Source organism: Pseudomonas deceptionensis (genome assembly GCF_900106095.1).
GTDB classification, from domain to species: Bacteria; Pseudomonadota; Gammaproteobacteria; order Pseudomonadales; family Pseudomonadaceae; genus Aquipseudomonas; species Aquipseudomonas deceptionensis.
In genome coordinates this window covers 403700-634385 of sequence record NZ_FNUD01000002.1, presented here as the reverse complement: position 1 = coordinate 634385, position 230686 = coordinate 403700, and the positions used below count along the sequence as shown (strand labels likewise).

The window sequence follows — 230686 nt, the reverse complement described above, 5'->3', positions numbered from 1 at the left end:
GATCAATGCCGAGGTTTACCCGCACATCCCGCTGAAAGGTTCGGTGGGCGCATCGGGCGACCTGGCGCCGTTGGCGCATATGTCGCTGGTACTGCTGGGCGAAGGCAAGGCACGTTACAAAGGCGAGTGGCTCGATGCCGTAAGCGCCTTGAAACAAGCCGGTCTTGAGCCGCTGACCCTGGCCGCCAAAGAAGGTCTGGCCCTGCTCAACGGTACTCAGGTATCCACGGCTTACGCCTTGCGCGGTCTGTTTGAAGGCGAAGACCTGTTCGCTGCTGCCATGGCATGTGGCGGCCTGACGGTTGAAGCCGTGCTGGGTTCGCGCTCGCCGTTCGACCCACGTATCCATGCGGCACGCGGTCAACGCGGGCAGATCGATGCAGCTGCGATTTATCGCGACCTGCTGGGCGCGAGCAGTGCAGTCTCCGAGTCGCACAAAAACTGCGACAAGGTACAAGACCCGTACTCCCTGCGTTGCCAGCCACAAGTGATGGGCGCCTGCCTGACTCAGTTCCGTCAGGCTGCCGAAGTGCTGGGCATTGAAGCCAACGCGGTGTCGGATAACCCGCTGGTATTTGCCGAGCAGGGCGACGTGATCTCCGGCGGTAACTTCCACGCCGAACCGGTTGCGATGGCCGCAGACAACATGGCTCTGGCGATTGCCGAAATCGGCTCGCTGAGCGAGCGCCGTATCTCGTTGATGATGGACAAGCACATGTCGCAATTGCCGCCGTTCCTGGTGGCCAATGGCGGCGTGAATTCCGGCTTCATGATCGCTCAGGTGACGGCTGCGGCCCTGGCCAGCGAGAACAAGGCGTTGTCGCACCCGCACAGCGTCGACAGCATTCCAACCTCGGCCAACCAGGAAGACCACGTATCGATGGCCCCTTCTGCTGGCAAGCGTCTGTGGGAAATGGCTGAAAACGTACGTGGTGTATTGGCGATTGAGTGGCTGGCCGCGTGCCAGGGTCTGGACCTGCGTGATGGCCTGAAAACCTCGGCCAAGCTTGAAATCGCTCGCACCACCTTGCGTAGCAAGGTTGCGCACTATGAGAAAGACCGCTTCTTCGCTCCGGACATCGAAATTGCCATGAAGCTGTTGGCAACCCGTTGCCTGAACGATCTGCTGCCAGCACACGTTCTGCCAAGCCTGTAACCCCAAAAAAACGCAGAGAGCCTCCCGGGCTCTCTGCGTCTCTGTTTTCGCCGACAATAATAATCAAGGACGCGAAATGCAAAACCAGACTCAAGGTTTGAAACGCGGGCTATCGGCCCGTCACATCCGTTTTATGGCGCTGGGTTCAGCGATCGGAACGGGTCTTTTTTATGGTTCAGCCGCTGCCATCCAAATGGCTGGACCTGCTGTGTTGCTGGCGTACCTGATTGGTGGTGCTGCGGTATTCATGGTGATGCGCGCACTGGGCGAAATGGCCGTGCACAACCCGGTGTCCGGTTCGTTCGGCCACTACGCCAGTACCTACCTGGGCCCGATGTCCGGCTTTATCCTGGGTTGGACCTATGCCTTTGAGATGATCATCGTGTGTCTGGCCGATGTCACCGCCTTCGGTATCTATATGGGCTTCTGGTTCCCGGAGGTGGCGCGCTGGATCTGGGTATTGGGCATCGTGCTGCTGATTGGCGGGCTTAACCTGTGCAGCGTCAAAGTCTTCGGTGAAATGGAGTTCTGGCTGTCGCTGCTCAAGGTTGCCGCCATCGTGGCGATGATCCTGGCCGGTTTCGGCATCATGCTGTTCGGCATCGGTACCTCCGGCAGTTCAGATGCGGTGGCCACCGGCATCAGCAACCTGTGGTCATTCGGCGGCTTTATGCCTAATGGCGTGGGCGGCTTGATCGCTTCGTTTGCGGTGGTGATGTTTGCCTTTGGCGGCATTGAAATCATCGGCATCACCGCCGGCGAAGCCAAAGACCCGCAACGCGTGATCCCTAAAGCGATCAACGCAGTGCCGTTACGCATTCTGTTGTTCTATGTGCTGACCCTGTTTGTGTTGATGGCTATTTACCCTTGGACCCAGATCGGCAGCCAGGGCAGCCCGTTTGTGCAGATTTTTGACAGCCTGGGTATCAGCTCGGCGGCCACCATTCTGAACATCGTGGTGATCTCGGCTGCGGTGTCGGCCATCAACAGCGACATCTTCGGCGCAGGCCGCATGATGTACGGTCTGGCACAGCAAGGGCAGGCGCCTAAAGGCTTCGCCAAAATCTCCCGCCATGGCGTGCCGTGGATGACGGTCCTGGTGATGGGCGCTACGTTGTTGGGCGGTGTGGTGCTCAACTACCTGATCCCGGAAAACATCTTCCTGGTGATCGCCTCGATTGCCACCTTTGCCACGGTGTGGGTGTGGTTGATGATTTTGGTGACTCAGGTGGCCATGCGTCGCTCCATGACCCGCGAGCAAGTGGCCGAGCTCAAGTTCCCGGTGCCGTTCTGGCCGTATGCGCCGATGGCCGCGATTGCGTTCATGGTGTTCATCTTCGGCGTACTGGGCTACTTCCCTGAGACTCAAGCGGCGCTGATGGTCGGCGTGGTCTGGATTGCATTCCTGGTGGTGGCTTATCTGTTGTGGGTAAAGCCGGCAGCAGGTCGGGCGATTGAAGTGGCTCCCGAGCTTTCCTGAGTTTCCGACCTTTTGGGGGCTGGCAAGCCAGCTCCCAAAGGGTTGCGTGTAAGGACATGCTCATTGCACTCAATCGGGTTTATGATGCCAGACGGCAACATTTTCCAGCCCCCCCTCGGAGTGCGTAATGCAGACCTTGTTCCCGCAGATCAAACCCTACGCCCGGCATGAGCTGGCGGTTGATGGGCCGCATGTTCTCTACGTTGACGAAAGCGGTTCGCCAGACGGCCTGCCCGTGGTGTTTGTCCACGGCGGGCCGGGTTCGGGCTGCGATGCCAACAGTCGCTGTTACTTTGATCCGGGTCTGTACCGGATCATCACCTTCGATCAGCGCGGCTGTGGGCGCTCGACGCCGCATGCCAGCCTGGACAGCAACACCACGTGGGATCTGGTCGCGGACATGGAGCGGATTCGTCTGTTCCTCGGGATCGACAAGTGGGTGGTGTTCGGCGGTTCGTGGGGTTCGACCCTGTCACTGGCGTACGCGCAAAGCCATCCGGAGCGGGTACACGGCCTGATCCTGCGCGGGATCTTCCTGGCCCGTCCTCAAGAAATCGAATGGTTCTATCAGAAGGGTGCCAGCCGGATCTTCCCGGATTACTGGCAGGAATATATAGCCCCGATCCCGCCTGAAGAGCGTCACGACCTGATGAGTGCTTTTCACAAACGTCTGACAGGCAATGATCAGATTGCCCAAATGCACGCGGCCAAGGCCTGGTCGACCTGGGAAGGGCGTGCCGCAACCCTGCGGCCCAACCCGCAAGTGGTCGAACGTTTCTGTGAGCCGCACCGGGCATTATCCATCGCCCGTATCGAATGCCATTACTTCATGAACAACGCGTTCCTGGAGCCCAACCAGTTGCTGCGCGACATGTACAAGATCGCTCACCTGCCGTGCGTGATCGTCCATGGTCGCTACGACATGATTTGCCCGCTGGACAACGCCTGGGAGCTGCATCAGGCCTGGCCCGGCAGCGAGCTGCAAGTGATCCGCGAAGCCGGCCATGTGGCCTCCGAGCCCGGAATCACCGATGCCTTGGTACGTGCCACCGAGCAAATGGCCCGCCAGTTGCTCAAATTGCAGCCGGACGAAGCATGAAGGGCCTGCTGCAGCGCGTCAGGGGTGCGCGGGTAGAAGTGGCAGGGGAGATTGTCGGTTCAATTGATCAGGGCTTGCTGGTGCTTGTCGCGGTCGAGCCCGGCGATACCGGGGCGAGCGTCACCAAGTTATTGCACAAGTTGCTCAACTACCGGGTGTTCAGCGATGCCGAAGGCAAAATGAACCTGTCACTGGCCGATATCGGTGGCGGTCTGCTGCTGGTTTCGCAATTTACCCTGGCGGCCGACACCAAAAATGGCCTGCGCCCGAGTTTTTCCACGGCAGCACCCCCTGCCTTGGCCGAGGAGTTGTTCAATCACCTGCTCAGCGAGGCAAAACGCCTTCACCCGAGGGTGGAATCAGGGCGTTTTGGAGCCGATATGCAGGTACATTTGATCAATGATGGCCCTGTGACATTTCTGTTACAAATCTAAAACCCTGAAAATCGGTGTTTTCGTCTGAAAACAGGGGGTTTTAGCGAGAAATACTTGCTGACAGTAGATGCGTTGTAACGCGGGCTACTAGATAATCCCGCGCTACACAGAGACTAATCCGGCACGCTGGGGGAATTAAAACTTCTACCAATTGTCGGAACAGTGCTCGCCAACCTGGCATTTAGATCGCTGGTGGTTGGTTTCATCATCTGTATTCGGCGAGGTTTGCTCGTGATTGTTAGTCCATTAAATGCACCAAAAATGTCTGCCAAGCGGTTACGCAACGCACTGGTGACGGGCTCTGCGCTCTTTTGCTTGTTCGGTGCGGGTCAACTGTGGGCATTCAGTCTGGATGACGTGGCGGCTGAGGCTAAAACCCTCGCCGAACAGAAATACCAAGCGCCACGCAGCAATTTGCCAAAAGAGTTCCGCGACATGAAGTTCGCGGACTACCAGAAAATTCAGTTCAATCGTGAAAAGGCGCAGTGGGCGGGCGATAAAACCCCGTTCAAATTGTCCTTCTATCACCAGGGCATGCATTTCGACACGCCGGTGAAAATCAACGAAGTGACCGCCACCAAGGTTGAAGAGATCAAGTACGACTCCAGTCGTTTCGATTTCGGTGACGTCAAGTTTGACCCGAAAGCTACCGAGAACCTCGGTTGGGCGGGTTTCCGCGTGCTGTATCCGATCAACAAGGCGGATAAGCAGGACGAAATCATGACCATGCTCGGCGCGAGTTACTTCCGCGTTGTGGGCAAAGGCCAGATCTACGGCCTGTCGGCCCGTGGTATGGCGATCGACACCGCATTGCCATCGGGCGAAGAGTTCCCGCGCTTCACCGAATTCTGGATCGAAAAACCCAAGCCTAACGACAAGCACCTGGTGATCTTCGCCTTGCTGGATTCGCCACGGGCTACCGGCGCTTACCGCTTTACCCTGCGCCCTGGCGTAGACACGGTGGTGGACGTCAAGGCGCAGATGTTCCTGCGTGACAAGGTAGGCAAGCTGGGCATCGCTCCGCTGACCAGCATGTTCCTGTTCGGCGCCAACCAGCCGTCCAAAGTGCTCAACTACCGTCGCGAGTTGCACGATTCGTCGGGCCTGGCCATTCATGCCGGCAACGGCGAGTGGATCTGGCGTCCGCTGAACAACCCGAAACACTTGTCCGTGAGCAACTTCTCGGTTGAAAACCCGCGTGGCTTTGGCTTGCTGCAACGTGGCCGTGACTTCAGCCACTACGAAGACCTCGATGACCGCTACGACAAGCGCCCAAGCGCCTGGATCGAACCGCAGGGCGACTGGGGCAAAGGCTCTGTTGACCTGGTAGAAATCCCGACGGCTGACGAAACCAACGACAACATCGTTGCGTTCTGGAGCCCGGACACTCTGCCCGAGCCTCTCAAACCGTTCGATTTCGCTTACCGCATGCACTGGACCCTGGACGAAGCAGCCCTGCACCCGGGTGACAGCGCCTGGGTCAAGCAAACCCTGCGTTCGACCGGCGACGTCAAGCAATCCAACCTGATCCGCCAGCCAGACGGCAGCGTGGCTTACCTGGTTGATTTCGAAGGCCCGTCGCTCAAGGGCTTGGCGGAAGATGCGGCTGTACGCAGCCAGGTCAGTGTCGGTGACAACGCCGAACTGGTTGAGAACAACGTGCGTTACAACCCTGAAACCAAGGGCTGGCGCTTGACCCTGCGGATGAAAATCAAGGATCCGAGCAAGTCCACGGAAATGCGTGCAGCGCTGGTCCAGGACGTCGAGCAAGCCCCTGCGGCCAAGCCGGCAGCGCCAGTGACCAAAGCTGAAAAAGCAGCGGCCAAGGCACAAGAGAAGAAAGAACACGTAGCCGCCAAGGACGCCAAAGCCCCTGCGGCCGACGCTACCCCAGCCACTCCGGAACCGGTGAAGACTGAAAAAGTACTGACCGAGACCTGGAGCTACCAGTTGCCAGCCGATGAGTAATGCTCAGCCCCAACCGGCCTCGCTCAGCGAGTACCTGGCGCATTTGCCACTGAGCGATGAGCAGCGCGCCGAACTGGCGAGCTGCACCTCGTTCGCCGAGTTGCATGCGCGCTTGTCGGCGCAGGCTGACGTAGAACCTGCCGAGGCCGCACAGGCCTCGGTGGGCACGCGTCTTAACCTGACATCGGCCGCTGAACTCGAGGAAGCAGAAATGCTTGCCCTCGACGCCAGCGGCCGGGTGATGCTCAAGGCTACGCCGCCGATTCGCCGCACCAAGGTGGTGCCAGAGCCATGGCGCACCAACATTCTGGTTCGCGGCTGGCGGCGTCTGACCGGGCGCAGCAACCCGCCTGCACCGAAGATCGATGAGCGCGTATTGCCCCATGCCCGATGGCGCACGGTGGGTTCTATCCGCCGTTACATCCTGCTGGTGTTGATGCTCGGCCAGACCATCGTGGCCGGCTGGTACATGAAAGGCATCATGCCGTATCAGGGCTGGGCGTTCGTTGACCTTGAAGAAGTGCTGCACCAGCCGTTGATGCAAACGGCGCAGCAAGTGCTGCCATACGCCTTGCAGACCAGCATCCTGATCCTGTTCGGGATTCTGTTCTGCTGGGTGTCGGCGGGTTTCTGGACAGCCTTGATGGGCTTTCTGGAACTGCTGACCGGGCACGACAAATACCGCATTTCCGGCGCCAGCGCCGGCAATGAGCCGATCCCGGAGCAGGCGCGTACTGCACTGGTAATGCCGATCTGTAACGAAGACGTGACCCGCGTATTTGCCGGTTTGCGGGCAACGTACGAGTCGGTAGCGGCCACAGGTGATCTGGACCGCTTCGACTTCTTCGTCCTCAGCGACAGTAACGACCCTGATATCTGCGTCGCCGAGCAACAGGCCTGGCTGGATGTGTGTCGCGAAACAGAAGGCTTCGGGCGGATTTTCTATCGCCGTCGCCGCCGTCGTGTGAAGCGTAAAAGCGGCAACCTCGACGACTTCTGCCGTCGCTGGGGCGGCGATTACACCTACATGGTGGTGTTGGACGCGGACAGCGTCATGAGCGGTGAATGCCTGACCAGCCTGGTGCGCCTGATGGAAGCCACGCCAGACGCGGGCATCATCCAGACTGCGCCGCGTGCTTCGGGCATGGACACCTTGTATGCACGCATGCAGCAATTTGCGACGCGGGTATACGGGCCGCTGTTCACCGCCGGTCTGCACTTCTGGCAGTTGGGTGAATCCCACTACTGGGGCCACAACGCAATCATCCGAATGAAGCCGTTTATCGAGCACTGCGCCTTGGCGCCGTTGCCGGGTAAAGGGGCTTTTGCGGGCGCGATCCTGTCTCACGACTTCGTTGAAGCAGCGCTGATGCGCCGTGCCGGTTGGGGTGTATGGATTGCCTACGACTTGCCGGGCAGCTACGAAGAACTGCCGCCCAACTTGCTGGACGAACTCAAGCGTGACCGTCGCTGGTGCCACGGCAACTTGATGAACTTCCGCCTGTTCCTGGTTAAAGGCATGCACCCGGTCCACCGTGCGGTGTTCCTCACGGGCGTGATGTCGTACCTGTCAGCGCCGTTGTGGTTCTTCTTCCTGTTGCTGTCGACGGCCTTGCTGGCGGTCAACACGCTGATGGAGCCGCAGTACTTCATGGAACCGCGCCAGTTGTATCCGCTGTGGCCACAATGGCACCCGGATAAAGCCGTGGCACTGTTCTCGACTACGATCGTGCTGTTGTTCCTGCCCAAGCTGCTGAGCATTATCTTGATCTGGGCCAAGGGCGCCAAAGCGTTCGGCGGCAGGTTCAAGGTCACGCTGTCGATGTTGCTGGAAATGCTGTTCTCGATGCTGCTGGCACCGGTGCGCATGATCTTCCACACCCGCTTTGTTCTGGCCGCGTTCCTGGGTTGGGAAGCGACCTGGAACTCGCCACAGCGTGACGATGACTCCACGCCGTGGAGCGAAGCCGTGCGCCGTCATGGCCCGCAAACCCTGCTGGGTGCGGCCTGGGCTGCGCTGGTGTTGTGGTTGAACCCGAGCTTCTTGTGGTGGCTGGTGCCGATTGTCGGTTCGCTGATGCTGTCGATCCCGGTTTCGGTGATCTCCAGCCGGGTCAAGCTGGGCCTCAAGACGCGTGACGAAAGCCTGTTCCTGATTCCTGAGGAATACGCGCCGCCGCGTGAATTGTCGGCCACTGCTGAATACACCCACGAGAACCGCTACCACGCACTGCACGACGGTTTTGTGCGGGCAGTGGTTGATCCGAAGCAGAACGCCCTGGCTTGTGCCCTGGCGACGTCGCGTCACCGTGAAGCCGAGCCGATTGAGTGGCTGCGTATCGAACGTGTGCGCCACGCCCTCAAGGTCGGCCCTCAGGGCGTGACCAACAAAGAGCGCATGGAGCTGTTGAGTGACCCTGTGGCCCTTGCCCGCCTGCATGCACTGGTGTGGAACGAAGGTCACGAAGGCTGGCTGAACGCCTGGCGAGAGTCGGTTGCCGCTGACCCTCACGCGCCGTTGTTGCCGTTACAGCCCGCGGCTTGATGCCAAAACAAACCCCACTTCGGTGGGGTTTGTGCTTTATGGGGGGGCTGCGGGAGCGAGCCTGCTCGCGAACGCACTTCGCGAGCAGGCTCGCTCCCACCGTTGAAGTTTCTCGGTAGCGGATCCATCGCCCACCCCCATCCTGCTTTTCTCTCGCAACACTCGTGTCACAACCCCCCAGTGAGTTAGCATCCGCCTCCGAATGGGTGAGTGCCCGACTTTATTGAGCAGGTGAGGGGGAGTTGATGATGAAGAAGTTTCTATCGAAACTGATGTTCGGTGTCACTGCACTACTGGCGGTCAGCGCCGCCCATGCAGGCGCCATTGATGACGCGGTCAAGCGCGGCACCTTGAAGGTGGGCATGGACCCGACCTATATGCCGTTCGAAATGACCAACAAGCGTGGCCAGATCATTGGTTTCGAAGTTGACCTGCTCAAAGCCATGGCCAAGTCCATGGGCGTCAAGCTGGAGCTGGTTTCCACCGGTTATGACGGCATCATCCCGGCCCTGATGACCAACAAGTTCGACATGATCGGCAGCGGCATGACCCTGACCCAGGAGCGCAACCTGCGCCTGAACTTCAGCGAACCCTTTATCGTTGTGGGCCAGACCCTGCTCATTCGCAAAGAACTTGAAGACAAGATCAAATCCTACAAAGACCTCAACGACCCGCAATACCGCCTGACGTCCAAGATCGGCACCACGGGTGAAATCGTGGCTCGCAAGCTGATCTCCAAAGCCCAGTACCACGGCTACGACAACGAGCCAGAAGGTGTTCTGGACGTGGTTAACGGCAAGGCTGATGCCTTCATCTACGACGCGCCTTACAACGTTGTAGCGGTGAACAAGTTCGGTAACGGCAAGCTGGTGTTCCTCGACAAGCCGTTCACCTACGAGCCGCTGGCCTTCGGTCTGAAGAAAGGCGACTACGACAGCATCAACTACATCAACAACTTCCTGCACCAGATCCACGAAGACGGCACCTACGATCGCATCCATGACAAGTGGTTCAAAGACACCGCCTGGCTCAAAGACATGGAATAAGCGCTGATCGCATTCCGCTACTTTTGTAGCAGCTGCCGAAGGCTGCGTCCGGTTGCGCAGCAGCCGTAAAGAAGCGGAATGCGGTTCAGATGAAAAACGGAGGCGTTCGATTTACGAGCGCTTCGCGCCCGGACGTAGCCTTCGGCAACTGCTACGGGCCTGGCTTTTCTCCTGACGGAACCTGAAAGTGATCAAACAAAAAAAAGCCCAGTGGCCCTGGCACGTATTGACCGTGCTGGTGCTCATCGGCCTGGCGGGGGCGTTGTATTACGCCACCTCATTGATGTCCTACGAGTGGCGCTGGAACCGGGTGCCGCAGTACTTCGCCTATCAGGCCGAAGAAGCCCAGCGTGCCGCTGAAGCCTCGACCGTTATCGAGCTGGTGCGCAAAGGCGATGCCGCTGAAGTGGTATTGCGTGGCGAAGATGGCAAAGAACAGCGCGTAACCGTTGCCGATAACAGCCTGCAAGTGGCTGAGGGCGACGATGTGGCCGAAGGCGACGTGATTGGCGTTAACCGCCATTGGGCAGCAGGGCCGCTGCTCTGGGGCCTGTGGACCACGGTCTGGTTGTCGCTGGTTTCTGGCGTATTGGGTTTGATCATCGGGCTGGCCACCGGCCTGTGCCGTTTGTCGAATAACCCGACCCTGCGCGACCTCTCGACGCTGTACGTCGAACTGGTGCGCGGCACGCCGCTGCTGGTACAGATTTTTATCTTCTACTTCTTTATTGGCACCGTACTCAACCTGTCCCGCGAGTTTGCCGGTATTGCCGCGCTGTCGTTGTTCACCGGCGCTTACGTGGCTGAAATCGTGCGTTCGGGTGTGCAGTCCATCGCCCGCGGGCAAAACGAAGCCGCTCGCTCGCTGGGGCTCAACAGCAGCCAGTCGATGCGCTACGTCGTGTTGCCGCAAGCGTTCAAACGTGTGCTGCCGCCGCTGGCCGGGCAATTTATCAGCCTGGTCAAAGACACCTCGCTGGTGTCGGTGATCGCCATTACCGAGCTGCTCAAAAGCGGCCGTGAAGTCATCACCACCTCGTTTTCGCCGTTCGAAATCCTGTTCTGCGTTGCGGGCCTGTACCTGTTGATCAACCTGCCGCTGTCGCATTTCGCCAGCCGGCTTGAGCGGAGGCTCGCGCAAAGTGATTGAAGTTCGCGAACTGGTAAAAGTCTTCGACACCCGCGGGCACATTGTTCGCGCGGTAGACAACGTCAGCACCACCGTCGCCCAGGGCGAAGTACTGGTGGTGATCGGCCCGTCGGGCTCGGGCAAGTCGACCTTTCTGCGCTGCCTCAATGGCCTGGAAGACTTCGACTCCGGCTCTGTCAGCATTGACGGTCTGGACCTGGCCAACCCCAAAACCGACGTCAATGCCTATCGGCGTGAAGTCGGCATGGTGTTCCAGCATTTCAACCTGTTCCCGCACATGACCGTGCTCGAAAACCTGTGCCTGGCGCAGAAGGTCGTGCGCAAGCGTGGCAAGGCCGAGCGCGAAGCCAAGGCCCGTGCGCTGCTGGAGAAGGTCGGTATCGGGCAGAAGGCCAATGAGTTCCCGTCACGCCTCTCGGGCGGTCAGCAACAGCGCGTGGCGATTGCCCGTGCGCTGGCGATGGAACCCAAGGTGATGTTGTTTGACGAACCCACCTCGGCGCTGGACCCGGAGATGGTCGGCGAAGTACTGGACGTCATGAAGACCCTGGCCCGCGAAGGCATGACCATGGTCTGTGTGACCCACGAAATGGGCTTTGCCCGCGAAGTGGCGAACCGCGTGTTGTTCTTTGACCATGGCAAGTTGCTGGAAGACTCCAACCCGCAAGACTTCTTCAACTCGCCCAAAGACCTGCGCGCCCAGGCGTTTTTGCGGCAGGTGCTTTAAAAGCGCCCTAACCCTCTCCCGGAGGGAGAGGGGGCTGACCGCATGCGATCTCAAGAACACCACCCGCCAGCTCCCTCTCCCTTTGGGAGAGGGTTGGGGGTGAGGGGCTTTTGACTCTTTAAACCTTGAACCGCCCAACCAATGCTTGAAGATGCGTACCCAGACGCGCCAGCTCAATGCTGGACGCGGCAGTCTCTTCGCTGGCCGCGGCGGTTTGCTCGGACACATCACGCACATTCAACACACTGCGGTTGATCTCATCGGCCACAGCACTTTGCTGCTCGGCCGCGGCCGCGATCTGCTGGTTCATGCCCTGAATCGTCGACACCGTGCGGGTGATATTGCCCAGAGACTCGCCTGCGCGACGGGTCAGCTCAACGCTGTTGTCGGTCAGGGCGCGGCTGCTGTCCATGCTGCTCGACACTTGCTGGGTGCCACTTTGCAGGCCCGCAATCAGCTCTTCGATCTCCTCGGTGGATTTTTGCGTGCGCTGCGCCAGGCTGCGCACCTCGTCCGCGACCACCGCAAACCCGCGACCGGCTTCACCGGCCCGCGCAGCCTCGATGGCCGCGTTGAGGGCCAGCAGGTTGGTTTGCTGGGCGACGGACTTGATCACGTCCAGCACGCTGCCAATCTTGTCGCTTTCACGCTTGAGATGGCCCATGGCCTCGGTGGAGTGACCAACTTCGATCGCCAACTTCTCTATCTGGGAGATGGCTTCGGCGACCACTTTGTCGCCTTCGCGGGCCTGCTGGTCGGCAGCGACTGCAGCTTCGCTGGCCTCTTCGGCATTGCGAGCCACTTCCTGAACCGTCGCAGCCATTTCATGCATGGCGGTGGCGACCTGATCGGTTTCGACCTTCTGGTTGTTGACCCCGGCGCTGGTCTGCTCGGTCACCGCCGAGAGCTCTTCGGCCGCGCTGGCGATTTGTGTCACGCCGTCGCTGATGCCGCTAATCAACTCGCGCAGACCGGTGGTCATCCGTTGAATGGCTTGCTGTAGCTGGCCCAGTTCGTCGCGGCGGTTGGTCGGGTGGTCATGGGTCAGGTCGCCGGATGCGATCTGCTCAACGGTTTTCAGCGTGCGCTGCAGCGGGATCACAATCTGGCGGGTAATGACCCAGGCGGCAATGAAGCCCAGTACCAGCGCCAGCAGCGCACAACCGATCAGCAGGTTGGTGGCTTGCTGGCTTTCGGTGTTGCGTTTGGCTGTTTGCAGCGCCGAAAGCTTTTGGCTCTGCTCGATCAGGACATTGCCCTGCTGGTGCATGCGCTCAACGGCCTGGTCACCGGGCCGGGAGCCCTGAATGAGGTCAGCGAAGGCGCGCTTGTACTCAGTCACGGCGTTGAGTTGCTGCTCGACCAGGGTCAGGTCTTCGGGAGCTACCAGCTGTGCATGTGAGAGCTCCAGCGCGTTGTCCAGTTCGGTCAACTGGTGGGTGACGTCGGCAAGGGTGTTTTCCCCGGGCTGGCGCTCATATTCCAGGCGGGCAATGCGCAGGTCTTTGGTCAGCCCGATGATTTTCGAGATGTTGGCCAGCTTGTCACCCCGGTCGATCACGGACACCAGGCCATTCCAGCCGGTGGCGGTGATCAATAAGGTCAACACGAGTACCAGGCCGAAGCCCAGGCTGAGTTTACGTTTGACGCTTATGTTGCCGAGCAGTTGGGCCAACTGACGGTACATGGTGATACTCCTTTACTGACCGAGACTCGTGACAGTCTTTCTGGGTTGTAAGGGCATCGGCGCGCAGGGAGATAACTGAAGGGCAGAGGTTGAATGTGTGACCGAGGTCAAATGTCAGTAGCCGCTGCTGCAGCGGCCACTGATTCTGGAGGGCTAGAACAGGCGTGCGAGCAGAGCGGTAACGGCGGTTTCGACCCGCAGGATGCGCGCACCCAGTTGCACCGGTTGCAGACCTGTCTTGGCCAGCAAGTCGATTTCGTAAGGGATCCAGCCACCTTCCGGGCCGATGGCCAGGGTGACCGCCTCGTCCAGCCCGCGCGGGCAGGCCGGGTAATCACCCGGATGGCCAACCAGACCCAGCGTGCCTTCGACCAGTGCCGGCAGTCGGTCTTCTACAAAGGGCTTGAAGCGCTTTTCGATAATGATCTCGGGCAAGACGCTGTCACGTGATTGCTCAAGGCCAAGAATCAGTTGCTCACGAATGGCTTCGGGCTCCAGAAACGGGGTCTGCCAGAAGCTTTTTTCAACCCGGTAACTGTTGACCAGGATGACCTTGGGCACGCCCATCGAGGCCACGGTTTGCAGCACCCGACGCAGCATTTTCGGGCGCGGCAGGGCCAGCAACAGGGTCAGGGGCAGTTTGGCCGGGGGCGGCTGGTCAAGGCTGTGGATAACCAGTTCGGCTTCCTTAGCCTCAAGGCGCACCAGCTCGGCGCTGCCCATCAATCCGCCAATCCGGCCGACGCGCAGGCTGTCGCCGACAGCGGCACGGTGAACTTCCTGCATGTGAGTCAGGCGCCGATCGCGCAGGATCACACGGTCGGCGGCAATGAAATCAGCCTCTTCGAGGAGCAGCAGGTTCACGCTTGTGGCGCTGGCGGTTGGGCGTCGTTGTCTGCCGGTTGTTCGTCCGGGTCTTCACCGCGCTTGTTTTTGCTGATCAGGCTGCCAAACAGGATGCCGATTTCAAACAGCATCCACATCGGGATCGCCAGCAAGGTTTGCGAGAAGATGTCCGGCGGGGTCAGGATCATGCCAACCACGAAGCAGCCGATGATCACGTACGGGCGGATCTTGCGCAGGTATTTGACGTCGACGATGCCGATCCATACCAGCAGCACCACGGCCACCGGGATTTCAAAGGCCACGCCAAAGGCAAAAAACAGGGTCATGACGAAATCAAGGTAGCTGCTGATGTCGGTCATCATCGCTACGCCTTCGGGGGTGGCGGCGGCGAAGAACTTGAACACCAGCGGGAACACCAGGAAGTAGGCGAACGCCATGCCGGCATAAAACAGGAAGATGCTGGAGACCAGCAATGGCACGGCGATGCGCTTTTCGTGCTTGTACAGGCCGGGTGCGATAAAGCCCCAGATCTGGTGCAGGATCACCGGGATCGCAATAAACAGCGAAACCATCATGGTCAGCTTGAGCGGCGTGAGGAACGGCGAGGCCACGTCGGTTGCGATCATCGTCGCGCCCACCGGCAGGTATTCACGCAACGGCGTGGAGACCAGGGTGTAGATCTGCTGCGTGAAGGCGAACAACCCGGCAAAGATGATGAAAATCGCCGCGATGCAGCGCAGCAGGCGGGTGCGCAGCTCGGTCAGGTGCGAAACCAGCGGCATTGGCTGGTCGTGTTCAGGCTTATCGCTCATGCGCTTAAGGGGCTCGCGGTGGCAGGGTAGGGTCGTGTGGCGCTGCCGGTTGAGGCGCAGGGTCGGACGCGGTTTTGCTCAGGCTCACGGGCGCGGGGCTCGCTGGCTCGACAGGCGCTGTGCTGACGGGAGGCTCGGTCGGCGTTAATGGCTTCACGGCGTCCTGCAGCGGAGCCAGAATCTTCTTGGCTTCCTCTTCCATCGACAGAATGTGTTCGTTGTGCAGCTGCCGACGAATTTCGTCGGCGCCGATTTCACGTTCAACTTCCTGTTTGATCGCATTGAAACTGCGTTTCAGGCGCCCGATCCACAGGCCCGCCGTGCGCGCGGCACCCGGCAGGCGCTCGGGGCCGAGCACCAGCAGGGCCACCAGGCCAACGAGCAGCAGTTCACTGAAGCTGATACCGAACATTAGTTTTGGCTCACACGTCTTTGCGGGTCGGCTCTTCGACTTTCTGCGCCTGCACGTCAATGGTGTGCGGCTCGTTCAGGGTCGAAGTGGTGTGTGGCTGCGGCGCGGCAGTTGGCTGCGCAGGCGGAACCACAGGCTCGGCAGGCTTTTCGTCATCGTTCATGGCTTTGCGAAAGCCCTTGATCGATTCGCCGACATCAGTGCCCAGGTTTTTAAGTTTTTTGGTGCCGAAGACGAGGACTACGACTACCAGAATGACGATCCAGTGTTTCCAGTCAAAAATGCCCATGATGTGTTCCTTGCAAAGTGATTTAGGCGGACGGCCGCGAGGCTTTTTCTACGTGGCCGGAGGTGCCGATACGACGCTCCAGTTCATCCAGTACGGCCTGAGGATGCTGCCCCAGCTGGGCCAGCATGATCATGCTGTGGAACCAGAGGTCGGCCGTTTCGTAGATCACATCGCTGCAATCACCGCTGATGGCGGCATCTTTGGCGGCGATGATGGTTTCAATCGACTCTTCGCCGACTTTTTCCAGAATCTTGTTCAGACCCTTGTGGTACAGGCTGGCGACATAGGAGCTGTCGGGCGTTGCGCCTTTGCGTGCTTCAAGCACTTGGGCAACGCGGCTCAAGGTGTCAGTCATGGGAGTGCCCTGCGTGATAAATGGCGTGGGGGTCTTTAAGCACCGGGTCGACGGTCTTCCACTCGGCATTTTCGTATACGCGGTAGAAGCAGCTTTGGCGGCCGGTATGGCAGGCGATGTCACCGATTTGCTCAACCATCAGGATGATCACGTCGGCATCACAATCCAGGCGCATTTCATGCAGCTTTTGCACGTGGCCGGACTCTTCGCCCTTGCGCCACAGCTTGCCACGCGAACGTGACCAGTAAATGGCACGGTTCTCGGCGGCAGTCAGGCTCAGCGCCTCGCGGTTCATCCAGGCCATCATCAGCACGCGCCCGGTTTTGTGGTCCTGGGCAATCGCCGGCACCAGGCCGTCGCTGTCCCATTTGATCTCGTCCAGCCAGTCTTTCATGTTCGACTCCGACAACCGGCCTCAACCCTGTGGTCAAGGCCTGGTGAATTCACAGTTTGCCAGCCTCGCCCGGAGCTGGCTATCGGCGCACGATCAGATACAAGCCTACGGCCAGCATGATTCCGGCAGGCCAATAGCCCGCAGTGTGCAGCGGCCCGATACTGGCCAGCAAGGCGCCTGCGGCCAAATGCCCGGCACCGATGAGGCGCAGGAACCAGCCGTCGCGGGATTCGCGCACGATCAATGGCGGATTATTGGCATGGGGCTGCGACATGCGCTCCAGCAGGTCGCGGGTCATGCCGGCCAGATGCGGGATCTGCTCGACCTGGCTGTGCAGGTTGCGCAGCAGGGTCTTGGGGCTGACGCGCTCACGCATCCAGCGTTCAAGGAACGGCTGGGCGGTGTTCCACAGATCGAGGTCGGGGTATAGCTGACGCCCCAGGCCTTCGATATTGAGCAGGGTTTTTTGCAGCAATACCAACTGCGGCTGGACTTCCATATTGAAGCGCCGAGCCGTCTGGAACAGGCGCATCAGCACCTGGCCAAAGGAGATTTCCTTGAGCGGTTTTTCGAAGATCGGCTCGCACACGGTACGGATCGCAGCTTCAAACTCGTTGAGTTTGGTGTGCGCCGGCACCCAGCCCGAATCAATGTGCAACTGCGCCACGCGGCGGTAGTCGCGCTTGAAGAAGGCAAACAGGTTGCGGGCCAGGTAGTCCTGGTCCTCGGGGGTCAGGCTGCCGACGATACCGCAGTCGATAGCTATATATTGCGGGGCCCACGGGTTGACGGTGCTGACGAAGATGTTGCCGGGGTGCATGTCGGCGTGGAAGAAGCTGTCGCGGAACACCTGGGTGAAGAAAATCTCGACCCCGCGCTCGGCCAGCATCTTCATATCAGTGCGCTGATCGGCAAGTGCTTGCAGGTCGGTGACCTGAATCCCGTAGATACGCTCCATCACCAGCACTTTGGGGCGGCACCAGTCCCAGTAGATCTGCGGGACATACATCAGCGGCGAGCCTTCGAAGTTACGCTTGAGCTGGCTGGCGTTGGCCGCCTCGCGCAGCAGGTCGAGTTCGTCGTAAATGGTTTTTTCGTAGTCCGTGACCACATCCACCGGGTGCAGCAGGCGGGCGTCGGCGCTCAGGCGCTCTGCGGTCTTGGCCAGGATGTACAGCCAGGCCAGGTCAGAACCGATGATCGGCTTGAGGCCGGGGCGTACAACCTTGACCACCACTTCTTCGCCGGTCTTGAGCTTGGCCGAATGCACCTGGGCCACCGAGGCCGAGGCCAGTGGTTCAATGTCGAAACGGCTGAATACTTCACTGATCCTGGCGCCGAGCTGCTCTTCGATCAGCTTGACTGCCACCTGTGGATCAAATGGCGGTACGCGGTCTTGCAGCAGCATCAGCTCATCGGCGATGTCGGCAGGCAGCAGATCGCGGCGAGTCGAGAGGATTTGCCCGAACTTGATAAAGATCGGGCCCAAATCCTGTAAGGCCAGACGCAGAGCCGCGCCCCGGCTCAGCTCCAGCTTTTTGCGCGGGAACCAGCGCCACGGCAGTGCGTAGCGCAGTGACAGCATCCACCACGGCAAAGGCAGGGCGAACAGCAGGTCATCCAGCCGGTAGCGAATGACGACGCGCTGGATACGGAACAAACGGCGTATGGCAAGCAGCTTCATGCGTTATCGCTGGAATTGAGGGATCGGGAAAGGCGCTCAAAGCGCGCCTCAAGGCGATCCAGGTCGAGTTTGAGTCGGTCGAGTTCGTCAAAGCGCGCTTGCGCTTCACGTTCACCGACCAAGGTGCGGGCTTCTTCGCTCAGGTATTCGGCCAGGTTCTGATTGAGGCTGGCGAACCCTTGCTGATACCAGTTGGCGCGGCTGCGCAGGTGACCGCCGATCAATGCCGTGGCCACCGGCCCGATCCAGTTCGAGAGTTCGTACTCCCAATCCAGCTCCAGGTCTTGCAGCACGGCCGCGAGTTCCATCAGCACCGCGCTGTCGCCTTCGAGCTCGACGTCAGGGCCGTGCAAGATGGCGCTTTTGTCCTTGCTCAGCGCAAGGCGCAGCAGGCTTGTGGCGGGTGCACGCAGGGTGCAGTCGGGGTCGGCTGCCCACTGGGTAGCCAGCAGCAGGCCTTCATCGCTGGGCAGGATAAACAGGTTCAGCGAGGGGCTTGCGCATTCGACGGCAATCAACTTGCCGGTCAGGGGGCGCAAGCGCGCCAAGGCCGTGCTGTCCAGCCGCAAAACGCGGTTGATGCCGTTTTCGACGCTGGCGAGAAGGCCGCGCAGCAACATCAGGGCTTGATGCCGCGGTGCAGGGCGACGATGCCGGAGGTCATGTTGTGATAAGTCACGCGGTCAAAACCGGCCTCGACCATCATCGACTTCAGCGTCTCCTGGTTGGGGTGCATGCGGATCGATTCGGCCAGGTAGCGATAGCTTTCCGGGTCGTTGAGGATCAGCTTGCCCACCATCGGCATGAAGGCGAACGAGTAAGCGTCGTAGACCTTGGACATCAACGCGTTGGTCGGCTTGGAGAACTCCAGCACCAACAGGCGGCCACCCGGTTTGAGCACGCGCAGCATGGAGCGCAGGGCGTCTTCCTTGTGGGTCACGTTGCGCAGTCCGAAGGCGATGGTCACGCAATCGAAGTAGTTGTCCGGGAACGGCAGCTTTTCAGCATCGGCCTGAACGAACTCGATATTGCCGGCCACGCCCTTGTCCAGCAGGCGGTCACGGCCGACCTTGAGCATGGAAGCGTTGATGTCGGCCAGCACCACTTGGCCGGTCGGACCTACCAGGTGGGAAAACTTGCGGGCCAGGTCACCGGTACCGCCGGCGATGTCCAGCACCTTGTTGCCTGGGCGCACGCCCGACAACTCGATGGTGAAACGCTTCCACAGACGGTGCATGCCGCCTGACAGAACGTCGTTCATCAGGTCATATTTACCGGCTACGGAGTGGAAAACCTCGGCGACTTTTTCGGCCTTTTGGCTTTCGGGTACGTTTTTGAAGCCGAAGTGAGTGGTGGGTTCGGCATCGCTGCCTTTGCGCTGATCAGTCATATCGCTGTCACCAAAAGAGAATGCTGGCCATTCTAATCCCGGTGGCCGGCTTTGTCTTGGCGAGGGTGAATGTATAGTGGCGGCTTTATTTCTCAGGAGCGACGCCATGGCGCGTATCAGCGTTGAACGTACCCACAGTCTGGGCCTTGAGGCCGCACGTGAAAAAGCTCAACCTCTGGTCGATAAACTGGCCAGCCAGTACGGCCTGACCCCTAGCTGGGCCGGGGACACCGTAAAACTGAAACGCTCCGGCGTGAATGGCACCCTCCAGATCAGCGAAAAAACCGTCAAGGTCGATGTGGAGCTTGGCCTACTGATGTCAGCGATGAGCGGCATGATCCAGTCAGAAATCGAACGCTCGCTGGACAAAGCCCTGTCGTGACTTTCTTGCCTGACCGGACTGCCCCGATCTCGTTGCTGGCGCCGTTGCCATAATGTTTAAGCGTGGGCTCTGTGCAACAGGCTAATTCGCTATGAGCCGCCTTGATACAAGGCGGTTTAGCGTCTAAACCTGATGCAGGTGAGCACGTTGTTCATCTTGATGATTCGACGCCCTTGCTCACTGGCGTCGCAACTGAACATTGAGGGAAACACGATGGCTGCTAAAAAACCGACGACCAAAGAAAACCACTCATGGGTAGGCAAGGTTGAAGAGTACTCGCGCAAAATCTGGCTGGCAGGTTTGGGTGTGTACTCGAAGATAGATACCGATGGCAGCAAGCTGTTTGACACCCTGGTCAAGGATGGCGAAAAAGCTGAAAAGGTGGCCAAGGACGCGGGCCATAAAGTCGCCGAGGGTGTAAAGGCGTCGACGTCATCCGCTCGCTCCCGGGTTGAAGATGTTAAAGATTTGGCGTTGGAGAAATGGGGCGAGTTCGAAGAGGCTTTTGATAAGCGTCTTAATAGTGCCATCACCCGTTTGGGTGTACCCAGTCGTGAAGAGGTCAAAGCCCTACATGCCAAGGTCGAGACCCTGACCAAACATATAGAGAAGCTTACTGCGGCAGCTGCCAAAGTCACGGCCACCAAGGCCCCGGCTGCGAGCAAACCTGCTCCGGCAAAACCTGCGGTAAAGGTTGCGGCAAAACCGGCGGTTGCGAAATCGACAGCTAAACCCGCTGCAAAGCCCGCGGTAAAAGTGGCTGCCAAACCTGCCGCCAAGGCACCTGCGGCGGCTGGCAAACCGGCACCTGCCAAAGCTGCAGCAGCCAAGCCGGCAGCGGCCAAGCCCGTCGCCAAAAAGCCCGCAGCGGCTGCTAAAGCCCCTGCGGTTGAGCCGGCGGCAACTACACCCACAACATCCGCTTGATTCTGTAGCCGCTGACGAGCAGCCCGAAATTTCAACTGTGGGAGCGAGCCTGCTCGCGAAGAGCATTCGCGAGCAGGCTCGCTCCCACGGGGGCTGGTAACAGGGCATCCACCGCAGCGTTTACAGCATCAGCTTGACCACGGACACCGATGGATCTCGGGACTTGCCGGCTTTTTTCAGTTCTTGCAGGTAATCAGCCCAGAGTTCTTCCTGGCGAACCCCCAGTTGATAGAGGTACTCCCAGGTGAACAGGCCGCTGTCGTGGCCGTCATCGAAGGTCAGCTTGAGTGCGTACTGGCCGGCGGGCTCGATTTTGCTCAGGCCCACGTTGATTTTGCCAAATTGCAGTATCGGGTTGCCGTGGCCTTGAACCTCGGCAGAAGGGGAGTGCACGCGCAGAAACTCGGCAGGCAGATGGTATTGCTCGCCAGACGGGTACTTGAGAGTGAGGGTTTTGGAGGCTTTGTGCAGGTTGATGGCACTGGGGATCATGGTCATAACCTTAGGTCATTGCACAAACACTGTAGCCGCTGCCGCAGGCTGCGATCGCCAACGCAGTTGGCGCAAGATCCGGAGATCGTTGAAGGCTTTCGCCTTATCGCAGCCTGCGGCAGCGGCTACAGGTGTTCGGCTTACAAGATGTAGCGCGAGAGGTCTTCGTTCTCGGCCAGTTCGCCCAGGTGGCTGTTCACGTATTCAGCGTCGATGCGGATAGGCTCGTCTTTTTGTGCACTGGCGATATCACCGGCACTGAAAGACACTTCTTCAAGCAAGCGCTCAAGCAGTGTATGCAAACGACGAGCACCGATGTTTTCGGTTTTCTCGTTCACCTGCCAGGCGATTTCCGCCAGGCGCTTGATGCCATCCGGCAGGAACTCGATGTTCAGGCCTTCGGTTTTCAGCAACTCGCGGTATTGCTCGGTCAACGACGCGTGTGGCTCGCTGAGGATGCGCTCGAAGTCGCCCGGGGTCAGGGCCTTGAGCTCGACACGAATCGGCAGGCGGCCTTGCAACTCAGGTACCAGATCGCTTGGCTTGCTCAGGTGGAATGCGCCAGAAGCGATAAACAGGATGTGGTCGGTTTTGACCATGCCCAGCTTGGTATTGACGGTGCAACCTTCGATCAGTGGCAGCAGGTCGCGCTGAACACCTTCGCGGGATACATCTGCGCCGCCGACATTGCCGCGTTTGGCAACCTTGTCGATCTCGTCGATAAACACAATGCCGTGCTGCTCGACAGCTTCGAGCGCCTTGGCCTTGAGTTCTTCGTCATTGACCAGACGGCCGGCTTCTTCGTCACGCACCATTTTCAGTGCTTCTTTGACTTTCAGCTTGCGGTTCTTGCGCTTGCCTTTGCCCATGTTGGCAAACAGGCTTTGCAGCTGGTTGGTCATTTCTTCCATGCCTGGCGGCGCGGAAATATCGACGCCGGCAATGTCGGCAACTTCGATTTCGATCTCTTTGTCGTCCAGCTGACCTTCACGCAGACGCTTGCGGAACAGCTGACGTGTGTTGGAGTCCTGCGGTACGGCGGCTTCTTCGCCGAACGTACGGGCAGGTGGCAGCAATGCGTCGAGGATGCGCTCTTCAGCAGCATCTTCGGCACGGTGGCGAACCTTGACGATTTCCTGTTCACGCAGCAGCTTGATCGCAGCGTCAGCCAGATCACGAATGATCGATTCAACGTCACGGCCTACATAGCCAACTTCGGTGAATTTGGTCGCTTCAACCTTGATGAACGGTGCGTTGGCCAGCTTGGCCAGGCGACGGGCGATTTCGGTTTTACCGACACCTGTCGGGCCGATCATCAGAATGTTTTTAGGCGTCACTTCAACGCGCAGTTCTTCGGGCAGTTGCATCCGGCGCCAGCGGTTGCGCAGCGCGATGGCAACGGCGCGCTTGGCGTCGTCCTGGCCGATGATGTGGCGATTGAGTTCGTGGACAATTTCGCGGGGAGTCATGGACATGGTAATTGGCGTTCCTCTAGCTAAAGTAAGGTTCACAAACGGGCTGGCAGGCCAGCCCGACAGGCGTCTTATTCAGCGAGGTCCTGCTCCTCAATAGTGATGTTGTGGTTGGTGAACACGCAGATATCGCCAGCAATGCCGAGTGCTGTTTCCGCGATTTCGCGGGCCGACAGATCGGTTTTCATCAGCAGGGCACGGGCCGCGGCCTGGGCAAATGCACCGCCCGAACCCATTGCGATCAAGCCGTCTTCCGGCTCAACCACGTCACCGTTACCGGTGATGATCAAAGATGCGTCTTTGTTGGCAACTGCCAGCATGGCTTCCAGGCGGCTCAGCGAGCGGTCGGTACGCCATTCTTTGGCCAACTCGACAGCGGCGCGAACCAGATGGCCTTGATGCTTTTCAAGCTGGCCTTCAAAACGTTCGAACAGGGTAAATGCATCAGCGGTGGCACCGGCGAAACCGGCGATTACCTGGCCGTGATAGAGACGGCGGACTTTTTTCGCGTTGCCTTTCATCACGGTGTTGCCAAGAGAAACCTGGCCGTCGCCAGCCATAACGACTTTGCCGTGACGGCGTACTGAAACGATGGTGGTCAAGGGAGAGTCTCCACGCAGCGGGGCGAAAATGCCTGATGGAAATACATATGGGGGTTGTAGCGGATTTTTCAACAGCGAGGAGGGAATGGGGATGAACGGAGAGGCGGATTTGACGAAGGTGTTGTGGGAGTGAGCCTGCTCGCGATGACATCAACGCGATTCAACAGGAAAACCGCAGTGCCGGCATCGCGAGCAGGCTCGCTCCCACAGGGTTCAAAAACCCTGTGGGAGCGATCTCGGATCAGCGCCGCTGCTGCAACAGCAGGTTGTTGAACCCACCGCCCGCCAATTGCTTTTGGGCTACGGTCAGTTGGTCACGATTGCTGAACGGTCCGACCAGTACCCGGTACCAGGTCTCGTCTTTAACCGTACCGGCTTCAACCGTGGCGGTCTGGCCCAGCAGGATGATTTGCGCCCGCACTTTTTCGGCATCGGCCTGTTTGCGGAACGAGCCCGCTTGCAGGAAGAACTTGGTGACCGGCGCCGCTTTGGCGACAGGCGGTGCAGGAGGCGGCGTAATACCGCTCAAGGCTGCCTGGGCACGGGCGGTGTCGATTTTTGCTGCTTCAGCCGGTGTGACCGGTGCCAGCGGCGCGGTTTGCGGCGTTGGCAGGGTCTTTTCAGGTACAGCTTCCGGCGGCACGATCACTTCAGACTCGGGCAGCAACGTGTAGAAGTCGTACTTGGGTTTGACCGGCTGTGTCGGGCTCGGCGCTGTTTTATTGGCTTCAGCGGCTTTCGTGGCTTTGAGCTGCTCTTGCTTGACCCGTTTGACGTCATCGCCCTGGCCAGGTTCGAGCTTCATCAGAAACACGATAAATGCGCCCACGGACAAGCCAATGGCCATCCATAGCCAGCCCGGAATCGGCTTTTTAGCGGGTGCCTGATACCGGCTGGCGCCGCGCTTGGGTGCAGGTTTTTTCTTGGCAGCCAACTTACATGCGCTCCAGAGTTTCCAGGCCCAGCAGTTCCAGGCCTTGCTTGAGGGTGCGGCCCGCCAGAGCAGCCAGGCGCAAGCGGCTTTGTTTTTGGGCTTCGTCTTCTGCGTTCAGGATCGGGCAGTTCTCGTAGAAACTGGAGAACAGGCCGGCCACTTCGTACAGGTAGGTGCAGAGGGTGTGCGGGGTGCCTTTTTCAGCAACGTTGTTCAGCACTTCGCCGAACTGCGCGAGCTTGGCCGCCAGTTCTTGCTCTTGCGGTGCGTCGAGCACGATCTGGCCCTGCACTTCTTCGAAACCCTTGCCCAGTTTGCGGAACACGCCCGCCACACGGGTGTAGGCATACAGCAGGTACGGTGCGGTATTGCCTTCGAAGTTCAGCATCAGGTCGAAGTTGAAGCTGTAGTCGCTGGTGCGGTGCTTGGACAGGTCCGCGTATTTCACGGCGCCAATCCCGACGACTTTAGCGATGGCACGCAGCTCGTCTTCCGCCAGCTCCGGGTTTTTCTCTTTAACCAGCGTGTAGGCGCGCTCTTTGGCTTCGTTGAGCAGGTCGATCAGTTTGACCGTACCGCCATCACGGGTCTTGAATGGACGGCCATCGGCGCCGTTCATGGTGCCGAAGCCCATGTGTTCCATTTCCATCGGATGGGTGATGAAACCGGCCTTGCGGGCCACGGCAAACACTTGCTGGAAGTGCAGGGCCTGACGCTGGTCGACGAAGTACAGGGCGCGATCGGCTTTCAGCACGCCGCTGCGATAGCGGATGGCTGCCAGGTCGGTGGTTGCGTACAGATAGCCACCGTCTGCCTTGACGATGATGACTGGCAGCGGCTCGCCGTCGGCATTTTTGAACTCGTCGAGGAATACGCATTGGGCGCCATTGCTCTCGACCAGCATGCCTTTGGCCTTGAGGTCGTTGACCACATTGATCAGGTCGTCGTTGTAGGCGCTTTCACCCATCACGTCGGCCATGGTCAGTTTGACGTTCAACTGCTCGTAGATTTTCTGGCAGTGCGACAGCGAGATGTCCTTGAACTTGGTCCACAGCGCCAGGCAGTCCGGATCGCCGGCTTGCAGCTTGACCACCAGGCTACGGGCGCGGTCGGCGAATTCAGGTGACTCGTCAAAGCGTTTTTTGGCCGCGCGGTAGAAGTTCTCGAGGTCAGACAGCTCGTCGCTGGTAATCGGGTTTTCTTCCAGGTAGGCCATCAGCATGCCGAACTGGGTACCCCAGTCGCCTACGTGGTTTTGACGAATCACGTCATCGCCCAGGAACTCCAGCACTCGGGCCACACCGTCGCCAATGATGGTGGAGCGCAAATGGCCCACGTGCATCTCTTTGGCCAGGTTGGGCGCGGACATGTCGACCACGGTACGCATGGCCGGGGTGGCCTTGCGCACGCCGATTTTCGGATCGGCCAGTGCCGCGTCCAGACGCGAGGCCAGGGCCTGGGTGTTCTGGAAAAAGTTCAGAAAGCCGGGGCCGGCGATTTCAGTCTTGCTGATTTGCTCATCGGCCGGCAGGGCAGCGATGATTTTTTCAGCCAGATCCCGTGGCTTCATGCCGGCTGGCTTGGCCAGCATCATGGCGATATTGCTGGCGAAGTCGCCGTGGGTTTTGTCACGGGCGTTTTCCACCTGAATCGCTGGCGTCAGGCCTTCAGGCAACACACCTTCTGTGACGAGTTGAGCTAGGGCTTGTTGAATCAGCTGGCGAATGGTGTCTTTCATGGTCTTCTCTTTCGACCGCAAGCGCGGTAGCGCTTCAGTGCGCAGGTGGAAAAACTGGGCATTATCCGTTGCCGGGTCGGCCTTGCCAACCTTAGCAGGCGGGTGGTTCACCGTTTATGCAAATTCCTTGTCGTGGCGACTACCTTGCGTAAACGTTGTAGCCGCTGCCGAAGGCTGCGATAAGGGCCGAAGGGCCTTCAAAACAGGGGCCGCTTCGCCGCCCGTCGCAACCTCGTACCTCGACAGCGGCTACAAGGGTTGTCTCAGTACAAATCCACCGGATCCACGTCCAGCGACCAGCGAACCTGGCGACCGCTGGGCATTTGCTCAAGGGCCAGCAGCCACTGGCTGAGCAACCGATGCAGCGGCGCGCGGGCGTTGGCTTGCAGCAGCAGCTGAGCGCGGTAACGCCCCGCGCGGCGCTCCATCGGCGCGGGCACTGGGCCAAGCAGCTCGATGCCGCTCAGGTTCAACTCACCCAGCAGGCGCTCAGCCTCGCAGCAGGCTTCATCGAGGAAACCTTCTGCCTGGCCGGGCTTGTGGGCCTCGGCGCGCAGCAGCGCCAGATGCGAGAAAGGCGGCAACCCCGCAGCCCGGCGCTCGCTCAAGGCCTGTTCGGCGAAGGCAAAGTAACCTTGCTCGGTCAGTTGGATCAGCAGCGGATGGTCGGCCAGATGGGTCTGGATAATCACCCTGCCCGGTTCTTCGGCGCGGCCAGCGCGGCCAGCGACCTGAACGATCAGCTGGGCCATGCGCTCGCTGGCGCGGAAGTCGCCGGAGAACAGGCCGCCATCGGCATCCAGAATCGATACCAGCGTCACCCGGGGGAAGTGGTGGCCTTTGGCGAGCATTTGCGTGCCGATCAAAATGCACGGCTGGCCCTTTTGAATCGTGGCAAACAGCTGGTTCATCGCATCTTTGCGCGAAGTGCTGTCACGGTCGACCCGCAGCACAGGGTAGTCAGGGAACAAAATCCCCAAACGCTCTTCGGCGCGCTCAGTGCCGGCGCCGACCGGGCGTAAATCAACTTTGCCGCATTGCGGGCAATTGCGCGGTACGCGTTCGACGTAGCCGCAGTGATGGCAGCGCAATTCGCCTGAACGCTGATGGACGGTCATGCGCGCATCGCAGCGCTGGCACTCGGACATCCAGCCACAGTCGTGGCACAACAAGGTGGGCGCAAAGCCGCGACGGTTAAGAAACACCAGAACCTGTTGGCCCGCAGCGAGGGTCTGGCCGATGGCCTGTTGCATCGGTCCGGAAATCCCGCTGTCCAGAGGGCGGCTTTTAACATCCAGGCGCAGGAAACGGGGTTGTTTGGCTCCGCCGGCGCGCTCATTCAGGCGCAGCAAGCCGTAGCGGCCGGTGTAGGCGTTATGCAGGCTTTCGAGGGACGGTGTCGCGGAACCGAGCACGATCGGGATGTTTTCCTGCCGTGCCCGCACCAGCGCCAGATCCCGGGCGTGATAGCGCAAACCTTCCTGCTGTTTATAGGAGCCGTCGTGTTCTTCGTCGATGATGATCAGCCCCGGGTTTTTCATCGGGGTGAACAGCGCCGAGCGAGTACCGATAATAATGTCGGCTTCGCCGTCGCGGGCCGCCAGCCAGCTTTCGAGACGTTCGCGGTCGTTGACCGCCGAATGCACCAGGGCGATGCGGGCGTTGAAGCGCTGTTCGAAACGGGCCAGGGTTTGCGGGCCCAGGTTGATCTCGGGGATCAGTACCAGCGCCTGCTTGCCCGCTTGAAGGGTTTCGCGGATCAGCTGCAAATACACTTCGGTCTTGCCGCTACCGGTGACCCCGGCCAGCAAAAATGCATGAAAGTGGTCAAAACCTGCGCGAATGGCTTCGTAGGCGGCCCGTTGCTCGCTGTTGAGCGGCAACTCGGGCTGGGCCAGCCAATGCTCGTGGCGCTCAGTCGGTGCGTGACGGCGGATCTCGACGGTGACCAGCTCTTTGGCCAGCAGCAGGTCGAGGCTGTCTTTGCTCAGCATCAGTTTGCTTAAAAGCTGATGTGCCACGCCATGGGGGTGCTGGGCGAGGGTGGCCAGTGCTTCTCGCTGGCGCGGGGCGCGGGCGATGCGCGGGTCGTCAAGCCTGGCCCCTGGAGAAATCTGCCAGAAGCGTTCCTGGCGGGTTTCGGCCAGCTCGCCCTGGCGCAGCAGCACCGGCAGTGCCCAGCTCAGGGTATCGCCCAGGCTGTGTTGGTAATACTGCGAGGTCCACAGGCACAGCTTGAATAAAGAAGCGGGCAGCGGGGGCGTCACGTCGAGCAGTGCGATCGCCGGCTTGAGCTTGTCGGCCGGCACTTCGCTATGATCGACCACCTCGACCAGAATGCCGATCATCTCCCGTCGCCCGAACGGCACCCGCAAGCGCATGCCAGGCTGTAGTTGACTGCGCAGTACGCCAGCAGGCGCCCGGTAATCGAACAGGCGGCGCAAGGGGGAAGGCAGGGCAAGGCGCAAAATGGCGTCGGGCACGCGGGGCTCTCAAGTGATGAACGGCAAAGATGGCCGGAGCCTAGCAGACAACCGGGTCCGGGACTTAAACGCAGGTCAGGGAAATACAAAAGAAAGTAGGTGGAGCATGCTTCGCCGCTTGCGTCAATGCAAAGGTCTGGTATTATCGGCGCCCTAATTTTACGTGCGGTATTCAACAATGGTGTTGAGTGGCGGCACGCTAGCCCGAGGAATACCCCATGAAAGCCGATATCCATCCAGCGTACGAAACAATCCTGGTAACTTGCAGCTGCGGCAACAAGTTCGAAACTCGTTCGAACCTGTGCAAGCCACTGGGCACTGACGTATGCAACGAGTGCCACCCGTTCTACACCGGTAAGCAGAAGACTCTGGACATTGGCGGTCGTGTTGATCGCTTCAAGACTCGTTTTGGTGCTTTCGGCGCTAAAGCAGCAGCTCCAGCAGCAGAAGCAGAAAAAGCAGCCGAGTAAGGCTGATGACCTTGAGCAGCCTTTTTGGTCTGGTCAGGTTATTGAAAAAGGCGTCCCTTGCGGGCGCCTTTTTTATGCCTGCGATTTGGTTGGCAAGCGCGTCGGCCGCGCCGCTTTGCCCTGCGCCAGGTGCGCTGACGTACGCTTGGGTGGAGCGTGTGTCCGATGGCGACACGCTACGGCTCAAGGATGGACGCAGCGTGCGCCTGATCGGCCTCAACGCGCCGGAGACAGGCAAAAAAGGCCAGTCCGCCGAGCCCTTTGCCGATGCCGCGCGCAAACGCCTGCAAGAGCTGGTGACGCGCAGTGACGGTCGTGTCGGCTTGCTTGTGGGCAAGCAGCCACAGGACCGTTACGGGCGCACCCTGGCCCATGTGTTTGGCGCCGATGGCAGCAATCTTGAAGCCCGCTTGCTGGCAGACGGCCTGGGGTATCAGGTCGCGATAGCACCGAATGTCGAACTGATCGACTGCCAGCAAGCCGCCGAGCGCAGCGCCCGGATGGCCGGCCTGGGGCTTTGGCGGCAATCGCCCGTGCTGGCGCCGCAGCAAATTACCCGTTCAGGCTTCGCTCTGGTGGGTGGCAAGGTCAGCCAGGTGCAACGTAATCGCGGCGGCCTCTGGATCGATCTGCAGGGCGGCTTGGTGTTGCACATTGCACCCAATCAACTGGCCAATTTCGATCAGAAAACCCTCGAGAATTTGCAGGGCGCGCAGGTAGAGGCCAGAGGCTGGGTGCTGGACCGCTCAAAACGAGGGGGGTTGAATGCAGGCCAGGCACGCTGGATGTTGTCTTTGACGCATCAGGGGATGTTAAAAGCCCCGGCGCATTAAAAATTGTAGACAATTTTAAATATAGATTGTGAACACTATAACCCTTGTGGGGCGCGGCTCTTGGCCCAAAGTCGTAAGGCAAAGCCCTTGACACTGCTGACTGGTCAGTCTTGTCGGGACTTTGCGACACGCGTATGCTCGGCGATTCGTCTGTCCAACAGCAAAAAAGCGGAATGCCCACATGTCTGATTTGAAAACCGCCGCTCTCGAATACCATGCCCAGCCCCGTCCAGGGAAACTGAGTGTCGAGCTCACCAAACCTACCGCTACAGCCCGCGATCTAGCGCTGGCTTACAGCCCGGGTGTAGCCGAACCAGTACGCGAAATCGCCCGCGACCCTGAACTTGCCTACAAATACACTGGCAAGGGCAACCTGGTAGCCGTGATCTCCGATGGCACCGCTATTCTGGGCCTGGGTAACCTCGGCCCATTGGCCTCCAAGCCTGTAATGGAAGGTAAAGGCGTGTTGTTCAAGCGCTTTGCCGGTATCGATGTATTCGACATCGAAGTTGATTCCGAGAGCCCACAGGCTTTCATCGACACCGTAAAACGCATCTCCATCACCTTCGGCGGCATCAACCTCGAAGACATCAAGGCACCTGAGTGCTTTGAGATCGAACGTGCTCTGATCGAGCAGTGCGATATTCCTGTATTCCACGATGACCAGCACGGCACCGCTATCGTGACCGCGGCCGGCATGATCAATGCCCTGGAAATCGCCGGCAAAACTCTGGCTGACGCCAAGATCGTTTGCCTGGGCGCCGGTGCAGCAGCCATCTCCTGCATGAAATTGCTGGTGAGCATGGGTGCAACCATCGAAAACATCTTCATGATCGACCGCACCGGCGTGATCCACTCCGGCCGTGACGATCTGAACCAGTACAAGGCGGTATTCGCCCACGCAACCGAGAAGCGCACCCTGGCTGACGCCATGGAAGGCGCAGACGTGTTTGTTGGCCTGTCGGGTCCGAACCTGCTGAGCGCTGAGAACCTGCTGCGCATGGCACCTAACCCGATCGTGTTCGCGTGCTCCAACCCGGACCCGGAAATCTCCCCGGAACTGGCTCACGCCACCCGTAACGACGTGATCATGGCCACTGGCCGTTCGGACTACCCGAACCAGGTCAACAACGTACTGGGCTTCCCGTTCATCTTCCGTGGTGCCCTGGACGTTCGCGCCAAGCGCATCAACGAAGAAATGAAAATCGCAGCGGCCAACGCCTTGCGTGAACTGGCCAAACTGCCAGTGCCACAAGAAGTGTGTGACGCTTATGGCGGCATCAAGCTGGAATTCGGTCGTGAATACATCATCCCGAAACCAATGGACGTGCGCCTGATCACCCTGATCTCTGATGCAGTGGCCAAAGCCGCCATCGAGACCGGTGTTGCAACCCTGCCATACCCGAAAAACTACCCGCTCAAAAGCGTGGATGACGTGTTCAACGGCTAATCCCGTTTAGCGTCATACCGAGCCCCGGCGCTGAAAAGCGCCGGGGCTTTTTGGTTTTTGGGCAGGGAGGCGAAATAGCTCTATATCGACTCAAGATAATTCCTTGCAGATTCTAGGAATTATCCTACATCCGTTCCTTAATCTTTCCGTTAGCGTCTGCCCTTTTCTTGGGGCGCAGCGTTAAGGCGAGTGCCCTGTGCGTCTACAGGAATCACGGATGTCCTCATCTTCCCGCCAGAACCGCTACAGCCAGACCAGTTTTCAATTGATTGACGAACGTGGCGCAGGCGAGCCCTACGCAGGGTTGGCCTATGAAATGGTCGATAAGGAAGGGAAAACCTGCGGCGGCTATCTGGATGCTGCCGGGGTCGGCAGGCCGGGCAGCCCTGTTACCGGGCCGGTTGTCGTGATGTTCAGGCAGCCACACGACCGTAGCCATGCGGTCTATGCGCGATTAATGGACAGGCACTACCGGCCCCTTGAGATCACTGAATTGCAGGTCAGGGCCGAACAAACCCGCTACCTGCATGAAGATGGTTCCCGAACTCGGGCCAAACCGGCGTGCGCCGGTACCGACATTGACTACTACCAGGTCGAGGTCAGGCATCTGGTCGAGCATGCAGGGCATTTGCCTTCTGAGGTCGATAGCCATTACCGGCCGGATACCGAGACTGGGCGGCCAATGGGGTTTGGGGTTGGTCTGGCCGCTGATCGTCATACGGTGCTGGAGGTCCGCCCTCTGAGGGTCTTGCAGCCCATGTTTTCAACGGGCTCGCGGTTTTGTGCGCTCAACCTGTTCCAGCTGGCGTTGCTGGCTGACTTCAACGATTGCCCCTTCATTCAAAAAACTGACCACTGCGATGCCCTGCTGGTTAACGATGTGGCGTACTCCCGGCGACTGGAAGTCGTGCCCTGTGGCCCGGGTCAGGAGCACCCGGGCGATATTCATTTTTTCGATGATGATGGGTTGGGTGCCCAGGCTACTGGTGCCCAGGCCTTTGTTACCTACAACGATGAAGTCACCCTGATCACCGTGCGCAGTACCGGCACAATGCTTGATGCCTTGCAGCCAGGCGATATGGAGCAGGTACATTTCGAGGAAGGTGAGGGCAGGGTGCATCGCGGCTTTTACCGGGCGGCCAGGCAGGTTTATGGTTTTGTAACAGACTGTCTGGACAGGTTTTGCGAGGGGCAAAAACTGCTGATAAGTGGCCATGGCCCGGGCGGGGCAATCGCTTTGTTGCTCGCGCAAATGCTTCGTTGCAGGCCGGATTTCAATCACGACATCGTGCTGTACACCTATGGCGCCCCTCGCGCAGCGGATGCGGTTTTTATAAAGGCGGCCGAGTCGCTGGTGCATCACCGTGTGGTTGATCACAACGATCCGGTGCCCAGCATGCCGGGGAGCTGGATGGATGTCAGGGCTTCGGTGTCTGGCCTTGGGGCGGCCCCGGCCTTCGTCAATGTGCCAGCTGGGTTGTCGCTTTTTGTTGCGGGCATGACCCGTCTGACCGGTGAGCCTTATCAGCATCACGGAACGCTGCATTACTTGATGCCGGTGGAGTCCGGGCCGCGGGAGCAGTCGCATATCCTGTGGGAACCGGTGTGCGAGACCGTTACCCAGCATGCGCTGTGCAGGCGTGCAATCGAGCATCCCGGGCAATTGCTCGAGGCGGCCGGCCACTCGCCGCAAGTGCGGTATATCTCAGGTTGCCGGGAGACTCTTCAGCGCTATCGGGAGGCGTTTGAGACCAGCTCTGCGCGGGTGACCGAACGTGAGGTGATGTGTGTAGATCTGGCGTTTGAGCAGATATCCCAGCAGTTGCGCACCCGGTATCGCGAGGCGGTGACCCGCCCTGGCAAGCCGGTTGCCCAGACCATCAACCAGTTGATGCGCGAGCTCGCCAAGGTCCAGAGGACCCGCGAGCATTTGTACCGTCTGAGATCTAAGCGTCTCAGCAAAGTGGATGTGTATGGTGAGTAGAGCGGCAAGCCTCAAGCGGTACGTGCATTACCGCTTTTCACTTGCCGCCCGCGCACTAGAACAGATCGATTGGCGCACCGTCATCGGCCGGCAGCGGGCTGCCCGGGGCGACGCTGTTGCCCAGTTCGCTGTTGGTCGGTGGCGTGTCTTCGCTCTTGAACAGCTCGAAATAGGCGCCAGGGGTGCCCGGTGAGGCGATACGGCCGCTCAGGGGGTCAATCCGCAAGCTGAGGATGCCTTCGGGTTCAGGCTGTGTATGGGCAGGCTTGCCTTTGAGCGCGCCCCCCATGTAAGTCATCCAGATCGGCAAGGCAACAGTGCCCCCGTATTCACGACGGCCCAGGCTTTCGGGTTGGTCGAAACCGGTCCACACGGTGGTGACGTAATCGGCGTTGTAGCCGGAGAACCATGCATCTTTGGATTCGTTGGTCGTACCGGTTTTACCTGCCAGATCGGTACGCCCCAGCGCGAGTGCGCGGCGGCCGGTGCCGAGCTTGATCACGTCCTGCAACATGCTGGTGAGGATGTAAGCGGTGCGTCCGTCGACAATCCGCTCGGCTACCGCTTGTGTTTCCACCGTCGGGAGGCCGGGCGCGGCGTTGATGGTGTCGATGGTCAGTGCTGCGGCTTCAGGTGGCGTGTCCTTGGCGGCATTTTTAGGCACGCTTGGCGGGTTGGCCACGAACAGGGTGTCGCCGTTGCGGCTTTCGATCTTGTCGATCAAATACGGCGTGATCTTGTAACCGCCGTTGGCGAATACGCTCCAGCCGGTGGCAATTTCCATCGGGGTCAGGGTCGCAGTACCCAAGGCCAGCGACAGGTTGCGCGGCAGGTCATCCTTGTTGAAACCGAATTTGCTGATGTAGTCGATGGTGCGGTCCACGCCCAGGCTTTGAAGCAGGCGGATTGACACCAGGTTACGCGACTTGTAGAGCGCTTCACGGACACGGATCGGGCCGAGGAAGGTGTTGGTGTCGTTCTTCGGGCGCCAGACCTTGTCCAGATACTCGTCGACAAACACGATCGGCGCGTCGTTCACCAGGGTGGCCGCCGTGTAGCCGTTATCCAGCGCAGCGCTGTAAACGAAAGGCTTGAAGCTCGAGCCGGGTTGGCGTTTGGCCTGCATCGCACGGTTGTAGTTGCTCTGCTCGAATGCGAAGCCCCCTACCAACGAACGAATGGCGCCGTTGTCCGGGTCCAGCGATACAAGTGCACCTTGCACCGTAGGCACCTGGCTGAACTTGTAACTGCCATCAGTCTGCGGCTGCACGCGAATCAGGTCGCCGACTTGTGCGACATCGGAAGGCTGCTTGGGCATCGGGCCCATGCTGTTGGTGTTCAGGAACTTGCGCGCCCATTTCATGGTGTTCCAGGAAACGTGAGCCTCGCCGGTGCGGGTCAGTACGTTGAGGCCGTTATTGTCGACCTGGGTCACGATCGCGGGCTCAAGGCCGCTGATCGGGCGCTGCTTGGCGAGCTCTTGAGTCCACACGGCCAGGGTCTTGCCCGGGAAGCGCGACTCGGGGCCGCGGTAGCCATGGCGCTGGTCGTAAGCGATCAGGCCTTCATGCACGGCGGTGTTGGCCAGCTCCTGAAGGTTGCTTGGCACTGTGGTGGTGACACGGAAACCTTCGGTGTAAGCCTCGCTGCCGTAGCGCCCGACCATTTCGGCGCGGGCCATTTCAGCGATGTAAGGCGCACTCACTTCCGGAGTAGGTACGTGGTAGCTGGCGTTGACGGGCTCTGCGATGGCCGCTTCATAGCTGGCCTGATCGATTTTGCCCAGCTTGTACATGCGGCCCAGGATCCAGTCGCGACGCTCTTTGCTGCGTACTGCGTTGGCCAGCGGGTTAAAGCGCGAAGGCGCCTTGGGCAGGCCGGCGATCATTGCCATCTGCGCCAGGCTGAGGTCGCGGATCGACTTGCCGTAGTAAACCTGCGCGGCGGACTCAATGCCGTAAGCGCGGTTGCCCAGGTAGATCTTGTTCACATACAGCTCAAGGATTTCGTCCTTGGTCAGCTCGCGCTCAATCTCCAGGGCCAACAGGATTTCGTTGGTTTTGCGGGAAAAGCTCCGCTCACTGGATAGGAAATAGTTCTTCGCCACCTGCATGGTGATGGTGCTACCCCCTGATTGTATGTGTCCGCTTTTTACCAACTGGGTAGCGGCACGCATCAGGCTACTGGGGTCGACCCCGTAATGATTGGCGAAGTTGTCATCTTCTGCCGAGAGCAGGGCATTGATGAAATTGGGGGGAATGTCGGCGAACTTGATCGGTGAGCGGCGCATTTCGCCAAACTCTGCGATCAACTTTCCGTCGCTGGTGTAGACCCGCAAAGGAATCTGCAACTGGATGCTTCTCAACGACTCTACGGACGGCAAGCCAGGACTAAGATAGAGAAACGCGCCGCTCAACACGAGCAACAGCCCGCAGAACACAGCAACGAATGACCACCCGAAAAACTTCAGCAGACGAATCAAGGCTTTTGGATTTCCAGATTAAGAAATGGTTTGCACGTCAGGGTAGTGCGCAGTTGCGCCGGGTCGACGATACGGAAAAAAACGCCCGGCATTATAAGCATTTTTCGGCCATGGGCGTCATGAGCCGCATGTCAGAACAGGTTTTGAACGGATGTCATTTTTTACCCTCCGTAAGTCACGGATAGCATTAGGGAAATCTACGGTGCCCGGATTATTTGGCAAAAATCGCCATCGTTGCGTAGGTGTCGATATCACTGCACAGGCAATAAAAATCGTCGAATTGAGCCGCTCGCAGGGTGAGTTCAGGCTGCAGGCTTACGCCATCGAGCCGCTGCCGGCAGGGCTTATGAATGATCTGACCTGCTCCGGGGCCGAAAGTGTCATACGGGTATTGCTCAAGGCGCTGGAAAAAGCGGGTGTGATGGCGCGCGATGCCGTGGTAGCGATGCCCGATGAGCTGCTCATCAGTAAAACACTTGAAGTGGAGTCGGGCCTGAGCGAAGCCGATCTTGAGTTGCATGTACGGCTTGAAGCAGAGCAATACGTCCCTTATGCGCTTGAAGATGTAGCGCTGGATTTCGAGGTTCAGGGCCGCTCATCGAACCATGCCGGGCAGGTTGCGGTGCAAATGGTGGCGTGCCGCCAGGAGGCGCTTGAGTGGTATCGCTCGGTCTTGATCGGTGCCGGCCTGACCCCGCGAGTGGTGGAGGTACAGGCCCATGCCCTGGCGCGCGGGGTTGAGGCAGCGGTCCCGGACCTTTCGCAGCAAGAGGCAGTGGCCGTGGTCGATTTCGGGAGTCATATGACCTTGCTGAGCATTGTGCGCCAGGGTCAGGTGATCTACTCCCGCGAGCTGCTGTTCGGGCAAGGCATGGCAGGGGCGCAGGGCTTCGAGGAGAGTGTCGTCCAGCACCTGGGGCTCGGGCTTGAGCAGTTTGTCGAGTCCGGCGCTGCGGGGGTGGTCGGCATGATCCTGTTGGCCGGCGCTGCAGCGACGACCCCGGGGTTGAGTCAGTGGGTTGAAGCCCGGCTCGGCACGCCAGTGCGCGTCGCCAACCCCTTTTCAGCCATGGACCTTAATCCCGCACTCGCCCCTGAAACCTTGCTTTGCGATGCTCCGATGCTGTTGACTGCCTGCGGTCTGGCCTTGAGGGGGAGTGATTAATGGCGAGAATCAATTTGCTGCCCTGGCGCGCGTTGTTGCGTGAAAAGCGACGCAAACGTTTTTTGATTGTGCTGGCCGTCCTGTCTGCAGTTGCAGCGTGCGGGCTGTTTGCTGCTGACCAGTTTATCGACACCCTGGTAGAGCGCCAGCTGGAGCGCAATGACCTGATCAGAAGTGCCACGTTTCAGCTGGATGGCCGTGCCGAGCAAATCGACCAGTTGAAAGTGAGCCGCGAGCAATTGCTTGAGCGCATGCAAACGATAGATATGTTGCAAAGCAGCCGTTCGAGCAGCGGGATCATTCTGGAGCAATTGGCGCGCAGCTTGCCGGATGGCGTGTATTTCACCGACGTGAAAATGACGGAAGGCACCATCGTGATCACGGGGGTTGCCCAGAGCGGCAACCTTGTCTCGCAACTGATGCGCAATCTGGATGCTTCACACTGGCTGGAAACGCCTGAACTGAACGAAGTCAAAGCTGCTTCTGCCCATGACGGAGGGCATGAGCGGCAGTTTCAGATGACGGTACGCGAAGCCCGGCATGCGCCTGCTGGCGGCCAGCTGTGATGGCCGCACACTGGCTGGTGAGCGTGCGCAGTTTCGACCTGCGGGAGCTGGACTTCGGGAGCCCCGGGACGTGGTCGCCAAGGCGCAAAATAGCCATGGCGTCGGCCTGGCTGGGCCTGGTGCTGGTGTTGGGGTACTCACTGCTGCTTGAGCCGCAGGTCGCCCGGCTGCAACAGCAACAGGATGCTCAAGTCGTCCTGAAAGCCGAATTTGAGTCCAGGGCCGCACAGGTTGCGAACCTCGATGCCTACGAGATGCAGATGCGCGAGCTGCAAGCCACGTTCAGCGCGCTGCTCAAGCAACTGCCTGCTCAGGCCGAGGTACCTGGTCTGCTTGATGAGGTTTCGCGGCTGGGTATGGCCACTGGTCTGGTGATTGAGCATATCCAGTGGTTGCCCGAAGTCCTTCAGCCGTTTTATAGCGAATTGCCACTGCAGATGACCCTTGCCGGGGGGTATCACGATCTGGGGCTTTTCGTCAGCGCCCTGGCGAGTTTGCCGCGCATTGTCACCCTGCATGATTTCTCGTTGGCGCCGCTCAACGGCGCAGATGGGGGCCAGTTACGCATGACGCTGATGGCCAGAACCTACCGCACCCATGATCAAGGATTGATCCCATGAATGTTGGCTTACGACTATTGGGCATTGGATTGCTGGCGGGGTTGGCCGGGTGCGACAGCGCACAGAGTACGGCTGAGCTCCGCAGCTATTTGCAGGCCACCCGGGAGCGCCCGGGCAACGCCATTCCTCTTGCTCCGGCTGTTACGGCTCCACGTCTGTTTACGTATGAGGTGGTTACGCTGCGCAGCCCTTTTCAGGTTGTACCCGGGGACCGGGCGGGTAGTTGGCAGGCAAGCCTTGCCGGTGATGAGCTTGACGGTGACCGGGCCAGGCAGTTTCTGGAGGGCTTCGACCTTGAGCAGATGGAAATGGTCGGCACCCTGTCCAGTGAGCTGGAAGCGAACGCCTTGTTGCGGGCCAATGGTGCTATCCATCGTTTGAAGGTGGGTGATTACCTGGGCCGCAATAATGGCCAGATCGCTTCGATAGAGGCGGCGCATGTTGAAGTGTTTGAAGTGATTTCTGATGGTCAGGGCGGTTGGCTGGAGAGGTCCCTGACGATCCCTTTAAAACAGCAGTCTTAACGGAAATACACCATGAAAAGGATTTTACCGGTCTGCGTACTGGCGCTATGGAGTGCGCTGAATTCGCAGTCAACACTGGCGCTTGCTCAGGCCGCTCCATCATCAGTCGCGGGCCCGCTGTATGTGGGCGAGAAAATGTCGCTGAACTTTCAAGATGTTGAAGTGCGCACGGTGCTTCAGTTACTGGCAGATTTCACCGGGTTCAATCTGGTGGTCAGCGACGCGGTGCAGGGCAGGATTACCCTTAACTTGCAGGACGTGCCCTGGGATCAGGCGCTGGATCTGGTGCTTAAAACCAAGGGGCTGGGCAAGCGCCTTGAGGGCAATGTGCTGTTGATTGCCCCTTCTGAACACATCGCCGGCCGCGAGCGGGATGAGCTTGAGTTGCGCAGTCAACTGGCCGGGCTCGCACCTTTGCGCCGAGAGCTGGTGCAGGTCAATTACGCCCGGGCGGCAGATATCGCCAAGTTGTTTCAGTCGGTGACCAGTACCCAGCCTGGCAGTGACGGGCGGGGGTCGATAACCGTGGATGAGCGCACCAATAGCATTATTGCCCTTGAGTCTGGCGAGCGGCTGGATGAGTTGCGGCGCATCGTCGCTCAACTGGATGTGCCGGTCCGTCAGGTCATGATCGAGGCCCGTATTGTGGAGGCGGGCGTGGACTTCGAGAAAAGCCTGGGCGTTCGTTGGGGTGGGGCGCTGCGCAATGCAGGCAACTGGAGTGCAGGCGGTATCACTCGCCCGGCCGGCCCGGACTTGACGCCCGGCAATGTAGGGTCGCCCTTTGTGGATCTGGGTGTTTTGGGCACTACCTCGGGGTTGGGCATCGCCTATGTTGCCAACAATGTGCTGCTGGATCTGGAGCTGACCGCCATGGAGAAAACAGGCAATGGCGAAATCATCTCCCAGCCCAAGGTGGTTACTTCAGACAAGGAAACCGCCAAGATCCTTAAGGGCACCGAGATTCCCTATCAGGAGTCGAGCTCAAGCGGGGCCACATCGGTGTCGTTCAAGGAGGCCTCGTTGTCGCTGGAAGTGACGCCGCAAATCACGCCTGACAACAGTGTCATCATGGAAGTCATCGTGACCAAGGATGAGCCCGATTACATGAATAAAGTCCAAGATGTGCCACCCATCAGGAAGAATGAGGTGCGGGGCAAGGTGCTGGTCAGGGATGGTGAAACCATTGTTATTGGGGGCGTGTTCTCAAATACTCAAAGCAAAGTGGTAGATAAAGTGCCATTTTTAGGCGATCTGCCGTATGTTGGCCGACTTTTCCGTAGAGACGTTGTCCTGGAAAAAAAATCCGAACTGCTGGTGTTCCTGACTCCGCGTATCATGAACAACCAGGCGATTGCTGTGAGTCATTGATTCTGTGCGAAATTTGATTCTTGTTGGGCCAATGGGGGCTGGAAAAAGCACCATCGGACGTTTGCTGGCCAAAGAGTTGCACCTGCCGTTCAAAGATTCCGATAAGGAAATTGAAGTGCGCACGGGTGCCAATATCCCGTGGATCTTCGATAAAGAAGGTGAGCCGGGTTTCCGCGATCGCGAAACGGCCATGATTGTCGAGCTGTGCCATGAGAATGGCATTGTGCTGGCGACCGGAGGTGGTGCGGTCATGCGCCCTGAAAACCGGCTGGCGCTGCGCAATGGCGGTCGGGTGGTGTATTTGCACGCCTCTATCGAACAGCAGGTTGCCCGCACCTCGCGTGATCGCAATCGGCCATTGCTGCGCAATGCGAACCCGGAAAAAATCCTGCGTGACCTGTTGGCGATCCGCGATCCGCTTTATCGGGAAATCGCCGACCTTGTAGTTGAAACCGATGAGCGGCCGCCGCGCATGGTTGTTCTGGATATTCTCGAGCGTCTGGCGCAACTGGCACCCCGGTAGCAGCGCCAGGGCACTGAGGCTGCAATCAGTGCCCGACTTTACGACGGCTTCGCCGTCGATCGCAGCCTCGTACCTCGACCGCGACTACAAAGCCACTGCGCTAGACCATTAAAGTGCGATACGAAATGCGCTATTCTCGGCGCCGAGCATGCCCGTTTACGGTATGCCATCACTTGATAATTGCGAAGCAGGGCGCTGGCGTCCTGTTTCAACGCGGGGATTCATGCAGACAGTGAAGGTTGATCTAGGCGAGCGTAGCTACCCGATTCATATTGGCGAAGGTTTGTTGGATCAGCCCGAGTTGCTGGCCCCGCACATTGCCGGCCGCCAAGTGGCCATAGTGACCAATACCACGGTCGCGCCACTCTATCTTGAACGTCTTACCCGCAGTCTCGCGCAGTTCTCGGTAGTACCGATCATTCTGCCCGATGGCGAGTCGTTCAAAACCTGGGAAACCCTGCAGCTGATATTTGATGGCCTGCTCACGGCGCGCCATGACCGCCGCACGACCATCATCGCCTTGGGCGGCGGTGTGATCGGCGACATGGCCGGTTTTGCAGCAGCCTGCTATCAGCGTGGCGTCGATTTCATTCAAGTGCCGACCACATTGCTGTCCCAGGTAGATTCGTCGGTGGGCGGTAAAACCGGCATCAACCACCCGCTGGGCAAAAACATGGTCGGTGCTTTCTATCAGCCCAACCTGGTGCTGATTGATACCGCAACCCTTAACACCCTCCCGGCCCGCGAGCTGTCTGCAGGGCTGGCGGAAGTCATCAAGTACGGCCTGATTTGCGACGAGCCGTTCCTGACCTGGCTTGAAGACAACATGGATGCGCTGCGTGAGCTGGATCAGGTCGCCCTGACTGCCGCGATTCAACGTTCGTGCGCCGCCAAGGCTGAAGTGGTCGGTGCCGATGAGCGCGAGGCAGGCGTGCGTGCCACCCTCAACCTCGGGCATACCTTTGGCCATGCCATCGAAACCCATATGGGTTACGGCGTATGGTTGCATGGCGAGGCCGTGGCAGCGGGTACCGTGATGGCGCTGGAAATGTCCGCCCGTCTGGGCTGGATCAGTGATGCAGAGCGTGACCGCGGCATTCGGGTCTTTCAGCGCGCCGGCTTGCCAGTGGTGCCGCCGACCGAAATGACTCCGGCCGACTTTATGCAACACATGGCAGTTGATAAAAAAGTGATCGACGGTCGTATGCGACTGGTGCTGTTGCGTCGCATCGGTGAAGCCACAGTGACTGACGATTATCCACAAGAGGTTCTACAAGCCACGCTGGGTGCGGATTACCGCGCACTGGCTCAGCTTAAAGGTTAATAAGATCCCGATGACTAGTTTGCATGCCGACGAGGCGTTCCTCGGTCACTTCCAGCTCAACCATGATCCCTTTGCACCACGGGTTCCGGGCTTCAAGTTTTTCCCTGCCCAGCGCAAGCCGGTGCTCGGCCAGTTGCACCACCTTGCCCGCTACAGTCAGTTGCTTTTAGTGGTTGTCGGGCCTGAGGGCAGCGGCAAAACCTTGCTGCGCCAGGCGTTGGTCGCGAGCACCAACAAGCAGTCGGTGCAGAGTGTCGTAGTCTCGGCGCGGGGCGCTGGCGATGCCGCTGGCATCTTGCGTCAGGTGGCACAAACGCTGAATGTCGAGCGCCCCGATGTGGGTTCGATTCTCAAGCAAGTGGTGCAGCTGGCGCTCACAGGGCAGGAAGTCTACTTGCTGGTCGATGATGCCGAGCAGCTCGACGAGTCTGCGCTGGAAGCATTGCTGGCGCTGGCTGCGGGTGCGCCCGAAGGCCGTCCGCATGTGTTCCTGTTCGGCGAACCATCGATGATTGCCGGGCTTGAGGAGCTAAGCGCTGATGAAGAGCGCTTCCATGTCATTGAATTGCAGCCGTATACCCTGGATGAAACCCGCGAATATCTGGCTCAGCGCCTCGAAGGTGCCGGGGCCGGGATCGAACTCTTTAGCGCTCAGCAGATCTCAGATATACACGAGAGCTCCGAAGGCTGGCCTGGCACTATCAACCAGGTCGCCCGCGATGCAATGATCGAAGCCATGATTGCCAGCCGCTCAGCGGTCAAGCGTCCAAGTATGGGGTTCAAGATGCCTAAGAAACACGTATTGGCCATTGGTGCCGTAGTGGTAGTGGCTGTTGCCGCTGCCTTTTTGATTCCGGGTCGCAGCAAGGCGCCAGCCACACCGGGTGCCGAGCAGACTCAATTGGGTCAGGCCGCGCCGAATGGCGGTGCCCAGCCGTCGGTTGATTTCGCCGGCTCTTCACAGCCGATGCCATTGCCTCTGGTCGGCCAGTCACAGCCGGTTATGCGCGGCCCGTTGGCTGAAGCGGCTGGCGGTATCGCAGAAGGCGACGATGGTGGTGTGCCAGCAGTCGATGGCGGCGTTGCTCAGCCACCGACCGTGACCACCACTGCGCCGCCGGTTGGCGTGCCATCGGGCCCAGCGCCAGTGGCGACGCCGCGACCAACCCCAGCGCCAACTGTGGCGGTGGCCAAGCCTGCGCCAGCACCGGTCGCCAAGCCTGCTCCAGCCCCGGCAGCCAAACCAGTGGTCAAACCGGTCGAGAAACCGGTCACCCTGGCCAAGGCCGCACCGGGCGGTAGCTGGTATTCCAGCCAGCCAGCCAACAACTATGTCGTGCAGATCGTCGGCACCAGCTCTGAAGCGTCTGCGCAAAGCGTCGCTAAAGAACTGGGCGGTGATGCTCGCTACTTCAAGAAAACCTTGAACGGCAAGCCTCTGTTCGTTGTGACCTACGGCAACTTCCCAAGCCATGCTGCAGCAACTGCAGCAATCAAGAACTTGCCAGCGAAGACACAGGCTGGTAAACCTTGGCCTCGCACTGTCGCCAGCGTCCAAAAAGAGCTGGCTACAGCTCGCTGATGATCCGGCGACCTTACCCAGGTCGCCGTTCTAGTCCATCAAACATCCTGCTTGAGCATGCGACTTCTAAGTCGTGTGCCTTGTGGTGTCTGCGCCGTGTGGCGGTCAACATCAAAAATGTTTTGACTAGCACGACCAATCGCTTTAAACCTTCATAAATGCGACATGAATTTACGGTTAGTCGCCGCTTAATTTGTGGGCCTTTACGGCGGTGTGTAGAATGACCACCCTTTTGCCCCTGCCAAGCTGGCGTACGTTCAGCGCGGGGAGCAAGTGGTTGAATTAAAAGAAATTTGCCCCTTTTTGGGGCAGCCTGGTGAGAAAGTGTCTATGAAAGCAGGTCTGTACCACCCCGATGAATTCAAGGATAACTGTGGTTTCGGCCTGATTGCCCATATGCAGGGCGAGCCCAGTCATACCCTATTGCAAACCGCCATTGAAGCCCTGACCTGCATGACCCACCGCGGTGGGATCAACGCAGACGGCAAGACCGGTGACGGTTGTGGCCTGCTGATTCAAAAGCCTGATCTGTTCTTGCGCGCAACCGCCAAAGAGCAGTTCGGTGCTGATCTACCCAAGCAATACGCGGTCGGCATGGTGTTTTTCAACCAGGACCCGATCAAGGCCGAAGCGGCCCGCGGCAACATGAATCGCGAAATCCTCGCGGCCGGCCTGCAACTGGTGGGCTGGCGCAAGGTGCCAATCGATACCAGCGTTCTGGGCCGTCTGGCACTGGAGCGTTTGCCGCAGATCGAGCAAGTGTTTATCGCAGGCGATGGCCTGAGCGATCAGGACATGGCGATCAAACTGTTCAGCGCCCGTCGCCGTTCTTCGGTGAGCAACGCGGCTGATACCGATCACTACATCTGCAGCTTTTCCCACAAGACCATCATTTACAAAGGCCTGATGATGCCGGCGGACCTTACCGCCTTCTATCCGGACCTGAGCGATGAGCGTCTGCAAACCGCGATTTGCGTGTTCCACCAGCGCTTTTCCACCAATACCTTGCCGAAATGGCCGCTGGCTCAGCCATTCCGCTTTCTTGCCCACAACGGCGAGATCAACACCATCACCGGCAACCGTAACTGGGCTCAGGCCCGTCGCACCAAGTTTGCCAACGACCTGATCGGCGACCTCGACGAGCTCGGCCCGCTGGTTAACCGCGTGGGTTCTGACTCCTCCAGCATGGACAACATGCTGGAGCTGATGGTCACCGGCGGCATCGACCTGTTCCGTGGCGTGCGCATGCTGATTCCACCCGCGTGGCAGAACGTTGAAACCATGGACCCCGATCTGCGGGCGTTCTATGAGTACAACTCCATGCACATGGAGCCGTGGGACGGCCCGGCTGGCGTAGTAATGACCGACGGTCGTTACGCGGTCTGCCTGCTCGACCGTAACGGCTTGCGCCCGGCGCGCTGGGTGACGACGACCAACGGCTACATCACCATCGCTTCGGAAATCGGCGTATGGGACTACAAGCCTGAAGACGTGATCGCCAAAGGCCGCGTGGGGCCGGGTCAGATCCTGGCCGTTGACACCGAAACCGGTCAGGTGCTGGACACCGATTCCATCGACAACCGCTTGAAGTCGCGCCACCCGTACAAACAGTGGCTGCGCAAGAATGCCTTGCGCATTCAGGCCACCATTGACGACCACGACCACGGTTCAGCGTTTTACGACGTCGATCAGCTCAAGCAATACATGAAGATGTACCAGGTCACGTTCGAAGAGCGCGATCAGGTGCTGCGTCCATTGGGCGAACAAGGTTACGAAGCTGTAGGCTCGATGGGTGATGACACGCCAATGGCCGTGCTGTCCCAGCGCGTGCGCACGCCGTACGACTACTTCCGCCAGCAGTTCGCGCAGGTCACCAACCCGCCGATCGACCCGCTGCGTGAAGCCATCGTCATGTCGCTCGAGATCTGCCTCGGTGCCGAGCGCAACATCTTCCAGGAATCGCCGGAGCATGCCTCCCGCGTCATCCTCAGTTCGCCAGTGATCTCGCCTGCCAAATGGCGTTCGCTGATGAACCTCGACCTGCCGGGCTTTGAGCGTCAGATCATCGACCTCAACTACGACGAAAGCGTCGGTCTTGAAGCGGCCGTGCGCAACATTGCCGATCAGGCCGAAGAAGCTGCCCGCGCTGGCCGTACGCAGATTGTTCTGAGCGACCGTCATATCGCGCCGGGCAAGCTGCCAGTTCACGCCTCGTTGGCTGTGGGCGCTGTGCATCACCGCCTGACCGAAAAAGGCCTGCGTTGCGACAGTAACATCCTGGTCGAAACCGCGACCGCCCGCGATCCGCATCACTTTGCAGTGCTGATCGGTTTCGGCGCCTCGGCGGTGTACCCGTTCCTGGCATATGAAGTGCTGGGTGATTTGATCCGCACCGGTGAAGTCCTGGGCGACCTCTATGAGGTGTTCAAGAACTACCGCAAAGGCATCACCAAGGGCTTGCTCAAGATCTTGTCGAAAATGGGCATCTCGACCATTGCTTCGTACCGTGGTGCGCAGCTGTTCGAAGCCATCGGCCTGTCCGAAGAAATTTGCGACCTGAGTTTCCGTGGCGTGCCAAGCCGCATCAAGGGCGCCCGTTTCATTGACCTTGAAGCTGAACAAAAGCTGCTGGCGGCCGAAGCCTGGAGCGCGCGCAAGCCGATCCAGCAAGGCGGTCTGCTCAAGTACGTCCATGGTGGCGAATACCACGCCTACAACCCGGACGTGGTGGCCACCCTGCAAGCCGCCGTGCAACAGGGCGACTACAGCAAGTTCAAGGAATACACCGCCCTGGTCGACAAGCGCCCGGTGTCGATGATCCGCGACCTGTTCAAGGTCAAGACCCTCGATACGCCGCTGTCCATCGACGACATCGAACCGCTGGACTCGATCCTCAAGCGCTTCGACTCGGCCGGTATCTCGCTGGGCGCCCTGTCGCCAGAGGCCCACGAAGCTCTGGCTGAAGCCATGAACCGTTTGGGCGCACGCTCCAACTCCGGTGAAGGCGGCGAAGACCCTGCGCGTTACGGCACCATCAAAAGCTCGAAAATCAAGCAAGTGGCCACTGGCCGTTTTGGTGTGACCCCGGAGTACCTGGTCAACGCCGAAGTGCTGCAAATCAAGGTTGCCCAAGGCGCCAAGCCGGGTGAGGGCGGGCAACTGCCGGGCGGTAAGGTCAACGGCCTGATCGCCAAACTGCGTTATGCCGTACCGGGCGTCACCCTGATTTCACCACCGCCGCACCACGACATCTATTCCATCGAAGACTTGTCACAGCTGATCTTTGACTTGAAACAAGTCAATCCGAAAGCGCTGGTCTCGGTGAAGCTGGTAGCAGAAGCGGGTGTAGGCACCATCGCGGCAGGCGTGGCCAAGGCTTATGCTGACCTGATCACCATCTCCGGCTATGACGGCGGCACCGGTGCATCACCGCTGACCTCCATCAAGTACGCGGGCGCTCCGTGGGAGCTGGGCCTGGCGGAAACCCACCAGACCCTGCGCGGCAACGATCTGCGCGGCAAAGTGCGGGTACAGACCGACGGCGGCCTGAAAACCGGCCTGGACGTGATCAAGGCAGCCATTCTGGGCGCTGAAAGCTTCGGCTTCGGCACCGCGCCGATGATCGCCCTGGGTTGCAAATACCTGCGTATTTGCCATCTGAACAACTGCGCCACCGGCGTCGCGACCCAGAACGAATCGCTGCGTAAAAACCACTACATCGGCACTGTCGACATGGTGATCAACTTCTTCACCTACGTGGCTGAAGAGACCCGCGAGTGGCTGGCCAAACTGGGTGTGCGCACCCTGGAAGAGCTGATCGGGCGTACCGACCTGCTGGAAATCCTGCAGGGCGAGACCGCCAAACAGCACAACCTGGACCTGTCGCCACTGCTGGGCAGCGACCATATCCCGGCCGACAAGCCGCAGTTCTGCCAGGTAGAGCGCAACCCTCCATTCGACAAAGGCCTGCTGGCCGAGAAGATGGTCGATCTGGCCACTTCAGCCATCAACGACATGAGCGGCGCCGAGTTCGACCTCGACATCTGCAACTGTGACCGTTCGATTGGTGCACGTATCTCGGGCGAAATCGCCCGTGCTCACGGCAACCAGGGCATGGCCAAAGCACCGATCACCTTCCGCTTCAAAGGCACTGCAGGTCAGAGCTTTGGTGTGTGGAACGCCGGTGGTTTGAACATGTACCTGCAAGGCGATGCCAACGACTACGTAGGCAAAGGCATGACCGGCGGTAAGCTGGTGATAGTTCCGCCTGTAGGCAGTATCTACAAAACTCAGGACAGCGCCATTATCGGCAACACCTGCCTGTACGGCGCAACCGGCGGCAAGCTGTTTGCAGCGGGCACGGCGGGCGAGCGTTTCGCGGTGCGTAACTCCGGTGCTCACACCGTGGTTGAAGGCACAGGCGATCACTGCTGCGAATACATGACCGGCGGTTTCGTCTGCGTCTTGGGCAAAACCGGTTACAACTTCGGCTCAGGCATGACAGGCGGTTTCGCCTATGTGCTGGATCAGGACAACACCTTCGTCGACCGGGTGAACCACGAGCTGGTGGAAATCCAGCGGATCAGCGGCGAAGCGATGGAGGCATATCGCAACCATCTGCAACACGTGCTGGACGAATACGTTGAGGAAACCAATAGCGAGTGGGGTCGCAACCTCTCGGAAAACCTCGATGATTACTTGCGTCGTTTCTGGATGGTCAAGCCCAAGGCTGCCAGCTTGAAATCGCTGCTTTCCAGCATCCGTGCCAACCCGCAGTGATATGCGCCTGAAAAGTTTGATGAGGTTTTAACCATGGCTGAACGTCTGAGTAACGACTTCCAGTTCATCGATGTCGGGCGCAAAGATCCGAAGAAGAAACTGTTACGTCAACGCAAAAAAGAGTTCGTGGAAATCTACGAACCCTTCAAACCCCAGCAGTCGGCCGAGCAGGCCCACCGCTGCCTGGGTTGTGGCAACCCGTACTGTGAATGGAAATGCCCTGTGCATAACTTCATTCCCAACTGGCTCAAGCTGGTGGCCGAGGGCAACATCCTCGCCGCCGCCGAACTGTCGCACCAGACCAACACCCTGCCCGAAGTGTGTGGCCGGGTATGCCCGCAAGACCGTCTGTGCGAGGGTGCCTGCACCCTGAACGACGGTTTTGGCGCCGTGACCATCGGCTCGGTGGAGAAGTACATCACTGACACGGCCTTCGCCATGGGCTGGCGCCCGGACATGTCCAAAGTCGTACCGACCGGCAAGCGTGTGGCGATCATCGGTGCCGGCCCTGCGGGCCTTGGCTGTGCCGACGTGCTGGTGCGTGGGGGCGTGACCCCGGTGGTCTTCGATAAGAACCCGGAAATCGGCGGTCTGCTGACCTTCGGCATCCCGGAATTCAAGCTCGAAAAAACCGTACTGAGCCACCGCCGCGAAGTGTTTACCGGCATGGGTATCGAGTTCCGTCTCAATACCGAAATCGGCAAGGACATCAGCATGGAACAGCTGCTGGCCGAGTACGACGCCGTGTTTATGGGCATGGGCACCTACACCTACATGAAGGGCGGTTTTGCCGGTGAAGACCTGCCAGGCGTGCACGATGCGCTGGATTTCCTGATCGCCAACGTCAACCGCAACCTGGGCTTTGAAAAGTCGCCGGAAGACTTCGTCGACATGAAAGGCAAAAAGATTGTGGTACTGGGCGGTGGCGACACGGCCATGGACTGCAACCGGACTTCGATTCGTCAGGGCGCCAAATCGGTGACCTGTGCGTATCGTCGTGACGAAGCCAACATGCCCGGCTCGCGTAAAGAAGTGAAGAACGCCAAGGAAGAGGGAGTGAAGTTCCTCTACAACCGTCAGCCGATCGCCATTGTGGGTGAAGGCAAGGTTCAAGGCGTGAAGGTGGTCGAGACCCGTCTCGGCGAGCCGGATGCCCGTGGCCGTCGCAGCCCTGAGCCGATTCCGGGTTCCGAAGAGATCGTTCCGGCAGACGCCGTGATCATCGCGTTTGGTTTCCGCCCGAGCCCGGCTTCATGGTTCGACCAGTTCGAGATCCAGACCGACAGCCAGGGCCGCGTGATTGCGCCTGAACAGTCGCAGTTCAAGCACCAGACCAGCCACCCGAAGATTTTTGCCGGTGGTGACATGGTGCGCGGTTCTGACCTGGTAGTGACCGCGATCTTCGAAGGCCGTACTGCGGCTGAAGGGATCATGGATTACCTGGGCGTGTAACCCGATCCCCTGTAGCCGCTGCCGCAGGCTGCGATCGAGCCCGAAGGGGTCGCTCTTCTCCCTGAAGAGCGAAGGTCCTTCGGCCCTTTTCGCAGCCTTCGGCAGCGGCTACAGGAAACTGTATTTGCGGGTAAAACCGCGTCAAATCGCCCCGATAGATAAAAGGCACGGCACTTGCCGTGCCTTTTGCGTCCGTCTCTGAGAAAATGCCCCCACTTTTTTTCCGGATGCTGACATGACTGTTCTCAAGAATGACCGTTTCCTTCGCGCTTTGCTCAAGCAACCCGTAGACGTAACGCCTGTCTGGATGATGCGTCAGGCCGGCCGCTACCTGCCGGAGTACCGTGCCAGCCGCGCCAAGGCCGGCGATTTCATGAGCCTGTGCAAGAACGCCGAATTCGCGTGTGAAGTCACCATGCAGCCTCTGGACCGCTTCCCACAGCTGGATGCGGCCATCTTGTTCTCCGATATCCTGACCATCCCTGATGCGATGGGCCAGGGCCTGTATTTTGAAACCGGCGAAGGTCCTCGCTTTAAAAAGGTCGTCAGTACCCTGGCCGACATCGAAGCGTTGCCGATTCCCGACCCGCATAAAGACCTCGGCTACGTGATGAACGCCGTCAGCACCATTCGCAAAGAGCTGAATGGTCGCGTGCCCCTGATCGGATTCTCGGGCAGCCCGTGGACCCTGGCCACCTACATGGTTGAAGGCGGTTCGTCCAAGGACTTCCGCAAAACCAAGGCCATGCTCTATGACACCCCGCAGGCTATGCACTTGCTGCTCGACAAGCTGGCGCAGTCGGTGACTTCGTACCTTAATGCCCAGATCCTGGCCGGCGCGCAAGCGGTCCAGATCTTCGATACCTGGGGCGGCAACCTGTCGTCAGCGGCATACCAGGAATTCTCCCTGGCATACATGCGCAAAATCGTCAGCGGCCTGATCCGCGAGCACGAAGGCCGCAAAGTGCCGGTCATCCTGTTCACCAAGAACGGCGGTCTGTGGCTTGAAAGCATTGCCGACGCAGGCGCTGACGCCTTGGGTCTGGACTGGACGTGCGACCTGGGTGAAGCCCGCAAGCGTGTGGGCAACAAGGTTGCGCTGCAAGGCAACATGGACCCGACCGTGCTGTACGCCAACCCGGAGGCGATCCGCACCGAGGTTAAGCGCATCCTGGCCAGCTACGGCAACGGTTCGGGCCACGTGTTCAACCTGGGTCATGGCATTACCCCTGAAGTGAAGCCAGAACACGCAGGCGCCTTTATCAGCGCTGTACACGAGTTTTCGGGCCAGTATCACGAGTAAGGTTGATTGATTAAAAAACCCGGCAAATGCCGGGTTTTTTTTGGCGTTTTTTTATAGCGGTACTTGTGTTGGTATATGGATGATAGTCATCCAAACAGCTCTTAAGTTTCCTACAAGTATGTAGGAAATTCCCTGCATACATATTTTCCAATGCCCGTAAAATCTGACAGCCATTTATTTATGTGTCGCAGCGAAAGATATTATTTTGCTGTGGGATTTTTCCTTGATAGTTACCAATTTTTAATCGGTGCAAATTGTAGTTATATGTTGCGAATAATTAACAATAACTAAATTGCCATCGTTTTTTGTGATGTTGCGTGTGTTGCGTGTGTTGCTTGAGTGTGTGGTGCCAAAAGTAGCAGTCGTAACGACTGCTTAATAAGAACTAAGGAACTTTATATGAAATTTGCACTTTCTAAGCATCGGGCTTTGATGGGGTGTGCATCTTCGCTGCCACTGTTGGCTTCGCTGTTCGCGTCGCAGCAGGTGGTGGCACATGGTTACTTGAGCGAGCCACCTTCGCGTGCTTATGCCTGCCGGTTGGCCCTGAATACCAACTGTGGGCCGGCAGAATATGAGCCGCAAACAGTGGGCGAGGCCCCCAAGGGGTTCCCTGCATTTGGACCTGCCGATGGCAAGATTCCAAGCGGTGGCAATGCCATGTTTTCGGCTCTGGATGCGCAGTCTGCCACCCGCTGGCATCTGACTGAAATCAAGGACCGCGAAATAGAATTCAGCTGGTTCTATACCGCAGCCCATAAAAGTACCAAGTGGGAATACTTCGTCACCAAAACCGATTGGAACCCTAATCAACCCCTCACCCGCGATGACTTCGACTTAACCCCATTTTGCAGCGTTGAAGGCGGTGGTGGTGTGCCGATTGACGGCGCAGCGGGTGGCAACGGCCCGGCAGCCAAAAAGCACGCCTGTGTGATTCCGGCTGACCGTGTTGGCCAGCATGTAATTCTGGGTGCCTGGACAGTCGATGACACCGCGGCAGCTTTTTACGACGTGGTGGATGTCAATATTACCGCCGAGGGATCAACGCCTGATGGCTGGACCAAAGTCGGCGCATTGACGCCGACTCATCCCTTGTTGCCAGGCGACACCGTGAAGGCCCGAGCTTTTACCGGTAGCGCTGAAAGTGCTGAATACAGCTTCTCGGTCGGTATCGATTCAGTGGAAGAAGGCCAGCCAGAGAACTGGTCCTTCAAGCTGGCGCAAACCGTTAACGCGGCTGACAAGTCAGTCCGAGCGGGTGTTCGCAACGAAGAAGGCACCATTGAGCCGATCAAAGGCGCCAATACCTTCTATGCCAAAGCTGAGAGCGGTGTCACCAACTACCAGTTGCAGGTTCTTATGGTTCAAGACCCGGCAGCCTATATGCACGTGCATGATGTCGCTGCTGAGTACGTGTTGGACAAAGGCAAGGGTACTGTTGGCCTGACCCTGATGACCAATAAAAATATTACGGTTGAAGCGACGGTTTACAACGAAGCCAATAAGCAAGTGGGCTACACCAAGCAAACCGTTAACGCGACCACTGCGCCGTTGAGCGTAGCGGTTAGCAGCGCCCCGGGTGCCCACTCCCTGAAGCTGATTGCGAGCAGCGCAGATGGTCGTGAAAACTTCCAGGAATTGAAAGTTCTGAACCTGACCGGTGAAGGTGGCGGTCAGGAGTACGACGCCATCTACCCGGAAGGTTTCAAGGCTTACAAGGCAGGCACCACTGTGTTGCAGCCAAAAAATGGCCAGGTGTACGAATGTAAGCCGTGGCCGGTTTCGGGTTACTGCGCACAATATTCGCCTACCGCCACCCAGTATGAACCGGGTATCGGATCGCATTGGGACATGGCCTGGACTGAGAAGTAAGCAGTCCTGAATAACACCGAGCTGTTTGTGATGAGCGGCTCGGTTTGTTAAACGGCAAGGAAATAATCTTCGATGAAGGCTGTTGACTATTCAGCTTTGCAAAAAGTACTGCATGCACTTTCGGCACTACTGATTCTGTGGTTGATGGTGTCGGGCTTTTCTGTGGGGCTTATCAGTGAGGCCGCTCGTTATAAACAGGTAATTGGAAATTTTAATGTGTCGTTGAGCCTGTTGCTGATGCCACTTTTTATACTCAGGTTTTATGTGTCTTTTGGTCGAGGTTTTCCGGCGGCTGTGGACGTTAATAATATTGAATCCTGGCTGGCTTTTATTATTCACACAATGATGTATCTGACGGTTGTTACGGTTCTGGTTTCAGGTGTTTTGATGATGGACAGACCGATCGGATTTTTTAATGTTGTCAGTGTCCCTCAACCGTTTGACAGCAGTGAGGTTCATGAATTTTTTGCGCTTATTCATACGCAGGCCTGCGCAATATTGGTGTTGTTGGTGAGCGTGCATGTGGCGGCAGTAATCAAACACCACCGTTCGGGTCGACCGATCATCAAGCGCATGTTTTCGTGAAGCGCAATCGAACAATAGGGTTTACCGGGACTGCAAAGGCATCCAGATGAGACGGTTTTGAACACATGTAAACGCATGATCAATCGCTATGGGGCATCTGCAATGGGTTGCGCGCTGCTGGCATTGCCTTTGGGCTATGGCAGTTATTTGGCGTGGCAAGAACAACAGTATCGCGATGCCTTGAGTTCGGTGCGCGTGCTTGCACCCATCAGTGCGTTGGTTGCGCCAGCGCCCGAGCCATTCAAACCCGAGGCGATTGCTACGGTCCTGGGCCTCAACGCTCAAAATACCTGGGTGCAGAGCGCAGAAGCCTTGCAGTTGCGGGCCAGTTTTGTGTCGACTCAAGGTCCGTCTCAAGCGCTGTTGGCAGGCGCGCAAAGTAGCCGTTTCTACTCGGTGGGTGATCAATTGCCCGGTGGCAGCGTTTTGCGTCGTGTCGAGGTTGGTCATGTGGTGCTGTGGCGAAATGGTCGTGAAGAGCGCCTGAGCCTCAAACCCGCAAGTCGGCATGTGTTACCCGCACGGGCCGGCGGCCCTGAACCGCAAGCCACTTCCGTCCATCTGCGGCCCCTCGTCGACCAACCTTAGAGAAACCCCATGACCCCATTCAATACGTTAGGCATTGGCCGTCTTGTGGCATACGGTGCGATGTCCTGTGTGTTGCTGTTTCAATCGGCGGCCTTTGCCGCTGGGCAGTACTGGAAGTTGGCAATGAAGGATGCCGAGCTGCGTGATGTGGTGCAGGAAATGTCTGCAGTACTGGGCACAACCGTGGTGCTTGATCCTCGGGTGCAGGGGCGAATCACGGTGATCTCCGAGCAGGAGCTGGACCGCGAAGGCGTGCGCCGATTGTTCTACTCAGTGCTTGATGCTCAGGGGTTCTCCATCATCGATCAAGGCGACCGGTTATTGATCATTCCTGCGGCCGAGGCCAAAGCCCAGGCAGGTTATGCAGACACCCAATCTGCCCCGGCCCAGGCATTTGTCACCCGTGTGATCGAACTCAATACCAGCGTGGCCGCCGACCTTGCGGGCCTGTTGCGGCCCCTGGTGTCGAGCAATGGCTACGTAGGGCCTTCAGCTTCGGCCAATGCGCTGATCATCACCGATACCGCGGCCAATACGCGTCGTATTGTCGATATCGTTCGACAACTGGATGCCGGTACGCGCTATGACCACTCCGTGGTCGGGCTCAAGCATGGGCTGGCCAGCGACATTGCCAAGGTCATGGAGCAGTCGCTGGATAAAAAAGCCACGGGCGCCAGCAGCCAGGTGATTGCGGACGTGTCGGCCAATCGCCTGGTGATTTTGGGCAGTGAAGCGGTACGCAAGCGTTTAAGCACCCTTGCCCGTTCGCTTGACACGCCAGCCAACGCCCAGCAAGGAAATTCACGGGTCATTCGTTTGCGCCACAGTGACGCCAAGCAACTGGCCGAGGTGCTGGCTGCGGTAGGTCAAGGCATGAAGCAAGAAACGGCCTTGGCCGGTGCCACTCAAAAAGTGTCGTCCCGTGAGGTCATGGTGGCGGCCGATGCCAGTCAAAACGCCTTGGTGCTGATGGCCGATGCCGCGCAGGTTCGAGCCCTGGAAAACATCGTGCGCCAACTCGACCAGCCGCGCTCGCAGGTGTTGATCCACGCTGCGATTGTCGAAATCTCTGGCGACATCGTTGAAACCCTTGGTGTGCAATGGGGTATGAACACCGGGGGGGCCAAAGGTGGAATTAATTTCCCTGGCACCAATATCCAGATCGGTGCGCTGTCGGGTAGCGAAGCCAAACTGCCCGAAGGGGCAGTGCTGCAAGTGGGCGGTGATCGCTTCAATGCACTGATATCGGCTTTGGCCAGCGATACCAACAACAACGTGTTGTCCACGCCGAGCCTGCTGACCCTGGACAATCAGGAGGCGGAAATTCTGGTGGGACAAAACGTGCCCTTAAAGACCAGTACTCAGCCCAGTACAGGTAACGGCACCAACAACCCCTATACGACTTTTACCCGTCAAGACATCGGCATCAGCCTCAAAATCAAACCGCACATCAACGACGGCAGCTCGCTGCGCCTGGAAGTCGAGCAGGAGAACTCCGAGATAGCGACTACCTTGCAAGGCCTCGACTCGACCGACCTGATCACCAACAAGCGCTCTTTAAAAAGCACCATTCTGGCCGAAGACGGTGAAATTATCGTGATCGGCGGATTGATCAAAGACAGCATCCGCACCCAACAAAGCGGTGTGCCGTTATTGCGCAGCATTCCGTATCTAGGCGCCTTGTTTCGCTGGAGCAAAGACACCCACACCAAAACCAATTTGATGGTCTTTTTGCGCCCGACCATTGTGCGCAGCAAACACGATATTCGTGAGATCAGCGAAAGCCGTTACAACGCCTTGCGCAACCTCAGTCAGCCGGCCGACAAAGGTAAAAATTCGTTGTTGTTACCCGGCGACCCGCAACAAATGTTCGAGGGCAGCATGCAAGACCCGTCCACGATGGATCTGCGTCAGCCCAAAGCACTCCGTCCATGACCCAGCCAACCGCACGTTTGCCTTTCAGCTTCGCCCGGCGTTTCGGGGTGCTGCTGGACGCTGCGACCAGCCCGGCCACCTTGTTGATTCGGGCAGATACACCCTTGACCGCGCTGGCCGAAGCGCGGCGCTGGGCAGGGCTTGAGGCGGTGATGCAATTGATAGCCGATGGGGAGTTCAGCGAACGCCTGGCCAACAGCTACAGCGCCGGCCAAAGCGCAGCAGAGCAAGTGGCCCAAGGGTTGGACGACGAGCTCGACCTGATGAGCCTGGCCGAGCAAGTACCACAAACGGCCGACCTGCTGGAGCAAGAGGGGGACGCGCCGATCATTCGTCTGATCAACGCTTTATTACGTGAAGCCATGCGCGAGAAAGCTTCGGACGTACACCTTGAAACCTTCGAACATTACCTGTCGGTTCGCATGCGTATCGACGGTCAACTGCGCGAAGTGCTCAGGCCCAAGCGCGAACTGGCCAACTTGCTGGTATCGCGAATCAAGGTCATGGCCCGGCTGGACATCGCTGAAAAGCGCGTGCCCCAGGATGGCCGTATCAGCTTGCGCCTCGCCGGGCATGAAGTGGATGTGCGGGTCTCGACCTTGCCCTCGGCCCATGGCGAGCGCGTAGTGATGCGTTTACTCGACAAGCAGGCCGGGCGTCTGGACCTCAAATGCCTGGGCATGCACGCCACCACCCTGAACCGGTTTGAGCAGATCCTGGCGCGCCCGCACGGGATCTTTTTGGTGACCGGCCCCACGGGCTCGGGCAAAACCACCAGCCTGTATGCCGCCCTCAGCCATCTCAACCACCCGAACCGCAATATCCTGACGGTCGAAGACCCGGTGGAATATCACCTGCCAGGCATCGGCCAAACGCCGGTCAACACCAAGGCCGACATGACGTTCGCTCGTGGCTTGCGGGCGATTTTGCGCCAGGACCCGGATGTGGTCATGGTCGGTGAAATCCGCGATCGAGAAACCGCAGAAATCGCCGTGCAAGCCTCGTTGACCGGGCACCTTGTGCTGTCGACCCTGCACACCAACAGCGCTATCGGTGCCGTCACCCGGCTGGTGGACATGGGGGTCGATGCCTACCTGCTGGCTTCGTCTCTGGTCGGGGTATTGGCCCAGCGCCTGCTGCGCACCCTGTGCCCTGACTGCAAAGTCCCTTACCCCGCCGACCCGCCAACCTGCACCCGGCTCGGGCTCGACGCCCAAGCCACTCCGACTCTGTATCGCGCGCAGGGCTGTACTCACTGCCAGCAAGGCTACCGCGGGCGTACCGGTATCTACGAGTTGGTCAGCATCAACGCGGTCCTGGCCGACTTGATCCACCAGGGTGCCAGTGAACCTGACTTGGCACGGGAGGCGCGCGAACGATCACCCAGCCTGTTTCAAGACGGTCAGCGGTTAGTGCTTGAGGGCCTGACCAGCCTCGACGAACTGCTGCGCGTCACCCAGGCGGACTGAGCATGCCAGCCTTTGAGTATCAGGCGCAGGACGCCAACGGACGCAACTGCCGTGGCCTGCAAGAGGCTGATAGCGCTCGCCATGCACGGCAGATTTTGCGCGAGCGGGGCTTGCGCATCAGCCGCTTGAGCGGAGCCAAAAAAAGCCGCCACAGCGGTCGGCATGCGCAGGCCGGTACGCGGCTTGGAGCCAGTGACCTGGCCCTGCTCACACGCCAATTGTCGACCCTGATTCAGGCCGGTTTGCCACTGGAAGAAGCCTTGGCCGCGGTGACTGCGCAAAGTGAAAAAACTGTGGTGAGCAACGTGTTGGCCGCCGTGCGCAGTCGAGTGATCGAAGGCCATGCGCTGGCCACAGCGCTGTCGGCGTTCCCGCGCGCGTTCCCCGAGCTGTTCCGCGCCACGGTCGCCGCCGGTGAGCGCAGCGGCCATCTTGGCCAGGTGCTGGAGCGACTGGCCGACTACACCGAAGCCCGCCAGGCCTCGCGCCAAAAGATTCAGCTGGCATTGGTCTACCCGATGATCCTGATGTTCGCCTCGGTGGCCATCGTCGGCTTTTTGCTCGGTTATGTGGTGCCCGACGTGGTCAAAATATTTATCAACAGCGGCCAGCCGTTGCCCGCGCTGACCCAAGCCATGATCGCCACGAGCAGCGGTTTACGCCGCTATGGCTGGCTGCTTCTGATGCTGTTGATCGCGGGCACAGGTGCAGCCCGTTGGGCCTTGCGCCAACCCCGGCTCAAGCTGCGCTGGCATGTGCTGCAACTCAACCTGCCGCTGGTGGGCCCAGTGCTGCGAGCGATGGAAGCCGCGCGCTTTGCCAGCACCCTGGCAATTTTGGGCAAGAGCGCCGTGCCGCTGGTGGATGCCCTGGAAATCTCGGCCACGGTGATTGCCAACCTGGCTATTCGCCAACGCATGCTTGATGTCGCCCGTTCCGTACGAGAAGGCGGCACCCTGGCCCGAGGGCTGGAACGCAGTGGCGATATCCCCCCGATGATGCTGCACCTGATCGCCAGCGGTGAGCGTGTCGGTGAGCTGGACAGCATGCTGGCGCGCGCCGCCGAGCAGCAGGAAAAAAACCTCGCGGCGCGCATCGCGCTGGTGGTGAGTTTGTTTGAACCGATCATGTTGGTGCTGATGGGCGGCGTTGTCTTGCTGATCGTCATGGCCATTTTGTTGCCGATTCTTAGCCTCAATCAACTGGTGAATTAACTGATGACATTCCCTTCGAAACCCTCTGCCAAATCCACTCAGCGCGGCTTCACCCTGATTGAAATCATGGTGGTCGTGGTGATCATCGGCGTACTGGGCGCCATCGTGGTTCCGCAGTTCATGAGCCGCCCGGATCAGGCCAAAGTGACCGCCGCGCGCACCGATATTCAGGCGATCGCCACAGCCCTGGAAATGTACCGCCTTGATACCTTCAACTACCCCTCCACCCAACAGGGTCTCGAAGCACTGACCAAGCAGCCTGCTAGCACCCCCGTGGCGAAAAACTGGAACCCCCAGGGTTATCTCAAAAGCATGCCGCTGGACCCGTGGGGCACGGCTTATCAATATTTGAATCCGGGCACTCACTCGGCGGGGTATGACCTGTATTCCTTCGGTTCCGACGGTGTTGCCGACGGCGAAGGGTATGCCGCCGACATTGGCAACTGGAGCAACTGAGGCATGCGCCACGCAGCAGCCGGATTTACCTTGATCGAGCTGATGGTGGTCATGGTGTTGATCGGCGTGCTCGTTTCGATGGTGCATATCAGTCTTGGCGACAACCATGCCCGCAACGCACGCCAGGAAGCAGATGTAGTGCTCGGCCTGATGCAAGGCTTGCGCGAAAAGGCCGTGCTTGAGGGGCAAGAGTATGGCCTGCGGCTGGAGCTTGGCGCATACCAGTTGATGCGCTTTGATGGTGAGCAGTGGCAGGCGAGCGAACCACGGGTGTTACTGCCTGACGGGCTGGTACTGGCACTGACACTGGATGGGCAAGACCAGCCACTGACAGCGGGCTCGGGCACGCCGCAGTTGTTGTGGCTAAGCAGCGATGAAAACACCGCATTTGAGCTGCACCTCGACAGCCCGCCGCAGCGCTGGCGCAGTATCGTCAGCGATGGCCTGGGTGATGCCGTGATTGACGTACCCGAGGCCCGTCATGAAGGCTGAGAAAGGCTTCACCTTGCTGGAGATAATGATCGCACTCGCCGTGTTCGCCACACTGGCGGCGGCGGTCATGTCTGCCAGCCAGTATGTGCTGGGGCAGAGCGCGCGGGTTGAGGCCAGACTGTTTGGCGCGTGGTTGGCCGACAACCATCTCAGCGAATTGCAACTGCAAAACCCGCCACCGGCGCAGGGGCAACAAACCCTCAACCGGACCTATGCCCAGCGTGACTGGCGCGTGAGCCAGCGCATCGTGTCCGAGCCTGGCACGGGTTTGCTGCGGGTTGAACTCAGCGTCAGCCCGGCGAGCAGCGAGCAGCCCGTGCAATCGGTGACCCACTGGATCGCTGCCAAACATGACTAAGCCTCAGGCGGGTTTTACGCTGCTCGAACTGGTGATCGCCATCGCGATTTTTGCGTTGCTGGGCATTGGCTGCTGGCGCTTGTTTGACAGCATCGTGCGCGCCGAACGCAGCAGCAGCGCGCACGAGCAAGCCCTGCGCAACCTGCAGCGGGCCGTGGCGCTGATCGAGCGCGACGTGTTGCAGGTTCAGACCTCGGCCAGGCAGCCGGGCTTCAGGCTGTCGCCCGACCAACTCACCTTGCGCCGTGGCAATTGGCGTAACCCATTGGGTCAGCCGCGCAGCGAACTTCAAGACATCAGCTATCAGCTCGAAAACGGTGTGCTCTGGCGCTACAGCCAAGGCCTGGAGTTACCCGTGCTGCAAAAGCAAAAATTGCTCAGTGATGTACGTGAGATGAGCTGGCGTTTATACGACGAACACACCGGCTGGCGCAGCGATTGGCCCATCGGCAAGGAGGCCCCCAAGAGCGCGCCCAAAGCGCTGGAAGTCCAGTTTTCGGTCGGGCGCTTCGAGCGGGTACGCCGCGTGCTGTTACTGCCGGAGGGTGAGTAATGCGCAAGGCCCAGCAAGGTATCGCGTTGCTCACCGTTTTGCTGGTCATGAGCCTGGCACTGTTGATCACCGCCGGCATGCTGCGCAGCCATCGACTGGCACTGCACAGCAGCGCTCAACAAATTCACCAACTGCAATTGCGCCAATTGAGCTTTGCGGGTGAATCGTGGGGGCGCCTTCGCTTGCGCGATCTGCTGGTCGATCCAAAAGCAGTCGTGGCCGCTGGGCAAGGCTGGGCCACGGGCACGCCGGCACTGGACACCGAAAATGGTCAGATAAAGGTACAGATCGAAGATCTGGCCGCACGCTTTAATATCACCGCGTTACTCGGCACAGAGCCAGTTGACGCCGTGACCGGGCAACGCTGGTTACGCCTGCAAACCCTGCTTGAAGTTACCCCCATACACACCAGCGCCTTAGAGGGGCTGAGCCTGAGCGATATTAGCCAATTGCGCCAAGTGCCCGGTGTCGACGCCCAGTGGTTGACGCGCATGCAGCCCTGGCTCGCGTTGTTGGGCAAAGGCGGGCTGCTGAACATCAACACCGCGCCGGCCACGCTGTTGGCGACCCTTGAGGGGGTGACCCCAGACATGGCGCGCAGGCTCGTGGCCGAGCGCCCGCTGCAAGGCTACGCCAGCGTGCAGGACTTTACCTTTGTTCCGGCGCTGATCGGGCTTGGGATCAATAGCCAGGGTCTGGGCATCAACAGCCGCTGGTTTCGGATCACCACCGAGGTGCGTCTGGGGCAAAGCCGTTTGCGCCTTGAGAGCGATGTGGCCCGAGACCTTAAAACCGGGAAGTGGCATCTCTTGCAGCGGCGCTTTTTAGCACCCCAACACAGCGAATCCTCTTGATGAATACTTGGCTTTATCTCACGGCTGAAGGGTTTGCCCACAACGCTGATGTGGACTTCGAGCGCGCCCGCGTCCGCGTCTGGCGTGACGGCGCTAGCGTTGAGAACACCTCGCTGAGCGCGGCCGCAGCCGGTCTAAAAGGCCGTGAGGTGAGATTGATCCTGCCGATGGAAATGTGCAGCTGGCTACTGACCGACCCTTGGCCGGGCAGGCGTCGGCCCAGCGTGCAAGCCCTGGCCTTCGCTGTGGAAGATCAACTGGCGGGCGACCTTGATGACCTGCACATCGCCGTCGGGCCGGTGGATGCTCAGCAGCGCTATCCATTACTGATTACCCATAAGCAACGCTTGCAGGCGTTATTGGCACAACTGCATGAGCGTGGGTTGAACATCGTCAGTGTGCAGGCTGACGCCGACCTGTTACCCCACGATCAGGCCTGCATGGCCTGGTGGGGTGGGCGCTGGATTATTGGCGGTTCGCTGGAGTCCAGGCTGGCGTTGTCAGAGCAGGCGCTGGCAACCGTAAAAACCATTTTTCCCACTCAACTGATTGAGCGGGACATTGATTGGAGTGCTCTCCCGAAAGGCGCCATCAACGTGCTGCAAGGCGAGTTTGGGCTCCATAGCAAGGGTTTGCCGTGGTGGCGGGTTGGTACCGGTTTAGTGATGATATTTGCCCTGGCCTTGGGTTTCACCCACCTGCGCAGCAGTTTTCTGGAAGGTGAGGCGGCGCGCCTATATGCCCTCAGCGAGCAGCGCTTCAAAACCCTCTACCCTGAGCAAACCCGCATCGTTGACCTGTCCGCGCAACTCAGGGCGCAGCAACAACAAGCGGCTGCCCCGCACAACGGCCATATGGCGCGGCTGGTTCAACTGACTGAACAGGTGATTGGCGCCAGCAGTGTTGAAGTGCAACGCATGGAATGGCGCACGGATGTCGGCTGGGTACTGAATATCACTGCCGCCAGCTTCGCCGAGCTAGAACAACTGCGCACACGGGGTGTGCAGAGCGCACTGGCGATCACCTTGGGCAGCGCCAGCCAGCAGGGCAGCAGGGTGCAGGCATTACTCACCCTGAAGGACGTTTTATGAAAGCGCGTTTGCGTGAGAGCTGGCAGCAATTGTCGCGTCGAGATCGTCAACTGTGTGGTGCGCTGGCGGCGTTTTTGCTGGTTGTATTTTGTGGCTACGGGCTTTGGCTTCCGGCGCAGCAGAGGTTGGAGACGGCTCACGCGCTCTTCCTTAAAAACGTGGCGCTTGCGGATGAAGCCCAGCGGGCCCGGCCTGCATCAGCCGCGCAGGATCCTGATCAGCCGTTTGCCTCGCGCCTGAGCGAAAGTGCTGCTGATTCGGGGTTGAGCGTTGAGCAGTTCGAGCTGGAGGCTGGTGTGGTACGCATCACCCTGAGCGGGGATGCCGTTGCGGTACTGGGCTGGCTCGACCGCATCGAACGCCAAGGCGCCCGCTTCGAAAGTCTGAGCCTGGAAAAGCGCGATACCAGCCTCCAGGCCCGGCTGCAGATCAACCACCCGACTTGAACGGAGCACATGCCAGGTTCCTTCGGCAGCTGCTGCGAAATCGTATTGCCTCAAGTGCTTTTCGCATTCCCCGGCAATACCGGCAACCTGGCCAGGTGCAGGGACACCAGCAGGGCAATCAGCAGCATGCCGACGATAAACGAACCGATACCGTTCCAGCCTGCCAGATGCCAGAACACGCCACCCAGCGTACCGGCGACGCTCGACCCGGCGTAGTAGCTGAACAGGTACAGCGACGACGCCTGCCCCTTGGCTTTGATGGCCCGGCGGCCGATCCAGCTGCTGGCCACCGAATGTGCCCCGAAGAAGCCGAACGTGAACATCAGCATGCCGATAATCACAAATGCGATGGGTTCGAACATGGTCAGTGCGATCCCGGCCAGCATCAGCACAATCACGGCCCAGAGCACACGGCGGCGGCCCAGTTTGTCGGCCAGCGCGCCAATTTTCGCCGAGCTGTAGATACCCGACAGATAGACGATGGAAAGCAAACCCACCAGCGCCTGATTCATGTTGTAAGGGTCAGCCAGCAGGCGATAGCCGATGTAGTTGAACAGCGTCACAAAGCTGCCCATCAGCAGGAAGGCTTCGAGGAACAGCCACGGCAGCCCGGCATCGCGAAAGTGCATGGTGAAGCCTTCCAGCAGGCTGCGCGGGTTCATGGCCCGTGGTCGGAAGTTGCGAGACTCGGGCAGGATTTTCACGAACACCATCGCTGCTGCCAGCGCCAGGCCGCCGATCACCAGCATCGCCGTGTGCCAGCTCACAAAGTCGATTAACACGCCGGTGATCAAGCGGCCACTCATGCCGCCAATCGCGTTGCCGCCGATATACAGCCCCATCGCCAAGCCGATGTGTTGTGGGTGAATCTCCTCGCTCAAGTAGGTCATCGCCACTGCTGCCAGGCCGCTGAGGGACAGGCCCACCAGCGCGCGGGTAATCAGCACCCCTTCCCAGGTCGGCATCAGCGCGCTGAGCATGGTAAAGGCCGCGGCAGAAAACAGCGCAAACACCATCACTGGCTTGCGCCCGAAGGCATCGGAAATGGGCCCGGTAATCAGCAGACCAATGGCCAGCATCGCCGTGGCGACGGAAAGAATCAGACTGCTTTGCGCGGCATTGATCCCGTATTCATGGGACAGCACCGGCATCATCGGTTGTACGCAATACAGCAGGGCGAAGGTGGCAAAGCCGCCTGAAAACAGCGCCAGCACCGTGCGCATAAACATCGGGGTGCCTTTCTCGATAAACACGTCATTCAGTTGAGCGACAACATCATCCAGCGCAGTCGGCGGGACTTCGTGGGCGAGAGGGGCGACAGCAGTTTTCACGGGGGACCTCAGAAACGCGTAAAGCCGAGCGGCAATGGCAAAAGAATATAGGTGGCTATCGATTCTTTCCAATATATTGTTCGACCTGTTTAATAGGTTTTACGACTCAATGGAGCTTGTATGGAACTGCGCCATTTGCGCTACTTCATCGCCGTCGCCGAAGAACTTCACTTTGGCCGCGCCGCCCAGTTGCTGGGTATCTCGCAACCGCCGTTAAGCCAGCAAATACAGGCGCTGGAGCAGGAGCTGGGGGCACGGTTGTTCGACCGTACCAACCGTCGGGTTGAGCTGAGCGAAGCGGGGCGGCTGTTTCTGGAGGAGGCCCGCTTGGTGCTGGCCCAGGTCGACAAGGCCGCCGACGTGGCCCGTCGTGCACAGTTGGGTGAACTGGGTGAGTTGAAGATTGGCTTCACCTCATCGGCGCCGTTCAACTCCAGTATTCCTCAGGCTATTTTTGCGTTCCGTCAGGCCTTTCCGGCGGTGCATCTGAACCTCAAGGAAATGAGCAGCCGCGAGGTGGCCGAAGGTCTGGTGGATGAAACCATTGAGGTCGGCATCATGCGGCCGCTGGTGCTGCCTGAATCGTTGAGCACGGTGGAGTTGTTTCGTGAGCCGCTGGTGGCGGTCATCCGTGCCGATCACCCGTTGGCTGAAGGCAGCGAGCAGGGTTTGCAGCTGGCGGCGTTGGCGGACGAGCCTTTCGTGTTCTTCCCCCGCAGTTATGGCAGCGGGCTGTACGCACAATTATTGAGCCTGGCGCGAGAAGCCGGCTTCAGCCCGCATTTCTCACAGGAAGCGGGCGAAGCCATGACCATCATCGGGCTGGTGTCCGCGGGGTTAGGGGTGTCGGTGCTGCCGGCGTCGTTCCAGCACATGCGGATCAAGGGCGTGGTGTATCGGCCGTTGCTGGATCCGGGAGCCAATACGGCCGTGTGGCTGGTGCAGCGCAAAGGCAGCAACTCACCGATGGCGAATGCGTTTGCGGATTTGCTGACACGCAAGACGGTGACCAAGGCTTAAGGTGAGACCCAATAACTTCCTAAAGTTAAACAGGCCTGAATAATCAGGCGTGTACTTATATGTAGGCTATTTCTAAGTAATGGTTGTTTACAAATGCAGTCCGGGAGTTAGTCGCTATTTTTACAAGTTTTTCGTTAAGTTATCGCCCTCTTCTGGAGGGATTTGACATGAGTAATGCACGTTACGCAGTACTTATTGGCTTAAGTGTGTCACTCGTTGGGTGCGGAACAATCAATACGGTTGTTCGCGGTGATGAGGTAACACGGCGTGATCTTCAAAAAAGGAACACTTACTGCGATTCCATTCCCCGTGTTTACAGTGGGGTGGCTTATGACCTGTGTATTTTGCATGGTCCTTCCAAAACGATTACACAAGATCTTGTAACGCCAGTCTTGCTACCGCTCAGACTGCTGGACCTCATACCGAGCGCCGTGCTCGACACGCTAGTGCTGCCTTATACGATTTATCGACAGAGCACCGATGACAGTATCGATCTCGCCCAATAGTTGTGACCTTCAAGCGGTAGTTGGCGTTGGGATGCGCTCTAACAGGCAGGCTGCGTGTACCTGGTTATCAACTTATCCACAGATGCTGTGACTTGCTCAATCAAATGCACCACCGTCCGCATCACATCGCGGTTCAGGCCTGCAGGCCGTGGCAATGACACACCAGCCTGTATGTAAACAAGGCGCCGAAAGGCGCCTTTGTTGTCTCTGACGTTGACTACGGTTTTATCAGCGCCGCTTCCGACAGCTGTTTGGCTGTGCGTTCGTTCTGGTCGTCTTTCAATTCACGCACGATGCCCTTGTCCAGCAGGCGCACCCAACGGATGTAATTCTTGTGGATCTTGCCGTCCTTGTAGTCCAGGCCGCTGCTGTCGCGGTACTGGATACGGTAGTGGTCGGCGCTGTACGGGATGTCGATTTCGGCGTGGTATTGCTCCCGCACGGTGATCTGCGCCTGTACCAGCTGCGGGGTGATTTTTTGCACTGTCCAGCCACGGGCTACCAGTGTTTTAACGATGGCCTGCTGCATCTGTGCGCGGTCGCTGTGGATCGAGGCATGTAACGTGCGATCCGGGTTGAGCAGGGGTTTGTTGGTGCAGGACACGGTGCCCAGCAGGGCAAGGGCAATCAGGGTGATACGCAGCAAGTAAGGCATTCCATTGGTTCCAGAGGTGTCAGGCCCAGCGACGGAAGATCAACGAGGTGTTGACCCCGCCAAAGGCAAAATTGTTGTTCATGACGTAATCGTTATGCATGACGCGAAACTCGTTACGCAGGTAATCCAGTTCGCCGCAACGCGGGTCGACTTCATCCAGGTTGAGCGTGGGCACGTAGCGGTCGCGGTTCATCATCTCGATGCTGAACCACGACTCCAGCGCGCCACAGGCGCCCAGGGTGTGGCCCAGAAAGCTCTTCTGCGAGCTGATGGGCATGTGTTGGCCGAACAGCTCGCTGGTGGCCAGTGTCTCGGCAATATCGCCCTGTTCAGTGGCGGTACCGTGGCCGTTTACATAGCCGATGGCATCCGCGCCAATCCCCGCGTCTTCCAGTGCCAGCTCCATCGCCCGGCGCATGGTGCTGACTTCCGGGCGGGTGGTGTGCTGGCCGTCGGCGTTGCTGCCAAAACCGACGATTTCAGCATGGATGTGCGCGCCACGGGCGAGTGCGTGTTCCAGCTCTTCGAGCACCAGCATGCCGCCACCTTCACCGATCACGAGCCCGTCGCGACCACTGTCATAGGGGCGTGGGCTGGTGTGGGGGGCGTCGTTTTTCAGGCTGGTGGCGTACAGGGCGTCGAACACCATCGCCTCGGTAGGGCACAGTTCTTCTGCACCGCCTGCGAGCATCAGCGGCAGGCGACCGAACTTGATCGCTTCGTAGGCGTAACCGATGCCCTGGCTGCCGCTGGTGCAGGCGCTGGAAGTCGGGATAAGTCGCCCGGTCAGGCCAAAGAAGATGCTGATATTGGCTGCGGTGGTGTGGGGCATCATGCGGACATAGCTGTTGGCATTGAGGCCGTCCGCTACCGAGTTGAGCAGCATGTTGCCGAATGCCTTGATCTCGTCGGTGCTGCCGGTGGACGAACCGCAGGCTACGCCCATGCGCCCGTCACGAATGATCGGGTTGCCCAGCAGACCTGCATCCTGCAACGCCAGTTCTGCTGCGCCCACGGCCAGACGTGAAACGCGGCCCATGCTGCGCAGTTGCTTGCGGGTCCAGTGCTTAGGCACCGCAAAATCATCAATCGGCCCGGCCAGCCGGGTGTTGAGTTCGGTGAAGCGATCCCATTCGTCCATGCGCCGAATACCGCTGCGCCCGGCCACAAAGTTGGCTTCGATGCTGGCCCAGTCACTGCCCAGGGAGGTGATGCCGGCCATGCCGGTGACGACAACGCGCTTCATCAGCACAGGCCTCCATTGACGGCCAGCACCTGACGGGTGATGTAACCCGCTTCGGCCGACATCAAAAAGTTAACCGCCCCCGCGACTTCTTCCGGGGTGCCCATGCGTTGGGCGGGGATCATTTTCATCAGTTCTTCTACCGGTACGTTTTCGTCGAGCATGGCGGTGTCGATCAGGCCCGGTGCAACGCAGTTGACGGTGATTTTGCGTTTGCCCAGTTCGATGGCCAGGGCCTTGGCGGCGCCGATCAAGCCCGCCTTGGAGGCGCTGTAGTTGACCTGCCCGCGATTGCCGATCAGGCCCGATACCGAGGTGATGCAGACGATGCGCCCGGCAGCGCGGCGACGGATCATCGGCATCATCACCGGGTGCAGCACGTTGTAAAAACCGTCGAGGTTGGTGCGCATCACCACGTCCCAATCGTCTTCGCTCAGTGCCGGAAAGGCACCGTCGCGGGTCAGGCCGGCGTTGAGCACTACGCCGTAGTAGGCGCCATGCTCTTCAACGTCGGCTTCCAGAATGGCTTTGCACTCAGCCCGCTGCGACACGTCGAATTGCAGCACTCGGGCGCTGCGGCCCAATGCCTGGACTTCAGCCATGACGGCGTCGGCTTCGCTGCGGCCACTGCGGCAATGCAGCACCAGGTCAAAACCGGCTTGCGCCAGACGCAGGGCAATGGCGCGGCCGATGCCACGGCTGGAGCCTGTGACCAAAATGGACTCAGTCATGACGGGTCTCCTGGGATGCTTGAGCAAGGTAGTTTTGAGCCTGGGGCGGACGGAACACGTTCAGGCGGGCGCTGGCATGAATGCCGGGGCCGGTGAGGTGGCACTCGAACACGCCCATGCCGTTGTCGTCTTCCAGCGAGCGCAGTGCGTGGATGTGCAGCTCGACGCCCGGCGGGAAGTGTTCGACGTTGCATTCAAATTTTCGGGTGCCGAGCAAAAAGCCCAGCTCCACGGGGCGGCCTTGCAGGCGGGCGCGACAACCGGCGTAGGCAGCCACGCTCTGGGCCATCAGTTCAATACCGACCCACGCGGGCAGGCTGCCGTCTTCGCGATTGAACAAGCCGCCTGCGTGCACGGTGAGTCGGGTTTGGATCTGCTCTTCATCAAACGCCAGCACCTGATCGATGAGGATCATGTCGCCAGCGTGGGGCAGCAGTTCGGCGATCGGCCAATCAATCATGGGGCGTCTCCGATAATAAGGCTGACGTTATTGCCGCCGAAGGCAAACGAGTTGCTCATCAGGCAGCGTTGTGGAACCGGGGCCAGGGTCTGGCCGGTCGTGACCCAGTTCAGCGCAGGCAGCGCCGGGTCAGGCTGACCGTCCCAGATGTGCGGGGGCAGGGCATCACCGTGGGTCAGGCTCAGCCAGCAAAAGGCGGCCTCCAGTGCCCCTGCCGCACCCAGGGTGTGACCGGTCATGGGTTTGGTCGATGAACACGGCACGCCTTCGGGGAAGACCTGCGTCACGGCGTGGCTTTCCATCGCGTCATTGTGCTGGGTGGCGGTGCCATGCAGGTTCAGATAACCGATGTGCTCGGGCTGCAAACCTGCACGGCTCAAGGCCTTGCGCATGGCTTGAACTGCGCCGCGCCCTGAAGGTTCGGGGGCGGAAATATGGTGCGCATCACTGCTGGCGCCCGCGCCGAGCAGTGCGATGGAATGAGTGCCTGCAGGTTGCTTGCTCATCACAAACAGAACCGCCGCCTCACCGATGTTGATGCCGTGACGGTTTACCGAAAACGGGTTGCAGCGTTCATCCGACACGGCTTCCAGCGATGAAAAGCCGTTGAGCGTGAGCTTGCACAGCGTGTCGACACCGCCGCACAGCACCACGTCGCACAGGTTCATGTCCAGCAGTCGCTGAGCACTCATCAGGGCACGGGCGCTGGAGGTGCAGGCGGTAGAAATCACATAGGTCGGCCCATTGATGTTCAGCCAGTCCGCCAGGAACGTGGCCGGTGCGCTCAGCTCTTGCTGCTGATAGGCGTAATCACTGGGGAACTGCTGATGTTGCAGGTAGTGGGCAATGCCACGGCTGGCTTCATCGATGCCCGAGGTGCTGGTCCCCAGCACTACGGCGATGCGCTCGCGGCCGAAAGTCTGAATCGCCTGTTCGATGTCGTCTCGAATCTGCAGCGCGGCGTCGAGCAGCAACTGATTGTTGCGGCTGCTTTGCGGGTTGAGTTCAGCCGCAATTGCAGGCAGCTCGCCACTGACCGCGCCGAGGGTCATCGAGCGCTCGGGCACCCAGCCGCTTTGACGCTGCATACCCGAGCAGTCACCGGCAAACAGCTTGCGCGCAACTTCATCAGGACCACGACCCAGTGAACAGACCACGCCCAGGGCATTGAGGTAAGCAGTCATGGAGCGGCCTCCAGCGGGGTGATCCGGTAGTGCAGATCGCCCTTCATATCGATACGAAAGACCCGGGGTTGCAGGTATTGCACTTGCCAGCGTTGTTTCATGAATCGCAGATCAGATTCGGATTTTGCCTGTGGATAATTATCCGACAGCTGCGCCTCTGGCGTCAGTGCAAACAATAACGCCGCGAACAGCTCGCGGGCTTCGGGATTGGGCGGCAGCAGACCATCGGCGTGCCAGTTGTCGCCCTGCAACAACTGACGTGCCAGCGGAATCCCCAGTGGGTCCATCAATGACCAGCGCAGCCCGGCTTCTTCTTGCTGGATCACCAGCAACCAGTCCTGACGCTGATCGGCCTGTTCGCGCTGGATATGCAACTGCATGGGCAAGTCCAGGGTTGGCGTGTGCCTGGGCAGCGGCAGGCTGGTGCAGCCAGCCAGTAACAGGAGCAAGCACATCCACAGAGCGACACCGATTCTTGTAGCCGCTGCCGCAGGCTGCGATAAGGACCGCAGGGCCTTCAAAAAAATGGGCCCGCTTCGCACGCCATCGCAGCCTGCGGCAGCGGCTACAGGGTTTGCATTGATCATTGGGCCTGGCCTTGCAGGGGCTTGCGTGCCACCACATTGACCAGGGTTTCTTCCCGTTGCCCTACCGGTTTTGGCGTAACCAAGCCCAAACGCTCCAGCAGGCCGAAATCCTTGGAACGGCTCCACCACAGGTACGGGTACGATACGTTCCGGGCTTCAAACTCAAAGCCCTGGTCGCGGATCATTTCCAGGTATTGCTCCGCGCTTTTCTGCACATGCATTGGGTGGCGGAACAGCCAGCGAATCACCCAGGTGTCGATGTAAGCTTCTGTGGACTCTGCAAACAGCAAATATCCGCCTGGCTTTAACACCCGATAAAACTCGGCCAAGGCCCGGTCTTGCTGCACCAGATGGTGGAAAGTCTGGTGGCAGAACAGAATGTCGACACTGGCATCGGCCACATCCAGTTCGGCGCAGTCGCTGCCGATCAGCTCGATGTCGATGCCTTGGCGTCGGGCTTCCTCGCTGCTCAGTTGCAGGCTCAGCGGGTCGGCATCCAGCCCCATCAAACGCTTGGGGGCGAAAGTTTTATGCAGGTACTGGAACGATTTTCCCTGGCCGCAACCGGCATCCAGAATCACGGGTGCCGAAGGCGGCGGGTCACTGAACAGGCTGCGCAGGTCATTGATCGCCACCCGCAGCACATGGTGCTGCCAGGTGTGGCTACGCAAAAACCAGAACCCCAGGCGGGTTTCCTCAACGTAGGTATCGCTCAGAGGTTTCATGGGGACTCCGTCGCGCAGATGTCCGACAGCATGCGCAAACGGCGCTTGGGTTCGCTGACAAACGGGTTGTTTTCGTCCCAGGCATAGCCCGCCAGAATCGAACAGATCATGCGGCGAATCTGTGTTGAGCTGTCTGGGTGAAAGATCACGTCCTGGAAGGTGCCGGCGTACCAGCCTTCGACGTAGCAGCGGAAGGTATCGACACCGCGTTTGAGCGGCTCGGCAAACTCGGTTTGCCAGTCAACGGCTTCGCCTTGCAACTGACGGTGAAGCACGCCAGCAGCCATGCTGGCCGATCGCATGGCAATGGTCACGCCCGAGGAGAACACCGGGTCGAGGAACTCGGCTGCATTGCCCAGTAGCGCAAAACCCGGGCCGTGCAGGGTTTTGACGTTGGCCGAGTAGCCGCCGATGGTGCGCGCTGGAGTGTCCCACACGGCATTGGCCAGCACGCGCTGCAGGCTGGGGGTCTCGTCGATAAAGCTGCGCAGGCACTTGTCGAGGTTTTCGCTGCGACCTGCAAAATGCTCTGGCGCCGCGACCACGCCCACCGAGCAGCGGCCATTGCTGAACGGAATGCTCCAGAACCAGATATCGCGCTGGGCCGGGTGGGTGGTGACGAGGATTTTATTGCGGTCAAAACCGTCATCAACAATGCGGTCTTCAACGTGGGTAAAGACCGCCTGACGCACCGGGAAATTCGACGGCGCTTCAAGATCGAGCAAGCGCGGGAGCACGCGGCCATAGCCGCTGGCATCGAGGATAAAGTCGGTTTCGACCTGATAGCGGCTGCCGTCTTCGCGCTCAATCTCCAGCAACGGCCTGGCCCGCTCGATATCGGTGGTGATCACGGTTTCGCCGTAGCGGATTTCAACGCCCTGCAAGGCGGCCTGATCGGCCAGCAGTTTGTCGAAATCGGCGCGTTGCACCTGGAAGGTGGTGGGTTTGCCGTTGCTGAACGTGTCACCAAAATCGAAGGCGCTGTACTGATCGCCCCAGGCGAACGCGGCGCCGTTTTTCATCTGGAAACCGGCAGCTTGCACGGCTTGCAGCATGCCCGCTTCTTCGACGAAGTCCAGGCAGTGCGACAGCAGACTTTCGCCAATGGAAAAGCGCGGGAAGTGCTGGCGCTCGATGATCAATACATCGTGGCCCTTACGTTTGAGCAAGGCCGAGGCGATGGCGCCGGACGGCCCGGCACCAATCACGACAACCTGACGACGTTCCATTTCTATTCCTGACACAGGCGCTCCTTGCCGGGTACTACGGCGGACTTCAAAGGGGGTTTACTCATGCCCACCAGCGCCGGTAACAGCGTGGCGATCAGGCTCATCAACATCAGTGCAAAGTACAGCGCCGGGCTGATGAGCTGTTGTTGCAGCAGCAGGTTGAGAAAGACGATTTCGCTCAACCCGCGAATGTTCAGTAACAGGCTTTCGTGCCATTTGCTGGCGCCGGAAAACGACGGAGTGGCCCAGCTCAATCCGAGCCAGTTGCCCAGCAGTTTACTGACCATCGGCAGCAGCAATAGTGCAGTCAATTGCAGCAGGCTGATCTCGCTCAGGGCACTGTGTACATTGATCTGCACAATGCCGAACGTGAGGATCAGCGGCACTGCAAGGAAGGTTTGCAGGCGTTCAAGCCATACGGCGTTTAACGGCATGACCAGCGCCACCTTGAGCCACGCCATGCAGACTAAATAACCGACACCGAAAATCAGTGCATTCAGACGGTAATGCTCGGCCACCACCAGCAAGGCAAAAAAGCTCAGGCTGTAGCACAGCGGCTGACGGATGCGCAGGAGGCGTAGCAGCAGCGGCAGCAAGGCTCCGGCCAGCGGCAGGAGCAGGCTGCTCAGGTCCAGGCTGCCCTGGGCCAGGCCAAACAGGGTCCAGCACGTGAGGTCGATAAGGATCGCGCTTTGCACCAGACGCCGGGTGGCGGCGGGCGGGTAATCGATGTGGCGCAAGTACAGGTACAACACCGGGATCGCGGTGATGGCAAAGACCAGACCCACCGCCAGCGAACTCAACCAGGGTTGCTCAGGCAGCAGCCAGACGGCGCAGGCCAGCCCGCAGGCGAAGGGCACGGCAAAGCTGGGCAGGGCGATTTTTACACTCTGGCGATCAAGGCGCAGATCAATCACGTCGCTCAAGATGGTGCCCAGCAATAGCGCAAAACTCAGGCTGTACAGGCTTTTGAGCCACACCGGTGCAACCAGCTGCGCGCCGCTGAGCTGCCAGTGCGGCTCGATCCAGAACAGCATCAGCAGCGGCAGGATGATGGACGCCAGCAGCAACTGGCTGACAATCGGGATCACGCCAAAATGACGGCCCACCCGGGTGGCCAAGGCAAACAGGGTCAGAGCCAGCAGCCAGAACACGGCAGTCATCATTGGCTGTGCTCCTGTTTGCCCGCCCAGGGCGCCAGGATAAAACTGAATGCCAGCCCCAGGCTTACTGACAGGCCGAAGTTGCTGACCGCAGGCGTGCTCGACACCGCCAGCAGGCCGAACGACAGCCAGGTGGTCAGCGCCGCCAGCAAGGTCCCGAGCAGGCTGACGGCGGCGCCGCCGATTTGCTCGCGCATCAGGATCGCGTAATCGACGCTGATCGCCGTTACCAGCAGCAGGCCGAAGAGGCTGAACAGCGTCAACGGCTGCCCCAGCCAGCCCAGGCTGGCAAGGCTGCACAGCGCGGCCAGCAGCGGCAGTGCGACGATGCGCAGTGCACCGCCAAAACCGAAGGGTGCGATCAGCAACAATACGATCAAGGCACAGGACAGCAACTTCAATTCAGCGGCGCTGATTTGCGTGGCGGCAAAGACGTTATTCAAGTCGCCCAGGCGGTCGACCAGTTGAACGCCCGGCAGGTCCTGGGCTTGCACCCGCAGCAAGCTGGCACTGTTCAAACCTTGCAGGCTGACCATTGCGGCGACGCCTTCAGCGGTCTTGCCTAGCCAGAGTGCACGCCAGGGTTCGGCCAGCGGACCGCTCAGCGCGTCATCGATATGTTGCTCGGGCAAGGTCTGCAATTGCACAAGCTCGGCTTGCAGTGCGGCTTCAGGTACACCCAGCTCCAGCAGGGGTTGCCAGTGTTGCGGCAGCTGTGACAGCGCATGGCGTAAGTGCTGTTGCTCGCTGGGCAGGCTGACCAATTGATTCAGTGCCAGATAGCCCTGCAACTTGCCCATGTGCACCAACTGATCGAGACGCTCGCCAAGGGCGGTTTGGCGCTCAAGCAATTGCTGCTCGTTGTCGGCCCGGACCAGGAAAAACTGGCTGGTGGGCTGGTAACCGGTAATCCGTGCAATGGCCTGGGCTTCAGCCATCAATTGCGGCGGGGCGCCGACCCATTGGCGGATGTCGTTCTTGCTGGTCAGTTGCCACAGACCGGCAGCACAAAACGCCAGCAGTAAGACTAGCAAGGCAGGCGTAGGGAGGCGTTTGAGCAAGGCTTCGCGCAGGTTGAGCAGCGATTGAGCAATACGCAGGGGCCATTGCGCAGGGCGCAGCTCCACGCCTTGGAGCAGCGCGGGCAGCAGGCATACGGCGCTCAGGTAGGCACCGACCAGGCCTGCGGCGGAGAAGATGGCGATTTGGGTCAACGCCGGAAACGGGGTGAAGGCCAGTGCCAGATAGCCGATGCAACTGGTGGCCAGGCTCAGGCTTAAACCGGGCAAGGTCAGGCGCAAAGCCGGCCAGCTGCGCCAGGGTTTGAGGCTCCAGCTTTTGGACAGGTAATGCAGCGGGTAATCCACTGCGACGCCGATCAGGCTGGAGCCCAGTACCAGCGTCATCACGTGCATGCTGCCAAAGAACGCGACGCAGGCCACGGCACCAAACAGCATGCCGACCAACACGGGCACAAACGCCAGCAGCACCCGCCAGCGTCGAAACGCCAATAGCAGCAGCAGCAGAATCCCGACGGTGGCGCCACCACCGACCCAGGTGATTTCTCGGGTGGCTTGCTGTTGCCCGCTGGCCGCGTAGAGCAAGCCGCTGGCCGCGAGCAATTGCACATTGTCTTGTGCGACTTGCTGGCGGCTGTGCTCAAGCAGTTCGGCCACCCGCAGCGGCAGCTTCATGTCAAAAGCATTGCCCTGGGTACGGGCGCGCAGCAGTACCCAGTGTTTGCCGTCGGCTTCGGCGACCAGAGCGCCGCTGCCAATATCGAGTTGCACCGCACCGCGCTGCGGCTGGCTGTTCTGGATGCGCCCGGTCAGGCCCAGCCAGTCGTCCTGGCTCGGCACCAGGCTGAACCCGGTGAAAGGATCGAACAGTGCCTGCACGCGTTGCTGGATAAAGGCGTCGGGGTGCTCGACCAGTTGCGTGCGGTCGGCTGCAGACAGCATCGCCAGTCGCCCGCGCAGCAGTTGATCGCGCAGCGCCGGAAGGTCTGCCTGCAGGTTCCATTGCACTTTTTCAAACAAACCGCTGGCTTGCCACTGCTGGCCCAACTGCTCAGCCGAAGCGATGGCTTGCTGGCGGTCGCTACTGCCCACCAGCACCAGCATTTCGCGGTTCAGGGGTTCTTGCATGCGTTGTTCGGCGCTCAGCTCCAGCGCATCCGGTGAGTCCCCGGGCACCAGTTCCATCAGGTTGGCCGACAGCGGTGCGCCGTGGCGCCATTGCCAGCCGGCGAGTGCTAGCACCGCCACCAGCAGGATCAGGAAACCGCGGGGTAACCAGCGTTCACTGCGCAAAATCGTGCTGCTCCGCGTCACTCAAGGGCTGGTTGCTGACGCTGTTGTGCATTTTAAGCAGCGTGCTGTCGCCCTGGGTTTCTTGCAGTTCGATGCGTTGCACCAATTCGCCGCCGTCGATGTTGATCTGCTTGAACACTTGCTTGAGCAGCAGTGAACGTGGGGTCAGGGTCAGCGTCCAGTGCGCGGGTTCGCCTTGCAGTTGCAGGTCGAAATCCCGCTGCAGGCCGCTGCTATCGCCTTGCAACACGGCGAGGAACAAGCGGTTTTGCTCGGCGCCGGCGCTTTTGCCGGGCAGCATTTGCCAACTCGTGCCGTCGCGCCGGGCAATGCCTTGGGACGTGATTCGGTAATCCTGTTGCAGCGGGGTTTTCAGTTGCCAAAGCAGGCCGTGACCCTTGGCCAGCACAAAAGTACCAGTGCTGGTCAGTGGCTTGGGCAGGGCGCGCAGGTGTTTCTCCTGGATAAAATCGCCGTGGATCACCTGGGGTTTGGCCAGTTGTTCGCTGAGTTGTTGCAGGTCGAAGGCGTGGGCCAGAGGCGAGAAAGCGAGCAGCAGCGCAACAATCAGACCCCTGTAGCCGCTGCCGAAGGCTGCGATAAGGGCCGAAGGCCCTTCGATATTGAAAAAGCGCGACCCCTTCGGGCTCGATCGCAGCCTGCGGCAGCGGCTACCAAGGCGATTCATGGCAGCATCCTCGCAACCGCTTCGGTAAAGCACTTGGGCGACACCAGTTGCATCTCCTTGCTGGCGATCTCGACCGCCACTTGCACCGTAACGGCCCGGGTCAGCCGTTCGCCCGTGGCCAGGTCGGTGATCAGGTAGTTGATCTTCAGGCGGTTTTCCCACTCCACCAGGCTGGCGCGTACGTTGATGCGCTGGCCAAATGTTGCGCCGCGTACATACCGCAATTGCATGTCGATCACCGGCCACGCATAGCCCGCATCGAGCATGTGCGTGTAGTTGTGGCCGATATGGTCGAGCAACGCACAACGCGCCACTTCGAGGTATTTGACGTAGTGGCCGTGCCACACCACGTGCATGGTGTCGATGTCGAAAAACGGCACCAACACTTCGGTATCAACGTGCAAAACGCCTTTGCTACGCATGCAGCCTCCAGTGTTGTTGGGCGATACGGCTCAGGCACAAGCGCAACTCGGCTTCCAGGGCGCGGTCTTCGACCACCGGTGGGAAGTCCTTGGCCAACTCGGCGTGCATCTGTGCCAGTGCGGGTGGCAGCGGGCGTGCATCTTCGGCGCGACTGCGCAGCCACACTCCCTGATTGGCCGCCAGCAAGGTGGCAGCGGCGACCTGTTCGGTCAGTTCCAGCACGCGGATCGCATCGCGGGCAGCGATGGTGCCCATGCTCACTTTGTCCTGGTTGTGGCACTCGGTAGAGCGTGAGAACACGCTGGCCGGCATGGTGTTTTTCAACGCCTCGGCCGTCCAGGCACTGGTGCCGATCTGCACCGCTTTAAAGCCGTGGTTGAGCATCGCCCGCTCGGCTGTTGCGCCCGAGAGGTTGCTCGGCAGGCCGTGGTTGTATCGCACGTCCACCAGCAGCGCGAGCTGGCGGTCCAGCAGGTCGGCGACGTTGGCGACCAGGGTCTTGAGGCTGTCCATCGCAAAGGCGATATGCCCGCCATAGAAATGCCCGCCATGCAGCACGCGTTCTTCTTCGGCGTCGATGATCGGGTTGTCGTTGGCGCTGTTGAGTTCAATCTCGATAAACGAGCGCAGCCAGTTCAGGCTGTCTGCCAGCACGCCCAGTACGTGGGGCGCGCAACGCAGCGAGTAGCGGTCTTGCAGGCGATGCAGCGGCGCTGTCGGGGCGTCGATGGCCAGGTCCTGGCGAATCCAGGCCGCCACCTGCATTTGCCCCGGATGCGGCTTGGCGGCGAACAGGCGCTCGTCAAAGTGCTCAGGGTTGCCTTGCAGTGCCACCACGTTGAGCGCGGTGATGCGGGTAGCGAGTTTGAGCAGGTAATCGGCGCGGGCGTAGGCCAGGCACGCGAGGCCGGTCATCACGGCGGTGCCGTTCATCAGCGCAAGCGCTTCCTTGGGCCGCAGTACCAGCGGTGCCCAGCCAAGTTCCCGGTGCACGTCGGCTGCGAGGCGGCGTTCGCCCTTGAACAGCACTTCGCGCTCGCCCGACAACGTGGCGGCCACATACGACAGCGGCGTCAAATCGCCGCTGGCGCCCACTGAACCTTCTTCGGGGATCAGCGGCAGGATGTCGTGGGCGATGAAGGCCTGCAAACGCTCCAGCAACTCGATGCGCACCCCGGACACCCCGTGGCACAAGGACTGGAGGCGCGCGGCGAGCACGGCGCGGGTGGCCTGGGCGTCAAGCAACTTGCCCAACCCGCAGCCGTGAAAGGTGTAGAGATGACGCGGCAGCGCTTCAACATGCTCCAGCGGCACCGCCACCACGCACGAATCGCCGTAACCGGTGGTCACGCCGTAGATCACGCCTTCCTTGTCCAGCAGCGAGTCGAGAAAGCGCGCGCCCTTGGCGATGCGCTCGCGGTAGTCGGCGTCGTCTTGCAGACGGGTCGGCGCCTGACGATTGGCCAGGGCCAGCACGTCTTCAATGCGCAACGGGGTTTGGCCGAAGGTTACTGGCTCATGCGGATGCGTCGTCATCGGTCTTCCAGAAAGGGTAAAAATTGAACCATTGTTGCGGCGCTTCGAGGCAGTAGTGCCCCAGGCGTTCGGCGTAGCGCGTGGCCCAGTGGGCGATCACTTGCTCGCGGTCGCTGCGCCGCCAGAGTACGGCGTCGGTGAAGGGTTCGAGGATGACCCGGTAGCGCCCTTCATGCTTGAGGCAAAACATCAGATTGACCGGGCATTTGAGCAGCCCGGCCAACAACCACGGACCTTGCGGGAATGCTGCCGGATGGCCGAGGAAATCGACCTCGACATTGCGTGCGCCCTGCAGCGGCACACGGTCACCGGCTATCGCCAGCCACTCGCCGTTTTCCAGGCGCTGATTGAGTTGAAGCATGACCGCAGGGTTGAGCTCGCTGACCTGAATCAGACGCAAATGGCTGGCCCCGGCTTCGCCCAGCAAGCGGTTGAAGTGTTCGGCGTGCTTGGTGTGTACCAGCACGTTCATGGTCACCTGTTCGCCCAGCTCGGCCAGTGCCCGGCACACTTCGAGGTTGCCCAGGTGTGCGCCCACCAGCATTTGGCCGCGTTCGCCGCGCAACTGATTACGCAGCAGGGCGGGGTCAATGATTTCGATATCTTCGATTTTCAGGCGGCCATTCCACACGTCAAGCTTGTCGAGCAGGGCATCGGCAAATGCCATGAATTGCCCGAACACCCGTCTGCGGGTAGGCCGCAGGTCGCTTTGCCCGCTCCAGTCGGCCAGCCGCTGCTGGTATTGCCAGATGCTGCGCCGGGCGCGGCCACCGAACAGAAAGAAGTACAGCACGATGGCGTAGAGCACCGGGCTGAGCAGGCGTCGGCCAAGCAGCTTGACGCCGAACGCGGTGAGCTTCATCAGCCGGAAACTGCCGCGCTCCTTGTTGTCAGCCCAATGCTGTTGAGGTTCGCTCATGCTTTACAGCGCCTCCAGAGGATGCTCGGCAAACGTATCAACATGCCGAAAAACAGCTTGGTGTGCATGCCGGAAATCAGCGCGTTGTCATGGAACAGACGAAAGTGCGAGAGGCCGTCCTGCGGGTAATGGACCTTGGTCGGCAGCCAGCGCATGGGCTGATTGCGCCACGCCAGACGCACCAAAATCTCGGGGTCGAAATCCATGCGCTTGCCCAGTTTGACCGTGTTGATCAGCGCCAGCGTCGGCGTCAGCGGGTAGACCCGAAAGCCGCACATGGAATCCGGAATCTGCAGCGACAGGCTGTTGATCCACACCCACACGTGGGTCAGGTAGCGCGCATACAGGCGCCCCTTGGGCACGCTGTCGTCGTACTGTGGATAACCGCAGATCAGCGCTTGGGGGTTTTGCTGTGAGACCTGCATAAAGGTCGCGACGTCGCGCAGGTCGTGCTGGCCGTCGGCGTCTACTTGCAGGGCGTGAGTGAAGCCCAGTCTCGCCGCTTCGCGCAGGCCCGCCATGACCGCGCCGCCCTTGCCCTGATTGATGGCCAGGCGGACGAGGAAGATGTGCTCGCCTCGGGCAAGCTGTTCGAGAACGGCACTGCACGCGGGGCTGCTGGCGTCGTCAACCAGCACGCAGGGCAAGCCGGCAGCGAGCAGGGCGCCGACCACGGCCGGTACGGCGGTTTCGTGGTTGTACACCGGGATCACGGCGCAGGGGTTATGCATGGGTAGCTATCTCCAGGCCGATGCGGACTCTTCGTAGCAGCTGCCGAAGGCTGCGTCCGGTGGCGTAGCCGCCGTAAAGTCTGGCGCCTTGGTTTGTCAGGAAAATCGTACTAGCCGGTTTACGATTGCTTCGCAACCGGACGCAGCCTTCGGCAGCTGCTACTGGGCGAGTTGCAGCGTCAGATAACTTATTCACAGGCGGGCTCCAGCACGATGCGGCCACTGGAGCAGGGCGCCGTCGCGTTGCGGTAGGCGAAGTGCAGTTTGCTGCGCTCACGGTCGAAACGCAGGGTCAGTTCGATGGTGTCGCCGGGGCGTACCAGTTGCTGGAACTTGAGCACTTCCATCCCGGCAAAACGCGGCGGCAGGTCGAGCAACTGCTGACCCAGCGCCATCGCCCAATCCACTTGCACCACGCCCGGCAGCACCGGGGTTTTAGGGAAATGACCGCTGAAGTAGGCCAGGTCCGGGGGGATCGACAGGTTGAGTGTCCATTGACCGTCATGTTCGCTTTGGCTCAGCACTTCGGGCATTTTCGGCCGGGGTGCCAGCAGTAACCTGTCGACTTGCGCCTGTGGCAGCTTGCCCTGGCTGTTGAGCGGCAACTGGCGCAACAAGCGCCAGCGGCGCGGCAAGGCCAGGGCTTCGCAGTGCTGGCTCAAGTGTTGGCGAAGGCTTTGGGTCAGGGCGCGACGACCGTGTTCACGCAAGGCATACAGGCCGCTTTCACTGAGCACCAGCAAGGCGCCCAGAGAAGCGCGGCTTTCGTTGACCACGCCCAGGCGGGTTTCAGCCACCCAGTCGTGGTTGACCAGTGCGTGTTCCAGCATTGGCAGGGAGATGCGTTTTTCTTCCAGTTTGACGATGCGGTCCAGACGCCCGAGCAACTCGAAACGGCCATCGGCCTCGATGCGAGCCGCGTCGGCCGTGTGTTCGATATGGCCCGCGGGCAAGTACGCCGAGGCGATCATCAGGGCACCGTCTTCGCTCTGGCTCAACTGCACATCGGCAAACGGTTGCCACAGGTTCGGGCCCTGGCGCCACGCAATACCCCCGGTTTCCGAACTGCCAAGGATTTCGGTCGGCCACTGGCCCAGACGCTCGAACAACCCTTGCGCCGCCTCTGCAGGCAAGGCACCGCCCGAAGAAAACACCCGGCGTACCGGGCTCAAGGCGGGCCAGTCCAGATTGTCGGTCATACGTTTGAGCAGGGCAGGGCTGGCGACCCAGGCGAATGACGAGTGCTCGCGACTGGTGCGCTGCATGTCTTCCGGAAATGCCAGTTGATTGCGCACAAAGGTCCGGCCTGCGCACAGGGGCCACAGCACGCGGAACAACAAGCCATAAATATGCTGTGCCGCCACGCTGGCGATGATGCACGCATCGCCCAGATCCGCGCCCCACAACTGTTCCAGCGCCTGGACCTCGTTGGCCATCTGACGCAGGCTTTTGTCGATGCGCTTGGGCTCGCCGCTGGAGCCCGAGGTGCACAGGCTGAGCTGGCACATGTCCAGATCCAGTTCTGCAGCAGGCAGTGCGTCGGCGTACAAGGCTTGCAGTTCGTCGCGTTGAGTTATCCACAGGTCAACCCGGCAATCCCAGCGCTGACGGGTTTGCGCTTGCAGGTCAGCGGGTAACAGCACGCTGACTCCGGCCCGCCATGCACCGAGTAAAGCCACTGCCAGGTCGGCGGCGTCTTCAAGGTGTACGGCAATGTGCTGCACGCCACGCTGTTGCAGGCCGCCGGCCAGGCGCAGGGCCTGTTCGCAAAGGGTGTCGTGGTTCAGCGCAGGGTCAACCGTGACGCGGCGTTCTGCGTGCCCCTTGAGCAATAGCTGCTCAAGTTTTATCCAATTCATGCCCGGCCTCTTACCTTTTGTCGTATCAGCCATTCAATGGCAAACAGCAGCCCCATCAGCGCGTAGGCGATCAGGCCGTTGTACAACGTCCACCAACTCAGCGGCGCCCACAGCGTCAAACCTGCTGCGACTAACCCGTTGAGCATAAAAAACAGGCACCAGACCTTGGTGACCTGTCGTGTGTAAACAATTGCGATCTCGGGCAACACCGGCTCGCGCAAGCGCGCCAGGCGCTCGATCATCGGCGGCCCGAACTTCAGGCTCAGACCGAACAGGCAGAGCATGAAGGTACTGATCAGGACCGGGTACCAGCGCAGCAATACCGGGCTGTTGAACAGCGCCAGCAGGCCGCAGAACACCAGTGCCACTACTGCCATCCACACACTGCCAGGGCGTCGCTCGCCGGTCAGGGCACGGGCCAGCCACAGGCTGCCAAGCAGCAGTGCGAACTGCCATGGAGCGAAATGGGCCATACCGAAATACACCGCAAAGGGGTACAGCAGGCCAGCCAGCAACAGCCCCGGACCAATCAGTCGGTTCATTCGTCAGTGTGAACCAGACGGTAAACCGCCTCGACCACGTCATTGACGGTACGCACCGATTTGAATTCTTCAGCCGCGATTCTCTTGCCGGTTTTGCGCTTGATGTGATCGATCAGGTCGACGGCGTCGATGCTGTCGATTTCCAGATCCTGATACAGGTTGGCGTCCAGGGTGACGCGCTCAGGCTCCAGTTCGAAGAGTTCGATCAGGGCGTCGCGCAGGGTATTGAAAATGTCGTCACGGGTTTGCATGGTTCGGTCTCAGGCTGCCTGTTTAGCCGTGACAAAAGCCGCAAGGCTGGCCACGTTTGAAAAATGATTGCGAGTGTCTTTGGCGTCAGCGTCTATCTTGATGCCGTAGGTTTTTTGAATCGCCAGGCCCAACTCAAGCGCGTCGACCGAATCCAGCCCCAGGCCTTCGCCAAAGAGGGTTTGTTCATCGCCAATATCGCTGACGCTGATGTCTTCAAGACCCAGGGCATCGATGATCAGCTGTTTAATGTCGCTTTTCAGATTGCTCATCTGTGGCGAGCTCCTTAATAAAGTAGTCATGCACGAAGTCATTGAGCAGGCGCGAGGCTTTAGGCGGCGGGCCAAGCGCGGTAAAGGTGTTTGGATCTATATCGGCACCGACCCGGATACTGAAGTGCACGCGCCGATGGGGTATGCGGTACCAGGGTTCGGCCTTGGTCAGCGTGGTGGGGCTGACCTTGATCACCACCGGAGTGAGGATTTTCGCACCCCGCAGTGCTATCGCGGCGGCGCCGCGATGAAAGGCGGGTGTCATGCCCGGCTGCGTGCGCGTGCCCTCCGGGAAAATGATCAGTGTCTGGCCTTCCTGCAGCGCTCGCGCGGCGTTATCGAGCATGTCGACGCTGCCATCATTGCTGATGTACTGCGTGGCACGCACGGGGCTGCGGGTAAACGGGTTCTGCCAAAGGCTCTCTTTGACCACGCAATTGGCATTCCTCACCAGACCGATCAAAAAAACCACATCGATAAGCGACGGGTGGTTGGCAATGATCATCTGGCCGGGGCGTCCGAGCCGTTCGGCACCTTGTACGTCATAGGTCAGCACGCCCATGCGGGCCATCGTGCGGATAAACAGCCAGAACAGCCGGCTGACGGTTGCACGAGCGCGTTCGCGGTGACGAACGGCGTCTCCTGGCAGGCAACTGAGAACCGGGAAAATCACCGCTCGCAGGCACAGGCCCCCGAGGCCGAAGAGTGCAAAGCTTATGGCTGTGGCGATCAGGCGCCAAATATATGCATCGCAACGGGCACTCACAGGCTGCGTTGCCAGTTCCATACGCGGTTTTTCCAGACGTGCTGGAATGACGTCTGCTCATCGAGCAGGTGGCGTAACAGGTTCAGGCTATGGGGCCATGGGGCTTTTTCGATGCCAGTGGCGTCGTTTGCGAGGGAAATCTGCCATTGCTTGCCGGGTGTCAGCAGCAGGCCGACGGCATAAGGGAAGGGCACATCATCAATCCATTGGGCGTACGCGTGTGGCGGTTGCTCTTCGGCGATGATCAGCAGCACGGCGGGCGCGCCCTCGTTGAGTAACGCACAGGCCTCGATCAGGCCGTGCTCCAGCCCATCTCCGGCTGCGGCAATGGCGGTCATTTCGCTGGTTTCGCCACGCATGATCGACCACAGCCCAATGACAGCGTTATGCACCGAAAGGCTGAATTGTGTCGGGGACAGAGGCTGGTCGGCAGCGAGGTCGCTGAGGATGTCGAACGTGCGTGGGGTTTCGCCGTGGCGTGAGGCGAATACCAGAGGCAATGCTTTGTGGCCTTCTGCCAGTGGCCAGCCGACGCTGAAGGCCATGCGTGCCAGGCGGCTGAGGCGACGCCGTTGCATTGCGGGTAAAAACGAGACGTCGGGAGCTGCACTGCTGGCGTCAAGTACGCGGGGGTGCTGGCTCCAGGCCTGCCAATCGGCCACGCTGTCGAGGCCCGGAGCCCAGGCGCGCCACGCGGCGACATTGAAATTGATCACTGGAGTTTCATCCCGCCCTTGCAGGCTTCCTTGATGCGAAAGTGGGCGCCGATCGACGCCGCACCTAATACAGAATGGCGACATTATCCCGGTGCAGTTGGCTCGTAGCAAATTTTGCTTAAAATCCAAGTATAGATTTGCTGCGAGCCTTTAAAAAAGATGATGTCTTTTTGACTTTAGTGGGTGGCGAGTACGCCGAATGCGTTTATTTGTGAGAGATATTCGTTTGTCTTTGTGGGTATGCGCATAAAGGGTGTGGTTCATTTCGCCGCGAGGTAGCGAAGCTGAGTAAAGGCCATCTACACTCGAGCACTCACTGATACATGGAGTTCTTGAAATGCGTCGCGTGGTGTTCAATCAAAAAGGCGGTGTGGGCAAGTCCAGCATTGCGTGCAACCTGGCGGCGGTCAGTGCCAGTGAAGGTTACAGGACATTGTTGGTGGACCTGGACGCTCAGGCTAACTCCACTCAATACCTGACTGGACTGACCGGTGACGATATCCCGATGGGAATCGCTGACTTCTTCAAGCACAGCTTGTCAACCGGGGTTGGCTCGAAGAAAAATCGGGTCGATATTTACGAAACGCCCTTCGAGAACTTGCACGTCATTACTGCCACGGGCGAACTGGCTGATTTGCAGCCAAAACTTGAGGCCAAGCACAAGATCAACAAGCTGCGTAAGTTGCTTGATGAGTTGTCCGAAGACTATGACCGTATTTATGTCGATACCCCGCCTGCGTTGAACTTTTATGCTGTATCGGCGTTGATCGCTTGTGATCGGGTGTTGATCCCGTTTGATTGCGACAGTTTTTCGCGTCAGGCGCTGTACGGTCTGTTATCTGAAATCGATGACCTGAGAGAAGACCATAACGAAGGTTTGCTGGTCGAAGGCATCGTGGTCAACCAGTTCCAGGCCCGGGCCAGCTTGCCCCAGCAGATGCTCGACGAATTGATTGCGGAAGGGTTGCCTGTGCTGCCGATGTACCTCAGCAGCTCAGTGCGCATGCGCGAGTCGCATCAGGCCTGTCAGCCTTTGATTCACTTCGACCCGCGGCACAAACTGACCCAGCAGTTTGTAGAGTTGCACGATTATCTGGATCAGAACGCTTAAGCACTGATGCCCTGGCTGCGCAGCCAGGCGGTGAGTTGCTGCAAAGGCAAGGCACCGCTCTGGCGAGCGACTTCGCGGCCGTTTTTGAACAAAATCAGGCTTGGGATCGAGCGAATGCCCAATTGCCCGGCCAACTGTTGATTGGCCTCACTGTCGAGCTTGGCCAGTCGGCATTTGCCGATCAGTTGGCTGGCGGCTTGCTCAAAGACCGGGGCAAAGGCCTTGCACGGCCCGCACCACTCGGCCCATACGTCCACCAGCAGCGGCAGGTCGCCCTTGATCTGGCTGGCGTAGTCGGTTTGTTTCAAATCGAAGGGCTTGCTCATCAGCACTTCATTTTTGCAGCGCCCGCATTTGGGGTGCTCGCCGATGCGCTCTGCGGGGATGCGGTTAAGGCCGTTGCAGTTGGGGCAGGGGATCAGCAGCGGTTCGGTCATCAGGAGTTCTCCACAAGGGGTTTGCGTTTGAGCGTGCAGTTCAGCAGATGATCGCTCAACCCGCCACTGACCTCAGCGGCCAAATCCACGGGATCACCAGCATGGCCACGATTAGCATCAGTACATTCAACGGGATACCGATGCGCATAAAGTCGCTGAACTTATAGCCGCCCGCGTTATATACGAATGTGTTGGTCTGGTAGCCAATCGGCGTGGCGAAGCTGGCGCTGGCGGCGAACATCACGGCCACCACGAAAGGCCGGGGGTCCACGCCCATCTGTTGCGCCACACCAATGGCAATCGGTGTCAGCAACACCGCCACGGCATTGTTGGAGAGGATCTCGGTGAGGATGCTGGTCAGCAAATAGATAAACCCCAGCATCAGCAGCGGGCCGGCATTGGGGATCGCGGCCATGGTCTGGTTGACCACCAGGTTGATCAGGCCGACTTTTTCCATCGCAATGCTGATGGCCAGCATGCCGAAAATCAGGCTGAGAATTTTCCAGTCCACTGCTTTATAAGCGTCCTGCACATCCAGGCAGCGGGTGGCGACCACCGTCACGGCGGCGATGAGTGCCAGCCCTTCGATGGGCATGACCTCCAGTGCCGCGAGGATCATTACCGCCAGTGTGGAAATGATTGCAATCGGGGCCTTGTCGCGGCGATAGGCGCGCTCCAGGACGGTATTTAGGCTGATCAAGTCGCCATTTTCGGCGAAACGGCGAATTTGGCTGGGCGTGCCTTCAACCAGAATCACATCCCCGAATTGCAGATGCAGGTCGTCGAGGTTGCCTTGAATGTTCTCGTCCTGACGATGCACCGCAAGCACCGCAATGCCGTAACGCGCCGTCAGGTCGAGGTCGCGCATGGGGCGGTGGCTGTAGCGGGAATTACGGCCCACGATGGCCTCGGCCAGGATGACGTCGTGGTTGCTGATGGTTTCGAACGCATCGCCACGGTTGAAGGCCAGCACGCCGCTTTCGCGCAGCTCGACCACATTCTGTACTTGCCCGTGCAGCACCAGGCGATCGCCGCTGCGCAGTTGGGTGGTTGACGCGGGTGTGGAAAGTTCTTGCTCGTCGCGGAAAATTTTCAGGACTTGCAGACCGCTGCCGCCGTTCAGATCGGCTTCGGCCAGGGTTTTACCGATGACGGGTGAGTCGTGGGGTACCAGCAACTCGCTCATGAACGTGCGCGTCAGATCCGGTCGCAGTTGTTTGGACAGGCTGTCGCGATCAGGCAGCAGGCGGTTGCTGAAGATCATCAGGTACACAAAACCCACGGCGGCAAACATCAGCCCGGCCTGGGTGATTTCGAACATGCCGAAGGGCGCGAGCCCGGCTTTGCGTGCGACCCCGTCCACCAGAATGTTGGTCGAAGTGCCGATCATCGTCAGCATCCCGCCCAGTACCGTGGCGTAAGACAGCGGGATCAGCAGTTTGGACGGTGAACTGTGGGCGCGCTTGGCCAGCGCAATTGCCACCGGCGTCAAAATGGCCACCACGGGGGTGTTGTTCAGGAACGCCGAGATGACCAGCGCGGTAATCATCAGCCCGCCGAGAACCCGCAAGGGTTTGTCGCCCACCAGATTGCCCAGCCAGTTGCCCAGTGCATCGATACAGCCCGTGCGTTCCAGCGCGGCCGAGAGCACAAACATGCAGGCAATCGTGGCGGGTGCCGAGTTGCTGAGCACGCTCAACACCTCGTGAGGGGTGAGGATTTGCGTGATCAGCAGGGCAGCGACGGCAATGGCGGCCACCACATCGGCGCTCCATTTTTCGCGCACAAACGACACCAGCAACCACACCAGCAAAGCGGCAACAAACAGCAGGGGCAGCGAGTCCCAGGACATGGGTGTTCCTTAAACAACGAATCTCGTATGAGGTATCGGGCAAGCCAGAGCCGCCGCGCGGGCGTCACCATAATCACGGCGGCTTAGTTCGTCTAAGACTGTTTGGGCAGGTTGTTATGCGATTTGGTTATGCAGGTGCTGAGGCGACGTATTTGCTCATACAGTGCTGAGCCGGTTGCACAGCCCTTATCTAGGCTTTGAAGCGAGACAGCGACAGCACCATTTGTCAGAGAGGGATTATCGCATATTGCGATTGAGCGACCTCTGACTTAACCTCCATAGCAAGATGCGATAGGGACATTGCATGCGAGTGATAACAGCCAAGCGTATTTGGGAAGCGAAAGAACAATGGCCGCAATCGGCGAGCGCACTCGATGAGTGGTATCGCAAGATCAAGGTCCTCAACCCCCAAGACTTTGCCGCGTTAAGGTCGTTTTTCCCTGCTACCGACAAGGTCGGTTCGTTGCACGTTTTCAATATTGGAGGTAACAAGCTGCGGCTGATCGCCGTGGTGCGTTATCGGGTACAGCGCCTCTACATCCGTCATGTGCTCGATCACAGTGACTATGACAAGGGCAAATGGAAGGAGTAAGCACCATGAACGCATTGATCGCACAGGCGGCAGAGCACTGGAAATTCGTTGCGCCTCTGTTGCGCAAACCGAAAAACGAAGCAGATTACGATGAGTTGGTCGCAGCCCTTGATGGCTTGACCGACTTGATTGGCGACGATGAAAGTCATCCCTTGATGAGCCTGGTGGACATCATCGGTGACTGGGTTGAAGCCTATGACCTCGAGCATCGGCCGATGCCCAAGGTCAGTGGTGTTGATGTATTACGCTCGGTCATGCAGGAGCACGGGCTGACCCAAAGCGATTTGCCGGGTGTGGGTACCCAATCGGTGGTGTCCGAAATCCTCAGCGGTAAACGCCAGCTCAATGTACGGCAGATTCGCTGGCTGGCGGATTACTTCAAAGTGCCTGTGGATATGTTTATCTGAGGCTTTGTGCGCATAGAGCGGTGGCGATACAGGTAACAGCGTTTTACCGATCTCAGATCGGGCCGATGTTATCGCGGGCAAGTCCGGCTCCCCAGAGGATCTGGTGCAGCGGCCACAGGCTTTGCATTACGACGAGCAGCTGATTTCCAGGTGCTTGCCCCACTCGGGCGGGCGCTCGGCATAGGCTTCCATGCCCGGTTGCTCGGTGAACGGTTGGGTCAGCACGTCATGCAGGCGCTGCACTTCGCTGTAATCCCCGGCTTGCGCGGCATCGATGGCTTTTTGCGCCAGATAGTTGCGCAGGATGTACAGCGGGTTGACCGCATGCATTCGGTCACGGCGTGCGCTTTCATCACTCACGCCTTCGCGGGCGACCCGGGCAACGTACTGCGCGGCCCATTCATCAAAGCCCTTGAGGTCGACAAACTCGTTACGCAGCTGCGCCACAGCCTGCTCCGCCGGTAAATCCCCCAGGCGGCGGAAGAACAGGGTGTAGTCGATGCTGCTGCCTTGCATCCGCTGCAACAGTGTTTCGATCAAATGTTGATCACTGTCTTCGGCGGTGGTCAGGCCCAGTCGACGGCGCATCAGGTCGGTGTAGTGCGCCTGGTACAGCGGCAAGAACAGCCCCAGCGTTTCGCGCAGGGCCTCAACGCTGATAAACGGCGTTAGTGCCTGGGCCAGTGCGCTGAGGTTCCACTGGCCGATGGGCACCTGGTTGCTGAAGGAGTAACGCCCTTCGTGGTCGGAGTGGTTGCAGACGAAGTTGGCGTCGAAGTCGTCGAGGAAGGCGAACGGGCCAAAGTCGAAGGTGATGCCCAGAATCGACATGTTGTCGGTGTTCATCACGCCGTGGCAAAAGCCGTAGGCCTGCCACTTGGCGATCAGCTCGGCGTTACGCTCAACAATCTCGCGGAACATCGCCAGGTACGGTTCCGGCTGTTCCAGGCACTCGGCAAAGTGCATCGCCAGCACGTGCTCGCCCAGTTGCTTTTGCTGCTCGGGGCGCTTGGTGTAGTAGAAGTACTCGAAATGCCCGAAGCGCACATGGCTGGGCGCCAGGCGCAGGACCATGGCGGCGCGTTCTTGGGTCTCGCGCCAGACCGGGGTGTCGGAGCCGATCACGCACAGGGCGCGGCTGCTGGGGATGCCCAGCGCATGCAGCGCCTCGGAGGCGAGAAACTCGCGGATCGATGAGCGCAGTACGGCGCGGCCATCGCCCATGCGCGAGTAGGGTGTCATGCCAGCACCCTTGAGGTGCAAGTCCCAATGCTCGCCCGCGTCGTTATAGACCTCGCCCAGCAACAGCCCGCGGCCATCGCCCAGTTGCGGGTTGTAGGAGCCGAACTGATGACCGGAATAGACCATGGCGCGAGGTTCGGCGTCGGCCCACAGGGTGTGGCCACCAAAGAGTTGGGCGAATACCGGGTCCTGGGCCACGGCCGGGTCGAGGTCGAGCAACGCCATGGCGGCGTCGCTGGCAACCACCACGCGCGGCGCATCGATAGGCTCGGGCAGCACGTGGGTGGAAAACGCGTCTCCCAGCCGGGCAAAACGGTTATCGAAGGTCAGTTCGTCTAGGGCTTTCAATGACCGTCTCCAGTAAACAAAAAGTGATCTTGGCGTACATGCTCCGTGGGAGCGAGCCTGCTCGCGAAGATCTCAAGCGCGGACGCGCTATCTTTTAAAGCCTTCGCGAGCGGGCTCGCTCCCGCACGTCATGCGTTGGTATCTCACTGCGCTCAGTCGAGTTTGCCCAGCTGCGGTTTTTGCGGCGGCGGCTGCGTGGGTTCAGGCGGAACTTCCGGCCCGACAGGCACAAGCTTGTATTCCTGGCCCTGCAAGTTCTTGAGGTACACCTCCATCTGCTGGAACGAGATGTTGATCTGGTGGTTCTTGAACTCGCGGTTGATGAAGCGGTTCACTTCGTCAATGACCGGGTTACGGTCGCCCAGGTCGCGCACGTGCATGCGCAGTTCGTGGTCCAGGGTGCTGGCGCCGAAATTGAGGAAGTACACGTGGGGCTCAGGGTCTTTGAGTACCCGCGGGTTTTCTTGTGCAGCCTTGAGCAGCAGGCTTTTCACCAGGTCCAGGTCGGAGCCGTAGTCCACGCCCAGTTTCAGGGTGACACGGGTGATGGTGTCGGTCAGTGACCAGTTGATCAGTTGCCCGGTGATGAAGGTTTTGTTCGGGACAATGATGTCCTTGCGGTCAAAGTCGGTGATGGTGGTCGCACGGATGCGGATCTTGCTCACGGTGCCCGACAGGTTGCCGATGGTGATGGTGTCGCCAATACGTACCGGACGCTCGAACAGGATCATGATCCCCGAGATGAAGTTGGCGAAGATTTCCTGCATCCCGAAGCCCAGGCCCACGGAGAGGGCGGCCACCAGCCATTGCAGCTTGTCCCAGCTCACGCCGAGGGTCGACAGGGTCGAGACAAAGCCGATGCCGATGATCACGTAGGTCAGCAAGGTGGTGGTGGCGTAGGCGCTGCCCTGGCCCAGATCAAGGCGTGACAGCACCAGAACCTCCAGCAGCCCGGGCAGGTTGCGCGCCAGCGCGATACTGATACCAATGATCACCAGCGCACCGATCACGTCGCCAATGCTGATGGGCACCATGCTCATGTTGGCGCCGCTGCCGCTGGTGTATTCGTACAGGGTGATGTTGTCCAGGTAGGAGAATACCGAGATCAGGTCAGCCCACACCCAATACAACACGCCGACAAAGCACGCGAGCAAGGCCAGACGAATCAGGCGCAACGACTGTTGGTTGACCTGTTCGATGTCCAGCGTCGGTTCTTCGATAATGGCGTCGTTGCCTTCGCCTGCTTCCTTGGCGGCCTGACGTTTGGCCAGTGCGCGCTGATAGGCCAGGCGTCGTGCCGCGACCGCCAGGCCGCGTACAAAGGCAGCTTCTACCACCAGCCAGAACATCAGCAGGTACAGGGTATTGATCAAGCGGTCGCTGAGTTTGAGCGCGGTGTAGTAGTAGCCAAAGCAGACGGCAACGAACAACGCCAACGGCAGCAGGGCAAAGGCAAAACCGAGCAACTTGCGCAGGCGATAGGCTTTGGTCGCGGTCTCGAAATCGTTGAGCAGCAGGCGGCACAGCAGCCAGGCCATGGCGGCGTAACAACTCAGTACCACGAGGATGCCCAGTACATCGTCTGCCAGCGCAGCCGGTTGCTGCTCGGCAAACGCAACCACGGCCACCAGGGCCAGGACCACAAGGCCGAGCTTGCGAATCCAGTTTTGCAGGAAGGCAACCAGCGGTTTCTCCCAGCGGAAATGCAGTTCAGCCACGCCACCCGGCGCCAGGATCCGGTAGGCGGTGTAGAACACCAGCCAGGCTTCTGCCATTTGGATCAAGGCTGCGCCCGTGTTGACGTTCATGCCTCGGGCATCGGTCTGCAGGGCATACCCGCACAGTGCCAGGGCCAGCGACAGAGGCATTGCCAGCAGGATGTTGATCAGAATCGCCAGAGGCGTGTGCCATTGGCTGTCGCGCTTGAAGTGGCCAATGTCCTGATGGATTTTGTTCAGTTTGCTGTAGAGGTATCTGCGCTTCCAGAGCAGGGCCGCAACAACCAGCAAGAACGGCAGGAACAAGAGTGGCCGTTCAACAAGGCCTTCTGCCAGCTCGGTGACGCTGGAGCCCCAGGGCAGGGTGATGATTTGCTGTTCAAGTTGGCTTGGGGCTGTTTCCAGCCATTCCAGATCCAGCGGTTTATTGCTGGGGATCCAGAACATCTGCTCGTCCAGCGTGGCGCGCAGGCTTTGGGCGGTGCTGAGCAGTTGTTTCTGGTTCAGTTGCAGCGTGATGGATTCATTGAGCACCGCGCTTAATTCGCGGTTCAAGCGGTCAAGCAGGTCGCTGCGGGTGTTGACCAGTTCAAGCAGGGTTTTGCGCAGTTGCGGGGTGACCTGGTCGGCGGGCTGGGTCGACAGCAGGTTATCGACGTAGGTCGTCGGGTTGCTGATCATTTCGCGCTGTTGGTTGATTTCAAACTGGTACAGGCGAATATCGGCGATTTCGTCCGCCAGGTTTTTGTCCATCTTCTGCAGGCGCGGCAGGGCCTGTTTCTGTTTGTAGAGGATCTTGGACAGCAACAGGCTGCCCTTGAGTACGTTGATTTGCTCGTCCAGCGCCTGATCACTTTGGGTGACGTTGTCCAGTTGCTGCTTGGTTTCAAGGTTCTGCTGGGTGACTTCGTTGAGGCGGTCAGTGCTGCGCAACAGGTAGTCGGAGAGCTTGAGGTTGATCGCGCTTTCGGTCGCCAGCAGGCTGCTGCTGCCGGACTTTTTCGCCTCGATCGATTGCTCGGTCACGGTCTGCTGCGACTGCGCCAGACGCTTCTGGTTGATCAGGGTTTGCAGCTCCTGGATTTCCTTGTCCTGGCGCGTGGTTTTTTCCAATAGCAGGTCGTGCTGGCTGCCACTGAGGTCTTGCAGCAGGCTGTTGCCGGCCAGTTCCTGACGGCGCAGGGCGATCAGCGCAGTGAGCGAGGCGGCTTCGGCGTTGAGCTGGTTGCGCTGGTCGGCGGTGAGCAATTTGCCGTTGTCGCGCCCTGTTTTCAGGATGTTGTTGATCTGCTGGATGCGCGTCTGGCTGTTGCTGATTTCGGCTTGAGCCCGCTCTGGCCGGGTCTGTGCGGCAATGCTCTGGCTGTTGGCAATGGCCAGTGCTTTTTGCAGTTCGCCCTGTTGTGTCGTGCGCTCAGCGAGCATTTGCTCCAGCTGCGGCACTGACAGGTCGCTATAACGCTGCGCCACGGGTATGACCTTGCTGGCCTTGAGCCGGGACAGTTCACGCTGGTTGTCGCCGGTCTGGCGCGGTGCATTGGCGAGCTGCTGCTTGACGTCGTTCAGGCGCTGTTCGTAATCGGCCTTGTTGTCCAGCAGGGTGAGGGTCTGCTGGAGCACCGTCTGCAAGGCTTTTTGGTCAGCGTCCGGGAGCTTGCGGTCAGCAATTTTGTCCAGGCTTTGCTGCACGGCCTCGGCGGTGGGCGGTTCGGCAGCGTGGAGCGTGCCGACACAAAGGCTCAGGCCGAGCAGGACTGTTGCGAAGAACGTGCGCAGAGTTGGCATAGATACCGGTCAGACAAGAGGCGGAAAGTTGGAGTTTAGAGGAACAGCCCGGGCCCCGGTGCACTTCCTTCGGGGAATCTGACGCCCACTTTGGCTATCTTGTTCCCGTCCATGACGGCGACGGTCCAAATGGTGTTGTTCCACTCCACCTGGTCGCCGACCACCGGTGCGCCGCCTACCTTGTGTGCAATAAAACTGCTGAGCGGGATATTGGGGTCGATGCCCTCCAGCTTCAGGCCATACAGCGCCGAGACCGCGCCCAGTTGGGCGTCGCCTTCGAGTACAAAGTCGCCGAAGAAGCGCAGATCCAGGCCACGGCTCGGTGGCTGGCTGAACAGTTTGCCCAGGGCCGGCAGATTGTGTTCGTGGCCGATTACGCAGAGCAAATCACCGATTTCGAGGGTGGTACTACCCGACGGATGGAGCAGTTTCTGGTCGCGGAACAGGGCTGCAATGCGGGTGCCTTCGGGCATTTTCAGCTCACGCAAGGCTGCGCCGATGCACCAATTTTGTGCGTCGAGGCGATAGACGAAGAGTTCCCACTCGCTGGTGACGTGGACTTCAAGCGCTGCGCGGGAGATGGGCGCCAGGTCAGGCGGTACCGTGACCTTGAGCAACTTGGCGACCCACGGCAGGCTGGTGCCTTGCACCAAAAGGGACACCAGCACGATAAAGAACGCCAGGTTGAAATACAGCTGGGCATTGGGCAGCCCGGCCATCAACGGGAATACCGCCAGAATGATCGGTACCGCGCCGCGCAGGCCTACCCACGCAATAAAGGCTTTTTCGCGACCGTGGAAGGCCTTGAAGGGCAGCAGGCCCACCATCACTGACAGCGGGCGGGCGAACAGGATCATCCACAGGGCCAATACCAGTGCCGGGATCGCGATGGGCAGCAAGTCGTGTGGCGTGACCAGCAGGCCCAGCACCAAAAACATGCCGATCTGTGCCAGCCATGCCATACCGTCGAGCATGTGCAAAATGCCGTGACGGCTGCGAATCGGGCTGTTGCCGATCACCAGACCGCACAGGTAAACCGCGAGGAAGCCGCTGCCGTGCAGGGCGTTGGTCAGGGCAAAGACCACCAGGCCGCCTGCGATCACCAGGATCGGATACAGGCCGTTGGCCAGGTTGATGCGATTGACCATCTGCAGCATCAACCACCCGCCGGCCAGACCGACCGCGCCGCCAATGCCGAATTCTCGCAGCAGGTTGAGCAGCAGGCTCCAGTGCAAGCCGGTTTCGCCGCTGGCGAGCATGTCGATCAGAGTAACGGTAAGGAACACCGCCATCGGGTCGTTGCTGCCGGACTCGATCTCAAGGCTGGCCGATACCCGTTCGTTCAGGCCCTTGCCGCCCAGCAACGAGAACACCGCTGCCGCATCGGTGGAGCCGACGATGGCGCCGATCAGCAGGCCCTGGATCAGGTTGAGATTGAATAGCCAGGCGGCCATCAAACCGGTCAGCCCTGTGGTGATCATGACCCCGACCGTGGCCAGCGAGAGCGCCGGCCATAACGCCACGCGAAAGCTGGAGACCCGTGTGCGCAAGCCGCCGTCGAGCAGAATTACCGCCAGGGCGAGGTTGCCCACCAGGTAGGCGGTGGGGTAGTTGTCAAAAATAATACCGCCACCATCGACCCCTGCGGCCATGCCCACCGCCAGGATGATGACCAGAATCGGGATGCCCAGGCGCGAGGACAGGGAACTCACCAGAATGCTCGCACCTACCAGCAACGCGCCGATCAAGAACAGGCTGTTGATGGTCGTCGCATTCAAAGGCAGTACTCCAGGAAGCTCAAAAGGCAGGATGCAGACGGAACATGCAGTCTGCGTGCCAGCGATTCTAACCTGCGCAATTGGCGGGCTGTCAAAAAGGTTTTCAATGTAATGCGCCATCCCGGTGTCCGGGACGGATACAGCAGGAATACAGGTTTTTTCCTACACAACAATGAGAATCGGGCTGCATTTTTATGTAGGACTAATTGTGTCTACTTCGTCCTCACTCTTTGGTATGGACGTGTCATGAACCCTTTGACTGCGACTGGCTGCACGTTGTTGGATAAAAGGGCGCTGCCTGATGACGAGCAGAGCGGGCTGTACATCGTTTCCGTCACCAAATTTCTGTTGCTGTATGCGCTCACGGCGGGCGGGTACGTATTTTATTGGTCCTACCGCAACTGGGCAGCTTACAAAGAGCTGACCGGGGCGCCGATCACGCCGCTGATACGCTCTGTGTTCTGGCCGTTTTTTATTCTCTGCCTGTTTGAGAAGGTCCAGAACGGTCTGGACATGAAGGGCCGAACATACTTCTGGCACCACGAGACCAGAGGCTTGCTGATCATGTTTCTGGTCATGTTGTCTGTACTGCTGTCCCTGTTCTTCAATCGACCCTCGGACACGGTGTTTGTGCTTTTTGCCAATCTTGTGTTGATTGCCTGCGGCGCCGGGATGTTTGTTGAGGCCCAGCGCGCAATCAATGTGTTGAGTGATGACCCGAATGGCCGCTGCAATAGCGCGCTCAGCGGTACAAATGTGGTCTGGATGGCTGTTGGGGTGCTGTATATGGCCCTCGTTGTTTATGCCGTATGTATTGTCGAAAGCTGATTTTTTGACATGAAAAAACCGGGCAACCCTAGTGGGGGCCCGGTTTTTTTATTGCGTTATCAAACCATCAGCCGATGGTCATCAAGCTCGCGTTACCACCAGCAGCAGCGGTGTTGACGCTCAGGGCGCGCTCGATCACCAGGCGTTCCAGGGCGATGTTGGTTTCGCCCTGGGACAGGCCTTGCACACCAACGATGGCGCCAGCGCGTTTGGCCACTTGCTGGCACACGTCACGCAGCTGGTCGCAGTCGCCGTGGTGCAGGACGGCGTCGAAGATCACTTCGTCCTTGGTCCAGTCAGCCACCAGCGTGATGCGCGATTGCACCTCTTTTGGCAGACGGGCGAGCAAGGCTTTGGCCAGTTCGCTTTCCGGCAGTACAGCCGAGCTGCCCACGGCCAGTACGGCGGCCAGCTGGATCAGCAGGTCGCTTTCAACTTCGGCCAGGCACAGCACGTGTTCGCGCGGCAGGATGGCGTAGCTGTTGCGTTCGCCGGTCGGGCCGGCCAGTAAACGGGTGATGCCGCTTTGCGAGTGGGCAGCGAAATCGTTGCACAGCTCGGCCAGCGCCGCTTGCTGGTTGCTTTGGGCCCAGGCTTGCAGGGCATTGAGCGGTTGGCTCATGGCCTCGCGGGCTTGAGTGTCTGGTGCAGTGACAGCGTCGACCTTGGCAAACGACTGCTCGATGGCGTTGTTCGGGCGGGTCGACAGCAAGCGGTACATGTACAACGGACCACCGGCTTTAGGGCCTGTGCCCGACAAGCCTTCGCCGCCGAACGGTTGTACGCCGACCACTGCGCCTACGATGTTGCGGTTGACGTAGACGTTACCGGCATTGACGTTGTTGACCACTTTGGCAATGGTTTCGTCGATGCGGGTGTGCACGCCCAGTGTCAGGCCGTAACCCGAAGCGTTGATCTGTGCGATCAGCTGGTCGATGTCTTTGCGCTTGTAGCGCACCACGTGCAGGACCGGGCCGAAGATTTCGCGTTCCAGCTCGTCGAAGCTTTCCAGTTCAATCAGGGTAGGCATGACGAAGGTGCCGCGTTTACATTCTTCGATGTCGGCAATGGCCATCTGGTAAACGGTGCGGCCTTTGTCGCGCATGCCCTGGATGTGTTGCTCGATCCCGGCCTTGGCTTCGGCGTCGATTACCGGGCCAATGTCTACGTTCAGACGCTCCGGGTTACCCATGCGCGATTCGGCCATGGCACCTTTGAGCATTTCGATGACGCGGTCTGCCGAGTCTTCCTGCAGGCACAGTACGCGCAATGCGGAGCAACGCTGACCGGCGCTGTCGAAGGCCGAGGACACCACGTCGATAACCACTTGTTCGGTCAGCGCCGAGGAGTCAACGATCATGGCGTTCTGGCCGCCGGTTTCGGCGATCAGCGGGATAGGACGGCCCTGAGCATCCAGGCGGCCTGCCACGTTGCGTTGCAGCAAGCGTGCAACTTCGGTGGAGCCGGTGAACATCACGCCTTTGACCCGATCGTCGCCGACCAGACGCGCGCCGACCGTTTCGCCGCGACCTGGCAGCAATTGCAGCACGCCTTGCGGGATGCCGGCTTCGAGCAGGATGCGCACAGCTTGAGCTGCAACCAGCGGAGTTTGTTCGGCAGGTTTGGCCAGTACCGGGTTACCGGCAGCCAATGCCGCAGCTACTTGACCGCTGAAAATGGCCAGCGGGAAGTTCCACGGGCTGATGCAGACCACCGGGCCCAGCGGGCGGTGGGCATCGTTGGTGAAGTCGTTGCGGGCCTGTACTGCGTAGTAACGCAGGAAGTCGACCGCTTCACGCACTTCGGCGATGGCGTTGGCGAAGGTCTTGCCGGCTTCACGGGCCAGCAGGCCCATCAGTGGCTGGATCTCGGCTTCCATCAGGTCTGCGGCGCGCTCCAGGATCGCAGCGCGTTCGGCGGGCGGGGTGGCCTGCCAGATCGGCGCGGCGCTCAGGGCGCACAGGATGGCGTTGTCGGCATCCTCAACGGTGGCTTCTTGCACATAACCGACCACGTCACGCAGATCGGCCGGGTTGAGTACCGGTGCAGGCGCTTCGCTGCTGGAATCGCAACCGAGCATCGGTGCAGCTTTCCAGTCGTTGTGGGCCGTGGCCAGCAATGCACAGGACAGCGATGCCAAACGGTGTTCGTTGGACATGTCGATGCCGCTGGAGTTGGCGCGCTCGCTACCGTACAGGTCACGCGGCAGCGGGATGCGCGGGTGCGGCAAGCCGAAGCCGCCTTCCGCCGTTGCCATTTGCTCGATCTGGCTCACCGGATCGGCCACCAACTGGTGGATCGCGATGGTGTGGTCGGCGATGCGGTTGACGAACGAGGTGTTCGCCCCGTTTTCCAGCAAGCGGCGCACGAGGTAAGCCAGCAGTGTTTCGTGGGTACCAACCGGAGCGTACACACGGCACGGACGGTTCAGTTTGCCTTCGGAAACTTTACCTACAACCTGTTCGTAGAGCGGTTCGCCCATGCCGTGCAGGCATTGGAACTCGTACTGGCCTGGGTAGTAGTTCTGACCTGCGATGTGGTAAATCGCCGACAACGTTTGGGCGTTGTGAGTGGCGAACTGCGGGTAGATGGCTTCAGGTACGGCCAGCAGTTTTTTCGCGCAAGCAATGTAGGAAACGTCGGTGTACACCTTGCGGGTGTAGACCGGATAGCCTTCCAGACCTTCGACCTGGGCGCGCTTGATTTCGCTGTCCCAGTACGCGCCTTTTACCAGGCGGATCATAAGGCGATGACGGCTGCGGCGAGCCAGGTCAATCACGTAGTCGATCACGTACGGGCAGCGCTTCTGGTAAGCCTGGATCACGAAGCCGATGCCGTTCCAGCCAGCCAGTTGCGGCTCGAAGCACAGGCGTTCCAGCAGATCGAGGGAGATTTCCAGGCGGTCAGCTTCTTCGGCATCGATGTTCAGGCCGATGTCGTACTTCTTGGCCAGCAAGGTCAGCGACAGCAGGCGCGGGTACAGCTCGTCCATCACGCGCTCGTACTGGGCGCGGCTGTAACGCGGGTGCAGGGCCGACAGCTTGATGGAGATGCCCGGGCCTTCGTAAATGCCACGACCGTGAGAGGCCTTGCCGATCGAGTGGATGGCTTGCTCGTAGGACGCGAGGTACTTTTGTGCGTCATGTTCGGTCAGCGCCGCTTCGCCGAGCATGTCGTAGGAGTAACGGAAGCCCTTGGCTTCGAAGCGCGTGGCGTTGGCCAGGGCTTCGGCGATGGTTTCGCCGGTTACAAACTGCTCGCCCATCAGGCGCATGGCCATGTCGACGCCCTTGCGGATCATCGGCTCGCCGCTTTTGCCGATGATGCGGCTCAGGGAGGAGGTCAGGCCCGCTTCGTTGTGCGTCGATACCAGCTTGCCGGTCAGCAACAGGCCCCAGGTCGCGGCGTTAACGAATAGCGAAGGGCTATTGCCCAGGTGCGGGTGCCAGTTGCCGGTGCTGATCTTGTCGCGGATCAGCGCGTCGCGGGTGCCTTTGTCCGGGATACGCAGCAGCGCTTCGGCCAGGCACATCAGTGCCACGCCTTCCTGGGACGACAGGGAGAATTCTTGCAGCAGGCCTTGCACGATACCGGCACGACCACCGGCGCTCTTCTGATTGCGCAGTTTTTCGGCAATCGAGGCAGCCAGGGTTTGCGTGGCTTCGGCCATCGGGGCAGGCAGGCGCGCTTGCTCCAGCAGCATCGGGACCACTTCGGGTTCCGGGCGGCGATAAGCGGAGGTGATCGCGGCACGCAGTACGGACTGCGGCAGGATGCTTTCTGCAAACTCCAGGAAGCACTGATGCGCGTGATCGGCGTGCACGTCGTCGGCGTCATCGCTGGCGGTGCCAGGGATACCGCTCAACTCGGTCAGGGTTGCACCACCCTCGAGTTTTTCCAGGTAATTGAAGATTGCCTGCTTGATCAGCCAGTGAGGCGTGCGATCAATCGAGGTCGCGGCGGCCTTGAGGCGCTCGCGGGTCGGGTCATCGAGTTTGACCCCAAGGGTGGTGGTAGCCATATTTTTATCCTCATGGGTGCCACATTTGCGTGGCAGCAGCTGGCGGCAAGATTAGCGCTGCGCTGAAACAGGTGCAACCTAGTGCAACCCGTTTTTTTGCGGATTGATCGACGCTTCGTCAGGAAATGCTTAATAGACCGGAGTGAGTGCGCCGGGTTGGTGCTTTTTCTTTGGTTTTGCTCTGTTTTTGCTCCGAAAAGGAGCAAAAACACCGAATTGAGACGAAAAGGCGACAAGGTGCAACTCGCCTGACAGAAACTGGTTGCACCTGATTTGCTTTGTTGCATAGCATTCGCGGCTAAGGTGCAACCTCTTACATAGTTTGGTTCCATCGGCTGATGGATTTCCTGGGGAAACATCAGTCATAAATGCGCGGCTAGGTTAATCGTCTCAGACAGGACGTTTGTGAGCGTACGGCCAGACCGCCGCTAAACATAAAAACAATGCCAGGGCTTTATTCAATGAGTATTACCAACCCAACCCTGATCACGTTCGTGATCTATATCGCAGCAATGGTGCTGATCGGCCTAATGGCCTATCGCTCCACCAACAACCTTTCCGACTACATTCTGGGTGGCCGTAGCCTGGGCAGCGTTGTAACTGCCTTGTCCGCTGGTGCCTCCGACATGAGCGGCTGGTTGTTGATGGGCTTGCCCGGTGCAATCTACATGTCAGGCCTGTCGGAAAGCTGGATCGCCATTGGTCTGGTGACCGGTGCTTATCTGAACTGGCTGTTTGTTGCCGGTCGCCTGCGGGTGCAGACCGAGCACAACGGCGATGCGTTGACCCTGCCGGATTACTTCTCCAGCCGTTTTGAAGACAAAAGCGGTTTGCTGCGGATTATCTCGGCCATCGTGATCCTGGTGTTCTTCACCATCTACTGTGCCTCCGGCATCGTGGCCGGTGCCCGCCTGTTCGAAAGCACCTTCGGCATGTCGTACGAAACAGCCCTGTGGGCCGGTGCTGCGGCAACTATCGCCTACACCTTTATCGGTGGCTTCCTGGCTGTGAGCTGGACGGACACCGTTCAAGCCACCCTGATGATCTTTGCGCTGATCCTGACGCCAATCATCGTGTTGCTGGCCACTGGCGGCGTAGACACCACGTTCCTGGCCATTGAAGCCAAGGACCCTTCCAATTTCGACATGCTCAAGGGCACTTCTTTCATCGGCATCATCTCGCTGATGGGCTGGGGTTTGGGTTACTTCGGTCAGCCGCACATCCTGGCGCGATTCATGGCCGCTGATTCGGTCAAGTCGATCGCCAAGGCGCGCCGCATCTCCATGACCTGGATGATTCTGTGCCTGGCCGGTACCGTGGCTGTGGGCTTCTTCGGTATCGCTTACTTCTCGGCGCACCCGGAAGTGGCAGGTCCTGTGAACGAAAACCCTGAGCGTGTGTTCATCGAGCTGGCCAAGCTGCTGTTCAACCCATGGATTGCCGGTGTCCTGCTGTCGGCCATTCTGGCTGCCGTCATGAGCACATTGAGCTGCCAGTTGCTGGTGTGCTCCAGCGCCCTGACTGAAGACTTCTACAAATCCTTCCTGCGTAAAAATGCTTCGCAGATCGAGCTGGTATGGGTCGGTCGCCTGATGGTTCTGGCTGTTGCGCTGATCGCCATCGCGCTGGCCTCCAACCCTGAAAACCGTGTTCTGGGGCTGGTGAGCTACGCATGGGCAGGCTTTGGTGCTGCGTTCGGTCCAGTGGTACTGATCTCGGTACTCTGGAAAGGCATGACTCGCAATGGTGCATTGGCCGGTATTCTGGTGGGTGCCATTACCGTGATCGTGTGGAAGCACTTCGCACTGTTCGGTCTGTATGAAATCATCCCTGGCTTTATCCTGGCCAGCTTGGCCATTTTGCTGGTGAGCCTCGCCGGCAAAGGCCCGACCAAGGGCATGGTTGAGCGTTTCGATGCAGCTGAAGCAGACTTCAAACTGAACCACTGATCGGGTCGAGCGCATGCGCTGACTTGAGGGTGTTCTGAAACGGCCCGTCTCCTTGTGAGGCGGGCCGTTTTTTTTGCGCTGCCGCCGGCAATTGCCGTATCTCGGAAAAACCGTGCGCTACCTGACGTTACGCTGCGTACAAGGTAAACTTCGCCCCCTGCGCAGGAGCAACCATGAACTATCGTCACGCCTTCCACGCCGGTAACCACGCCGACGTCTTCAAACATATCGTTTTGACCCGCCTCATCGCCCTGATGTCGCGCAAAGAGCAGCCTTTTGCCTACCTCGATACCCACGCCGGTATTGGTTTGTACGACCTCAAGGGCGACCAGGCCAATCGTACGGGCGAGTATCTGGAAGGTATCGCACGGTTGTGGGGGCAGAAAAACCTGCCTGCAGCGACTGACGATTACATGCAGGTGCTGCATAAAATGAACCCGGATGGCGAGTTGCGCTATTACCCGGGCTCGCCTGAGCTGGCGCGGCGTTTGACTCGTGCCAATGACCGTGTGCTGTTGAACGAAAAACACCCGGAAGACGGCGTGTTGCTCAAGGACAACATGAAAGGTGATCGTCGGGTAGCCGTGCATTTGGGCGAAGGCTGGCATGTGCCGCGGGCGCTGCTGCCGGTGGCCGAGAAGCGTGGGCTGATGCTGATTGACCCGCCGTTCGAGAAGCTGGACGAGATGAAGCGCTGCGCTGAATCGTTGAAAGATGCGATCAGCCGCATGCGTCAAACCGTGGTAGCGATCTGGTATCCGATCAAGGACAAGCGCCAACTGCGCCGTTTTTATCAGGACCTGGCGGGCTCCGGCGCGCCGAAGTTGCTGCAGGTTGAGTTGTTCGTTCACCCGCTGGACACACCCGGCAGCCTCAATGGCTCGGGCCTGGCTATCGCCAATCCGCCTTGGGGTCTGGAAGAAGAGCTGCGTGAGCTGCTGCCGTGGCTGGCCAAGAAACTGGGGCAAACCCAGGGTGGCTGGCAGATGGAGTGGCTGATCGCCGAGTAAGCTGGCGTTGTAGCCGCTGACGAGGAGCGGGGCTGCGATGGGTTGCGCAGCAGCCCCGGCATCCTGAAGGTCCTTCGGCCCTTTTCGCAGCCTCGTACCTCGTCAACGGCTACAGGAGTAGCCCTGGATCAAATCGGGCAGGTCACGCCGGTGCCGCCAATGCCGCAATAGCCTTGCGGGTTTTTCGCCAGGTATTGCTGGTGGTACGCCTCGGCGAAGTAGACCGTTGGTGCCTGGTCGATTTCAGTGGTGATGGTGCCCAGACCAGCCTTGTCCAGTTCAGCCTGGAACACTTGCTTGCTGGCCAGTGCTTCTTCCAGCTGCTCAGGCGTGGTGCAGTAGATCACCGAGCGGTACTGGGTGCCGACGTCGTTGCCCTGGCGCATGCCCTGGGTCGGGTTATGCAGTTCCCAGAACATTGCCAGCAATTGCTTGTAGCTCACGATCTCGGGCTCGTAGACCACCAGCACGACTTCGGTATGGCCGGTCAGGCCTGAGCAGACTTCTTCGTAGGTCGGGTTCGGCGTGTAGCCGCCCGCGTAGCCTACAACGGTGCTGACCACGCCTTCGCGTTCCCAGAACTTGCGTTCTGCACCCCAAAAGCAGCCCAGACCAAAAATCGCAAAGTCCACATTCTTCGAGAATGGGCCCAGTAGTGGCTCGCCGGTGACGTAGTGGGTTTCCGGCAACTGTACGTGGGTGTCGCGGCCCGGCAGGGCTTGTTCTTTAGTGGGTAGCACGTTTTTATTCACCAGGATTTCCGAGCGCAAGACCATGTTTCAAGTCCTCTCAGTCAGAGTGTAGGAAGTCAGACCACTAGTGTGCCCGAGTGTGACAGCGCTGTCAGGCCAGGGGGCCACGAGGGTAGCGCTTGAGCTTTTCTATCAGTTCGCTGCCGGGTATCGGGCGGTCGAACAGATAGCCTTGGCCTACATCACAGCGATGGCGGCGCAGGAACGCCAACTGTGCAGCGGTTTCGATGCCCTCGGCAACCACTTTGAGCTTGAGGTTGTGGGCCATGGCGATCACGGCAGAAGTGATTTCCATGTCGTTCTGGTTATCAGGGATGTCTTTGATAAAGCTGCGGTCGATCTTGATGATGTCGATCGGGAATTTTTTCAGGTAGCTGAGCGAAGAGTAACCGGTGCCAAAATCATCCATGGCCAGGCTCAGGCCGAGTTTTTTCAACTGATCGAGCTGCAGGCGGGTGTCGTCGGTGGCTTCCAGCAGCAAGCCTTCAGTCAGCTCCAGCTCCAGTAGGGTCGCCGGTAGCCGTTCTTCCTTGAGGATGCTGGCAATCGAGGCCACCAGATCCGGGTCCGAAAACTGCTTGGGCGAGACGTTGATTGCCACTTGCAGGTTGCCCAGCCCGGCCACGCTCAATTGCTTGCTCATGCGGCAGGCCTGGCGGGCGACCCATTTGCCGATGGGGATAATCAGCCCGGTTTCTTCGGCCACGCTGATGAACTGGTCGGGGCGGATCATCCCGTTTTTGGGATGGTTCCAGCGCAGCAGGGCTTCCATGCCCAAAAGCCGCCCGGTGCGCAGGCAGAGCTTTGGCTGATAGAACACTTCGAGTTCGTTTTGCGTCAGGGCACGGCGCAGGTTGTTTTCGACAAACAGCTTGTAGCTGGCCTCGGCGTTTAGCGCTTCAGTAAACACCTGGACCTGATGCTTGCCGCAGGCTTTTGCCCTGTGCAGCGCCAGCCCGGCGTTTCGCATCAGGGTTTGCGGGTCGCGTCCGTGCAAGGGCGCGCAGGCAACCCCCACCGACCCGGTGACGCTGATCAGCTGGTTGTCGACGAACATCGGCTTGTCGAGGGTCATCAGCAGCTGGCTGGCAATTTGCTGTCCGCTTGCCAGGTCGGTGTCGTCCAGCAATACCGCGAATTCGTTACTGGCAAAGCGCGCCAGGCCGTCGCCGGGGCTCAGGCTGTTGCGCAGGCGGCGGGCCAGGCTGATCAGCAATTTGTCGCCGGTCTGGTGGCCGAGGCTGTCATTGATGCGTTTGAAGTTGTCGATGTCCACCAGCAGCAGGCAGATCGGCGTGCTGCTGTTGCGGGCGAAACGCTCATCGAGATTGCGGATAAAGGCCGGGCGATTGCCCAGGTTTGTCAGGTTGTCGGTGTATGCCAGGCGTTCAATGCGTTGCTGGGCCAGCTTTGCATCGGTGATGTCTTCGTAAATACCGATGTAGTGGGTCAGCTCCCGGTTGTCGCCATATACCTTGGAAATCGACATCTGGCCCCAGTACGGTTCCAGATTTTTGCGCCGGCTTTTGAATTCACCCTGCCAGCTATTGCCTTTGCTCAGGCTTGAGTGGGCATCGAAGAGTAACTCGCTGAGGTTTTCCAGCGCTGGCAGTTCTGACAGCTTGTGGCCCTGGACTTCCTCGGTGCTGTACTGGGTGATGGCGGTGAAGCTGGGGTTCACGTATTCCACCACACCGTTGCAGTTGACCAGCAAAAAGGCGTTTGCGCTTTGTTCCACTGCACGCTGGAACAGGCGCAGGGCGTTGGTGGCCGTGCGTCGATTGTGGTTGTTGATGACCTGGGCGAACTGGTCGGCCAGCTCGCCGGCAAAGGCTATTTCGTCTGCCTGCCAGATGCGGGTTTTGCCGATCTGTTCGAGACACAGAACGCCGACCACCTGACCATCGATGCGGATACTGGCATCGAGCATTGCAGTGACTTCGTGTCGCCCCATGCTGGCGACGAGTTCACGGGTGCGCGGGTCCCGGCTGGCGTTCTGCGCGTCGATAGAGCGGCTGGTGTGCAGGGCTTCGAGGTAGTCGGGGAACAGGCTGACGTCGAAGACAGCCTGGGCAGTGTGGGCCTGGGTATCGCGTTGAAAGGCCGACACGGGCAGTAGTTGATTGCCCTCGAGGTTCCACAGGCTGGCTGCGTCAATCTGATAAATATCACAGGCGCTTCGGGTGATCAGCTCGGCGGCTTCTTGCAGCGAGTTGTGCTGGCTGTATCTGTGACGGGCCAGGCGCAGGATCAGGTCTTGCTGGGCCCGCACGCGCTCCAGGTGCTGGAGCTGCTCTTGCTGGGTGCGCTGGTTGAGCGCCAGGGCAATCTGCAGGCGGGTATTCTGGGTTTCGAGCTCGGCCACCGGGGCAGGCAAGGGGTTGGTCGCGATGTCTTCAATCACCAGCAGGTAGCCGCGCAACAGGTGACGGTTGTGCTGTTTGTAAGCCTCGCCCAGCTCCATCAGGTTGAGTGGGCCACGGGCGGTGTGCAGGGTGTAATGCACGACGTAGTGGGGGCTGGCCCGGAGCTGGTGCTCAATGGCATCGTGCAGGCGATAGCGCGCCTGGGGCTCCATCAAGCTGGCGTAGGGCGAGCCGATCAGCGCGCACAGCTCTGCCGCCGGTACGCCAAATTGGCGTTCGCAGTGCGGGTCGAGGTAGAGCAAGGCCCAACTGGCTTCGTTCAGCCGTTCGAAACGCAACATGCCCAGCCGGGAGGGCACGGGGAGCTGGGTCACTACCTCGGCTGCCATACGCGGGGCAGCATCGGGCTGGCTTTTCATTGAGGCACTCGCTTCACAAATGCTGATTACGCACGGGCGGTCACTCTGTTCCTGTGGGTTGCAGCAAGGTTGCATCATGCTCACGGCGCTGACAAGTGAACATAAAGGCTAAGTGCTATGAGGGCTTATCGGCCGGCCCGCAGGTTTCTACAGGCCGGACGACAAGGGATTTGAACCTTTAATGCTTATGTCAGCGCAATGGTCGCTGACTCGATTACCTGGCCTTTCTTGTTATGAAAGTCGACCTTGAGCTGTTGGCCATCGATGGTCAGGCAGGCGAAGTTGTCCTCGCCCACGACGCGGCTCATGAGTCGGGCTGAGTAAACACCTGTGCCGACCGTTGTCAGCGGGCGGTCGACGATGAGGCTGCGGGCATTGGCATATGGCAATAGCTTGGTATTGCACAGCGGTGAAGACACGACGCTGTGCACCATGAATCCCGGGCTTTTGCTGTGGGTCAGCTGGCAGGTGAGGGAGCCGTGAATATCGCCAGAGACGAACACCACGTTTTTGATGGCGTGGGAGCGAATGGTTTCCAGGATGCGATTGCGCTGCGTCGCAAATGCCTTCCAGCCGTCATCGTCCTGCTGTTGATCGGGCATGAACATGACGCTGCTGACGATGAATTTCACCTTGGCCGTGCTGTTGATCAGCCATTTGAGCAGTGCAGTTTCCTGCTTGGTGCCGATCATGCTTTTGGCGCTTGTGGACACGGTGCGTTCCGTGCGGCAGTCCATGACAAACCAGTCGATATCACCATGGGAAAACGTGTACCAATAGCGGGTCAGGTCGCGGTTGATGCGTCCGCCGGGTAGCAGGTCGTGAGCCGGGCCATGGCTGCATTGATAGATCTCGTAAGCGGTCATCGCATTGTTGTAGAGCCTTCGGTCAGTGCTGCCCTGATTGGCCGGCCAGTTATCTTCGATTTCGTGGTCGTCGAGAATCATGTAGGTCGGCGTGCCCGACATCAGATTGCGGATATGGGGTTGTGAAAACGCCGCTTGGTATTTTTTGCTGATGGCGGGGAATTCGCGGTCTGGCAACAGGACATTCAGGTCGTCGACATACACCTGGTCGCCGGTCATCACCACGGCATCCAGGGGGCGCTGGCGGTTCAGAGAACTGATGGAACCGAAGATTTCGTCCCCCAGCTCCGGTGCCGAAGGTACACCTGCCGTGAGCCTGAGGTAGCGGCATGACCCTACGACGTAGCGACGTATGCGTTTGGGTTGGTCGGACGTTGTCTTGAAGGTGTAGGTGTACGATGGCCACGTGAGCGGGAGCTGTTTAACGGTTTCGGGTGTGTGGTCGTGACGGGAGGTGGAGAACCAGCCGGCCTGGTACTCGTAGCCGGTGTCGGCGCTTAGCCCGTTCAGGACCAGGGTGTCGGACATGTCGAACTCAGGGCTCAGCTTTGAATACACGCCTGCGGACCACTGGCTCTCACCGACCTTTCGATGCCGGATGCCCGCGAATACAGCGTTGTTTTTATCGGAATCGCCGCGCACAAAAATACGGGCGTGTTGTGAAGTGGTAAATCCCAAAATTGGGCCAACGGTAGGTCTGTTCACATCTAAATCCTTTCTGATGTAAGGCGATATTGATCGCGCGGTTAAGGTCCTTTGGTTAACCGTAGAAGTATCTGGGGAGGCTACCCACTCCTGGATTCCGCGTGGGTTGTAGTGCGACGGAGGTGCAGGTGGTAGGAGATTGTTTAAGTGGGAGTGGCTCAATAGCAGGCAAAAAAAAGCCCCGCCAAATGGCGGGGTTGAGGTACGAGCGTGGCGCTCGGAAAACAGTGCGCTACCCGGCCCTCGGTGAGGAAGGCCGGGTACGGCTTACAGCAGGATAGTGCGGATGTCGCCCAGCAACTGGCTCAGACGCTGGGTGAAGCGTGCAGCAGCAGCGCCGTTGATCACACGGTGATCGTAGGACAGCGACAGTGGCAGCATCAGTTTCGGCTGGAAGGCTTTGCCGTCCCAGACTGGCTGGATGGTTGCCTTGGAAACGCCGAGGATCGCCACTTCCGGTGCGTTGACGATCGGCGTGAAGCCGGTGCCGCCAATGTGACCGAGGCTGGAAATGGTGAAGCACGCGCCTTGCATGTCGTCTGCGGTGAGCTTCTTGTCACGGGCCTTGGCAGCCAGTGCAGCGGCTTCAGCAGCCAGTTGCAGCAGGCTCTTCTGATCAACGTTCTTGATCACAGGGACCAGCAAACCATCCGGGGTGTCTACGGCGAAGCCGATGTTGACGTACTTCTTGCGGATGATCGCCTTGCCGCTTGGAGCCAGCGAGCTGTTGAAGTCCGGCATTTCCTTGAGCAGGTGTGCACAGGACTTGAGCAGCAGAGGCAGTACGGTCAGTTTCACACCGGCTTTTTCTGCGACGGCTTTTTGCGCGACGCGGAAGGCTTCCAGCTCGGTGATGTCAGCCTGATCGAACTGAGTCACGTGCGGGATGTTCAGCCAGCTGCGGTGCAGGCTCGACGCGCCGATTTGCATCAGGCGGGTCATGGCCACTTCTTCAACTTCGCCGAAGCGGCTGAAGTCGACTACAGGGATCGGCGGAATGCCAGCACCACCGGTTGCACCGGCGGCTGGAGCTTCCTTGGCCTTCTGCATCATGGTTTTGACGTAAGCCTGCACGTCTTCCTTGATCACACGGCCGTGTGGGCCGCTCGGGCTGACCGCGCTCAGCTCAACGCCGAACTCGCGGGCCAGTTGACGCACGGCCGGGCCGGCGTGAACTTTGGCGCCCTTTGGCGCAGGCGCGGCGGCCGGGGCAGGGGCTGCCGGGGCTTTGGCGGCTGGCGCAGGGGCCGCAGCAGGGGCTTCAGCTTTGGCGGCGGCAGGTGCAGCAGCCTGGGCTGGAGCTGCAGGCGCAGCAGCACCGGCAACCTTGAGCTTGAGGATGAAATCGCCAGTGCCGACTTCGTCATCCAGCTTGACCGAAATGCTCTCAACCACACCGGCGGCTGGCGATGGAATTTCCATGCTGGCCTTGTCGGATTCGAGGGTGATCAACGATTGATCAGCCTCAACGGTATCGCCGGCCTTGACCAGGACTTCGATGATTTTGGCTTTGCCCGACGAGCCGATATCCGGGACATAGATGTCCTGGATGGTGGCGGCGGCAGGTGCAGCCGGGGCCGCAGGGGCCTCGGCAACAGGGGCGGCAGCAGGTTTTTCAGCTGCGGCCGGAGCCGCTGCAGGGGCTGCAGCTTCAGGCGCCGCATCGGCGCCCTCGGCTTCCAGTTCCATCAGTTCGTCGCCTTCTTTCAAGCGGTCGCCCAGCTTGACCTTCAGGCTTTTGACGATACCGGCTTTAGGCGCAGGGATTTCCATGCTCGCCTTGTCCGATTCCAGCGTCAGGATGCTCTGATCGGCTTCGATACGGTCGCCGACTTTTACAAACAGCTCGATGACTTCACCGTCGCCGCTGCCGATGTCAGGTACTCGAATGAGTTCGCTCACAAATATTCTCCTCAGCAGTCCAGTGGGTTGCGTTTTTCCGGGTTGATGCCGAACTTGACGATTGCTTCTGCAACCACCTTAGGTTCGATATCGCCACGGTCAGCCAGTGCTTCCAGGGCTGCCAACACCACGAAGTGACGGTCTACTTCAAAGAAGTGACGCAGTTTTTTGCGGCTGTCGCTGCGGCCGAAACCGTCAGTGCCCAGCACTTTGAATTCCTTGACCGGTACCCACTGACGAATCTGTTCAGCGAACAGCTTCATGTAGTCGGTAGAGGCAATAACCGGACCTTTACGGCCAGTCAGGCACTCTTCGACGTAGCTCAGCTTAGGCTTCTGGCCCGGGTGCAGACGGTTGCTGCGCTCAACGGCCAGGCCGTCGCGACGCAGTTCGTTGAAGCTGGTAACGCTCCATACGTCAGCGCCGATGTTGAACTGTTCACGCAGGATGATCGCCGCTTCACGGACTTCACGCAGGATGGTGCCGGAGCCCATCAGCTGAACGTGGTGTGCCGCTTCTTTGGTGTCTTCCTCGAGCAGGTACATCCCTTTGACGATGCCTTCCTCAACACCGGCCGGCATGGCTGGCTGCTGGTAAGACTCGTTCATCACGGTGATGTAGTAGAAGACGTCCTGTTGCTCTTCGGTCATCTTCTTCATGCCGTCCTGAATGATCACCGCCAGCTCATAGCCGTAGGTTGGATCAAAGGTGCGGCAGTTCGGGATGGTACCGGCCAGGATGTGGCTGTGACCGTCTTCGTGCTGCAGGCCTTCACCGTTGAGCGTGGTGCGCCCGGCGGTGCCGCCGATCAGGAAGCCACGGGTGCGGCTGTCGCCAGCGGCCCAGGCCAGGTCGCCAATACGCTGGAAGCCGAACATCGAGTAGAAGATGTAGAACGGCAGCATCGGCTGGTTGTGGTTGGAGTACGAAGTACCGGCGGCGATGAAGGAGCTCATGGCGCCTGCTTCGTTGATGCCTTCTTCGAGGATCTGACCTTTTTTGTCTTCGCGGTAGAACATCACCTGGTCTTTATCGACTGGCTCGTAGAGCTGGCCGACGGACGAGTAGATGCCCAACTGACGGAACATGCCTTCCATACCGAAGGTACGGGCTTCGTCCGGGATGATCGGAACGATGCGCTGACCGATTTCCTTGTCCTTGACCAGCTGCGCCAGGATGCGCACGAAAGCCATGGTGGTGGAAATTTCACGGTCGCCGGAGCCGTCAAGGATGGCCTTGAGGGTGTCCAGTGGCGGGGTCGGAATGCTGGTGCTCAATGCGCGACGCTGAGGAACGAAACCGCCCAGTGCAGTGCGGCGCTCGCTCAGGTAGCGGGCTTCAGCGCTGCCAACTTCAGGCTTGAAGAACGGCAGGTTTTCGATTTCGTCGTCTTTAACCGGGATGTCGAAACGATCACGGAACAACTTCAGGCTTTCAACATCAACTTTCTTGGTGTTGTGCGCAGTGTTTTTCGCTTCGCCGGCACCGGTGCCATAACCCTTGATGGTCTTGGCCAGGATGACGGTTGGCTGGTTCTTGTGGTTAACCGCTTCGTGGTAAGCCGCGTAGACCTTGTACGGGTCGTGGCCGCCACGGTTGAGTTTCCAGATCTCGTCGTCGGACAGATCAGCAACCATCGCCTTGAGTTCCGGCGAGTTGAAGAAGTGTTCACGAACGAACGCGCCGTCTTTGGCTTTGTAGTTCTGGTACTCGCCGTCGATGACTTCGTCCATGCGACGTTGCAGGATGCCGTCGACGTCCTTGGCCAGCAGTGGGTCCCAGAAACGGCCCCAGATGACTTTGGTAACGTTCCACTGAGCACCGCGGAATACGCCTTCGAGTTCCTGGATGATCTTGCCGTTGCCGCGAACCGGGCCATCGAGGCGCTGCAGGTTGCAGTTGATGACGAAGATCAGGTTGTCGAGGTTTTCACGGCCAGCCAGGGAGATCGCGCCCAGGGATTCTGGTTCGTCGCACTCGCCGTCGCCCAGGAAACACCAGACTTTTTGCTTGCCTGCCGGGATGTAACCACGGGCTTCCAGGTACTTCATGAAGCGAGCCTGGTAGATCGCCTGGATCGGGCCAAGGCCCATCGATACAGTCGGGAACTGCCAGAAATCAGGCATCAGCCAAGGGTGCGGGTAGGACGACAGGCCCTGACCGTCCACTTCCTGGCGGAAGTTGTTCATTTGTTCTTCAGTGATCCGGCCTTCCATGAACGCACGGGCGTAAACGCCTGGCGAGGTATGACCCTGGAAGTAGATCAGGTCGCCGCCGTGTTCGTCGGTCGGAGCCTGGAAGAAGTAGTTGAAACCGATGTCATACAGGGTTGCGCTGGAAGCGAAGCTGGAGATATGACCGCCCAGGTCAGAATCTTTCAAGTTCGTGCGCATCACCATGGCCATGGCGTTCCAGCGAACCAGCGAGCGAATGCGGCGTTCCATGAACAGGTCGCCAGGCATGCGTGCTTCGTGGGTTACAGGAATCGTGTTGCGGTAAGGCGTGGTGATGGCATACGGCAGCTGCGAACCGGTGCGGGTAGCGAGCTCACCCATACGGGTCATCAGGTAGTGAGCGCGGTCTTCGCCTTCTTTGTCGAGAACCGATTCCAGGGCGTCCAGCCATTCCTGGGTTTCGACGGGATCGAGGTCTTGCATGGCTTGCTCCAGGGCGGATAGGCTTCCAGAATCGGTTGCCTGAGTTTGCGACTGGCCTTGTGGGCAGACGACATAAATTCTTGGATGGCCGGAGGTTGGTTCCAGCGGCGTGTAGTTTTACTACAAATCGTCGGCCATTTCAGCCTTTCGAGTGTGTGAGTCAGTAGTAAAACTACAGGAAAGGTCCTGATGGCCACCTGTTAGGTTGTGCGAAAAATCGATATTGTTGGTGCGTTTCACGATATTTAGCCCGCAAAGTGCGGGCTGGATGCTAACCAAAATGATCTTCCAGCTATTTATAACCTTTGTTCGACAGTCGGATTAAACCGCTGTTTCTTCCTGTCACCGTACTCGGCAACACCTTCGCCGATCAAGGATAGACCATGAGCCTTCCGTCGCTTGCTCCAATTCCAGGCCTTTTACTGCCACTTGCCAACCGTGCCGAGCAATCGTGGCGCACGGCAGTTGCGGGACTTGAAGGCGGGCACGGGCTCGACGACTGGTCGGCCGAACGTTGGTCGGCGTTCCATCGGGTGAGTGCGGCGAGTGACTTCTTTATTGAACAGTCGCTTCGTGACCCTTTGATGTTGCTTGAACTGGTGCGCGCAGGCGAGCTGGATCGCAGCTTCGCCCCCGGCGAGCTGTGCAGGCAGGTGGCCGATGTCGTGCAGGCAGCCGCCACCGATGACGAGCTGGGCCGTGCACTGCGCCGCCAGCGTACCCGCCAGCAAATCCGGATTATCTGGCGTGACCTCAACCGCCAGGCCGATTTGATCGAAACCTGCCGCGACCTGTCAGACATGGCCGATGCCAGCATCGATCAGGCCTATCGCTGGCTGTATCAGCGCCATTGCCAGCAGTTCGGCACGCCAACCGGGCACCGCAGCGGGGAACCGCAGCAGATGGTGATTCTGGGCATGGGCAAGCTCGGTGCCGTAGAGCTGAACCTGTCTTCGGATATCGACTTGATCTTCGCCTACCCCGAAGGCGGCGAAACCGTGGGCGCCAAGCGTGCGCTGGACAACCAGGAATTTTTCATCCGCCTCGGCCAGCGCCTGATCAAGGCACTGGACCCGATGACCGTCGACGGCTTTGTGTTCCGCGTCGACATGCGCCTGCGCCCGTATGGCTCGTCCGGTGCGCTGGTGCTGAGCTTCAATGCGCTGGAGCAGTATTACCAGGACCAGGGCCGCGACTGGGAGCGTTACGCCATGATCAAAGCCCGCGTGGTGGCGGGCGATCAGGTGATGGGCGCGCAGCTGCTCAGCCTGTTGCGCCCGTTCGTCTACCGGCGCTATCTCGATTTTTCGGCGATTGAAGCGCTGCGCACCATGAAGCAGTTGATCCAGCAGGAGGTGCGGCGCAAAGGCATGGCCGACAACATCAAACTGGGGGCGGGCGGGATTCGTGAAGTCGAGTTCATCGCCCAGGCGTTCCAGCTGATCCACGGCGGCCGTGACCTCAGCCTGCAGCAGCGGCCGCTGCTCAAGGTCCTGACTATTCTGGAAGGCCAGGGCTATTTGCCCGGCGAAGTGGTCAGCGAGCTGCGCGAAGGCTATGAATTCCTGCGTTATACCGAGCATGCGATCCAGTCCATTGCCGACCGCCAGACCCAAATGCTGCCTGACACCCCGCAGGATCAGGCCCGCATTGCCTTTATGATGGGTTTTGACAACTGGACGGCATTCCATGAGCAACTGATGGCGTGGCGTGGGCGTATCGACTGGCATTTCCGTCAGGTCATTGCAGACCCTGATGAAGAAGAGGTCATCGATGAGGGTGAGCTGATTGTCGGTGGTGAGTGGCTGCCCCTGTGGGAAGAGGTTCAGGACGACGCCGCGGCCTGTGCCCAGCTGGAAGAGGCCGGTTTTGTCGATGCCCCAAAAGCCCTGAAACAACTGGCCGCCCTGCGTTCCAGCCCGCAACTGCGCTCCATGCAGCGCTTGGGGCGTGAGCGCCTGGACGCCTTTATCCCGCGTTTGCTGGCGCAAGCCGTTGAGCACGCCAACCCCGATCTGGTACTGGAACGGGTGTTGCCGCTGGTAGAGGCGGTCGCCCGACGTTCTGCTTATTTAGTGTTGTTGACCGAAAACCCCGACGCGTTGCGGCGTTTGCTGACGCTGTGTGCGGCCAGCCCCTGGATCGCGGAACAAATCACCCGCTTCCCGTTGCTGCTCGATGAGTTGCTCAACGAACGTCGACTGTTCAAACCGCCCCTGGCCCCAGAGCTGGCGGCCGAGTTGCGCGAGCGCCTGACACGCATCCCCGAGGATGACCTGGAGCAGCAGATGGAGGCCTTGCGAAACTTCAAGCTGGCCCACCGTCTGCGGGTCGCCGCGTCCGAAATCGCCGGCAGCCTGCCTTTAATGAAAGTCAGCGATTACCTGACCTGGCTGGCCGAAGCGATTCTGGAACAAGTGCTGGCGCTGGCCTGGCGCCAGACGGTGGCCAAGTACGGCACCCCGCAGCGTGCCAACGGCAGCCTGTGCGACCCCGGCTTCATTATTGTCGGCTACGGCAAGGTCGGCGGAATCGAGCTGGGACATGGCTCGGATCTGGACCTGGTGTTTATCCATGATGGCGACCCGAACGCCGAAACCGATGGTGCCAAGCCCATCGACGGTGCGCAGTTTTTCACCCGCCTGGGCCAGCGCATCATCCATTTGCTGACGGCCCAGACCAACTCCGGGCAGCTGTATGACGTCGACATGCGCTTGCGCCCGTCAGGCGCGTCGGGGTTGCTGGTCAGCTCGCTGGGTGCGTTCGAGCGTTATCAGGAAAGCGAAGCCTGGACCTGGGAACACCAGGCGCTGGTGCGGGCTCGGGTGCTGGTGGGTTGCAAGCAGGTAGGCGCGGCGTTTGAAAACGTGCGCGCCAGCATCTTGAGCCGCGCGCGTGACCTGCCCACCTTGCGTCAGGAAGTGAGCGAAATGCGGGCCAAGATGCGTGGCAACCTGGGCACCCGTATCACCGCCGCCGGCACCGCCGAAAATGCCTACGAGGCCACGGTGCCGTTCGACCTCAAGCAGGACGCCGGAGGTATCGTCGATATTGAATTTATGGTGCAATACGCGGCTCTGGCATGGTCCAGGGAACACCCGGCGTTACTGCGCTACACCGACAATATCCGCATTCTGGAAGGGCTGGAGCAGGCAGGGCTGATGCCCGTCACCGATGCCAGCCTGTTGCGCGAGGCTTACAAGGCCTTTCGCGCCGTCGCCCACCGGCAAGCCTTGCAGAAGGAAGCTGGGGTGGTCACGGGGGATCAATTCGTGGTCGAACGTCAACACGTACGGCGCATTTGGTCTGAGCTAGGATTGAGCTAGTTTTTTAGCTTATATACAGAATTAGAGCTGTAAGAACGTATCCGGCGGGTCCATAAGGCCCGTCCAATTTGCCTGAAGCTTCAGAGCGCAGGTGCTGGATTCTTTGAGGAGCGTAATGATGTCGATGGCTGATCGTGATGGTGTGATCTGGTATGACGGCAAGCTGGTGCCGTGGCGCGATGCGACCACCCACGTGCTGACCCATACCCTACACTACGGCATGGGCGTGTTTGAAGGTGTGCGCGCTTACGAAACCCCGCAGGGCGCGGCGATTTTCCGCTTGCAGGCGCACACTGACCGCCTGTTCGATTCGGCCCACATCATGGGCATGAAGATCCCGTTCAGCAAAGACGAAATCAACGAAGCGACCCGCCTCGCGGTGCGTGAAAACAACCTCGACAGCGCCTACATTCGCCCGATGGTGTTCTACGGATCTGAAGCCATGGGCCTGCGCGCCACTGGCCTCAAGGTCCACGTGATCATCGCGCCATGGAGCTGGGGTGCCTACATGGGCGCCGAAGCGCTGGAAGTCGGGATCAAGGTGCGCACCAGCTCCTTTACCCGTCACCACGTGAACATTTCCATGACCCGGGCCAAGGCCAACGGTCACTACATCAACTCGATGCTGGCCCTGCAGGAAGCGATTTCCGGCGGTGCCGACGAAGCGCTGTTGCTGGACCCTGAAGGTTTCGTCGCTGAAGGCTCGGGCGAAAACGTATTCCTGGTCAAGGACGGCGTGATTTACACCCCGGACGTGACGGCCTGCCTGAACGGCATCACCCGCAGCACGATCCTGACCCTGGCCACTGAGCTTGGGTACAAGTTTGTTGAAAAACGCATCACCCGCGACGAGGTGTATATCGCCGACGAAGCGTTCTTTACCGGCACTGCCGCTGAAGTAACGCCGATTCGCGAAGTCGACGGGCGTCATATCGGTATTGGCCGTCGTGGCCCGATCACCGAAAAACTGCAAAAGGCTTACTTTGACCTGGTGACCGGCAAGACTACGGACCACCCAGAGTGGCGTACACTGGTCAAATAAAGCGATATGGCATCACAGCAGGGAGGCGAATGCCTCCCTTGCTTGTTTATGGAAACTTATGAATATTTTGATCGTTGGGCCCAGCTGGGTCGGTGACATGGTGATGGCGCAGACACTGTTCCAGTGCCTCAAACAGCGCCACCCGCAGTGCGAAATCGATGTGTTGGCCCCCGAGTGGAGCCGGCCCATCCTTGAGCGCATGCCTGAAGTTCGCAAGGCCTTGAGCTTTCCGCTCGGCCACGGCGCGCTCGAACTGGCCACGCGACGCAAGATCGGCAAGTCCCTCAAGGGCCAGTACGATCAGGCCATTTTGCTGCCCAACTCGCTCAAATCGGCCCTTGTGCCGTTTTTTGCGGGTATCGCGAAACGCACCGGCTGGCTTGGCGAGTTCCGCTACGGCCTGCTTAACGACGTGCGCAAGCTCGATAAAGAACGCTACCCGTTGATGATCGAGCGCTTTATGGCCCTGGCTTATGAACCGGGGGCTGACCTGCCAAAACCGTACCCGCGACCTGATTTGCAGATTGACCCGCAAAGCCGCGATGCGGCGCTGACCAAGTTCGGCCTGGCGCTGGACCGTCCGGTGCTGGCGCTGTGCCCGGGTGCCGAGTTTGGCGAGTCCAAGCGCTGGCCGTCTGAGCATTACGCCAAAGTCGCCGAGCAAAAGATCCGCGAAGGTTGGCAGGTGTGGCTGTTCGGCTCCAAAAACGATCACGCAGTGGGCGAAGACATCCGCTCGCGGCTGATCCCGGGCCTGCGCGAAGAGTCGGTCAACCTCAGCGGCGAGACTTCGCTGGCTGAAGCCATCGACCTGTTGTCGTGCGCCGACGCCGTGGTGTCCAACGATTCGGGGCTGATGCACGTGGCTGCCGCGCTGAACCGCCCGCTGGTGGCGGTGTATGGCTCCACATCGCCGGGCTTTACCCCGCCTTTGGCCGACAAGGTCGAAATCGTGCGTCTGGGGCTCGAATGCAGCCCGTGTTTTGACCGCACCTGCCGTTTTGGCCACTACAACTGCTTGCGCGAACTGATGCCGCAGCCGGTGGTTGAAGCCTTGCAGCGTTTGCAGGGCTCACCGGTCGAGGTCCATTAAGTGCGTGTTCTGTTGGTCAAAACCTCATCCCTTGGGGATGTGATCCATGCCTTGCCCGCGTTGACCGATGCGGCGCGGGCGATCCCGGGCATCACCTTTGACTGGGTCGTGGAAGAAGGCTTTGCCGAAATCCCGACCTGGCACCCGGCGGTGGGCAAAGTCATTCCTGTGGCGATCCGCCGCTGGCGCAAAAACATCTGGGAAACCATCAAGAGCGGTGAGTGGCGACGCTTCAAGCAAAGCCTGCGCGCCGAGAAATACGATCTGGTGATCGACGCTCAAGGCCTGGTCAAAAGCGCCTGGCTGACCCGTTACGTGAAAGCCCCGGTGGCCGGTCTGGATAAAGACTCAGCCCGTGAACCTCTGGCCAGCCGCTTTTATCAGCGTCGTCTGGCCGTGGCTCGTGGGCAGCACGCGGTTGAGCGTTTGCGCCAGCTGTTTGCGGTGGCGTTGGGTTACGACCTGCCCAAAGGGCTGGGCGATTACGGCCTCGACGTTGAGCGCCTGATTGAGTTGCCGCGCAAGAAGCCTTACGTACTGTTTTTGCACGGCACCACGTGGGACACCAAACACTGGCCCGAAGTGTACTGGCGCGACCTGGCCCTGCGCATGGGGCACATGGGTGTCGAAGTACGCTTGCCGTGGGGCAATCCGGCTGAGAAGGCCCGTGCCGAACGCATCGCCAGCGGCCTGAACAATGCCGTGGTACTGCCCAAGCTGAATCTGGCGGGGGTTGCCAAGGTACTGGCCAGCGCCAGCGCTTGCGTAGCGGTCGATACCGGGCTGGGGCATTTGGCGGCTGCACTGGATGTGCCGACCATCTCCCTGTTTGGCCCCACCAACCCGGGGCTCACCGGCGCCTATGGCAAGGTGCAAATCCACCTGGCCAGCGATTTTCCATGCGCGCCGTGCCTGCAGAAAAAATGCACCTACACTCCGACTGCACAGGACCAGCAGCGGTTTGATCTGAAAAACGAGTGGCCGTTGTGCTTTACCCGTTTGAACCCTGAGCGTGTCGCGAGTCGATTAAGCACGTTGTTACTGGCTGAGGAACTGCGCTGATGCAACTGGCTTTTGTGCTGTACAAATATTTCCCGTTTGGCGGGCTGCAACGCGACTTCATGCGCATTGCGCTGGAATGTCAGAAACGCGGGCACCAGATCCGTGTGTACACGATGATCTGGGAAGGTGACATCCCGCCGGGTTTTGAAGTGCTGGTGGCGCCGGTCAAGGCGTTTCACAACCATACCCGCAACGAAAAAATGCTCGCCTGGATGCAGGCCGACCTGGCCAAGCGCCCGGTGGACCGTCTGATTGGCTTCAACAAAATGCCGGGTCTGGACGTGTATTACGCGGCCGACGGCTGTTTTGAAGACAAGGCGCAAAACCTGCGCCATTCGTTTTATCGCTTCTTCAAGCGTTACAAACACTTTGCTGAATACGAGCGGGCGGTGTTCGACAAGAACGCCAAGACTGAAATCCTGATGATTTCCGAAGTCCAGCAGCCGCTGTTCATCAAGCATTACGACACCCCGTTGGAGCGTTTTCATCTGCTGCCGCCGGGTATTGCGCTGGACCGTCGTGCACCGGCCAATGCGGCCGAGATTCGGGCCGAGTTTCGCCGCGAATTCAAGCTGGCAGACGACGACCTGCTGTTGGTGCAGATCGGCTCCGGGTTCAAGACTAAGGGCGTGGATCGCAGCCTTAAAGCCCTGGCAGCGTTGCCTGCCGAGCTTAAAAAGCGCACTAAATTATTTGTCATTGGTCAGGACGACCCTAAAGTCTTTCAATTGCAGAGCGCCACATTGGGGCTGGGTGATCACTTGCAGTTCCTCAAGGGCCGCAGCGATATCCCGCGTTTCCTGTTGGGCGCGGACCTGTTGATTCACCCGGCCTACAACGAAAACACCGGCACCGTGCTGCTTGAAGCACTGGTCGCAGGTTTGCCGGTGCTGGTCAGCGCTGTTTGCGGTTACGCCCATTACATCAGCGACGCTGATTGTGGCCGGGTACTGGACGAGCCGTTCGAGCAGGCGCAACTCAATGAATACCTGACACACATGTTGTCCGACGATGCTGCGCGCGCGGCCTGGAGCCAAAATGGCCTGGCCTACGCACAGACGGCCGACCTCTACAGCATGCCGCAGCACGCTGCGGATGTGATTCTGGCGGAGCAACACTGATGAAACTGATTCTTGCCGAACCGTTCAAGAGCTTGTGGGCGGGACGCGATGCGTTCACCGAAGTCGAGCGCCTGGAGGGCGAGGTTTACCGTGAGCTGGACGGCCGGCGTACCTTGCGTACCGAAGTCGACGGGCACGGTTTTTTCGTGAAAGTCCACCGTGGCATTGGCTGGGGTGAAGTGCTCAAAAACCTGCTGACGGCCAAGTTGCCGGTGCTCGGCGCAGGCCAGGAGTGGCGGGCGATCGAGCGTTTGCACGAAGTCGGTGTACCCACCATGACAGCCGTTGCTTACGGCGAAAAGGGCAGCAACCCGGCTGCGCAGCACTCGTTCATCATCACCGAAGAACTGGCCCCGACAGTCAGCCTTGAAGACTTCAGCCTCAATTGGGTCAAGCAGCCGCCGCCGCCAAAACTCAAGCATGCGCTGATCGCCGAAGTGGCGCGCATGACCGGCATGATGCACCGCGCCGGGGTTAACCATCGCGACTGCTACATCTGTCACTTTTTGCTGCACACCGACAAACCGGTCACGGCCCAGGACTTGCGCCTGTCGGTCATTGACCTGCACCGTGCGCAGGTCCGCACGGTCATCAGCAAGCGCTGGCGCAACAAGGACCTGGCGGCCCTGTACTTTTCTGCACTGGATATCGGCCTGACGCAACGGGACAAACTGCGATTCCTGCGCGGTTACTTCCAGATGCCGCTGCGCCAGATCCTGCGCGAAGAGGCCCGCCTGCTGGCGTGGCTGGAAGGCAAGGCGAGCAAACTCTACGAACGCAAACTGCGTTATGGAGATGCACTGTAATGGCGGGTTGGAATCTGGAACCGGCTTACAGTGCACTCGCTTCTGACTTTGGCAGTCTGGAGGCGGTGTTTGCCCTGGAGGGCGTGCACCTGACCCGCGACCCGTTGTCTGAAGTGATTCGTGTCGAGCGTGATGGCGTCAATTACTACGTCAAGCGCTACACCGGTGCGGGCAAGGGATTGCGCCGCTACCTGGGCCGCCCCCGGGTCAAGTCCGAATGGCAAAACCTCAAGCGTTTCGCCAAGTGGGGCATTCCTACGGCCGAAGTTGTGGCCTGGGGCCTTGAGCGCAGTGGCTTTGCCTACTCCCGTGGCGCCATGATCACTCGCGAGTTGCCCAATACCCGCGATTTGTCGGACCTTGCGGACAACCATGATCCGTTGCTCAAGGACCGTACCTGGGTCGATTGCATCAGCCGCCAACTGGCGCGCTATACCAAGACCATGCACGGCCATCGCTTCACGCATAACGACCTGAAGTGGCGCAACCTGCTGGTCGATCATCAGCCAAAACTGTTCTTGATCGACTGCCCGAACGGTGATTTCTGGCGTGGTTTCTGGCTCAAGTACCGCATCACCAAAGACCTGGCGTGCCTCGACAAAGTGGCCAAGTACCATTTGTCCTACACCCAGCGCTTACGCTTTTATTTCCAATACACCGGGCGCACCAAGCTCAATGCGGCGGACAAGGAACGTGTCCGCCATGTGGTGCGTTTTTTTGAGGGCCGGGAATGACTGATTTTGTAGCCGACGCGGACCGGGCTTTGCTTGAGCGCAACGGGCTGGCTGATTTCGACGCGTTGTGGGCCGTGCAACTGGAAGCGGTGGACGAGCCCAACACCAGCGGTGGCGGCTGGAGCAGCGTGTTTCGCATGGATCTGGAAGGCCAGGGCTTTTACCTCAAGCGCCAAAGCAACTACCTGACCCGTACCTTGCACAGCCCGCTCGGTGAACCGAGTTTTGCCCGCGAATTTCGTAATATTCAGCGCTACCGGCAGATGGGTATTCCAGCGCTGGAGGCCGTGTTTTTTGGTGAGCGCAAGATCCCGGGCGAACGCCGGGCGATCCTGGTGACGCGTGCGCTGGACGGCTGGAATGACCTCGACTCGCTGCTGGAGCAATGGTCGCAGTTGAGCGATGAGCAGCAGCAAGCGATTTTACAGGCCTGTGGCCAACTGGCGCGGCGCCTGCACGCGGTGCGCCAGGTGCATGGCTGTTTCTACCCCAAGCACATCTTCTTGCAGCCCGATGGCGCTGGCTATCGTGCCCAGCTGATCGATCTGGAGAAAACCCGGCCATTGCTGCTGGGCCAGCGTGACCGGGTCAAGGATATCGAGCCGTTGCTGCGCCGGGCCCATGTCTGGACTGAGGCCGATGTGCGTGCCTTGCTCGCGGCGTATCTGGAGCAACCGGCAGGCAGCGGCCTGGTGGATGCATGGTTCAAGCGTTTGAATGTGCGCCGCAGTCACAAGGAGACCCGCTGATGCGTTTGTCCGAACTGCAAAAAGCCGGGCGTACGCCGGGCTTGCCGATCAGCCTGGAACTGGCCGACGCGGCCGGGCCCGCGCAACTGCAATTGCTGACCTTGTTGCGCGTGTTGCCCGGCCAGCGTTATGTCGGTGCCGGCGTATGGCGCGGGCGACCGGTGCTGGCCAAATTGTTGGTGGGCAGCAAGGCGGCACGCAACTTCGAGCGCGAACTGACCGGTGTGCGGCTGTTGGCCAAGCAAGGCCTGACCACACCGTTACTGCTGGCTGATGGCTTGCAGGAAGGCGAAGGCGGCTGGTTGTTGTTCGAGTTTCTGGAAGATGCCCAGAGCCTGGACCAGGCGTGGAAAGCGGTGCAGGGCTTGCCGGTGCTGGCTGATGAGCAGCAAGCGGTCCTGGCCGAGGCGCTCACGGCCATCGGCCAGATGCACCTCAAGGGCTTGTGGCAAGAAGACTTGCACCTGGACAACCTGCTGCGCCACAACGGTCAGCTGTACTTGATCGACGGTGCGGGTATTTGTGCCGAAGAGGCGGGCAAACCGCTGTCCCGGCAAAAAGTGCTGGAAAACCTCGGGGTGTTTTTTGCTCAACTGCCAAAGACCCTTGAGCCGTTTATCGAAGAGCTGCTGGTGCATTACCTGCTGAGCAACGGCGAACACGCCTTGCCGCTGGAAGCGCTGCTCAAGCAGGTCGAGAAGGTTCGCGCCTGGCGCATGAATGACTACCTGACCAAGGTCGGTCGCGATTGCACGCTGTTCAGCGTTCAGAGTGGTGCCTTCGCCTTGCGTGCAATTCGCCGCGAAGAAGAGGCCGCGATGCTGCCGGTGCTGGCCAATGCCGATGCGCTGCTGGACCAGAGCCATCTGTATAAAACCGGTGGGGCGGCCAGTGTCGGCAAGGTTGAAGTGGCGGGCCGCACATGGGTGGTCAAACGCTACAACATCAAAGGATTTGCCCATTGGCTCAAACGTTTTTGGCGCCCGAGCCGGGCCTGGCATTCGTGGCGTGAAGGCAACCGCCTGGCGTTCCTCGGTATCGCCACGCCCAAGCCGCTGGCACTGCTGGAAACCCGGTTTTTATGGCTGCGCGGCAAAGCGTATCTGGTGACCGAGTATCTGCCGGGGCCGGACATCATCGAGCGCTTTGCGCCCTATGTTGAGCACGGCGATGCACCTGAAGCAGAGCTGGTGGCGCTGGACCGGTTGTTTGCGGATTTGCTTCGCGAGCGCATCAGTCACGGTGACCTCAAGGGTCATAACGTGTTCTGGGATGAAGGGCGCTGGGCGCTGATCGATCTGGATTCGATGTGTCAGCACCGGTCCCGCAGCAGCTTTGCCCCGGCGTATGCCCGGGACCGGGCGCGCTTTATGCGCAACTGGCCGGTAGGCAGTGCGCTGTATCAGGTGATTGACGGGCGACTGCCGAAAAACCCTGACTGAAGCGTGACCAAGATTTTCTGTGGGAGTATTTTCTGTGGGAGCGAGCCTACTCGCGAATGCTCTTCGCGAGCAGGCTCGCTCCCACAGGGATGGTGTTATGGCTGTCAGAAGCTGTACTGCGCCCCGGCCCCCGCATACCACGAACGCCCCGGCGCGGCTTCGTAGAAGCGGCTATTGCCGTCCGCCACAATCACCGAGCCCACATACTGACGGTCCAGCAAGTTGTCCAGGCGCAATGTCTGGTGGAAGGTCCAGTGCTCGACCTTCTGCTCAAACTTCGCCCGCCAGTTGAACACGCTATAGGCAGGGGCCGCCTTGGCAGTGTTGGTGTCTTCGACATAGACCTTGCTGCGGTACATGCCCTCGATCGCCGTGCTGACCCAATCGGCCGGTTTCCAGTTCACTTCGGCAAACAACGTGGTCTGCGGCACGCCCGGCAGGTAGTTGCCCTTGTCGACTTCTTTTCTTGAAGTCCCGCTGCCGCTAACAAAATCGCTGTCGTAGGTCGCTTGCAGGCGGGTATAGGCCAGGGTGGTGGTCCAATGCTCGCTAAGCTGGCTTTCGATCCCCAGTTCAAAACCACGACGCAGGGTGCGGCCAGCGTTTTGGTAAGTGGTGCGCCCGCCAGTATTGCTTGCAACCACCAGCTCATCTTCAGTGGTGATCTGGAACACCGCCGCATTGATCCGTGTGTTGTTTAGCTGGGCTTTGAGGCCCATCTCGTATTGGGTACTTTCGGAGGGCTTGAGCCCAAAGTTGAAGCCCCGGCCGCTTGGCGAGTACGCCAGCTCGGCCTGAGTCGGCGTCTCAAAGCCTTTGCCTGCGCTGACATAACCATGCAGCTCAGGTGTGAAGGCGTACATCACGCTCATCGACGGCGTGGCTTTTTCGTAGCGCTTGTTGCCGCTGTCGTCGCCGTTGCTCAAGAACTGATCATCGACGTCCATTTCCATGGTGCTGTAGCGCAAGCCGGTCTGCACCGTCCAGTTACCCAGCGCCCAGTTGGCCTGCACGTACGGGTCGAGGCTGCGGGCGGTGTCGACTTCGTCGCGAACTATGGCGCCTTTGACCCCCAGTTGGTCGCCGATGAAGTTGTTGTAGCCGTGGCGGCTATCCTGGCTCTGGTCGAAATCCAGGCCGCCGATCAGGGTCAGGTCACCCGGCACGCCATACACCGGTTGAAGCCAGCGCAGGCTGCCGCCGTAGAACTTACGGTCGAATTGAACAACACCGCCGCCCTGGTAATTGCTTGGGTTAGGCTTTGGAGGATTCCCTATAGTTTTTGGGATCGCCAAATACTGAATCACACTCCGCGTGCCGGTATAGGCATTGACCTGCAGGGTCGCGTCGCCGATATAGCGCTCGTAGTTCATCCCCAACTGCTGATGGTCGATGCTTTTGCGCGTGTTGTAGGTCAGGGCGTTTGGCGTCACCGAGCGCGGGTCAGCCTTGTAGGCGTCCCAGCTTTGGCCCAGCGGGTCCTGGGTGCCATTCTGCTCAAGGCTGCTGTAGATCAACGCCAGCTTGCTGTCGTCGTCGGGCTTGAGGTTGAGCTTGGCGAAGGTCTGGTCGCGGCGCGCGGCGCTGTGGTCGCGGTAGCCGTCGGTGTCCATGCGCGAGGCGTCGAGCACAAAGCCCACGTCATCGGTGGCGCCCTCGGCGGTGAGGTGGTTTTTACTCAGGCCGTCGCTGCCGACCAGTGTCTCGGCGCCAATACGAGGCGGGCCTTCGCCGTCACGGGAGAACATCTGGATCACGCCACCGGCGTTGCTGCCGTACAGGGTGGCCGCCGGGCCGCGCAGCACTTCGATGCGCTCGGCAGTATCGAGGTTGAAGGTCGCGGCCTGGCCCTGACCGTCCGGGGTGCTGGCCGGGATGCCATCAGCAATCAGCTTGATACCACGCACACCAAACGCCGAGCGGGCGCCAAAGCCGCGGGACGAGATTTGCAGGTCCTGGGCGTAGTTCTGACGGTTTTGCACCACCAGCCCCGGCACGCGGGACAGCACCTCGGAGGCATTGATGCCTAACTGGCCGTCCTTGATTTGCTCCTGACTGATGCTGTCGACCGAGTACGGCAGGTCAAAGCTGGGGCTGGCGCTGCGCGAGCCGGTGATGACACTGGGGTCCAGTTCCAGGGGTTCGGCGCAGACGAGAGGCGTCAGGCAGAGGCCGGGCAGTAGCAGGGCAACGTGTGCAGGTGCGAAAAATTTCATGGGCAAAATCGGGATTCCGTGTGACGCGACCCGTCCAGGGCAACGGGGGATGAGGCTAGCAGAGGGCGCGCAGTTTAGCGGCTGAGGTGGGGATATCCAGTAAAACAAGCACAGGGACGTGACGGGGCCGTCCCTGTGCTTGGGAGTCTTGAGCCTGGGGCGTGGAGTTACTGCACTTGCGTCATATTGTTGTCCTGCAAGTCATGGATCAGGTCTTTGAGCGTGTCATAACGTTTGTTGTGGATGGTTAACCAGTTTTCGCGCTCGATAAAGAGTTGGCCGCCGGGGTCGGTCTGCAAGGGGGTGTGAATGATTTCGTGGTTGCCGGACCGATGAATCAACTCCGCGCCTTTGGTTGAGGAATTCTCAAACCGGAAATAGCCCGGATCCTTGAGCCTGTTATTGGTTTGCGCCATGTAGAGCGCAGGCAGTTTGGGTTTTGTGCCTGGAATGTCGATCTGCAACCAGTAGTCATTTTTCAAAAACTGGTAGCTTTCATATGCCATGAGCGGCGGGAGGATTTCACCAATGTCCATGCGCATTCCAAGGCTCAAGCCCGGGGCCGTATCCGATATCCGTACACCCACTGTGCCCAGTAGTTCGGCCAGCCCGGGGATACCTTGAAAGGTGTTGGCATGGGAGTTCCCCGTGAGGGCAATCCATTTGTGACCTCCGGTGCGTGCCTGATGGGCGCCAATGGTGCGCGAGGCAAAGTAGCTGAACGTTTCATAGCGTGTCAGCCCGGGCGTTTCGCTTGGCGTTCCTTTCGGGAAGTAACTGGCCGAACAATCAAGGGCGACTATCTGGATGCCGTACCGTCTGGCCTCGCGCACCAAATGGCTGAATGTGTAAGTGCTGGTGGGATCAATGCCGTGGCCAAGATCTTGATTTTTCAGAAACCTGTCCAGCCTTAAGGGCATTTTTCCGGTTTGGAAGTAGTCATCCAGCAGGTTTTGGTGAAAGTCACTTTGCAAGTGCTCCAGGTAGAGTGTTTTTACATCGCTTGCAGAGAATTGAGCCATGTTTTCAATCAGGATTTTTTTACCCGATTGGTGGGCATGGGTTTCCCCCCAGACGATGCCATCTGAATGCTCGAATAGATGTTTAATCAGATCTGGCTGTGTGACGTTACTCGGCAGTAGCGGGCGATTGACGCGTGGTCTTGCAGGTTTTGTCAGGTACCAGGCTTTTGCATCCGCCAGCAGTTTGACCCTCAGGTTTTTGAACACCCGATGGGCCGCGCTGTTTCTGGAGGTGATATCCATAAACTCATAGTCGCCATCCAGGGCGGAGCGGTAGTTGTCAATGATCTCGACAAGGGTTTCCCGGTATTCGCCGGGCATGTCGTAGTCGCTGTATTTGACCGCAGGCATGTCCACAGCCAGCCCCGTGTGATCACGTGCCAACGGTACCCAGCGCTTGCTGTTGTCCGCCAGCTTGTGTTTGATTTCCCAGTGCCCGGCAGTGCGTCGCACCTTGTAAATTTCGCTGGCGTCACTGTGTGAGCCGCGTGAAAGTTGCAAGTACCAGGTGCGCCCCAGCCAGCCGCTATAGACCTCAAATACGATGCCGTTTTGCTGGATGTAACGCATGTTGCCCAGCCGGTAGATGCCCTGCTCGTCAGGGGTGTGGCGGTTGAGGTCGACACCACTGATCCGGGTCTTTTCTATTATTCGTTCGATCCCGGTTTTTTGTTTAAACAGCGGTGTGGTCAGGTCGGCATCCCAAAGCCCGGCCGAGAGTTCTCGCAGGGGGATGCTGTACGGTGCGTCGGGCTTGCGCTCATCCATCGCGCGCCAGAGTTCATCCAGGTTGTCGTACTGGCTGCGGTAGAAATTGCCGCGGGGGTCTTTGGTGTAGTGAGCATTCTGACCATTGCTGACGGACGCTTCATAGACTCCTGCACCGTATTTATCCCCCGTACGCAGCCTTAGCCCTACGCCTGGGTCAATGCTGGCGGCTCCCGGGCTTAGCGAAGGAGCGGGCTGCTTGATGCGCTGGCGTATCGATTTTCCAAATATTGCAGAGCCGGTGAAGTCCGATGCTCCGTCAGTAAGGTGGGTGATGGACTCCATGAAATGCAGCAACGCTTCGTTCTTTTCGTCCCGTTGCAGGGCGTCGAGGCCTTTGAGGATCTGGTGGATAAACCGTGCCAGCACGATAGGCAACAACACCTTGGTCGGTAGCGCGAACGAGATGATATCGATGGCCGTCAGTGCCGCATCTGTTGCGGTGTTGACGTTGCTTTCCCAGGTCGAGGTTGTTTGCTCGTCTGCATCGCGGATAGCGTGCAAGGCTTCGGTGTCGTAAGACGTTTCGAACAGGTTAGGGCTTATGGCCTGGAGCTGCAGGTGGGTGTCGGTCAGGCCTTGCTCCAGCAGCGGTTTGATATACGCCTGTTGTGCTGCCGTTACGCGGCGCTGCACATAGCTGCGCCATTGCGGGCGTGTCAGCATCTGGCCCAGCTCATTGCGTGAGTGGACGATCTGGAACCAGCCGTTCTCAGGGGCGTCGGGGGTGTAGCACAGCAATTGCTGCGAGCCGGTGGAGCTGAAGACCAGCACCCCCGGCAGTGGTTTGTAGCGCAGCATCAGTAGATGGACTTTGATCTGCGCGCCGTTGACGTGCGGGCGGCTGCTCTCTGCGGGATGGTCCAGCGCGGCCCTGACCCATGCCGCCTGATCGGTGTTCAGGGTGCCCGACAGTCTGGCTTCAAGCAGGTCCAGGTTCAGTTGTGCTTGCTTGAAGGCGACGTAACGCTCCTTGCGCCACTGGGCCTGTCTGGAGTTGACCAGCAGGTCGTTGAGCCTTTTTTTATAGTTCTCGCCAATGTCCAACTGGCGCACCAAAGTTTTCAGGTAGCTGCTGGTCAGCACCGGATGCCTGTTGCCCGCGCCATCCTTGACCTGTGCTGTCAGGGCGAAGGTCACATCCCAGATGCCTACGTTGGACAGCGCCAATTCGCTCAGGCTGCGCTGTGTGGTGTGGTAACTGATCGCAGGCCCTGTCCTGTCCAGGCTCACCCCGGCAGAAAACCCGGAGCCGCCAATCGGGTTTATCAACGGCCCGGTACGCTGGGCTTCTGTGGTCGAGATAAAAATACGGTCGGGGTCTACGTCTATGCCGTGGTCTTTTTTGATCTGTTGGCGCAACTCAAGGCGGGCGTAGCCCAGCAATGTGTGTTTGCGCCCGATCTCACCGAGGGTCTGGGCGTCATCGGTCTGCGCCGCCAGCCGTTGGTGGTTCAACCGCTCAACCGCCAGCCGCCATTGGCTTTTGTCTGCATCTGAGGCTTTTTTCAGCCAGTCGGGCAATTGGCTTTCTATCAGTCGGGTATAGCGGTTGCGCACAATACTTGCTGGATTGAGGGGCAGGCTTGAGCTCAGGGATTGGTCGACACACTCGGATAATTGATCGAGGGAAGTGGTTTGTTTCAGGGTACGTGCGACTGACCAGGCATGGCGCAGGTCGTGCTCTTGTTTCTGGATCAATTGATTGCAGTAGAACGTGGGTACGTCATTGTCAGCGACCGGGTGGTAGCTGACGTTTTCATGGGTCATGGTCTGTACGCGTTGTTTTGCCAGTACGCAATCGAGCAGCGCCTCGCGCTGGTAAGGGTCCTTGAGCCGAGTGCTGAGCTCCCGGGTGAGCGCCGCGATTGAATCGAACTCGTGCAGGCCGCTGTTCGGCAGGTAAAGCACTACGGATCGCGGGGTGGCGTCTTGAGCAACACGGTTGTCCCCCGGATCGGCAGAGCCAAGGGGGAGATTTTTGCTGGTAATCACGAATGCACCGTGAAGGGTGCTGGCGCTTTGCGTGTCAGAGCCGGTGAATGCCAGCGTATAAAAGCCGTAGGAGCTGGGCCCCTGTTGAGCGGATGGCGAGTGGGTATCAGGTAATACCTGATTGATGACTTCCATCGTGTTGGCGCTGAGAGTGGTTTCTGCGTGGCGTACGGTTGCCTCGGCCCGGATCAGTTTTTGGGCAAGTTGTGCCAGCCAGTCTTTTGGGGTCAGTGCGTTGAGATCTTCATGGGGTGTTTGCCAAAAGGCGCTTAACGCATCCCTCACACACAGTTCCGGGGAGCGGACTACAAACTCAAGGTACTTTTCAAGGTCCGGGGCGGTGATGCCGGCGGCCAGGTCATGGTCGTCCAGGGTGTAGGCGTATGCGTAAATCCGGGTCGAGCCCTGGGCGAAGGTCGGGATCTTTCCGGTCATGTAGCACTGATCGATGAGGGAGGTCACTGACTGGCTGACGATAGTCGGCGACTGTCCGGGTTGCGGTGCTGCCTGTGCATTGAGAAAGAGAAAGTCAGTGCAGATGTCTGCCGGCAGTTGCGGGAAAAACACCCGCAAGCGGTGATCCAGTGACACATCGAGGTTGGGCCAGGCATTGCGGAGCAAAAGCAGCTCGTGCTCAGCGTTTTTCAGGTTTTCGAGGGGGGTAGGCATGTTGTATGTCCTGTGAGTTGACGCGTACGTCGGTGTAATCACAGAAAACCCCTAAACGTTCGGGGGGTGGGCTTACATATATCTAGAATTGGTTGTTGGCAGGCTCAGGTGCGAGGCGTGGCAAATCGCGCTGGGTCATTTGCGGTGTCTTTACGCTATAATCCCGCTCTTTAGCTGTTTCTCGCCTTGCGGGGGACGCATTATTTTTCAGGCGCCCGCCGCCTGCCTGCATTCAAAAGAGGCCCAACCTGTGGCATTGACGATTCTTGGCCTGTCCGGCGCCCTTAGCCATGATCCCTCCGCAGCCCTCTATATCGACGGCAAGCTGGTAGCGGCGGCTGAAGAAGAACGCTTCGTGCGTGATAAGCATGCAAAGAACCGCATGCCCTACGAATCCGCAAAATTCTGCCTTGAACAGGCGGGTATCAAACCTTCCGACGTTGACGTAGTGGCGATCCCGTTCGCGCCGATCAGCTTGTTCGGCAAGGCACGCTGGCATTACGCCAAGCGCTACTGGTACGCCCCGGACCGCGCCCTTGACGCGATCCTGATGGGCAACCGTCGCTATAAACGCTATCGCAACAAAATCGTGTTCTGCCTTGAGCAGCTGGGTTTCGATCCGAAGAAAATCAAGATCGAACCGGTTGAGCATCACCTGGCTCATGCTTCCAGCGCCTACCACTGCTCGGGTTTCAAAGAGAAAACCGCGATCCTGGGTATCGACGGCAAGGGCGAGTACGCCACAACGTTCTTCGGCTACGGCGAAAACGGCAAGATCACCAAGATCAAGGAATTCTTCGACCCGGACTCTCTGGGCGGCCTGTACGGCGCGATTACCGAGTTCCTCGGTTTCGAGATGCTGGACGGCGAGTTCAAGGTGATGGGCATGGCGCCGTACGGCGACGCCAGCAAATACGATTTCTCGCGTCTGGCCTCGTTTGAAAACGGCGAGCTGGTGATCAACACCGAATACGCCAACGTGATCGGCCTGCGCCGTTACAAAGAGAACGGCAAGGGTTTCTACTTCTCGCCAAAACTGATCGAGTGGCTGGGGCCAAAGCGCGAAGGCGATATCGCCGACGAGCCGTACATCCACTACGCGGCCAGCATGCAGGCGCTGTTTGAAAAACTGTCGCTGCAGATGATCGATTACTACCTGGGCGACATTCTTAAAGAGACCGGCAAGATGGCCTTTGCGGGCGGCTGCGCGTTGAACGTGAAGCTGAACCAGAAAATCATCGCCCGTCCTGAAGTCAAAGAACTGTTCGTTCAACCTGCGTCCGGCGATGCCGGGACCGCGGTGGGTGCGGCGGCCTATGTGTCCCACGCTCGCGGCGTGCCGGTCGAGAAGATGGAACACGTCTACCTCGGCCCTGCGTACAGCAACGAAGACGTGATTGCGGCCTGTGCCCGTCACCCGGGCAAGCCTGCGTATCGCAAGATCGAGGGCACCCCGGAGAAGATCGCCAAAATCATGGTCGACGGCAACCCGGTGGCCTGGTTCCAGGGCCGCATGGAGTTCGGTCCGCGTGCATTGGGAGGTCGTTCGATCATCGGTTGCCCGAGCAGCGAAGGCGTGGCTGACCGCATCAACGAACAAATCAAGTTCCGTGAGCGCTGGAGGCCTTTCTGCCCGTCGATGCTCGACACCGTGGGGCCGCAGATGATCAAGGTCGATCACCCGGCACCGTTCATGACCTTCACCTTTGAAGTGTCGGACGAGTGGAAATCCCGCGTGCCAGAGGTTGTCCATGAAGATGGCACCTCCCGCGCCCAGGTGCTCAAGCGCGAATACAACCCGCGCTACTACGACATGATGAAAGCGCTCGAAGTGCTGACCGGCAACGGCGTGTCGCTGAATACCTCGCTCAACCGTCGTGGTGAGCCGATGGTGTGCTCGCCGACCGACGCGTTGAACATGTTCTTTGGTTCCGATCTGCAGTACCTGATCATGGAAGATATTTTGGTAGTTAAAGACGGCGCCGAGACTTATGAATCGCTCGACTGAGCGTCATGTACTGCAGTTCTGTCACGGCTATGACGGGCCGTTTCTGGACTGCGCGCGCCAGTACGCCAGCCTGTTTGCCGGCACCGGGTACAAGGTCACCACGGTCTTTTTGACCGGGGCGGCCGACCCCGAGGTGGCTGCGGGTTGCGCGTCCGATGAAGTGCTGTTCATGGAATTCAGCTCCAAGGCCATTCGTGGCCTCAAGCTGGGTGCCATCGCCAAGCTGCGTAAAATTGCGGCTTCGCGCAATTTCAGTTTTTGCATCGCCCATCGCTTCAAGCCGATCTATATCGCCTTGTTGGCCACCGGTTTGCCGGTGATCGGCGTGCATCACGCGTTTGGCGACTACCAGCGCCGCAGCCGCAAACTGTTTGCCAACCTGTTTCGCAAACGCCTGAGCCTGCTCGGTGTTTCCGATGCGGTGCGCGATGACATGCGCCAGTGCCTGCCCAAGTGGCCGGCCGGCCGTATCAGCACGCTCTACAACCGCATCGATATCGAGGCCGTACAGGCCGCCCAATTACCCGGCACCCGGGCGCGTGAAGCGCTGGGGCTGTCGGTCGATGGGTTTATTGTCGGCAACGTCGGGCGCCTGCACCCGGACAAAGACCAGGCCACGCTGATTCAGGGCTTTGCCAGGGCGCTCCCCCATCTGCCTGCCGACAGTCAGTTGGCAATCATGGGCAAGGGCCGTCTGGAGCAAGACCTTAAAGACTTGGCGCTGGAACTCGGGATTAGCGAGCACGTGCTGTTTTTGGGCCAGGTACCCGATGCGCGCCGTTACTTCCGTGCCTTTGACGTGTTTGCCCTCAGCTCCGATCACGAACCCTTCGGCATGGTGCTCCTCGAAGCCATGGCCGCTGGCGTGCCGGTGCTGGCCACCGCATGTGGCGGCGCCAAGGAAGTGGTTGAAGGCGTAGGGATCCTGTTCCCGCTGGGCGATGCCGAAAACCTGGCCCAGGGCCTGCAACATCTGGCGGTGCTCAGTGATGAGCAGCGCCTGGCCTGCGCCGGGCAGATGCAAGCACGCCTGTATGAGCGGTTCAGTGATCAGGCCGTACGCGATACGTTCTGGCAGTTGCCGCAAGTCACCGACCTGACTTCGGGGGCCTGATGCTCAATCGATTCCAAGGCTGGCGCGAGCGTGGCTGGAGCGTTGTCGATGCAGGCACTTATGCCGATGCCTGGCAGCGTTTTGGTGGCAGTGTCGCGACCCATCCGCTGGTGGTTGAGCGCCTGGCTCAGTTGGCGGGTATCCCGGTGCGCTATCTGGCCCGGGAGCAGGACGGGGAGCTGAAGGCGGCGATCCCGACCTGGGGGCGCGACCTGGCGTTGTCCAAGGACGTGCTCAAGCGTCACGGCAAAAAGGGCCTGTTCGACCTGGGCAATGCCGAGTTGATCCTGCCTGCGGCCGCCGACGCCCAAGCCCCTTTGCGTCATCGCGGGCGCTACCTGTCGGCGCTTAATGAAGGGCGATTCAGCACCCTCAAGCCACAGGCCGAGCAGTTGGCCATGGCCCGCACGCCGGAAGAGCTGTCGAAAAAATTCCGCTACAACCAGCGTCGCGAGTTGCGCTTGCTGGAAGAGGCGGGTGGCCTTGTGCGCCCGGTTTCGGAGTTTTCCAGCGTCGAGCTGTCGGCAATTTATTGCGATTTGTTTCTGCGGCGCTGGGGCTTTGTGGCCACCGGGGCCGAGCGCATGCCCGAAGTGATTGAGTTATTGCGCGAATTACTGATTGGTTCGGTCATTTTTCTCAATGACGCGCCTATTGCGATTCAGTTGGTGTATCGGGTTGAATCGCCGCAATGGATCAGCGTTGAGTACGTTAATGGCGGCGTTGACCCCGAAACCCGTGCTTTCAGCCCAGGCAGCGTGTTGAGCTTCCTCAACACCCAGTCGGCCTGGGAGCAGGCTCGAAGCGTCAACAAACCCCTGCGTTTCTCGTTCGGCCGCGCCGACCGCGAGTACAAAGAGCGTTGGTGCAACCCGGTGCCGGTCTTCAGGGTGTGAGACGAGTCAGCGCCCAGCTTGTGGGCGCTGGCAAGCCAGCACCACAGGGAGACTAAACCCAAGAGTAAAACCATGAGCCAGCCCATCAGCCGCAAACAACACCTTCTCAAGCGCCACCGGCGCAACAAGCGCATTGGCCTGCTGGTTGGCCTGCTGGTGTTGGTTGCCAGCGGTGTGCTGCTGGTCTGGTGGCTGCCGCTGTTGTTGGCGGTGCTGGGCTGGGTGGCCCATGAGGCCTGGTTTGCCGACCATCTGTTCTACTCCCCCACAGACGATTACCAGTACAGCTTCCCGCCAGACAGCCAGCGCCCGTCAGTACGCCTTGAGGGCGGAAAGCTGGTGCTGGATGAGCCGCTGAGTCTGGCCGGCGATGAAACCCTGATCCTGGCGATCAAGGTCAAAAGTGGCTGGTTGGGCCGTTTTCTTGACCCGTACGTACAACTGTCGGGCGGCGAGTCGGCGGATCGGCAGACCTTCGAGCGTGGGGTCAATGGCCTGCGCTATCTGAATCTGAGCAGCTGGGGTTCGGCCCTGGTCAGTGGAGAACTGCGTATTGGCGGGCGTTTTTGCCACGTAATGGGGCAGCCCGAGCTTTGGGTGTTCCGCCAGCCCGATTACCGCGATCAGCGGGTGATGGTGATTGCCCCTCACGCCGATGACGCGGAGCTGGCCGCTTTCGGGTTGTACAGCCAGGCCCGTGAAGCCTGGATTGTGACCCTGACCGCTGGCGAGATCGAAGCTGAGCATTATCAGCAAATGGGGCTGGAACGCGCTGAAGCCGCCCGCCTCAAAGGCCGCTTGCGCGCCTGGGACAGCATGGTCGTGCCGCGCTGGGCCGGCGTGCCTGAAGCCCATTGCGCGCAACTCGGGTACTTCTGCCTGCAATTGCAAGCGATGCAGGCAGCCCCCGATCAGCCGATGGCTTCGCGAGAGGCTGACCTGAGCGATACCCGTGTGTTCCGCCAGTTCAACCCGTTCCCGCTGCCCGGTGACCTGGACGGCGCTCCGACCTGGCACAACCTGCTTGCCGATTTGCGGGCGTTGATCCTGCGCGCCCGGCCCGAAGTCATTGTGCTCCCGCACCCTTCAATCGACCCGCACCCGGACCACATCTGTGCCCACGCGGCGGTCATTGAGGCCCTGCAAGGTCTGGAATGGCAACCGAAGACCATCCTCGGTTACGCCAACCACCTGCATGACAACGATCGCTGGCCGATGGGTAGCAGTGGTGACGGTATTGCCCTCCCGCCGGTGTTCGATGCCTCGCTCAGCCTGCGCCCTTGCAGCCTGGCGCTAAGCCTTGAGCAGCAGCGTGACAAGGCCATGGCGCTGGGCATGATGCACGACCTGCAACCACGTGCGGCGCTCAAGCGCAGACTTCGCAGGTCGATACAGCGGCTCGTTGCTGGCAGAATGCCATCTCCTTATGGAGGGAATGAGTTCTTTCGTAAAGCCGTTCGGCGCCACGAGCTGTTCTGGATTCTTCAATAACATAACAATCAGGGGCACAGAGTTGTCCTGCTTCTCGACCAATACATTGAGTTTCACGTGATAAAACCAATACCACGTATTATTTTCGTCATTCCTTATTTCGGTCAGTGGCCGTTCTGGATGCCGTTTTTCCTGGAAAGTTGCCGGCACAATCCAGATATTGACTGGCTGCTGTTCAGTGATTGTGGGGTCCCTGAAAACCTGCCGGCCAACGTGACTGTTCAAGCCATTAGTTTCGAGGATTACTGCCGCAAGGTTTCCGGGCGCCTGAACATCGACTTCGCGCCTAAAGGGGCCTACAAGCTGTGCGATATCAAGCCCGCCCTGGGCCATATCCATGAAGACAGCCTGCAAGGCTATGACTTCTGGGCGTTCGGTGACATTGATCTGGTCTATGGCGACCTGCGCAGCTATTTCACGGCTGAGCGTCTGGCGCGCTTTGACTTGTTTTCGACCCATGAACGGCGTGTAGCGGGGCACCTGTGCCTGATGCGCAATACGCGCTGCAAGCGTGAGCTGTTCATGAAGATCGAAAACTGGCAGCAGCGTTTTACCGACGAGCAGCATCATGCGCTGGATGAAGGGGCTTTCAGCCGGATTTTCTTGTGGCGCAAGAACTTTCCCGAGCCGCTGTTCAAGTGGGTGGGCAAGTTCAACCCGTTGCGTCGTACCAGCGACTTCACCGAGGCGTTCAGCACGCCGGGTGGTTGCATCAAGTGGCGCGACGGCAGCGATAACTTCCCCAGCCAGTGGTTCTGGAACCAGGGCACGTTGACGAACGATCGCGATGGCGATCACACCTTCCCCTATTTTCACTTTGTGTGCTGGAAGCGTAATGAATGGTCAGTCTTGCCGACGCCCGACCCTGTCGCCGTCCAACGCTTGGCTGGTGAACCCGCCTGGGTTATTGATGCCACCGGATTTCACCGGGGAGAGCTATGAAGCGTTCTAAAGTTCTGCAGCTGCAGCCAGATTACAACGTCAAATCCCATGACTTTGCCGACCTGGCCGAGCAGATTGTGCGGGCGCTGCCCAGTGAGCGTTACGAGATTACGGCGGCCTTTTTACGGGGTCGGCCAGGCCCGGGTGAGCCGGTGAGCAAAGCCGATCATTCGGTGTATTTCGAGTTCAGTGACAAGTCGCTCAAAGGCATGCGCCTGCGCGCCATGTGGGCGTTGTACAAGTTTTGCCGTAAAGAGCAGTTCGATGTGGTGATTTGCAACCGGTTCAAGCCGGTGAACATGATGCTGCAGCTCAATCGCTGGCTGAAAATCCCGCTGTGTGTGGGGATCTCCCACGGCTTTGGCGAGTACGACCGCTTTTATCGGCGCAGCCAGGCCAAGCGCCTGATCGACAAGGCTTGGCGCTTTGTCGGAGTGTCCCCTGCGGTCAAACAGTACTTGCTCGACTGCCAGTGCGGCTTCACGGACCAAAATACCTACGCTATCACCAATGCCATCGACATCGAGCAAGCCGAAGCCTTGCAACTGCCCCGTCAGCAGGCCCGTGAAAAGCTCGGCCTGGATCAGGGTGCGCGGATGATTGGTGCGCTGGGGCGTTTGGTGCCGATCAAGGGCCATCGCTTTTTGCTGCAAGCCTTCGCCGCACTGAAAGACAAATACCCCAATGCGCAGCTGGCAATCATTGGTGCCGGGCGTGAAGAGTCGCGCCTGCGCGAGCAGATCGGGCAGTTGGGCCTTGATGGCCGAGCGCACCTGCTGGGCTTTCAGGAGAACGCCCTGCAGTACGTGCGAGCCTTCGATATCTGGACCATGCCCTCGCTGGCCGAAGGCCTGGGGCTGGCCTTGCTTGAAGGCATGAGCGGGCACTTGCCGGTGATCGCCACCAATGTGCCGGCCATGCTGCCGCTGATTGAAGGCGCCGGTGGCCTGGCCGTGAAACCCAGCGACGTGGCAACGCTGACCGCCGCGCTGGACGAATACCTGGCCTTGTCGGATGAAGCGCTCCAGGCCAAAGGCGAGCAGGCTTATCGCTACCTGCAGGAGCACCACGACATTGAGGTGTTCCGTCAGGAGTATCTGGATTTGATCGACTCGGGTTTGAGTCAGGCACGTAAGGAACACCCATGACAGATTCACAACCCCTGGTGACGGTGATCATCGCCTCCTACAACCATGGGCCTTATATCGAGCAGAGCATTCTGAGTGTTCTGGGCCAGACCTACCCCAATATTGAATTGCTGGTGATCGACGATGGCTCGCCCGATGATAGTGTTGAGCGTATCCAGCGCCTGCAGGCGGTGCATGGTTTTGACTTCCGGGTACAGCAGAACCAAGGCCTGACCAACACGCTCAATGGTGCGATTGCGCGGGCCAAGGGCAGTCTGATTGTGCCGTTCGGCTCCGATGACATCATGATGCCGGATCGTATTGCGGTGCAGGTGGCCTACATGGACGGCAAGCCCGAGGTGGGTATTTGCGCGGGTAACATCGAGTTGATCGATGCCGAAGGCAACCTGTTCCCGGAGAAGCGTCAGCGTCGTGATGTGCCGTTTCGGCGGCTGGACTTCGATGACATGTTCCTTGAGCGCAAGCCGTATCCGCCTGCGCCTACCCTGATGATTCGCCGTGAAGCGCTGGACAAGGTCGGGGGCTTTGATCCGAGCATTCGCCTTGAGGACTTGTATATCGAGTTGAAGATTACCCATGCCGGGTACTTTATCGACGGTCTGAACGTAGTGATGGCGCGCTATCGCAAGCACGCCACCAATTCGTACAAGAATCATCGCTTCATGATCGACAGCATTCTGCGCATTTATGCACAGTTCAGCGATCACCCCTTGTATGACGAGGTACGCTACAAGTTCCTCAACTCCATGTTCCTGAAAACTGCCAATCGCAACCGCGCACTGGCCCGTGAGCTGTTGGCCCAGATTCCGTTCAAGCGGTGGACGGGTAAAACCTGGCGTGGCCTGGGGCGGTTGTATTTTTCACCGCTGGAAAAAGACTAGTCCGCTTCATTCCCTGCAAGGGATTTTGCGGGGGTGCGCTGGCGTAACCAGTTTACGGTTCGCTTGCCGGCCTCGATGCCGGGCTTTTCGATGTACATGAAGGTAAGGCTGCTGATAGCAATCAACAGGCAACTGCTGAGGGCTGCCAGCAGCATAAACACCAGCGGTTCCTTGGCGTCGAACGGCAACACCAGTGGCAAGCGCTGCATCATCAGCCAGATCAGGAAGCCGTGCAGCAGGTAGGTGCTGTAGCTGATTTCGCCCATCCAGCGAATGCTGCGCAGCGTCAATGCGCCAAACAGCGTGTGACCCGAGGCCACAATCGAGAACACCAGGGTCAGCAAAATCAGTGGCGCGAATGCAAAGCTCTTGCGAAACAGCGTCAGTACCAGCACCAGAACAACCAGCGCAATGATCCCCGCCAGGCGCGTTTGACCCCAGGCCACCAACGCAGGCTTGCGAACCCAGTATGCCGCCGCCACACCGCCGAGAAAGCTCATCAGGATGTGCTTTTTCAGCGAGTGCTCCCAGCCCACCAACTGGTACAGCGTATAGATGCCCAGCAGGCATAGAGCGACCTGCCGCCAGTTGCTTCGGTAAAGGAACACCATCGCGAACAGTGGCAACGCCATGTAGAAGAACACTTCGTAGCCCAGCGTCCAGGTGACATTGGCGATCAGCCCGCCGGTTTGCGGGTACTGGTTAATGTCAGGGCGTTCGAAAAGCAGCCAGGCCAGTATCTGTGAGGCCACTTCCAGCGGGGTGTCCTTGAGCGTCCAGCCCTGGATAGAGAACACGCTGACAATCACCAGCAGCATCAGCGGCAGATACAGCGGGTAGAGCCGGAACACGCGAGACACGGCGAAGGCCTGCCAGTCGAACTGGCGCCCTTGTTTGAGCAGGCGCCCCCAAAACAGAAACCCGGTGATCATAAAGAACAGGGCCACACTGGCCAGACCGATCTGAGCGTAGAACTTGCTCTCGGGCATGTTGAATGCCCCGGTATGAAGAAAGGTCCAGGTAATGGCCATGTGGTGAATAAACACCCCGAATGCCAGATACCCGCGCAAGCCATCTACGCTGGCGTATCGGCTCTGTGCCGGGTGTTTGAGCGTGCGCTGTATCGTGGGGGAGAAGCGGAGCAACAACGCTGAGGTGATGATTGCCAAGGCATAAGCCATCACGGCCCACAGGACGTTGTTGCTCCCAAGGCTCACGTTCGCGAAACCTGAGCGAGAGTGGCAACCTGTTTACGCAGGCTTTGCACGGCAGGCGCCGAGGCCAGTGTTGCGTAACCCTGCAACAGTTCGGGCAGTTGCTCTTCAAACAGCCAGCGGCGGTCCTCAGGGTAGCGTTGCATATGCCGCAAGTTTCTTTGGCGCAGGGCAATCCGCAGCGGCGACGGGTAAATATGCAGGTCGGCGATATCGATCAGCGCGAACTCGCCATCGTCCATCAGCAACACATTGCCCAAGTGCAGCGAGCGGAAGTAAACGCCCTTGTCATGCAGGAGCGCCAGGAACTTCCCGAAGCGCTCAACCAATGCCTGGCGCACGGCAGGTGAACCCATCGACTGCATGACCTGACGCAGGGTCTGGCCAGGCAACGGCTGGTACAAGACGGCCGTGCTGCCGTTGGCCAATTGGTACAGGTCCAGAATCCTTGGCGCTGGAATGCCCATCGCTTGCAGGCGCTCGCTGTTGACAGCAAAGCGTTCCGAGTAGGGGTTGAAGCTGCCTGAGGTATAGCAGCGGCGCTCGCGGAACAACTTGAGGAAGTTACCGTTTTCAAGGCGCAGGACTTTTGGCCCCAGGCCGTCTTCTTCAATGATCTGGGCATGGGCTTCAAGGGTCTTGAACGCTGCGGCGGACAAGCGGCGAACCGGCCTGTCGCGCAGGGTCTTGAGGCGCCGGTTGATGCTCAGTGCCGCAATCAGGGCCAGAGGAATCCACAGCAAGTACCAATGCTCTTTCGGGCGAGGAAGTATCCCGCCGCCTTCGGTCAGGCCCGCGCCAATGCCGTACACCAGCCAGGTCGAAGCCAGGATAAACAACGGCTGCACACGATGGCGCCAGCTGCTGCACAGCGCCCATACCTGCATGAACAACCAGGGCACAAAACCCAGAATGCCGACGTAATAGAGCACGCCCAGGGCGAAGTTATGCGGCTCGAACAGCGCGGTATCGAAGCCTGGCAACTGCAGGGTCAGAGGCGCCTCGAGCCCATAACCGATCCACGGGTGTTGTTCGATCAGGTTCAGTGCCATTTGCCACAATTCAAAGCGAAACGAACTGCCGCGGCTCAAGATCATCTCGGAGAACAGCGCCATGACTACGATGCCCCCTATGACCAGCATGCTGAATAGCGCCAGTGAACGACGGTTCCAGCAGATACAGCAGAGCCAGACCATGGCCATTACGATAGCGACGAGAGGGGTTCTGGAGCCGGTCGCGAGCAGTGCGGCGAACATGATGATAAAGGCAGGGACTGCAATAAACAGGATGTGCGGGCGCTTGCAGGTCATGCCCAGCGTGAGCCAGTAAATACAAAAGAAGCCAAAGGCGTGGGAGCTGAGCAGCGGGTTGTCGAATGCGCCAGCGCCGATCATCCGCACGTCCGGAGCGTAGTTGGGGATGAACATGTACAGGTTATAAAGGGTCGCGATCAAGGCAATGATCGCTGCAGCAAAGAACACGGGTTGCAGGCTTTCGCTGCGGTATTTGATCAGCAGCGAGCACCCCAGGAACAGCATCAGCAGGTGTAGCGGGGGCTTGAGTGAACCCAGGACACCGTCGTCGTCGCTGACGGTACTCCAGATCAGGCTGACCATGGCCCACCCTGCAAACAGCATAAAGCCGAGAATCAGTGGTTCACGCAGTATGTCTTTCAGCTCTTTGGGTCGCAGGATGATCGCGATCAGGGTTGGAATACTGAATAAACCGTAATACAGCTTGTGATGCAGACTTCGTCCTGGCAGGAAATAAAGGTCGGATAAGAGCAATAACAGGCCGACAGGAAGCAGCCATAGGCAAATAAAATCAAACAACCGCTGTTTTGAATAATTTAAGTAACTGAATTGCATGCTGAAAGGTTCATTCCAGATTTTGGATGGCCATACTAGCGTAACGGCCCTGTAATGTCGTTTTTGCGGCTGGGTCAAGCCGCTGCTCAACCGGCAGGCAGTACACCAGAGAAGCTGTGATAAAGTCAGCATCCTTTTTGACTAACCGCCGCGTGATATGACCGAATCCAGCCCCAGCTCAAGCGACTCGAGCTTGAAAATATATCTGCGCCTGCTCAGCTATGTCAGGCCTTACATCGGCCTGTTCCTGCTAAGTATTCTCGGGTTCCTTATTTTCGCTTCGACCCAGCCAATGCTTGGTTACATCCTCAAGTATTTCGTCGATGGCCTGTCCAACCCGGATGCGGTGTTGTTCCCCAGCGTCCCCTATCTGCGTGATTTGCGCCTGCTCCAGGCTGTTCCGATACTCATTGTATTGATCGCGGCATGGCAAGGCCTGGGCTCGTTCCTGGGCAACTACTTCCTGGCCAAGGTCTCTCTGGGGCTGGTGCATGACCTGCGGGTGCAGTTGTTCAACAACTTGCTGGTACTGCCCAACCGCTATTTTGACAAGCACAACTCGGGCCATCTGATCTCGCGCATCACCTTCAACGTGACGATGGTGACCGGTGCTGCCACCGATGCAATCAAGGTCGTTATCCGTGAAGGCATGACGGTTATCTTCCTCTTCGCCTCGTTGCTGTGGATGAACTGGCGCCTGACGCTGGTGATGATTGCAATCCTGCCGCTGATCGCGATCATGGTGAGCACGGCCAGCAAGAAATTTCGCAAGCAGAGCAAGAAAATCCAAGTGGCGATGGGCGATGTCACCCACGTGGCGTCCGAAACCATCCAGGGTTATCGCGTGGTACGCAGCTTCGGCGGCGAGCCCTACGAGCAGAAGCGCTTCCTGGAAGCCAGCCAGAGCAACACCGACAAGCAACTGCGCATGACCCGCACCGGGGCGATTTACACACCGATGCTGCAACTGGTGATCTACATCGCCATGGGCATCCTGATGTTCCTGGTGCTGTACCTGCGCGGCGACGCGTCGGCGGGTGACATGATTGCCTACATCACTCTGGCGGGCCTGTTGCCCAAGCCGATTCGGCAGTTGTCCGAAGTCAGCTCGACCATTCAGAAGGGTGTGGCGGGTGCTGAAAGCATCTTCGAGCAACTGGACGAAGCGCCTGAGGTCGACACCGGTACCGTTGAACGTGACCACGTCAGCGGTCGTCTTGATGTGCGCAACCTGAACTTCACCTACCCGGACACTGACCGTCAGGTGCTCAAGGACGTGACCTTCTCGGTCGAGCCCGGGCAGATGGTGGCGCTGGTTGGCCGTTCCGGCAGCGGCAAGTCGACCCTGGCAAATCTGATTCCGCGCTTCTATCACCACAACTCGGGCGAAATCCTGCTCGATGGGGTGGATATCGAGCAGTACCGCTTGGTCAACCTGCGCCGCCATATCGCGCAAGTGACCCAGCATGTGACCCTGTTCAGCGACACCGTGGCCAACAACATTGCCTATGGCGATCTGGCAGGTGCACCGCGTGCCGATATTGAAAAAGCTGCGCGTGATGCCTACGCGATGGACTTCATCGAGCAATTGCCACAGGGCCTCGACACCCAGGTCGGCGAAAACGGCGTGCTGCTTTCAGGCGGCCAGCGCCAGCGTCTGGCAATTGCCCGGGCGTTGCTCAAGAATGCGCCGCTGCTGATTCTCGATGAAGCCACCTCGGCTCTGGATACTGAATCCGAGCGCCATATCCAGGCGGCACTGGATCACGTCATGGAAGGTCGCACCACGCTGGTGATTGCTCACCGCCTGACGACCATCGAGAAAGCCGATTTGATCCTGGTCATGGATCAGGGCCAGATTGTCGAGCGTGGCACACATGGCCAGTTGATGGCGCAAAACGGCTACTACGCCCGCCTGCACTCGATGGGCCTTGATGCCCCTGAGGTCACTGGCGATATCGCCTAGCAGAACGTCGTCCATACTTGTGGGAGCTGGCCGCCAGCTCCCACAGTTATGTGTAAGGTCGACCGGGGTTTGTAGCCCACGTCTGATTCTCATTCGCTGCGATTAACAGGTGAACTGACCAGCGTTCACCCTGTGTTAATATCGCGCCCCTGTTCATTTTGTATGTGGGTTCTCCATGAAGTTGTCCATGCCGCGATTCGATCAAGCCCCTGTCTTGGTGGTAGGCGATGTCATGCTCGACCGTTATTGGCATGGCGGGACCTCACGGATTTCCCCTGAGGCGCCGGTGCCGGTGGTCAAGGTCGAGCAAATCGAAGACCGTCCAGGCGGTGCTGCCAACGTTGCGCTCAACATTGCTGCATTGGGTGCTCCTGCTTCACTGGTAGGTGTGACCGGCGACGATGAAGCCGCCGACAGCCTGGCCAACAGCCTTAAGGGCGCCGGTGTACGTGCAATGTTCCAGCGCATCGCGCACCAGCCGACCATCGTCAAGCTGCGGGTCATGAGCCGTCACCAGCAACTGCTGCGTATCGATTTTGAAGAACCCTTTGCCACCGACGCACTGGCGTTGGGTGCCGAGGTAGAAAACCTGCTTGAAGGCATCAAGGTGTTGGTGCTGTCCGACTACGGCAAAGGCGCCTTGAAAAACCATCAGGTGCTGATCCAGGCCGCACGTGCCAGAGGCATTCCGGTGTTGGCCGACCCCAAGGGCAAGGACTTCTCGATCTACCGTGGTGCAAGCCTGATCACGCCAAATCTCAGCGAGTTCGAAACCATCGTCGGCGGTTGCGTCGATGAAGCCGACCTGGTGGCCAAAGGCGCCAAGCTGATGGCTGACCTGGACCTGGGCGCCTTGCTGGTCACCCGTGGCGAGCACGGCATGACCCTGTTGCGCCCTGGCCATGCGGCCATGCACTTGCCAGCCCGTGCCCGTGAAGTGTTTGACGTTACAGGCGCTGGCGATACCGTGATCTCTACCCTGGCAGCGGCCATCGCCGCCGGTGAAGAACTGCCCCACGCCGTGGCGCTGGCCAATCTGGCGGCCGGTATTGTGGTCGGCAAGCTGGGCACGGCGGCCATCAGTGCGCCGGAACTGCGCCGGGCGATTCAACGCTCGGAAGGTTCGGAGCGGGGCGTCCTGAGCCTCGATCAGCTGTTGCTGGCCATCGAGGATGCACGGGCCCACAACGAAAAAATCGTGTTCACCAATGGCTGCTTCGACATCCTGCATGCCGGGCATGTGACCTATCTGGAACAGGCACGGGCCCAGGGCGATCGTCTGATCGTTGCGGTCAACGATGACGCTTCAGTGAGCCGCTTGAAAGGCCCGGGTCGCCCGATCAACAGCGTTGACCGGCGCATGGCTGTACTGGCGGGCCTGGGAGCTGTGGACTGGGTAATCAGCTTCCCTGAAGCCACCCCGGAAAACCTGCTGGCCCAGGTCAAGCCGGATGTACTGGTCAAAGGTGGCGACTACGGCATCGACCAAGTGGTGGGTGCCGATATCGTGGCGGCCTATGGCGGTACGGTGAAAGTGTTGGGGCTGGTTGAAAACAGCTCGACCACGGCCATCGTCGAGAAAATCCGCGGCCAGTAATTGCCTTTCCTGTGCCTCTCCCTTGGGAGAGGCACAGGGCTAGGAACTCTGCTTCACCACCTTGCTGAATATCTGCCGTGCCTTGCCGGTCAGGCGCTTGAGCCTTGACTCCTTGGCCGGCGGGCTCAAGCCCTGTTGCTTGACCCAGTCCTTCCAACTGATCCGTTCGTCGCGAACTACCCAACCTTCCTGCGGTGCAAAACTTTCAGCCAAGCGCACGCCCCGGGTACTGGCCTGTTGCAGCCGATCTTTGCTCAGGGTGTACAGCTCGGCACAGGGCTGGCCATCGGTGAGCGGAATCAAGTACAGGTCCGGACGCTTGCGATCGAGGCGGGCAACCAGTTGGTCGCCCTCCAGCCGTTCGTCGACATGAAACATGCTCAGGGATTTGGCTTCTTTGGGGACTTCCAGGCGCAGGTCGTAAATCAGTTGCAGCGACGCTGTCGGTAAATGCACATAGGTGCGTGGCCGCTCCTGCAAGGGCTGGCTGCCGCAGCGCACGGGGCGCGCAGCGCCCGATAAGGGCGTCAGGCGAAAGGGCAGGGATTCTCGGTAATGCAGCGCGCCCGCGTAAGGTGCCGGCAGCCACGTCTCGTTGAAGCGTCCGCTTAGCCAGCCTTCAGGGGTTTCCAGCAAACACTCTTCTGCAATCTCCTGGATGGCCGTATGCAGGGGCAGACTGACTTCGTGGGCCGGTACGTAGCCCGAGATCAGCTTGAGCACCACATCCCCCCGATCCTGACGGCGCTGGCGAACCAGCACCCAGTAGTCGCGGCCCTGCCAATGCATAGTCAGGCGAACCGATACCCCGAGGTTGGCCAACTCCAGCGAAAAGCGCTCATTGTCGGCAACCTTTACGGGGCGGCGCTTTTGCAGGGTTTGTGCAAAGTTCAGGGGCATCCCCACACTTTGGTAGCTCAAGCCTTCAGGCGTGGCTTCGACAAACAAAGGCAGGGATTTGAAGTCGCTGGGGTTCTTGCGGATCAGCGTACGCGGCATGTCGGCTCCTTCTTGCGTCGGGGTCGGCCGCATCGGCGGCTTTAGAGATTGCGCAGCACCTGCGCAACAGTTGCCACGTTATGGGCCAAGTGCAGCGGATTGATGGTGCCGACAATAGCACTGGCAACCCCGTGATGGCCAAACACCAGTTCGAAGCTGGCGCGTACCGGATCAACGCCCGGGCTCAGGCAAACATGCCCGCTGGCCAGGGCTTTTTTAACCAGGATCGCCTTGCCGTGCGCGGCGGCATAATCGAGTACGGGTTTCTCTGCCTGCTCATTCAAGTTGTAGGTGACCATCGCACAGTCGCCGGTTTCAAGGGCTTTGAGCCCGCCTTCAACGGTTTTGCCTGACAGCCCGAAGCCGCGAATCTTACCTTCGCGCTTCAGGTCAGCCAGGGTCTCGTAGACCTCGCATTCGTTGAGAATCGCAAGGTCATTGCCGTCAGAGTGCACCAGCACCAGATCGATGAAATCCGTTTCCAAACGTTGCAGGCTGCGCTCCACCGAGCGCCGTGTATGGGCGGCGCTGAAGTCGTGGTGCGACACGCCGTTGACGAACTCTTCGCCGACCTTGCTCACAATCACCCAGTCCTGACGCTGGCCTCGCAATAGCGGGCCCAGGCGCTCTTCGCTGCGCCCGTAGGCGGGTGCGGTGTCTATCAGGTTGATGCCCAGGTCGCGGCTGAGCTTGAGCAGCATCCGCGCTTCGTCGTCATCCGGGATCTGAAAACCGTTGGGGTACTTAACCCCTTGGTCGCGCCCCAGTTTTACGGTGCCCAGCCCCAGTGGCGAAACCATCAGGCCGGTACTGCCCAGCGGGCGATGAAGGGTGTGCAGGGTCGGCTGGCTCATGGCAGCAGTTGCTCCCAGGCGGTTTTCCCCAGCGGCGGGCGCGGCAGCGGGGGCAGGGCCGGGGCATTGGCGGGCTTGATGCCGTCTTGCTCCAGTGCTTGCAGCACGCGGTCCGAGAAGTCGGGTGCCAGTGCCAGCTTGGTAGGCCAGCCGACCATCAAACGGCCTTGATCGGCGAGGAAGGCGTTGTCCGGGCGCACCAGCCCCGATTGCGCTGGCTCGGCGCGGTTGACACGCAACGTGGCCCACTGGGCCTGGCTCAGATCGACCCACGGCAGCAGATTGCCCAGCTCTTTTTTCGCCACGGCGATTTGCTCCGCAGGTTCGCGGGCAACGCCTTCGGCTTCGGCGATATCACCGCCCACATACCACACCCATTCACCATTGGCCGCAGGGTGGGTGGTCACGGTGATGCGCGGCTTGGGGCCGCCACCCAGGCAGTGGGCATACAGCGGCTTCAGGGTTGGGCCCTTGACCAGCACCATGTGCAGCGGACGTAACTGCTGGGCCGGCACGCTGATGCCGACACTGGCCAGAAGCTCGGCATTGCCGGCACCGGCGCTGAACACAATGCGCTGGGCATGAATATCTCGCCCGTCGACCCGCAGGCCGATCAGCTCATCGTTTGCAAACAGGGGTTCAATGGTCTGGCCGGCCAGCAATCCATCGCCTGCCAGTTCGGCCAGACGCTCGATCAGGCTGGGGACATCGACCACCAGTTCGGCCAGGCGATAGACCTTGCCCTTGAAGCGCGGGTCTTGCAGGGCTGGTGGCAACTGGTCGCCCTTGACCTGATCAACCCGGCCGCGTACGGCCTTGCTGGCGAAAAAGCTGGTGAGATTGCCCGCCAGTGTGCCGGGGGACCACAGGTAGTGGGCTTCGGACAGCAGGCGTACGCCGCGCAAATCCAGCTCGCCGTCACCGGCCAGGGCTTCGCGCCAGCGTCGCGGCATGTCGGCAATGGCTTCAGAGGCGCCGGTCAGTGCGCCGTGCAGTGCGTATTTGGCGCCGCCGTGAATGATCCCCTGGGATTTCACACTTTGACCGCCGCCCAGGCTTTCGCGCTCGACCACAACCGTGGAAAACCCCTGGCGGCGAAGGCGGGCGTTGAGCCAGAGGCCGGCAACACCAGCGCCGACAATCAGCACGTCGGTGGAAATAACAGATGGCATGGGCGACCTCAGCGTTTAAAGACAAGGCTGGGAGTATACAGCCTCATGTCCAACCTGCCTTTGCCAGAGCCTTCGGGTGATGGGTTTAGTGCCCCGCGGTCTTGGAAAACAGCTGAATCACCACCACACCCAACACGATCAGGCCCATGCCCATCATTGCGGGCACATCGAGCTTTTGCCCGTAGATAAACAGTGCTGCGATGCTCACCATCACGATGCCCATGCCTGCCCACACGGCGTAGGCCACCCCCACCGGGATCGTGCGGACCACCAGCGTCAGCATCCAGAATGCGGTGGCATAGCCGGCAATTACCAGAATCAGTGGCAATGGTGTGCTGAATCCCTTGATCGCTTTCATCGAGACGGTGGCAATCACTTCGGCGCAAATGGCAATGGCCAAGTAGTAGTAAGCGTTCATGGTGGAATCCTGAGTGTGAGGCGGAGCAATTTACCAGCAAGGCATTCTAGTGTTTGTGAAAGTGTGTAGTGCGTTTTGATTGCGACAAGCGCAGCAGGTATCTCGACAGCGTCCAGGCGATGCAGTGCCATCATCGTGAACAGATTTTCAAGTAAACTCCGCGACCATGAATAGAACTCTCTACACCTTGCTGTTTCATCTGGGGCTGCCGCTGGTTGCGATTCGCTTGTGGCTGCGGGCACGCAAGGCGCCGGCTTATGCCCAGCGCATTGGTGAACGCTTCGCCCTGAACCTGCCGGCCCTGCAGCCGGGTGGCATCTGGGTGCATGCGGTGTCGGTGGGCGAGAGCATTGCCGCCGCGCCCATGATTCGCGAGCTGCTCAAGCGTTATCCACAGTTGCCGATCACTGTGACCTGCATGACACCCACCGGTTCGCAGCGGATTCAGGCCCTGTTCGCCGACGAACCACGCATTCAGCATTGCTACTTGCCGTATGACTTGCCGTGGGCCGCCGCGCGTTTTCTGAACCGTGTGCAGCCAAAACTGGCGATCATCATGGAAACCGAGTTGTGGCCCAACCACATCCACCAGTGCGCCAAGCGCGGTATCCCGGTGGCGTTGGCCAATGCGCGGTTGTCGGCCCGTTCTGCCAAAGGCTATGCGCGGTTTGCCAGGCTGACCCGGCCGATGCTTCAGGAAATGAGCCTGATTGCAGCCCAGACCGAAACCGAAGCCGAGCGCTTTCGCCAGTTGGGCGCACGCCCTGAGTGCGTTGAGGTCACCGGCTCAATCAAATTCGACCTGACGATCGATCCTCAGCTGCTGATCAACGCCAGTGAGCTGCGTGAGCAATGGCAGGCGCAAGAGCGTCCGGTATGGATCGCAGCCAGCACTCACGAGGGCGAAGACGAGGTAGTACTGGCAGCCCATCGCCAGTTGCTGGGCAGCCATCCGGATGCGCTGTTGATTCTGGTACCGCGTCATCCCGAGCGTTTCAACTCGGTATTCGAGTTGTGCCAGCGCGAAGGTTTTGCCACCGTGCGCCGCTCAAGTGGCGAGCCGGTTGAAGCTCAAACCCAAGTGTTGCTGGGCGACACCATGGGCGAGTTGCTGTTTTTGTATGCCTTGGCAGACAGCGCCTTTGTCGGCGGCAGCCTGGTGCCCAATGGCGGGCATAACCTGCTGGAACCGGCGGCGCTGGCCAAGCCCGTGCTGAGCGGGCCGCATCTGTTCAACTTCCTCGAAATTGCGGCCAAGCTGCGCGACGCAGCAGCCCTGGAAGAGGTTGATGATGCTCAAGGTCTGGCAGTCGCAGTGCAGCGCTTGTTTGAGTTGCCGCAAGACGCGCAGCGCATGGCTGAGGCGGGCCTCAAAGTGATGCAGCTCAATCAGGGCGCCTTGCAGCGTTTGCTGGATGGGTTGGGGCGCTTGTTGTCACGCTAATCCGGGCTGGCCGGGATGTACGTTGATAATGGATTGCCCGCTATCTGTACCTGTTCTGAGCCGTCATGTAACTCAGGCTGCGATCTTGTTGATGCAAAGACCACAGCCTGAGTGCATCAATTGCCCGGCGAACGCAGATTGGCTTCAGCCGCCTGGGCCAGGTCCGGTGGCAGGAAGTCTTTATCCGGGTTGTAGTCGGCTTTGAGGTAACGCGACAGCGCCTCCAGATCGCCCGGGTTCAGTGTGCCCGCCGCCTGCTTGAGCCTCAGGTTATCGAGGATGTAGTCGTACCGGCTGTTGTTGTAGTCGCGCACCGAGGTGTACAGCTGGCGCTGGGCATCGAGTACGTCGACGATGTTGCGCGTCCCGACCTGATAGCCGATTTCGGTCGCTTCCAGGGCGCTCTGGTTAGAGATGATTGACTGTTTGCGTGCCTTCACCTGCTCGACATCGGTGTTGACCGCGCGGTGCAGGTTGCGGGTGTTTTCCACGACCTGACGGCGCAACTGCTCACGCTGTTGTTCGGTCTGGTCCAGGCGTGAGTACGACTCGCGCACTTGCGAACTGGTCAGCCCGCCGCTGTAGATCGGGATGTTGAGCTGTATGCCGATGCTGCGTTGCGACACGTCACCGCCATAGCGCTGGTTCAGGGCGTTGGGGTTGCTCAGGCCGAAGGCGTCGTTATCGCCTGTTTTGTACTGCGCCACGGCATCCAGGGTCGGTGCATGGCCGGCTTTGCGCTGCTTGAGGGTTTCTTCGGCCGCGTCCACCGCGAAGTTACTGGCCAGCAAATTCAAGTTCTGCTGCGCGGCAGTGTCGACCCAGGCCTTGGCGTCGTTTGGCGTCGGCGGCAGGATCGGCAGGGTGTGGCGCATGCCTTCAATCGAGTTGTACTGGCGATTGGTCAGGGTGATCAACGATTCAAATGCGTCCTCTACCTGACGCTGCGCCAGCAGCCGGTTGGCGCGGGCCGTGTCGTAGCTGGCCTGGGATTGCAGCACGTCGGTCTTGTCCGAGAGGCCCACGTCAAAGCGTTCGCGGGACTGATCCAGCTGGCGCTTGAACGCGGCTTCTTCAGCCTTGGTCGCGGCCAGTGTGTCCTGGGCGCGCAGCACCGAGAAATACGAATTGGCGGATTGCAGTATCAGGTTTTGCTCGGTGGCCGAGAGTTGCAGGGCTGCCTGCTCGTTGACCGACTCGGCTGCTTTCAGCTGGAACCAGCGATCAATGCGGAAAATCGGCTGGGCCAGGGTTGCCTGGTAAACCACTGCACTGCGGGTGGTGGTCAGTGCGGGCTGGTCGATGGCTGTGCGCACATTGCTCGACTCGGCGCCCCCCGACAGGTTGGGCAGCAAGCCGGCGCGGGCCTGGGGCACGACTTCCTTGCGGGCCGCGTAATCGGCGCGGGCGGCGGCCAGATCGGCGTTGTTGTCGACGGCTTCCTTGTACACGCTGACCAGGCCGTTCTGGTTGGATAACGGGGCAGGGGTATCCAGAGCCATTGCGCTGGTCGCCCAAGACACGGCGATAGCCAGTGAGAGTTTGCGCAGCATGAGCGATCCCTAGTTCAATAATGCGAAAAATAAAGGCCCGAGGCTCAGGTGCGGCGCTCGTGGTTTCAAGACGTAGCGAGTGTAGTAGTGGTGGCACCTTGCAACAATGCTCTTATGGCACCTTTCATCACGCTACGTATTACGGGGTTGGCGTTCTGACTCACTCTTCACTAGACTGGGCGCGTTCTTGTCGGGGTGCCTTGCTATGAGGCTGAGATCGAATAATTTCGGATCCCGTTGAACCTGATCAGGTTAACGCCTGCGTAGGGAACAAGATTTCTCGTCTCCCGGCGAGTCCTCTTGAGTGCTGTCCGGGATCGATTGGTCAAAAAATGATCAGTCGTTCGAGGCCGTCACTCAGCACCCAGTCCTTGGGTGCATCCGTACATTTTTCAGGTTCTCCCTCCGACAATCCGCCTGGATGCAGTCTGGAGAGCCGTGATGAGTACAAAACCAAAAAACGCGATCAACCTCAGTGATTCGGCCAAGGTCGATGAGCAATCGGTCAAGCCGTTTACCCGCTCGCAAAAAGTCTACGTACAGGGTTCGCGCCCGGACATTCTGGTGCCGATGCGTGAAGTCAGCCTGGATGTCACGCCGACCGATTTTGGCGGCGAAGTGAACGCTCCGGTATTGATCTACGACACCTCCGGCCCGTATACCGATCCGTCCGTGCAGATTGACGTGCGCAAAGGCCTGGGCGATGTGCGTTCGGCCTGGATCAATGACCGTGACGACACCGAGCGCTTGCCGGGCCTGAGCTCGAACTTCGGGCAACTGCGCCTGGACGATGCCGAGCTGACCAAACTGCGTTTTGCCCACGTGAAAAACCCGCGTCGGGCCAAGGCCGGGGCCAACGTGACCCAGATGCACTATGCGCGTCAGGGCATCATCACTGCCGAGATGGAATACGTCGCCATCCGCGAAAACATGAAGTTGCAGGAAGCCCGTGCAGCCGGCCTTCTGGACCAGCAACACCCGGGCCACAGCTTCGGTGCCAGCATCCCGAAAGAAATCACCGCCGAATTCGTGCGCGAAGAAATCGCCCGCGGTCGCGCCATCATCCCGGCTAACATCAACCACGTAGAGCTGGAGCCGATGATCATCGGCCGCAACTTTCTGGTGAAGATCAACGGCAACATCGGCAACAGTGCGCTGGGCTCTTCGATTGAAGAAGAAGTGGCCAAGCTGACCTGGGGCATTCGCTGGGGTTCGGACACGGTCATGGACCTGTCCACCGGCAAGCATATCCACGAAACCCGTGAGTGGATCATCCGCAACTCGCCCGTACCGATCGGTACCGTGCCGATTTATCAGGCCCTGGAAAAGGTCAACGGCGCGGCCGAAGACCTGACGTGGGAGCTGTTCCGCGACACGCTGATCGAGCAGGCCGAGCAGGGCGTCGACTACTTCACCATCCACGCGGGTGTGTTGTTGCGCTACGTGCCGCTGACCGCCAAGCGCGTGACCGGGATCGTGTCCCGCGGCGGCTCGATCATGGCCAAGTGGTGCCTGGCGCACCACAAAGAGAACTTCCTCTACACCCACTTCGACGAAATCTGCGAAATCATGAAGGCCTACGACGTCAGCTTTTCGCTGGGCGATGGTCTGCGTCCGGGTTCGATTGCCGACGCCAACGATGCTGCGCAGTTCGGCGAGCTGGAAACCCTCGGCGAGCTGACCAAGATCGCCTGGAAGCATGATGTGCAATGCATGATCGAAGGCCCGGGCCACGTGCCGATGCAGTTGATCAAAGAGAACATGGACAAGCAGCTGGAGTGCTGCGACGAGGCGCCGTTCTACACCCTGGGCCCGCTGACTACCGACATTGCACCGGGTTATGACCACATCACCTCGGGCATCGGAGCGGCGATGATCGGCTGGTTCGGTTGCGCGATGCTCTGCTACGTGACGCCCAAGGAGCACTTGGGGTTGCCGAACAAGGATGACGTCAAGACCGGGATCATCACCTACAAAATCGCGGCCCACGCCGCTGACTTGGCCAAGGGGCATCCGGGTGCGCAAATCCGCGATAACGCGTTGAGCAAGGCACGGTTCGAGTTCCGTTGGGAAGACCAGTTCAACCTTGGCCTGGACCCGGACACCGCCCGCTCGTACCACGACGAAACCTTGCCCAAGGACTCGGCCAAGGTCGCGCATTTCTGCTCCATGTGCGGGCCGAAATTCTGCTCGATGAAGATCACCCAGGAAGTGCGCATCTACGCCGCTAACCAACGCATCGATGCCATCGACGTGGAGGTTGCCAAAGGCCTTGCCGAGCAGGCCGAGCGCTTCAAGCAGGAAGGCAGTCAGCTGTACAAAAAAGTGTGATGTGAAACGCGCCAGCGACCCTGGCGCAAATCTGTAGCCGCTGCCGAAGGCTGCGATAAAGGCCGCAGGACCTTTGCTTTTAAAAAGCGAGCCCTGGGGTCTCGATCGCAGCCTGCGGCAGCGGCTACAGGTTTTTGTATTCCTCCTTGAGAATGACCCATTGAACGCACCCAGTACCTACTCCCCCGACCTCGCTGTCCCCTTGGACAAGCGCGTATTTGGCGGTCGAGATCTGTTTTCCCTGTGGTTCTCCCTCGGCATTGGCCTGATGGTGTTGCAGACCGGCGCCTTGCTTGCGCCGGGGCTGGGCCTTTCAGGTTCGTTGCTGGCGATTTTTCTCGGCACGCTGGTGGGCGTGTCGTTGTTGGCCTCGGTCGGTGTGATTGGCACCGATACCGGCATGTCATCGATGGCCGCGCTCAAGCTCAGCCTCGGCAGCCGGGGGGCCATGCTCCCGGCCATGCTCAATGTGTTGCAACTGATTGGCTGGGGCTCGTTTGAAATCATCGTGATGCGCGATGCCGCCAGCCTGCTCGGCGCCCGCGCGTTCAGCGAAGGCAGCCTGCTGACCAATCCCATGCTGTGGACGTTGCTCTTTGGCGCCCTGGCCACCTTGCTCGCGGTCAGCGGGCCGTTGACCTTTGTGCGCAAGGTGCTGCGCAAGTGGGGCATCTGGTTGCTGTTGGCTGCGTGTATCTGGCTGACCTGGAACCTGTTCGCCAAGGCTGACCTGCCCGCGCTGTGGGCACAAAAAGGCGATGGGTCACTGCCGTTTGCCGTGGGGTTTGACATCGCCATCGCCATGCCGCTGTCGTGGTTGCCCTTGATCGCCGACTATTCGCGTTTCGGTAAACGGGCGAAAAACGTGTTTGGCGGTACGGCACTTGGCTTCTTTATTGGCAACTTCTGGCTGATGAGCCTGGGTGTGGCTTACACCCTGGCGTTCGCGCCGAGCGGTGAAGTCAACGCGTTGCTGCTGGCGCTGGCGGGTGCGGGGCTGGGGATACCGCTGTTGCTGATCTTGCTGGACGAGTCCGAAAACGCCTTCGCGGATATCCACTCGGCGGCGGTGTCTGGCGGTGTCCTGCTGCGCTTGAAGGTCGAGCATCTGGCCTTGGCCATCGGCGTGATTTGCACCCTGATTGCCTGCTTCGCACCGCTGGCGCAGTACCAGAACTTCCTGTTGCTGATTGGCTCGGTGTTCGCGCCGCTGTTCGGCGTGGTGCTGGTGGATCACTTTATAGTGCGCAAGCGCAGTGCTCAGGTGGCGCCCACCCTGTTCCGCTGGCCGACCTTGCTGGCCTGGCTGGGCGGGGTGGTGACCTATCACCTGCTGGCGAATTTTATGCCCGATGTGGGCGCGACGTTGCCGGCGTTATTGCTGGCCGGGGTGTTGCAGTGGGTGTTGGGGCGTAAACGCTAAAAGCCCCTCACCCTGGCCCTCTCCCGCAGGGAGAGGGTTGGGGTGAGGGTCGCTCTGGTTTAGCCCTTAGCCGGTAACCACTCAGGCTTCAAAATACCTTTCAGGCGCGAGTAAGGGATTTTGAGTTCAACATGACCTTCAGAGTACGGCGCAATGCTGTACACGTCATATTTGAGCGCCACGTTGTCCTTGAGCAGCGCGACGTTCGGGGTTTTCTCGAACGGCCAGTTTTTTACGAACTCCGGGTCGCTGCCATAGTGGCTGCTGATCAACCAGTTGTTGTGGGCTACTTTTGCGGCGCCCCAGAAGGCTTGCTCCTGACCCGGCAACAGCATGTCCTGCAAGGTCACTTCTTTGTGCTCCTTGCGTGAGTAGTTGATAAAACCGCGCCCCGGCATGCCGTGTGCGCCGCCTGTATCCAGATAACTGGACAGCTCGACGATCACCAGATCGTCATGCTGCTCGCGTACCTTGGCCTGCAAATAAGTGCTGTTACGGCTGTCGGCGGTGCGCAGGAACTGCTCGCGGTACGCGTTGAGCGATGGCGCCATCGCCTCTTCGGGGGAGTTGACGGTCATTTTCAGCAGGCGATGTTCGATCAGCGCGTCGAGCTTGGGCTCGTCGGCAAAGTGCAGTGTGTCGATATTCACCAGCGGGCACTCCTGACCGGTGCAGCCTGCCTTGACCTGCTCGGAGGCGTCGTTGGTAAATGCCAGCGGCTTGGGTGCCGAGGGTTGAAACATGCTTTGGCAAGCGCCCAGGGTCAGGGCGATACAAGTCATGGAGGCAAACTTTAAAAGCGACATGGTCGTCCTTCATCATCGACAGAAAGTGGTGGATCGTGGCGGTTCGACTGCCAGCACGGGCATCGGTTCGCCACTAAGCTTACATGGAGCCAATTAGAGTTGGTTTGCAGGCGATCCGTCTATCCCCGTGTCATAAAAGAGGCTGCAACCGGAGTGACAGGCGCGTTAGGATGCCCGATGCCGTGGGCCACCCCTCGGTGGAATTCGCCAGCAAGGGGTTTGCAATGACTGACATCACCAAGGCCACGCCAAGCGCCGTCGAGATCGTAAAGCGCGAGAACGGCTATCAGGGTTTTTACAAACTGGACCGCGTGCACCTGCGCCATGAACTCTTTGCCGGTGGCATGAGCCGTGAGATCAGTCGCGAAGTGTTTGTGCGTCATGACGCGGTCTGCGTGCTGCCCTATGACCCGCAACGCGATGAAGTGGTTCTGATCGAGCAGTTTCGGGTCGGGGCGCTGGGCAAGACCGAAACCCCGTGGTTGATCGAGTTGGTGGCCGGGCTGATCGACAAGGCCGAGGTGCCTGAAGAGGTCGCTCACCGTGAAGGTGAAGAAGAGGCCGGGTTAACGTTCTCGTCACTGTGGCCAATCACCCGTTATTTCCCGTCGCCGGGCGGCAGCACCGAGTTTGTTCACCTGTATCTGGGGCGTTGCAGTACTGTGGGTGTGGGTGGCTTGCACGGCCTGGATGAAGAGGCAGAAGATATTCGTGTAACGGTCTGGGCGTATGAAGATGCGCTGCAAGCAGTACGCGATGGACGTATTTCCAATGCAGCGAGCATTATCGCCCTGCAATGGCTGGCGCTTAATCGCGCTGAAGTGAGGGGGTTATGGTCGTAAACGGGGTGCGCGATCGTTATCGAGTCGATCTGATCGGATTGCAGGCTGCCTGCGAGGCCAACTATGCACGCCTGATGCGTTTGTTGCCCGAGATGCGCAAGCAACCCGGCCCGCGCCGCATTGCCGTGACCCAGGGTGACCAGATGCTGGGCGTACTGACCCTTGAGGTGATCCTCGACTGCCCGTACACCAGCACCCTGCGCGTACGTCAGGAGCACAGCCTGCCGTGGTTGCCGGTGCCCGAGTTGCAGGTGCAGGTGTATCACGATGCGCGTATGGCTGAAGTGGTCGCAGCCGAGCATGCCCGGCGTTTTCGCAGCATTTACCCGTACCCCAACACCGCCATGCATCAGCCCGACGAAAAAGCCCAGCTCAATGTGTTTTTGGGCGAATGGCTCAGCCATTGCTTGGCCTGCGGGCATGAATACGCAGAAGTGCGCTAGCCTAGAATTCAAGCTTCCCCGGGAGAGTCCCCCTTGCCGAATGTATCCACGCTGACCACCGAAGACCCGGTGCTGCTGGTGCAGCTGTCTGATAGCCATTTGTTTGCTGATGCAGACGGCTCGCTGCTGGGGCTCAAGACCGCGCAAAGCCTGCAACAAGTGATTGATCGGGTGCGCGCCGAGCAACCGCAGATCGACCTGTTGCTGGCCACCGGGGATTTGACCCAGGACGGCAGCGTCGAGGCCTATCAGCGCTTTCGGGCCCTGAGCAGCCAACTGTCGGCGCCTGCCCGGTGGATCCCCGGCAATCACGATCAAATGCCGCACATGCGCGAAGCCACGGTCCAAAGCCGTCTGCTGGAGCCGGTGGTCGATATCGGCAACTGGCGCATTACGCTGCTCAACTCGGCGGTGCCCCATTCCACGCCCGGTTATCTGGAAGAGGATCAGTTGCAACTGCTGGCTCAATCCTTGAGCGAAGCGCCCGACCGCCATCATCTGGTGTGCCTGCATCACCATCCGGTGTCGGTGGGTTGCCAGTGGCTGGAGCCGATTGGCCTGCGCAATGCCAAGGAATTCTGGGCGGTGCTGGACCGTTATCCACAGGCCCGGGCGGTGCTCTGGGGGCATGTTCATCAGCCGTTTGATCAGCAGCGCAATGGCCTCAGGCTGCTGGCATCGCCTTCTACCTGCATCCAGTTCGCTGTCGGCAGCCCGGACTTCCAGGTCAGCAGCGAAGCGCCAGGGTATCGCTGGTTGCGCCTGCAGCCGGATGGCACGCTACAAACCGGTGTGTCGCGCCTGACTGATTTCACGTTCGAGCCGGATTACAGCGCCAATAATTACTGAAATATCTTGAAGCGAGTCATTGCCCTTGAGTCAGGCTAAACTGCGCGTCTTTATTGATGCTGTGTTCAGCTTAATGTGCCTTCGGGGGTCATCGCATGTCGGGTTCCATCTTGTATATCCACGGGTTCAACAGTGCCCCCGAGTCCAAGAAGGCCACACAGTTGACGTCGGTGATGCAGCGCATGGGGCTTGCCGACCAGCTGCGGGTTCCTGCCTTGCACCATCATCCGCGTGAGGCCATGGCCCAATTGCAGGCTGCAATCAGCGAGCTGGGCCGCCCATTGCTGGTAGGCAGCTCGCTCGGCGGCTACTATGCGACCTGGTTGGCCGAACAACATGGCCTCAATGCCTTGCTGGTCAACCCGGCCGTCAGCCCGCACCGGATGTTCGACGGTTATCTGGGCACGCAGACCAACCACTACAGCGGCCAGACCTGGGAATTGACCCACGATCACGTTCAAGCCCTGGCCGAACTCGAAGTGGCAGCACCCCAAGACCCTCAGCGGTATCAGGTGTGGTTGCAAACTGGCGATGAAACCCTGGACTACCGCTACGCTGAAAAGTACTACGCGGCGTGTACATTGCGTATTCAAGCGGGCGGTGATCACAGTTATCAAGGTTTTGCCCAGCAACTGCCTGACCTGCTGAAATTTGCCGGGATTGGCACCGAACAGTTTCAAACCATCGACTTTGCGGCCCTCTAAGGCGCCCGTCGAATGGCCCTTATTTTTCATTTACGACTAACGACGAGACCCTATGGCCACTCCCAGCGCTAGCTCTTATAACGCCGACGCCATCGAAGTCCTCTCGGGCCTCGACCCGGTGCGCAAACGCCCCGGCATGTACACCGACACCAGCCGGCCCAACCACCTGGCCCAGGAAGTCATCGACAACAGCGTCGACGAAGCCCTGGCCGGTCACGCCAAGTCGGTGCAAGTCATCCTGCACGCCGACCACTCGCTGGAAGTCAGCGATGACGGGCGCGGCATGCCGGTGGACATTCACCCCGAAGAGGGCGTGCCGGGTGTCGAGCTGATCCTCACCAAGCTCCACGCGGGCGGCAAGTTTTCGAACAAGAACTACCAGTTCTCCGGCGGCCTCCACGGCGTAGGTATTTCGGTAGTCAACGCGCTCTCGACGCTGGTACGGGTCAAGGTCAAACGCGACGGCAATGAGTACCAGATGACTTTCGCCGATGGCTACAAAGCCACCGATCTGGAAATCATCGGTACGGTCGGCAAGCGCAACACCGGCACCAGCGTGTATTTCGCGCCGGACCCCAAGTACTTCGACTCGCCAAAATTCTCGGTCAGCCGCCTCAAGCACGTACTCAAGGCCAAGGCCGTACTGTGCCCGGGGCTGCTGGTCAGCTTTGAAGACAAAAATACCGGCGAAAAAATCGAGTGGCACTACGAAGACGGCCTGCGCTCGTACCTGGTCGATGCGGTCAGCGAGTTTGAACGCCTGCCGGACGAGCCCTTCTGCGGCAGCCTGGCCGGTAACAAGGAGGCCATAGACTGGGCCTTGCTGTGGCTGCCCGAGGGCGGCGACAGTGTTCAGGAAAGCTACGTCAACCTGATCCCAACGGCTCAGGGCGGTACCCACGTGAACGGTCTGCGCCAGGGCCTGCTCGATGCGATGCGCGAGTTCTGCGAATTCCGCAGCCTGCTGCCGCGCGGCGTGAAGCTGGCGCCCGAAGACGTGTGGGAACGCATTGCGTTCGTGCTGTCGATGAAAATGCAGGAGCCACAGTTCTCGGGCCAGACCAAAGAGCGTCTGTCCTCCCGTGAAGCGGCTGCGTTCGTCTCGGGCGTGATCAAGGACTCCTTCAGCCTGTGGCTCAATGCCAACCCTGAGCTGGGCATGCAACTGGCTGAACTGGCGATCAACAACGCAGGGCGACGCCTCAAGGCCAGCAAAAAGGTTGAACGCAAGCGCATCACCCAGGGCCCGGCATTGCCCGGCAAACTGGCCGACTGTGCCGGGCAGGACCCGATGCGCTCCGAACTGTTCCTGGTGGAAGGTGATTCCGCCGGCGGCTCGGCCAAGCAGGCGCGGGACAAGGAGTTCCAGGCGATCCTGCCGTTGCGCGGCAAGATCCTCAATACCTGGGAAGTCGACGGCAGCGAAGTGCTGGCCAGTCAGGAAGTGCACAACATCGCCGTGGCCATCGGTGTCGATCCGGGCGCAGCCGATATCAGCCAGCTGCGCTACGGCAAGATCTGCATCCTCGCCGACGCCGACTCTGACGGTCTGCACATCGCCACCTTGCTCTGCGCCTTGTTCGTGCAGCATTTCCGCCCGCTGGTGGATGCCGGTCACGTGTACGTGGCCATGCCGCCGCTGTACCGGATCGATCTGGGCAAAGAGATTTTCTACGCCCTGGACGAAGCCGAGCGTGACGGGATCATTGACCGGCTGGTGGCCGAGAAGAAGCGCGGCAAGCCGCAGGTCACACGATTCAAGGGGCTGGGTGAGATGAACCCGCCACAGTTGCGTGAAACCACGATGGACCCAAACACCCGTCGTCTGGTGCAGCTGACGCTTGAAGACTATGCCGCCACCTCGGAAATGATGGACATGCTGCTGGCCAAAAAACGCGCCGGCGACCGCAAGTCATGGCTTGAATCCAAAGGCAACCTGGCGCAGGTGCTGACCTGATGCGCAGTGCCTTGATGGGGTTGCTGTGGCTGGGCGCGACACCGGTAATGGCCAATGTATGGCCAGAGCTTGCGTTGCAGTCAGAGCACCCCGTGGAAGGCATGCGCGGCGGTAACCTGTCCGGGTTGGCGCTGTGTCAGGGCGAGATGTGGGCGGTGTCCGATCGTGATGACGATCAGATTTACCGCCTTGTTCAGCGCACTGACCAGTGGCAGGTCGAAGCCCTGAGCATCGATGTTCCTCCAGCGCCTGAAAGCGGCTTGCCGTGGGGCGTGCGCATGATGGGTAAAGCCATCAGCCCGTTGCGTGGCGGTGATCTGGATTTCGAAGGCATCACCTGCGATGACGCGGGTAACCGGTATGTGGTCAGTGAGGCCCATGCGGCGGTGCTGCAAATTCCACATATGGGTGCGCCGGCGTGGCTGAAAATCGATCCGGCACTGGTCCGTCAGGCACGTGCCAGCGGCATGTTGCTGCACTTCAATGCGCTGTTTGAAGGCATCGCCGTCAACCCGCAGGGCAACCAGATCTGGCTGGCAGCAGAGCGTGAACGTCGCGGCTTGCTGACCATCCGCAAAAAACAGAGCGTGTGGGACTGCGAAAGCGGTTGCGTGCTGATGAGTGAAGGCGGGCTTGAGCAACCGCCGCCCCAGCTCAAGGTCAAGGCACAGCAAAAGGACTTCGCCGATCTGACCCTGTTCGAGGGCAAGCTGTTTACCCTTGAGCGCATGGCCTATCGTATTTGCCGTCGTACCCCGGACACCGGTGAAATCGAGCGCTGCTGGTCATTTGCCAGCGATGCCTTGACCGATGCACGGCGCTACAACACCGGCTATGGCAATGCCGAGGCGTTGAGCCTGGACGCAAAAGGGGCGTGGATCGGTATCGATAATGGCAACCATGCGCGTGCCGATGGCGAAAAACGCCCCGTCGTCTTGCGCTTTACTGCCCCGCAAGGTGGCTGGAGCGCCAAATCATGAGCCAGGCAGCGCCGGGCAAAGGTGTGGGCCGCGTCTTCATGATCGTGGCCTGGTGTGCCGGTTTGTACCTGGCCGCCCAGTTTTTTGGGCGTTGGGAAGAGCGTCAGGCAAACCCCAACAGTGAAATCACCTCGCAACAGGGCGAGGGTTATATCGAAGTCAAACTGCTTGGTAACGCGCAGGGCCACTTTGTTGCCAGCGGCCGTATCAACAACGTGCCGGTGGAATTTTTACTCGATACCGGCGCCACCGATGTGGCGGTGCCGATGGAACTGGCCAGGCAACTGGCATTGCCCAAAGGGCTGACGGTGACACTCAACACCGCCAATGGCCGCACTCAGGGCTATCAGACCCGCATCGACCGCCTGCAACTGGGGGCCATTGTGTTGCGCGACGTGCGTGCAGTGGCCGCTCCAGGGCTTGAAGGCGAGCAAGTACTGCTGGGCATGAGTGCGCTGAACAAACTTGAATTTACCCAGCGCGGCGGCACCATGCTGCTGCGCCAGACAACGAACTGAATGAGGTCCGCATGAGCGACTCCCTTGATCTCAGCCTGGACGGCGTAGAACGCCGGTCATTGGCCGACTTCACCGAACAGGCCTACCTCAACTACTCCATGTACGTAATCATGGACCGGGCCTTGCCGCATATCGGCGACGGCCTCAAGCCCGTGCAGCGGCGCATTATTTACGCCATGAGCGAGTTGGGGCTGGACGCTGACTCCAAGCACAAGAAATCGGCGCGTACCGTCGGTGACGTACTCGGTAAGTTCCACCCCCACGGCGACTCGGCGTGCTACGAAGCGATGGTGCTGATGGCCCAGCCGTTCAGCTATCGCTACACCCTGGTCGACGGTCAGGGCAACTGGGGTGCGCCGGACGATCCCAAGTCGTTCGCGGCCATGCGTTACACCGAAGCACGCCTGTCGCGTTACTCCGAAGTGCTGCTCAGCGAGCTGGGCCAGGGCACGGCGGACTGGGTACCGAACTTTGACGGCACCCTCGACGAACCTGCGGTATTGCCGGCACGTTTGCCGAATATCCTGCTCAATGGCACCACCGGCATCGCCGTGGGCATGGCCACTGACGTACCGCCACACAACCTGCGTGAGGTCGCCAGCGCGTGCGTGCGCTTGCTCGATGAGCCCAAGGCCACGGTTGAACAGCTGTGCGAGCACATCCAGGGCCCGGACTACCCGACTGAAGCTGAAATCATCACCCCGCGTGCCGACCTGCTGAAGATCTATCAGACGGGCCGTGGCTCGGTGCGCATGCGTGCCGTGTATCACATCGAAGACGGCGACATCGTGGTCACCGCGTTGCCGCATCAGGTGTCGGGCGCCAAAGTACTGGAGCAGATCGCTGCCCTGATGCAGGCCAAGCCGACCAAGCTGGCGATGGTCACCGACCTGCGCGACGAATCGGATCACGAGAACCCGTGCCGCATCGTGATCATCCCGCGCAACAACAAGGTCGATCTCGACGAACTGATGCAGCACCTGTTCGCCGTGACCGAGCTTGAGTCCACCTTCCGGGTCAACATCAATATCATCGGTCTGGACGGCAAGCCCCAGCTGAAAAACCTGCGCGCCCTGCTGGTGGAATGGCTGGAGTTCCGGGTCAATGTCGTACGCCGTCGCTTGCAGTTCCGCCTCGATAAAGTCGAGCGTCGCCTGCACCTGTTGGACGGTTTGCTCACCGCGTACCTGAACCTCGATGAAGTGATTCACATCATCCGTACCGAGGAACACCCCAAGGCCGAGCTGATTGCGCGCTTTGCCCTGAGCGAAATCCAGGCTGACTACATCCTCGACACGCGCCTGCGCCAATTGGCCCGCCTTGAAGAGATGAAGCTGCGCACCGAGCAGGATGCGTTGCGTAAAGAACAAGCCAAGCTGCAAACCCTGCTGGGCAGCGAAACCAAGCTGAAAAAGCTGGTGCGTACCGAGTTGCTGGCCGACGCCGAAACCTATGGCGACGATCGTCGCTCGCCAATTGTGTCCCGTACTGAAGCCAAGGCTCTGTCGGAAAACGAGCTGGTACCCACTGAGCCTGTAACCGTTGTTCTGTCTGAAAAAGGCTGGGTGCGTTGCGGCAAGGGGCACGATCTGGACGCGACCGGTTTGTCCTATAAAGCGGGGGACGGTTATAAAACCGCTGCTGCGGGGCGTTCCAACCAGTTTGCAGTCTTTATTGACTCCACCGGGCGCAGCTACTCGGTGGCGGCCCACACCTTGCCGTCGGCCCGTGGCCAGGGTGAGCCGCTGACCGGGCGATTGACCCCGCCGCCGGGTGCGACCTTCGAATGCGTGCTGTTGCCTGAGGACGATGCGTTGTACGTTATCGCCTCCGATGCCGGTTACGGTTTCGTGGTCAAGGGTGAAGACCTGCAAGCCAAGAACAAGGCCGGTAAAGCGCTGCTCAGCCTGCCCAAGGGTGCCTTGGTTATGCAGCCTCGGCCGGTATCGAATCGCGAGGCCAACTGGTTGGCAGCCGTGACCACCGAGGGTCGCCTGCTGATTTTCAAGGTCAGCGACCTGCCGCAACTGGGTAAAGGCAAGGGCAACAAGATCATCGGTATTCCCGGAGATCGAGTGGCCAGCCGCGAAGAATATGTGACCGATCTGGCTGTTCTGCCTGACAACGCCACGCTGGTGTTGCAAGCAGGCAAACGCACCCTGTCGCTCAAGGCTGACGACCTGGAACACTACAAAGGTGAGCGTGGGCGCCGGGGCAACAAACTGCCGCGTGGCTTCCAGCGAGTGGATGCCTTGTTGGTAGAAACGCCTAATTAATGTCGTTTAACGTGCCCGATCTGCGTTTTACCGCGTAGATCGGCGCGACAGCGCTGGAGTCAGGTCCAATATTCGCGGATGATATGCCGCGTTTGCTGCACCGCTTATGGCGAAGTGCCTGCAAGCCTTTCGAGAATCACACTGCGGCTCGCCCATTGGTAGCCACCTGGATGGAATGATGAACGTTCTACGCCTTCCTTTAATTGCGTTGCTGACTGGTGTGCTGGGTCTGGCGGGGTGCACTACGCACCAGCCGGCGGCCTTGTACCAACTGGACAGCGGCACCCCCGGCCAGCCCGCGCAAAGCGCCGGCATGGCGGTGGTACTGGGCCCGATCAGCGTGGCCGATTACCTGCAACGAGAAACCCTGCTGCAACGTCAGGCTGATGGCAGCCTGAGCGCCGCCACCGATGGTCGATGGGCAGGCAGCCTGTCCTCGGACATCGATCAATTGCTGGTACGCCAACTGGCGTGGCGTCTGGACAGCCAGCGGGTTGTCCTGGCACCGGCCACTGCGGGTTTCAGCCCGGATGTGCAGGTGCTGTTGTCGATCACTCGCCTGGACTCCGGCAAGAACCAGCCAGCGGTGCTGGACGCGCAATGGCGCCTGATCGATCGTCGTGGTCAAGTGCGTGACAACCGCATTGTTCACCTCGAACAGCCTCATGCGGGCAGCACTGCGGACCAGGTCAAGGCTCAAGGCAAGTTGCTGCAACAGCTAAGCGAGCAATTGGCGGTGGCCCTCAAGCCGCTGGCCAACCAGCCGCCGGTGGTTGAGCCGCGCAAGCCGTCTACCAAGGCCGAGACCAGGCAGGACGCGGACAAGCCGAAGATCCCGATGGCTTCACCGATCCGCACGGACATGGAAGTGTTTCGCTTCTAGACCGGATGCCATAAACAAAAAAATCCCGCACATGTGCGGGATTTTTTTTGGGCCAGATCAAGAGCCCCTGACGCTGTGCCTCTCCCGGAGGGAGAAGGGGTTTTAGCGTTACCCCTGATTCTCATGCATCCGCGCCAGCTGGCGCTCAAGCATGGACGGGTAGGGCTCCATCAGGCGCTCGACACAGCAGGCGCCTTCGGGGCTGGCAATCGGGCGGATACGGGCGCGCTGACGGATCAGCGGGTCGTCGCTGATCTTGCGCTCCACCAGCAGCAGGTTGCGGCTGTGTTGCGACAGGGCCAGGGCGTCCTGTGCGGTTTCGGTCAGCAGCAAATCAATCTGGCTCATGCCGTTCAGACCTTCGCCCAGCACCAGGCCCAGTTGCAATTGCAGGGTGATGCCGCTGTCAGCGACTTCGATCTGCAAGGCGTGGCCCAAGGCCCGCAGCAGCTCGCCACAGCAAATGGCGTTGGTCAGGTAGTCGTCGCCGCTGTCTTCGCTGTGGAACAGCATCAGCGTGCTGCCATCGTTGAGCGTGTGCAGCTCGCTCTGGTACAGCGAAGCGGCCTGGTTCAGGCAATCGCGATAGCGTTCAAGCAGTTCCATAAGGCGAGCGCGGGGCAAGCGACGCAGCTGTTCTTGCGCGCCCAGTTGCACTGCCAGTACGGCGCTGGGTTGTGGCGCAGCATGCGCGGCCGGTTTTGGCTTGGCCAGCGCAACCGGAGCAGCACTCGGGGTGTTGGTGTCGCGCAGGTCGGCGAACGGGTCTTCGTCGTCGTTCTCGTCTTCTTCGGAGCTGATCAACTGCCGAGGCGCGGCTTTGGGGGCGGGCGCAGCCGGGGTTTCATCGAAGGTCGGGTCGCTCAGGTTGCGCACTTCGAAGGTCGGTTCGTTGTCTTCGGCTTCTTCGTAGTCGCTGTCGTCGTATTCTTCTTCAGGTTCTGGCTCGGGTTCCGGCTCGGGTGCCGGTGGGGCCAGGCGGGCGTGAAGCTGGCGCGCCAGATCACCGATTTCATCCTGGCGATTGATCGCCGGGGTGTAAGGGTCCGGTTCGCGCAGCCAGACGCGCAGTTGCAGCAGGGGCGTGGTGATGTGGCGGCCCAGACGCAAGCTCAAGGCCAAAGCCAAAGCCAGCAAAATGGCGCTCAAAATGCCCATGCTCTGCAGGCTGATGGTCATCGGCTGTTCAAACTGGTTCATGTCCAGGCTGATGCGCAGATGCCCGGCCGTCACGTCCTGAAAAGTGATCTTGGTTTGATACACGCCCTGGGTTTCGCCCAACAGTCCGTTTTTTGGACGTTGCCCGGCTTCGGCGAGGATGCGGTTATCGACGCTATAGATGGCGGCATGGGCCACCAGCGGATTTTTGGTCAGGTTGTTGAGCAGCACGTTGAGGCTGAGGATGTCGTTGGACACCAGCAGCTCGGTCGCCGAAGTGGCGGTTTGCGTGGTCAGGCTCTGACCCAGGGCATCGGCCTGTTCGTGCATGGCCTGTTTGAATTGCAGACCCATCACCACGGCATAAATGACCAGCGCCAAGGCGACCAGAATCACGTTATGGCTGGCAATGCGCAGAGCAAGCGGAACGCGGCGATCGCGCAGGGCCCGGAAGATCAGCAGGAAGAAGTTATCGGTTTTTACAGGCGATGGCCGGTTCACTGAGCGCGGCTCTTAGTCCGTTAAGTTGGTGCGCAGTATAGCGAGCAGCCTAGGGGCGGCAAAGCCTTGACGATGCCCGATGGTCACTGAATGTGGGTAGAATGCGGTTTTTTTAGCGAATGGGGGTGTGCCTTGCGCGAAATCGTCCTGATAAACATCACCGGTGAAGACCGTCCGGGTCTCACTGCGGCCATTACCGGCGTACTGGCCAGCAATGGTGTGAATATTCTCGACATCGGTCAGGCCGCCATCCATGGCGTTTTGTCGTTGGGTTTTCTGGTGGAAATTCCACAGGCAGAACAGGTTTCGGCCGTTCTCAAAGACCTGCAGCCACTGATCGCCCAGGAAGGTCTGCAACTGCGTTTCGATCCGATCAGCGAAGAGCGCTACCAGAACTGGGTGAATGAGCAGAGCCAGACCCGCCATGTGGTGACTCTGATGAGCCGTCAGGTGACTGCCCACGAATTGCAGCGTGTGACTTCGGTCATCAGCCAGCACGGATTGAACATCGAGCAGACAGATCGTCTGTCCGGCCGTGTGCCGCTGGACGCCCCGACTCAGTTGAGCAAAAGCTGCATCGAACTGCGTGTGTGCGGTGAGCCTGCGGATATTGAGGCGCTACGTGCCGATTTCTTCAACCTGGCCCAAGAGCTGGGTGTGGATATCGCGCTTCAGGAAGACACCCTGTTCCGTCGCAATCGCCGTCTGGCGGTGTTCGACATGGACTCGACCCTGATCGAGGCCGAAGTGATCGACGAGTTGGCCAAGGCTGCGGGTGTGGGTGATCAGGTGGCTGCAATCACCGAGCGCGCCATGGCCGGTGAGCTGGACTTCAAGGCCAGTTTCAAGGAACGCATGGCTCTGCTCAAAGGTCTGGATGTGGGCGTGCTGGATGCCATCGGTGCCTCGCTGCGCCTGACCGAAGGCGCCGAAGTGCTGTTCGCTGAACTCAAGCGGCTGGGCTACAAGACCGCCATCCTGTCGGGCGGCTTCACGTACTTTGCCAAGCAGGTGCAAGCGAAGCTGGGCATCGACTATGTATTCGCCAACGAGCTGGAAGTGGTGGACGGCAAGGTGACTGGCGTTGCGGTTGAGCCGATTGTTGACGCACAGCGCAAGGCGGACTTGCTGCGTGAACTGGCACAGAAGGAAGGTTTGAGCCTGGAGCAGACCATTGCGGTCGGTGATGGTGCCAACGACTTGCCGATGCTGGCGATTGCCGGGCTGGGTGTGGCGTTCCGTGCCAAGCCGCTGGTTAAAAAGTCGGCCAAACATGCCATTTCGACGTTGGGCCTGGATGGCGTGCTGTACCTGCTGGGCCAGCGTGACCGCAAGGCCCTGTAAATAAACGGTGGGAGCGAGCCTGCTCGCGATGGCATCACCTCAACCCGTCATGTGTACCGGGTTGATTGCATCGCGAGCAGGCTCGCTCCCACACGTACTTTTTACTCTGGTGCTTGTTCGGCGTGAGCCGGTGCACCAATGCCTTGACCCATCATCACCGGCGTTCCTGCCGTCAGGCTTTCAGCCCACTTCACTTGATCGGCACCGAACAGCACGATTGCAGTCGACCCCAGTTTGAAGCGACCCAACTCGGCACCTTTTTCCAGATGGATCGGCGCACGTGCGGCTTCGTCGTAACGGAAGGTTTTCAGCTCGCGCTTCGGCGGCGTCACCAGACCGGCAAACACAGTCTCAATCGACGCCACGATCATGGCACCTACCAATACCACGGCCATCGGGCCGCGCTCGGTATCAAAAATGCACACGGCACGCTCGTTGCGCGCAAACAGCTCCGGCACGTTTTCGGCGGTGGTCTGGTTGACCGAGAACAGGCGGCCCGGTACGTAGATCATCTCGCGCAGGGTGCCAGCCAGCGGCATGTGCACACGGTGATAATCCTTCGGCGACAGGTAGATGGTGGCGAATTCGCCGCCCATGAATTGCGCTGCCACGTCAGGATCGCCACCCACCAGCTCCAGCACGCTGTAGCTGTGGCCTTTGGCCTGGAGCACGCGACCGTGCTCAATCGGGCCCAACTGGCTGACTGCGCCATCGGCAGGGCTCAGCACCGCGCCCGGGGTTTGATCCAGCGGGCGGGCGCCGTCTTTCAGTGCGCGGGTGAAGAAGGCGTTGAAGTGCTCGTAGGCGGTAACGTCTTCAACCAGTGCCTGGGACATGTCCACTTGATAACGCTTGGCGAACCAGGTGGTGAACGCATTCTTGAACCAGCGCACGCGGCACTCGGCAATGCAGCCGGCCAGGCGTGACAGCAGGTGATGCGGCAACAGGTACTGACTGAGGAGGAACAAACGCTTTTTCATTCAAGGTCCTTAATTTTTTACAGGCAGCTCGACAGGCGTATCGGGGTGGTTGCCCCATTCGCCCCAAGAGCCGGCGTAGCCTTTGACGCGCGGATAACCGAGCGCTTTGGCAACGAGATAAGTAAAGCCAGAACGATGGTGGGTCTGGCAGTGGGTAATCACTTCTTTGTCTGGTGTGATGCCCAGATCCTTGAGGATCTGGGCCATGTCGGTGCGGATGCGCAGGCTGCGAGTTTTATCCATGCCGGCGGTCCATTCAAAATTCTTCGCGCCGGGGATATGCCCGCCCTTGGCCGCCAGCACTTTCTCGCCTGTGTACTCGGCCTCGCTACGCGCATCCCAGATCGCGAGATCGGCAGCACCCAAACGGCTTTGCAGGTACTCGCGGGTGGCGGTGGGCTCGTCGTGCAAGGTCAGCGCGACCGGGCCACCGGCCGCAGGGGGTACTTCCTGGCTCAGGTCATAGCCTTCGCCTATCCAGGCGTGAATGCCGCCGTCCAGATAGTGGCAGGCCTTGTGCCCGATCACATCCAGCAGCCAGATAAACCGCCCGGCCCAGCCGCCGCCTTCGTCGTCATACACCACGTAGACCGCATCGGGGTTGTGCCCCAGCTCACCGAACAGCTCCTGGAGCGAAGCCTGGGACGGCAGCAGTCCGGGTGCCGGCGGCAGGCCCAGTTGTGTGCGTTTCGGGTCGACGAAACGTGCGCCCGGAATATGCCCGGCTTCGTAGCGCGCAACGCTGGTCAAGTCGACCAGGATCAGTTCAGGGGCGTTGAGCCGGGCGAACAGGTCGCTGGGCTCAATCACTAATGGCAAGCCAGAGAAGCCAAGCATGTGAAGCCTCCAGAGCAAAAAGGGGGGAATTGTAGCGATTAGCGCCCGCGAGTACTAAAGCTATTGAGGGCTTTCTCGATGCATTGCGCAGTTTTGCCGAATGCCTGCACGCTGGTTTCCGAAAATGGCCCGCCGCCCTGGTCCGCCAGTATCAGCATGACCACGCGGCCATTGTTGCTCAGCGAGCGTAGCAGCAGATGCTCGCCAGGGAACAGGCTGCGCAGGCTGTGGGGCAAAACTGCGGATATGACGGTGTTGTTTTCGGGTGTCAGGCGCACTTGTGCCGGTTGCGTCATCAGGCGTTGCAACGCGGTGCTTTCGGCGACGTCGACGCTCAGGTCGAAGGCGGTCTTCGCCAGCCCTGCTATCTGGTTCACGCTCAGGGTGGTCGAGGTTTTATCGGCCATCAGCAGCATCACCCGGCGCATGCCGCACGCCAGCAATGCCTCGCGGGCGCAGGTGGTCAGGTGCATCGGGTTGGTGAACGCACTCGGTTGCGCCAGCAGTTGCCCGCAGTGTTTGCGCCACAGTGCCAGCGCCTGTGCCGAGGGCGGTGGTGCGACCAGCGAACTGCTGTGGGTGCGGCGCATGTCCCACGGCCAGATCAACGACTCGGCCGGGTGCCAGAGGTCCGGCATCGAATGGTAGCGCCCGCTGCTCACGGCCTGTTGGTGCACCTGCTGCTGCACTTCATCCAGCGGCAATTGCAGGTACAGGCTGGTGATGTACTGCCAGCGCAGATTGTGGGGTGTGTCCCAGGCCTGCTGGGCCGACAGCGCCAGGCCGTTGGCCAGCAACACGCTGTTGGCCGGTTGATTGAGCCAGCGGCGCAGTGCCGGGTCAGCGTCAAGAAGCTGTTGCTGGCGCAGCGGATGATCGGTGTCACGGGCGATGTGCAACACCCTGACCAGGGTGCGGCGTTCGTCAGTGAGCACCGTGTAACCCTGCATCACCCACGCAGGCAGGCGCCACAGTTCGGCCAGGGTGCGACAGATATCGAACAGCGGCACACCGAACAGCGCGAGCTCGACCTTGTTGGCGCACTCGCCCTGTACAACGACGCGGCGTTCCCACGCTTCAAGCAGTTGCGGATGGGTGAGGGCCAGAGCCCAGAGGGGCGAAAGGAACAGCAAGCTGCTCCAGTAAATTTCTTGCCAGAGCCGCGCCAGGCGGTTGCCGAACAGGCCAATGGCTTGTTGGGCCGCGTGCTGGCTGATGAGCTGAATTTGCCGGTATGCCAGCGGGATGTCTTCCATCGCCAGGGCGGGTACGCGTTCGAGCAACCCTTGCGTGCGGGCAAGGCCCAGGCGGTTAATGGCCAGCTCAAGGCTTTCGGCAGGCTCGCTCAAGCTGCTCTGGACTTGCTGGTTGGCTTCGCGAATCAGCCGCAGCGCCAGCGCCGGGCTGTCCTGCATGACCTCGGCAATCTCGCGCAATGAGCGGCGACTGTCGCTGATCGTTTTGCTTACCCGCGCGTGGCTTTGTTGCGGGATCGGCAGATCCACAGCGTCCAGGAGTTTGACCCAGGCATCCAGGGTGGTGGGCGTTGATGTCGGTGCGCTGGCTTCGTTGGTCATGATGGGAACGCGGTCATCATCGATTGTTTACACGCCCGTAATGGGTCGAATGGCTTTTCGGCTTTACCGGCTATAGTCTGGCGCAGATTCGCCGATAAGGAGAAGAAGAGTTTTAGCGCCGCTGGAATTGACCCTGAACCCGACTCAATAAGTACCTTTTATCTATGGCTAAAATTATCGGCATCATCGTCGTGTTCGCGAGCGTGCTCGGCGGGTACGTGCTTTCACACGGAAAAATCGGGGCGCTGATTCAGCCGTTCGAGGTTTTGATCATCGGCGGTGCGGCCTTTGGCGCGTTCCTGCAGGCCAACCCCGGTTACATGACCATGCACGTGATCAAAAAATCACTCGGCATGTTCGGCTCGCGGTTCTCCCACGCTTTCTACCTGGAAGTGCTGGGCCTGGTTTACGAGATTCTCAATAAAAGTCGCCGCGAAGGCATGATGGCCATCGAAGGCGATATTGAAGATGCGGCCGCGAGTCCGATCTTCGCCAAGTACCCGACCGTCCTTAAAGATGAGCGCATGACGGCGTTTATCTGCGATTACCTGCGCATCATGTCGTCGGGCAACATGGCCCCCCACGAGCTTGAAGGGCTGTTCGACATGGAGCTGCTCAGCCTCAAGGAAGAGCTGGAGCATCCCTCCCACGCCGTGAACGGTATTGCCGACGGCATGCCCGGCTTCGGTATTGTGGCGGCGGTACTGGGTATTGTGGTGACCATGGCCTCGCTGGGTGAAGGCGATCAGGCGGCCATCGGCATGCACGTCGGCGCCGCATTGGTGGGCACCTTCTTCGGTATTTTGGCGGCCTATGGTTTCTTCGGCCCGTTGGCGACGTCCCTGGCCCACGATGCCAAGGAAGAGATCAATGTGTACGAATCAATCAAGGCCTCGTTGGTGGCCTCGGCTTCAGGGATGCCGCCGTCGCTGGCGGTCGAGTTTGGTCGCAAAGTCTTGTACCCCAAGCATCGGCCAAGTTTTTCCGAGCTGGAACAAGTGGTTCGCGGTCGCTGATTTATGGAAAACAACCAGCCAATAATCATCAAGCGCGTCAAGCGCTACGCCGCAGGCCACCACGGTGGTGCCTGGAAAATTGCCTTTGCTGACTTCGCCACGGCGATGATGGCGTTCTTCCTGGTGATGTGGCTGATGACGGCCGCCACGCCAGAGCAAAAAATCGCCATTGGCGGTTACTTCAAAGACCCGATCGGTTTTACCGAAAGCGGCACGCCCTACATCATCGACCTGGGCGGCACGCCCGCGTTGGCGCCGGACAACACCCTCAACCCCGAAGAAAAACTGCAGCCTCAACCGGACAAGGTCAAGGTCGATGCGGAGCAGGTTGAAAACATGGCCGAGCAAGTCGAGAAAGAGCGCCTCGAATTGCTGCTTCAGGAGTTGCAGAACAAGGTCGAAGAAAACCCGCAATTGCGCAAATTCAAAGACCAGCTGTTGTTTGAGATCACCCCCGACGGGTTGCGGATCCAGATCATGGACGCCGAAAATCGCCCGATGTTTGATGTTGGCAGTGCGCGGCTCAAGCCTTACTTCGAAGATATTTTGCTGGCCATGGCGGACACCATCAAAGCCGTGCCGAATAAAGTCAGCATCAGCGGCCACACGGATGCCATGCCCTATGCAGGAGGCGGCGACTATGGCAACTGGGAGTTGTCGGCAAACCGTGCCAATGCGGCTCGACGTGCGCTGGTGGCGGGCAGTTATCCGGAAAATCAGGTGGCGCGGGTGGTGGGGTATGCCTCATCGGTGTTGTTCGACAAGGCCAACCCTTACAACCCGGTCAACCGTCGCATCGACATCGTGGTACTGACCAAAAAGGCCCAGCAAGCGATCGAAGGCGAGCAGGGCGGGGAGCCGGTCAAGGCAGAGCAACTGCCCAAAGAGCCAGTCGATCCGATCAAGCTGCCAGCCGATAAACAGCCGATGCCGATGCATGAAGAACGCCAGAAGCTGAACTTGTTTGACGACAAGGCACCGTAGCTTTGTAGCCGCTGGCGCAGGCTGCGATAAGGCCCGAAGGGCCTTCGCTCTTGATAAGCGCGACCCCTTCGGGCTCGATCGCAGCCAGCGCCAGCGGCTACATCGTTTTGCGGTTTAGTAGCTCGACTCAGGCAAGCTGGCAATGATCGAGCGATAGCTGTTCATGCGCTGTTGCTGCACGCGGCCATCTTCCAGGGCCATCAGCAATGCACAGCCCGGCTCGCGGTCGTGCTTGCAGTCGCGGAAGCGGCAGGTGCCGATCAAGTCGTTGAACTCGATAAAGCCCGCCTCTACATCGGCACGGCTCACGTGGCCCAGGCCGAACTCGCGGATACCCGGGGAGTCGATCAATTCGCCGCCGCCCGGGAAGTGGAACAACCGCGCGGTGGTGGTGGTGTGCGTGCCCTGGCCCGAAACCTCGGACAACGGCCCGACCCGCAGGTTGACCTCTGGCAGCAAGCTGTTGACCAGGGACGATTTGCCCACGCCCGACTGCCCCACAAACACGCTGATATGGCCGTCCAGTTGCGCTTGCAACTGTTGCATTCCATCGCCGTGGTGGGCCGACACTTCGAGTACCGGGTAGCCCAACTGGCGATAAACCCCCAGCAACGCATTGAGCGCCGGTGAGTTTTGATCGTCGATCAGGTCAGCCTTGTTGAGCAGCAGCAGCGGGCGAATCCCGGCGTGCTCGGCGGCTACCAGATAACGGTCGATCAGGTTGGCGTGAGGCTCGGGCATGGGCGCGAACACAATCACGATCATGTCGACGTTGGCGGCAACCGGCTTGAGCTGACCACGGCTGTCCGGGCGGCACAATTCGGTTTTACGCGGCAACTGGGCGACGATAACGCCGATACCCTGGTTGCCGGCGCGCCATACGACCGTGTCGCCGGTCACCAGTGCGGGCAGGTTTGCGCGCAGGTGGCAGCGGAACATCTGGCCTTTGAGCTCACCTTCCTGGGCTTCGACTTCGACCTGCACACCAAAGTGCGCGATCACCAGGCCGAGTTGCTCGGGGCCTAAATCGCCGCCTTCAAGCGCTTCGACGGCACTGGATTCACGTTTGGCGGCGCGGGCAGCGCGCTCGCCCTGGATCTTTTCGATGCGCCAATTCTGACGACGATTGAGCTGGCGTTTGGCCATGGGTGTTCCGTGTTGATAAAACGATAAGGGGGTTAAACGCTGGCGAGTTTAGCACGTGGGCCGTATGCCTAAGCTAAACTGCGCGACTAAGCCCAGGAGCCCTTTATGAACAACGCGCAGAACCTGATCTGGATCGACCTGGAAATGACCGGTCTGGATCCTGATAACGACGTCATTATCGAAATGGCGACCATCGTCACCGACAGCAACCTCAACACCCTGGCTGAAGGCCCGGTCATTGCCATCCATCATAGCGATGCAGTGCTGGCCCGCATGGATGAGTGGAATACCCGTACCCACGGCGGCAGCGGCCTGACCCAGCGGGTCAAGGACAGCACGACCACCATGGCCGAGGCCGAGGCGCAGACCATTGCGTTCCTTGAGCAGTGGGTACCCAAAGGCAAGTCGCCGATCTGCGGAAACAGCATCTGCCAGGACCGACGCTTCCTTTACACCCACATGAAAACCCTCGAAAGCTACTTCCACTACCGCAACCTGGACGTCTCGACGCTCAAGGAGCTGGTAGCTCGCTGGGCCCCTGAAGTGCGCGACAGCCTGGTGAAGAAAGGTACGCACCTGGCGCTGGACGACATTCGCGAGTCGATTGCCGAGTTGCAGCACTACCGCAAGCACTTCATCAAGTTCTGATCAGAGCTCTGTAGCCGCTGCCGCAGGCTGCAATGGGGCGCGGAGCGGCCCTGCTGTTGAAGGTCCTTATCGCAGCCTTCGGCAGCGGCTACAAAAGGAGTGACTCGAGCGCCCCCTTTTGGTGCTCGCGCCAACTGAGTAGACTGCGCGCCTTCTTGCAAGGATCGCTGCCATGTTGCTGATGCTCTATTTAGTTGCCATTACTGCCGAAGCCATGACTGGCGCGCTGTCTGCCGGGCGTCGAGGCATGGACTGGTTTGGGGTGGTGCTGATTGCCTGTGTCACTGCGCTGGGCGGCGGTTCAGTGCGCGATGTGTTGCTGGGGCATTACCCGCTGACGTGGGTCAAGCACCCTGAATACCTGGTGTTGACCACTTTTGCTGCCCTGGTGACGATCTTTATCGCGCCGTTGATGCGCCATTTGCGCTCGCTGTTTTTGGTGCTCGATGCACTGGGGCTGGTGGCGTTTACCCTGATTGGCTGCATGACCGCGCTGGAGATGGGCCAGGGCATGCTGGTGGCTTCGGTGAGCGGGGTGATTACCGGTGTATTTGGCGGCATCCTGCGCGATATCTTCTGCAACGACATTCCGCTGATCTTCCGCCGCGAGCTGTACGCCAGCGTATCGTTCGCGGCTGCGTGGTGCTTTTTGCTGTGCACGTATCTGGAAATGCCCAACGAACAGGCGATTTTCGTCACCTTGTTCGGCGGGTTGCTGCTGCGGTTGCTGGCGATCCGGTTTAACTGGGAAATGCCCAAGTTCGTATATAACGACGAACACTGAAGGCTTCAAAGCCCCTAACCCTCTCCCAGAGGGTTAGGGGGCTGACCGCACTCGGCTTCAAGCACACCGACAATCAGCTCCCACTCCCTCCGGGAGAAGGTTGGGGTGAGGGCAGGCGGTTTGCATGCTGCTCAAGCGCCCACTCCACATGTTCCTGCACCAGCTCGGACGGGTATTCGCGCCGCGCCTTCAAGGCTTCGAGCACCGGTATCGTTGACGGCGCATTGCCCAGGCCCACGGCCAGATTGCGCAACCAGCGCTCGTATCCCGCCCGGCGCAGTGGGGAGCCCTCGGTGCTGCTCAAAAACTTGTCTTCATCCCACATGAACAGCTCGGCCAGCCCGGCGTTGTCCAGGTTGTGCCGTGGCTTGAAGTCGCCTTCGGTGGTGGTGCGGGCGAAGCGGTTCCAGGGGCAGACGATCTGGCAATCATCACAGCCGAACACCCGATTGCCGATCATTGAGCGCAGCTCTTCGGGAATCGCGGTTTTCAATTCGATGGTCAGGTACGAAATACAGCGCCGCGCATCCAGCACATAGGGCCCGACAAAGGCATTGGTGGGGCAAATGTCCAGGCACGCGGTGCAGCGCCCGCAGTGCTCGGTCTCGTGGGGAGGGTCGACCGGCAGCGGGATATCGACAAATAACTCGCTCAAGAAGAAATAGCTGCCCGCCTTGCGATTGAGCACCAGGGTGTTTTTACCTATCCAGCCCAGGCCAGCCTGTTGGGCGATGGCTTTTTCCAGCACCGGTGCGCTGTCTACAAAGGCGCGAAAGCCAAACGGGCCGATATCGGCCTGGATGCGGTCGGCCAGTTGCTGTACGCGCTTGCGGATCAGCTTGTGATAATCGCGGCCCAGGGCGTAACGCGAGATATAGGCTTTTTCGGGCTGGGCCAGCAATTGCGCCATGTGGGTGTCGCCGGGCAGGTAGTCCATGCGCAGGGAAACCACGCGCAATGTGCCGGGCACCAGCTCCTCAGGGTGTGAGCGTTTGCTGCCGTGAGCGCCCATGTACTCCATGTCGCCGTGGTAGCCGGCATCAAGCCAGCGCTGCAGATGGTGCTCGTGTTCTCCCAGGTCGAGGCCGGCAATGGCAACTTGTTGAAAGCCCAACTCGCGGCCCCATTCCTTGATGGACTGAGCGAGAGCGGGGAGGTCGGCAGTAATAGCAGGCATGAGGCAAGAGAAACCGGAGCTGAGATGCGTATAATTCTGCCAGACATCGGAGCACGACACGCATGCCGCAGACCAAACACCTGTTTGCTGAACCTAAACCCCTTCTCGCAGATAACCTGCCGCACCTGCCTGGGCGTAACCCGAGCGCCCATAAAGGCCAGTTCGGGCACGTGTTGCTGGTGGGCGGCGACCGCGGGTTTGGCGGTTCAATCACCTTGAGTGCCCATGCAGCCCTGCGCTGTGGCGCAGGGCTGGTGTCGCTGGCCACTCGCCCCGAGCACGTGGCCGCCGCGTTGGTGCGGGTGCCCGAGGTGATGGCCCTGGGCGTGCTGTCGGCCAACCAGTTGATGGGGGTTTTGGCACAAGCCACGGTGCTCGTAGTGGGGCCGGGTTTGGGGCAGGCGCCTTGGGGGCGTAGTCTGTTGTCGGCCGCTGCGCAGGCAAAAATGCCGCAGGTGTGGGATGCCGATGCGTTGAATCTGTTGTCCAACGCTGGCGTTGAGCTGGCGCCGGGCTCCGTGATTACCCCGCATCCGGGCGAAGCAGCGCGGTTATTGGGCATCAGCACCGAGCAAGTTCAGGCCGATCGCCCGGCAGCGGTCCGGGCTCTGGTTAAAAAATACTCAGTTGTCTGCGTCTTAAAAGGAGCAGGTACTCTGGTTGCAGGGCTGAGTGGCCAATTGGCCATTTGCAATCAAGGCCATCCGGCCATGGCTACGGCCGGTCTGGGTGATGTGCTGGCAGGCGTGATCGGCGCGTTGCTGGCACAGGGCATGAGCGCCTTCGAGGCGGCGTGCCTGGCGGTGTGGCTGCATGCCCGCGCCGGTGAACAACAAGGACAATTGGGCCGTGGGCTGGCGGCCAGTGATTTGATTCCAGCCATTCGTCAGTTGTTGGAGGAACACGCACCGTGCACGAAATAACACTGCAACTGGACGATGAAGAGGCAATGACTGCCTTTGGCGCGCGCCTGGCGACCGTGACTCAAGGTCATGGCCTGATCTTTCTGGACGGTGATCTGGGGATGGGCAAGACCACTCTGTCACGAGGCTTGATTCGCGGCCTTGGGCACACCGGCTCGGTTAAAAGTCCGACCTTCACGCTGGTTGAACCTTATGAAATTGGCGATATTCGGGCCTTTCATTTTGATCTTTACCGTCTGGTCGACCCGGAAGAGCTCGAATATATGGGGATTCGCGATTATTTCGACGAAGACGCCCTATGCTTGATTGAATGGCCCGATAAAGGTGCAGGCTTTTTGCCAAAGCCTGACCTGACCATTACCATTAGCCCGCACAACACCGGGCGTTTGCTGAAGCTGACGCCCCAAGGTTCACGTGGCGAGTCTTGGTGTGCCGCATTGGCACCGGAATACAAATAATGATGGGGTTTGGTATGCGCTTTCGCGCGTTAGTAAGTGTGGTGGGTGTGTTGCTCAGTGTCATGGCGATCAACGCTATGGCGGCGACACAGGTCAAAAGCGTGCGTTTGTGGCGGGCGCCGGACAACACACGACTGGTCTTTGACCTCACGGGCCCGGTGCAACACAGTGTGTTTACGCTGACAGCCCCTGACCGTCTGGTGATTGATATCAACGGTGCGACCCTTGCCGGGCCGTTGAACGTGGCCACGGCCAACACGCCGATTACCAGCATGCGCTCGGCGCAACGCACTCCGACTGACTTGCGTGTGGTGATCGACCTGAAAAAGGCCGTCACCCCCAAGAGCTTCGTGCTGGCGCCGAATGCGCAGTACGGCAACCGTCTGGTGGTCGATCTTTATGATCAGGGTGCCGACCTCACACCAAGTTTGCCAGCCACCAATGTGGCCACAGTGCCTGTGGTGCCGGTCACTCCCGCTCAACCTGACGTGAAATTGCCTCCGATCCCCAGTGGCAAGCGCAGCGTTGTGGTGGTCATTGACGCCGGCCACGGCGGTGAAGATCCGGGTGCTTCGGGCTCTGCCGGTCAGCGCGAAAAAGACGTGGTGCTGGCGATTGCCAAAGAGTTGCAGCGTCAGATCAACGGCATGAAAGGCTTCAGGGCTGAGCTGACACGCACCGGCGACTACTTTATTCCGTTGCGTGGCCGTACCGAAATCGCCCGCAAGAAGGGCGCCGATCTGTTTGTGTCCATCCACGCTGACGCCGCACCGTCCAAGGCAGCCTTTGGTGCCTCGGTATTTGCGTTGTCCGAACGTGGTGCGACTTCCGAGACTGCTCGCTGGTTGGCAGACAGCGAAAACCGTTCTGACTTGATTGGCGGCGCGGGTAACGTGAGCCTCGACGACAAGGACCGCATGCTGGCGGGCGTGTTGCTCGATCTGTCGATGACGGCTTCGCTGACGTCCAGCCTGAACGTGGGGCAAAAAGTCCTGAGCAACATTGGTCGGGTGACGCCGCTGCACAAGCAGCGTGTAGAGCAAGCGGGCTTCATGGTGCTCAAGTCGCCGGATATCCCGTCGATCCTCGTCGAAACCGGGTTTATCTCGAACTCCAACGAAGCCTCCAAGCTGGCGTCGAGCAGCCACCAGCAAGCGCTGGCGCGTTCGATCAGCAGTGGCGTGCGTCAGTTCTTCCAGCAAAACCCGCCACCGGGCACTTACATCGCCTGGTTGCGTGACACTGGCAAGATTGCCCAGGGCGCCCGCGAACACACGGTTCGCCCTGGCGAAACCCTGGCGATGATTGCTGTGCGTTATCAGGTAGGCGTGGCGACATTGCGCTCCAGCAACAGCCTGAAAACCGATGAATTGAAAGTTGGCCAAAGCCTGAACATACCGGCCACTGCCCTGGCGGCTCAGCAATGAGTGACGGGGTGTTGAACAGCAGTGCGCGGATTGAACTGCTCAGCCCGCGCCTGGCCAACCAGATTGCTGCGGGCGAAGTGGTTGAGCGCCCGGCTTCGGTGATCAAGGAGTTGCTGGAAAACAGCCTCGATTCGGGCGCCAAGCGTATCGACGTGGATGTGGAACAGGCCGGGATCAAGCTGCTGCGGGTGCGTGACGATGGCAGCGGTATTTCCAGCGACGACTTGCCGCTGGCCCTGGCACGTCACGCCACCAGCAAGATTCGCGACCTCGAAGACCTTGAGCGGGTGATGAGCCTGGGCTTTCGCGGTGAGGCGCTGGCATCCATCAGCTCCGTTGCCCGCCTGACCCTGACTTCGCGCACCCGTGATGCCGATCAGGCCTGGCAGGTCGAAACTGAAGGCCGCGATATGGCGCCCCGGGTTCAGCCGGCAGCGCACCCGGTCGGTACCTCGGTTGAAGTGCGTGACCTGTTCTTCAATACCCCGGCGCGCCGCAAGTTTCTCAAAACCGAAAAAACCGAGTTCGATCACCTGCAAGAAGTGATCAAGCGCCTGGCGCTGGCGCGGTTTGATGTGGCGTTTAATTTGCGTCACAACGGTAAAACCATCCTCAACCTGCACGAGGCCCGTGACGATACGGCCCGTGCCCGGCGTGTGGCGGCAGTCTGCGGTTCGGCGTTTCTGGAGCAGGCGTTGCCGATCGAAATCGAGCGCAACGGCCTGCACTTGTGGGGGTGGGTGGGGTTGCCGACCTTCTCGCGCAGCCAGGCTGACTTGCAGTATTTCTATGTGAATGGCCGTGCGGTGCGCGACAAACTGGTGGCCCATGCGGTACGCCAGGCGTATCGCGACGTGCTGTTCAACGGCCGGCACCCGACCTTTGTACTGTTCTTTGAAGTCGACCCTTCGGTGGTCGACGTCAACGTGCACCCGACCAAGCACGAAGTCCGCTTCCGTGACGGGCGAATGGTTCACGATTTTCTGTATGGCACCTTGCATCGAGCCTTGGGCGATGTGCGTCCGGAAGATCAGCTGGCCGCGCCTGCACCGGTTCCTGGAGCTGAACGCCCGACGGGGCTTGATGCCGGTGAGTTCGGGCCGCAAGGCGAAATGCGCCTGGCCGCCAATGTGCTGGAGCAGCCACAGTCTGCGCCGACCCAGCATGTAGCGGGTTCAGGCGCCGGGGCGGGGTATCAGTATCAATACCGGCCTCAGTCATCTGCGCCTTCGGTTCCTGTCGCGGAAGCGCGTAATGCCTATCGCGAGTTTTTTGCGCCATTGCCTGAGGCCGGCGCGGCGCCGCTGCCGGACGGGCAGGGCGATATCCCCCCGCTGGGCTTTGCCCTGGCGCAGCTCAAGGGTATTTACATTCTGGCCGAGAACGCCCAGGGGCTGGTGCTGGTGGATATGCACGCGGCCCACGAGCGCATCATGTATGAGCGCCTCAAGATCGCCATGGCCAGTGAAGGCCTGAGCGGGCAGCCCCTGCTGGTGCCGGAGTCGATCGCGGTCAGTCAGCGTGAAGCTGATTGCGCCGAAGAGCACGCCGAGTGGTTCCAGCGCCTGGGCTTTGAGCTCCAGCGCCTTGGCCCGGAAACCCTCGCCATCCGCCAGATCCCGGCCTTGCTCAAGCAGGCTGAGGCTCAGCGCCTGGTGCACGACGTGCTGGCCGACCTGATGGAATACGGCACCAGTGACCGGATTCAGGCGCATCTCAACGAACTGCTCGGCACCATGGCCTGCCACGGTGCCATCCGGGCCAACCGCCGCCTGGCGATTCCGGAAATGAACGGCTTGTTGCGCGATATGGAAAACACCGAGCGCAGTGGTCAGTGCAATCATGGTCGTCCCACCTGGACCCAAATGGGCCTGGACGACTTGGACAAACTCTTTTTGCGCGGTCGCTGATGACAGGTTCCAACGTTTTACCTCCGGCCATTTTTTTGATGGGCCCCACGGCTGCCGGCAAAACCGACTTGGCCATCGAGCTGAGCAAGGTGCTGCCGTGCGAGCTGATCAGTGTCGATTCGGCGCTGGTCTATCGCGGCATGGACATCGGTACGGCCAAGCCGTCCAAAGAAATCCTGGCCGCTCATCCTCACCGCTTGATCGATATTCTCGACCCTGCTGAAAGCTATTCGGCGGCAGATTTTCGCCGCGATGCGCTCAAGGCCATGGCCGAGATCACCGCGCGGGGCAATATCCCGCTGCTGGTGGGTGGCACCATGCTCTATTACAAAGCCTTGACTGACGGCCTGGCGGACATGCCGGCGGCCGACGCTGCAGTGCGTGCACAGCTCGAAGAAGAGGCTCAGCGCCTTGGCTGGCAAGCCCTGCACGACCAGCTGGCGGCCATCGACCCTGAGTCTGCGGCGCGGATTCACCCCAATGACCCGCAGCGTCTGACGCGGGCGTTGGAGGTTTATCGGGTCAGCGGCATGAGCGTGACAGAGCATCGGCAAAAACAATCTGAACAAACGACTAAAGCAGCGGCTTCTGGGCACAGCCAATTGCCCTATACTGTCGCGAATCTGGCCATCGCTCCGGCGAACCGTCAGGTGCTGCATGAGCGAATTGCACAAAGATTCGGGCAGATGCTGGAACAGGGGTTCGTTGACGAGGTCATAAGCCTGCGCCGTAGAAGTGACCTGCATTCAGGGTTGCCGTCTATACGTGCTGTAGGCTACCGCCAAGTCTGGGATTACCTGGACGGCAAGCTGACAGCGGCCGAGATGCAGGAGCGCGGCATCATTGCCACGCGCCAGCTGGCCAAGCGTCAGTTCACCTGGTTGCGCAGTTGGGAAGACCTGCATTGGCTGGACAGCCTGGACTGCGACAATCTGCCACGAGCCTTGAAATACCTGGAATCGGTCTCCATATTGAGCTGAGTCTTGGCAAATGCCGTCTATCCTATGGATGTGGCGACAGCGGTCATCTAATTTTTGTTTCTATTTTTTATCCTTACAGGAGTGCGGCATATGTCAAAAGGGCATTCGCTACAAGACCCTTACTTGAATACTTTGCGTAAAGAGAAGGTGGGCGTTTCCATCTATCTGGTCAACGGCATCAAGCTGCAGGGGACCATCGAGTCTTTCGACCAGTTCGTGATTCTGCTGAAGAACACCGTCAGCCAAATGGTTTACAAGCACGCAATCTCAACAGTCGTACCAGTACGTCCAATTCGTCTGCCAAGCGCAGCTGAATCGGAACTGGCAGACGCTGAACCAGGTAACGCTTGATAGGAGTCTGCTTTGTTCTTTGAGCGCCACGGTGGTGGTGAGCGGGCAATCCTCGTTCACTTGGAAGGACAGGACCCTGAGGCGCGCGAAGATCCGCAGGAGTTCCAGGAGTTAGCTGTATCGGCCGGCGCCGAGACCGTCGCGTTTTTTAACGTGCCGCGTCATCGGCCATCGGCCAAGTACCTGATTGGCAGTGGCAAGGTCGAGGAATTGCGCGACCTGGTCAAGGCCGAGAAGGTCGACATCGTGATCTTCAATCACGTGCTCACGCCCAGTCAGGAACGTAACCTCGAACGTGTTTTCGAGTGTCGCGTGCTTGATCGTACCGGGCTGATTCTCGATATCTTCGCTCAACGCGCCCGTACCCATGAAGGCAAGTTGCAGGTCGAACTGGCCCAGCTTGACCACATGAGTACGCGTCTTGTGCGTGGCTGGACCCACCTTGAGCGCCAAGGTGGCGGCATTGGTATGCGCGGGCCGGGTGAAACCCAGCTCGAAACCGACCGCCGTCTGTTGCGTGTGCGCATCAGCCAGATCAAGTCCCGTCTGAAAAAAGTCCGCAGTCAACGCGAGCAGTCCCGTAGAGGGCGCAAGCGCGCCGATATTCCTACAGTTTCGCTGGTGGGCTATACCAACGCGGGTAAATCCACGTTGTTCAACAAGGTCACCGGTTCTGACGTATTCGCCGCTGACCAGTTGTTCGCCACGCTCGACCCGACCTTGCGCCGTCTTGATCTTGGCGACCTGGGGCCGATTGTCCTGGCCGATACCGTGGGTTTCATTCGTCACCTTCCGCACAAGCTAGTTGAAGCTTTCCGGTCTACGCTCGAAGAGTCGAGCAATTCCGATTTGCTGCTGCACGTGATCGATGCGCACGAACCTGAGCGCATGGCGCAGATCGAGCAGGTGATGGTGGTGCTGGGTGAAATTGGTGCCCAGGACTTGCCGATCCTCGAGGTCTACAACAAAATCGATTTGCTTGAAGGTGTCGAGCCGCAGATTCAGCGCGATGCCGACGGCAAGCCGCAACGGGTCTGGTTGTCGGCCCGTGACGGCCAAGGGTTGGAGTTGCTTGAGCAGGCCATCGCCGAGTTGCTGGGCAATGATTTGTTCGTTGGCACCTTGCGCTTGCCGCAACGTTTTGCTCGACTGCGTGCACAGTTCTTCGAACTGGGTGTTGTGCAGAAAGAAGAGCATGACGACGAGGGCTCCAGTTTGCTGGACGTACGCCTGCCGCGAGCCGAGCTTAACCGCTTGGTTAGCCGCGAAGGGATGCAACCGCTGGAATTCATCGAAGAACACACTTTGCAATAAAAGCCTCGCAAAGCGGCCGTGCCGCTGTGATAGGCATTCTGTAGCATTGGTCGGCGCGCCGTGGGCGCGTCTTTGCTTTATCAGATGGAGAGCGCTATGGCTTGGAATGAGCCGGGTGGCAACTCGAATAATCAAGATCCTTGGGGTGGCAAACGCCCTAATAATGGCGACCGCAAGGGACCACCAGATCTCGACGAGGCCTTCCGAAAGCTGCAGGAAAGCCTGAATGGGTTGTTCGGTGGTGGAAAAAAACGTACTGGCGGTAGCGGCAGTGACGGTGGTTCGAATGGCAAGGGCGCCGGCTACGGTCTGCTCGGCATCGGGCTGGTCGTGCTGGCGGCTGCGTGGCTATACAGCGCAGTCTATGTAGTCGACGAACAGGAGCAAGCCGTGGTGCTGCGCCTGGGCAAGTACTACGACACCGTTGGGCCGGGCCTTAACATCTACTTCCCGCCGTTCGACAAAAAGTACATGGAGAACGTGACGCGTGAGCGTGCGTACACCAAGCAGGGTCAAATGCTGACTGAAGACGAAAACATCGTCGAAGTGCCGCTGACCGTGCAGTACAAGATCAGCAACCTGCGCGACTTCGTGTTGAATGTTGATCAGCCGGAAGTCAGCCTGCAGCAGGCTACCGACAGTGCCTTGCGCCACGTAGTGGGTTCCACTGCAATGGACCAGGTCCTGACCGAAGGTCGTGAGCAGATGGCTGTGGATATCAAAGAGCGCTTGCAGCGTTTCCTCGATACCTACAAGACCGGTATCACTGTGACTCAGGTGAACGTACAGAGCGCAGCAGCGCCGCGTGAAGTGCAGGAAGCCTTCGATGACGTGATTCGCGCCCGTGAAGACGAGCAGCGTGCCCGCAACCAGGCTGAAAGCTACGCCAACGGCGTAGTGCCGGAAGCGCGCGGTCAGGCTCAGCGCATCATCGAGAACGCCAACGGCTATCGCGATGAAGTGATTTCTCGGGCCAAGGGTGAGGCAGATCGCTTTACCAAGTTGGTAGCCGAGTATCGCAAGGCTCCAGAAGTTACGCGTGATCGTCTATATCTGGACACCATGCAGGAAGTCTTCAGCAACACCAGTAAAGTTCTCGTGACCGGTAACAAAAACGGCCAGAGCAACCTGCTGTACTTGCCGTTGGACAAAATGATCGAAGGCCGTAATGGCAGCACCCCGGCAACGGGTTCAGCCGCAGCGGCCGGCAATAAAGATTCGGCATCCCATGTCAATTCGGATCTGCCTACACCACCGCGCACCCGGGAGAGCCGCTGATGAGCAATAAATCGCTGATCGCCCTTATTGTTGCCGTTGTTGTGGCGATTGTTGCCTGGAACAGCTTCTACATCGTCTCGCAAACCGAGCGTGCCGTTATGTTGCGTTTCGGTCGCGTGGTTCAGGCTGATGTTCAGCCAGGCCTGCATGTGAAGATTCCTTACGTTAACCAGGTGCGCAAGTTTGACGCTCGCCTGATGACGCTGGATGCTCCGACGCAGCGTTTCCTGACGCTGGAAAAGAAAGCGGTAATGGTTGATGCCTTCGCCAAGTGGCGCGTGAAAGATGCCGAGCGCTTCTACACCGCGACCTCCGGCATGAAGCAGATTGCTGACGAGCGCTTGTCGCGTCGTCTGGAATCCGGCCTGCGTGACCAGTTCGGCAAGCGCACGCTGCACGAGGTTGTGTCCGGTGAGCGCGATGCGCTGATGGCAGATCTGACGGCATCGTTGAACAAAATGGCTGAAAAAGAGCTGGGCATCGAAGTGGTTGATGTTCGGGTCAAGGCCATCGACCTGCCTAAAGAAGTGAACCGCAGTGTGTTCGAGCGCATGAGCAGTGAGCGTGAGCGTGAAGCTCGTGAGCACCGTGCCAAGGGTAACGAGCTGGCAGAAGGCATTCGTGCTGACGCCGATCGTCAAGCCCGCGTGCTGTTGGCTGAGGCGTATCGTCAGTCCGAAGAAGCTCGCGGTGATGGTGATGCCCAGGCTTCCGCGATCTACTCCAAGGCTTATGGCCAGGATCAGGAGTTCTACAAGTTCTATCGCAGCCTGCGCGCTTACCGCGAAAGCTTTGCGAACAAGAGCGACGTTCTGGTGCTGGATCCAAGCAGCGATTTCTTCCGCTACCTGGAAAAATCCAAGCCAGCGCAACAGTAAGGCGTCATGCTCCCCGATTGTCGGCCTCTGGCGTAACAATCGGGCGCATGCTTTCATTCCGCCGGGCGGGCAAATTGCCTGGCGGGGTGATCCATTTAGAAAACGGGTGTATGATGCGGCAGCCGGGAAATTCCCGGCTTTTTTGCGTCTGCATGTTTGATTGACCGAATGGCTGTTACAGCATCGGCAGATTTTTCGAGGAATGTGCTGTGTAAGCCTGTCGCTTGGGCTTTTTTGCTGTGCGCGTTCAAGACGCAGCCACGTTCTGCTTTACTCAAGGCTCGCCTGCTGGCTGGCCGCCCGGATCATAGGGGAATGGCGTAATGGCAACGGTAGACCGCTGGCTCTTGCCAGATGGCATCGAAGAAGTACTTCCACCAGAGGCAGCCCGCATTGAAGTGGCGCGCCGTCAGGTGTTGGATCTGTTCCAGAGCTGGGGCTATGAGTTCGTCGTCACCCCGCATATCGAATACCTGGAGTCCCTGCTGACAGGGGCTGGCCAGGACCTCGATTTGCGTACCTTCAAGGTTATTGACCCGCAAACGGGTCGCCAGATGGGTTTTCGTGCCGACATCACGCCGCAAGTGGCGCGCATTGATGCGCATACCCTGCGTCGCGAAGGCCCGAGCCGTCTGTGCTACGCCGGTAGCGTGCTGCATGCGCAGCCGCGTGCGTTGTCATCCTCGCGCAGCCCGATCCAGTTGGGTGCCGAGTTGTATGGCGATGCAAGCCCGAGCAGCGACGTTGAAGTCATCAGCCTGATGTTGGCGATGCTGCAACTGGCCGATGTGCCGGATGTGCACATGGACCTGGGGCATGTTGGTATTTACCGTGGTCTGGCCCGTGCGGCCAACCTGTCGGTTGAAGTGGAACAACAATTGTTCGACGCCCTGCAACGCAAGGCGATCGACGAAGTAACGGCCTTGACCGAAGGTTTGCCGGCTGATTTGGCAGGCATGCTGCAGGCATTGGTTAGTTTGTGTGGCGGCCGCGAAGTGCTGGTTGCTGCGCGTGAGCGTCTGGCCAAGGCTCCGGCCCAGGTCATGGCTGCTCTGGATGACTTGCTGGCTATTGCCGAGCGGTTGTCTGCGCGTTTCCCGCAGTTGCCGCTGTATTTTGACCTGGGTGAGTTACGTGGTTATCACTACCACACAGGTGTGGTGTTTGCGGTCTTTGTACCGGGCGTTGGGGACTCCATCGCCCAGGGCGGTCGTTATGACGATATCGGTGCTGTTTTCGGACGTGCCCGTCCGGCTACCGGTTTTTCGACCGATTTGAAAACCCTGGTGACCCTGGGGCGTGCTGAAGTCGAGTTACCGTCTGGCGGTATCTGGATGCCTGACAGCACAGATGCGGCACTCTGGCAGCAGGTTTGCCAGCTTCGCAGTGAAGGTCAGCGTGTGGTTCAGGCATTGCCTGGGCAACAGCAGGCTGGTGCCCTTGAGGCAGACTGCGACCGCCAATTGATTCAGCAGAATGGCCTGTGGCAAGTAGTGCCGCTGGTTTCTTGAGTTTTCCTGCCGGCGGCTGCCGGCACCAAGTTTGCGCGAATGAGGACAAGTGTTATGGGTAAGAATGTCGTAGTCCTGGGCACCCAATGGGGTGATGAGGGCAAAGGCAAGATCGTTGATCTGCTGACCGAACATGCTGCCGCTGTAGTGCGTTACCAAGGTGGCCACAACGCTGGCCACACGCTGGTAATCGACGGCGAAAAAACCGTATTGCACCTGATTCCGTCGGGCGTGTTGCGCGAAGGCGTGCAATGCCTGATCGGCAACGGTGTCGTGGTTGCTCCCGACGCTCTGCTGCGTGAAATCATCAAGCTGGAAGAGAAAGGCGTACCGGTGCGCGAGCGCCTGCGTATCAGCCCGTCCTGCCCGCTGATCCTGTCCTTCCACGTTGCGCTGGACCAGGCGCGTGAAAAGGCCCGTGGCGAGCTGAAGATCGGTACTACCGGTCGCGGCATCGGCCCGGCTTACGAAGACAAGGTTGCCCGTCGTGGCCTGCGTGTTGGCGATCTGCTGAACATGCCGCGCTTTGAAGCCAAACTGCGTGAACTGGTGGACTACCACAACTTCATGCTGGTGGGTTTCTACAAAGAGCCAGCCATCGATTTCGACAAGACCCTGGCCGAGTGCAAGGAATACGCTGAGCTGCTCAAGCCGCTGATGCTGGACGTGACTGCCGAGCTGCACGACCTGCGTCGCGCTGGCAAAGACATCATGTTCGAAGGCGCCCAGGGTTCGTTGCTGGACATCGACCACGGTACCTACCCGTACGTGACCAGCTCCAACACCACTGCTGGCGGCGTTGCCACCGGTTCGGGCGTTGGCCCGATGTTCCTGGACTACATCCTGGGCATCACCAAGGCTTACACCACTCGCGTAGGTTCGGGCCCGTTCCCGACTGAGCTGTTCGACGACGTCGGCGCTCACCTGGCCAAGCAAGGTCACGAGTTCGGTGCTACCACCGGCCGTGCCCGTCGTTGCGGCTGGTTCGACGCCGTTATCCTGCGTCGCGCTATCGATGTGAACAGCATCTCGGGCATCTGCCTGACCAAGCTGGACGTACTCGACGGTCTGGAAAGCATCAACATCTGCGTCGGCTACAAAGATGCAAACGGTGTTGAAGTGGCTCCGACCGACGCTGACAGCTATGTAGGCCTGCAGCCTGTGTATGAAACTGTACCAGGCTGGACTGAATCGACCGTGGGTGCCAAAACCCTGGAAGAGCTGCCAGAGAACGCACGTGCTTACATCTCGCGCGTTGAGGCACTGATCGGCGCACCGATCGACATTATCTCGACTGGCCCGGACCGCAACGAAACCATCGTTCTGCGTCACCCGTTCGCTTAAGTCGCTGTTGATGTAAAACAAAAGGCCCTTCGGGGCCTTTTGTTGTTTCTGTCAGTCGTGCGGCACGACCCTTGCTGTGGAAACCGTCAATAAGTGTGCTATCAAAATAATGGCACCTAAGTGGAGGGTTTTCTGTGTCTGCCGTTCTCTCACTGTTACAAAGCCGTCTGCTGCGACCCGTTTTCGTTACCCTTGGTATCGCTCTTTTGGTGCAAGTGCTGGTGGCTGTCGCACTGACACGGAGCACGGTGACGGCCCTGGAGTCTGATTTGGACGCGCGCCTGGGTGCCGACAGCCAGGCACTGACCCGTGAGCTCGAGCAGGCCGGGCGTGAGGTCAAAAGCAGCCTTGAGGGTCTGTCTGCCAGCACCCGCCAGCGTCTGACGGCGGGCCTGGAGCCGCGCTTGAAAGAGGAGCAAATGCAGCTTTGGGAGTCGCTGGAGAAGAACCTGCAGGATTCGGCCAACGACATGGCGCAGTTGCTGGCTGCCGTGGCACCGCGTGCCATTTGGGACAATGATGTGCCCACGTTGTCCGATTTCGCCCGTCGCGCTCAGCGCAATCCCAATGTGTTGTTCGTGGTTTATGACGACGCCACTGGGCAGCATCTGACGCGTTACCTCAATCGTGACAACCCGATCAACCAGGCGCTTTTGGCAAAGGGCAAGGGCGAGCGGGCGCTGGATAAGGTGCTGGATGCCGCCCGAAGCGATCCCGGAGTGTATTACCTCGAAGCTTCCATCAGCCCCAATGGGGTCGAGATCGGCAAGGTGCGGATGGGGGTTTCCACCGCCTCGGTTGAGAAGGACCTGGCGGCACTTGATAAGCGTTTTGCGACCCTGATCGTTAACAGTGAGCAGTTGGTCGGCGAAAGCCTGCAAGGCGCTGCGAGCGACAGCTCAGCGGCATTGAGTGCGCGCCTGGAGTCGGCGCAGGCCGCAGCGGCGCAGATGCAGGCCAACACCGCGCAGACCGTGCGCGATGCGGCCGACACCTTGCGTTGGCGCATTGGCATGGGGCTGGCGATTGTGGGGCTGGGCGTGTTGCTGTTGCTGGCCGTGGTGCTGGGGCGGCGTGTGGTCAACAAGTTGCTGTTGTTGATTGCCGCGCTGGATGACTTGGCGGCAGGCGAGGGGGACTTGACCAAGCGCGTGGGTCTTAACAGCAAGGATGAAATCGGTGACATGGCGGCGGCGGTCAATCGCTTTGTCGACAAGCTGCAACCCATCGTGCGGGAAGCGGGGGATGTGGCGCAGCGCACCGGAGTCGAGATCGGTGTGATGACCTTGCGCAATGCCGGAGCAGATGCTGCCGCGAAGTTGCAGCGTGATGAAGTTGCGCAAAGTCTGCACGCCCTGTCGACCATGGCGGATGCGGCGCAGTCCGAAAGCCAGGCGATGCAAGCTGCGCTCAAACAAGTGGTCGATATTCGCCAGGCCACCGATGAAAACACCCGCACCTCGGCCAAGGTCGGGGGCCTGATCGAGGCGCTGGCAGGGCAGGTGGGCGAGGGGGCCAAGGTGATTGAGCGGCTGGCGCAACAAAGCGAACAGATCGAAGTCGTCCTGACCGTGATTCACGGCATTGCCGAGCAGACCAATCTGCTGGCCCTCAACGCGGCCATCGAAGCAGCGAGGGCGGGGGAGACGGGCCGCGGTTTTGCCGTGGTGGCCGATGAGGTGCGGGCACTGGCCAGCAAGACCCAAAGCTCCACGGGTGATATTCAGGCGCACATCGTAGCGTTGCAGCAGGGGGCGAAAGAGGCGGTGGCGGCCATTGGTCTGGCGGGGCGTCAGGCCAATGAGGGGCTGGCGGTGCTGCGTGGCAGCGTGCAATTGCAGAAAACCGTGCAGGCCTCGGTCGAGCAGGTTCATACCGCCATTGGTGAGGCCACTAAAGCGGCGGAGCATCAAGCACAAGGCGCACATGCGGTGCGTGGGCGGGTTGAGGTGATTCATGCCCAGGCCGAGCGTGCGGCCGAGGCGGTGACCCAAACCACGGCCAGCGGCAAGGTGCTGGATGGGTTGGCGGCGCAGCTCAAGGCGAGCCTGGGGCAGTTCAGGGCTTAATGAAGCTGCATGTCTGCGTAGCAGCTGCCGAGGGACGACGGCTGCGTTCGGCGGCGCAGCCACTGTAAAATCAGAGTTCTCGGTGTAACGGTTAAACCGCGTACTCAGGTTTTACGATCGCTTCGCAATCGGACGTAGCCTCGCTGGCTCGGCAACTGCTACGGGACTGTTGAGCCTCTTGGCGTTTAGCGGCTCAAATACATCTTCGTCGTCAGCAAATACACCGGCAGCCCCGAGACTAGAATCAACAACGCCGCATAGGGTGCCGCAGCCGCAAACTCGATGTTCGAGGTATGTGACCAGACCTGCGTCGCCAGGGTGTTAAGCCCGGTCGGGCTCAGCAGCAAGGTGGCGGTCAGTTCCTTCATCGCATCCAGAAACACCAGTGCAAAGGCAGCTCCCAGAGCCGGGAAGATGATCGGCAGGGTCACCCGGCAAAATGCCGAAAACGACGTGGCACCCAGCGTCCGCGCCGCCTCTTCCAGTTGCGGTGCCGCCTTGTTCAGGGCTGTGCGGATCGGTGCCTGCGCCAACGGTAAAAACAGCAGCGCATAGGCAATCAGCAACAGCGCTGAAGTCTGATACAGCGCCGGCACGAAGTGCAGGGCGAAATACACCAGGGCCAGGGCAATCACCAGCCCCGGCAGGGCGTGCAGCAGGTACGGCAAACGTTCCGCCCAGATTGCCAGCGGGCCTTTGTAGCGCACCACCAGCAATCCGACCGGCACGGCCAGCACCAGGCACAGCGCAGCTCCGCCCAGCGCCAGTGACAGCGACGAGAACAGCGCCTCGCCAATCTCGGCCATCGGGAAGGCTGCCGAGCTGCCTTTGACCAGCCAGTACACCAGCATGCCCAGCGGGATACCGCTGCCGATGATCGCCAGTGCCAGGCAATAAAGCTGGCCGGCAATGGCCAGCTTGCCCAGGCGCACTTGCTCGGCCCGCCGCGCCGCGCCCTGGCCGATACGAATGTGCCGGCCTTTGCCGCGTACTTTCAATTCCAGCCACAACAGGCTCAGGCACATCACCAGCAACACGGCTGAAAGCATCGCCGCATTGGCGTTGCTGAACTCCAGTTCAAACTGTTGATAAATGGCCGTGGTAAAGGTTTGCAGGCCAATGATCGACAGCGCGCCGAACTCCACCAGCATGTGCAGGGCAATCAGCAGGGAGCCGGCCAGCAACGAGGGCCAGAGCAGCGGCAGAGTGATTTTGAAAAACACCCCCCAGCGATTCTGCCCCAGGGTGCGAGCCGACTCTTCAAGTGCCGGGTCGAGGTTGCGCAAGGTGGCCGCGACCGGCAGAAAAATCAGCGGGTATTTGGAGAGGCTCATCACCAGAATCGCCCCGCCCAGGCCTTCAAAACTCGCGCTCAGGGAGACCCAGGTGAAGCTGCTGACGAACGCCGGCACGGCAAACGGCAGGCACAGAATCACGCCCCACAGGCGCCGCCCCGGCAGATTGCTGCGCTCCAGCAGCCAGGCCAGGGACAGGCCCACCAGTGCGCAGGTCAGGGTGACGCCGACCATCAGCAGCAAGGTGTTGCGCATCAAGCCGAATACGTAAGGCCGCCACAACAGGTGCAGGGCTTCAGTCCATCCGGCTTGCCAGGCTTTGGTGCCGACATACAGCAGCGGCAACAGGCTCAGACCCACCAGTAACAGGACGGGCAACAGCAGCCAGATCGAAGGCTTTTTGCGGGTGGCAGTAAAGCGTGCAGGTTGGGCGGCAGACAACATCAGAGCAGGCCTACATCACGTTCAAGATCCAGCGCTTCTTCGGCGTTGCCCAGATCGGCAGGCGTCACTTTCGGCGGTTGCAGTTCTTCAAATGGCTTGAGGCCGCGTTCCGACACCATGCCTTTGCGCATCGGGTATTCGGCGGTGGTGTTGGTGATCACCCGCTGGCCTTCTTCACTGGCCATGTAAGCCAGCAATTGCTGGGCTTCTTTCGGGTGTTTGCTGGCTTTCAGCACGCCGGCGCTGGATACGGTCACCAGACCGCCCGCATCGCCATCGGTGAAGTAATACAGCTTGGAGTCCAGCTGGCCTTTCTCGCGCTGCAAGGCAAACCAGTAGTAGTTGTTGACCAGTACCGCAGCCACTTCGCCGTTCTCTACCGCTTTGAGTGCCACCATGTTGTTGGTGTAGGTCTTGCCGAAGGCGCGCAAGCCGGTCAGCCATTCTTCAGCGGCTTCGCGGCCGTGCAGTTTGATGATCGCGACCGCTTGCTCCTGGAATGCACCGCTGGTGGGTACGAAACCGATCTTGCCTTGCCATTCAGGGTCGGCGAAATCCAGTACCGACTTGGGCAGCTGGTCTTCGCTGATCTTCTTGGGGTTGAACGCGACAACCCGGGTGCGCGCAGTCACGCCGATCCAGGTGCCGTTGGCGGCCACGTAGTCTTTGGGCAGAGCTTGCAGGGTGCTGTCATCGGCCTTGGCCAGAAAGCCCTGTTCGCCCAGGTTGTTCAGGGGAGGGGACTCTTCGGCGTAAAACACGTCAGCAGGCGAGCGGTCGCCTTCTTCCATGATCTGGCTGGCCAGTTGGTTGCTGCTGCCTTTGCGCACATTGACGTGAATGCCGGTTTTGGCTTCGAAGGCTTTGGCGAGGTTGTCGCCGACTTCCTTGTGCTGGCCGTTGTACAGCGTCAGTGACACAGGGTCGGCAGCGTGGGCGGGAGCGGTCAGTGCAAGACCTAGGATGGAGAGAGTCAGACCGCGTAGTAGAGATGTCGCTAGCCGGGTATTTCGGAGCATCATTCGCTGGGTTCCTCGCTTGGGTACTACAAAACTTGTAACAATAATAAACGATATCGTTCTCAAGTGCGCTTGACCCAGCGTCCAATTGCGCCAGTGCGACGAAATGTGATGCTCCTTGCCTACAGCGTGTCGAGAAAGCTGCGCAACGCCCGCAGCTCGTTCTTGTCCATGTTCAGCGCCTTGAGCCGGTCGCTGGTACGCGGGAACAAAGGGTCATTGGTCTGTTGCGCGTTGGCGCGCGGGCGGGGCATGCCCATGTTGTAGAACGCCAGCGCTCCTTCCATGTTCACGAACAGGCCGTTGTGCATCCACGGTGCGGTTTTCATCACCAGGCGCAATGACGGTGTGCGAAAGGCGCCCACGTCTTCTGGCTTGCGGGTCACTTCGTAGCGCCCAAGGTCTTCGTACTTACGCCCGTAGTAACTCAGGCCGACGTTATGAAACTGCTCGTCACTCAGCGCCGGGCCGAAATGGCAGTTCATGCAGCGTGCCTTGGTGCGAAACAGATGCAGGCCGTAGAGCTGCTCATCGCTCATGCGTTGCGGGCGCCCGCGCAGCAGTTGCTCGAAGGCGGTGTTGCGTGTGGCGCTCACCAGCGTGCGCTGAAAGGTGGCCAGGGCCTGGGCGGTTTGCTGCGTGGTGATCGGGCCGGGCCCGAAAACCTGTGCAAACGCCTCGCGGTAGGCGGAATCGGTATTGAGCCGTTGCAACAGTTGCGGGATGTCGAATGCCATTTCCACCGGGTCGACGATGGGGTGCATGGCCTGTTGTTCGAGGTTGCCGCCTCGCCCGTCCCAGAACAGCGCGGTGCTGTAGCCGCTCATCACCAGGCTGGGGGCGTTGCGCCGACCGCTTTGGCGGTCATGACCGAACGAGACGCGGCGGCCATCGGTAAAGGCCATGTCGGCTTCATGGCACGAGGCGCAGGCAATTTGCCCGGAGCGCGAGAGCTTGGGGTCGTTGAACAGTTTTTTGCCGAGCGCGGCCTTGGCCTCGCTGAACGGGTTGTCCGCTGGCGCCGGGGCATGGGCTGGCAGGGCGGCCATTTCCTGCCATTGCACATCGGCATCCACCTGGGGCGCAGGCCACTGGGCGACGGGCTGGCGGTATTGTTGGGCGATGCAGGCCGCGTAGTCGCCAGCCTGTTCATCACAGGCGTTTGCACTCAGGGCCAGGCCGCCCAGGGTCAGGCCGATGAATAGAGCTGGGCCTTTCAAAATGTGTACCCCACTTCCAGCATGAATTGGCGGCCAACTTCATAGTTGAGCACCCCGTTGGTGTCGGTGGCGCTGACGATGGTCTTGTCCAGCAGGTTGCTGACGTCGAGGTTGACGAACACGGTCTGGCCCTTGGCGGTGGGCATTTCCCAGGCCACGCGGGTGTCCCAGGTCAGCGCCCCGGAAAATGGCGTTTCTTCCCAGACATAAACGCTGGTGCCTTCGTGCTCGACCTTTTTTTGGGTGGAGGCAATGCGCCGGTAACCGTCGCGGTAGCGCAGGAAGTTGGTCCAGGTCAGGTGCAGGGGCTCGACCTCTGTCACGGTGGTCAGGCGCGCTGTCCAGGGGCGGTTGTAGTTACTGGCAGGCATGTCGGAGTACTTCATGAACGTGCCGTCGTACTGGATCGTCGGGTCTTCCACGTAGATAGCGCCGATGCTGGCGCTGTAGCTGGAGAGTCCGGTGTTATTGATCTTGCTCCAGTCCATCGCGAACTGTGCGGTGGTGCGGGTGCTGCCCAGGTTGAAGGGTTGCAGCGGGGTGATGCTCAGGGTGTAGATGTCGGCGTCACTTTTGCCGCCGTTGTAGTAGGTGTAGTAGTTGGCAGCCAGGGTCGAGGTGTCTTCGGACGGCTCGCCGATTTGCGAGCCCCAGGCGCGGCTAACCTGATCGCGGCCCTTGCGGTTGACGTACTTGACGGCGAACTCGGTGTTCCACTGCACGTGGCTCAGGCCAAGGGTCAGCTCGTCGTCGTAAGGCACTTTGAGCTGGCTGAACTTGCTGTCATTGGCGATGTGCTTGCTCAGCTCCCAGGCGGACGCCTGCGTCTTGCGGGTGTATTCGGTGCTCATCGAGGCGATGCCGTCGCGCAGGCGATAGGCATAGAGGTTGCGCCCGTAGTAACGGTTGGCGCCGGCGGTGAGGCGGGTCTTGCCATCGCCAAAAACGTCCAGCTCGGTGGCCAGTCGCGGGGCGAAAGTGATCTGGTTCATGTAGTTGTCGCCGTCCACCCGGATACCGGGCCTTACGGTGAGGCGCTTGTAGTGCATTTCGTCTTGCAGGTACAGCGCCCATGAGCGGGTGTCGAAGGCAATTTTGCCCTGGGTGACGGTCATCTTGTTGGCGTACTGGCCAGGCCAGCCATTGATCGTTGGCGCCATTGAACAGAGCGGATCATTGGCTGTGCATGAGGTTGCCTTGTCCATGGCATAGCTGCTGTAGGGCGTTCCGCGCTCGTAGCTGGCCGAGTTCTGCGACAGTTCCATGCCGGTCTGCAGGGAGTGTTCCACGCCCAGCCATGTGAAGCTGTTCCAGTCGGCCTTGAGTTTGTAGGCCAGGGTTTTTTGGGTTTCTTCGATATCGCCAAAACCGCCTTCGGTGGCGAATGCCGAGGTGCTCCAGTCGCGGCTGGCCGAAGTGCGCCACAGGATCATGTAATCGCGCTCGGAATAGCGCGAGGTGTTCAGCTCGCTCCAGCTCAGGTTCTGTTCAACCCGGGCCAGGGGGGCGTTCCACACCAGGCGCGTGCTGATGCTGTCGCCACCGGCATCCATGTCGCGGCCGGAAACCAGCGAATTTGGGCCGTAAGTGCGAGCGGTTTCCGGTGCGTGGGTCAGGGTGGTGTCGAGCTTCCAGTCCTCGTTGATCTGCCAGGTGGCCTTGAGGAAGTAGTTGTCGATGCGCCGCGATTGCTCTTGCGTCTGCATTGCCGTTTCGGTTTGGTTGGACACCGAAAACAGGCGGGTCGGCATGGTGGATTCTTTGCGCGAGAAGGTGCCGAGCAAACCGAAGTTGTCTGTCAGGTGCCCTTCAAGGGTGGCGCGCGTGATGATTTTTTCGAAGTCGGGCTGGTAGTTGTTGCCGAAACCGGCCTTGAAGTTTTCCAGGTCCGGGTCATCTTCGTTCAGGTGATAGCGCGTCCACTCGGAGCGGGTCATTTGTACCGAAACCTTGCCGTGCAGTTCCTTGCTGGGGTCGCGGGTATTGGCCTGGACCACGCCGCCGTTGAAGCCGCCAAATTCCACCGGCACGTTGCTGTCGTAGACCTTGATGTCTTCCAGCAGGTCGGTGTCGAGCGCCAGGCCTTGGCTGCGCCCCGGGATTTCATCGAAGTCGTCGTTGCTGTTGCCCGGGTCCAGGTCGTTGTTCATGCTCATGCCGTCAACGATAAACAGGTTCTGCCAGGGCCGTGCGCCGTTGATGCTGATATCGGCGGGTGCGATTTCGCCCGGGTTTTTGCTGCTCAGCTGGCTGTTGTCGAACTGCACATTGGGGTTGGTACGCAGCAGGCTGGTGATGTCGCCGTTGCCCGAGGGCAGGTTCTCGATCATTTGCCGGTCAATCACCTGTTCGCCCTGAAACACCGATTCCATGGCGGTGATCGGTGTGCTTTTGATCAGCAGTACGTCGTTTTCCGCGGGTGGCAGAATCGAGGCACTGTCGGCAGAGGTGATTTCCCATTGCATGCCGCTGTCACGCAGCAGGTGTGCCAGGGCTTTCTCGGCGCTCATGCGGCCATCCACAGGTGAACTGCTCAGGCCACTGAGCAATTTACTTTCCGCGCTGACCTGCCAGCCCGACTGCTGGGAAAATGCAATCAGGGCGCTGGCCAAAGGCTGGGCCGGGATCTGGAAGTGCAGCTGTTGACGACTGATTTGCGCGTCAGCTACCGGGCTGGCAGCGATGGCCAGTGTCGGCAATCCAAGTAACAGGGCAAGGGACAACGATCGGTAGCGAGGAATGCAGACGCAACGCAAACGCAAAGAGGGCATGAGGTGACCTACGAAATGAAACGCCATAGTCACTAATGCGAATCTTTATCAGTGACGTTCGTAGGTAAAGACTCCCGGGCCCTCAGGATTTCCAGAAATAACTGAAAATAGTTTTAAGAGGCTGGCAGGGCTAAGGTTTGGCCGAGACGATAAGGGTATAGGGCACGCTGTCCTGCAGGCGCCCGCCCAGAGGGGCAATGGCGGTTTGCAGTGCGCGTTTGGGGTCGCGCAGGTTCAGGGCTGCGGTGATGCGACGTTGCCCCAGCGCCTTGTCGGTCAGCAGAATCAGGCCCGGCTGATAGCGGCGCAACTGCGTGATTACGTCATCGATCGATTGATCGACTGCCACCAGTTGCCAGCGACGCCAGGGTGCGATTTGCTCCTGGGGCAATTGCACGATTCGCGTGTGCTGGTCGTTCGCAGTGAAGTGCAGCTGGTCGCCATGGCCCAGCAGGTGCGTGGCCGAGGCCGATGATTGGGGTGTTTGCACGGCAACCGTGCCGCTTTCGACGCTGACGTCGACGCCGTTGTCGTCCAGGTTGACCGCAAACGCGGTACCGGTCACTCGAACCCGCACATCACCGGCGTTGACGTAGAAGGCGCGGTTGGCATCGTGCGTCACCGAGAAAAATGCCTGACCGCGCAGCAGCGTGACTTCCCGCTGTTCAGGGTTGAACTGCACGTCGGCGAGGGAGTTGCTGTCCAGAAGCATCTGGCTGCCATCGCTCAGTGCGATGGTGCGGTGTTCTGCTGTGGGGCTGCGGTAGTCGGCTTGCATCGCTTGCCAGTCGGGGCCCCACATCAACAGGGCGCTCGCGGCCAGGGCGGCACCGACCAGTGCGCGTTTGCGCCGGCTCAGGCGCGTGGGAGGGCGTAAAGCAATCGGCCCCGGCCCTGCGGCAACCGGCAGGTTCAAGGCTTCACCGCTCAAACCCCATACTTTCAGGGCCTTGCGATACGCCGCGTCATGTTCGGGGGCGCTGGCACGCCAATGGTTCAGGCGCTCGTTGAGTTCGGGGTCGTGAGGGTTCTCCTGGATCAGCAGCAGCCAGTCCAGTGCGGTTTCCCAGATCGGGTTCGGGAGCGGTCGATCAGTCATCACTCAGTTGTTCCGCGCAGTAGGTCAGGGCGTCGCGGACCAATTGGTGGGCCAGGCTCACGGATATTCCAAGTTGCGTGCCGATTTGTTGAAACGTCAGGCCTTGCAGGCGATGCAGCACAAATGCCTGGCGTGTGCGTTCCGGCAGGCGCAACAAAGCATGTTGCAATTTTCTCAGTTCGTCCAGATGCAGGGCCTGTTGTTCAGGCGACGGTGTGTTGGAAGTGTGCTCGTCCAGTGATTCACCGTGAGTGGTGTGACGGTTTTCCAGGCTTGCCCGGCGATTGAGGTCAAAGGCCAGGTTGCGCACGATGCGATACAGGTAGCCGACCGGCTGCGTCAGCGGGATGAGACTGTCCGCGCCCTGGCTGAAACGTAGCCAGGCGTCTTGAACCACATCTTCTGCTTTGGCCCGGCAGCCCACGATGGGTGCGGCGTAGTCGACCAGGGCGATGCGATGTGTCAGGTAGAGCTGGAGCCTGTCATTGGTATCGGGCACGGTTATCCAGGAGGATGAGCCAGGGGTATGAAGTTGGCCGGATACTAATGCGGATGAGATGGATTATCAAATGCGACTTTAGGGTCGCAGATAGCAGATAAAAGGTTCGGGGAGCGGGGGAAGGAATCCCGGAAACTAAAAAGCCCGCTTTCGCGGGCTTTTTGAGTGGTTTACAGGGTTGACCTGTAAACCTGAATTGGTGCCCAGAAGAAGACTCGAACTTCCACGACCTTGCGGTCACCAGCACCTGAAGCTGGCGTGTCTACCAATTTCACCATCTGGGCAGTATCAGCAACGTTGCCGCTGTTGATGTGGCGCATAATACGGAGAGCTTTCAGATCTGTAAACCCCTGTTTTAATTTTATTAAATCAGGGGCTTAGAGGATCTGAAATGCAAAAACCCGCTTTCGCGGGTTTTTGTGTGAGGCTTCAGAGTTGTACTACTCTGAATCTCTGAATTGGTGCCCAGAAGAAGACTCGAACTTCCACGACCTTGCGATCACCAGCACCTGAAGCTGGCGTGTCTACCAATTTCACCATCTGGGCAGTATCTTCAACGTTGCCGTTGTCGATGGCGCGCACTATACGGGTGACCCTTTGACCTGTAAAGCGTTGTGATTAAAAATATCGAAAATTTTTCGCGAACGGTTAGTCGGCAGCGTCAAAGCGCGTCAGAAAGGACTATTAAGGCCCAGTGAGTGCCTGAAATTTCCCGTTTCAATACGCGTATGCCAAACTAACCCGCATATAGACAAGGTGAAAACTATCTAATGGCCGATTGGCAGACCCTCGATCCCGAGGCCGCACGTGAAGCGGAAAAATACGAAAACCCTATCCCTAGCCGCGAACTGATCCTTCAGCATCTGGCCGAGCGTGGCTCGCCTGCTGCTCGTGAACAGTTGGTGGAGGAGTTCGGTCTGACTACCGAAGACCAAATCGAGGCCTTGCGCCGTCGCCTGCGTGCGATGGAGCGCGATGCCCAGCTGATTTATACCCGCCGCGGCACTTATGCGCCGGTGGACAAGCTCGACCTGATTCTCGGCCGCATCAGTGGTCACCGCGATGGCTTCGGCTTCCTGATCCCGGATGATGGTAGCGACGACCTGTTCATGAGCCCGTCGCAAATGCGCCTGGTGTTCGATGGCGACCGTGCGCTGGCCCGTGTTTCGGGTCTGGACCGTCGTGGTCGTCGTGAAGGCGTGATCGTCGAAGTGGTTTCGCGTGCTCACGAAACCATCGTGGGTCGTTACTTCGAAGAAGGCGGTATCGGCTTTGTAGTTGCCGACAACCCGAAGATCCAGCAAGAAGTGCTGGTTACGCCGGGCCGCAACGCTGGCGCGAAAGTCGGTCAGTTCGTCGAAGTGAAGATCACTCACTGGCCGACGCCGCGCTTCCAGCCGCAAGGCGATGTGCTTGAGGTTGTAGGCAACTACATGGCCCCGGGCATGGAAATCGACATTGCCCTGCGCACTTACGACATTCCGCACGTCTGGCCTGAAGCTGTCCTTAAGGAAGCGAGCCGGCTGAAGCCGGAAGTTGAAGAAAAAGACAAAGAGAAGCGTATTGATCTGCGCCATCTGCCGTTCGTCACCATTGACGGCGAAGATGCCCGCGACTTCGATGACGCCGTATTCTGCGAAGCCAAGCCCGGCAAACTGCGCCTGTTCTCCGGCGGCTGGAAGTTGTACGTGGCGATTGCCGACGTATCCAGCTACGTGAAACTCGGCTCGGCACTGGATGCCGAAGCCCAGGTGCGCGGCAACTCGGTGTACTTCCCTGAGCGCGTAATCCCGATGCTGCCTGAGCAGCTGTCCAACGGTTTGTGCTCCCTGAACCCTAAAGTCGACCGTCTGGCCATGGTTTGCGAGATGACCATCTCCAAAACCGGCGAAATGACCGACTACCAGTTCTACGAAGCGGTGATCCACTCCCAGGCACGCTTGACCTACAACAAGGTCAGCACCATGCTGGAACACTCGAAAACCACCGAAGCCAAACAGCTGCGCAGCGAATACGCTGATGTAGTGCCGCACCTCAAGCAGCTGTACTCGCTGTACAAGGTGTTGCTGGCTGCTCGTCATACCCGTGGCGCGATTGATTTTGAAACCCAGGAAACCCGAATCATCTTCGGTTCCGATCGCAAAATCGCCGACATTCGCCCAACCACCCGTAACGATGCGCACAAGCTGATCGAAGAGTGCATGCTGGCGGCCAACGTGGCCACTGCTGAATTCCTCAAGAAGCACGAGATTCCTGCGCTGTATCGCGTTCACGACGGTCCGCCGCCGGAGCGTCTGGAAAAACTGCGCGCGTTCCTCGGCGAGCTGGGCCTGAGCCTGCACAAGGGTAAAGATGGTCCGTCGCCGAAGGATTACCAGGCATTGCTGGCCAGCATCAAGGATCGTCCGGACTTCCACCTGATCCAGACCGTGATGCTGCGTTCGTTGAGTCAGGCGGTGTACAGCGCTGATAACCAGGGCCACTTCGGCCTGAACTATGAAGCCTATACCCACTTCACTTCGCCGATTCGTCGTTACCCGGATCTGTTGACGCACCGTGCAATTCGCAGCGTGATCCATTCCAAAATGGACACTCCGCACGTTCGCCGTGCTGGCGCGATGACCATTCCGAAAGCGCGTATCTATCCGTACGACGAAGCAATTCTGGAGCAGCTCGGCGAGCAGTGCTCCATGAGCGAGCGCCGTGCTGATGAAGCCACGCGTGACGTGACCAACTGGCTCAAGTGCGAGTTCATGAAGGACCGCGTCGGCGAGTCGTTCCCGGGTGTAGTGACTGCGGTGACCGGTTTCGGCCTGTTTGTGGAGCTGACCGACATCTATGTCGAAGGCCTGGTCCACGTGACCGCCTTGCCGGGTGACTACTACCACTTCGATCCAGTGCATCACCGCCTGGCGGGCGAGCGCACCGGTCGCAGCTTCCGTTTGGGTGACACCGTTGAAGTGCGGGTCATGCGCGTCGATCTCGACGAGCGCAAGATCGACTTCGAAATGGCGGAAAAAACCCTCAGCGCCCCGATTGGTCGTAAAAATCGCGGTACTGATGCGCCTAAAGCCAAAAATGCAGGCAAGGCCGGCACCAAGCCGACTGAAAAGCCGGTCGAGCCAGCGCCTGCCGCACGTCGTAGTGCGCCGGCCAAGGCAGTTAAAAAGAGCTCTGACGATACCTATCGCCCTAGCGATGCCGCGGCGAAAAACGCCGAGCTGCGCAAAAGTCGTGAATTGAAACAGGCGCTGCTGGCCGAATCAAAAAGCGGCGGTCGGACATCGGAGCCGGGAAAGTCGGGTAGGGGGGCTCCTGCCAAAGATGCAGGCAAGCCTTCCAAGCCAAGTAAACATCGTAAAGGCCCGCCAAAATCGGGCGCCGCTCCTGCTGCCAAAAGTGGCGGGTCGCGCAAACCTAAGGCCAAGTCATGAGTCAGTTGGAAAAAATCTATGGCATTCACGCTGTAGAAGCGTTGCTTCGTCATCATCCCAAGCGCGTCAAGCAAGTGTGGCTGGCAGAGGGTCGCAGCGACCCTCGCGTTCAGACGCTGATTGCTCTGGCCGATGAAAGCCGGGTGGCGGTAGGCAATGCCGAACGTCGCGAAATGGACGTGTGGGTTGAAGGCGTACACCAGGGTGTTGTGGCTGATGTGAGCCCGAGCCAGGTGTGGGGCGAGGCCATGCTCAACGAATTGCTGGATCGCACCGAAGGTGCTCCGCTGATTCTGGTGCTGGACGGCGTGACCGACCCGCATAACCTGGGTGCTTGCCTGCGTACGGCCGATGCTGCCGGTGCGTTGGCAGTTATCGTACCGAAGGACAAGTCTGCAACCTTGACCCCGACTGTACGGAAAGTAGCTTGTGGCGCAGCGGAAGTTATTCCGTTGGTTGCAGTTACCAACCTTGCAGCCACGCTGAAAAAGCTTCAGCAGCGCGGTCTGTGGATTGTCGGTACTGCTGGCGAAGCCGAGCAGGAGCTGTACGAGCAAGACCTGACCGGCCCGACCATCCTGATCATGGGTGCCGAAGGCAAGGGCATGCGCCGCCTGACTCGCGAGCATTGCGATTACCTGGTACGCCTGCCGATGGCGGGTAGTGTCAGCAGCCTGAACGTATCGGTGGCGACAGGCGTTTGCCTGTTCGAAGCCCTGCGTCAGCGCAGCGTCAAAGCCAAGACTTCTTCCAAGAAGAAGTAAGCAAGCCGGATGTTAAATGTGGGAGCGAGCCTGCTCGCGATAAATGCGCCGCGATCATCGAGATGACCGCAGCGCTGGAATCGCGAGCAGGCTCGCTCCCACTTTGGTTTGGGGTGGTTGTTGCCAAAGATTGCTCAAATAATCACCAATTGCCTTGCGCCCCTGTTGTGCCTTCTCTACAATTGCGCCCCTTGCCGTCATGGCGGGCGCATATGTGCCTCTCTAGGCAAGACACACAAGTGTCATTCACTCCTTGTCTGACCGCTTTTTAGTTAGCGGCAGGCTACAACCCGTAAGGAGCATTCATGCGTCATTACGAAATCATCTTTTTGGTCCACCCGGATCAAAGCGAACAAGTCGGCGGCATGGTAGAGCGTTACACCAAGCTGATCGAAGAAGACGGCGGCAAAATCCACCGTCTGGAAGATTGGGGCCGTCGTCAACTGGCCTACGCAATCAACAATGTTCACAAGGCTCACTACGTGATGCTGAACGTTGAGTGCACTGGCAAAGCCCTGGCTGAGCTGGAAGACAACTTCCGTTACAACGATGCTGTGATCCGTAACCTGGTCATCCGTCGCGACGAAGCCGTAATTGGCCAGTCCGAGATGCTCAAGGCTGAAGAAAACCGCAGTGAGCGCCGTGAGCGTCGTGACCGTCCTGAGCATTCTGACAGCGCCGATGGCGATGACAGCGATAACAGCGACGCCAGCGATAACGCTGACGAGTAATCCACGGACCTTTTGAGGAGCCAATTACATGGCACGTTTCTTCCGTCGTCGTAAATTCTGCCGCTTCACAGCTGAAGAAGTGAAAGAGATCGATTACAAAGATCTCAACACCCTGAAAGCTTATGTATCCGAAACCGGCAAAATCGTTCCAAGCCGTATCACCGGTACCAAAGCTCGTTATCAGCGTCAGCTGGCCACCGCTATCAAGCGCGCCCGCTTCCTGGCCCTGCTGGCCTACACCGACAGCCACGGCCGCTGAGACCGGGCAGTCGACAGGTAGTAAAGGATTGAATGCATGCGCGCCCTAGCTGAGTTCATCATGCGAGGCCGTGTGCAGGCCACGTTAATCGTGGCCGGATGTGCGGCATTGCCGTTTTTGTTCTGGTTGAGTGCTGCTGCGGGTTGCCTTGTGCTCCTGCGGCGCGGTCCGAGAGATGCCTTGAGCATCCTCTCATGGGCCTTACTGCCGGCCCTGGGCTGGTGGTTTGTCGGAGAACCCCGCACCTTGATGGTGTTGCTGGGAACTCTGGGGTTGGCGTTGATGTTACGCGCCGGTCAGTCCTGGAATCGCGTGCTGCTGGTCAGCGTAGCGTTGGGTGTGGTGTATGGCGTGATCCTGGGTACGGCTTTCCGCGAACCCATTGGTGCGATGGCGCAGGAGTTGGAAAAACTTTTGCCGCAGGTCCTCAATGGACTCTACGACAAGTTATCTGACGTAGAGCGAGCGCGCCTTGGAGCACTGATTGCACCCGTCCTCACCGGTTTGATTGCAGCTTTGATGCAGGTCGTCAGCGTGCTGAGCCTGATGCTTGGGCGTTATTGGCAGGCGTTGTTGTACAACCCGGGCGGTTTTGCCAGCGAGTTTCGCAGCATCCGCCTACCGCTTGGTCCAGCGTTTCTGTTGCTGGCGTGCATGCTTATCGGGCCGAACTTCGGTCCTGAAATGGCCATGCTTACGCCGTTGTGCAGCGTAGCGTTGTTCTTCGCCGGGCTGGCCCTGATTCACGGGCTGGTGGCGCAAAAGCGACTGGCCAAGTTTTGGCTGGTGGGGTTGTACGTCACGCTGTTGCTGTTCATGCAGCTGATCTATCCGTTGCTCGTGGTTTTGGCCATTGTCGACAGCCTGATTGATTTTCGCGGACGTCTGGCGCCGAAAGGCACCGATAAAGACTCTGCGGACGGTGAAGGTTAAAAGTTAAGAGGATTTTCACATGCAACTGATCCTTCTGGAAAAAGTCGCGAACCTGGGCAACCTGGGCGACAAAGTAAATGTTAAGTCCGGTTACGGTCGTAACTACCTGCTGCCATACGGCAAAGCTACCGCTGCAACCGCTGCCAACCTGGCTGCGTTTGAAGAGCGTCGTGCTGAGCTGGAACAAGCAGCAGCTGACAAGAAAGCTTCGGCTGAAACACGCGCTGCCCAACTGGCTGAGCTGGAAGTGACTATCACTGCCACCGCTGGCGACGAAGGCAAGCTGTTCGGTTCGATCGGCACCCACGACATCGCTGATGCACTGACCGCCTCTGGCGTTGAAGTTGCAAAAAGCGAAGTTCGTCTGCCGAACGGCACTATCCGCAACGTAGGCGAATTCGACGTAGCCGTGCACCTGCACGCTGAAGTTGAAGCAACCGTACGCGTTGTTGTGGTAGCTGCTTAAGCAGTCTTAACTGACTGGCACCTTGTGTGCTGGACGGTTAACATCGGGCACGATCCTGTTTACAGGTCGTGCCCTTTGTCTTTCTGCAGTTTCTGATTTTCAAACTAATTCCAAGTGGCCATGAACGATATCTCCGCTCCTGAGCAATATGATCTACAAACCGCAGCCCTGAAGGTGCCTCCGCATTCCATCGAGGCCGAACAGGCTGTGCTCGGTGGTTTGATGCTGGACAACAACGCCTGGGAACGCGTGCTGGATCAGGTCTCGGATGGCGATTTCTATCGGCATGACCACCGCCTGATCTTCCGGGCCATCGCCAAACTGGCGGACCAGAACTCCCCGATCGACGTCGTGACCCTTGCCGAGCAATTGGACAAGGAAGGTCAGACCTCGCAAGTCGGTGGTCTTGGTTACCTGGGTGAGCTGGCAAAAAATACGCCGTCGGTCGCCAACATCAAGGCTTACGCGCAGATTGTTCGTGAGCGCGCCACGCTGCGCCAGTTGATCGGCATCAGCACTGAGATCGCCGACAGTGCGTTCAACCCCGAAGGGCGCAATGCTGCCGAGATTCTCGACGAAGCCGAGCGCCAGATCTTTGCCATCGCCGAGGCCCGGCCAAAAACCGGCGGCCCGGTGAGTGTCAACGACCTGCTGACCAAAGCCATCGATCGCATCGACACCTTGTTCAACACGGACAACGCCATCACCGGCCTGTCCACCGGTTACACCGACCTCGATGGCATGACCAGCGGCTTGCAGCCGTCTGACTTGATCATCGTCGCCGGTCGTCCATCGATGGGTAAAACCACCTTTGCGATGAACCTGGTTGAAAACGCCGTATTGCGCAGTGAAAAAGCGGTACTGGTTTACTCCCTCGAGATGCCAGGCGAATCGCTGATCATGCGTATGCTGTCGTCCCTGGGCCGCATCGATCAGACCAAGGTCCGTGCAGGCCGTCTCGAAGACGACGACTGGCCACGCCTGACTTCGGCGGTCAATCTGCTCAATGACCGCAAGCTGTTTATCGATGACACGGCAGGTATCAGCCCGTCGGAAATGCGTGCCCGTACCCGCCGTCTGGTACGTGAGCACGGCGAAATCGGCCTGATCATGATCGACTACCTGCAACTGATGCAGATCCCGGGTTCGGGCGGTGATAACCGTACCAACGAAATCTCCGAGATTTCCCGGTCCCTCAAGGCTCTGGCCAAAGAGTTCAATTGCCCGGTAGTGGCGCTGTCGCAGCTCAACCGTTCCCTTGAGCAGCGCCCCAACAAGCGCCCGATCAACTCCGACTTGCGTGAATCCGGAGCCATCGAGCAGGATGCCGACGTCATCATGTTTGTGTACCGGGACGAGGTGTATCACCCCGAGACCGAGCACAAGGGCATTGCCGAGATCATCATCGGCAAGCAGCGTAACGGCCCTATCGGTACTACGCGCCTGGCGTTCATCGGCAAGTACACCCGATTCGAAAACCTGGCGCCGGGCAGCTACAACTTCGACGACGATTAAGCACCCAGCGCTTCTCTGAGGGAGCTGGCCTGCCAGCGATTCAGACGGTGAGGTGTTTCAGGCGCACCACGATGATGCCATCGCCAGCAGGCTGGCTCCCTCGGGTAATCGGCGTGCGCCAATCAATTCCGACCATTGCCGTCGGAATTGGTCATTTTTTGTGCTATATTCCGCGCCCGCGAATTTCTTAGTAAATGACGCGCCCCAATTTTCTGTACTCAACACCGGTCATCGACATGCAAGCAGCCAAGCCTCTATTTGACTATCCGAAGTACTGGGCCGAATGTTTCGGTCCAGCGCCATTCCTGCCGATGAGCAGGGAGGAGATGGATCAGCTTGGCTGGGATTCATGCGACATCATCATCGTCACCGGTGATGCCTATGTCGATCACCCCTCGTTCGGCATGGCGATCATTGGTCGCCTGCTGGAGTCTCAAGGCTTCCGTGTGGGCATCATTGCCCAGCCGAACTGGCAGTCCAAAGACGACTTCATGAAGCTGGGCGAGCCGAACCTGTTCTTCGGCGTTGCAGCCGGCAACATGGACTCGATGATCAACCGCTACACCGCTGACAAAAAAATCCGTTCCGATGACGCCTACACCCCGGGTGGCCTGGCTGGCAAACGTCCGGATCGCGCCAGCCTGGTGTACAGCCAGCGCTGTAAGGAAGCCTACAAGAATGTGCCGATCGTACTCGGTGGCATCGAGGCTTCCCTGCGCCGTATCGCGCACTACGACTACTGGCAGGACCGCGTACGCAACTCGATCCTGATCGACGCCTGCGCCGACATCCTGTTGTACGGCAACGCCGAGCGCGCCATTGTTGAAGTCGCCCAGCGTCTGTCCTACGGTCACAAGATCGAAGACATCACCGATGTTCGCGGTACCGCGTTCATCCGTCGCGATACGCCAAAAGACTGGTACGAAGTGGACTCCACGCGTATCGACCGTCCGGGCAAGATCGACAAGATCATCAACCCGTACGTGAACACCCAGGACACCCAGGCCTGCGCCATCGAGCAGGAAAAAGGTCCGGTTGAAGACCCGAACGAAGCCAAGGTTGTACAGTTGCTGGCCAGCCCGCGCATGACTCGCGACAAGACGGTAATCCGTCTGCCGTCAGTCGAAAAAGTGCGTGCTGACTCGGTGCTGTATGCCCACGCCAACCGTGTGCTCCACCTCGAAACCAACCCGGGTAACGCCCGGGCCCTGGTGCAGAAGCATGGCGATGTGGATGTGTGGTTCACGCCACCGCCGATCCCGATGACTACCGAAGAAATGGACTACGTGTTTGGCATGCCATACGCACGCGTTCCGCATCCTGCGTACGGCAAGGAAAAGATCCCGGCCTACGACATGATCCGCTTCTCGGTGAACATCATGCGTGGCTGCTTCGGCGGCTGTACGTTCTGCTCGATCACTGAGCACGAAGGCCGGATCATCCAGAACCGTTCCGAAGAGTCGATCATTCGCGAAATCGAAGAGATCCGTGACAAGGTGCCAGGTTTTACCGGCGTCATTTCCGACCTCGGCGGCCCGACCGCGAACATGTACCGCATTGCCTGCAAAACGCCCGAGATCGAGTCCGCGTGCCGCAAGCCGTCCTGCGTATTCCCTGGCATCTGCCCGAACCTGAACACCGACCACTCGTCGCTGATTCAGCTGTATCGCAGTGCCCGTGCGTTGCCGGGCGTGAAGAAGATCCTGATCGCATCCGGTCTGCGCTACGACCTCGCGGTCGAGTCGCCGGAATACGTGAAAGAGCTGGTCACGCACCACGTCGGTGGTTACCTGAAGATCGCCCCGGAACACACCGAGGAAGGTCCGCTCAACCAGATGATGAAGCCGGGCATTGGCAGCTATGACAAGTTCAAGCGCATGTTCGAGAAGTACACCAAGGAAGCAGGCAAAGAGCAGTACCTGATCCCGTACTTCATCGCCGCTCACCCCGGCACCAAAGACGAAGACATGATGAACCTTGCGCTGTGGCTCAAGGGCAACGGTTTCCGTGCCGACCAAGTGCAAGCGTTCTACCCGTCGCCGATGGCCACCGCCACCGCGATGTACCACTCGGGCAAGAACCCGCTGCGCAAGGTTACGTACAAGAGCGACTCGGTCGTTATCGTCAAGAGCGAAGAGCAGCGCCGTCTGCACAAGGCGTTCTTGCGCTATCACGATCCGAAAGGCTGGCCGATGCTGCGTGAAGCCCTGACCCGCATGGGTCGTGCTGACCTGATCGGTTCGGGCAAAGACCAGTTGATCCCGCTGCATCAGCCTGCGACCGACAGCTACCAGAGTGCCCGTCGCAAGAACTCGACGCCTGTTGGCAGCCACAAGGTAGCCGGTGAGAAAACCACCAAGATCCTGACCCAGCACACCGGCCTCCCGCCGCGTGCCAGCGATGGTGGCAACCCGTGGGACAAGCGTGAGCAAGCCAAGGCCGCAGCGTTCGCCCGCAACAAGCAAGCAGCCAAAGAGCGTCATGAAGCTGCCAAGGGTGGCAAAAGCCAAAAGCCCACCCGCAAACCGGTAGTGCCGCGCTAGGGATACTTTGTGGGAGCGAGCCTGCTCGCTCCCACAAGAAATCGCGCAGTATTCACCTACAACGCCAGCCTTCGGGTTGGCGTTGTGCTTTCTGCGCGCTGAGAGGCCGGCCAGGCGTGTGTAGGCTGATTGCTGAGCAGTGAGTCAGGGGAAGAGGTTTGAAGCGTCTGAGAGGGCGACAGGCTAACTGCGAGGATCAACAGCCGGGCTGCTGATCCTGATCACAGATCCTGTGGGCCGGGTTGTGGATAACCGGGCCGAGGGGGGTTACGCGTCTGGTGCTTTTACTTCTGGGGTGTCGCTGCTCTCAGCGACAGCCTCGCCGTCTTCATCGGCTTCGATGTCGGCATTCGGGTCCAGCTCTACGGTACCTTCTTCAGCTGCCGCTTTCTTGCGGGCAAGCTTTTCCTCTTTCTTCTGCTCTTTAGCCAAGTCTCTTTGACGCTTAGCGAAGTTGTAATTTGGTTTGGCCATGGGCGATCCTCTTGGGGTCGAAGGTGAGGTTAAGCGGCGCGTATTCTGCCCTGTATTAGTGCTTAGCCGTTAGCTGGGTTTTTGCAAGGTTGTACTTTGCACTGAAAATACGACTCTACACCCACCCAAAAGCCGGTTGTGTATTAAATCTCGTCCCGGCCACAGGCGCCACAGGCATAGGCGGCCAGCAAACAGGTCATCAATGCAGGAAGTCCCATCACTTATTCCCCAAAAATCGAAAAGATGGCCTAAGGTTATATGCCTGAAGTCCATTTTGGGATGGATTGTCTCGATCGCGGCGATAGACCATGACTCAGATCATGTAAGTCGATACAATTTTCAGGTAATATGTATACATATTTTAGCTGCACATACCCTGCCTTGGAGATAGACCATGTTTGCCAAAGTTGTTGCGGTATCCCTTTTGACCCTGGCCAGCGGCCATTTGCTGGCGGCTGAGTGCGCTGTGACTGTCGATTCGACTGACCAGATGTCTTACAACACGAAAGAGATCGTCATCGACAAATCCTGCAAGACCTTCACCGTTAACCTGACGCACTCCGGCAACCTGCCGAAAAACGTCATGGGCCATAACTGGGTCTTGAGCAAAAAGGCAGACATGCAGGCAATCTCCACCGACGGCATTGCTGCCGGCCTGGATAAAAACTACCTCAAGGACGGTGACGAGCGCGTAATCGCCCACACCAAAGTGATCGGCGCCGGTGAGAAAGACTCCGTGACCTTCGATGTGGCCAAGCTCAAAGCGGGCGAAGAGTACGAATTCTTCTGCACCTTCCCGGGCCACAACTCGATGATGAAAGGCGCTGTGGTTCTTAAATAAGACCCGCAGGCCCTGCAACAGCCCTGACGTGCCTTGCGCCGTCGGGGCTGTTTGCGTTCAGGGTCAGGCTTTTGAGTCGGTCATCTTGAAAATGCCCTGGGCGTTGCTGCTGTCGAAATTCAGGTCGATCCGACCGTTGTCCGGGTCGACCTTGCGCTGGATAAACTCCACAAACGACCCGGGCACCGCGTGCTCGCGGTACTGGCCTGTGGCATCGACCAGGCCGCGGGTAACCGTACAGGCACGATAGGCGGTCTGCATCACTCGGCCTGAGGCCGACACTTCAATGCTGTCTTTCATTGGCCGCTGCAGATCGCGTTGTTGGGCGACGCAGGCTTCAAGGTCCTGCACCCGGTCAGTCAGGTGGTTGAAACTGTTGCCTTCGGTGCTGATCCAGGCCATTTCAGCGCTTTCAGCGAGCAGGCACTGGTAGTCCGCCTCCAGTACCACGCCATGCTGGCGGCCGAATGCCTGATACAGCGCCGGCAACAACGCTTGTGCTTCGCTCAGGCTGCAATGGCGGGTCAGGGTAAGGCGGTTGAGGATGCTCTGGTGTACGGCCTGCAGCGGGTCGAGGCTGGAACCGATCACGCGGGTGACGGCTTGCTGGAAGGCTTCGCTGAAACGCCCGGGGTGCAGCTCCGAGACAAAAAACTGCGCAATATCCTCGGGCAGGTCCATTTGCCGGTAGCCCCAGCCAGTCATGTTCAGCTTGGTCAGGGGGTAAGTTCGTACGTCAGTGAAGCCCAACGGCTCCAACAAGCGTGAAAATGCCTGACGGCCGCGAGGCAGTTCTCCGTTTACGGGCCAGTCCACGGTGCGAATCGCGCCGTGGTCGAACACCACTTTGCGGCCCTGCAGGGCTTGTTCTTCGACATAGCGCCGGCCGTCCGGCACGGCCTCCACCAGTTTGTGCAGCAGGCACAGGTTCAGCGCTTCGGCGAGCCATACCCGGTGCAGCGCCTGCTCATGCCAACTGAAGCGCAGCAGCCCTTCAGGCACCTCGACATGCTTGCGCAGCCAGCCAGCGGCAGGTTGGCCGAGCAAAGAATCGACAAGGGAGAACAAACCATCGAAAGAAGACATGGGGCAGGGCTCTGGCGACGAAATAGACGTCTATGAAAGCCTCTGGATGCGGGGGCGACAAGCGAAAAAAACTGTGGGGGTCATTCCGTTTTTTCTGGCTGAAAATACAGAGGCCTGAAAGCCCTTCACCCAACCCTCAGGGCGAGGGGCGGGTGAGGGGTAAAGCCAGGCCTCAAGGCGCGAACGGCATCTCGCGCTTGTGGTGGGTCTTCTCGTAGGTACGGCAGATGATGCCGAACGCCTCTTCGCTCACCGGTTCGCCATGCAGGAAGGCATCAATCTCGGCATAGGTCACGCCGTGGGACGCTTCGTCAGGCTTGCCCGGTTCCAGGTCTTCCAGGTCGGCGGTCGGGACTTTTTCGACCAGCGACTCGGGTGCGCCAAAGTGCCGGGCAATCGCCCGTACCTGGTTTTTTACCAGCCCGCTGAGCGGCGCCAGGTCGCAGGAGCCATCACCGAATTTGGTGAAGAAACCCATCACGGCTTCGGCCGCGTGGTCCGTGCCGATCACCAGGCCGCCGGTTGCGCCGGCGATGGTGTATTGCGCCACCATGCGCATCCGCGCCTTGGTGTTGCCCAGCACAAAATCAACGGTAGCAGCCGGTTTGCCATCAAAGGCGGTCACTTCGGCCGCCAGGGCCTTGACCGCCGGGCCGATGTTCACGGTTTGGCGCTCATCCGGGTTGATAAACTCGACCGCCGCGGTAGCGTCGGCTTCGTCGTGCTGCACGCCGTAAGGCAAGCGCACGGCAATAAAACGATACGACGGATCGCCGGTCTGTTCGCGCAACTGCTGGACCGCGCGTTGGGCCATCAAGCCTGCGGTCAGTGAGTCGACCCCGCCGCTGATTCCCAGGACCAGGGTCTTGAGCCTGGCGTTGTGCAGGCAGCACTGAATAAAGGTGATGCGTCGAGCGACCTCGGCTTCAAGGGCGGCGGTATCTTTAAATGGCGGTTGGACCTTGAGGTCTGCAGCAATCTGACGCTGTACGGCCTGCATGATTCACTCCTTGGAAGAATGTTCAGGAACTTGGAAAACGTGGCGCAGGTAGGCGGCGAAGTTTGGATCAGAGCAATGGGTTTTACCCGGCTCATCCGAAATCTTTGCCACTGGGGAGCCATTACAGGCGGTCATTTTAAGCACGATGCTCATCGGCTCGACACCTGGAATGTCACAGGTAAGGTTGGTGCCGATGCCGAAGCTGACATTGATTCTGCCGCGCAGCGCCCGGAAGATTTCCAGCGCGCGGGGCAGCGTGAGGCTGTCGGAGAACACCAGGGTCTTGCTCATCGGGTCGATGCCCAGCTTGTGGTAGTGCGCGATGCATTTTTCAGCCCACACCACTGGGTCGCCCGAGTCATGGCGCAAACCGTCGAACAGCTTGGCGAAGTAAAGATCGAAGTCTTTGAGGAAGGCGTCGGTGGTGATGCAATCCGTCAGTGCAATCCCCAGCAGCCCACGGTATTCGCGCACCCAGCAATCGAGCGCCGCACTCTGGCTGTCGATCAGCCGCGGGCCCAGTTGCTGGTGGGCCATGATCCATTCGTGGGCCATGGTGCCCAGCGGCTTCATGTCCAGTTCGCGGGACAGGTTGACGTTGCTGGTGCCGACAAAGCGCCCCGGGAAGTCATGCTTGAGCACGTTGACCACTTCTTCTTGCACGCGATACGAAAAGCGTCGGCGCGTACCGAAATCGGCGACCTGCAACTCGGACAGTTCGTCGGCGCCGGCATTGGCCTGCAGCCAGTCGAACTTGCGATACAGCTGCTCGCGGGCCTGTGAGAGCACTGTGCCTGCATAGCGCGAACGGTTACGAACTTCGCTGACGATCGCCAGCATGGGCACTTCAAACAAAATCACATGCAGCCACGGACCGCGCAGGCGAATAAACAACTCGCCGTTTTCGATCCCCGTGTGCACATAGCGCATGTTGAAACGAAACAAACCCAGGAAGCGGATGAAGTCGGGCGTCATGAACGTGATCCGCTCCAGGAAGCCCAGCTGATCCGGGGTCATGCTCAACTCGGCCAGACGATCGATTTGATGGCGAATTTCGTTCAGATACGGGCGCAAGTCCTCACTGTTACGGCAACGGAATTCCCACTCGACTTCAACGTTGGGGTAGTTGTGCAGCACCGCCTGCATCATGGTCAGTTTGTAGAAGTCGGTGTCGAGCAGGTTCTGCACGATGCGATCGGCAAACACACTCTCGCTCATAGCGGCAATCTCCATGCTGCCCGTGCCTGATTGCCACGGTGTTCAGCTTTTTCAATGAATGGCGCTAGTGGCGCATATCCGCGGGTGGTATTGCCAGCAGTTTTTGTATTGCAGCGGCTACAGAGAATGGACTTCATTAATCTGCCCCATTATCCAGCTTACAAAATCCCGCACTTTGGGCACGCCCGCCGAATGTTCAGGGTAGGCCAGGTAATAGGCGTCGCGACTCGTCATCAAGTGCTGCCAGGCGATGACCAGCTTGCCGTCAGCCAATTCCTCTTCCACCAGAAACCGGGGCAGCAGGGCGACACCACATCCCACCTGGGCGGCTCGGATGCACATATAAAAGGTGTCAAAGCGCGGGCCGTGATAGCTGTGGTCGGTGCGATAACCCTGGCTTTCAAACCAGTCGTGCCAGGCCTGGGGGCGAGAAGCGTTTTGCAGCAACACCAGATCGGTCAGTTGGGTCGGGTCGGTAAACGGGCTGGCCGGCAAGCTCGACGGCGCGCACACCGCCACCAGTTCTTCGCCAAACAGCTTCAGGCACTCGGTCCCGGGGCGCGAACCCTGGCCGAAGTAAAACGCCAGGTCACTGCGCCCTTGCAGCAAATCGTCGCCTTGCTGCTCGTTGCACAGGTCCAGATGAATATGCGGATGGCGCAGGCGCCAACCCTTGAGGCGCGGCACCAGCCAGCGAGCACCAAAGGTGGAAGGGGTCGAGACCCTCAGCACTTCCGTTTCGCCGCCATAGGAGCGCAGGGTGTGGGTCGACATTTCGACCTGGGTCAGGATTTTTCGGACTTCCAGCAGATACAAGTCACCGGCTGGCGTCAGTTGTAAACGGCGACGCACCCGGCGAAACAGCAGGTGCTGTAACAACTCTTCCAGCTGCGCGACCTGCTTGCTGACCGCACTCTGGGTCAGGTTCAGCTCTTCGGCGGCCCGGGTGAAGCTCAGGTGGCGGGTCACTGCCTCAAAACACTGCAACGCTGTGATCGAAGGCAAATGGCGCTTCTTGTTAAACATAAAGGCTGAGCATAAAAGCCCCCTCATTCTTGTTGTCAGGCAACGTTACCAGCGCAGCATGAATTTTTGGAATGATATCTCGCTTAAAGGTCGTTTGTTGCCGCCATGGGAGCCAGCTACAACTAATGGCCTGCGAATTATCTTTCTTAAGCTCAAGGAGTGCCTCCCATGGTTGCTGCATTACTGGATCGTCTTGGTGTGAACCCCGCGCTGTACCAGCAGGGCAATCAGCCGGTTTACACGCCGATTGACGGCAGCCAGATTGGCGCCGTGCACTGGGAAGGTGCTGCCGAGACCGAGCAGCATGTGACCCGCGCCGAGCACGCGTTTGAGGCCTGGCGCAAGGTGCCGGCGCCGCGTCGCGGGGAGCTGGTGCGCCAGTTCGGCGATTTGCTGCGTGAGTACAAGGCTGATCTGGGCGAGCTGGTGTCGTGGGAGGCGGGCAAGATTACCCAGGAAGGTCTGGGCGAAGTGCAGGAGATGATCGACATTTGCGACTTCGCCGTCGGCCTGTCGCGTCAGCTCTATGGCTTGACCATCGCCTCGGAGCGTCCGGGCCACCATATGCGTGAAACCTGGCACCCGCTGGGGGTTGTCGGCGTGATCAGCGCATTTAACTTCCCGGTTGCCGTCTGGGCGTGGAACACCGCCCTGGCTCTGGTGTGCGGCAACGCCGTGATCTGGAAGCCGTCCGAGAAAACCCCGCTCACTGCGCTGGCCTGCCAGGCGTTGTTTGATCGGGTGCTGAGTAAGTTTACCGACGCGCCTAAGTACCTGGCCCAAGTGATTATCGGCGGCCGTGACGCGGGCCAGGCACTGGTTGAAGACCCGCGTGTGGCGTTGATCAGCGCCACCGGCAGCACCCGCATGGGCCGTGAAGTGGCGCCAATCGTTGCCGCACGCTTTGCCCGCAGCATTCTGGAACTGGGCGGCAACAACGCGATGATCCTCGCCCCGAGTGCTGATCTGGACATGGCCGTGCGCGCCATCCTGTTCAGCGCTGTTGGCACCGCCGGCCAGCGCTGCACCAGCCTGCGCCGACTGATCGCCCATGATTCGGTCAAAGCAGAGATCGTTACCCGGCTCAAGGCGGCCTATTCCAAAGTGCGTATCGGTCACCCGCTGGAAGGTAATCTGGTGGGGCCGCTGATCGACAAGCACAGCTTCGAAAGCATGCAGGATGCGCTGGAGCAAGCCTTGAGCGAAGGCGGGCGGGTGTTTGGCGGTGAACGTCAGTTGGCCGGGCAGTATCCCGGCGCTTACTACGTGGCCCCGGCGATTGTCGAAATGCCGGAGCAGAGCGATGTGGTATGCGACGAGACCTTCGCCCCAATCCTGTACGTGGTCGGCTACAGCGATTTTGCCGAAGCCCTGCGCCTGAACAACGCCGTGCCCCAGGGCCTGTCGTCGTGCATCTTCACCACTGACGTGCGCGAGGCGGAGCAATTCATGTCTGCAACCGGCAGTGACTGCGGGATTGCCAACGTCAACATCGGCCCGAGTGGCGCGGAGATTGGCGGCGCGTTTGGTGGCGAGAAAGAAACGGGCGGCGGGCGTGAGTCGGGCTCCGATGCGTGGCGCGGCTATATGCGCCGTCAGACCAATACCGTGAACTACTCGCTGGAACTACCGTTGGCACAGGGGATTACCTTCGATTGAGGTGATGCAAGCCCTCACCCAACCCATACCCTGCGGTAGAGGGCCAGGGTGAGGGGCTTTTGATCTTGGTTGGGTTTCATTTCTGGAGCTTGGCAATGCCTCTACAAGAACAATGTCTGTGGGAAAACCTAACGCCGCAACGTCCTCAAATGCCCACCTTCAAGGGCGAACTGAATGTTGACGTGTGTGTGATTGGTGCCGGTATCACCGGTCTGTCAGCCGCCATTCACTTGCTTGAACAAGGCAAAAGCGTGTGCGTGCTCGAAGCGCATCGCACCGGGCACGGGGGGTCGGGGCGCAACGTGGGGCTGGTGAACGCAGGGATGTGGATCCCGCCGGATGATATCGAAGCCGGTTTCGGCGAGGCCGTGGGCAGCCAGCTCAATCGCATGCTCGGTGCCGCGCCTGCCCTGGTATTCAGCCTGATCGACAAATATGGAATCGACTGTCAGCTGCGCCGCGAAGGCACGTTGCATATGGCTCACAACGCCAAGGGCGAGGCCGATCTGCGCAGCCGCGAAGAGCAATGGAAGCGTCGCGGAGCACCCGTGGAGTTACTCACCGGAGCGGCGTGCGAAGCGGCCACGGGCACCACAAAAATAGCTGCCGCCTTGCTCGACCGTCGCGCCGGAACCCTCAACCCCATGGCCTACACCTCGGGCCTGGCCAAGGCCGCCGGTGATCTGGGCGGACAACTGTTTGACCACTCGCCCGTGACCGGGCTTGAACGCCAGGGCCAGCGCTGGTCGGTGCAAACCGCATTGGGGGCGGTGAGTGCCGAGCAGGTGGTGCTGGCATCCAATGCCTACACCGAAGGCGAATGGACTGACTTACGACGTAACTTTTTCCCGGGTTACTACTACCAGGTTGCCTCCAAACCACTGACCGATGCCACCGCCGAACGTATCTTGCCCGGCGGCCAGGGCTCGTGGGATACCCGCCAGGTGTTGAGCAGCATTCGCCGCGATGCCGACGGTCGTTTATTGCTGGGTAGCCTGGGTAATGGCAATCAAAAGCCTGCGTGGTTTCTCAAAGCCTGGGCCGACCGCGTACAACAGCACTACTTCCCGTACCTCAAGGGCGTGGAGTGGGAGTGCACCTGGACCGGCTGCATCGCGTTTACTCCTGATCATTTGATGCGTTTATTTGAGCCTGCGCCCGGTTTGGTGGCAGTGACCGGTTACAACGGTCGGGGCGTGACCACGGGCAGCGTGGTGGGCAAGGCCTTTGCCGACTACCTGTGCAGCGGGGACGCCAAAGCACTGCCGATTCCGTTTGCGCCAATGCGCCCGCTGTCTGGCACGGGGCTGCGCAGTTGTTTATACGAAGCCGGTTTTTCGCTTTATCACGCCGGCCAATGTTTAAGAATCGTGATCTGACAGAGTTTTTTCACCGCTTGCACGGCGTTTACCCGTGCAGCGGCTAGCCTCTAGTGGTGCGGCGCGTAGCAATTACGCACCGAGAGTGTGCAGTTCGGTGACGCAGGCGGTTACAGGATGGTTGCACGATGCAGGGCAACCCGGTTGCAACGCTTCTAGCAGATGGTGGCACTGGCAGAGAATGATTGGTTTCACCTTCCTCGGTTTAGACGGTTGCACGCCCAATGAAAATGGGCTCGAAACAGTCGGCATAACAACAAGACAACGGCTTTTTTAAGAATAAAAAACCAATGGCACGCGGCTTGCTCTGCGCTTTAGGTGAAGTCGAAGTGCCATCTAAAAAAACCTCAGGAGCACCACCTCATGTCGCAGACGTTCTACAAGAAAGGTTTTCTGGCCCTCGCAGTGGCTGCTGCTTTGGGCGTGTCCTCGTTTGTTCAGGCTGATGTGAAAATCGGTGTGGCGGGCCCGATGACCGGCGCCAACGCGGCATTTGGTGAGCAGTACATGAAGGGTGCGCAGGCGGCTGCGGATGCAATCAACAAGGCGGGCGGGATTAACGGCGAGAAGATCAAGCTGGTTGCCGGCGACGATGCCTGCGAACCCAAGCAGGCCGTGGCCGTGGCCAACCGTCTGGTCGATCAGGACAAAGTAATCGGTGTGGTCGGTCACTTCTGCTCTTCGAATACGATTCCTGCTTCCGAGGTGTATGCCGATGCGGGTGTGATCATGATCACGCCGGGCTCGACCAACCCGCAGGTCACTGAGCGTGGGCTGAATGCGGTGTTCCGTATGTGCGGGCGTGATGACCAGCAAGGCATCGTTGCAGGCGACTACATCGTCGACGTGCTCAAGGGCAAGAAAGTAGCGGTCATCAACGACAAGGACACCTACGGTAAAGGTCTGGCCGATGCCACCAGTGCACAGCTGACCAAGCGCGGCGTGAAACCCATTCTGGAAGAAGGCCTGACCCGGGGTGAAAAAGACTTCAGCGCGCTGGTCACAAAAATCCGCGGCGCCGGTGCTGATGTCGTGTACTTCGGTGGTCTGCACCCGGAAGCCGGCCCGCTGGTCCGCCAACTGCGTGAAGCGGGTCTCAAGGATGTGAAATTCATGTCGGACGATGGCATCGTGACCGACGAACTGGTAGCCACTGCCGGTGGCCCGCAGTATGTCGATGGCGTGTACATGACCTTCGGCGCTGACCCGCGCCTGCTGCCGGACAGCAAGGTGGTGGTTGAAGAGTTCCGCAAAGCGGGCACCGAGCCTGAAGGCTACACCCTGTACGCCTACGCTTCGATCCAGGCCCTGGCTGACGCCTTCAATGGCGCCAAATCCAACAAAGGCGAAGACGCCGCCAAGTGGCTCAAGGCCAACCCGGTTAAAACCGTGATGGGTGAAAAAACCTGGGACGGCAAAGGCGACCTGAAAGTCTCTGACTACGTGGTTTACCAGTGGGACAAAGACGGCAAATATCACCAGCTGGAAAAACAGAAGTGAGATGAATCACTCACCTGATGTCAGCTTCGGCGGGCATCGGGTGGGAATGTATCTGCATCACCTGTCTTCTTTTCCAGGAGTCGCGCACACCCTGCCACCCAAGCTGTCCTCTGACGGCGTGGATGGCTTGCGTCTGCGCAATGACTCAAGTGCGTGAGATTGCGTTATGGATGGTATTTTCCTACAGCAACTGCTGAACGGCCTGACCCTCGGGTCTGTCTACGGCCTGATCGCCATCGGCTACACAATGGTCTACGGCATCATCGGCATGATCAACTTCGCCCATGGCGAGGTGTACATGATCTCTGCTTACCTCGCGGCGATCAGTCTGGCTCTGTTGGCATACTTCGGTATTGAATCCTTCCCGCTACTGATGTTGGGTACCTTGATTTTCACCGTTGTGGTGACTGGCGTGTATGGCTGGGTCATCGAACGCGTGGCTTATAAACCTCTGCGAAACTCCACACGGCTGGCGCCGCTGATCAGCGCCATCGGTATTTCCCTGATCCTGCAAAACTACGTGCAAATTGCCCAAGGGTCGCGCCAACAAGGGGTTCCAACCCTGCTAAGCGGTTCCTGGCGCGTGGATATTGGCACCGGCTTTGTACAACTCACCTACACCAAAGTCTTCATTCTGATCGCGGCCTTCGTGGGGATGGGCCTGCTGACCTACATCATCAAGTACACCAAGCTGGGCCGCATGTGCCGCGCCACCCAACAAGACCGCAAGATGGCTTCGATCCTGGGGATTAACACCGACCGGGTGATTTCTTACGTGTTTGTGATCGGTGCTGCCATGGCCGCGCTGGCCGGTGTGCTGATCACCATGAACTACGGCACGTTCGACTTTTATGCCGGCTTTATTATCGGCATCAAGGCGTTCACCGCTGCCGTGCTCGGCGGGATTGGATCATTGCCTGGCGCCATGCTCGGCGGGATCATCCTGGGTATTTCCGAGTCACTTTTTGCCGGGTTGGTTAACTCGGATTACAAGGACGTGTTCAGTTTCTCACTGCTGGTGCTGATTCTGATTTTCCGTCCTCAAGGCCTGCTGGGTCGTCCTCTCGTGGCGAAGGTGTAAGTATGTCTGCAGCCATTAATAAACCGGTTGATATCAAAAAAAGCGTTATCGATTCGATCCTTGCCGGGTTGATTTCATTGATTGTATTTGGGCCGATCGTGGGGGTAGTGCTCGACGGCTATAGCTTTAACCTGCAGCCGGCGCGTGTTGGCTGGCTGGTGGCGATTGTGATGGTGGGGCGCTTTGTCTTGAGCCTGTTCCTGCAAACGTCCAAGGGCCTGAAAATCCTTCAGAGCTTTGAGTCCACCGGCTCGGGTGTGCACGTGCTGCCACCTGATTACAAATCTCGGCTGCGCTGGATCGTGCCGCTGCTGATCGTGATTGCCATCGTGTTCCCGTTTTTTGCCAACAAATACATCCTGACCGTGGTGATTCTCGGCCTGATCTACGTGCTGCTCGGCCTTGGGCTGAACATCGTGGTCGGGTTGGCGGGCCTGCTCGATCTGGGGTACGTGGCCTTCTACGCCATCGGTGCTTATGGACTGGCGCTGGGTTATCAGTACCTGGGGCTGGGCTTTTGGTCGGTGCTGCCGCTGGCGGCCATTGCGGCGGCGATGGCGGGGTGCATTCTCGGGTTTCCGGTATTACGAATGCATGGGGATTACCTGGCCATCGTGACCCTGGGCTTTGGTGAAATCATTCGTCTGATCCTCAATAACTGGCTGTCGTTTACCGGTGGGCCCAATGGTATGCCGGTGCCTTCACCGACATTTTTCGGGCTGGAATTTGGCCGCGTTGCCAAAGAGGGTGGGGTGCCGTTCCATCAGTTTTTTGGCCTGGACTACAACCCCAATATCAAATTCCTGTTTATCTACATCGTGCTGTTTTTGGTGGTGCTGCTGGTGCTGTACATCAAGCACCGCCTGACCCGCATGCCGATTGGCCGCGCCTGGGAAGCGTTGCGCGAAGATGAAATCGCCTGTCGCTCTATGGGACTGAACCATGTGCTGGTCAAACTCTCGGCATTCACCATCGGTGCTTCTACCGCAGGCCTGGCCGGCGTGTTCTTCGCCAGCTATCAGGGCTTTGTGAACCCGTCCTCGTTCACCTTTTTTGAATCGGCGCTGATCCTGGCGATTGTGGTGCTCGGCGGCATGGGCTCGACGGTGGGTGTGGTGATCGCCGCGTTCGTGCTGACCGTGGCTCCGGAATTGCTGCGCAGTTTTGCCGAATATCGGGTGCTATTGTTTGGTGTACTGATGGTGTTGATGATGATCTGGCGACCGCGGGGCCTGATCCGTATCAGCCGTGTCGGGGTCACACCACGCAAGGGGGTTGCACCATGAACGAGCCCACTCTGAATGACGACATCGTGCTCTCGGTCGACAAACTGATGATGCATTTCGGCGGGATCAAGGCCCTGAGTGATGTCAGCCTCAAGGTCAAACGCAACTCGATCTTTGCCCTGATCGGCCCCAACGGTGCCGGTAAAACCACAGTGTTCAACTGCCTGACCGGCTTTTACAAAGCCAGCGGCGGCAGGATCGAGCTCAACGCCCGGGGCACCCGCACCAATGTGATCAAGCTGTTGGGCGAGCCATTCAAGTTGACCGACTTTGTATCGCCCAAGGCATTTGCCAGTCGGCTGTTTTACAAAATGTTCGGCGGTACTCACCTGGTCAACCGCTCAGGGCTGGCGCGGACCTTCCAGAACATTCGCCTGTTCAAGGAAATGTCGGTGCTGGAAAACCTGCTGGTGGCCCAGCACATGTGGGTCAACCGCAACATGCTCGCCGGTATCCTCAACACCAAGGGCTACCGCAAGGCCGAAAGCGATGCGCTGGACCACGCGTTCTACTGGCTGGAAGTGGTCGACCTGGTGGACTGCGCCAACCGCCTGGCCGGTGAACTGTCCTACGGCCAGCAACGGCGTCTGGAAATTGCCCGTGCCATGTGCACGCGCCCGCAGATCATCTGCCTGGACGAACCGGCCGCAGGCCTCAACCCGCAGGAAACCGAAGCGTTGAGCGCGATGATTCGCCTGTTGCGTGACGAACACGACCTCACCGTGGTGCTGATCGAGCACGACATGGGCATGGTCATGAGTATTTCCGATCACATCGTGGTGCTCGACCATGGCAACGTGATCGCCGAGGGCGGGCCGCAGGAGATCCGCAACGACCCGAAAGTGATTGCTGCCTACCTCGGCGCAGACGAAGAGGAGCTGATATGACGAGCACGATCCTCGAACTCAAGGACCTGGACGTGCACTACGGGCCGATCCAGGCGCTCAAGCAAGTTTCGATGCACATTGAAGAGGGCGAAACCGTCAGCCTGATCGGCTCAAACGGTGCAGGAAAATCCACGCTGCTGATGTCGATTTTCGGCCAGCCTCGGGCCAGCAGCGGGCAAATCATCTACCAGGGCGTGGACATTACCCACAAGTCTTCGCACTACATCGCCTCCAACGGTATCGCCCAGTCGCCAGAAGGGCGCCGTGTGTTCCCGGACATGTCGGTGGAAGAAAACCTGCTGATGGGCACCATCCCCATCGGGGATAAATACGCCAGCGAAGACATGCAACGCATGTTCGAGTTGTTCCCAAGGCTTAAGGAGCGGCGTAACCAGCGGGCCATGACCATGTCGGGGGGGGAACAGCAGATGCTCGCCATCGCCCGCGCCTTGATGAGCCGCCCCAAGTTGTTGCTGCTGGATGAGCCCAGTCTGGGGTTGGCGCCGATTGTGGTGAAACAGATTTTTGCCACCTTGCGCGAACTGGCCACCACCGGCATGACCATCTTTCTGGTCGAGCAAAACGCTAACCACGCCCTGCGTCTTTCAGACCGTGCCTACGTGATGGTCAACGGTGAAATCCGCCTGACCGGCACCGGCAAGGAACTGCTGAGCAACGAGGAGGTGCGAAACGCGTATCTGGGCGGGCATTAAAAAGTGTGGGAGCTGGCAAGCCGGCTCCCATAGAACAGCAGTCTGTTGCACCAGCCCCTTTTCAGGGGCTTTTTCGTTATTCCACAGAGCACTATCGAAATTGTGGAAAACAATATTTCAACTCTGTGAAACCGCGACATAAAGCCGCTGTAATTCCCTGTTTTGCCATCATTTTGACTTGTCCCCGTTTGCTGTGGAGGTGGCTGTGGGTAACGTGGGAGTAGTTGGCTGTAGCCCTTTATTTATAAGGCGTCCAGCGGTATGGTTAATTTTCGACCAGCGGTTTTTAGGCGGCTGCCCCGGTGATTTGTCAACAGGTTTGTTCAGTCATAAAGAGCGCCTTAATTTGATGACTAACCTGTGGATAAGTCTGTGGTTAAACTCTGGAAAGATTGCGGCAGGCGGCGTAATTACTGGCCTCTGGCTATCTGGCCGGTTTCACCGGGTTGCACCTTTTTGGGGCGTCTGCATGTGGGGCCTGTTCAGGTCAAGTTAAAAACACCTCACCCTGCGCTCTATCCCTTGTGGATAGAGGCTTTGAGCATTTTCGAGTTGCCCCCAAAGACTGTGGACGGGCCTGTGGATAAGGTGAGCGCATATGGCTCCAGCCCTTACGCAGCAAGGCTTACAGGTGCCTGGTTGTTTTTCGTACAGTTTGAAGGTGTTAATACAGGGCCGGGTTGCCGCTGGACCCCAGTCGGGGCATTCTGCTCAACGTCCAATTCAACGGCGGCCGATGCCCGCCAGCCAAGGAGAACACGATGACTTCCACCCTGTTTATTACGGGCGCGACTTCCGGATTTGGTGAGGCGTGCGCACGCAAGTTTGCGCAAGCAGGTTGGAAACTGGTGCTGACGGGTCGGCGCGAAGAGCGTTTGAAAGCGCTGTGTGAGGAGTTGTCCAAACAGACCGAGGTTCATGGCCTGGTGGTGGACGTGCGTGACCGTGCCGCGATGGAAGCGGCGATTGCCAATCTGCCGCCTGCGTTCAGCAAGTTGCGTGGGCTTATCAACAATGCAGGCCTGGCGCTGGGCACCGACCCGGCGCCCAAGTGTGACCTCGATGACTGGGAAACCATGGTCGACACCAACATCAAGGGCCTGCTCTACACCACCCGCCTGCTGCTGCCACGGCTGATCGCCTACGGTCGCGGTGCCGGGATCGTCAACCTGGGGTCTATCGCCGGCAGCTACCCGTACCCCGGCAGCCATGTGTACGGCGGCACCAAGGCCTTTGTGAAACAGTTCTCCCTGAACCTGCGCTGTGACTTGCAGGGCACGGGTGTGCGGGTCAGCAACGTTGAACCGGGCCTGTGCGAGAGCGAGTTCTCCATGGTTCGCTTTGGCGGCGACAAGGAACGTTACGACGCAACCTACCAGGGTGCTGAGCCGATTCAGCCCCAGGACATCGCCGAGACCATATTCTGGGTGCTTAACACCCCGGCCCACATCAACATCAACCGCCTTGAACTGATGCCCGTCACGCAGTCCTGGAGCGGTTTTGCCATCGAACGCCACGCCAAGTAGTAAACTTACGCCTGGCAGCCCACCTGCGACCTCCTGAGGGGGTCGCATTCAATCGGGCTGAAAAGGAGTTTGTGTGAGTAACCGTGGTGAGCAGAAACTGCTCAAACAATCGACCGTTCTAATGTTTGCGGTGGCCATTGCGGGCATCGTAACGGGTTTTATTTCGGGTTCAGAATCCATCCTGTTCGATGGGTTCTTCTCTTTGATCGCGACTTTTATCAAAGTCCTGATGCTGATCACAGCGCAGTTGATCGCCAAGGAAAGCAACCAGCGTTTCCAGTTCGGCTTCTGGCACCTTGAGCCCATGGTGCTGCTGATCGAAGGCAGCTTCCTGTTGTTGATTGCGATCTACGCCTTTCTTAACGGCGTGTTTGGCATCATCAATGGCGGGCGCGATATCGAGTTGGGGATGGTGATCGTCTACGCCGCGGTGTTTACCGTCGTCGAGTTCGGCTACTACTTCTGGGTCCGTCGCAAAAACCGCAAGCTCAAATCAACCCTGATCCAGTTCGACAACATCAGTTGGCTGGTGGACGCCATGCTGTCGGTGGGGTTGTTGATAAGTTTTGTGACCGCCTTGATCCTCAAGCAACAAGGTTATGCACAGTGGGCGGCTTACGTTGACCCGGCGATCCTGATTTTGCTGGCCCTGAGCATGCTGGCGCCGGCGTTCAAGATCCTCAGGCCGGCCTTGCGCGACGTGCTGGGCATTGCCCCGGATGCGCTGGATGACAAGGTGCGGGACGTGCTCGAAGAAGTGTCGGCGCGGCATGGCTTTGAAGGCTACAAAACCTACGTGCAAAAGCATGGGCGGGCGCGGTTTATCGAGATCCATATCGTGCTGCCCGCGGGTTATCCACTGACCGGCATCAAGACCCTCGACGGGTTTCGTGAAGAGATATCAGGCATGTTGGGCGCGGCGGACAGCGCACGCTGGCTGACGATCAGCTTTACCGGGGATCGCAAGTGGATTGCGTGATTTTACCCCCCCCCGAACCCTCTCCCTGCGGGAGAGGGTTGGGGGGGGTAAAAGCGTCAACCGAAATACTGCGCCAACCCGCTGTAGCACGTCGCCAGGTGATACGGCGTGGTCGACGGCATATCTGCGCGGCTGACATTCCCCGCCGCATCCCGGCATTCATACCAGCCACCGGCATGTAAAAAGTTATGTTGCAGCGCCAGCAATTGGCGTTGCAGCCGTGGCTGGCTGTCAGGGCGCAAGGTGAGGGCGCGCAGGTACTCGGCCTGGGCCCAGATGCGCTGTGTGCCATCACGCAGGGTACCGTCTGGGGCCAGCATGCCGCAGACCGCCCCGGTCTGCGGATCGACCCCGACCTGTTCAGCAAAGCCGAATGCGCGGTCCAGCGACCCATGCAGCGGCGTCTGTCGCAGCAGTGGCGAAGATTGCAGCAAGAAAAACCACTCAAACTGATGGCCCGGCTCAAACCAGTTATCCACAGCCCCGCACGGCTTTTCGAGCATGACGTTATGCACAGGCTCGATAAAACGCTGCTGCATGCCGTCAGCCAGCGCCAGCAGCGCGGCGTGCACCGGCGCATCGTCACGCACTGACAATGTGGCCAGGAACGCCTCGGCCAAGTGCATCAACGGGTTTTGCAGCGGGCCAGTGCCCCGTGATGACCAGTCCCGCTCGAGGCTGGCTTCATACAAGCCGCTGCCATCACTGAAACGCTGGGCCACTACTTCCAGGGCGCCATTGAGCACCGACTCCACCAGAGGCTCGCGCACTTTGGCCCAGTAATGGGCGCAGGCGAAGATGATAAAGGCGTGGGTGTAGAGGTCTTTGCATTGATCCAGCGGCGCGCCATCGGGGTCGATGCTGTAGAACCAGCCACCGTGTTCGGCGTCGTGAAAATGCTGGTGCAGCGAGCGGAACAGCGCCGCTGCGCGCTCCGTGGCGTCGGGGAAGGCCGGGTCGCCGATCAGGCTGGCGAACAGATACAACTGTCGTGCGCAGGCCATGGCGCGATAGCGCTGGGGCGCCAATGGCTGATGCTCGGGGCTGAGAGCCTCAAACGGCAACGCCAGTTCGGCATTCCAGCCGGGGCCTTGCCACAGGGGCACAATGACCTGGCGAAAATGCTGCTGAACGGCCGCAAACGTGGCGGTCAGTTCAAGCGGGAAGTCGGAGCGGGCTACATCAGGCATCGGCGGGCGTCGTCACGGCTGGGGCGTTTGCGCGACATGATACACCGTGATTCGCTGGATGATCTCAACTCTGATGTAGGGTCGGGAATGTGGGAGCGAGCCTGCTCGCGATGGGAACGATGCGGTACCTCAGGCAAACCGCAGTGATGCCATCGCGAGCAGGCTCGCTCCCACAGGTTAAATCAACAACCCCTG

At 59.5% G+C, this 230686-nt stretch carries 191 protein-coding genes, 2 tRNA genes and 1 riboswitch (2 of these 194 cut by a window edge); of the genes, 112 read left to right on the top strand and 81 right to left on the bottom strand.

The genetic code is table 11. The features are described from left to right. The 9 genes from hutH to BLW11_RS02630 all read left to right on the top strand — a co-directional run. Positions 1–1156, top strand: partial view of a histidine ammonia-lyase gene (gene hutH / locus BLW11_RS02670; RefSeq protein WP_048360466.1) — the 3' portion only. 377 nt of this gene lie to the left of the window's left edge; 1156 of the gene's 1533 nt are visible here — the last part of the coding sequence; its start codon lies off the left edge, out of view; the stop codon is at positions 1154–1156. 76 nt (positions 1157–1232) lie between these two features. After that, entirely contained in the window at positions 1233–2636 is a 1404-nt protein-coding gene (locus tag BLW11_RS02665; RefSeq protein ID WP_048360465.1) for an amino acid permease, read from the top strand. A 127-nt stretch (positions 2637–2763) separates the two neighbouring features. Further along, positions 2764–3735 (top strand): prolyl aminopeptidase, encoded by a 972-nt coding sequence (pip, locus tag BLW11_RS02660; protein ID WP_048360464.1) that lies wholly within the window; start codon positions 2764–2766, stop codon positions 3733–3735. After that, positions 3732–4169 carry a D-aminoacyl-tRNA deacylase gene (gene dtd, locus BLW11_RS02655; protein WP_048360463.1) on the top strand — a complete coding sequence of 146 codons (438 nt, stop codon included), beginning with the start codon at positions 3732–3734 and terminating at the stop codon, positions 4167–4169. The genes pip and dtd overlap by 4 nt, the downstream gene beginning before the upstream one ends. 231 nt (positions 4170–4400) lie before the next feature. After that, positions 4401–6137 carry a glucan biosynthesis protein G gene (locus tag BLW11_RS02650; protein ID WP_048360642.1) on the top strand — a complete coding sequence of 579 codons (1737 nt, stop codon included), beginning with the start codon at positions 4401–4403 and terminating at the stop codon, positions 6135–6137. Next, a complete protein-coding gene (mdoH, locus tag BLW11_RS02645) occupies positions 6130–8682 on the top strand; it encodes a glucans biosynthesis glucosyltransferase MdoH (protein WP_048360462.1) in 2553 nt (850 codons plus the stop codon). The genes BLW11_RS02650 and mdoH overlap by 8 nt, the downstream gene beginning before the upstream one ends. A gap of 248 nt (positions 8683–8930) precedes the next feature. Next, positions 8931–9728 carry a transporter substrate-binding domain-containing protein gene (locus BLW11_RS02640; protein WP_048360461.1) on the top strand — a complete coding sequence of 266 codons (798 nt, stop codon included), beginning with the start codon at positions 8931–8933 and terminating at the stop codon, positions 9726–9728. A gap of 190 nt (positions 9729–9918) precedes the next feature. Next, positions 9919–10878 (top strand): amino acid ABC transporter permease, encoded by a 960-nt coding sequence (locus BLW11_RS02635; protein ID WP_420912220.1) that lies wholly within the window; start codon positions 9919–9921, stop codon positions 10876–10878. Then, the gene (locus tag BLW11_RS02630) at positions 10871–11605 is read left to right on the top strand and encodes an amino acid ABC transporter ATP-binding protein (protein ID WP_048360459.1); all 735 of its coding nucleotides are present in this window, start codon (positions 10871–10873) and stop codon (positions 11603–11605) included. Before BLW11_RS02635 ends, BLW11_RS02630 begins: the two co-directional genes overlap by 8 nt. A gap of 118 nt (positions 11606–11723) precedes the next feature. On the opposite strand, the gene BLW11_RS02625 is transcribed toward BLW11_RS02630, so the two are convergent. The 10 genes from BLW11_RS02625 to ubiE form a co-directional block, all read right to left on the bottom strand. Then, positions 11724–13292 carry a methyl-accepting chemotaxis protein gene (locus BLW11_RS02625; protein ID WP_048360458.1) on the bottom strand — a complete coding sequence of 523 codons (1569 nt, stop codon included), beginning with the start codon at positions 13290–13292 and terminating at the stop codon, positions 11724–11726. 153 nt (positions 13293–13445) lie between these two features. Continuing rightward, entirely contained in the window at positions 13446–14156 is a 711-nt protein-coding gene (locus BLW11_RS02620; RefSeq protein WP_048360457.1) for a 16S rRNA (uracil(1498)-N(3))-methyltransferase, read from the bottom strand. Next, positions 14153–14950, bottom strand: coding sequence for a twin-arginine translocase subunit TatC (gene tatC / locus BLW11_RS02615; RefSeq protein ID WP_048360456.1), 798 nt, complete (start codon positions 14948–14950; stop codon positions 14153–14155). The genes BLW11_RS02620 and tatC overlap by 4 nt, the downstream gene beginning before the upstream one ends. 4 nt (positions 14951–14954) lie before the next feature. Beyond that, complete coding sequence (gene tatB, locus BLW11_RS02610; RefSeq protein WP_048360455.1) at positions 14955–15362, bottom strand: Sec-independent protein translocase protein TatB; 408 nt, start codon at positions 15360–15362, stop codon at positions 14955–14957. Between the two features lie 10 nt (positions 15363–15372). Beyond that, entirely contained in the window at positions 15373–15651 is a 279-nt protein-coding gene (locus BLW11_RS02605) for a twin-arginine translocase TatA/TatE family subunit (RefSeq protein WP_019825245.1), read from the bottom strand. A gap of 22 nt (positions 15652–15673) precedes the next feature. Beyond that, positions 15674–16006 (bottom strand): phosphoribosyl-ATP diphosphatase, encoded by a 333-nt coding sequence (locus BLW11_RS02600; protein WP_016783168.1) that lies wholly within the window; start codon positions 16004–16006, stop codon positions 15674–15676. Next, entirely contained in the window at positions 15999–16400 is a 402-nt protein-coding gene (gene hisI / locus BLW11_RS02595) for a phosphoribosyl-AMP cyclohydrolase (RefSeq protein WP_048360454.1), read from the bottom strand. The genes BLW11_RS02600 and hisI overlap by 8 nt, the downstream gene beginning before the upstream one ends. 79 nt (positions 16401–16479) lie before the next feature. Next, positions 16480–18084 (bottom strand): ubiquinone biosynthesis regulatory protein kinase UbiB, encoded by a 1605-nt coding sequence (gene ubiB, locus BLW11_RS02590; RefSeq protein WP_048360453.1) that lies wholly within the window; start codon positions 18082–18084, stop codon positions 16480–16482. Further along, positions 18081–18704, bottom strand: a complete 624-nt coding sequence (locus BLW11_RS02585) for a ubiquinone biosynthesis accessory factor UbiJ (RefSeq protein WP_048360452.1) — start codon at positions 18702–18704, stop codon at positions 18081–18083. Before BLW11_RS02585 ends, ubiB begins: the two co-directional genes overlap by 4 nt. Then, on the bottom strand, positions 18704–19474 hold the full coding sequence (gene ubiE / locus BLW11_RS02580; protein ID WP_019825250.1) for a bifunctional demethylmenaquinone methyltransferase/2-methoxy-6-polyprenyl-1,4-benzoquinol methylase UbiE: 771 nt from the start codon (positions 19472–19474) through the stop codon (positions 18704–18706). Before ubiE ends, BLW11_RS02585 begins: the two co-directional genes overlap by 1 nt. A 106-nt stretch (positions 19475–19580) precedes the next feature. Between ubiE and BLW11_RS02575 the strand changes: the two genes are divergently transcribed. Both BLW11_RS02575 and BLW11_RS02570 read left to right on the top strand, forming a co-directional pair. After that, entirely contained in the window at positions 19581–19856 is a 276-nt protein-coding gene (locus tag BLW11_RS02575; protein ID WP_048360451.1) for a polyhydroxyalkanoic acid system family protein, read from the top strand. 213 nt (positions 19857–20069) lie between these two features. Further along, entirely contained in the window at positions 20070–20783 is a 714-nt protein-coding gene (locus BLW11_RS02570) for a phasin family protein (RefSeq protein ID WP_048360641.1), read from the top strand. 120 nt (positions 20784–20903) lie between these two features. Here the strand turns inward: BLW11_RS02570 and BLW11_RS02565 are convergent, their stop codons facing one another. The 6 genes from BLW11_RS02565 to BLW11_RS02540 form a co-directional block, all read right to left on the bottom strand. Next, entirely contained in the window at positions 20904–21275 is a 372-nt protein-coding gene (locus BLW11_RS02565) for a gamma-butyrobetaine hydroxylase family protein (RefSeq protein WP_193790190.1), read from the bottom strand. A 140-nt stretch (positions 21276–21415) separates the two neighbouring features. Then, positions 21416–22750 carry an ATP-dependent protease ATPase subunit HslU gene (hslU, locus tag BLW11_RS02560; RefSeq protein ID WP_048360449.1) on the bottom strand — a complete coding sequence of 445 codons (1335 nt, stop codon included), beginning with the start codon at positions 22748–22750 and terminating at the stop codon, positions 21416–21418. Between the two features lie 68 nt (positions 22751–22818). Then, positions 22819–23349 carry an ATP-dependent protease subunit HslV gene (hslV, locus tag BLW11_RS02555; RefSeq protein ID WP_003438754.1) on the bottom strand — a complete coding sequence of 177 codons (531 nt, stop codon included), beginning with the start codon at positions 23347–23349 and terminating at the stop codon, positions 22819–22821. Between the two features lie 241 nt (positions 23350–23590). Then, positions 23591–24283 (bottom strand): SPOR domain-containing protein, encoded by a 693-nt coding sequence (locus BLW11_RS02550; protein ID WP_048360448.1) that lies wholly within the window; start codon positions 24281–24283, stop codon positions 23591–23593. A 1-nt stretch (position 24284) separates the two neighbouring features. Then, positions 24285–26021, bottom strand: a complete 1737-nt coding sequence (gene argS / locus BLW11_RS02545) for an arginine--tRNA ligase (protein WP_048360640.1) — start codon at positions 26019–26021, stop codon at positions 24285–24287. 263 nt (positions 26022–26284) lie between these two features. Beyond that, positions 26285–28504, bottom strand: a complete 2220-nt coding sequence (locus BLW11_RS02540; protein WP_048360447.1) for a primosomal protein N' — start codon at positions 28502–28504, stop codon at positions 26285–26287. 218 nt (positions 28505–28722) lie between these two features. On the opposite strand from BLW11_RS02540, the gene rpmE reads away from it, so the two are divergent. The 4 genes from rpmE to BLW11_RS02520 all read left to right on the top strand — a co-directional run bounded on the left by rpmE (position 28723) and on the right by BLW11_RS02520 (position 33241). Next, positions 28723–28974, top strand: coding sequence for a 50S ribosomal protein L31 (rpmE, locus tag BLW11_RS02535; RefSeq protein WP_019825265.1), 252 nt, complete (start codon positions 28723–28725; stop codon positions 28972–28974). Positions 28975–28979: 5 nt separating this feature from the next. Continuing rightward, complete coding sequence (locus BLW11_RS02530) at positions 28980–29807, top strand: thermonuclease family protein (RefSeq protein ID WP_048360446.1); 828 nt, start codon at positions 28980–28982, stop codon at positions 29805–29807. Positions 29808–29988: 181 nt separating this feature from the next. Beyond that, positions 29989–31257, top strand: coding sequence for a malic enzyme-like NAD(P)-binding protein (locus tag BLW11_RS02525; protein WP_048360445.1), 1269 nt, complete (start codon positions 29989–29991; stop codon positions 31255–31257). 217 nt (positions 31258–31474) lie between these two features. Beyond that, complete coding sequence (locus BLW11_RS02520; protein WP_048360639.1) at positions 31475–33241, top strand: lipase family protein; 1767 nt, start codon at positions 31475–31477, stop codon at positions 33239–33241. A 55-nt stretch (positions 33242–33296) separates the two neighbouring features. Here BLW11_RS02520 and BLW11_RS02515 read toward each other — a convergent pair whose 3' ends face one another. Next, complete coding sequence (locus BLW11_RS02515) at positions 33297–35720, bottom strand: penicillin-binding protein 1A (protein WP_420912219.1); 2424 nt, start codon at positions 35718–35720, stop codon at positions 33297–33299. Between the two features lie 205 nt (positions 35721–35925). On the opposite strand from BLW11_RS02515, the gene pilM reads away from it, so the two are divergent. The 24 genes from pilM to gspM all read left to right on the top strand — a co-directional run bounded on the left by pilM (position 35926) and on the right by gspM (position 62845). After that, entirely contained in the window at positions 35926–36888 is a 963-nt protein-coding gene (gene pilM / locus BLW11_RS02510) for a type IV pilus assembly protein PilM (RefSeq protein WP_048360443.1), read from the top strand. Continuing rightward, entirely contained in the window at positions 36888–37454 is a 567-nt protein-coding gene (locus BLW11_RS02505; protein WP_048360442.1) for a PilN domain-containing protein, read from the top strand. Before pilM ends, BLW11_RS02505 begins: the two co-directional genes overlap by 1 nt. Then, a complete protein-coding gene (locus BLW11_RS02500) occupies positions 37454–38074 on the top strand; it encodes a type IV pilus inner membrane component PilO (protein WP_048360441.1) in 621 nt (206 codons plus the stop codon). Before BLW11_RS02505 ends, BLW11_RS02500 begins: the two co-directional genes overlap by 1 nt. Then, positions 38071–38598 (top strand): pilus assembly protein PilP, encoded by a 528-nt coding sequence (locus tag BLW11_RS02495; RefSeq protein ID WP_048360440.1) that lies wholly within the window; start codon positions 38071–38073, stop codon positions 38596–38598. The genes BLW11_RS02500 and BLW11_RS02495 overlap by 4 nt, the downstream gene beginning before the upstream one ends. 12 nt (positions 38599–38610) lie before the next feature. Continuing rightward, positions 38611–39969 carry a type IV pilus secretin PilQ gene (locus BLW11_RS02490; protein ID WP_048360439.1) on the top strand — a complete coding sequence of 453 codons (1359 nt, stop codon included), beginning with the start codon at positions 38611–38613 and terminating at the stop codon, positions 39967–39969. Positions 39970–39973: 4 nt separating this feature from the next. Continuing rightward, positions 39974–40492, top strand: coding sequence for a shikimate kinase AroK (gene aroK, locus BLW11_RS02485; protein WP_048360438.1), 519 nt, complete (start codon positions 39974–39976; stop codon positions 40490–40492). A 223-nt stretch (positions 40493–40715) separates the two neighbouring features. Further along, positions 40716–41816 (top strand): 3-dehydroquinate synthase, encoded by a 1101-nt coding sequence (gene aroB / locus BLW11_RS02480; RefSeq protein ID WP_048360437.1) that lies wholly within the window; start codon positions 40716–40718, stop codon positions 41814–41816. Between the two features lie 10 nt (positions 41817–41826). Further along, positions 41827–43398: an AAA family ATPase gene (locus BLW11_RS02475; protein ID WP_048360436.1), complete on the top strand. Its 1572-nt coding sequence runs from the start codon at positions 41827–41829 to the stop codon at positions 43396–43398. Positions 43399–43728: 330 nt separating this feature from the next. Next, entirely contained in the window at positions 43729–48177 is a 4449-nt protein-coding gene (gene gltB / locus BLW11_RS02470) for a glutamate synthase large subunit (RefSeq protein ID WP_048360435.1), read from the top strand. 33 nt (positions 48178–48210) lie between these two features. Further along, positions 48211–49629, top strand: coding sequence for an FAD-dependent oxidoreductase (locus BLW11_RS02465; protein WP_048360434.1), 1419 nt, complete (start codon positions 48211–48213; stop codon positions 49627–49629). A 235-nt stretch (positions 49630–49864) separates the two neighbouring features. Then, complete coding sequence (gene hemE / locus BLW11_RS02460) at positions 49865–50932, top strand: uroporphyrinogen decarboxylase (RefSeq protein WP_048360433.1); 1068 nt, start codon at positions 49865–49867, stop codon at positions 50930–50932. A 399-nt stretch (positions 50933–51331) separates the two neighbouring features. Continuing rightward, on the top strand, positions 51332–52804 hold the full coding sequence (gene gbpA, locus BLW11_RS02455; RefSeq protein ID WP_048360432.1) for an N-acetylglucosamine-binding protein GbpA: 1473 nt from the start codon (positions 51332–51334) through the stop codon (positions 52802–52804). Between the two features lie 72 nt (positions 52805–52876). Then, positions 52877–53389 (top strand): cytochrome b, encoded by a 513-nt coding sequence (locus BLW11_RS02450; protein ID WP_048360431.1) that lies wholly within the window; start codon positions 52877–52879, stop codon positions 53387–53389. Between the two features lie 75 nt (positions 53390–53464). After that, positions 53465–53977 (top strand): type II secretion system protein N, encoded by a 513-nt coding sequence (locus BLW11_RS02445; RefSeq protein WP_241486138.1) that lies wholly within the window; start codon positions 53465–53467, stop codon positions 53975–53977. A gap of 9 nt (positions 53978–53986) precedes the next feature. After that, complete coding sequence (gspD, locus tag BLW11_RS02440; RefSeq protein ID WP_048360430.1) at positions 53987–55912, top strand: type II secretion system secretin GspD; 1926 nt, start codon at positions 53987–53989, stop codon at positions 55910–55912. Further along, positions 55909–57381 carry a type II secretion system ATPase GspE gene (gene gspE / locus BLW11_RS02435; RefSeq protein ID WP_048360429.1) on the top strand — a complete coding sequence of 491 codons (1473 nt, stop codon included), beginning with the start codon at positions 55909–55911 and terminating at the stop codon, positions 57379–57381. Before gspD ends, gspE begins: the two co-directional genes overlap by 4 nt. A 2-nt stretch (positions 57382–57383) precedes the next feature. After that, on the top strand, positions 57384–58595 hold the full coding sequence (gene gspF / locus BLW11_RS02430; RefSeq protein WP_048360428.1) for a type II secretion system inner membrane protein GspF: 1212 nt from the start codon (positions 57384–57386) through the stop codon (positions 58593–58595). 3 nt (positions 58596–58598) lie between these two features. Next, the gene (gspG, locus tag BLW11_RS02425; RefSeq protein ID WP_048360427.1) at positions 58599–59051 is read left to right on the top strand and encodes a type II secretion system major pseudopilin GspG; all 453 of its coding nucleotides are present in this window, start codon (positions 58599–58601) and stop codon (positions 59049–59051) included. Positions 59052–59054: 3 nt separating this feature from the next. After that, positions 59055–59543, top strand: coding sequence for a type II secretion system minor pseudopilin GspH (gene gspH / locus BLW11_RS02420; protein ID WP_048360426.1), 489 nt, complete (start codon positions 59055–59057; stop codon positions 59541–59543). Next, the gene (gene gspI / locus BLW11_RS02415; protein ID WP_048360425.1) at positions 59533–59901 is read left to right on the top strand and encodes a type II secretion system minor pseudopilin GspI; all 369 of its coding nucleotides are present in this window, start codon (positions 59533–59535) and stop codon (positions 59899–59901) included. Before gspH ends, gspI begins: the two co-directional genes overlap by 11 nt. Continuing rightward, positions 59894–60454, top strand: coding sequence for a type II secretion system minor pseudopilin GspJ (gene gspJ, locus BLW11_RS02410; RefSeq protein WP_048360424.1), 561 nt, complete (start codon positions 59894–59896; stop codon positions 60452–60454). The genes gspI and gspJ overlap by 8 nt, the downstream gene beginning before the upstream one ends. After that, complete coding sequence (locus BLW11_RS02405) at positions 60454–61308, top strand: type II secretion system protein GspK (protein ID WP_048360423.1); 855 nt, start codon at positions 60454–60456, stop codon at positions 61306–61308. Before gspJ ends, BLW11_RS02405 begins: the two co-directional genes overlap by 1 nt. Then, positions 61308–62399: a type II secretion system protein GspL gene (gene gspL, locus BLW11_RS02400; protein WP_048360422.1), complete on the top strand. Its 1092-nt coding sequence runs from the start codon at positions 61308–61310 to the stop codon at positions 62397–62399. The genes BLW11_RS02405 and gspL overlap by 1 nt, the downstream gene beginning before the upstream one ends. Further along, the gene (gspM, locus tag BLW11_RS02395) at positions 62396–62845 is read left to right on the top strand and encodes a type II secretion system protein GspM (RefSeq protein ID WP_053069560.1); all 450 of its coding nucleotides are present in this window, start codon (positions 62396–62398) and stop codon (positions 62843–62845) included. Before gspL ends, gspM begins: the two co-directional genes overlap by 4 nt. A 50-nt stretch (positions 62846–62895) precedes the next feature. On the opposite strand, the gene BLW11_RS02390 is transcribed toward gspM, so the two are convergent. Then, positions 62896–64128: an MFS transporter gene (locus BLW11_RS02390; RefSeq protein WP_420912218.1), complete on the bottom strand. Its 1233-nt coding sequence runs from the start codon at positions 64126–64128 to the stop codon at positions 62896–62898. A 168-nt stretch (positions 64129–64296) separates the two neighbouring features. Here BLW11_RS02390 and BLW11_RS02385 point away from each other — a divergent pair, with 168 nt between their 5' ends. Further along, on the top strand, positions 64297–65196 hold the full coding sequence (locus tag BLW11_RS02385) for a LysR family transcriptional regulator (RefSeq protein WP_048360420.1): 900 nt from the start codon (positions 64297–64299) through the stop codon (positions 65194–65196). 167 nt (positions 65197–65363) lie between these two features. Beyond that, entirely contained in the window at positions 65364–65702 is a 339-nt protein-coding gene (locus BLW11_RS02380; RefSeq protein WP_074836701.1) for a YceK/YidQ family lipoprotein, read from the top strand. A 217-nt stretch (positions 65703–65919) separates the two neighbouring features. Here BLW11_RS02380 and BLW11_RS02375 read toward each other — a convergent pair whose 3' ends face one another. The 21 genes from BLW11_RS02375 to BLW11_RS02275 form a co-directional block, all read right to left on the bottom strand. Further along, a complete protein-coding gene (locus tag BLW11_RS02375) occupies positions 65920–66357 on the bottom strand; it encodes a hypothetical protein (protein ID WP_048360419.1) in 438 nt (145 codons plus the stop codon). A 19-nt stretch (positions 66358–66376) separates the two neighbouring features. Next, positions 66377–67603 carry a beta-ketoacyl-ACP synthase gene (locus BLW11_RS02370; RefSeq protein WP_048360418.1) on the bottom strand — a complete coding sequence of 409 codons (1227 nt, stop codon included), beginning with the start codon at positions 67601–67603 and terminating at the stop codon, positions 66377–66379. After that, entirely contained in the window at positions 67603–68331 is a 729-nt protein-coding gene (fabG, locus tag BLW11_RS02365; RefSeq protein WP_048360417.1) for a 3-oxoacyl-ACP reductase FabG, read from the bottom strand. Before fabG ends, BLW11_RS02370 begins: the two co-directional genes overlap by 1 nt. Then, positions 68324–68791, bottom strand: a complete 468-nt coding sequence (locus BLW11_RS02360; protein ID WP_048360416.1) for a hotdog family protein — start codon at positions 68789–68791, stop codon at positions 68324–68326. Before BLW11_RS02360 ends, fabG begins: the two co-directional genes overlap by 8 nt. Next, positions 68788–69975 carry a beta-ketoacyl-[acyl-carrier-protein] synthase family protein gene (locus BLW11_RS02355; RefSeq protein WP_048360415.1) on the bottom strand — a complete coding sequence of 396 codons (1188 nt, stop codon included), beginning with the start codon at positions 69973–69975 and terminating at the stop codon, positions 68788–68790. The genes BLW11_RS02360 and BLW11_RS02355 overlap by 4 nt, the downstream gene beginning before the upstream one ends. Further along, a complete protein-coding gene (locus tag BLW11_RS02350; protein WP_048360636.1) occupies positions 69972–70430 on the bottom strand; it encodes a DUF3261 domain-containing protein in 459 nt (152 codons plus the stop codon). The genes BLW11_RS02355 and BLW11_RS02350 overlap by 4 nt, the downstream gene beginning before the upstream one ends. A gap of 128 nt (positions 70431–70558) precedes the next feature. Next, positions 70559–71287: a class I SAM-dependent methyltransferase gene (locus BLW11_RS02345; protein WP_048360414.1), complete on the bottom strand. Its 729-nt coding sequence runs from the start codon at positions 71285–71287 to the stop codon at positions 70559–70561. Continuing rightward, a complete protein-coding gene (locus BLW11_RS02340; RefSeq protein ID WP_193790187.1) occupies positions 71284–72516 on the bottom strand; it encodes an NAD(P)/FAD-dependent oxidoreductase in 1233 nt (410 codons plus the stop codon). Before BLW11_RS02340 ends, BLW11_RS02345 begins: the two co-directional genes overlap by 4 nt. A 2-nt stretch (positions 72517–72518) precedes the next feature. Further along, positions 72519–73682, bottom strand: a complete 1164-nt coding sequence (locus tag BLW11_RS02335; RefSeq protein WP_048360412.1) for a hypothetical protein — start codon at positions 73680–73682, stop codon at positions 72519–72521. Beyond that, on the bottom strand, positions 73679–75991 hold the full coding sequence (locus tag BLW11_RS02330; protein WP_048360411.1) for an MMPL family transporter: 2313 nt from the start codon (positions 75989–75991) through the stop codon (positions 73679–73681). The genes BLW11_RS02335 and BLW11_RS02330 overlap by 4 nt, the downstream gene beginning before the upstream one ends. Beyond that, the gene (locus BLW11_RS02325) at positions 75981–76679 is read right to left on the bottom strand and encodes an outer membrane lipoprotein carrier protein LolA (RefSeq protein WP_241486137.1); all 699 of its coding nucleotides are present in this window, start codon (positions 76677–76679) and stop codon (positions 75981–75983) included. The genes BLW11_RS02330 and BLW11_RS02325 overlap by 11 nt, the downstream gene beginning before the upstream one ends. Then, positions 76676–77101: an acyl-CoA thioesterase gene (locus BLW11_RS02320; protein ID WP_048360410.1), complete on the bottom strand. Its 426-nt coding sequence runs from the start codon at positions 77099–77101 to the stop codon at positions 76676–76678. The genes BLW11_RS02325 and BLW11_RS02320 overlap by 4 nt, the downstream gene beginning before the upstream one ends. Beyond that, the gene (locus BLW11_RS02315) at positions 77094–78638 is read right to left on the bottom strand and encodes an HAL/PAL/TAL family ammonia-lyase (RefSeq protein ID WP_048360409.1); all 1545 of its coding nucleotides are present in this window, start codon (positions 78636–78638) and stop codon (positions 77094–77096) included. The genes BLW11_RS02320 and BLW11_RS02315 overlap by 8 nt, the downstream gene beginning before the upstream one ends. After that, positions 78619–79557, bottom strand: coding sequence for an LpxL/LpxP family acyltransferase (locus BLW11_RS02310; RefSeq protein WP_048360408.1), 939 nt, complete (start codon positions 79555–79557; stop codon positions 78619–78621). The genes BLW11_RS02315 and BLW11_RS02310 overlap by 20 nt, the downstream gene beginning before the upstream one ends. Continuing rightward, positions 79554–80288, bottom strand: a complete 735-nt coding sequence (locus BLW11_RS02305) for a glycosyltransferase family 2 protein (RefSeq protein ID WP_048360407.1) — start codon at positions 80286–80288, stop codon at positions 79554–79556. The genes BLW11_RS02310 and BLW11_RS02305 overlap by 4 nt, the downstream gene beginning before the upstream one ends. 188 nt (positions 80289–80476) lie before the next feature. Continuing rightward, positions 80477–82147: an acyl-CoA synthetase family protein gene (locus BLW11_RS02300; RefSeq protein ID WP_048360406.1), complete on the bottom strand. Its 1671-nt coding sequence runs from the start codon at positions 82145–82147 to the stop codon at positions 80477–80479. After that, positions 82144–82689, bottom strand: a complete 546-nt coding sequence (locus tag BLW11_RS02295) for a COG4648 family protein (protein WP_048360405.1) — start codon at positions 82687–82689, stop codon at positions 82144–82146. Before BLW11_RS02295 ends, BLW11_RS02300 begins: the two co-directional genes overlap by 4 nt. After that, positions 82686–82940: an acyl carrier protein gene (locus BLW11_RS02290; RefSeq protein ID WP_048360404.1), complete on the bottom strand. Its 255-nt coding sequence runs from the start codon at positions 82938–82940 to the stop codon at positions 82686–82688. The genes BLW11_RS02295 and BLW11_RS02290 overlap by 4 nt, the downstream gene beginning before the upstream one ends. Positions 82941–82949: 9 nt before the next feature. Further along, complete coding sequence (locus tag BLW11_RS02285; protein ID WP_048360403.1) at positions 82950–83210, bottom strand: phosphopantetheine-binding protein; 261 nt, start codon at positions 83208–83210, stop codon at positions 82950–82952. Beyond that, on the bottom strand, positions 83185–83997 hold the full coding sequence (locus tag BLW11_RS02280) for a lysophospholipid acyltransferase family protein (protein WP_048360402.1): 813 nt from the start codon (positions 83995–83997) through the stop codon (positions 83185–83187). The genes BLW11_RS02285 and BLW11_RS02280 overlap by 26 nt, the downstream gene beginning before the upstream one ends. Next, complete coding sequence (locus BLW11_RS02275; protein ID WP_048360401.1) at positions 83973–84692, bottom strand: beta-ketoacyl synthase chain length factor; 720 nt, start codon at positions 84690–84692, stop codon at positions 83973–83975. Before BLW11_RS02275 ends, BLW11_RS02280 begins: the two co-directional genes overlap by 25 nt. 337 nt (positions 84693–85029) lie before the next feature. Between BLW11_RS02275 and BLW11_RS02270 the strand changes: the two genes are divergently transcribed. Further along, positions 85030–85803, top strand: a complete 774-nt coding sequence (locus BLW11_RS02270) for a ParA family protein (RefSeq protein ID WP_048360400.1) — start codon at positions 85030–85032, stop codon at positions 85801–85803. Here the strand turns inward: BLW11_RS02270 and trxC are convergent. Continuing rightward, complete coding sequence (gene trxC / locus BLW11_RS02265; protein ID WP_048360399.1) at positions 85800–86240, bottom strand: thioredoxin TrxC; 441 nt, start codon at positions 86238–86240, stop codon at positions 85800–85802. The two genes, BLW11_RS02270 and trxC, sit on opposite strands and share 4 nt — an antisense overlap. 55 nt (positions 86241–86295) lie before the next feature. Beyond that, on the bottom strand, positions 86296–88092 hold the full coding sequence (locus BLW11_RS02260; protein WP_048360398.1) for an SLC13 family permease: 1797 nt from the start codon (positions 88090–88092) through the stop codon (positions 86296–86298). 304 nt (positions 88093–88396) lie between these two features. Here BLW11_RS02260 and BLW11_RS02255 point away from each other — a divergent pair, with 304 nt between their 5' ends. Further along, the gene (locus BLW11_RS02255; protein ID WP_048360397.1) at positions 88397–88684 is read left to right on the top strand and encodes a type II toxin-antitoxin system HigB family toxin; all 288 of its coding nucleotides are present in this window, start codon (positions 88397–88399) and stop codon (positions 88682–88684) included. Between the two features lie 5 nt (positions 88685–88689). Continuing rightward, positions 88690–89091, top strand: coding sequence for a helix-turn-helix domain-containing protein (locus BLW11_RS02250; protein ID WP_048360396.1), 402 nt, complete (start codon positions 88690–88692; stop codon positions 89089–89091). A gap of 126 nt (positions 89092–89217) precedes the next feature. On the opposite strand, the gene selO is transcribed toward BLW11_RS02250, so the two are convergent. From selO to BLW11_RS02235, 3 genes are all read right to left on the bottom strand, one after another. Next, positions 89218–90681 (bottom strand): protein adenylyltransferase SelO, encoded by a 1464-nt coding sequence (gene selO / locus BLW11_RS02245; RefSeq protein WP_048360395.1) that lies wholly within the window; start codon positions 90679–90681, stop codon positions 89218–89220. A gap of 152 nt (positions 90682–90833) precedes the next feature. Beyond that, positions 90834–94184 carry a mechanosensitive channel MscK gene (mscK, locus tag BLW11_RS02240; protein WP_048360394.1) on the bottom strand — a complete coding sequence of 1117 codons (3351 nt, stop codon included), beginning with the start codon at positions 94182–94184 and terminating at the stop codon, positions 90834–90836. A 35-nt stretch (positions 94185–94219) separates the two neighbouring features. After that, complete coding sequence (locus BLW11_RS02235; protein ID WP_048360393.1) at positions 94220–95962, bottom strand: potassium/proton antiporter; 1743 nt, start codon at positions 95960–95962, stop codon at positions 94220–94222. A gap of 246 nt (positions 95963–96208) precedes the next feature. Here BLW11_RS02235 and BLW11_RS02230 point away from each other — a divergent pair, with 246 nt between their 5' ends. Beyond that, a complete protein-coding gene (locus tag BLW11_RS02230; protein WP_048360392.1) occupies positions 96209–96790 on the top strand; it encodes a hypothetical protein in 582 nt (193 codons plus the stop codon). Between the two features lie 67 nt (positions 96791–96857). On the opposite strand, the gene putA is transcribed toward BLW11_RS02230, so the two are convergent. Beyond that, positions 96858–100811 carry a trifunctional transcriptional regulator/proline dehydrogenase/L-glutamate gamma-semialdehyde dehydrogenase gene (gene putA, locus BLW11_RS02225; protein WP_048360391.1) on the bottom strand — a complete coding sequence of 1318 codons (3954 nt, stop codon included), beginning with the start codon at positions 100809–100811 and terminating at the stop codon, positions 96858–96860. A gap of 461 nt (positions 100812–101272) precedes the next feature. On the opposite strand from putA, the gene putP reads away from it, so the two are divergent. Next, positions 101273–102760 (top strand): sodium/proline symporter PutP, encoded by a 1488-nt coding sequence (gene putP / locus BLW11_RS02220; protein ID WP_048360390.1) that lies wholly within the window; start codon positions 101273–101275, stop codon positions 102758–102760. Positions 102761–102933: 173 nt separating this feature from the next. Then, on the top strand, positions 102934–103770 hold the full coding sequence (locus BLW11_RS02215; protein ID WP_048360389.1) for a 23S rRNA (adenine(2030)-N(6))-methyltransferase RlmJ: 837 nt from the start codon (positions 102934–102936) through the stop codon (positions 103768–103770). Between the two features lie 128 nt (positions 103771–103898). Here BLW11_RS02215 and msrA read toward each other — a convergent pair whose 3' ends face one another. The 5 genes from msrA to aceE all read right to left on the bottom strand — a co-directional run bounded on the left by msrA (position 103899) and on the right by aceE (position 113437). Continuing rightward, entirely contained in the window at positions 103899–104546 is a 648-nt protein-coding gene (msrA, locus tag BLW11_RS02210) for a peptide-methionine (S)-S-oxide reductase MsrA (protein ID WP_048360388.1), read from the bottom strand. A gap of 67 nt (positions 104547–104613) precedes the next feature. Then, positions 104614–107307, bottom strand: a complete 2694-nt coding sequence (locus BLW11_RS02205) for a sensor domain-containing phosphodiesterase (RefSeq protein WP_048360387.1) — start codon at positions 107305–107307, stop codon at positions 104614–104616. A 185-nt stretch (positions 107308–107492) separates the two neighbouring features. Beyond that, entirely contained in the window at positions 107493–108878 is a 1386-nt protein-coding gene (locus BLW11_RS02200; RefSeq protein WP_048360386.1) for an alkaline phosphatase D family protein, read from the bottom strand. A gap of 267 nt (positions 108879–109145) precedes the next feature. Then, positions 109146–110780, bottom strand: a complete 1635-nt coding sequence (aceF, locus tag BLW11_RS02195; protein ID WP_048360385.1) for a dihydrolipoyllysine-residue acetyltransferase — start codon at positions 110778–110780, stop codon at positions 109146–109148. Between the two features lie 11 nt (positions 110781–110791). Continuing rightward, entirely contained in the window at positions 110792–113437 is a 2646-nt protein-coding gene (aceE, locus tag BLW11_RS02190; RefSeq protein ID WP_048360384.1) for a pyruvate dehydrogenase (acetyl-transferring), homodimeric type, read from the bottom strand. 383 nt (positions 113438–113820) lie between these two features. On the opposite strand from aceE, the gene glnE reads away from it, so the two are divergent. The 9 genes from glnE to BLW11_RS02145 all read left to right on the top strand — a co-directional run bounded on the left by glnE (position 113821) and on the right by BLW11_RS02145 (position 124812). After that, positions 113821–116763 (top strand): bifunctional [glutamate--ammonia ligase]-adenylyl-L-tyrosine phosphorylase/[glutamate--ammonia-ligase] adenylyltransferase, encoded by a 2943-nt coding sequence (gene glnE, locus BLW11_RS02185; RefSeq protein ID WP_048360383.1) that lies wholly within the window; start codon positions 113821–113823, stop codon positions 116761–116763. A gap of 118 nt (positions 116764–116881) precedes the next feature. Next, entirely contained in the window at positions 116882–117805 is a 924-nt protein-coding gene (locus BLW11_RS02180) for a branched-chain amino acid transaminase (protein ID WP_048360382.1), read from the top strand. A gap of 58 nt (positions 117806–117863) precedes the next feature. Continuing rightward, positions 117864–118898 (top strand): lipopolysaccharide heptosyltransferase II, encoded by a 1035-nt coding sequence (gene waaF, locus BLW11_RS02175; protein WP_048360381.1) that lies wholly within the window; start codon positions 117864–117866, stop codon positions 118896–118898. Then, positions 118899–119960: a lipopolysaccharide heptosyltransferase I gene (gene waaC / locus BLW11_RS02170; RefSeq protein ID WP_048360380.1), complete on the top strand. Its 1062-nt coding sequence runs from the start codon at positions 118899–118901 to the stop codon at positions 119958–119960. Continuing rightward, the gene (locus BLW11_RS02165) at positions 119960–121081 is read left to right on the top strand and encodes a glycosyltransferase family 4 protein (protein WP_048360379.1); all 1122 of its coding nucleotides are present in this window, start codon (positions 119960–119962) and stop codon (positions 121079–121081) included. Before waaC ends, BLW11_RS02165 begins: the two co-directional genes overlap by 1 nt. Then, positions 121081–121887, top strand: a complete 807-nt coding sequence (gene rfaP / locus BLW11_RS02160; protein WP_048360378.1) for a lipopolysaccharide core heptose(I) kinase RfaP — start codon at positions 121081–121083, stop codon at positions 121885–121887. Before BLW11_RS02165 ends, rfaP begins: the two co-directional genes overlap by 1 nt. Further along, the gene (locus BLW11_RS02155) at positions 121887–122621 is read left to right on the top strand and encodes a lipopolysaccharide kinase InaA family protein (RefSeq protein WP_048360377.1); all 735 of its coding nucleotides are present in this window, start codon (positions 121887–121889) and stop codon (positions 122619–122621) included. Before rfaP ends, BLW11_RS02155 begins: the two co-directional genes overlap by 1 nt. Continuing rightward, positions 122618–123370 (top strand): lipopolysaccharide kinase InaA family protein, encoded by a 753-nt coding sequence (locus tag BLW11_RS02150; RefSeq protein WP_048360376.1) that lies wholly within the window; start codon positions 122618–122620, stop codon positions 123368–123370. The genes BLW11_RS02155 and BLW11_RS02150 overlap by 4 nt, the downstream gene beginning before the upstream one ends. After that, the gene (locus BLW11_RS02145; RefSeq protein WP_048360375.1) at positions 123370–124812 is read left to right on the top strand and encodes a lipopolysaccharide kinase InaA family protein; all 1443 of its coding nucleotides are present in this window, start codon (positions 123370–123372) and stop codon (positions 124810–124812) included. The genes BLW11_RS02150 and BLW11_RS02145 overlap by 1 nt, the downstream gene beginning before the upstream one ends. 104 nt (positions 124813–124916) lie before the next feature. Here the strand turns inward: BLW11_RS02145 and BLW11_RS02140 are convergent, their stop codons facing one another. After that, positions 124917–127028, bottom strand: coding sequence for a TonB-dependent receptor family protein (locus BLW11_RS02140; protein ID WP_048360374.1), 2112 nt, complete (start codon positions 127026–127028; stop codon positions 124917–124919). Between the two features lie 167 nt (positions 127029–127195). Beyond that, positions 127196–131482, bottom strand: a complete 4287-nt coding sequence (locus BLW11_RS02135) for a membrane-targeted effector domain-containing toxin (RefSeq protein WP_048360373.1) — start codon at positions 131480–131482, stop codon at positions 127196–127198. Positions 131483–131732: 250 nt separating this feature from the next. On the opposite strand from BLW11_RS02135, the gene BLW11_RS02130 reads away from it, so the two are divergent. The 7 genes from BLW11_RS02130 to BLW11_RS02100 all read left to right on the top strand — a co-directional run bounded on the left by BLW11_RS02130 (position 131733) and on the right by BLW11_RS02100 (position 139962). Beyond that, complete coding sequence (locus BLW11_RS02130) at positions 131733–133490, top strand: carbamoyltransferase family protein (RefSeq protein ID WP_048360372.1); 1758 nt, start codon at positions 131733–131735, stop codon at positions 133488–133490. Next, complete coding sequence (locus tag BLW11_RS02125) at positions 133474–134604, top strand: glycosyltransferase (RefSeq protein WP_048360371.1); 1131 nt, start codon at positions 133474–133476, stop codon at positions 134602–134604. Before BLW11_RS02130 ends, BLW11_RS02125 begins: the two co-directional genes overlap by 17 nt. Further along, entirely contained in the window at positions 134604–135500 is an 897-nt protein-coding gene (locus BLW11_RS02120; protein WP_048360370.1) for an antimicrobial resistance protein Mig-14, read from the top strand. Before BLW11_RS02125 ends, BLW11_RS02120 begins: the two co-directional genes overlap by 1 nt. 72 nt (positions 135501–135572) lie before the next feature. After that, a complete protein-coding gene (locus BLW11_RS02115; RefSeq protein ID WP_048360369.1) occupies positions 135573–136991 on the top strand; it encodes a PIG-L deacetylase family protein in 1419 nt (472 codons plus the stop codon). 57 nt (positions 136992–137048) lie between these two features. Further along, the gene (locus tag BLW11_RS02110; RefSeq protein ID WP_193790185.1) at positions 137049–137933 is read left to right on the top strand and encodes a DUF6625 family protein; all 885 of its coding nucleotides are present in this window, start codon (positions 137049–137051) and stop codon (positions 137931–137933) included. Next, on the top strand, positions 137930–139081 hold the full coding sequence (locus BLW11_RS02105) for a glycosyltransferase family 4 protein (protein WP_048360367.1): 1152 nt from the start codon (positions 137930–137932) through the stop codon (positions 139079–139081). The genes BLW11_RS02110 and BLW11_RS02105 overlap by 4 nt, the downstream gene beginning before the upstream one ends. Further along, entirely contained in the window at positions 139078–139962 is an 885-nt protein-coding gene (locus BLW11_RS02100) for a glycosyltransferase (protein ID WP_048360366.1), read from the top strand. Before BLW11_RS02105 ends, BLW11_RS02100 begins: the two co-directional genes overlap by 4 nt. Here the strand turns inward: BLW11_RS02100 and BLW11_RS02095 are convergent. Both BLW11_RS02095 and BLW11_RS02090 read right to left on the bottom strand, forming a co-directional pair. Then, positions 139959–141143, bottom strand: coding sequence for an acyltransferase family protein (locus BLW11_RS02095; RefSeq protein ID WP_193790189.1), 1185 nt, complete (start codon positions 141141–141143; stop codon positions 139959–139961). The genes BLW11_RS02100 and BLW11_RS02095 overlap by 4 nt on opposite strands. Positions 141144–141175: 32 nt before the next feature. Beyond that, positions 141176–143044 carry a bifunctional O-antigen ligase/aminoglycoside phosphotransferase family protein gene (locus tag BLW11_RS02090; RefSeq protein WP_048360364.1) on the bottom strand — a complete coding sequence of 623 codons (1869 nt, stop codon included), beginning with the start codon at positions 143042–143044 and terminating at the stop codon, positions 141176–141178. Between the two features lie 157 nt (positions 143045–143201). Here BLW11_RS02090 and msbA point away from each other — a divergent pair, with 157 nt between their 5' ends. Then, complete coding sequence (msbA, locus tag BLW11_RS02085; protein WP_048360363.1) at positions 143202–145010, top strand: lipid A export permease/ATP-binding protein MsbA; 1809 nt, start codon at positions 143202–143204, stop codon at positions 145008–145010. Between the two features lie 175 nt (positions 145011–145185). After that, complete coding sequence (hldE, locus tag BLW11_RS02080; protein ID WP_048360362.1) at positions 145186–146607, top strand: bifunctional D-glycero-beta-D-manno-heptose-7-phosphate kinase/D-glycero-beta-D-manno-heptose 1-phosphate adenylyltransferase HldE; 1422 nt, start codon at positions 145186–145188, stop codon at positions 146605–146607. Positions 146608–146646: 39 nt separating this feature from the next. On the opposite strand, the gene BLW11_RS02075 is transcribed toward hldE, so the two are convergent. The 4 genes from BLW11_RS02075 to BLW11_RS02060 form a co-directional block, all read right to left on the bottom strand. Continuing rightward, positions 146647–147606: a hypothetical protein gene (locus tag BLW11_RS02075; RefSeq protein ID WP_048360361.1), complete on the bottom strand. Its 960-nt coding sequence runs from the start codon at positions 147604–147606 to the stop codon at positions 146647–146649. Between the two features lie 41 nt (positions 147607–147647). Then, on the bottom strand, positions 147648–148460 hold the full coding sequence (locus BLW11_RS02070) for an aldo/keto reductase (protein WP_048360360.1): 813 nt from the start codon (positions 148458–148460) through the stop codon (positions 147648–147650). Next, on the bottom strand, positions 148457–149632 hold the full coding sequence (locus tag BLW11_RS02065; protein WP_048360359.1) for an NAD(P)/FAD-dependent oxidoreductase: 1176 nt from the start codon (positions 149630–149632) through the stop codon (positions 148457–148459). Before BLW11_RS02065 ends, BLW11_RS02070 begins: the two co-directional genes overlap by 4 nt. A gap of 85 nt (positions 149633–149717) precedes the next feature. Then, positions 149718–150050: a DMT family transporter gene (locus BLW11_RS02060; protein WP_048360358.1), complete on the bottom strand. Its 333-nt coding sequence runs from the start codon at positions 150048–150050 to the stop codon at positions 149718–149720. Between the two features lie 166 nt (positions 150051–150216). Here BLW11_RS02060 and waaA point away from each other — a divergent pair, with 166 nt between their 5' ends. After that, positions 150217–151494: a lipid IV(A) 3-deoxy-D-manno-octulosonic acid transferase gene (waaA, locus tag BLW11_RS02055; protein ID WP_048360357.1), complete on the top strand. Its 1278-nt coding sequence runs from the start codon at positions 150217–150219 to the stop codon at positions 151492–151494. Between the two features lie 116 nt (positions 151495–151610). On the opposite strand, the gene BLW11_RS02050 is transcribed toward waaA, so the two are convergent. Beyond that, positions 151611–153047 carry a TolC family outer membrane protein gene (locus tag BLW11_RS02050; RefSeq protein ID WP_048360356.1) on the bottom strand — a complete coding sequence of 479 codons (1437 nt, stop codon included), beginning with the start codon at positions 153045–153047 and terminating at the stop codon, positions 151611–151613. A 181-nt stretch (positions 153048–153228) separates the two neighbouring features. Further along, positions 153229–153334, top strand: a riboswitch (TPP riboswitch). 154 nt (positions 153335–153488) lie between these two features. On the opposite strand from BLW11_RS02050, the gene thiC reads away from it, so the two are divergent. Beyond that, positions 153489–155378, top strand: coding sequence for a phosphomethylpyrimidine synthase ThiC (thiC, locus tag BLW11_RS02045; RefSeq protein WP_048360355.1), 1890 nt, complete (start codon positions 153489–153491; stop codon positions 155376–155378). Between the two features lie 160 nt (positions 155379–155538). After that, positions 155539–156801, top strand: a complete 1263-nt coding sequence (gene cytX, locus BLW11_RS02040; RefSeq protein WP_088500153.1) for a putative hydroxymethylpyrimidine transporter CytX — start codon at positions 155539–155541, stop codon at positions 156799–156801. A gap of 59 nt (positions 156802–156860) precedes the next feature. Here cytX and BLW11_RS02035 read toward each other — a convergent pair whose 3' ends face one another. Next, positions 156861–157607: an RsiV family protein gene (locus BLW11_RS02035; RefSeq protein WP_048360354.1), complete on the bottom strand. Its 747-nt coding sequence runs from the start codon at positions 157605–157607 to the stop codon at positions 156861–156863. Positions 157608–157831: 224 nt separating this feature from the next. On the opposite strand from BLW11_RS02035, the gene BLW11_RS02030 reads away from it, so the two are divergent. The 9 genes from BLW11_RS02030 (at position 157832) to BLW11_RS01990 (ending at position 167059) form a co-directional block, all read left to right on the top strand. Beyond that, positions 157832–158449, top strand: coding sequence for an NUDIX domain-containing protein (locus tag BLW11_RS02030; protein ID WP_048360633.1), 618 nt, complete (start codon positions 157832–157834; stop codon positions 158447–158449). Beyond that, complete coding sequence (locus tag BLW11_RS02025) at positions 158440–158892, top strand: DUF1249 domain-containing protein (protein WP_048360353.1); 453 nt, start codon at positions 158440–158442, stop codon at positions 158890–158892. The genes BLW11_RS02030 and BLW11_RS02025 overlap by 10 nt, the downstream gene beginning before the upstream one ends. Positions 158893–158925: 33 nt before the next feature. Continuing rightward, entirely contained in the window at positions 158926–159741 is an 816-nt protein-coding gene (cpdA, locus tag BLW11_RS02020) for a 3',5'-cyclic-AMP phosphodiesterase (RefSeq protein WP_048360352.1), read from the top strand. Positions 159742–159836: 95 nt separating this feature from the next. Continuing rightward, positions 159837–160445, top strand: coding sequence for a YqiA/YcfP family alpha/beta fold hydrolase (locus BLW11_RS02015; RefSeq protein ID WP_048360351.1), 609 nt, complete (start codon positions 159837–159839; stop codon positions 160443–160445). A 52-nt stretch (positions 160446–160497) separates the two neighbouring features. After that, entirely contained in the window at positions 160498–162402 is a 1905-nt protein-coding gene (parE, locus tag BLW11_RS02010; protein ID WP_048360350.1) for a DNA topoisomerase IV subunit B, read from the top strand. Next, positions 162402–163382, top strand: coding sequence for an esterase-like activity of phytase family protein (locus BLW11_RS02005; protein ID WP_048360349.1), 981 nt, complete (start codon positions 162402–162404; stop codon positions 163380–163382). The genes parE and BLW11_RS02005 overlap by 1 nt, the downstream gene beginning before the upstream one ends. Further along, the gene (locus BLW11_RS02000; protein WP_048360348.1) at positions 163379–163900 is read left to right on the top strand and encodes a retropepsin-like aspartic protease family protein; all 522 of its coding nucleotides are present in this window, start codon (positions 163379–163381) and stop codon (positions 163898–163900) included. Before BLW11_RS02005 ends, BLW11_RS02000 begins: the two co-directional genes overlap by 4 nt. Positions 163901–163911: 11 nt before the next feature. Continuing rightward, complete coding sequence (gene parC, locus BLW11_RS01995; RefSeq protein WP_048360347.1) at positions 163912–166176, top strand: DNA topoisomerase IV subunit A; 2265 nt, start codon at positions 163912–163914, stop codon at positions 166174–166176. A gap of 178 nt (positions 166177–166354) precedes the next feature. After that, complete coding sequence (locus tag BLW11_RS01990; protein WP_193790184.1) at positions 166355–167059, top strand: PqiC family protein; 705 nt, start codon at positions 166355–166357, stop codon at positions 167057–167059. Positions 167060–167167: 108 nt separating this feature from the next. Here the strand turns inward: BLW11_RS01990 and BLW11_RS01985 are convergent, their stop codons facing one another. Continuing rightward, positions 167168–168718 (bottom strand): AhpA/YtjB family protein, encoded by a 1551-nt coding sequence (locus tag BLW11_RS01985; protein WP_048360345.1) that lies wholly within the window; start codon positions 168716–168718, stop codon positions 167168–167170. 132 nt (positions 168719–168850) lie between these two features. On the opposite strand from BLW11_RS01985, the gene serB reads away from it, so the two are divergent. Continuing rightward, complete coding sequence (gene serB, locus BLW11_RS01980; protein WP_048360632.1) at positions 168851–170062, top strand: phosphoserine phosphatase SerB; 1212 nt, start codon at positions 168851–168853, stop codon at positions 170060–170062. Between the two features lie 101 nt (positions 170063–170163). On the opposite strand, the gene asd is transcribed toward serB, so the two are convergent. From asd to BLW11_RS01965, 3 genes are read right to left on the bottom strand one after another with little or no spacing between them, the layout of a single operon-like run. Beyond that, a complete protein-coding gene (gene asd / locus BLW11_RS01975) occupies positions 170164–171042 on the bottom strand; it encodes an archaetidylserine decarboxylase (RefSeq protein ID WP_048360344.1) in 879 nt (292 codons plus the stop codon). A gap of 9 nt (positions 171043–171051) precedes the next feature. Next, complete coding sequence (locus BLW11_RS01970; protein ID WP_048360343.1) at positions 171052–171879, bottom strand: rhodanese-like domain-containing protein; 828 nt, start codon at positions 171877–171879, stop codon at positions 171052–171054. 38 nt (positions 171880–171917) lie between these two features. Next, a complete protein-coding gene (locus BLW11_RS01965; protein WP_048360342.1) occupies positions 171918–173456 on the bottom strand; it encodes an HDOD domain-containing protein in 1539 nt (512 codons plus the stop codon). A gap of 164 nt (positions 173457–173620) precedes the next feature. Here BLW11_RS01965 and motA point away from each other — a divergent pair, with 164 nt between their 5' ends. Together motA and motB are read left to right on the top strand one after the other, a co-directional pair. Next, positions 173621–174472, top strand: coding sequence for a flagellar motor stator protein MotA (gene motA, locus BLW11_RS01960; RefSeq protein WP_048360341.1), 852 nt, complete (start codon positions 173621–173623; stop codon positions 174470–174472). A gap of 3 nt (positions 174473–174475) precedes the next feature. Next, positions 174476–175456, top strand: a complete 981-nt coding sequence (motB, locus tag BLW11_RS01955) for a flagellar motor protein MotB (protein WP_048360340.1) — start codon at positions 174476–174478, stop codon at positions 175454–175456. A 114-nt stretch (positions 175457–175570) separates the two neighbouring features. Here motB and rsgA read toward each other — a convergent pair whose 3' ends face one another. Further along, a complete protein-coding gene (rsgA, locus tag BLW11_RS01950; protein WP_019826259.1) occupies positions 175571–176602 on the bottom strand; it encodes a small ribosomal subunit biogenesis GTPase RsgA in 1032 nt (343 codons plus the stop codon). A gap of 105 nt (positions 176603–176707) precedes the next feature. Here rsgA and orn point away from each other — a divergent pair, with 105 nt between their 5' ends. Both orn and BLW11_RS01940 read left to right on the top strand, forming a co-directional pair. Then, entirely contained in the window at positions 176708–177250 is a 543-nt protein-coding gene (gene orn / locus BLW11_RS01945) for an oligoribonuclease (protein WP_048360339.1), read from the top strand. A gap of 172 nt (positions 177251–177422) precedes the next feature. After that, the gene (locus BLW11_RS01940; protein ID WP_019826256.1) at positions 177423–178034 is read left to right on the top strand and encodes a trimeric intracellular cation channel family protein; all 612 of its coding nucleotides are present in this window, start codon (positions 177423–177425) and stop codon (positions 178032–178034) included. 73 nt (positions 178035–178107) lie between these two features. Here BLW11_RS01940 and queG read toward each other — a convergent pair whose 3' ends face one another. After that, positions 178108–179211 carry a tRNA epoxyqueuosine(34) reductase QueG gene (gene queG, locus BLW11_RS01935; RefSeq protein WP_048360338.1) on the bottom strand — a complete coding sequence of 368 codons (1104 nt, stop codon included), beginning with the start codon at positions 179209–179211 and terminating at the stop codon, positions 178108–178110. Between the two features lie 62 nt (positions 179212–179273). Here queG and BLW11_RS01930 point away from each other — a divergent pair, with 62 nt between their 5' ends. From BLW11_RS01930 to BLW11_RS01875, 12 genes are all read left to right on the top strand, one after another. Beyond that, a complete protein-coding gene (locus BLW11_RS01930) occupies positions 179274–180134 on the top strand; it encodes an NAD(P)H-hydrate dehydratase (RefSeq protein ID WP_048360337.1) in 861 nt (286 codons plus the stop codon). Then, positions 180122–180592: a tRNA (adenosine(37)-N6)-threonylcarbamoyltransferase complex ATPase subunit type 1 TsaE gene (tsaE, locus tag BLW11_RS01925; RefSeq protein WP_048360336.1), complete on the top strand. Its 471-nt coding sequence runs from the start codon at positions 180122–180124 to the stop codon at positions 180590–180592. Before BLW11_RS01930 ends, tsaE begins: the two co-directional genes overlap by 13 nt. A 2-nt stretch (positions 180593–180594) precedes the next feature. Next, positions 180595–182019: an N-acetylmuramoyl-L-alanine amidase gene (locus tag BLW11_RS01920; RefSeq protein WP_206540733.1), complete on the top strand. Its 1425-nt coding sequence runs from the start codon at positions 180595–180597 to the stop codon at positions 182017–182019. Next, positions 182016–183929 (top strand): DNA mismatch repair endonuclease MutL, encoded by a 1914-nt coding sequence (gene mutL / locus BLW11_RS01915; protein WP_048360335.1) that lies wholly within the window; start codon positions 182016–182018, stop codon positions 183927–183929. Before BLW11_RS01920 ends, mutL begins: the two co-directional genes overlap by 4 nt. Beyond that, entirely contained in the window at positions 183929–184909 is a 981-nt protein-coding gene (gene miaA, locus BLW11_RS01910) for a tRNA (adenosine(37)-N6)-dimethylallyltransferase MiaA (RefSeq protein WP_048360334.1), read from the top strand. The genes mutL and miaA overlap by 1 nt, the downstream gene beginning before the upstream one ends. 90 nt (positions 184910–184999) lie before the next feature. Continuing rightward, positions 185000–185260 (top strand): RNA chaperone Hfq, encoded by a 261-nt coding sequence (gene hfq / locus BLW11_RS01905; protein WP_003439025.1) that lies wholly within the window; start codon positions 185000–185002, stop codon positions 185258–185260. A gap of 12 nt (positions 185261–185272) precedes the next feature. Continuing rightward, positions 185273–186574 carry a ribosome rescue GTPase HflX gene (hflX, locus tag BLW11_RS01900; protein ID WP_048360333.1) on the top strand — a complete coding sequence of 434 codons (1302 nt, stop codon included), beginning with the start codon at positions 185273–185275 and terminating at the stop codon, positions 186572–186574. A gap of 96 nt (positions 186575–186670) precedes the next feature. Beyond that, positions 186671–187852 (top strand): FtsH protease activity modulator HflK, encoded by a 1182-nt coding sequence (gene hflK / locus BLW11_RS01895; protein WP_048360332.1) that lies wholly within the window; start codon positions 186671–186673, stop codon positions 187850–187852. Further along, complete coding sequence (hflC, locus tag BLW11_RS01890; RefSeq protein WP_048360331.1) at positions 187852–188730, top strand: protease modulator HflC; 879 nt, start codon at positions 187852–187854, stop codon at positions 188728–188730. Before hflK ends, hflC begins: the two co-directional genes overlap by 1 nt. A gap of 323 nt (positions 188731–189053) precedes the next feature. Continuing rightward, the gene (locus BLW11_RS01885) at positions 189054–190241 is read left to right on the top strand and encodes an ATP phosphoribosyltransferase regulatory subunit (RefSeq protein WP_048360330.1); all 1188 of its coding nucleotides are present in this window, start codon (positions 189054–189056) and stop codon (positions 190239–190241) included. A 54-nt stretch (positions 190242–190295) separates the two neighbouring features. Next, on the top strand, positions 190296–191585 hold the full coding sequence (locus BLW11_RS01880; RefSeq protein ID WP_048360329.1) for an adenylosuccinate synthase: 1290 nt from the start codon (positions 190296–190298) through the stop codon (positions 191583–191585). A gap of 134 nt (positions 191586–191719) precedes the next feature. Continuing rightward, positions 191720–193654 (top strand): methyl-accepting chemotaxis protein, encoded by a 1935-nt coding sequence (locus BLW11_RS01875; protein WP_048360328.1) that lies wholly within the window; start codon positions 191720–191722, stop codon positions 193652–193654. 185 nt (positions 193655–193839) lie between these two features. Here BLW11_RS01875 and BLW11_RS01870 read toward each other — a convergent pair whose 3' ends face one another. The 8 genes from BLW11_RS01870 to BLW11_RS01835 all read right to left on the bottom strand — a co-directional run bounded on the left by BLW11_RS01870 (position 193840) and on the right by BLW11_RS01835 (position 202547). Continuing rightward, on the bottom strand, positions 193840–195393 hold the full coding sequence (locus tag BLW11_RS01870) for an ABC transporter permease (protein ID WP_048360327.1): 1554 nt from the start codon (positions 195391–195393) through the stop codon (positions 193840–193842). After that, positions 195393–196415 carry an iron ABC transporter substrate-binding protein gene (locus BLW11_RS01865; RefSeq protein WP_048360326.1) on the bottom strand — a complete coding sequence of 341 codons (1023 nt, stop codon included), beginning with the start codon at positions 196413–196415 and terminating at the stop codon, positions 195393–195395. The genes BLW11_RS01870 and BLW11_RS01865 overlap by 1 nt, the downstream gene beginning before the upstream one ends. Positions 196416–196534: 119 nt before the next feature. Next, entirely contained in the window at positions 196535–197632 is a 1098-nt protein-coding gene (locus BLW11_RS01860) for a cytochrome-c peroxidase (protein ID WP_082136259.1), read from the bottom strand. After that, complete coding sequence (locus tag BLW11_RS01855; RefSeq protein WP_241486136.1) at positions 197629–200403, bottom strand: TonB-dependent receptor plug domain-containing protein; 2775 nt, start codon at positions 200401–200403, stop codon at positions 197629–197631. The genes BLW11_RS01860 and BLW11_RS01855 overlap by 4 nt, the downstream gene beginning before the upstream one ends. 130 nt (positions 200404–200533) lie before the next feature. Next, positions 200534–201502: a FecR family protein gene (locus tag BLW11_RS01850; protein WP_053069557.1), complete on the bottom strand. Its 969-nt coding sequence runs from the start codon at positions 201500–201502 to the stop codon at positions 200534–200536. Further along, positions 201495–202001, bottom strand: a complete 507-nt coding sequence (locus BLW11_RS01845) for a sigma-70 family RNA polymerase sigma factor (protein ID WP_048360325.1) — start codon at positions 201999–202001, stop codon at positions 201495–201497. The genes BLW11_RS01850 and BLW11_RS01845 overlap by 8 nt, the downstream gene beginning before the upstream one ends. Before the next feature lie 197 nt (positions 202002–202198). Next, positions 202199–202285, bottom strand: a tRNA-Leu gene (locus tag BLW11_RS01840). Between the two features lie 175 nt (positions 202286–202460). Then, positions 202461–202547, bottom strand: a tRNA-Leu gene (locus BLW11_RS01835). A 224-nt stretch (positions 202548–202771) separates the two neighbouring features. Between BLW11_RS01835 and rnr the strand changes: the two genes are divergently transcribed. The 8 genes from rnr (at position 202772) to BLW11_RS01795 (ending at position 212646) form a co-directional block, all read left to right on the top strand. Then, positions 202772–205435, top strand: a complete 2664-nt coding sequence (gene rnr, locus BLW11_RS01830; protein ID WP_048360324.1) for a ribonuclease R — start codon at positions 202772–202774, stop codon at positions 205433–205435. Next, positions 205432–206199, top strand: coding sequence for a 23S rRNA (guanosine(2251)-2'-O)-methyltransferase RlmB (rlmB, locus tag BLW11_RS01825; protein ID WP_048360323.1), 768 nt, complete (start codon positions 205432–205434; stop codon positions 206197–206199). The genes rnr and rlmB overlap by 4 nt, the downstream gene beginning before the upstream one ends. 305 nt (positions 206200–206504) lie before the next feature. Continuing rightward, a complete protein-coding gene (rpsF, locus tag BLW11_RS01820; RefSeq protein ID WP_048360322.1) occupies positions 206505–206930 on the top strand; it encodes a 30S ribosomal protein S6 in 426 nt (141 codons plus the stop codon). 28 nt (positions 206931–206958) lie between these two features. After that, complete coding sequence (gene rpsR, locus BLW11_RS01815) at positions 206959–207189, top strand: 30S ribosomal protein S18 (protein ID WP_003171373.1); 231 nt, start codon at positions 206959–206961, stop codon at positions 207187–207189. Positions 207190–207225: 36 nt separating this feature from the next. Further along, positions 207226–208122 carry a YybS family protein gene (locus BLW11_RS01810; protein ID WP_048360321.1) on the top strand — a complete coding sequence of 299 codons (897 nt, stop codon included), beginning with the start codon at positions 207226–207228 and terminating at the stop codon, positions 208120–208122. Positions 208123–208141: 19 nt separating this feature from the next. After that, positions 208142–208588, top strand: coding sequence for a 50S ribosomal protein L9 (rplI, locus tag BLW11_RS01805; protein WP_048360320.1), 447 nt, complete (start codon positions 208142–208144; stop codon positions 208586–208588). A 120-nt stretch (positions 208589–208708) separates the two neighbouring features. After that, the gene (gene dnaB, locus BLW11_RS01800; RefSeq protein ID WP_048360319.1) at positions 208709–210103 is read left to right on the top strand and encodes a replicative DNA helicase; all 1395 of its coding nucleotides are present in this window, start codon (positions 208709–208711) and stop codon (positions 210101–210103) included. A 236-nt stretch (positions 210104–210339) separates the two neighbouring features. Next, positions 210340–212646 carry a YgiQ family radical SAM protein gene (locus BLW11_RS01795; protein ID WP_048360627.1) on the top strand — a complete coding sequence of 769 codons (2307 nt, stop codon included), beginning with the start codon at positions 210340–210342 and terminating at the stop codon, positions 212644–212646. Between the two features lie 267 nt (positions 212647–212913). Here the strand turns inward: BLW11_RS01795 and BLW11_RS01790 are convergent, their stop codons facing one another. Then, entirely contained in the window at positions 212914–213120 is a 207-nt protein-coding gene (locus BLW11_RS01790) for a hypothetical protein (protein ID WP_048360318.1), read from the bottom strand. 394 nt (positions 213121–213514) lie between these two features. On the opposite strand from BLW11_RS01790, the gene azu reads away from it, so the two are divergent. Further along, positions 213515–213961, top strand: coding sequence for an azurin (gene azu, locus BLW11_RS01785; RefSeq protein ID WP_048360317.1), 447 nt, complete (start codon positions 213515–213517; stop codon positions 213959–213961). Positions 213962–214024: 63 nt separating this feature from the next. On the opposite strand, the gene BLW11_RS01780 is transcribed toward azu, so the two are convergent. The 4 genes from BLW11_RS01780 to BLW11_RS01765 form a co-directional block, all read right to left on the bottom strand. Continuing rightward, entirely contained in the window at positions 214025–215047 is a 1023-nt protein-coding gene (locus BLW11_RS01780) for a DUF1338 domain-containing protein (protein WP_048360316.1), read from the bottom strand. A 172-nt stretch (positions 215048–215219) separates the two neighbouring features. Further along, positions 215220–216047 (bottom strand): ammonia-dependent NAD(+) synthetase, encoded by an 828-nt coding sequence (nadE, locus tag BLW11_RS01775; RefSeq protein ID WP_048360315.1) that lies wholly within the window; start codon positions 216045–216047, stop codon positions 215220–215222. 3 nt (positions 216048–216050) lie between these two features. Next, positions 216051–217265, bottom strand: coding sequence for a nicotinate phosphoribosyltransferase (gene pncB / locus BLW11_RS01770; protein ID WP_048360314.1), 1215 nt, complete (start codon positions 217263–217265; stop codon positions 216051–216053). Positions 217266–217382: 117 nt separating this feature from the next. Then, positions 217383–218291 carry a LysR family transcriptional regulator gene (locus BLW11_RS01765; RefSeq protein WP_048360313.1) on the bottom strand — a complete coding sequence of 303 codons (909 nt, stop codon included), beginning with the start codon at positions 218289–218291 and terminating at the stop codon, positions 217383–217385. Positions 218292–218459: 168 nt separating this feature from the next. Between BLW11_RS01765 and amaB the strand changes: the two genes are divergently transcribed. The 9 genes from amaB (at position 218460) to BLW11_RS01715 (ending at position 229301) form a co-directional block, all read left to right on the top strand. Continuing rightward, the gene (gene amaB / locus BLW11_RS01755; RefSeq protein ID WP_048360311.1) at positions 218460–219950 is read left to right on the top strand and encodes an L-piperidine-6-carboxylate dehydrogenase; all 1491 of its coding nucleotides are present in this window, start codon (positions 218460–218462) and stop codon (positions 219948–219950) included. 95 nt (positions 219951–220045) lie between these two features. Further along, on the top strand, positions 220046–221329 hold the full coding sequence (gene amaA, locus BLW11_RS01750) for an L-pipecolate oxidase (protein WP_048360310.1): 1284 nt from the start codon (positions 220046–220048) through the stop codon (positions 221327–221329). A 363-nt stretch (positions 221330–221692) separates the two neighbouring features. Further along, a complete protein-coding gene (locus BLW11_RS01745; RefSeq protein ID WP_048360309.1) occupies positions 221693–222829 on the top strand; it encodes a branched-chain amino acid ABC transporter substrate-binding protein in 1137 nt (378 codons plus the stop codon). Positions 222830–222995: 166 nt separating this feature from the next. Beyond that, positions 222996–223910 (top strand): ABC transporter permease subunit, encoded by a 915-nt coding sequence (locus tag BLW11_RS01740; protein ID WP_048360308.1) that lies wholly within the window; start codon positions 222996–222998, stop codon positions 223908–223910. Between the two features lie 2 nt (positions 223911–223912). Beyond that, positions 223913–225196: a high-affinity branched-chain amino acid ABC transporter permease LivM gene (gene livM, locus BLW11_RS01735; RefSeq protein ID WP_048360307.1), complete on the top strand. Its 1284-nt coding sequence runs from the start codon at positions 223913–223915 to the stop codon at positions 225194–225196. Further along, positions 225193–226083, top strand: a complete 891-nt coding sequence (locus BLW11_RS01730; RefSeq protein ID WP_048360306.1) for an ABC transporter ATP-binding protein — start codon at positions 225193–225195, stop codon at positions 226081–226083. Before livM ends, BLW11_RS01730 begins: the two co-directional genes overlap by 4 nt. Beyond that, on the top strand, positions 226080–226796 hold the full coding sequence (locus BLW11_RS01725; RefSeq protein ID WP_048360305.1) for an ABC transporter ATP-binding protein: 717 nt from the start codon (positions 226080–226082) through the stop codon (positions 226794–226796). The genes BLW11_RS01730 and BLW11_RS01725 overlap by 4 nt, the downstream gene beginning before the upstream one ends. 761 nt (positions 226797–227557) lie before the next feature. Further along, a complete protein-coding gene (locus BLW11_RS01720; RefSeq protein WP_048360304.1) occupies positions 227558–228322 on the top strand; it encodes an SDR family oxidoreductase in 765 nt (254 codons plus the stop codon). A 73-nt stretch (positions 228323–228395) separates the two neighbouring features. Continuing rightward, positions 228396–229301: a cation diffusion facilitator family transporter gene (locus BLW11_RS01715; protein ID WP_048360303.1), complete on the top strand. Its 906-nt coding sequence runs from the start codon at positions 228396–228398 to the stop codon at positions 229299–229301. A 56-nt stretch (positions 229302–229357) separates the two neighbouring features. On the opposite strand, the gene BLW11_RS01710 is transcribed toward BLW11_RS01715, so the two are convergent. After that, positions 229358–230491 (bottom strand): AGE family epimerase/isomerase, encoded by a 1134-nt coding sequence (locus tag BLW11_RS01710; RefSeq protein ID WP_048360302.1) that lies wholly within the window; start codon positions 230489–230491, stop codon positions 229358–229360. Between the two features lie 177 nt (positions 230492–230668). Beyond that, positions 230669–230686: the final stretch of an urease accessory protein UreG gene (ureG, locus tag BLW11_RS01705; protein WP_048360301.1), read on the bottom strand. 591 nt of this gene lie beyond the right edge of the window; the window shows 18 of its 609 coding nt (coding positions 592–609); its start codon lies off the right edge, out of view — the gene reads right to left on this strand; it ends in the stop codon at positions 230669–230671.

Bases quoted from the DNA above. Each gene is read 5' to 3' on its own strand.
- gspI (WP_048360425.1), top strand. From the start codon at position 59,533: ATGAAGGCTGAGAAAGGCTTCACCTTGCTGGAGATAATGATCGCACTC.
- BLW11_RS02115 (WP_048360369.1), top strand. From the start codon at position 135,573: ATGAGCCAGCCCATCAGCCGCAAACAACACCTTCTCAAGCGCCACCGG.
- BLW11_RS02445 (WP_241486138.1), top strand. From the start codon at position 53,465: ATGATCAATCGCTATGGGGCATCTGCAATGGGTTGCGCGCTGCTGGCA.
- BLW11_RS02405 (WP_048360423.1), top strand. From the start codon at position 60,454: ATGCGCAAGGCCCAGCAAGGTATCGCGTTGCTCACCGTTTTGCTGGTC.
- queG (WP_048360338.1), bottom strand. From the start codon at position 179,211: ATGCCTGCTATTACTGCCGACCTCCCCGCTCTCGCTCAGTCCATCAAG.
- BLW11_RS02180 (WP_048360382.1), top strand. From the start codon at position 116,882: ATGTCGATGGCTGATCGTGATGGTGTGATCTGGTATGACGGCAAGCTG.
- BLW11_RS01730 (WP_048360306.1), top strand. From the start codon at position 225,193: ATGAACGAGCCCACTCTGAATGACGACATCGTGCTCTCGGTCGACAAA.
- BLW11_RS02125 (WP_048360371.1), top strand. From the start codon at position 133,474: ATGAATCGCTCGACTGAGCGTCATGTACTGCAGTTCTGTCACGGCTAT.
- gspG (WP_048360427.1), top strand. From the start codon at position 58,599: ATGACATTCCCTTCGAAACCCTCTGCCAAATCCACTCAGCGCGGCTTC.
- BLW11_RS02250 (WP_048360396.1), top strand. From the start codon at position 88,690: ATGAACGCATTGATCGCACAGGCGGCAGAGCACTGGAAATTCGTTGCG.
- pip (WP_048360464.1), top strand. From the start codon at position 2,764: ATGCAGACCTTGTTCCCGCAGATCAAACCCTACGCCCGGCATGAGCTG.
- BLW11_RS02600 (WP_016783168.1), bottom strand. From the start codon at position 16,006: ATGACTGACACCTTGAGCCGCGTTGCCCAAGTGCTTGAAGCACGCAAA.
- BLW11_RS02205 (WP_048360387.1), bottom strand. From the start codon at position 107,307: ATGAAAAGCCAGCCCGATGCTGCCCCGCGTATGGCAGCCGAGGTAGTG.
- gspH (WP_048360426.1), top strand. From the start codon at position 59,055: ATGCGCCACGCAGCAGCCGGATTTACCTTGATCGAGCTGATGGTGGTC.
- BLW11_RS01745 (WP_048360309.1), top strand. From the start codon at position 221,693: ATGTCGCAGACGTTCTACAAGAAAGGTTTTCTGGCCCTCGCAGTGGCT.
- fabG (WP_048360417.1), bottom strand. From the start codon at position 68,331: ATGACTGAGTCCATTTTGGTCACAGGCTCCAGCCGTGGCATCGGCCGC.
- BLW11_RS02000 (WP_048360348.1), top strand. From the start codon at position 163,379: ATGAGCCAGGCAGCGCCGGGCAAAGGTGTGGGCCGCGTCTTCATGATC.
- BLW11_RS02280 (WP_048360402.1), bottom strand. From the start codon at position 83,997: ATGGAACTGGCAACGCAGCCTGTGAGTGCCCGTTGCGATGCATATATT.
- mscK (WP_048360394.1), bottom strand. From the start codon at position 94,184: ATGCCAACTCTGCGCACGTTCTTCGCAACAGTCCTGCTCGGCCTGAGC.
- aceE (WP_048360384.1), bottom strand. From the start codon at position 113,437: ATGCAAGACCTCGATCCCGTCGAAACCCAGGAATGGCTGGACGCCCTG.
- BLW11_RS02165 (WP_048360379.1), top strand. From the start codon at position 119,960: ATGCAACTGGCTTTTGTGCTGTACAAATATTTCCCGTTTGGCGGGCTG.
- BLW11_RS02385 (WP_048360420.1), top strand. From the start codon at position 64,297: ATGGAACTGCGCCATTTGCGCTACTTCATCGCCGTCGCCGAAGAACTT.
- BLW11_RS02260 (WP_048360398.1), bottom strand. From the start codon at position 88,092: ATGTCCTGGGACTCGCTGCCCCTGCTGTTTGTTGCCGCTTTGCTGGTG.
- BLW11_RS01920 (WP_206540733.1), top strand. From the start codon at position 180,595: ATGGGGTTTGGTATGCGCTTTCGCGCGTTAGTAAGTGTGGTGGGTGTG.
- BLW11_RS02585 (WP_048360452.1), bottom strand. From the start codon at position 18,704: ATGTTGCTGCGCGGCCTTCTCGCCAGCGTCGAAAACGGCATCAACCGC.
- BLW11_RS02380 (WP_074836701.1), top strand. From the start codon at position 65,364: ATGAGTAATGCACGTTACGCAGTACTTATTGGCTTAAGTGTGTCACTC.
- BLW11_RS01790 (WP_048360318.1), bottom strand. From the start codon at position 213,120: ATGGCCAAACCAAATTACAACTTCGCTAAGCGTCAAAGAGACTTGGCT.
- BLW11_RS02475 (WP_048360436.1), top strand. From the start codon at position 41,827: ATGACTAGTTTGCATGCCGACGAGGCGTTCCTCGGTCACTTCCAGCTC.
- dtd (WP_048360463.1), top strand. From the start codon at position 3,732: ATGAAGGGCCTGCTGCAGCGCGTCAGGGGTGCGCGGGTAGAAGTGGCA.
- motA (WP_048360341.1), top strand. From the start codon at position 173,621: ATGGCTAAAATTATCGGCATCATCGTCGTGTTCGCGAGCGTGCTCGGC.
- orn (WP_048360339.1), top strand. From the start codon at position 176,708: ATGAACAACGCGCAGAACCTGATCTGGATCGACCTGGAAATGACCGGT.
- BLW11_RS02320 (WP_048360410.1), bottom strand. From the start codon at position 77,101: ATGCGTAGCAAAGGCGTTTTGCACGTTGATACCGAAGTGTTGGTGCCG.
- BLW11_RS02575 (WP_048360451.1), top strand. From the start codon at position 19,581: ATGGCGCGTATCAGCGTTGAACGTACCCACAGTCTGGGCCTTGAGGCC.
- BLW11_RS02505 (WP_048360442.1), top strand. From the start codon at position 36,888: ATGGCGAGAATCAATTTGCTGCCCTGGCGCGCGTTGTTGCGTGAAAAG.
- BLW11_RS01740 (WP_048360308.1), top strand. From the start codon at position 222,996: ATGGATGGTATTTTCCTACAGCAACTGCTGAACGGCCTGACCCTCGGG.
- hflC (WP_048360331.1), top strand. From the start codon at position 187,852: ATGAGCAATAAATCGCTGATCGCCCTTATTGTTGCCGTTGTTGTGGCG.
- glnE (WP_048360383.1), top strand. From the start codon at position 113,821: ATGAGCCTTCCGTCGCTTGCTCCAATTCCAGGCCTTTTACTGCCACTT.
- tatB (WP_048360455.1), bottom strand. From the start codon at position 15,362: ATGTTCGGTATCAGCTTCAGTGAACTGCTGCTCGTTGGCCTGGTGGCC.
- BLW11_RS02270 (WP_048360400.1), top strand. From the start codon at position 85,030: ATGCGTCGCGTGGTGTTCAATCAAAAAGGCGGTGTGGGCAAGTCCAGC.
- livM (WP_048360307.1), top strand. From the start codon at position 223,913: ATGTCTGCAGCCATTAATAAACCGGTTGATATCAAAAAAAGCGTTATC.
- gspL (WP_048360422.1), top strand. From the start codon at position 61,308: ATGAATACTTGGCTTTATCTCACGGCTGAAGGGTTTGCCCACAACGCT.
- asd (WP_048360344.1), bottom strand. From the start codon at position 171,042: ATGAAAAAGCGTTTGTTCCTCCTCAGTCAGTACCTGTTGCCGCATCAC.
- BLW11_RS02065 (WP_048360359.1), bottom strand. From the start codon at position 149,632: ATGCCATCTGTTATTTCCACCGACGTGCTGATTGTCGGCGCTGGTGTT.
- BLW11_RS02605 (WP_019825245.1), bottom strand. From the start codon at position 15,651: ATGGGCATTTTTGACTGGAAACACTGGATCGTCATTCTGGTAGTCGTA.
- putA (WP_048360391.1), bottom strand. From the start codon at position 100,811: ATGGCTACCACCACCCTTGGGGTCAAACTCGATGACCCGACCCGCGAG.
- hldE (WP_048360362.1), top strand. From the start codon at position 145,186: ATGAAGTTGTCCATGCCGCGATTCGATCAAGCCCCTGTCTTGGTGGTA.
- BLW11_RS02005 (WP_048360349.1), top strand. From the start codon at position 162,402: ATGCGCAGTGCCTTGATGGGGTTGCTGTGGCTGGGCGCGACACCGGTA.
- BLW11_RS02105 (WP_048360367.1), top strand. From the start codon at position 137,930: ATGAAGCGTTCTAAAGTTCTGCAGCTGCAGCCAGATTACAACGTCAAA.
- nadE (WP_048360315.1), bottom strand. From the start codon at position 216,047: ATGCAGGCCGTACAGCGTCAGATTGCTGCAGACCTCAAGGTCCAACCG.
- azu (WP_048360317.1), top strand. From the start codon at position 213,515: ATGTTTGCCAAAGTTGTTGCGGTATCCCTTTTGACCCTGGCCAGCGGC.
- ubiE (WP_019825250.1), bottom strand. From the start codon at position 19,474: ATGACTGATCAGCGCAAAGGCAGCGATGCCGAACCCACCACTCACTTC.
- BLW11_RS02150 (WP_048360376.1), top strand. From the start codon at position 122,618: ATGACTGATTTTGTAGCCGACGCGGACCGGGCTTTGCTTGAGCGCAAC.
- gltB (WP_048360435.1), top strand. From the start codon at position 43,729: ATGAAAGCAGGTCTGTACCACCCCGATGAATTCAAGGATAACTGTGGT.
- BLW11_RS01865 (WP_048360326.1), bottom strand. From the start codon at position 196,415: ATGATGCTCCGAAATACCCGGCTAGCGACATCTCTACTACGCGGTCTG.
- BLW11_RS01795 (WP_048360627.1), top strand. From the start codon at position 210,340: ATGCAAGCAGCCAAGCCTCTATTTGACTATCCGAAGTACTGGGCCGAA.
- BLW11_RS02625 (WP_048360458.1), bottom strand. From the start codon at position 13,292: ATGTACCGTCAGTTGGCCCAACTGCTCGGCAACATAAGCGTCAAACGT.
- BLW11_RS02500 (WP_048360441.1), top strand. From the start codon at position 37,454: ATGGCCGCACACTGGCTGGTGAGCGTGCGCAGTTTCGACCTGCGGGAG.
- miaA (WP_048360334.1), top strand. From the start codon at position 183,929: ATGACAGGTTCCAACGTTTTACCTCCGGCCATTTTTTTGATGGGCCCC.
- rnr (WP_048360324.1), top strand. From the start codon at position 202,772: ATGGCCGATTGGCAGACCCTCGATCCCGAGGCCGCACGTGAAGCGGAA.
- waaF (WP_048360381.1), top strand. From the start codon at position 117,864: ATGAATATTTTGATCGTTGGGCCCAGCTGGGTCGGTGACATGGTGATG.
- BLW11_RS02215 (WP_048360389.1), top strand. From the start codon at position 102,934: ATGAACTATCGTCACGCCTTCCACGCCGGTAACCACGCCGACGTCTTC.
- thiC (WP_048360355.1), top strand. From the start codon at position 153,489: ATGAGTACAAAACCAAAAAACGCGATCAACCTCAGTGATTCGGCCAAG.
- BLW11_RS01850 (WP_053069557.1), bottom strand. From the start codon at position 201,502: ATGACTGATCGACCGCTCCCGAACCCGATCTGGGAAACCGCACTGGAC.
- BLW11_RS01970 (WP_048360343.1), bottom strand. From the start codon at position 171,879: ATGCTTGGCTTCTCTGGCTTGCCATTAGTGATTGAGCCCAGCGACCTG.
- rpmE (WP_019825265.1), top strand. From the start codon at position 28,723: ATGAAAGCCGATATCCATCCAGCGTACGAAACAATCCTGGTAACTTGC.
- hisI (WP_048360454.1), bottom strand. From the start codon at position 16,400: ATGAAAGACTGGCTGGACGAGATCAAATGGGACAGCGACGGCCTGGTG.
- BLW11_RS02285 (WP_048360403.1), bottom strand. From the start codon at position 83,210: ATGAGCAATCTGAAAAGCGACATTAAACAGCTGATCATCGATGCCCTG.
- BLW11_RS02255 (WP_048360397.1), top strand. From the start codon at position 88,397: ATGCGAGTGATAACAGCCAAGCGTATTTGGGAAGCGAAAGAACAATGG.
- BLW11_RS02090 (WP_048360364.1), bottom strand. From the start codon at position 143,044: ATGCAATTCAGTTACTTAAATTATTCAAAACAGCGGTTGTTTGATTTT.
- waaA (WP_048360357.1), top strand. From the start codon at position 150,217: ATGAATAGAACTCTCTACACCTTGCTGTTTCATCTGGGGCTGCCGCTG.
- pncB (WP_048360314.1), bottom strand. From the start codon at position 217,265: ATGAGCGAGAGTGTGTTTGCCGATCGCATCGTGCAGAACCTGCTCGAC.
- BLW11_RS02140 (WP_048360374.1), bottom strand. From the start codon at position 127,028: ATGAAATTTTTCGCACCTGCACACGTTGCCCTGCTACTGCCCGGCCTC.
- BLW11_RS02120 (WP_048360370.1), top strand. From the start codon at position 134,604: ATGCTCAATCGATTCCAAGGCTGGCGCGAGCGTGGCTGGAGCGTTGTC.
- BLW11_RS02015 (WP_048360351.1), top strand. From the start codon at position 159,837: ATGTCGGGTTCCATCTTGTATATCCACGGGTTCAACAGTGCCCCCGAG.
- BLW11_RS02530 (WP_048360446.1), top strand. From the start codon at position 28,980: ATGACCTTGAGCAGCCTTTTTGGTCTGGTCAGGTTATTGAAAAAGGCG.
- amaB (WP_048360311.1), top strand. From the start codon at position 218,460: ATGGTTGCTGCATTACTGGATCGTCTTGGTGTGAACCCCGCGCTGTAC.
- BLW11_RS01965 (WP_048360342.1), bottom strand. From the start codon at position 173,456: ATGACCAACGAAGCCAGCGCACCGACATCAACGCCCACCACCCTGGAT.
- rfaP (WP_048360378.1), top strand. From the start codon at position 121,081: ATGAAACTGATTCTTGCCGAACCGTTCAAGAGCTTGTGGGCGGGACGC.
- BLW11_RS01810 (WP_048360321.1), top strand. From the start codon at position 207,226: ATGCGCGCCCTAGCTGAGTTCATCATGCGAGGCCGTGTGCAGGCCACG.
- dnaB (WP_048360319.1), top strand. From the start codon at position 208,709: ATGAACGATATCTCCGCTCCTGAGCAATATGATCTACAAACCGCAGCC.
- BLW11_RS01855 (WP_241486136.1), bottom strand. From the start codon at position 200,403: ATGCCCTCTTTGCGTTTGCGTTGCGTCTGCATTCCTCGCTACCGATCG.
- BLW11_RS02495 (WP_048360440.1), top strand. From the start codon at position 38,071: ATGAATGTTGGCTTACGACTATTGGGCATTGGATTGCTGGCGGGGTTG.
- BLW11_RS01725 (WP_048360305.1), top strand. From the start codon at position 226,080: ATGACGAGCACGATCCTCGAACTCAAGGACCTGGACGTGCACTACGGG.
- BLW11_RS02230 (WP_048360392.1), top strand. From the start codon at position 96,209: ATGAACCCTTTGACTGCGACTGGCTGCACGTTGTTGGATAAAAGGGCG.
- BLW11_RS01870 (WP_048360327.1), bottom strand. From the start codon at position 195,393: ATGTTGTCTGCCGCCCAACCTGCACGCTTTACTGCCACCCGCAAAAAG.
- hflK (WP_048360332.1), top strand. From the start codon at position 186,671: ATGGCTTGGAATGAGCCGGGTGGCAACTCGAATAATCAAGATCCTTGG.
- rplI (WP_048360320.1), top strand. From the start codon at position 208,142: ATGCAACTGATCCTTCTGGAAAAAGTCGCGAACCTGGGCAACCTGGGC.
- ubiB (WP_048360453.1), bottom strand. From the start codon at position 18,084: ATGAAGCTGCTTGCCATACGCCGTTTGTTCCGTATCCAGCGCGTCGTC.
- BLW11_RS02345 (WP_048360414.1), bottom strand. From the start codon at position 71,287: ATGAAACCTCTGAGCGATACCTACGTTGAGGAAACCCGCCTGGGGTTC.
- msbA (WP_048360363.1), top strand. From the start codon at position 143,202: ATGACCGAATCCAGCCCCAGCTCAAGCGACTCGAGCTTGAAAATATAT.
- BLW11_RS01710 (WP_048360302.1), bottom strand. From the start codon at position 230,491: ATGCCTGATGTAGCCCGCTCCGACTTCCCGCTTGAACTGACCGCCACG.
- rpsF (WP_048360322.1), top strand. From the start codon at position 206,505: ATGCGTCATTACGAAATCATCTTTTTGGTCCACCCGGATCAAAGCGAA.
- BLW11_RS02350 (WP_048360636.1), bottom strand. From the start codon at position 70,430: ATGTGCTTGCTCCTGTTACTGGCTGGCTGCACCAGCCTGCCGCTGCCC.
- tatC (WP_048360456.1), bottom strand. From the start codon at position 14,950: ATGAGCGATAAGCCTGAACACGACCAGCCAATGCCGCTGGTTTCGCAC.
- BLW11_RS02145 (WP_048360375.1), top strand. From the start codon at position 123,370: ATGCGTTTGTCCGAACTGCAAAAAGCCGGGCGTACGCCGGGCTTGCCG.
- BLW11_RS02070 (WP_048360360.1), bottom strand. From the start codon at position 148,460: ATGAGCCAGCCGACCCTGCACACCCTTCATCGCCCGCTGGGCAGTACC.
- gspD (WP_048360430.1), top strand. From the start codon at position 53,987: ATGACCCCATTCAATACGTTAGGCATTGGCCGTCTTGTGGCATACGGT.
- BLW11_RS02060 (WP_048360358.1), bottom strand. From the start codon at position 150,050: ATGAACGCTTACTACTACTTGGCCATTGCCATTTGCGCCGAAGTGATT.
- parE (WP_048360350.1), top strand. From the start codon at position 160,498: ATGGCCACTCCCAGCGCTAGCTCTTATAACGCCGACGCCATCGAAGTC.
- BLW11_RS02325 (WP_241486137.1), bottom strand. From the start codon at position 76,679: ATGAATCGCCTTGGTAGCCGCTGCCGCAGGCTGCGATCGAGCCCGAAG.
- rsgA (WP_019826259.1), bottom strand. From the start codon at position 176,602: ATGGCCAAACGCCAGCTCAATCGTCGTCAGAATTGGCGCATCGAAAAG.
- amaA (WP_048360310.1), top strand. From the start codon at position 220,046: ATGCCTCTACAAGAACAATGTCTGTGGGAAAACCTAACGCCGCAACGT.
- BLW11_RS02300 (WP_048360406.1), bottom strand. From the start codon at position 82,147: ATGAATTGGATAAAACTTGAGCAGCTATTGCTCAAGGGGCACGCAGAA.
- BLW11_RS02375 (WP_048360419.1), bottom strand. From the start codon at position 66,357: ATGCCTTACTTGCTGCGTATCACCCTGATTGCCCTTGCCCTGCTGGGC.
- BLW11_RS02490 (WP_048360439.1), top strand. From the start codon at position 38,611: ATGAAAAGGATTTTACCGGTCTGCGTACTGGCGCTATGGAGTGCGCTG.
- BLW11_RS02370 (WP_048360418.1), bottom strand. From the start codon at position 67,603: ATGAAGCGCGTTGTCGTCACCGGCATGGCCGGCATCACCTCCCTGGGC.
- BLW11_RS02025 (WP_048360353.1), top strand. From the start codon at position 158,440: ATGGTCGTAAACGGGGTGCGCGATCGTTATCGAGTCGATCTGATCGGA.
- BLW11_RS02570 (WP_048360641.1), top strand. From the start codon at position 20,070: ATGGCTGCTAAAAAACCGACGACCAAAGAAAACCACTCATGGGTAGGC.
- BLW11_RS01990 (WP_193790184.1), top strand. From the start codon at position 166,355: ATGAACGTTCTACGCCTTCCTTTAATTGCGTTGCTGACTGGTGTGCTG.
- BLW11_RS02035 (WP_048360354.1), bottom strand. From the start codon at position 157,607: ATGTCGCTTTTAAAGTTTGCCTCCATGACTTGTATCGCCCTGACCCTG.
- BLW11_RS02335 (WP_048360412.1), bottom strand. From the start codon at position 73,682: ATGATGACTGCCGTGTTCTGGCTGCTGGCTCTGACCCTGTTTGCCTTG.
- BLW11_RS02155 (WP_048360377.1), top strand. From the start codon at position 121,887: ATGGCGGGTTGGAATCTGGAACCGGCTTACAGTGCACTCGCTTCTGAC.
- BLW11_RS02095 (WP_193790189.1), bottom strand. From the start codon at position 141,143: ATGGCTTATGCCTTGGCAATCATCACCTCAGCGTTGTTGCTCCGCTTC.
- gspM (WP_053069560.1), top strand. From the start codon at position 62,396: ATGAAAGCGCGTTTGCGTGAGAGCTGGCAGCAATTGTCGCGTCGAGAT.
- mutL (WP_048360335.1), top strand. From the start codon at position 182,016: ATGAGTGACGGGGTGTTGAACAGCAGTGCGCGGATTGAACTGCTCAGC.
- mdoH (WP_048360462.1), top strand. From the start codon at position 6,130: ATGAGTAATGCTCAGCCCCAACCGGCCTCGCTCAGCGAGTACCTGGCG.
- BLW11_RS02290 (WP_048360404.1), bottom strand. From the start codon at position 82,940: ATGCAAACCCGTGACGACATTTTCAATACCCTGCGCGACGCCCTGATC.
- putP (WP_048360390.1), top strand. From the start codon at position 101,273: ATGAGTATTACCAACCCAACCCTGATCACGTTCGTGATCTATATCGCA.
- argS (WP_048360640.1), bottom strand. From the start codon at position 26,021: ATGAAAGACACCATTCGCCAGCTGATTCAACAAGCCCTAGCTCAACTC.
- BLW11_RS02315 (WP_048360409.1), bottom strand. From the start codon at position 78,638: ATGACGACGCATCCGCATGAGCCAGTAACCTTCGGCCAAACCCCGTTG.
- BLW11_RS02565 (WP_193790190.1), bottom strand. From the start codon at position 21,275: ATGATCCCCAGTGCCATCAACCTGCACAAAGCCTCCAAAACCCTCACT.
- BLW11_RS02640 (WP_048360461.1), top strand. From the start codon at position 8,931: ATGAAGAAGTTTCTATCGAAACTGATGTTCGGTGTCACTGCACTACTG.
- rlmB (WP_048360323.1), top strand. From the start codon at position 205,432: ATGAGTCAGTTGGAAAAAATCTATGGCATTCACGCTGTAGAAGCGTTG.
- BLW11_RS01930 (WP_048360337.1), top strand. From the start codon at position 179,274: ATGCCGCAGACCAAACACCTGTTTGCTGAACCTAAACCCCTTCTCGCA.
- gspE (WP_048360429.1), top strand. From the start codon at position 55,909: ATGACCCAGCCAACCGCACGTTTGCCTTTCAGCTTCGCCCGGCGTTTC.
- gspJ (WP_048360424.1), top strand. From the start codon at position 59,894: ATGACTAAGCCTCAGGCGGGTTTTACGCTGCTCGAACTGGTGATCGCC.
- BLW11_RS02135 (WP_048360373.1), bottom strand. From the start codon at position 131,482: ATGCCTACCCCCCTCGAAAACCTGAAAAACGCTGAGCACGAGCTGCTT.
- BLW11_RS01880 (WP_048360329.1), top strand. From the start codon at position 190,296: ATGGGTAAGAATGTCGTAGTCCTGGGCACCCAATGGGGTGATGAGGGC.
- BLW11_RS01940 (WP_019826256.1), top strand. From the start codon at position 177,423: ATGTTGCTGATGCTCTATTTAGTTGCCATTACTGCCGAAGCCATGACT.
- BLW11_RS02360 (WP_048360416.1), bottom strand. From the start codon at position 68,791: ATGATTGATTGGCCGATCGCCGAACTGCTGCCCCACGCTGGCGACATG.
- hfq (WP_003439025.1), top strand. From the start codon at position 185,000: ATGTCAAAAGGGCATTCGCTACAAGACCCTTACTTGAATACTTTGCGT.
- BLW11_RS01885 (WP_048360330.1), top strand. From the start codon at position 189,054: ATGGCAACGGTAGACCGCTGGCTCTTGCCAGATGGCATCGAAGAAGTA.
- hemE (WP_048360433.1), top strand. From the start codon at position 49,865: ATGACTGTTCTCAAGAATGACCGTTTCCTTCGCGCTTTGCTCAAGCAA.
- BLW11_RS02465 (WP_048360434.1), top strand. From the start codon at position 48,211: ATGGCTGAACGTCTGAGTAACGACTTCCAGTTCATCGATGTCGGGCGC.
- BLW11_RS02075 (WP_048360361.1), bottom strand. From the start codon at position 147,606: ATGCCGCGTACGCTGATCCGCAAGAACCCCAGCGACTTCAAATCCCTG.
- BLW11_RS02520 (WP_048360639.1), top strand. From the start codon at position 31,475: ATGTCCTCATCTTCCCGCCAGAACCGCTACAGCCAGACCAGTTTTCAA.
- BLW11_RS02100 (WP_048360366.1), top strand. From the start codon at position 139,078: ATGACAGATTCACAACCCCTGGTGACGGTGATCATCGCCTCCTACAAC.
- BLW11_RS02525 (WP_048360445.1), top strand. From the start codon at position 29,989: ATGTCTGATTTGAAAACCGCCGCTCTCGAATACCATGCCCAGCCCCGT.
- motB (WP_048360340.1), top strand. From the start codon at position 174,476: ATGGAAAACAACCAGCCAATAATCATCAAGCGCGTCAAGCGCTACGCC.
- BLW11_RS02450 (WP_048360431.1), top strand. From the start codon at position 52,877: ATGAAGGCTGTTGACTATTCAGCTTTGCAAAAAGTACTGCATGCACTT.
- gspF (WP_048360428.1), top strand. From the start codon at position 57,384: ATGCCAGCCTTTGAGTATCAGGCGCAGGACGCCAACGGACGCAACTGC.
- BLW11_RS01765 (WP_048360313.1), bottom strand. From the start codon at position 218,291: ATGTTTAACAAGAAGCGCCATTTGCCTTCGATCACAGCGTTGCAGTGT.
- rpsR (WP_003171373.1), top strand. From the start codon at position 206,959: ATGGCACGTTTCTTCCGTCGTCGTAAATTCTGCCGCTTCACAGCTGAA.
- parC (WP_048360347.1), top strand. From the start codon at position 163,912: ATGAGCGACTCCCTTGATCTCAGCCTGGACGGCGTAGAACGCCGGTCA.
- trxC (WP_048360399.1), bottom strand. From the start codon at position 86,240: ATGACCGAACCGCTGCTGATCCCCTGCCCCAACTGCAACGGCCTTAAC.
- BLW11_RS02355 (WP_048360415.1), bottom strand. From the start codon at position 69,975: ATGACTGCTTACCTCAATGCCCTGGGCGTGGTCTGTTCACTGGGTCGT.
- BLW11_RS02310 (WP_048360408.1), bottom strand. From the start codon at position 79,557: ATGAGCGAACCTCAACAGCATTGGGCTGACAACAAGGAGCGCGGCAGT.
- BLW11_RS02295 (WP_048360405.1), bottom strand. From the start codon at position 82,689: ATGAACCGACTGATTGGTCCGGGGCTGTTGCTGGCTGGCCTGCTGTAC.
- BLW11_RS02340 (WP_193790187.1), bottom strand. From the start codon at position 72,516: ATGGAACGTCGTCAGGTTGTCGTGATTGGTGCCGGGCCGTCCGGCGCC.
- hslU (WP_048360449.1), bottom strand. From the start codon at position 22,750: ATGTCCATGACTCCCCGCGAAATTGTCCACGAACTCAATCGCCACATC.
- gbpA (WP_048360432.1), top strand. From the start codon at position 51,332: ATGAAATTTGCACTTTCTAAGCATCGGGCTTTGATGGGGTGTGCATCT.
- BLW11_RS02665 (WP_048360465.1), top strand. From the start codon at position 1,233: ATGCAAAACCAGACTCAAGGTTTGAAACGCGGGCTATCGGCCCGTCAC.
- BLW11_RS02030 (WP_048360633.1), top strand. From the start codon at position 157,832: ATGACTGACATCACCAAGGCCACGCCAAGCGCCGTCGAGATCGTAAAG.
- BLW11_RS01720 (WP_048360304.1), top strand. From the start codon at position 227,558: ATGACTTCCACCCTGTTTATTACGGGCGCGACTTCCGGATTTGGTGAG.
- aroB (WP_048360437.1), top strand. From the start codon at position 40,716: ATGCAGACAGTGAAGGTTGATCTAGGCGAGCGTAGCTACCCGATTCAT.
- BLW11_RS02305 (WP_048360407.1), bottom strand. From the start codon at position 80,288: ATGCATAACCCCTGCGCCGTGATCCCGGTGTACAACCACGAAACCGCC.
- msrA (WP_048360388.1), bottom strand. From the start codon at position 104,546: ATGGTCTTGCGCTCGGAAATCCTGGTGAATAAAAACGTGCTACCCACT.
- BLW11_RS01780 (WP_048360316.1), bottom strand. From the start codon at position 215,047: ATGTCTTCTTTCGATGGTTTGTTCTCCCTTGTCGATTCTTTGCTCGGC.
- BLW11_RS02050 (WP_048360356.1), bottom strand. From the start codon at position 153,047: ATGCTGCGCAAACTCTCACTGGCTATCGCCGTGTCTTGGGCGACCAGC.